Origin of the sequence: Bacillus sp. BPN334, assembly GCF_008368885.1 — a bacterium.
Classification (GTDB): Bacteria; Bacillota; Bacilli; order Bacillales; family Bacillaceae_G; genus Bacillus_A; species Bacillus_A wiedmannii.
In genome coordinates this window covers 111,412-342,097 of the sequence record NZ_QOZW01000012.1, presented here as the reverse complement: position 1 = coordinate 342,097, position 230,686 = coordinate 111,412, and the positions used below count along the sequence as shown (strand labels likewise).

At 36.3% G+C, this 230,686-nt stretch carries 222 protein-coding genes, 1 tRNA gene, 1 other RNA gene, 3 pseudogenes, 2 riboswitches and 2 other annotated features (2 of these 231 running past the window's edge); of the genes and pseudogenes, 161 read left to right on the top strand and 66 right to left on the bottom strand.

What is annotated here, in order from left to right; all coding sequences use genetic code 11:
- The 33 genes and pseudogenes from DN393_RS19500 to pgtP all read left to right on the top strand — a co-directional run.
- A pseudogene (locus tag DN393_RS19500) lies at window positions 1-165 on the top strand (AMP-binding enzyme); its annotated part reaches 312 nt to the left of the window's first position; the annotation flags it as partial.
- A 116-nt stretch (window positions 166-281) separates the two neighbouring features.
- A complete protein-coding gene (locus tag DN393_RS19495) occupies window positions 282-1,289 on the top strand; it encodes a LytTR family transcriptional regulator DNA-binding domain-containing protein (protein WP_064476121.1) in 1,008 nt (335 codons plus the stop codon).
- Between the two features lie 180 nt (window positions 1,290-1,469).
- Window positions 1,470-2,312: an ABC transporter ATP-binding protein gene (locus tag DN393_RS19490; protein ID WP_064476122.1), complete on the top strand. Its 843-nt coding sequence runs from the start codon at window positions 1,470-1,472 to the stop codon at window positions 2,310-2,312.
- A complete protein-coding gene (locus DN393_RS19485; RefSeq protein WP_000144455.1) occupies window positions 2,312-3,016 on the top strand; it encodes an ABC transporter permease in 705 nt (234 codons plus the stop codon). The genes DN393_RS19490 and DN393_RS19485 overlap by 1 nt, the downstream gene beginning before the upstream one ends.
- Window positions 3,017-3,178: 162 nt before the next feature.
- On the top strand, window positions 3,179-4,084 hold the full coding sequence (locus tag DN393_RS19480; protein WP_088047747.1) for a stage II sporulation protein SpoIIQ: 906 nt from the start codon (window positions 3,179-3,181) through the stop codon (window positions 4,082-4,084).
- A 288-nt stretch (window positions 4,085-4,372) separates the two neighbouring features.
- The gene (locus tag DN393_RS19475; protein WP_000008903.1) at window positions 4,373-4,507 is read left to right on the top strand and encodes a hypothetical protein; all 135 of its coding nucleotides are present in this window, start codon (window positions 4,373-4,375) and stop codon (window positions 4,505-4,507) included.
- Between the two features lie 307 nt (window positions 4,508-4,814).
- Window positions 4,815-5,087 carry a sporulation transcriptional regulator SpoIIID gene (spoIIID, locus tag DN393_RS19470; protein ID WP_000544012.1) on the top strand — a complete coding sequence of 91 codons (273 nt, stop codon included), beginning with the start codon at window positions 4,815-4,817 and terminating at the stop codon, window positions 5,085-5,087.
- A 161-nt stretch (window positions 5,088-5,248) separates the two neighbouring features.
- Window positions 5,249-6,250, top strand: a complete 1,002-nt coding sequence (gene mreB, locus DN393_RS19465; RefSeq protein WP_000457990.1) for a rod shape-determining protein — start codon at window positions 5,249-5,251, stop codon at window positions 6,248-6,250.
- 505 nt (window positions 6,251-6,755) lie between these two features.
- A complete protein-coding gene (gene fabZ, locus DN393_RS19460; protein WP_000931959.1) occupies window positions 6,756-7,190 on the top strand; it encodes a 3-hydroxyacyl-ACP dehydratase FabZ in 435 nt (144 codons plus the stop codon).
- A 347-nt stretch (window positions 7,191-7,537) separates the two neighbouring features.
- On the top strand, window positions 7,538-8,215 hold the full coding sequence (locus DN393_RS19455; RefSeq protein WP_149173779.1) for a CpsD/CapB family tyrosine-protein kinase: 678 nt from the start codon (window positions 7,538-7,540) through the stop codon (window positions 8,213-8,215).
- A gap of 277 nt (window positions 8,216-8,492) precedes the next feature.
- Complete coding sequence (locus DN393_RS19450; RefSeq protein ID WP_098111976.1) at window positions 8,493-9,236, top strand: YveK family protein; 744 nt, start codon at window positions 8,493-8,495, stop codon at window positions 9,234-9,236.
- Window positions 9,226-9,927, top strand: coding sequence for a CpsD/CapB family tyrosine-protein kinase (locus tag DN393_RS19445; RefSeq protein ID WP_149173778.1), 702 nt, complete (start codon window positions 9,226-9,228; stop codon window positions 9,925-9,927). The genes DN393_RS19450 and DN393_RS19445 overlap by 11 nt, the downstream gene beginning before the upstream one ends.
- A 106-nt stretch (window positions 9,928-10,033) precedes the next feature.
- Window positions 10,034-10,801 (top strand): tyrosine-protein phosphatase, encoded by a 768-nt coding sequence (locus DN393_RS19440; protein ID WP_098111977.1) that lies wholly within the window; start codon window positions 10,034-10,036, stop codon window positions 10,799-10,801.
- A 241-nt stretch (window positions 10,802-11,042) separates the two neighbouring features.
- Entirely contained in the window at window positions 11,043-11,924 is an 882-nt protein-coding gene (bpsC, locus tag DN393_RS19435) for a UTP--glucose-1-phosphate uridylyltransferase BpsC (protein WP_098111978.1), read from the top strand.
- 18 nt (window positions 11,925-11,942) lie between these two features.
- The gene (locus DN393_RS19430; protein WP_149173777.1) at window positions 11,943-12,623 is read left to right on the top strand and encodes a sugar transferase; all 681 of its coding nucleotides are present in this window, start codon (window positions 11,943-11,945) and stop codon (window positions 12,621-12,623) included.
- 37 nt (window positions 12,624-12,660) lie between these two features.
- Window positions 12,661-13,902, top strand: coding sequence for a UDP-N-acetyl-D-mannosamine dehydrogenase (gene wecC, locus DN393_RS19425; protein WP_088113902.1), 1,242 nt, complete (start codon window positions 12,661-12,663; stop codon window positions 13,900-13,902).
- Window positions 13,899-14,885, top strand: a complete 987-nt coding sequence (locus DN393_RS19420; RefSeq protein WP_088113901.1) for a glycosyltransferase family 4 protein — start codon at window positions 13,899-13,901, stop codon at window positions 14,883-14,885. Before wecC ends, DN393_RS19420 begins: the two co-directional genes overlap by 4 nt.
- Before the next feature lies 1 nt (window position 14,886).
- Window positions 14,887-16,176, top strand: a complete 1,290-nt coding sequence (locus DN393_RS19415) for a lipopolysaccharide biosynthesis protein (protein ID WP_179196810.1) — start codon at window positions 14,887-14,889, stop codon at window positions 16,174-16,176.
- A 31-nt stretch (window positions 16,177-16,207) separates the two neighbouring features.
- Window positions 16,208-18,436, top strand: coding sequence for an alginate lyase family protein (locus DN393_RS19410; protein ID WP_098111062.1), 2,229 nt, complete (start codon window positions 16,208-16,210; stop codon window positions 18,434-18,436).
- Between the two features lie 279 nt (window positions 18,437-18,715).
- A complete protein-coding gene (locus tag DN393_RS19405) occupies window positions 18,716-19,993 on the top strand; it encodes a polymerase (RefSeq protein WP_098111120.1) in 1,278 nt (425 codons plus the stop codon).
- Window positions 19,962-21,113, top strand: a complete 1,152-nt coding sequence (locus DN393_RS19400) for a GumK N-terminal domain-containing glycosyltransferase (protein ID WP_149173776.1) — start codon at window positions 19,962-19,964, stop codon at window positions 21,111-21,113. Before DN393_RS19405 ends, DN393_RS19400 begins: the two co-directional genes overlap by 32 nt.
- Window positions 21,114-21,123: 10 nt before the next feature.
- A complete protein-coding gene (locus DN393_RS19395) occupies window positions 21,124-22,218 on the top strand; it encodes a glycosyltransferase (protein WP_098094136.1) in 1,095 nt (364 codons plus the stop codon).
- A complete protein-coding gene (locus DN393_RS19390; RefSeq protein ID WP_098094137.1) occupies window positions 22,215-23,339 on the top strand; it encodes a glycosyltransferase family 4 protein in 1,125 nt (374 codons plus the stop codon). Before DN393_RS19395 ends, DN393_RS19390 begins: the two co-directional genes overlap by 4 nt.
- A gap of 47 nt (window positions 23,340-23,386) precedes the next feature.
- Window positions 23,387-24,760: a sugar phosphate nucleotidyltransferase gene (locus tag DN393_RS19385; RefSeq protein WP_098094139.1), complete on the top strand. Its 1,374-nt coding sequence runs from the start codon at window positions 23,387-23,389 to the stop codon at window positions 24,758-24,760.
- Between the two features lie 36 nt (window positions 24,761-24,796).
- On the top strand, window positions 24,797-25,744 hold the full coding sequence (gene manA / locus DN393_RS19380) for a mannose-6-phosphate isomerase, class I (protein WP_098111064.1): 948 nt from the start codon (window positions 24,797-24,799) through the stop codon (window positions 25,742-25,744).
- A 111-nt stretch (window positions 25,745-25,855) separates the two neighbouring features.
- Window positions 25,856-26,770 carry a polyisoprenyl-teichoic acid--peptidoglycan teichoic acid transferase TagU gene (tagU, locus tag DN393_RS19375; protein ID WP_088113892.1) on the top strand — a complete coding sequence of 305 codons (915 nt, stop codon included), beginning with the start codon at window positions 25,856-25,858 and terminating at the stop codon, window positions 26,768-26,770.
- 98 nt (window positions 26,771-26,868) lie between these two features.
- Complete coding sequence (locus tag DN393_RS19370) at window positions 26,869-27,687, top strand: SGNH/GDSL hydrolase family protein (RefSeq protein ID WP_149173775.1); 819 nt, start codon at window positions 26,869-26,871, stop codon at window positions 27,685-27,687.
- A gap of 89 nt (window positions 27,688-27,776) precedes the next feature.
- Window positions 27,777-28,769 (top strand): UDP-glucose 4-epimerase GalE, encoded by a 993-nt coding sequence (gene galE, locus DN393_RS19365; RefSeq protein WP_149173774.1) that lies wholly within the window; start codon window positions 27,777-27,779, stop codon window positions 28,767-28,769.
- Window positions 28,770-28,890: 121 nt separating this feature from the next.
- Window positions 28,891-29,562, top strand: a complete 672-nt coding sequence (locus tag DN393_RS19360) for a response regulator transcription factor (RefSeq protein WP_088047769.1) — start codon at window positions 28,891-28,893, stop codon at window positions 29,560-29,562.
- 11 nt (window positions 29,563-29,573) lie between these two features.
- Window positions 29,574-31,004 (top strand): HAMP domain-containing sensor histidine kinase, encoded by a 1,431-nt coding sequence (locus DN393_RS19355; protein WP_149173773.1) that lies wholly within the window; start codon window positions 29,574-29,576, stop codon window positions 31,002-31,004.
- 66 nt (window positions 31,005-31,070) lie between these two features.
- Window positions 31,071-31,853 carry a DUF3919 family protein gene (locus tag DN393_RS19350; RefSeq protein ID WP_000826638.1) on the top strand — a complete coding sequence of 261 codons (783 nt, stop codon included), beginning with the start codon at window positions 31,071-31,073 and terminating at the stop codon, window positions 31,851-31,853.
- Window positions 31,850-32,884, top strand: coding sequence for an ABC transporter substrate-binding protein (locus DN393_RS19345; RefSeq protein WP_098111066.1), 1,035 nt, complete (start codon window positions 31,850-31,852; stop codon window positions 32,882-32,884). The genes DN393_RS19350 and DN393_RS19345 overlap by 4 nt, the downstream gene beginning before the upstream one ends.
- Window positions 32,885-32,903: 19 nt before the next feature.
- The gene (pgtP, locus tag DN393_RS19340) at window positions 32,904-34,238 is read left to right on the top strand and encodes an MFS transporter (RefSeq protein ID WP_046960113.1); all 1,335 of its coding nucleotides are present in this window, start codon (window positions 32,904-32,906) and stop codon (window positions 34,236-34,238) included.
- A gap of 106 nt (window positions 34,239-34,344) precedes the next feature.
- Here pgtP and DN393_RS19335 read toward each other — a convergent pair whose 3' ends face one another.
- Together DN393_RS19335 and DN393_RS19330 are read right to left on the bottom strand one after the other, a co-directional pair.
- Window positions 34,345-34,857, bottom strand: a complete 513-nt coding sequence (locus DN393_RS19335) for a DUF3278 domain-containing protein (protein ID WP_098111067.1) — start codon at window positions 34,855-34,857, stop codon at window positions 34,345-34,347.
- Window positions 34,858-35,049: a helix-turn-helix transcriptional regulator gene (locus tag DN393_RS19330; protein ID WP_048560328.1), complete on the bottom strand. Its 192-nt coding sequence runs from the start codon at window positions 35,047-35,049 to the stop codon at window positions 34,858-34,860.
- A 374-nt stretch (window positions 35,050-35,423) separates the two neighbouring features.
- On the opposite strand from DN393_RS19330, the gene DN393_RS19325 reads away from it, so the two are divergent.
- From DN393_RS19325 to DN393_RS19305, 5 genes are all read left to right on the top strand, one after another.
- Complete coding sequence (locus DN393_RS19325) at window positions 35,424-36,617, top strand: efflux RND transporter periplasmic adaptor subunit (RefSeq protein ID WP_088047773.1); 1,194 nt, start codon at window positions 35,424-35,426, stop codon at window positions 36,615-36,617.
- Window positions 36,614-37,294 (top strand): ABC transporter ATP-binding protein, encoded by a 681-nt coding sequence (locus tag DN393_RS19320; RefSeq protein ID WP_064476150.1) that lies wholly within the window; start codon window positions 36,614-36,616, stop codon window positions 37,292-37,294. The genes DN393_RS19325 and DN393_RS19320 overlap by 4 nt, the downstream gene beginning before the upstream one ends.
- Complete coding sequence (locus DN393_RS19315; protein WP_000054368.1) at window positions 37,291-38,493, top strand: ABC transporter permease; 1,203 nt, start codon at window positions 37,291-37,293, stop codon at window positions 38,491-38,493. Before DN393_RS19320 ends, DN393_RS19315 begins: the two co-directional genes overlap by 4 nt.
- Window positions 38,494-38,621: 128 nt before the next feature.
- Window positions 38,622-39,323, top strand: coding sequence for a YknW family membrane protein (gene yknW, locus DN393_RS19310; RefSeq protein ID WP_064476151.1), 702 nt, complete (start codon window positions 38,622-38,624; stop codon window positions 39,321-39,323).
- 218 nt (window positions 39,324-39,541) lie between these two features.
- On the top strand, window positions 39,542-40,012 hold the full coding sequence (locus DN393_RS19305; RefSeq protein ID WP_149173772.1) for a sigma-70 family RNA polymerase sigma factor: 471 nt from the start codon (window positions 39,542-39,544) through the stop codon (window positions 40,010-40,012).
- A gap of 55 nt (window positions 40,013-40,067) precedes the next feature.
- Here the strand turns inward: DN393_RS19305 and DN393_RS19300 are convergent, their stop codons facing one another.
- The gene (locus tag DN393_RS19300) at window positions 40,068-40,574 is read right to left on the bottom strand and encodes a competence protein ComK (protein ID WP_149173771.1); all 507 of its coding nucleotides are present in this window, start codon (window positions 40,572-40,574) and stop codon (window positions 40,068-40,070) included.
- A gap of 194 nt (window positions 40,575-40,768) precedes the next feature.
- Here DN393_RS19300 and DN393_RS19295 point away from each other — a divergent pair, with 194 nt between their 5' ends.
- On the top strand, window positions 40,769-41,167 hold the full coding sequence (locus tag DN393_RS19295) for a DUF4359 domain-containing protein (RefSeq protein ID WP_016085527.1): 399 nt from the start codon (window positions 40,769-40,771) through the stop codon (window positions 41,165-41,167).
- A 19-nt stretch (window positions 41,168-41,186) separates the two neighbouring features.
- Here DN393_RS19295 and DN393_RS19290 read toward each other — a convergent pair whose 3' ends face one another.
- Complete coding sequence (locus tag DN393_RS19290) at window positions 41,187-41,402, bottom strand: DUF2922 domain-containing protein (RefSeq protein ID WP_001197601.1); 216 nt, start codon at window positions 41,400-41,402, stop codon at window positions 41,187-41,189.
- A 99-nt stretch (window positions 41,403-41,501) separates the two neighbouring features.
- Window positions 41,502-41,726 carry a DUF1659 domain-containing protein gene (locus tag DN393_RS19285; protein WP_149173770.1) on the bottom strand — a complete coding sequence of 75 codons (225 nt, stop codon included), beginning with the start codon at window positions 41,724-41,726 and terminating at the stop codon, window positions 41,502-41,504.
- A gap of 110 nt (window positions 41,727-41,836) precedes the next feature.
- Between DN393_RS19285 and DN393_RS19280 the strand changes: the two genes are divergently transcribed.
- A complete protein-coding gene (locus DN393_RS19280; protein ID WP_098354932.1) occupies window positions 41,837-42,322 on the top strand; it encodes a VanZ family protein in 486 nt (161 codons plus the stop codon).
- Between the two features lie 24 nt (window positions 42,323-42,346).
- Here the strand turns inward: DN393_RS19280 and DN393_RS19275 are convergent, their stop codons facing one another.
- Together DN393_RS19275 and DN393_RS19270 are read right to left on the bottom strand one after the other, a co-directional pair.
- Window positions 42,347-45,103 carry a DEAD/DEAH box helicase gene (locus tag DN393_RS19275; protein WP_088047777.1) on the bottom strand — a complete coding sequence of 919 codons (2,757 nt, stop codon included), beginning with the start codon at window positions 45,101-45,103 and terminating at the stop codon, window positions 42,347-42,349.
- Window positions 45,087-46,706, bottom strand: coding sequence for an SWIM zinc finger family protein (locus DN393_RS19270; RefSeq protein ID WP_088047778.1), 1,620 nt, complete (start codon window positions 46,704-46,706; stop codon window positions 45,087-45,089). The genes DN393_RS19275 and DN393_RS19270 overlap by 17 nt, the downstream gene beginning before the upstream one ends.
- A 158-nt stretch (window positions 46,707-46,864) precedes the next feature.
- On the opposite strand from DN393_RS19270, the gene DN393_RS19265 reads away from it, so the two are divergent.
- The 3 genes from DN393_RS19265 to DN393_RS19255 are packed head-to-tail and all read left to right on the top strand — an operon-like array spanning window position 46,865 to window position 50,304.
- Window positions 46,865-47,356: a zinc ribbon domain-containing protein gene (locus DN393_RS19265; protein ID WP_064476158.1), complete on the top strand. Its 492-nt coding sequence runs from the start codon at window positions 46,865-46,867 to the stop codon at window positions 47,354-47,356.
- Between the two features lie 5 nt (window positions 47,357-47,361).
- Window positions 47,362-48,912 carry a zinc ribbon domain-containing protein gene (locus tag DN393_RS19260; RefSeq protein ID WP_064476159.1) on the top strand — a complete coding sequence of 517 codons (1,551 nt, stop codon included), beginning with the start codon at window positions 47,362-47,364 and terminating at the stop codon, window positions 48,910-48,912.
- Between the two features lie 12 nt (window positions 48,913-48,924).
- Entirely contained in the window at window positions 48,925-50,304 is a 1,380-nt protein-coding gene (locus tag DN393_RS19255) for a zinc ribbon domain-containing protein (protein ID WP_149173769.1), read from the top strand.
- Between the two features lie 99 nt (window positions 50,305-50,403).
- Here DN393_RS19255 and DN393_RS19250 read toward each other — a convergent pair whose 3' ends face one another.
- Window positions 50,404-50,706 (bottom strand): DUF3910 family protein, encoded by a 303-nt coding sequence (locus DN393_RS19250; protein WP_098103004.1) that lies wholly within the window; start codon window positions 50,704-50,706, stop codon window positions 50,404-50,406.
- A gap of 79 nt (window positions 50,707-50,785) precedes the next feature.
- The gene (locus tag DN393_RS19245) at window positions 50,786-51,664 is read right to left on the bottom strand and encodes a cell wall-binding protein EntA (RefSeq protein ID WP_002167369.1); all 879 of its coding nucleotides are present in this window, start codon (window positions 51,662-51,664) and stop codon (window positions 50,786-50,788) included.
- A gap of 664 nt (window positions 51,665-52,328) precedes the next feature.
- Here DN393_RS19245 and opuD point away from each other — a divergent pair.
- Window positions 52,329-53,843, top strand: coding sequence for a glycine betaine transporter OpuD (gene opuD / locus DN393_RS19235; RefSeq protein WP_064476162.1), 1,515 nt, complete (start codon window positions 52,329-52,331; stop codon window positions 53,841-53,843).
- A 610-nt stretch (window positions 53,844-54,453) separates the two neighbouring features.
- On the opposite strand, the gene DN393_RS19230 is transcribed toward opuD, so the two are convergent.
- From DN393_RS19230 to DN393_RS19205, 6 genes are all read right to left on the bottom strand, one after another.
- A complete protein-coding gene (locus DN393_RS19230; protein ID WP_000988744.1) occupies window positions 54,454-55,755 on the bottom strand; it encodes a glycosyltransferase family 2 protein in 1,302 nt (433 codons plus the stop codon).
- A complete protein-coding gene (locus DN393_RS19225) occupies window positions 55,752-56,507 on the bottom strand; it encodes a diguanylate cyclase domain-containing protein (protein WP_098103006.1) in 756 nt (251 codons plus the stop codon). Before DN393_RS19225 ends, DN393_RS19230 begins: the two co-directional genes overlap by 4 nt.
- A 260-nt stretch (window positions 56,508-56,767) precedes the next feature.
- Window positions 56,768-57,979, bottom strand: coding sequence for a NupC/NupG family nucleoside CNT transporter (locus DN393_RS19220; RefSeq protein ID WP_064476164.1), 1,212 nt, complete (start codon window positions 57,977-57,979; stop codon window positions 56,768-56,770).
- 344 nt (window positions 57,980-58,323) lie between these two features.
- The gene (locus DN393_RS19215) at window positions 58,324-60,072 is read right to left on the bottom strand and encodes a C40 family peptidase (protein ID WP_088047783.1); all 1,749 of its coding nucleotides are present in this window, start codon (window positions 60,070-60,072) and stop codon (window positions 58,324-58,326) included.
- 210 nt (window positions 60,073-60,282) lie between these two features.
- On the bottom strand, window positions 60,283-61,167 hold the full coding sequence (locus DN393_RS19210) for a D-amino-acid transaminase (RefSeq protein WP_081257338.1): 885 nt from the start codon (window positions 61,165-61,167) through the stop codon (window positions 60,283-60,285).
- Between the two features lie 649 nt (window positions 61,168-61,816).
- A complete protein-coding gene (locus tag DN393_RS19205) occupies window positions 61,817-63,745 on the bottom strand; it encodes an LTA synthase family protein (protein ID WP_064476167.1) in 1,929 nt (642 codons plus the stop codon).
- Window positions 63,746-64,291: 546 nt separating this feature from the next.
- Here DN393_RS19205 and DN393_RS19195 point away from each other — a divergent pair.
- A complete protein-coding gene (locus tag DN393_RS19195) occupies window positions 64,292-64,657 on the top strand; it encodes a YkvA family protein (protein ID WP_064476168.1) in 366 nt (121 codons plus the stop codon).
- Window positions 64,658-64,707: 50 nt separating this feature from the next.
- Window positions 64,708-65,199: a metal-binding protein gene (locus DN393_RS19190; RefSeq protein WP_064476169.1), complete on the top strand. Its 492-nt coding sequence runs from the start codon at window positions 64,708-64,710 to the stop codon at window positions 65,197-65,199.
- A gap of 118 nt (window positions 65,200-65,317) precedes the next feature.
- On the opposite strand, the gene DN393_RS19185 is transcribed toward DN393_RS19190, so the two are convergent.
- Complete coding sequence (locus tag DN393_RS19185; RefSeq protein WP_064476170.1) at window positions 65,318-65,635, bottom strand: magnetosome magnetite crystal formation protein family; 318 nt, start codon at window positions 65,633-65,635, stop codon at window positions 65,318-65,320.
- Between the two features lie 284 nt (window positions 65,636-65,919).
- Between DN393_RS19185 and lldP the strand changes: the two genes are divergently transcribed.
- Both lldP and thiC read left to right on the top strand, forming a co-directional pair.
- Window positions 65,920-67,575: an L-lactate permease gene (gene lldP, locus DN393_RS19180; protein ID WP_088047785.1), complete on the top strand. Its 1,656-nt coding sequence runs from the start codon at window positions 65,920-65,922 to the stop codon at window positions 67,573-67,575.
- A 71-nt stretch (window positions 67,576-67,646) separates the two neighbouring features.
- A riboswitch (TPP riboswitch) is annotated at window positions 67,647-67,762 on the top strand.
- Window positions 67,763-67,874: 112 nt separating this feature from the next.
- A complete protein-coding gene (gene thiC / locus DN393_RS19175) occupies window positions 67,875-69,635 on the top strand; it encodes a phosphomethylpyrimidine synthase ThiC (protein WP_064476172.1) in 1,761 nt (586 codons plus the stop codon).
- A 253-nt stretch (window positions 69,636-69,888) separates the two neighbouring features.
- On the opposite strand, the gene DN393_RS19170 is transcribed toward thiC, so the two are convergent.
- The 3 genes from DN393_RS19170 to cydA all read right to left on the bottom strand — a co-directional run bounded on the left by DN393_RS19170 (window position 69,889) and on the right by cydA (window position 73,934).
- The gene (locus DN393_RS19170; RefSeq protein WP_048560350.1) at window positions 69,889-71,247 is read right to left on the bottom strand and encodes an arsenic transporter; all 1,359 of its coding nucleotides are present in this window, start codon (window positions 71,245-71,247) and stop codon (window positions 69,889-69,891) included.
- A 313-nt stretch (window positions 71,248-71,560) separates the two neighbouring features.
- Window positions 71,561-72,586 carry a cytochrome d ubiquinol oxidase subunit II gene (locus DN393_RS19165; RefSeq protein ID WP_064476173.1) on the bottom strand — a complete coding sequence of 342 codons (1,026 nt, stop codon included), beginning with the start codon at window positions 72,584-72,586 and terminating at the stop codon, window positions 71,561-71,563.
- Window positions 72,579-73,934: a cytochrome ubiquinol oxidase subunit I gene (gene cydA, locus DN393_RS19160; RefSeq protein WP_064476174.1), complete on the bottom strand. Its 1,356-nt coding sequence runs from the start codon at window positions 73,932-73,934 to the stop codon at window positions 72,579-72,581. Before cydA ends, DN393_RS19165 begins: the two co-directional genes overlap by 8 nt.
- A 254-nt stretch (window positions 73,935-74,188) precedes the next feature.
- Here cydA and DN393_RS31625 point away from each other — a divergent pair, with 254 nt between their 5' ends.
- Both DN393_RS31625 and DN393_RS19155 read left to right on the top strand, forming a co-directional pair.
- A complete protein-coding gene (locus DN393_RS31625) occupies window positions 74,189-74,338 on the top strand; it encodes a hypothetical protein (RefSeq protein WP_000283173.1) in 150 nt (49 codons plus the stop codon).
- 91 nt (window positions 74,339-74,429) lie between these two features.
- The gene (locus DN393_RS19155; RefSeq protein WP_149173768.1) at window positions 74,430-75,515 is read left to right on the top strand and encodes a transcriptional regulator; all 1,086 of its coding nucleotides are present in this window, start codon (window positions 74,430-74,432) and stop codon (window positions 75,513-75,515) included.
- A 55-nt stretch (window positions 75,516-75,570) separates the two neighbouring features.
- Here DN393_RS19155 and DN393_RS19150 read toward each other — a convergent pair whose 3' ends face one another.
- Window positions 75,571-76,455: a LysR family transcriptional regulator gene (locus tag DN393_RS19150; RefSeq protein WP_064476176.1), complete on the bottom strand. Its 885-nt coding sequence runs from the start codon at window positions 76,453-76,455 to the stop codon at window positions 75,571-75,573.
- Between the two features lie 135 nt (window positions 76,456-76,590).
- Here DN393_RS19150 and DN393_RS19145 point away from each other — a divergent pair, with 135 nt between their 5' ends.
- On the top strand, window positions 76,591-78,591 hold the full coding sequence (locus tag DN393_RS19145) for a YhgE/Pip domain-containing protein (RefSeq protein WP_149173767.1): 2,001 nt from the start codon (window positions 76,591-76,593) through the stop codon (window positions 78,589-78,591).
- Between the two features lie 40 nt (window positions 78,592-78,631).
- Here DN393_RS19145 and DN393_RS19140 read toward each other — a convergent pair whose 3' ends face one another.
- The 3 genes from DN393_RS19140 to DN393_RS19130 all read right to left on the bottom strand — a co-directional run bounded on the left by DN393_RS19140 (window position 78,632) and on the right by DN393_RS19130 (window position 81,596).
- Entirely contained in the window at window positions 78,632-79,012 is a 381-nt protein-coding gene (locus DN393_RS19140; RefSeq protein WP_098103009.1) for a VOC family protein, read from the bottom strand.
- A 44-nt stretch (window positions 79,013-79,056) separates the two neighbouring features.
- Complete coding sequence (locus DN393_RS19135; RefSeq protein ID WP_098103010.1) at window positions 79,057-80,214, bottom strand: acyltransferase; 1,158 nt, start codon at window positions 80,212-80,214, stop codon at window positions 79,057-79,059.
- 164 nt (window positions 80,215-80,378) lie between these two features.
- Window positions 80,379-81,596 carry a dicarboxylate/amino acid:cation symporter gene (locus tag DN393_RS19130; RefSeq protein ID WP_000649365.1) on the bottom strand — a complete coding sequence of 406 codons (1,218 nt, stop codon included), beginning with the start codon at window positions 81,594-81,596 and terminating at the stop codon, window positions 80,379-80,381.
- Between the two features lie 224 nt (window positions 81,597-81,820).
- Here DN393_RS19130 and DN393_RS19125 point away from each other — a divergent pair, with 224 nt between their 5' ends.
- The 4 genes and pseudogenes from DN393_RS19125 to DN393_RS19110 all read left to right on the top strand — a co-directional run.
- Window positions 81,821-82,123 carry a PTS sugar transporter subunit IIB gene (locus tag DN393_RS19125; protein WP_048563423.1) on the top strand — a complete coding sequence of 101 codons (303 nt, stop codon included), beginning with the start codon at window positions 81,821-81,823 and terminating at the stop codon, window positions 82,121-82,123.
- Window positions 82,124-82,137: 14 nt separating this feature from the next.
- The gene (celB, locus tag DN393_RS19120; protein WP_064476180.1) at window positions 82,138-83,439 is read left to right on the top strand and encodes a PTS cellobiose transporter subunit IIC; all 1,302 of its coding nucleotides are present in this window, start codon (window positions 82,138-82,140) and stop codon (window positions 83,437-83,439) included.
- 9 nt (window positions 83,440-83,448) lie between these two features.
- The gene (locus tag DN393_RS19115; RefSeq protein ID WP_064476181.1) at window positions 83,449-83,766 is read left to right on the top strand and encodes a PTS lactose/cellobiose transporter subunit IIA; all 318 of its coding nucleotides are present in this window, start codon (window positions 83,449-83,451) and stop codon (window positions 83,764-83,766) included.
- A gap of 109 nt (window positions 83,767-83,875) precedes the next feature.
- A pseudogene (locus DN393_RS19110) lies at window positions 83,876-84,043 on the top strand (DUF3021 family protein); the annotation flags it as partial.
- A gap of 93 nt (window positions 84,044-84,136) precedes the next feature.
- Here DN393_RS19110 and speD read toward each other — a convergent pair.
- On the bottom strand, window positions 84,137-84,508 hold the full coding sequence (gene speD, locus DN393_RS19105; protein ID WP_064476183.1) for an adenosylmethionine decarboxylase: 372 nt from the start codon (window positions 84,506-84,508) through the stop codon (window positions 84,137-84,139).
- Between the two features lie 27 nt (window positions 84,509-84,535).
- Window positions 84,536-85,792 (bottom strand): polyamine aminopropyltransferase, encoded by a 1,257-nt coding sequence (locus DN393_RS19100; protein ID WP_149173766.1) that lies wholly within the window; start codon window positions 85,790-85,792, stop codon window positions 84,536-84,538.
- A gap of 398 nt (window positions 85,793-86,190) precedes the next feature.
- Between DN393_RS19100 and DN393_RS19095 the strand changes: the two genes are divergently transcribed.
- From DN393_RS19095 to chbG, 5 genes are all read left to right on the top strand, one after another.
- Window positions 86,191-86,493: a PTS sugar transporter subunit IIB gene (locus tag DN393_RS19095; protein ID WP_001023569.1), complete on the top strand. Its 303-nt coding sequence runs from the start codon at window positions 86,191-86,193 to the stop codon at window positions 86,491-86,493.
- Between the two features lie 16 nt (window positions 86,494-86,509).
- Entirely contained in the window at window positions 86,510-87,817 is a 1,308-nt protein-coding gene (celB, locus tag DN393_RS19090) for a PTS cellobiose transporter subunit IIC (protein ID WP_064476185.1), read from the top strand.
- 183 nt (window positions 87,818-88,000) lie between these two features.
- The gene (locus DN393_RS19085; RefSeq protein ID WP_000989050.1) at window positions 88,001-88,324 is read left to right on the top strand and encodes a PTS lactose/cellobiose transporter subunit IIA; all 324 of its coding nucleotides are present in this window, start codon (window positions 88,001-88,003) and stop codon (window positions 88,322-88,324) included.
- Window positions 88,325-88,327: 3 nt separating this feature from the next.
- Window positions 88,328-89,653 (top strand): 6-phospho-beta-glucosidase, encoded by a 1,326-nt coding sequence (gene celF / locus DN393_RS19080; protein ID WP_000145757.1) that lies wholly within the window; start codon window positions 88,328-88,330, stop codon window positions 89,651-89,653.
- A 48-nt stretch (window positions 89,654-89,701) separates the two neighbouring features.
- Window positions 89,702-90,406 carry a chitin disaccharide deacetylase gene (chbG, locus tag DN393_RS19075; protein ID WP_088047794.1) on the top strand — a complete coding sequence of 235 codons (705 nt, stop codon included), beginning with the start codon at window positions 89,702-89,704 and terminating at the stop codon, window positions 90,404-90,406.
- 38 nt (window positions 90,407-90,444) lie between these two features.
- On the opposite strand, the gene DN393_RS19070 is transcribed toward chbG, so the two are convergent.
- Window positions 90,445-91,626, bottom strand: coding sequence for a chromate transporter (locus DN393_RS19070; RefSeq protein WP_149173765.1), 1,182 nt, complete (start codon window positions 91,624-91,626; stop codon window positions 90,445-90,447).
- Between the two features lie 189 nt (window positions 91,627-91,815).
- Here DN393_RS19070 and exsM point away from each other — a divergent pair, with 189 nt between their 5' ends.
- Window positions 91,816-92,229, top strand: a complete 414-nt coding sequence (gene exsM, locus DN393_RS19065; protein ID WP_064476189.1) for an exosporium regulatory protein ExsM — start codon at window positions 91,816-91,818, stop codon at window positions 92,227-92,229.
- Window positions 92,230-92,329: 100 nt separating this feature from the next.
- Here the strand turns inward: exsM and DN393_RS19060 are convergent, their stop codons facing one another.
- The 3 genes from DN393_RS19060 to DN393_RS19050 all read right to left on the bottom strand — a co-directional run bounded on the left by DN393_RS19060 (window position 92,330) and on the right by DN393_RS19050 (window position 97,128).
- On the bottom strand, window positions 92,330-95,005 hold the full coding sequence (locus tag DN393_RS19060) for a sigma-54-dependent transcriptional regulator (RefSeq protein WP_103655674.1): 2,676 nt from the start codon (window positions 95,003-95,005) through the stop codon (window positions 92,330-92,332).
- A 104-nt stretch (window positions 95,006-95,109) separates the two neighbouring features.
- Window positions 95,110-95,847: a polysaccharide deacetylase family protein gene (locus DN393_RS19055; RefSeq protein ID WP_149173764.1), complete on the bottom strand. Its 738-nt coding sequence runs from the start codon at window positions 95,845-95,847 to the stop codon at window positions 95,110-95,112.
- Between the two features lie 207 nt (window positions 95,848-96,054).
- The gene (locus DN393_RS19050) at window positions 96,055-97,128 is read right to left on the bottom strand and encodes a glycosyltransferase family 4 protein (RefSeq protein ID WP_016718934.1); all 1,074 of its coding nucleotides are present in this window, start codon (window positions 97,126-97,128) and stop codon (window positions 96,055-96,057) included.
- 587 nt (window positions 97,129-97,715) lie between these two features.
- Between DN393_RS19050 and DN393_RS19045 the strand changes: the two genes are divergently transcribed.
- Both DN393_RS19045 and wecB read left to right on the top strand, forming a co-directional pair.
- Window positions 97,716-99,086 carry a UDP-glucose dehydrogenase family protein gene (locus DN393_RS19045; RefSeq protein WP_149173763.1) on the top strand — a complete coding sequence of 457 codons (1,371 nt, stop codon included), beginning with the start codon at window positions 97,716-97,718 and terminating at the stop codon, window positions 99,084-99,086.
- 74 nt (window positions 99,087-99,160) lie between these two features.
- A complete protein-coding gene (gene wecB, locus DN393_RS19040; protein WP_088047796.1) occupies window positions 99,161-100,276 on the top strand; it encodes a non-hydrolyzing UDP-N-acetylglucosamine 2-epimerase in 1,116 nt (371 codons plus the stop codon).
- Between the two features lie 40 nt (window positions 100,277-100,316).
- Here the strand turns inward: wecB and DN393_RS19035 are convergent, their stop codons facing one another.
- Together DN393_RS19035 and DN393_RS19030 are read right to left on the bottom strand one after the other, a co-directional pair.
- Window positions 100,317-101,450 carry an LCP family protein gene (locus DN393_RS19035; RefSeq protein WP_064476193.1) on the bottom strand — a complete coding sequence of 378 codons (1,134 nt, stop codon included), beginning with the start codon at window positions 101,448-101,450 and terminating at the stop codon, window positions 100,317-100,319.
- 74 nt (window positions 101,451-101,524) lie between these two features.
- Complete coding sequence (locus DN393_RS19030) at window positions 101,525-102,160, bottom strand: YigZ family protein (protein WP_000926678.1); 636 nt, start codon at window positions 102,158-102,160, stop codon at window positions 101,525-101,527.
- 239 nt (window positions 102,161-102,399) lie between these two features.
- Between DN393_RS19030 and DN393_RS19025 the strand changes: the two genes are divergently transcribed.
- The 16 genes from DN393_RS19025 to DN393_RS18945 all read left to right on the top strand — a co-directional run bounded on the left by DN393_RS19025 (window position 102,400) and on the right by DN393_RS18945 (window position 120,636).
- Window positions 102,400-103,242, top strand: coding sequence for a DegV family protein (locus DN393_RS19025; RefSeq protein WP_000844775.1), 843 nt, complete (start codon window positions 102,400-102,402; stop codon window positions 103,240-103,242).
- Window positions 103,243-103,414: 172 nt separating this feature from the next.
- On the top strand, window positions 103,415-103,729 hold the full coding sequence (locus DN393_RS19020; protein WP_000400858.1) for a winged helix-turn-helix transcriptional regulator: 315 nt from the start codon (window positions 103,415-103,417) through the stop codon (window positions 103,727-103,729).
- Between the two features lie 146 nt (window positions 103,730-103,875).
- A complete protein-coding gene (locus tag DN393_RS19015; RefSeq protein ID WP_149173808.1) occupies window positions 103,876-105,276 on the top strand; it encodes a C40 family peptidase in 1,401 nt (466 codons plus the stop codon).
- 127 nt (window positions 105,277-105,403) lie between these two features.
- Complete coding sequence (gene comFA / locus DN393_RS19010; RefSeq protein ID WP_064476194.1) at window positions 105,404-106,753, top strand: ATP-dependent helicase ComFA; 1,350 nt, start codon at window positions 105,404-105,406, stop codon at window positions 106,751-106,753.
- Window positions 106,753-107,457, top strand: coding sequence for a ComF family protein (locus DN393_RS19005; RefSeq protein WP_064476195.1), 705 nt, complete (start codon window positions 106,753-106,755; stop codon window positions 107,455-107,457). Before comFA ends, DN393_RS19005 begins: the two co-directional genes overlap by 1 nt.
- Before the next feature lie 126 nt (window positions 107,458-107,583).
- Window positions 107,584-107,781 carry a cold shock protein CspC gene (cspC, locus tag DN393_RS19000; protein ID WP_001990088.1) on the top strand — a complete coding sequence of 66 codons (198 nt, stop codon included), beginning with the start codon at window positions 107,584-107,586 and terminating at the stop codon, window positions 107,779-107,781.
- A gap of 319 nt (window positions 107,782-108,100) precedes the next feature.
- A complete protein-coding gene (gene hpf, locus DN393_RS18995; protein WP_000671193.1) occupies window positions 108,101-108,643 on the top strand; it encodes a ribosome hibernation-promoting factor, HPF/YfiA family in 543 nt (180 codons plus the stop codon).
- A 275-nt stretch (window positions 108,644-108,918) separates the two neighbouring features.
- The gene (gene secA, locus DN393_RS18990; RefSeq protein ID WP_000579393.1) at window positions 108,919-111,426 is read left to right on the top strand and encodes a preprotein translocase subunit SecA; all 2,508 of its coding nucleotides are present in this window, start codon (window positions 108,919-108,921) and stop codon (window positions 111,424-111,426) included.
- Between the two features lie 144 nt (window positions 111,427-111,570).
- A protein-coding gene (gene prfB / locus DN393_RS18985) for a peptide chain release factor 2 (RefSeq protein ID WP_096001656.1) occupies window positions 111,571-112,669 on the top strand; the annotation gives its coding sequence in 2 pieces (ribosomal slippage) (window positions 111,571-111,642 and window positions 111,644-112,669; 1,098 coding nt in all).
- Window positions 112,670-113,107: 438 nt separating this feature from the next.
- A complete protein-coding gene (gene cccB / locus DN393_RS18980) occupies window positions 113,108-113,431 on the top strand; it encodes a cytochrome c551 (RefSeq protein WP_000727965.1) in 324 nt (107 codons plus the stop codon).
- A 313-nt stretch (window positions 113,432-113,744) separates the two neighbouring features.
- Complete coding sequence (gene ftsE, locus DN393_RS18970) at window positions 113,745-114,431, top strand: cell division ATP-binding protein FtsE (protein WP_000594325.1); 687 nt, start codon at window positions 113,745-113,747, stop codon at window positions 114,429-114,431.
- Window positions 114,421-115,314 carry a permease-like cell division protein FtsX gene (ftsX, locus tag DN393_RS18965; RefSeq protein ID WP_000645020.1) on the top strand — a complete coding sequence of 298 codons (894 nt, stop codon included), beginning with the start codon at window positions 114,421-114,423 and terminating at the stop codon, window positions 115,312-115,314. Before ftsE ends, ftsX begins: the two co-directional genes overlap by 11 nt.
- Window positions 115,315-115,432: 118 nt before the next feature.
- On the top strand, window positions 115,433-116,869 hold the full coding sequence (locus DN393_RS18960) for a S41 family peptidase (RefSeq protein WP_472926287.1): 1,437 nt from the start codon (window positions 115,433-115,435) through the stop codon (window positions 116,867-116,869).
- Window positions 116,870-117,130: 261 nt separating this feature from the next.
- Window positions 117,131-118,315, top strand: a complete 1,185-nt coding sequence (locus DN393_RS18955) for a PDZ domain-containing protein (RefSeq protein WP_149173762.1) — start codon at window positions 117,131-117,133, stop codon at window positions 118,313-118,315.
- A 228-nt stretch (window positions 118,316-118,543) separates the two neighbouring features.
- Window positions 118,544-120,259, top strand: coding sequence for an ABC transporter ATP-binding protein (locus DN393_RS18950; RefSeq protein WP_149173761.1), 1,716 nt, complete (start codon window positions 118,544-118,546; stop codon window positions 120,257-120,259).
- A 65-nt stretch (window positions 120,260-120,324) separates the two neighbouring features.
- The gene (locus DN393_RS18945; protein WP_000637523.1) at window positions 120,325-120,636 is read left to right on the top strand and encodes a heavy metal-binding domain-containing protein; all 312 of its coding nucleotides are present in this window, start codon (window positions 120,325-120,327) and stop codon (window positions 120,634-120,636) included.
- Window positions 120,637-120,751: 115 nt separating this feature from the next.
- Here DN393_RS18945 and DN393_RS32060 read toward each other — a convergent pair.
- The 4 genes and pseudogenes from DN393_RS32060 to DN393_RS18925 all read right to left on the bottom strand — a co-directional run.
- Window positions 120,752-120,829, bottom strand: a pseudogene (locus DN393_RS32060) (macrolide transporter); the annotation flags it as partial.
- 16 nt (window positions 120,830-120,845) lie between these two features.
- Window positions 120,846-121,385 (bottom strand): flavodoxin family protein, encoded by a 540-nt coding sequence (locus tag DN393_RS18935; protein ID WP_149173760.1) that lies wholly within the window; start codon window positions 121,383-121,385, stop codon window positions 120,846-120,848.
- A gap of 4 nt (window positions 121,386-121,389) precedes the next feature.
- The gene (locus tag DN393_RS18930) at window positions 121,390-121,758 is read right to left on the bottom strand and encodes a MerR family transcriptional regulator (RefSeq protein WP_064476199.1); all 369 of its coding nucleotides are present in this window, start codon (window positions 121,756-121,758) and stop codon (window positions 121,390-121,392) included.
- 51 nt (window positions 121,759-121,809) lie between these two features.
- Window positions 121,810-122,703, bottom strand: coding sequence for a LysR family transcriptional regulator (locus DN393_RS18925; protein WP_088047802.1), 894 nt, complete (start codon window positions 122,701-122,703; stop codon window positions 121,810-121,812).
- Window positions 122,704-122,854: 151 nt separating this feature from the next.
- Here DN393_RS18925 and DN393_RS18920 point away from each other — a divergent pair, with 151 nt between their 5' ends.
- The 25 genes from DN393_RS18920 (at window position 122,855) to DN393_RS18800 (ending at window position 144,311) form a co-directional block, all read left to right on the top strand.
- Window positions 122,855-123,877 (top strand): YeiH family protein, encoded by a 1,023-nt coding sequence (locus DN393_RS18920; RefSeq protein ID WP_064476201.1) that lies wholly within the window; start codon window positions 122,855-122,857, stop codon window positions 123,875-123,877.
- Window positions 123,878-124,113: 236 nt separating this feature from the next.
- Window positions 124,114-124,311 (top strand): helix-turn-helix transcriptional regulator, encoded by a 198-nt coding sequence (locus DN393_RS18915; protein WP_000538364.1) that lies wholly within the window; start codon window positions 124,114-124,116, stop codon window positions 124,309-124,311.
- An 11-nt stretch (window positions 124,312-124,322) separates the two neighbouring features.
- A complete protein-coding gene (locus DN393_RS18910; RefSeq protein WP_098103016.1) occupies window positions 124,323-124,712 on the top strand; it encodes a hypothetical protein in 390 nt (129 codons plus the stop codon).
- Between the two features lie 18 nt (window positions 124,713-124,730).
- Window positions 124,731-124,952: a hypothetical protein gene (locus DN393_RS18905; protein WP_064476203.1), complete on the top strand. Its 222-nt coding sequence runs from the start codon at window positions 124,731-124,733 to the stop codon at window positions 124,950-124,952.
- Entirely contained in the window at window positions 124,949-125,341 is a 393-nt protein-coding gene (locus DN393_RS18900) for an ATPase (protein WP_088047805.1), read from the top strand. Before DN393_RS18905 ends, DN393_RS18900 begins: the two co-directional genes overlap by 4 nt.
- A 16-nt stretch (window positions 125,342-125,357) precedes the next feature.
- Window positions 125,358-125,585 (top strand): hypothetical protein, encoded by a 228-nt coding sequence (locus DN393_RS18895; protein ID WP_064476205.1) that lies wholly within the window; start codon window positions 125,358-125,360, stop codon window positions 125,583-125,585.
- A gap of 100 nt (window positions 125,586-125,685) precedes the next feature.
- Window positions 125,686-126,447: a MerR family transcriptional regulator gene (locus tag DN393_RS18890; protein WP_064476206.1), complete on the top strand. Its 762-nt coding sequence runs from the start codon at window positions 125,686-125,688 to the stop codon at window positions 126,445-126,447.
- Entirely contained in the window at window positions 126,444-127,064 is a 621-nt protein-coding gene (locus DN393_RS18885; RefSeq protein WP_064476207.1) for a hypothetical protein, read from the top strand. The genes DN393_RS18890 and DN393_RS18885 overlap by 4 nt, the downstream gene beginning before the upstream one ends.
- Before the next feature lie 45 nt (window positions 127,065-127,109).
- Entirely contained in the window at window positions 127,110-127,547 is a 438-nt protein-coding gene (locus DN393_RS18880; RefSeq protein WP_064476208.1) for a DUF4362 domain-containing protein, read from the top strand.
- A gap of 151 nt (window positions 127,548-127,698) precedes the next feature.
- A complete protein-coding gene (gene uvrB, locus DN393_RS18875) occupies window positions 127,699-129,675 on the top strand; it encodes an excinuclease ABC subunit B (RefSeq protein ID WP_064476209.1) in 1,977 nt (658 codons plus the stop codon).
- A gap of 11 nt (window positions 129,676-129,686) precedes the next feature.
- On the top strand, window positions 129,687-132,557 hold the full coding sequence (gene uvrA / locus DN393_RS18870) for an excinuclease ABC subunit UvrA (RefSeq protein WP_142315364.1): 2,871 nt from the start codon (window positions 129,687-129,689) through the stop codon (window positions 132,555-132,557).
- 60 nt (window positions 132,558-132,617) lie between these two features.
- Complete coding sequence (locus DN393_RS18865; RefSeq protein ID WP_064476210.1) at window positions 132,618-133,067, top strand: DUF4275 family protein; 450 nt, start codon at window positions 132,618-132,620, stop codon at window positions 133,065-133,067.
- 114 nt (window positions 133,068-133,181) lie between these two features.
- Complete coding sequence (locus DN393_RS18860; RefSeq protein ID WP_001267307.1) at window positions 133,182-133,562, top strand: phage holin family protein; 381 nt, start codon at window positions 133,182-133,184, stop codon at window positions 133,560-133,562.
- A gap of 156 nt (window positions 133,563-133,718) precedes the next feature.
- Window positions 133,719-134,648 (top strand): HPr(Ser) kinase/phosphatase, encoded by a 930-nt coding sequence (gene hprK / locus DN393_RS18855; RefSeq protein WP_001127246.1) that lies wholly within the window; start codon window positions 133,719-133,721, stop codon window positions 134,646-134,648.
- A 24-nt stretch (window positions 134,649-134,672) separates the two neighbouring features.
- The gene (gene lgt / locus DN393_RS18850) at window positions 134,673-135,485 is read left to right on the top strand and encodes a prolipoprotein diacylglyceryl transferase (RefSeq protein ID WP_149173759.1); all 813 of its coding nucleotides are present in this window, start codon (window positions 134,673-134,675) and stop codon (window positions 135,483-135,485) included.
- 67 nt (window positions 135,486-135,552) lie between these two features.
- Window positions 135,553-136,203: a pyrophosphatase PpaX gene (ppaX, locus tag DN393_RS18845; protein ID WP_064476212.1), complete on the top strand. Its 651-nt coding sequence runs from the start codon at window positions 135,553-135,555 to the stop codon at window positions 136,201-136,203.
- Window positions 136,204-136,278: 75 nt separating this feature from the next.
- Complete coding sequence (locus tag DN393_RS18840; protein WP_149173758.1) at window positions 136,279-136,785, top strand: acyltransferase; 507 nt, start codon at window positions 136,279-136,281, stop codon at window positions 136,783-136,785.
- Window positions 136,786-136,930: 145 nt separating this feature from the next.
- Entirely contained in the window at window positions 136,931-138,442 is a 1,512-nt protein-coding gene (locus DN393_RS18835) for a tetratricopeptide repeat protein (protein WP_064476214.1), read from the top strand.
- An 85-nt stretch (window positions 138,443-138,527) separates the two neighbouring features.
- Window positions 138,528-139,484 carry a thioredoxin-disulfide reductase gene (trxB, locus tag DN393_RS18830; RefSeq protein WP_001288065.1) on the top strand — a complete coding sequence of 319 codons (957 nt, stop codon included), beginning with the start codon at window positions 138,528-138,530 and terminating at the stop codon, window positions 139,482-139,484.
- A 162-nt stretch (window positions 139,485-139,646) separates the two neighbouring features.
- Window positions 139,647-140,453, top strand: coding sequence for a DUF368 domain-containing protein (locus DN393_RS18825; protein ID WP_000455195.1), 807 nt, complete (start codon window positions 139,647-139,649; stop codon window positions 140,451-140,453).
- 228 nt (window positions 140,454-140,681) lie between these two features.
- Window positions 140,682-141,140 carry an NUDIX hydrolase gene (locus tag DN393_RS18820; protein WP_001190080.1) on the top strand — a complete coding sequence of 153 codons (459 nt, stop codon included), beginning with the start codon at window positions 140,682-140,684 and terminating at the stop codon, window positions 141,138-141,140.
- Between the two features lie 20 nt (window positions 141,141-141,160).
- The gene (gene rapZ / locus DN393_RS18815; RefSeq protein ID WP_000138461.1) at window positions 141,161-142,042 is read left to right on the top strand and encodes an RNase adapter RapZ; all 882 of its coding nucleotides are present in this window, start codon (window positions 141,161-141,163) and stop codon (window positions 142,040-142,042) included.
- 3 nt (window positions 142,043-142,045) lie between these two features.
- A complete protein-coding gene (locus DN393_RS18810; RefSeq protein WP_000712182.1) occupies window positions 142,046-142,999 on the top strand; it encodes a gluconeogenesis factor YvcK family protein in 954 nt (317 codons plus the stop codon).
- Window positions 143,000-143,088: 89 nt separating this feature from the next.
- The gene (whiA, locus tag DN393_RS18805; RefSeq protein WP_064476215.1) at window positions 143,089-144,039 is read left to right on the top strand and encodes a DNA-binding protein WhiA; all 951 of its coding nucleotides are present in this window, start codon (window positions 143,089-143,091) and stop codon (window positions 144,037-144,039) included.
- Between the two features lie 23 nt (window positions 144,040-144,062).
- Window positions 144,063-144,311 (top strand): HPr family phosphocarrier protein, encoded by a 249-nt coding sequence (locus DN393_RS18800; RefSeq protein ID WP_000250305.1) that lies wholly within the window; start codon window positions 144,063-144,065, stop codon window positions 144,309-144,311.
- A gap of 245 nt (window positions 144,312-144,556) precedes the next feature.
- Here DN393_RS18800 and clpP read toward each other — a convergent pair whose 3' ends face one another.
- The 8 genes from clpP to DN393_RS18755 all read right to left on the bottom strand — a co-directional run bounded on the left by clpP (window position 144,557) and on the right by DN393_RS18755 (window position 149,142).
- Window positions 144,557-145,138: an ATP-dependent Clp endopeptidase proteolytic subunit ClpP gene (clpP, locus tag DN393_RS18790; RefSeq protein WP_001049163.1), complete on the bottom strand. Its 582-nt coding sequence runs from the start codon at window positions 145,136-145,138 to the stop codon at window positions 144,557-144,559.
- Window positions 145,139-145,378: 240 nt separating this feature from the next.
- A complete protein-coding gene (locus DN393_RS18785; protein WP_064476216.1) occupies window positions 145,379-146,248 on the bottom strand; it encodes a DUF421 domain-containing protein in 870 nt (289 codons plus the stop codon).
- Between the two features lie 20 nt (window positions 146,249-146,268).
- Window positions 146,269-146,475 (bottom strand): DUF1657 domain-containing protein, encoded by a 207-nt coding sequence (locus tag DN393_RS18780; protein ID WP_064476217.1) that lies wholly within the window; start codon window positions 146,473-146,475, stop codon window positions 146,269-146,271.
- Between the two features lie 11 nt (window positions 146,476-146,486).
- Entirely contained in the window at window positions 146,487-146,837 is a 351-nt protein-coding gene (gene spoVAE / locus DN393_RS18775) for a stage V sporulation protein AE (protein ID WP_000575918.1), read from the bottom strand.
- On the bottom strand, window positions 146,834-147,850 hold the full coding sequence (gene spoVAD, locus DN393_RS18770; RefSeq protein WP_000938954.1) for a stage V sporulation protein AD: 1,017 nt from the start codon (window positions 147,848-147,850) through the stop codon (window positions 146,834-146,836). Before spoVAD ends, spoVAE begins: the two co-directional genes overlap by 4 nt.
- Complete coding sequence (spoVAC, locus tag DN393_RS18765; protein WP_000095399.1) at window positions 147,851-148,327, bottom strand: stage V sporulation protein AC; 477 nt, start codon at window positions 148,325-148,327, stop codon at window positions 147,851-147,853.
- Window positions 148,328-148,356: 29 nt separating this feature from the next.
- Window positions 148,357-148,842 (bottom strand): YhcN/YlaJ family sporulation lipoprotein, encoded by a 486-nt coding sequence (locus tag DN393_RS18760; protein WP_064476218.1) that lies wholly within the window; start codon window positions 148,840-148,842, stop codon window positions 148,357-148,359.
- 93 nt (window positions 148,843-148,935) lie between these two features.
- Window positions 148,936-149,142: a DUF1657 domain-containing protein gene (locus DN393_RS18755; protein WP_000216160.1), complete on the bottom strand. Its 207-nt coding sequence runs from the start codon at window positions 149,140-149,142 to the stop codon at window positions 148,936-148,938.
- Window positions 149,143-149,346: 204 nt separating this feature from the next.
- Here DN393_RS18755 and DN393_RS18750 point away from each other — a divergent pair.
- The 10 genes from DN393_RS18750 to eno all read left to right on the top strand — a co-directional run bounded on the left by DN393_RS18750 (window position 149,347) and on the right by eno (window position 158,892).
- Window positions 149,347-149,422: transfer RNA gene (locus DN393_RS18750), tRNA-Arg, on the top strand.
- A gap of 180 nt (window positions 149,423-149,602) precedes the next feature.
- Window positions 149,603-149,899 carry a hypothetical protein gene (locus DN393_RS18745; RefSeq protein ID WP_149173757.1) on the top strand — a complete coding sequence of 99 codons (297 nt, stop codon included), beginning with the start codon at window positions 149,603-149,605 and terminating at the stop codon, window positions 149,897-149,899.
- Between the two features lie 271 nt (window positions 149,900-150,170).
- A complete protein-coding gene (rpoN, locus tag DN393_RS18740; protein ID WP_064476220.1) occupies window positions 150,171-151,478 on the top strand; it encodes an RNA polymerase factor sigma-54 in 1,308 nt (435 codons plus the stop codon).
- Window positions 151,479-151,487: 9 nt separating this feature from the next.
- Complete coding sequence (locus DN393_RS18735) at window positions 151,488-151,733, top strand: glutaredoxin family protein (protein WP_064476221.1); 246 nt, start codon at window positions 151,488-151,490, stop codon at window positions 151,731-151,733.
- Window positions 151,734-151,868: 135 nt separating this feature from the next.
- The gene (gene cggR, locus DN393_RS18730) at window positions 151,869-152,897 is read left to right on the top strand and encodes a gapA transcriptional regulator CggR (protein ID WP_001258183.1); all 1,029 of its coding nucleotides are present in this window, start codon (window positions 151,869-151,871) and stop codon (window positions 152,895-152,897) included.
- 26 nt (window positions 152,898-152,923) lie between these two features.
- Entirely contained in the window at window positions 152,924-153,928 is a 1,005-nt protein-coding gene (gene gap, locus DN393_RS18725; protein ID WP_000161234.1) for a type I glyceraldehyde-3-phosphate dehydrogenase, read from the top strand.
- 139 nt (window positions 153,929-154,067) lie between these two features.
- Window positions 154,068-155,252, top strand: a complete 1,185-nt coding sequence (locus DN393_RS18720; protein WP_002198882.1) for a phosphoglycerate kinase — start codon at window positions 154,068-154,070, stop codon at window positions 155,250-155,252.
- A gap of 32 nt (window positions 155,253-155,284) precedes the next feature.
- On the top strand, window positions 155,285-156,040 hold the full coding sequence (gene tpiA, locus DN393_RS18715) for a triose-phosphate isomerase (protein WP_001231042.1): 756 nt from the start codon (window positions 155,285-155,287) through the stop codon (window positions 156,038-156,040).
- Window positions 156,037-157,566: a 2,3-bisphosphoglycerate-independent phosphoglycerate mutase gene (gpmI, locus tag DN393_RS18710; protein ID WP_149173756.1), complete on the top strand. Its 1,530-nt coding sequence runs from the start codon at window positions 156,037-156,039 to the stop codon at window positions 157,564-157,566. Before tpiA ends, gpmI begins: the two co-directional genes overlap by 4 nt.
- A 30-nt stretch (window positions 157,567-157,596) precedes the next feature.
- The gene (gene eno, locus DN393_RS18705; protein WP_000103948.1) at window positions 157,597-158,892 is read left to right on the top strand and encodes a phosphopyruvate hydratase; all 1,296 of its coding nucleotides are present in this window, start codon (window positions 157,597-157,599) and stop codon (window positions 158,890-158,892) included.
- A 50-nt stretch (window positions 158,893-158,942) separates the two neighbouring features.
- On the opposite strand, the gene DN393_RS18700 is transcribed toward eno, so the two are convergent.
- Window positions 158,943-159,893, bottom strand: coding sequence for a nucleoside hydrolase (locus DN393_RS18700; protein ID WP_103655864.1), 951 nt, complete (start codon window positions 159,891-159,893; stop codon window positions 158,943-158,945).
- A 335-nt stretch (window positions 159,894-160,228) separates the two neighbouring features.
- On the opposite strand from DN393_RS18700, the gene DN393_RS18695 reads away from it, so the two are divergent.
- The 7 genes from DN393_RS18695 (at window position 160,229) to ssrA (ending at window position 166,294) form a co-directional block, all read left to right on the top strand.
- Window positions 160,229-160,597 (top strand): CidA/LrgA family holin-like protein, encoded by a 369-nt coding sequence (locus DN393_RS18695; RefSeq protein WP_000673212.1) that lies wholly within the window; start codon window positions 160,229-160,231, stop codon window positions 160,595-160,597.
- Complete coding sequence (locus DN393_RS18690) at window positions 160,594-161,286, top strand: LrgB family protein (RefSeq protein ID WP_000078299.1); 693 nt, start codon at window positions 160,594-160,596, stop codon at window positions 161,284-161,286. The genes DN393_RS18695 and DN393_RS18690 overlap by 4 nt, the downstream gene beginning before the upstream one ends.
- Before the next feature lie 94 nt (window positions 161,287-161,380).
- The gene (secG, locus tag DN393_RS18685) at window positions 161,381-161,614 is read left to right on the top strand and encodes a preprotein translocase subunit SecG (protein WP_000557263.1); all 234 of its coding nucleotides are present in this window, start codon (window positions 161,381-161,383) and stop codon (window positions 161,612-161,614) included.
- A gap of 161 nt (window positions 161,615-161,775) precedes the next feature.
- Window positions 161,776-162,516 (top strand): carboxylesterase, encoded by a 741-nt coding sequence (gene estA / locus DN393_RS18680; RefSeq protein ID WP_000761972.1) that lies wholly within the window; start codon window positions 161,776-161,778, stop codon window positions 162,514-162,516.
- 142 nt (window positions 162,517-162,658) lie between these two features.
- On the top strand, window positions 162,659-165,097 hold the full coding sequence (rnr, locus tag DN393_RS18675) for a ribonuclease R (protein WP_064476224.1): 2,439 nt from the start codon (window positions 162,659-162,661) through the stop codon (window positions 165,095-165,097).
- A gap of 249 nt (window positions 165,098-165,346) precedes the next feature.
- Window positions 165,347-165,814: an SsrA-binding protein gene (smpB, locus tag DN393_RS18670; protein ID WP_001123922.1), complete on the top strand. Its 468-nt coding sequence runs from the start codon at window positions 165,347-165,349 to the stop codon at window positions 165,812-165,814.
- Between the two features lie 125 nt (window positions 165,815-165,939).
- Window positions 165,940-166,294, top strand: a transfer-messenger RNA (tmRNA) gene (ssrA, locus tag DN393_RS18665).
- Between the two features lie 334 nt (window positions 166,295-166,628).
- On the opposite strand, the gene DN393_RS18660 is transcribed toward ssrA, so the two are convergent.
- Window positions 166,629-167,258, bottom strand: coding sequence for a LysE family translocator (locus tag DN393_RS18660; protein WP_088047815.1), 630 nt, complete (start codon window positions 167,256-167,258; stop codon window positions 166,629-166,631).
- Between the two features lie 550 nt (window positions 167,259-167,808).
- Between DN393_RS18660 and DN393_RS18655 the strand changes: the two genes are divergently transcribed.
- The 6 genes from DN393_RS18655 (at window position 167,809) to alo (ending at window position 174,808) form a co-directional block, all read left to right on the top strand.
- Window positions 167,809-168,486 carry a response regulator transcription factor gene (locus DN393_RS18655; RefSeq protein ID WP_064476226.1) on the top strand — a complete coding sequence of 226 codons (678 nt, stop codon included), beginning with the start codon at window positions 167,809-167,811 and terminating at the stop codon, window positions 168,484-168,486.
- 434 nt (window positions 168,487-168,920) lie between these two features.
- Window positions 168,921-169,934 (top strand): siderophore ABC transporter substrate-binding protein, encoded by a 1,014-nt coding sequence (locus tag DN393_RS18650; RefSeq protein ID WP_000753430.1) that lies wholly within the window; start codon window positions 168,921-168,923, stop codon window positions 169,932-169,934.
- 19 nt (window positions 169,935-169,953) lie between these two features.
- On the top strand, window positions 169,954-170,970 hold the full coding sequence (locus DN393_RS18645; RefSeq protein ID WP_000042060.1) for an ABC transporter permease: 1,017 nt from the start codon (window positions 169,954-169,956) through the stop codon (window positions 170,968-170,970).
- The gene (locus tag DN393_RS18640) at window positions 170,967-172,031 is read left to right on the top strand and encodes an iron chelate uptake ABC transporter family permease subunit (protein ID WP_064476227.1); all 1,065 of its coding nucleotides are present in this window, start codon (window positions 170,967-170,969) and stop codon (window positions 172,029-172,031) included. The genes DN393_RS18645 and DN393_RS18640 overlap by 4 nt, the downstream gene beginning before the upstream one ends.
- The gene (locus DN393_RS18635; RefSeq protein ID WP_063263139.1) at window positions 172,028-172,780 is read left to right on the top strand and encodes an iron ABC transporter ATP-binding protein; all 753 of its coding nucleotides are present in this window, start codon (window positions 172,028-172,030) and stop codon (window positions 172,778-172,780) included. The genes DN393_RS18640 and DN393_RS18635 overlap by 4 nt, the downstream gene beginning before the upstream one ends.
- A 489-nt stretch (window positions 172,781-173,269) precedes the next feature.
- Entirely contained in the window at window positions 173,270-174,808 is a 1,539-nt protein-coding gene (gene alo, locus DN393_RS18625; protein ID WP_149173755.1) for an anthrolysin O/cereolysin O family cholesterol-dependent cytolysin Alo, read from the top strand.
- A gap of 51 nt (window positions 174,809-174,859) precedes the next feature.
- On the opposite strand, the gene DN393_RS18620 is transcribed toward alo, so the two are convergent.
- The 3 genes from DN393_RS18620 to DN393_RS18610 all read right to left on the bottom strand — a co-directional run bounded on the left by DN393_RS18620 (window position 174,860) and on the right by DN393_RS18610 (window position 177,354).
- Entirely contained in the window at window positions 174,860-176,140 is a 1,281-nt protein-coding gene (locus tag DN393_RS18620; protein WP_064476229.1) for a purine/pyrimidine permease, read from the bottom strand.
- A gap of 127 nt (window positions 176,141-176,267) precedes the next feature.
- Entirely contained in the window at window positions 176,268-176,717 is a 450-nt protein-coding gene (gene cynS / locus DN393_RS18615; protein WP_033657709.1) for a cyanase, read from the bottom strand.
- Between the two features lie 55 nt (window positions 176,718-176,772).
- Window positions 176,773-177,354: a beta-class carbonic anhydrase gene (locus DN393_RS18610; protein ID WP_000926488.1), complete on the bottom strand. Its 582-nt coding sequence runs from the start codon at window positions 177,352-177,354 to the stop codon at window positions 176,773-176,775.
- 166 nt (window positions 177,355-177,520) lie between these two features.
- Between DN393_RS18610 and DN393_RS18605 the strand changes: the two genes are divergently transcribed.
- Together DN393_RS18605 and DN393_RS18600 are read left to right on the top strand one after the other, a co-directional pair.
- Entirely contained in the window at window positions 177,521-177,952 is a 432-nt protein-coding gene (locus DN393_RS18605) for an Lrp/AsnC family transcriptional regulator (RefSeq protein ID WP_002008929.1), read from the top strand.
- Between the two features lie 287 nt (window positions 177,953-178,239).
- Window positions 178,240-178,668 carry an Lrp/AsnC family transcriptional regulator gene (locus tag DN393_RS18600; RefSeq protein ID WP_255449790.1) on the top strand — a complete coding sequence of 143 codons (429 nt, stop codon included), beginning with the start codon at window positions 178,240-178,242 and terminating at the stop codon, window positions 178,666-178,668.
- Between the two features lie 40 nt (window positions 178,669-178,708).
- Here DN393_RS18600 and DN393_RS18595 read toward each other — a convergent pair whose 3' ends face one another.
- Window positions 178,709-179,266, bottom strand: a complete 558-nt coding sequence (locus tag DN393_RS18595; protein WP_064476230.1) for a cysteine hydrolase family protein — start codon at window positions 179,264-179,266, stop codon at window positions 178,709-178,711.
- Between the two features lie 294 nt (window positions 179,267-179,560).
- Between DN393_RS18595 and psiE the strand changes: the two genes are divergently transcribed.
- The 7 genes from psiE to DN393_RS18565 all read left to right on the top strand — a co-directional run bounded on the left by psiE (window position 179,561) and on the right by DN393_RS18565 (window position 184,758).
- Window positions 179,561-179,965 carry a phosphate-starvation-inducible protein PsiE gene (gene psiE / locus DN393_RS18590; RefSeq protein WP_000834706.1) on the top strand — a complete coding sequence of 135 codons (405 nt, stop codon included), beginning with the start codon at window positions 179,561-179,563 and terminating at the stop codon, window positions 179,963-179,965.
- A 140-nt stretch (window positions 179,966-180,105) separates the two neighbouring features.
- Complete coding sequence (locus tag DN393_RS32055; protein ID WP_255299509.1) at window positions 180,106-180,240, top strand: hypothetical protein; 135 nt, start codon at window positions 180,106-180,108, stop codon at window positions 180,238-180,240.
- Between the two features lie 86 nt (window positions 180,241-180,326).
- A complete protein-coding gene (gene speG / locus DN393_RS18585) occupies window positions 180,327-180,842 on the top strand; it encodes a spermidine N1-acetyltransferase (RefSeq protein WP_000076834.1) in 516 nt (171 codons plus the stop codon).
- 436 nt (window positions 180,843-181,278) lie between these two features.
- Window positions 181,279-182,826, top strand: a complete 1,548-nt coding sequence (locus DN393_RS18580; protein ID WP_149173753.1) for an ABC-F family ATP-binding cassette domain-containing protein — start codon at window positions 181,279-181,281, stop codon at window positions 182,824-182,826.
- A 5-nt stretch (window positions 182,827-182,831) separates the two neighbouring features.
- Complete coding sequence (locus tag DN393_RS18575; protein WP_064476232.1) at window positions 182,832-184,025, top strand: MFS transporter; 1,194 nt, start codon at window positions 182,832-182,834, stop codon at window positions 184,023-184,025.
- A 159-nt stretch (window positions 184,026-184,184) separates the two neighbouring features.
- Window positions 184,185-184,418, top strand: coding sequence for a DUF3955 domain-containing protein (locus tag DN393_RS18570; protein WP_080349982.1), 234 nt, complete (start codon window positions 184,185-184,187; stop codon window positions 184,416-184,418).
- A 100-nt stretch (window positions 184,419-184,518) separates the two neighbouring features.
- The gene (locus DN393_RS18565) at window positions 184,519-184,758 is read left to right on the top strand and encodes a DUF3947 family protein (protein WP_000980964.1); all 240 of its coding nucleotides are present in this window, start codon (window positions 184,519-184,521) and stop codon (window positions 184,756-184,758) included.
- Between the two features lie 33 nt (window positions 184,759-184,791).
- Here DN393_RS18565 and crcB (DN393_RS18560) read toward each other — a convergent pair whose 3' ends face one another.
- Complete coding sequence (gene crcB / locus DN393_RS18560) at window positions 184,792-185,148, bottom strand: fluoride efflux transporter CrcB (RefSeq protein ID WP_064476233.1); 357 nt, start codon at window positions 185,146-185,148, stop codon at window positions 184,792-184,794.
- On the bottom strand, window positions 185,145-185,549 hold the full coding sequence (crcB, locus tag DN393_RS18555) for a fluoride efflux transporter CrcB (RefSeq protein WP_064476234.1): 405 nt from the start codon (window positions 185,547-185,549) through the stop codon (window positions 185,145-185,147). The genes crcB (DN393_RS18560) and crcB (DN393_RS18555) overlap by 4 nt, the downstream gene beginning before the upstream one ends.
- A gap of 54 nt (window positions 185,550-185,603) precedes the next feature.
- A riboswitch (Fluoride riboswitch) is annotated at window positions 185,604-185,663 on the bottom strand.
- A 221-nt stretch (window positions 185,664-185,884) separates the two neighbouring features.
- Here crcB (DN393_RS18555) and DN393_RS18550 point away from each other — a divergent pair.
- The 5 genes from DN393_RS18550 (at window position 185,885) to tyrS (ending at window position 192,017) form a co-directional block, all read left to right on the top strand.
- Window positions 185,885-186,943 carry an endonuclease/exonuclease/phosphatase family protein gene (locus DN393_RS18550; RefSeq protein ID WP_000734839.1) on the top strand — a complete coding sequence of 353 codons (1,059 nt, stop codon included), beginning with the start codon at window positions 185,885-185,887 and terminating at the stop codon, window positions 186,941-186,943.
- A 34-nt stretch (window positions 186,944-186,977) separates the two neighbouring features.
- Window positions 186,978-188,480 (top strand): DUF4077 domain-containing protein, encoded by a 1,503-nt coding sequence (locus DN393_RS18545; protein ID WP_149173752.1) that lies wholly within the window; start codon window positions 186,978-186,980, stop codon window positions 188,478-188,480.
- Window positions 188,481-188,691: 211 nt separating this feature from the next.
- A complete protein-coding gene (locus tag DN393_RS18540) occupies window positions 188,692-189,087 on the top strand; it encodes an SET domain-containing protein (RefSeq protein ID WP_000573650.1) in 396 nt (131 codons plus the stop codon).
- A 388-nt stretch (window positions 189,088-189,475) separates the two neighbouring features.
- The gene (gene murB / locus DN393_RS18535; RefSeq protein ID WP_064476236.1) at window positions 189,476-190,393 is read left to right on the top strand and encodes a UDP-N-acetylmuramate dehydrogenase; all 918 of its coding nucleotides are present in this window, start codon (window positions 189,476-189,478) and stop codon (window positions 190,391-190,393) included.
- Window positions 190,394-190,490: 97 nt separating this feature from the next.
- Window positions 190,491-190,706, top strand: a binding site (T-box leader).
- A gap of 51 nt (window positions 190,707-190,757) precedes the next feature.
- A complete protein-coding gene (gene tyrS, locus DN393_RS18530) occupies window positions 190,758-192,017 on the top strand; it encodes a tyrosine--tRNA ligase (RefSeq protein ID WP_149173751.1) in 1,260 nt (419 codons plus the stop codon).
- Window positions 192,018-192,213: 196 nt separating this feature from the next.
- On the opposite strand, the gene DN393_RS18525 is transcribed toward tyrS, so the two are convergent.
- The 3 genes from DN393_RS18525 to DN393_RS18515 form a co-directional block, all read right to left on the bottom strand.
- Window positions 192,214-193,392 carry an NAD(P)/FAD-dependent oxidoreductase gene (locus DN393_RS18525; RefSeq protein ID WP_098111089.1) on the bottom strand — a complete coding sequence of 393 codons (1,179 nt, stop codon included), beginning with the start codon at window positions 193,390-193,392 and terminating at the stop codon, window positions 192,214-192,216.
- 44 nt (window positions 193,393-193,436) lie between these two features.
- Complete coding sequence (locus DN393_RS18520; protein ID WP_001115312.1) at window positions 193,437-193,877, bottom strand: DUF1641 domain-containing protein; 441 nt, start codon at window positions 193,875-193,877, stop codon at window positions 193,437-193,439.
- 430 nt (window positions 193,878-194,307) lie between these two features.
- Entirely contained in the window at window positions 194,308-194,655 is a 348-nt protein-coding gene (locus tag DN393_RS18515; RefSeq protein ID WP_000760478.1) for a winged helix-turn-helix transcriptional regulator, read from the bottom strand.
- 395 nt (window positions 194,656-195,050) lie between these two features.
- Here DN393_RS18515 and DN393_RS18510 point away from each other — a divergent pair, with 395 nt between their 5' ends.
- The 4 genes from DN393_RS18510 (at window position 195,051) to DN393_RS18495 (ending at window position 201,862) form a co-directional block, all read left to right on the top strand.
- Window positions 195,051-196,214, top strand: coding sequence for an MFS transporter (locus DN393_RS18510; protein WP_179958523.1), 1,164 nt, complete (start codon window positions 195,051-195,053; stop codon window positions 196,212-196,214).
- A 15-nt stretch (window positions 196,215-196,229) separates the two neighbouring features.
- Complete coding sequence (locus DN393_RS18505; protein ID WP_000793574.1) at window positions 196,230-197,069, top strand: aldo/keto reductase; 840 nt, start codon at window positions 196,230-196,232, stop codon at window positions 197,067-197,069.
- A gap of 124 nt (window positions 197,070-197,193) precedes the next feature.
- Window positions 197,194-198,123, top strand: a complete 930-nt coding sequence (locus DN393_RS18500; RefSeq protein WP_064476240.1) for a thioester domain-containing protein — start codon at window positions 197,194-197,196, stop codon at window positions 198,121-198,123.
- 550 nt (window positions 198,124-198,673) lie between these two features.
- Window positions 198,674-201,862, top strand: a complete 3,189-nt coding sequence (locus DN393_RS18495; protein WP_149173749.1) for a putative mucin/carbohydrate-binding domain-containing protein — start codon at window positions 198,674-198,676, stop codon at window positions 201,860-201,862.
- 44 nt (window positions 201,863-201,906) lie between these two features.
- Here DN393_RS18495 and DN393_RS18490 read toward each other — a convergent pair whose 3' ends face one another.
- The gene (locus DN393_RS18490) at window positions 201,907-202,545 is read right to left on the bottom strand and encodes an NAD(P)-dependent oxidoreductase (protein WP_048542416.1); all 639 of its coding nucleotides are present in this window, start codon (window positions 202,543-202,545) and stop codon (window positions 201,907-201,909) included.
- 300 nt (window positions 202,546-202,845) lie between these two features.
- Here DN393_RS18490 and DN393_RS18485 point away from each other — a divergent pair, with 300 nt between their 5' ends.
- The 5 genes from DN393_RS18485 (at window position 202,846) to DN393_RS18465 (ending at window position 209,459) form a co-directional block, all read left to right on the top strand.
- Window positions 202,846-204,276, top strand: a complete 1,431-nt coding sequence (locus tag DN393_RS18485; RefSeq protein ID WP_064476242.1) for an alanine/glycine:cation symporter family protein — start codon at window positions 202,846-202,848, stop codon at window positions 204,274-204,276.
- 333 nt (window positions 204,277-204,609) lie between these two features.
- Window positions 204,610-206,052, top strand: a complete 1,443-nt coding sequence (locus DN393_RS18480; RefSeq protein WP_064476243.1) for an alanine/glycine:cation symporter family protein — start codon at window positions 204,610-204,612, stop codon at window positions 206,050-206,052.
- Window positions 206,053-206,417: 365 nt separating this feature from the next.
- Window positions 206,418-207,599, top strand: coding sequence for a NupC/NupG family nucleoside CNT transporter (locus DN393_RS18475; protein ID WP_000673848.1), 1,182 nt, complete (start codon window positions 206,418-206,420; stop codon window positions 207,597-207,599).
- Between the two features lie 353 nt (window positions 207,600-207,952).
- The gene (locus DN393_RS18470) at window positions 207,953-209,134 is read left to right on the top strand and encodes a NupC/NupG family nucleoside CNT transporter (protein WP_064476245.1); all 1,182 of its coding nucleotides are present in this window, start codon (window positions 207,953-207,955) and stop codon (window positions 209,132-209,134) included.
- Between the two features lie 91 nt (window positions 209,135-209,225).
- Window positions 209,226-209,459: a hypothetical protein gene (locus DN393_RS18465; protein WP_088047824.1), complete on the top strand. Its 234-nt coding sequence runs from the start codon at window positions 209,226-209,228 to the stop codon at window positions 209,457-209,459.
- Window positions 209,460-209,484: 25 nt separating this feature from the next.
- Here the strand turns inward: DN393_RS18465 and DN393_RS18460 are convergent, their stop codons facing one another.
- Both DN393_RS18460 and DN393_RS18455 read right to left on the bottom strand, forming a co-directional pair.
- Window positions 209,485-209,991, bottom strand: coding sequence for a ferritin (locus tag DN393_RS18460; RefSeq protein WP_061678977.1), 507 nt, complete (start codon window positions 209,989-209,991; stop codon window positions 209,485-209,487).
- Between the two features lie 53 nt (window positions 209,992-210,044).
- Window positions 210,045-210,368 carry a MazG nucleotide pyrophosphohydrolase domain-containing protein gene (locus DN393_RS18455; protein WP_064476247.1) on the bottom strand — a complete coding sequence of 108 codons (324 nt, stop codon included), beginning with the start codon at window positions 210,366-210,368 and terminating at the stop codon, window positions 210,045-210,047.
- Window positions 210,369-210,441: 73 nt separating this feature from the next.
- On the opposite strand from DN393_RS18455, the gene DN393_RS18450 reads away from it, so the two are divergent.
- The 3 genes from DN393_RS18450 (at window position 210,442) to DN393_RS18440 (ending at window position 212,335) form a co-directional block, all read left to right on the top strand.
- On the top strand, window positions 210,442-211,020 hold the full coding sequence (locus DN393_RS18450; RefSeq protein ID WP_046955625.1) for an LOG family protein: 579 nt from the start codon (window positions 210,442-210,444) through the stop codon (window positions 211,018-211,020).
- Window positions 211,021-211,138: 118 nt separating this feature from the next.
- A complete protein-coding gene (locus tag DN393_RS18445) occupies window positions 211,139-211,420 on the top strand; it encodes a hypothetical protein (protein WP_064476248.1) in 282 nt (93 codons plus the stop codon).
- Between the two features lie 411 nt (window positions 211,421-211,831).
- A complete protein-coding gene (locus DN393_RS18440) occupies window positions 211,832-212,335 on the top strand; it encodes a DinB family protein (protein WP_088047825.1) in 504 nt (167 codons plus the stop codon).
- 107 nt (window positions 212,336-212,442) lie between these two features.
- Here the strand turns inward: DN393_RS18440 and DN393_RS18435 are convergent, their stop codons facing one another.
- From DN393_RS18435 to DN393_RS18425, 3 genes are all read right to left on the bottom strand, one after another.
- On the bottom strand, window positions 212,443-212,640 hold the full coding sequence (locus DN393_RS18435; protein WP_000656328.1) for a hypothetical protein: 198 nt from the start codon (window positions 212,638-212,640) through the stop codon (window positions 212,443-212,445).
- Window positions 212,641-213,033: 393 nt separating this feature from the next.
- The gene (locus DN393_RS18430; protein WP_001041897.1) at window positions 213,034-213,474 is read right to left on the bottom strand and encodes a Dps family protein; all 441 of its coding nucleotides are present in this window, start codon (window positions 213,472-213,474) and stop codon (window positions 213,034-213,036) included.
- Between the two features lie 267 nt (window positions 213,475-213,741).
- Complete coding sequence (locus DN393_RS18425) at window positions 213,742-215,175, bottom strand: alanine/glycine:cation symporter family protein (protein WP_064476250.1); 1,434 nt, start codon at window positions 215,173-215,175, stop codon at window positions 213,742-213,744.
- A 409-nt stretch (window positions 215,176-215,584) separates the two neighbouring features.
- Between DN393_RS18425 and DN393_RS18420 the strand changes: the two genes are divergently transcribed.
- The 7 genes from DN393_RS18420 to nprB all read left to right on the top strand — a co-directional run bounded on the left by DN393_RS18420 (window position 215,585) and on the right by nprB (window position 221,604).
- Window positions 215,585-216,082 (top strand): cation:proton antiporter regulatory subunit, encoded by a 498-nt coding sequence (locus DN393_RS18420; protein ID WP_001026069.1) that lies wholly within the window; start codon window positions 215,585-215,587, stop codon window positions 216,080-216,082.
- Window positions 216,083-217,282, top strand: coding sequence for a cation:proton antiporter (locus DN393_RS18415; protein ID WP_064476251.1), 1,200 nt, complete (start codon window positions 216,083-216,085; stop codon window positions 217,280-217,282). It begins immediately after the preceding gene.
- A 79-nt stretch (window positions 217,283-217,361) separates the two neighbouring features.
- Window positions 217,362-217,955 (top strand): undecaprenyl phosphate transporter UptA, encoded by a 594-nt coding sequence (uptA, locus tag DN393_RS18410; protein ID WP_000900214.1) that lies wholly within the window; start codon window positions 217,362-217,364, stop codon window positions 217,953-217,955.
- Window positions 217,956-218,092: 137 nt separating this feature from the next.
- Window positions 218,093-218,527, top strand: coding sequence for a DUF3920 family protein (locus tag DN393_RS18405; RefSeq protein ID WP_000422829.1), 435 nt, complete (start codon window positions 218,093-218,095; stop codon window positions 218,525-218,527).
- A gap of 112 nt (window positions 218,528-218,639) precedes the next feature.
- The gene (locus DN393_RS18400) at window positions 218,640-219,050 is read left to right on the top strand and encodes a MarR family winged helix-turn-helix transcriptional regulator (RefSeq protein WP_000845460.1); all 411 of its coding nucleotides are present in this window, start codon (window positions 218,640-218,642) and stop codon (window positions 219,048-219,050) included.
- 51 nt (window positions 219,051-219,101) lie between these two features.
- On the top strand, window positions 219,102-219,797 hold the full coding sequence (locus tag DN393_RS18395; protein ID WP_064476252.1) for a pirin family protein: 696 nt from the start codon (window positions 219,102-219,104) through the stop codon (window positions 219,795-219,797).
- Window positions 219,798-219,954: 157 nt separating this feature from the next.
- Window positions 219,955-221,604 carry a neutral protease NprB gene (gene nprB / locus DN393_RS18390; protein ID WP_064476331.1) on the top strand — a complete coding sequence of 550 codons (1,650 nt, stop codon included), beginning with the start codon at window positions 219,955-219,957 and terminating at the stop codon, window positions 221,602-221,604.
- 42 nt (window positions 221,605-221,646) lie between these two features.
- Here the strand turns inward: nprB and DN393_RS18385 are convergent, their stop codons facing one another.
- From DN393_RS18385 to DN393_RS18370, 4 genes are all read right to left on the bottom strand, one after another.
- Entirely contained in the window at window positions 221,647-221,964 is a 318-nt protein-coding gene (locus DN393_RS18385) for a metal-sulfur cluster assembly factor (protein WP_149173748.1), read from the bottom strand.
- A gap of 117 nt (window positions 221,965-222,081) precedes the next feature.
- Entirely contained in the window at window positions 222,082-223,773 is a 1,692-nt protein-coding gene (locus DN393_RS18380; RefSeq protein ID WP_064476253.1) for a methyl-accepting chemotaxis protein, read from the bottom strand.
- Between the two features lie 225 nt (window positions 223,774-223,998).
- A complete protein-coding gene (locus DN393_RS18375) occupies window positions 223,999-225,693 on the bottom strand; it encodes a methyl-accepting chemotaxis protein (RefSeq protein ID WP_064476254.1) in 1,695 nt (564 codons plus the stop codon).
- 412 nt (window positions 225,694-226,105) lie between these two features.
- Window positions 226,106-226,924, bottom strand: a complete 819-nt coding sequence (locus DN393_RS18370) for a class I SAM-dependent methyltransferase (protein WP_001072278.1) — start codon at window positions 226,922-226,924, stop codon at window positions 226,106-226,108.
- A 114-nt stretch (window positions 226,925-227,038) separates the two neighbouring features.
- Window positions 227,039-227,309, top strand: a binding site (T-box leader).
- A 50-nt stretch (window positions 227,310-227,359) separates the two neighbouring features.
- Here DN393_RS18370 and metG point away from each other — a divergent pair.
- Window positions 227,360-228,994, top strand: coding sequence for a methionine--tRNA ligase (gene metG / locus DN393_RS18365; protein ID WP_064476255.1), 1,635 nt, complete (start codon window positions 227,360-227,362; stop codon window positions 228,992-228,994).
- A 41-nt stretch (window positions 228,995-229,035) separates the two neighbouring features.
- Here the strand turns inward: metG and DN393_RS18360 are convergent, their stop codons facing one another.
- Both DN393_RS18360 and DN393_RS18355 read right to left on the bottom strand, forming a co-directional pair.
- On the bottom strand, window positions 229,036-229,938 hold the full coding sequence (locus DN393_RS18360) for an EamA family transporter (protein ID WP_064476256.1): 903 nt from the start codon (window positions 229,936-229,938) through the stop codon (window positions 229,036-229,038).
- 139 nt (window positions 229,939-230,077) lie between these two features.
- Window positions 230,078-230,686 carry the end of a sensor histidine kinase gene (locus tag DN393_RS18355; protein ID WP_000201984.1) on the bottom strand. Its footprint extends 834 nt past the window's final position, so the window shows 609 of its 1,443 coding nt (coding positions 835-1,443); its start codon lies off the right edge, out of view; its stop codon occupies window positions 230,078-230,080.

The window sequence follows — 230,686 nt, the reverse complement described above, 5'->3', positions numbered from 1 at the left end:
GTAGAAAGAGAAGAACTGTACGCTTTACTAGAAGTAGAATTTCCGAAATGGTGGATGCCAGATGATATTTTATTTGTAAATCAAATTCCGAAAACATCTGTAGGGAAGTTTTTAAAGAGAGCACTACGTGATCAGCTCGAGACTTATATGGTAGAACAAAACTAGAGAAGAAGGCTATCCTTTCATTTGGATAGTCTTCTTTTTATGGTGCTTCATAAAATATCAAAAATTTCCATTAATTGTTTGGTATAATGTGATAAAAAGCATTTGGGGGAGACAGAATGGCGTTATTGGAGTTGAGACAATTAGGGAAGACGAACCAGTTACCAGCAGTTGAACTGAAGGTTGAGCAAGGACAATGTGTTGTTTTGCAATGTAATAACCATACAGCTAAAGTGTTGCACCGCATTATTATTGGTGAGGAAGAAGCTTCAACTGGCAACGTGCTATTTGAGGGAGAAGCGATTGGAAAGAAAAATTATTCTCGCATCGGCTTTTGTTTTTTGAAAGATGAAGCATACGACCGTTTGAAGGTAAAGGAATACTTCAAGTTTTTAATAGGACTTTATGAATCAAATATGAGCACGGAAGAAGTAGTACAATATGTCGGGCTCTTAGATAAATTAAACGTTAAAATAGAAAAACTATCATTTTCAGAGAAACGTCGCCTTCATATTGGGCGAGTTATGGTTCATAATCCAGATTTAGTTATTTTGGAAGAGCCAGAACAAAATGTAGATACAGAGAGTACGATTATTATTCGAAAAGCAATTATGAAAATGAAAGAGCAAGGAAAGGCCATTTTTATTACGTCATCGTTTCTATCGGACGCTCTTTCGTTAACAGAAGATGTATACATATTAAACAATGCTGGTGTGAAAAAAGTAGAAATCGAAAAAGAGGAAGTAGAAGAAGTTGATGAAGAAAAAGTCGTTCAAATGATTCCGCAAATGAAGTTAGAAAGAATACCAGCGAAAGTGAACGATAAAATCATTTTATTAGACCCGATGGAAATCCATTTCATTGAAACGCAAAACGGAGTGACACATATTCATGTGCGCGAAGGTGATTTCGTATGTGCATTAACATTAAGTGAACTAGAAGCGAGATTAACAGGATTCGGGTTCTTTAGATGTCATCGCTCGTACCTTGTGAATTTACAAAGAGTACGAGAAGTGATTACGTGGACTCGTAATAGTTTTAGTTTAATTTTGGATGACGAAAGAAAAAGTTCAATTCCGCTTTCAAAAGGACGAATGGATGAATTAAAAGGTGTGATTGGGCTATAAAAATTGCTCCAATAAGCTTAAAATACGATTCATTCACTGGTAAAAATACTCCTTTTACTGGTATTTTACTGCGTAACCCCTTTGTTTTTCATATGATTGAGTCAAGAAAAGCGAAACAAACAAACGAAAAGCGCTAAAGCGACTTTCATCTATAAAAAGAAAAACAAAGGGGATGACGGGATGACATTGGCAATTGAAATGAAAGATGTAATGAAAAGTTTCAACGAAAAAACGGCACTTCGAAATGTAAATATTGAGGTGAAGCAAGGAGAGATTTTCGGATTCCTTGGACCAAGTGGATCTGGAAAAACGACAACAGTAAAGATTTTAACTTCTCAATTACTCCATAGTGTTGGAACGGTAAAGGTATTAGGAAAAGATATTACAGGCCCAAGCAGCATCGATTATAAACGAATTGGTATTTTAACAGACAACAGCGGTTTATATGAAAGACTTAGCATTTATGATAACTTACTATTATTTTGTGACTTATACGATTGTAAAAAAGAACGAATTGATGAAGTGCTAGCGCAAGTGAATTTATTAGATGATAAAAAAACACCAGTAAAGAAACTATCAAAAGGAATGAAGCAGCGCGTTACATTAGCTAGAGCAATCCTTCATAAACCAGATATCCTCTTCTTAGATGAACCAACATCCGCACTCGATCCAGTAAACGTACAAAACATTCATAAAATCTTAAAAGACTTAAATAAAGAAGGAACGACGATTTTCTTAACGACTCACAATATGAACGAAGCAGAGACGCTTTGTAACCGCATCGCCTTTCTATGCGGCGGAGAAATTGTAGCGCTTGATACACCAGAAAACCTTCGTCTACAATACGCGAAAGATCAAATACAAGTTGTATTAAAAGATAAGCAAAAAGAAGTCGTGCAAAAAGATGAATTAGGTGCAAAACGTATTTCAGAATGGATGAAAAAAGGTGAATTACTATCCATTCATTCACACGAACCAACGCTAGGCGATATCTTTATTGAAGTTACTGGGAGGGGACTATAATGACATTTTCAATGAGACGTGTATCAGCTATTTTTAGAAAAGAAGTACAGGATTTTAAGACAAATTCACAAGTTTTGTTAATGGCATCTTTACCAATTATATTTGCATTTATATTTAGCCGATTTGGAGAAGGACAGGCAGGAGTTGGCATTATTACTTTAATGTCCTTTCTATTTGTAGCAGGGTTTGTTCAATCAATGGTAATTGCAGAAGAGAAAGAAAAACATACGTTACGTGTGTTAATGCTATCACCAGCTTCTTCTGTTGAAGTTCTTCTTGGGAAAAGTATATTAACAGCATGTTTAACGTTGGGCATTTCCATTGTAAACTTATTCATTTTAGATCAATTAAGTGGCAATCTCTTATTGTTAGCATTTATTTTCTTATGTGGAACAATTCTATTCATTTTAATTGGAACAGTGATTGGATTATTAGCTGAGTCTGTCCCGCAAACATCACTAATTGGAATGCCAATATTAATGACGATGTATTTAGCTGTACAATTTGAGCCAATGGTTGAAAATAAAGTAATTAAGACGATGATTAGTTATCTTCCAACATCTCATCTTGAAAAAGCGATTAAAAGCTTAGTGGATGGTGCTGGGTTTAGTAGTATTAGTGGGCATATGCTAAATGTTGGAGTGTGGCTCGTTATTTCACTTATTGCATGTTTAATCGTATATAAAAAGAAACAATTGGACTAAAAACTGAGCGGAAAGTGCTCAGTTTTTTCTTTTTTCTATCATTTCCTCGGAAATTTTACAATTCCTATACATATTTTTACATATTTTGTCGAAAAGTAATTAGTTATACGTTGTATAGGATACGTGAATATTGTTCAAAATGATTGCTGAGGTGATGATGGAATGCGAGGAAGAAATAATAAAAAGTCGCAAAAGGTAGTACATTTATTTCAAAAAAGATGGGTGTTTCCGGCACTATACATTGCATGTGCAGCGGTAATTTTAATGGTTGCGCTATGGTTCCAAGGAGCTAATCCGAAGAAGACTCCGAACCAAGATCAAGCGACACCGTATACACAATCGGAAGATCCAGCAGTACCAGTAACGAAATCTTCAGAAGTAGTGAAAATGCCAGCTGCCGCTAATGCGGAAGTAGTCGTGCAGAAGAAATTCTATGAAGATGCAGCAACTGAGGCGGAACAAGAAAAAGCACTTGTCTTTTATAACAACACATATTCCCCAAATAAAGGAATCGACATTGCTGCGAAGAATGGAAAAGAATTCAATGTAGCTGCTGCTTTAAGCGGTACAGTAACGAAAGCTGAAAAAGATTCACTTCTTGGTTATGTTGTAACAGTTGATAGTGGAAATGGTGTAGCAGCTTCTTATCAAAGCTTAGGTAGTGTGAAAGTAGAAAAAGGTGCACGAGTTGTACAAGGTGAAGTATTAGGAACATCCGGTCTAAGTGCAATGAATAAAGAAGCAGGTTCTCACGTTCACTTTGAAGTACGTAAAGACAATGTGGCTGTGAACCCTGAGCGCTACTTAAATAAGTCAGTAGCAGAAATTAAAGCTGATGCAGGTGCTGCAAAAGCAACGAATGCTTCTGGTAAAAAGGCTGATGACAAATCTCAAAAAGAAGAGAAGTCAACGAGCACGAAACCAGAAAGTAAAACAGAAGATAAGTCTCAAAAAGAAGAAAAATCAACAAGCGGTTCGACTAGTGACAAAAAAGAAGAGCCGAAGAAAGAAGAAAAATCAACAAATGGTTCTACAGAATCATCTAACAGTTCTTCTTCACAAGAATAAGAAAGTGAAAAAATCAGTTCTCACTAGGAGAGCTGATTTTTTTACTTTTACCCCGCATTAACGGGCAGTAAGACCCCTACTTCAAAATTCAGTGAAAGCTAAGAAGTTAGGCCTGGGGTCAACTGCCCGTAAAAGCCCGATTGGTGAAGGCTAATAATCAGTGGGAAATGGCGCTCACTGATTAAAGTTTCACTTTATATAAAAATACTCAATTTCGAGAAAAAAGTTGCAATAACAAGGAAAAATGACGAGATTCTCGAATATATATTAAAAAAAGGAGGGGATACTGTGTCATTTTTATTTGTTCTGTCGACTGCTATTATTTTATTGTTTGTTTTATTCACTTTATATTATTATATTGCCGGTAAGAAAGAGGTTCCCCACCATCAATTGTTAGAAGAAGAGTTGGAACGAGAAGAATGACACCTTATATACAAGGTGTCATTTTTTTCGCCAAAATAGTCACTGTTAACGTATTTCTCACAAAAAAACGTAATTTTTCTTAACTTAGTCCGCAAAAATAGTGAACATGTAGCATATATCAGTAGTGCGGGCAATACAATGGTATAAACCAAAGCAAAGAGAGTGTTTGAGGTGAGAAATCGTGAATCATTTCATTATAAATCCAAGAATGTTTAACGCTTACAAACAGCACTCACACTTACTTCTTAGTCGTATGCAGCGAGGCTCATTTCACACTTCTCACATCCAATTTAGGGAGGCGAGTGGTGTGCACGATTACATCAAAGAGAGAACTATCAAGATTGGTAAGTATATCGTGGAGACAAGAAAGACAGTGCGTGTCATTGCAAAAGAATTTGGGGTATCAAAGAGTACAGTCCATAAAGATTTAACGGAACGTCTACCAGAAATTAATCCAGAGCTCGCAAATGAAGTAAAAGAAATTCTTGATTATCATAAGTCTATTCGTCATTTAAGAGGCGGAGAAGCAACAAAGCAAAAGTATAGAAAAGAAGATGTAGAAAAGCCGGTCCGTCAATAAATATGCGATCGCAAACATTCCGTTTCAATTCGGTAATATTTTTCAGAAGAATTCTTTTTGCGAATATTACGTTTCTGTTAAATTTATGATAAAATCAGAAATTAGGTGTAAAAGAATTCGGGTGTAACCTGATTTTGAATATCGAGGAGGAAATGACGGGAATGTTTGCGCGAGATATCGGAATTGACCTAGGTACGGCTAATGTATTAATTCATGTTAAAGGCAAAGGTATTGTATTAAATGAGCCATCTGTTGTGGCAATTGATCGTAACACAGGTAAAGTATTAGCAGTAGGTGAAGAAGCAAGAAGTATGGTGGGACGTACACCTGGTAATATTGTAGCAATTCGTCCGCTTAAAGATGGTGTAATCGCAGATTTCGAAATTACAGAAGCAATGTTAAAGTATTTCATTAACAAATTGGACGTAAAGAGCTTCTTTTCAAAACCTCGCATTTTAATTTGCTGTCCAACAAATATCACATCTGTAGAACAAAAAGCAATTCGTGAGGCTGCTGAACGTTCAGGTGGTAAAACAGTATTTTTAGAAGAAGAACCAAAAGTAGCCGCAGTTGGTGCTGGTATGGAAATCTTCCAACCAAGCGGTAACATGGTTGTTGATATTGGTGGAGGTACAACAGATATCGCTGTACTATCTATGGGTGATATTGTTACCTCTTCCTCTATCAAAATGGCTGGCGATAAGTTTGACATGGAGATCTTAAACTACGTTAAACGTAAGTATAAGCTATTAATTGGAGAACGTACTTCAGAAAATATTAAAATTAAAGTTGGTACAGTATTCCCAGGTGCGCGTAGCGAAGAGCTTGAAATTCGCGGACGTGACATGGTAACGGGCTTACCACGTACAATTACAGTATGCTCTGAAGAAATTACAGAAGCACTAAAAGAAGACGCGGCTATCATTGTACAAGCTGCAAAAGGCGTACTAGAGCGCACGCCACCAGAACTATCTGCGGACATTATCGACCGCGGTGTTATTCTAACAGGTGGTGGAGCTTTACTACACGGTATCGACATGCTTCTAGCAGAAGAACTAAAAGTACCAGTATTAATTGCTGAAAACCCAATGCAATGTGTTGCGGTTGGTACAGGTATTATGTTAGAGAATATCGATAAATTACCAAAGCGTGCTTTACGATAAAGTGAAACTTTAATAAGTGGGGGCATCCCCCACTTATTATTAGCTCGCAAAAGGCGGGGAAGATGAGAAGAACTACGGTGTTAACCGTAGTTCTTTTTTGTTTTTTTATTCTTTCATTTTTTTATTTTATTTTGATTTATTGAGAAAATAGAAGAAAAATAAAGAAAAATGAAGAAAACAGGTGAAATATTCATATATATGGTTAAATTTAATATTTCCTTATTTGAAAACGTTTATAATATAATGAGTCGAATACGACATTAAGGCAAATCATGTTTCAGTACATATTGCCTTTCCCTAATTTGGGCATACACTCTTTTCTACCTCCGTGTCAGTTGCTGGAATATGCAGCTATTTTAAGAGAATAGAGTGTGTGCATTTTTTTATATATAAAGCGGAAAAGATAGTAAAGTTATACTTTATAATGACAAACAATAAACAAAATGGGATAATAAACAATATGTCCAAGTGGTAAGACCAATATTACAAAAGGGGCGATTGTTACATGCTAAATATAGAACAAATTAAAGAAATCATTCCTCACCGTTATCCATTTTTACTTGTTGATAAAATATTAGAAGTAGATGAAGGAAAAAGAGCGGTTGGAATTAAAAATGTATCCGCAAACGAAGAGTTCTTTAACGGGCACTTTCCTGACTATGCAGTTATGCCCGGTGTACTTATTGTAGAAGCATTAGCACAAGTCGGCGCAGTTGCGGTATTAAAGAAAGAAGAAAACCGCGGAAGACTTGCTTTCTTCGCAGGTATCGACAATTGTCGTTTCAAAAAACAAGTACGTCCAGGTGATCAACTTCGTTTAGAAGTAGAAATGACACGTGTACGTGGTCCAATCGGAAAAGGAAAAGCAATCGCAACAGTAGATGGTGAAGTTGCATGTGAAGCTGAAATTACATTTGCGATTGGTGATAAAAAGGAATAACAGAAATAAAAAATCTCCTTGTGAAAATGCAAGGAGATTTTTTTATTTCCACTATATATCGGTGTAATCATTAAAATGCAAACTAGTCAGAAAATTACTTGTGTATGGAAGGGGATTACCATATAATTGCTTTATTATTTATTCAAAAATTAGGATAAATGATAAGGGCAGAAAAGAAGTAAAGTCATTGTCATATTGTAAAGGTGTTCATATAAGACAAAGTAGAATGATATTGATTAAGATGAGATGTAGGGAAATCAGTGATACAAAATATTAATTAGACGTATGAAATCGAGCATAGAGAGAAAAAGGAGAAATGTCGCATTTCACAAAAGGAGACTATTAATATGTTCGGAAGAAAGAAAAGAAAACCATTACGACAATTAATTACGCATAAAGAGCCTAAATCACGTGTTGCAGAACAATATCGTAACATTCGTACAAACATTGAATTTACATCTGTAGATAGTCATGTTCGTTCTATTATTGTTACCTCGGCAGATCCAGGTGATGGAAAAACAACGACAATCGCAAACTTAGCAGTTGTTTTCGGACAACAAGGAAAGAAAGTCTTATTAATCGGAGCTGACTTGCGTAAGCCAACGATTCAAAACTTATTTGCCATTCACAATTCAAATGGATTAACGAACCTATTATCAGGACAAGCGAAACTGATGCAATGTATTCAAAAAACAGATATAGAGAATGTATACTTAATGGCGGCAGGTCCAATCCCGCCCAACCCAGCTGAACTATTAGGTAGCCGGATAATGGACGAGACATTACTAGAAGCATATAACATGTTTGATATTATTCTAATCGACACACCACCGGTTCTTGCGGTTACCGATGCACAAATACTAGCGAACAAATGCGAGGGAATCGTACTTGTCGTACGCAGTGAAAAAACAGAAAAAGATAAAATTGTAAAAGCGAAGCAAATATTAGACAAAGCGTCCGGTAAATTACTTGGTGTCGTCTTAAACGATAAAAGAGAAGAAAAAGAACAATATGGATATTATTAGAAAATAATGTATAGAATAGTAAATGAGAAAGCTGATAAATATTTTTATCAGCTTTTTTTGAATTTTTATAAAATTTTTTATTGCATTATACGAAAAAAATGATACAATAGAAATTTTGGAAATTCGTTGGAATGTGTTGTCATATTTAAGATTATTTTGTAAGATTATATGTGCTTGATGTCAATAAATGTAGAACTAAAATATTCAAAATAAAAAATGTAAGATTTATATGTTATAATTTTTCTTATGTGCAAATTTTAGAAAGTTGGAGGAACTTATGGAAGAAACAATTAGTTTGAAAGAGTTATTTCATATTTTAAAAAAACGTTTAGCGATGATCCTCGTAATCGCCTTTGGTGCTGCTATAGTAAGTGCTATCATTAGCTTCTTCTTCATGACACCAATCTATCAGTCTTCTACGCAAATTCTTGTTAATCAGAAGAAGCAAGAGGGTGCAATGATTCAAGCTGGTGAAGTTCAAACGAATATTCAATTAACGAATACATATAAGGTTATTATTAAAAGCCCAGTAATCTTAGATCAAGTGAATGAAAAATTAAATTTAAATATGACACAGCAAGCTTTAACGGAAAAGATTAATGTTGCGAATGAAAAAGATTCACAAGTCATTTCTGTAACAGCTGAGGATAAAGATCCAAAACTAGCTCGCGATATTGCAAATGCAACTGCGGATGTGTTTAAGGGTGAAGTTGCAAAAATTATGAACGTGGATAACGTAACGGTACTATCTAAAGCAGAAGTTGCAGAAAATCAATCTCCGATTAAACCACGTCCAATGTTAAATGTAGCAATCGCCTTCGTTGTTGGTTTAATGGCTTCAGTTGGTCTTGCATTCTTACTAGAATACTTAGATAACACAGTAAAAAAAGAAGAAGATGTAGAAAACTTACTTGGTTTACCAGTGTTAGGTATTGTAGCCCGTATGAATGAAGAAACAACAAGTTTGAAATCGCACGCTCCATCATCAAGAAAAGTGAGGGGACAAACAATTGGCTCTTAATTTATTTAAAAAGAAAAAACATCATCGTCAACGTCGTCAATTAATTGCTCATCAACAACCGAAATCACCAATTTCAGAACAGTATCGTAATATTCGAACGAATATCGAGTTTGCAGCTGTTGATACGAACTTACATTCATTAATGGTAACGTCTGCGAATCCAAGTGAAGGGAAAACAACGACAACAGCGAATATGTCAGTCGTGTTTGCTCAGCAAGGAAAGAAAGTATTATTAATTGATGCAGATATGCGTAAACCGGCAATGCATCAAATGTTCCAAGTGGATAATATTTTCGGGTTAACGAACGTATTAACACATAGTGAACGTTTAGAAAAATGTGTACAAACAACATCGGTTGATAATTTACACTTTTTAGCTTGTGGTCCGATTCCGCCAAATCCAGCAGAATTATTAGGATCAAAATCAATGCAAGAGCTTCTTGCACAAGCATATAGCCTGTATGATTTGGTTATTTTTGATTTGCCGCCAATTTTAGCTGTTACAGATGCCCAAATTATGGCGAATGTATGCGATGCTTCTATTCTTGTTGTTCGTAGTGAATCGACAGAAAAAGAAGCAGCAGTAAAAGCAAAAGGTTTATTAGAATCGGCAAAAGGTAAACTGTTAGGCGTTGTTCTGAATGATCGTGAACGTGAACAAAGCTTATATTATTACTACGGTGCAAATTAATTAAAAGAGTGAGATATGGGAAACATATCTCCTTTTTTCCCTTGAATATGAGATGTCTCATATTCAAGGGAAAAAAGATTTATATGAGAGAGGGAGGATGAAACAAATGATAGATTTACATTGTCACATTTTACCTGGTATCGATGACGGTGCACAGACAGTAACAGATAGTTTAGTGATGGCGCAAAAGGCAATAGAGGAAGGTATTCATACAATTGTCGCAACACCACACCATCAAAATGGAAAATATATAAATGAACGTACCTCAATTCTTCATCAAGTAAAACAACTAAATGATGAACTGCAACAACATAATATTCCACTTACCATTTTACCAGGGCAAGAGGTCAGGTTATATGGTGACATATTAGAAGACTATGAAGCTGGTAAAATCGTTACTTTAAATGAAACAAACAAATACATATTCATTGAATTTCCATCTAATCATGTACCTCGTTATGCAGAACAAATATTTTATGAACTACGTGTAAAAGGAATGATTCCAATTATCGTTCATCCCGAACGTAACGCCGAGTTAATTGAGAGGCCAGATAAGTTATATAACCTTGTCAATAAAGGGGCATTAACACAAGTGACAGCAGGAAGTCTTCTGGATAAATTCGGGAAAAAGATTAAAAAATTCTCACTACAACTTGTTGAACATAATTTAACCCATATGATCGCATCAGATGCACATAACACAACGTCAAGAGGATTTCATCTAGCAGAAAGCTATGAACTAATAGAGAAAGAATTCGGCGCAAGTATTATGAATGATTTAAGAGAGAATCCGTATTTAATAATTAGTGGGAAAGCAATTTATAAAGAAGATCCAGAACAAATTCGTCGTAAAAAGTTGTTTGGCATCTTTTAAATAAAGAACTGGTGATGTCTCCTAACCGTTATCAACGGAGGCACTCGGTCGTGCTGTGGGTAGAAATTTTTATTTCGAACCTACCTTAGACGCTTGTCGTCGGGAGTATGACGTGAGGATGGGTTGGATGCCCATAATTTATTTATAATAGAAACTCTACCTATGGAGTTATAAAAATGACTCTATAGGTAGGGTTTTTGTTATTGTTACATATAAATAAAAGGATTTAGGGGGGCTACAATTGAAAAAAGTAAGAAAAGCGATTATCCCAGCGGCTGGTCTTGGAACAAGATTTTTACCAGCGACAAAGGCGATGCCGAAGGAAATGTTACCTATCGTTGATAAACCGACAATTCAATATATAGTAGAAGAAGCGATAGAATCTGGAATTGAAGATATTATTATTGTTACTGGAAAAGGAAAACGTGCGATTGAAGATCATTTTGATCATTCTTTTGAATTAGAACAAAGCCTTTTAGAGAAGGGGAAGCACGAAATGCTTGAGAAAGTACAAGCTTCTTCAAGAATTAATATTCATTACATAAGACAAAAAGAGCCAAAAGGGCTTGGACATGCAGTATGGTGTGCGCGTAAATTTATTGGAAATGAGCCATTTGCGGTGTTGCTTGGTGATGATATTGTACAAGCTGAAACACCATGTTTACGTCAATTAATGGATCAATACGAAGGTACACAGTCTTCAGTTATTGGTGTACAAACAGTACCTGAAAATGAAACACATCGTTACGGTATTATCGATCCAGTTGAACAAAATGACCGTCGTTATCAAGTGCGCCAGTTTGTTGAAAAGCCAGCAGAAGGTACAGCACCATCAAATTTAGCGATCATGGGTCGTTACATATTAACACCTGAAATTTTTGCGTTCCTCGAAAATCAAGAAACAGGAGCAGGTGGAGAAATTCAATTGACAGATGCAATTCAACGATTAAATGAAATTCAACGTGTGTTTGCGTATGATTTTGAAGGTACTCGTTATGATGTTGGAGAGAAGTTTGGTTTTATTAAGACGACGATTGAGATGGCATTACAGCATGAAGAATTAAAAGAAGAGTTAGTGAAATATATGAATACAATAGTCAGCAAAGAGAAAGTATTTGTATAAAAGAGAGGAAGGTAAAATTTGGAAGAAAGAAATTTAATAAGTAAATCTGCAACTGAAACTATAGATACCGTTAGAAAGCAAAATGTTTTGTATTTATTAATGAAAAGAGCAATAGATATTGTAGGTGCAATTATAGGTTTAATTATATTCTCCCCATTTTTTATTATAATTCCCATTCTTTATATGTGTGGAGAGGGAAAAGGGCCGGTATTTTTTAGACAATCTAGAATCGGTAAAAATGGTGAATCTTTTGGTATATATAAATTTCGTTCCATGGTAATTGATGCTGAAGGAAAGCTAAAGCAAAATGAAGTGCTTTATAAAAAGTATATAGATAATAACTATAAACTTGAACCGGAAGAAGATCCTCGTATTACGAGTGTAGGGCGTTTTCTAAGGAAAACGAGCTTGGATGAATTACCCCAGTTTATCAATGTTCTTAAGGGTGACATGAGTTTAGTTGGGCCAAGACCAGTAGTTCAAGAGGAACTATTAGAATATGGGGAAAGAAAAGATAACTTTTTATCTGTGAAACCAGGAATTACAGGATACTGGCAGGTTAGTGGAAGAAGTGATGTTGGATACCCTGAAAGAGTAGATTTAGAATTGCATTATGTATACAATGCATCATTATTTTTCGATATAAAAATTCTATTTTTAACTGTAGTAAATGTGATACTGAGAAAAGGCGCTTATTAATTAACTTTATTGTTGTAAAATGGGAAGGGTGTTACAGATGAATGAAAAGATTTGTGTAGTAGGATTGGGTTATATTGGATTACCAACAGCAAGTTTATTGGCCACTAAAGGATTTCAGGTATATGGTGTAGATGTAAATGAATCTGCTGTAGAAATGATTAATAGTGGAAAAGTACATATTTATGAACCAGATTTAGATATTATGGTAAAAGCCGCTGTGCAAAGTGGAAATTTAAAGGCAGGAATTGTACCAGAAGCTTCAGATATTTTCATATTAGCTGTTCCAACACCGTTTAAGGGTGATCATAAGCCAGATTTAACTTATGTTGAACAGGCAACGAAAACAATAGCACCGTACATAAAACCAGGTGATTTAGTAATTTTAGAATCTACAAGTCCAGTAGGAACAACAGAAAAAGTGACAGAATGGATTTTAGAAGAGCGTGAAGATTTAACTGTGACAGAAGAAATTAACTCAAATAAAGGAGCTTTCTTTGTAGCACACTGTCCTGAAAGGGTATTACCAGGGCATATTTTAAGGGAATTAGTAGAAAATGATCGAATAATAGGTGGCATTAACCAAAATTCTACGAAGAAAACAGTAGATTTTTACAAGAAATTTGTCAAAGGTAAAATACTTGAAACAAATGCTAGAACAGCTGAAATGGCAAAGTTAACAGAAAACTCATTCCGAGATGTGAACATTGCATTTGCTAATGAATTATCTATGATTTGTGATGAACTTCATATTAATGTTTGGGAGTTAATAAATTTAGCCAATAGACATCCTCGTGTGAATATTTTACAACCAGGACCAGGCGTAGGTGGACATTGTATTGCTGTAGATCCTTGGTTTATTGTAGACGCAGCGCCAGAACAAGCTAAACTTATACATACAGCTCGACAGGTAAATGATTATAAGCCAGGTTATGTTATAGATAAGATTCGTGAAAAAGCAGATAAATTTAAAAATCCTATTATTGCTTGTTTAGGTTTAGCATTTAAGGCTAATATTGATGATTTGCGTGAAAGTCCGTCTGTTGAAATTGTGGAGCATTTAGCCAACCAGCAATTAGGGGAAATTATTGTATCTGAACCAAATATTCAACAACTACCTGAAAAATTAAGCAAATTAGGAATTAAATTAGATTCAACAGTTTCTACTATTTTAAAGGCAGATATAATTGTGTTATTGGTAGATCATGACGCTTATAAAGATATTGACCGTTTAACATTAAATGAAAAAGTTGTTATTGATACAAGAGGCGTTTGGAAATGAAGAAGAATAAATATTTTTTAATTGGCCCTTATCCCCCTCCTTTAGGGGGAGTAAGTGTCTATATTTATCGTTCGAAAAAAAGATTGGAATCAATGGGTGTTAAGGCTGAAGTAATAGATTTCTCGAGGATGTCAATTTATGAGAAGATTAAATTTTTGTTAATCACGAGTTTTCTGTCACCTTCGTATCATACATTTCATTTGGACGGATTTAAATTTCCTTTAATGTTAATGTTAATATTTAGGCCATTTAAATCTCATATCATTTTACATCATCACTCAATTCGAAGATTAGATAACCTAGGTAGGATTCAAAAATGGATTGCTAGGATATTTGTAAGAAAAATAGATGAATGTATTATGGTAGGAGCCCATTTGAAGGATGGTTATGTGAAAAATAACCTTCAATTACCAAAGAAAATAACTATTCAATCACCTTTTGTCCCTCCCCCAATGGAAGATGAACAAAAAATTATGGATACTTATTCATATGAAACTAAAAAATTTATAGCACAAGCACATCCTCTTATAGTGGGAAATGCTTCTGTAATTACATTTCATAATGGGTTTGACTTATATGGTTTAGATATAAGTATTAAAATGATTGATAAATTAAAAGAAAAGCATAAAGATATCGGATTAATTTTTGCTCTTGCAGAAATCGGTGACGAGGCTTATTTTGATGAAATTAAAAAAAAGATAAATTTAAGTGGGCTTGAAAATAATATTCATTTTATTACAGGACAAAAAGAATTATGGCCGCTTTTTAAACATGCAAATTTAATGGTGCGCCCAACATATAGTGACGGATATGGAATTAGTATAGAAGAGGCGTTATATTTGGAATGTCCAGCAGTTGCTAGTGATGTGTGTAAGAGACCGGAAGGAACGGTACTGTTTAAAAATAGAGATTTAGATGATTTTATAACTAAAGTAGAAAATAGCATAAGCCAGATGAATGGGGTATCGAAGGAGAAAGTATAATATGAAGCATCGTTTAATAACCCTTATTAACAAAATACGTAATAACCTAGTACAGTTAGGTAAAAAGGGTTTTTTTAGTTTGTTACTTACTAAATTCTTGATTCAATTTTTAGGATTCGGAAGTATTATATTAGTTGCTAAATTTATTAATCCTGAAAGTATGGCACAAATAAGAAGCTTACAAACATATTTAACACTAGCTGTTATACTAGGAACTTTCGGTCTAGATACCGCTATATTAAAGTTTTGTGCTGAGAAGAGAGAAGACAACCAAAAAGAGAAAATCCTTTCTTATTCTGTTCGGAATAGTTTGTTATTTTCTTTTGTATCCATTCTGTTATTTAATTTGTTTTTAATATTTATCTCTAAACAATATTCGATCCATTGGGTCATATATACTTTATGTGTACCAATATTAACTTTAACAAATATATTAATTAATTATCTCTTAGCTTTAAAAAAGGTTAATAAAATGGCTAGTATACAAGCGATTATAAAAGTGCAGGGTGCATTGTTTATAATTATTGGTACTTGGTTATTTGGTGTGAAAGGTTTTATTATCTCTACGGTTTTAGGATTGGCTATTGGTTTGTATCCTCTATTTAAAGAGGCGAATCCTGTGAAGAGATTAGACAATTCAAACATAGATATACCTAAGCAATTTTGGGGAATTGCTTTTTTTAGTTTTCTGGCTAATTTTGTAAATAACATAGGGAACTATGCAGATATTATTATTATGGATAACTTTATAACTGATCGTGTTGAAATGGGATATTATTCAATCGCAACAATATTTCTTCTAGGTGCTACTCAAATCACAGCAACTTTGCAAAATATATATACACCTTATTTGACAGAAAAAAGCAATGATTATAAAGGTTTAAAAGAGATGGCCTTTAATCTGCAAAAGAAGGCTATTATTTTAAGTGTAGTTGCAGGATTAGCGGTGTATATTGGTTCTTTAGTATTCGTTCCTTTCTTTTATGGGGAATCATACAAAAGTACAATCACATATACAGGAATACTCATGATTAAATATGTGTTGTATTCATCGTATGCTATTATGGGTGTTACCTTATTAGCGATGGGTAAGATGAAAGAAAATTTTTATGTGACATTTATCTCAGCACCTATTGCCTTATTGATTAATTATGTAGCTTCACAATACTTTGGCATTATAGGAATTGCATGGGCGCAAATAGCTAATGGTTTCATTATGTTGACTTTACAATATACAATAGTAATCCGTGTCTTTAAGAAATTAGACCAAAAAACCACTTTTAAAATTTAGAGAGATTATATAAATAGGAGAAGAATCTTTTATGCCTTATTATTTAAAAAAGGTTAAGGAATTAACCCCTAAAGAAGTAGTAGATAAAGTTAGCAAGAAAGTGAAAAATAAAATACTAAAAAAAACAGAGGAGTTAGTAGATAGGCATGCTTCTACTTATTCTAAAAATACTAATAGTTATGAAATTGAAAGTTTATTATCCGAGTACGTAATATATAATTTTTCTGATGCAGAAATCTTACAAACCCAAGGGATATCATCATTATATCTTAATCATTACTTTGACTTATTAGGATCTGGTTGGGAGAATATAAAATATAACATGGACTGCAAAGGAATAGAAGAGTTTAAATATAACGCTCCTGTAGTAGATTTAAATAATGATATCACATGCCTTATTAATGAGAAAAATAGGGGATACAGTAAATATTTGAGGGGTATGATATCGACTCACTATATTCCAATTGATTGGCGCTTAGATTTTAAGTCAGGTTATTATTGGGATTCACAGTTACATTATTCGAAAGTTTCCTATGGAAAGCATGTAGGAGTAGATGTTAAGGTCCCGTGGGAATTATCACGTATGCAGCATCTAGTTCAATATGTTTGGGCATATTTACTAGCCAAGCAAGGAAAAAAGGGTTTCGAAGAACCTGAAATATATGTGAATGAGTTTCAGGATGAAGTATTAGATTTTATCTCTATGAACCCTCCTAAATTTGGTGTGAATTGGGTTTGTACTATGGACGTTGCAATCCGAGCAGCAAATTGGCTACTGGTTTATGATTTATTTAGGGTACATGGTGTGAGTTTTTCTCAAGAATTCCAAAAAGTATTTAGTCTTTCTATATATGATCACGGAAAATTTATTTATAATCATTTAGAACGTGATGGCGAGGTACGCAATAATCATTACTATTCCAATATTGTAGGGTTATTTTTTATTGCAGCATATCTACCTGTAACAGGGGAAACAAAAGAATGGCTGTGTTTCGCATTTCAAGAAAATATTCAAGAGATGCAGAAACAATTTTATAAAGATGGAGCAAATTTTGAGCAATCAACAGCATATCATCGCTTATCAGGAGAATTAGCACTATATGCGACTTCTTTAGGATATGCATTGTCAGAAACTAAAAAAGACATTTTAAGAAAATATAGTATAGAGAAACACCTTTCAATTTGTAAGAAGAAAGGTTTTAATCATGATAAAAAAGGTTTTTGGAAAGTGCGAGAAGATGTATTGTTTCCCGATTGGTATATAGATAGATTAGAAAAAATTGCAGAATTTACTATGGATATAACTAAGCCTAATAAAGAAATTATCCAGTTTGGTGATAATGATAGCGGGCGATTTTTTAAGATACAACCAACATACCAGAAAATGTATGTGAAAAATGCCAAAGAGTTATATTTAAATTTAAAAAATTATAATGCACTTGGTGATGATAAAATCTATTGGGATGAGAAATTCTTAGACCATCGTTATTTAGTAGCTGGAATTAATGCATTTTTTGAGAGAGCTGATTTTTACCAGTATGTGAATGGGGAATCGATAGAATATAAGATAGTAAAAGATTTAATACAAGGAAGAATTAAAGAGAAAAATAAACAAAGTCAACATATAAGCTATAAAAATACGTCGATAAATCTATTAAATAAAGTAGATGAGAAAAATATACGTTTATTTAAAGAAAGATCGCAATTTGTTGAATATGTCTATCCAGCAAATTTGAACCTGATAGATAACCTGAAAATTATTTCTTATCCCGAGTTTGGTATGTACATTTACACTTCCAATAATTTATATTTAGCAATTAAATGTGGACCTCTTGGAAGTAGTGGAAAAGGTAGTCATGATCATAATGATCAACTTAGTATTGAATTGACGATTGATGGGAAAGAAATTATAAAAGATCCTGGAACGTATTTATATACAGCTATTCCTGAAAAAAGAAACTTATTTAGATCTACAGGTGCACATTTTACACTTCAAATGGATAGTAAAGAACAAAATGATTATTATCAAGGGTTACCAGGATTATTTATGCTAAAAGAAAATACACAAAGCAAGTGTCTAGAGTTTGATTTAACAAGATTTATAGGATGTCATAGTGGATTTGGAGAGAAAGTATATAGAGTTATAGACATTTTGCATGATAGAGTAGTTATTTCTGATTATGGTTCTAATCAAAGGATTAAATATTTTAATTATTATTCGAGTGGTTATGGGAAAATAATTTGCTTAACTGGGAGATAATATGATAAAGATCAATAATTAGATTGTTTATAGAGTAAAAATAGATGGGGTCTAAAGTAATGATTATCAAGTAATTGTATACATGTATGTTTTAAATATGCTTCTTTCTATTACGTAAAAGTATATTTTTAGGAAAGGGAAGTTATATTTATGGTATTTGTCATAAACAGATTCATTATTTATCACATCCATAGCTCAATATTTTATTGAAAAAGGCAATAAATATAGGTGACTATTGTTTACCAGGATAAGAGTTTAAATAATTTAATTGTAGTTAGGATGATTAATTTGCAAAACCATAAAGTTATTACAAATAAACTGGCTTTAAAAATCTACGTATTCTTAGCTGCTTTTTTAGCTTTTTTAACGCTAGAACCTTTTTTTGTATGGGGAAATAAATTAAAAGAGATAGTAGGGTGTTTTTATGTCGCTTATTTTCTGTTGATTTCCGTTAAATATAAGATTATTTCAAGAGAAAATATAAAATTAGCATTTTATACAATTTTTTTAGTGATGTTATATAGTTTTAGATATGAGGAAATATATAAAATTTTGTATAGCTTTTTATTTTTATGCGCTGTACTTATACCTTTTGTATTATTAACAAACAAAATGAAGTTAAAAATTTATGATTTTTTTATTAAAATAATAGCTGTTTCGTATATTCCTGCAATAATCGTTGCCTTTTTACTACTATTAGGGATTGACTTGAGTTGGGATAATTTAATTAGTTACTCTACAAGTAAATCCCATTATCGACAATATTTATGGAGTGCTAACTACGCAGTATATTATGGATTTTCTGAGCAATACTTTTTTTCTTATGGAGGAAGTATTGATAGAATATGTGCGATGTTTAATGAACCTGGTGTAGTTGGAACAGTAAGTGCTTTAATTTTAATTTCCAAGAGATTCAAATTGGATAGATTATACGAAAAAATAATTTTAGTGGCGGGAATTCTGTCTTTATCTATGGCTTTTTATTTGCTAATAGGTTTGTATATTATAGTAAAAAATAAAAAATATTTTGCCCTATGTTTTATTGCATACATTTTAATTTTTACATTCACGCCAAAGGATTCATATTTATATAATAGAATACTTTATCGCTTTGAAATAAATTCAGATGGTGTAGCGGGAAATAACCGAACAAACGAAGGGTTTGAGTATCTATATAAAGATTTTAAGGCAGGAGGTATAAAAGAACAGTTATTTGGAATGGGAGAAAAGGAATACTTCCAAAAAGCTCTAAATTATAAATCAGAGGCATTATCTTGGAAGACTTTTACCGTTATCAACGGTTATTTTCTTTTAATAGCCCATTCATTGTTCTTTTTATATATTGGCCTTAAAGAAAGATGTAAAATAGCATTTGTTTTTACCATGTTTTATTTTATGTCTTTATATCAAAGGCCTTTCGACTTCTCATTAGGATATTGGTTAATATTCTTTGCTGGTATTCTATACAGTTTAAATAAAGAAAAAAGTACAGTTGATAATAAAAGTTTATCGAGGGGAAATTTAAATGAAGAAAAAAGCATTATTTGCAACCAGTAATTATTGGAATTCACCGTTCCAAGTAGGTACTCATCATATTGCTAAAGAATTAGTGAGAAAAGGGTGGGAAATTGCTTATATTTCAGCACCAATCTCACCTATTCATCGAATGTTTTCACCTACTAAGGAATTTTATGATCGATATGAGATTTACAAAAAAGGTGGAGAAACTTTTGAGAACGGAAAGGTCTGGTCGTACGTACCTGGGGCGTTATTGACACCAAATAATAAACCCATTTTAAGAAGTGAAATTATATATAATCACTGGAGTAAACTCGGATATCCTAATATGAAAAAGTTAATAGAACTTAAAGGTTTTAGGGAAGTGGATTTACTTTATTTTGATAATGGTCTCCAAAATTACTTGTTAGATTTTATAAGTTATAAAAAATCAGTTTTTAGAATGGCAGATAAAAATTCTGGTTTTTCTAATAGTACAAAAGCACTAGAGAAAGCAGAAACAAAGTTATCTCAAAGTGTAGATCGAGTTTTATATACTGCACATACGTTAGAAAATCATGTAAATAGTTTAAAACCTAAAGATACATTATATTTCCCAAACGGTGTTAACTTAGCTCACTTTTTAGAAAAAAAGGAGCAACCTGTTGAATATAAATCTATTGATAAACCAATTATTGTTTATGTAGGTGCTATAGAAGAATGGTTTGATTTTAACTTATTTAATGAGATGGCTAAAAGAATGCCAGACTTTGCGTTTGTAGTAATAGGTCCTGATAAATTGGCTAAGCAGCACATTAATGAAATTGAGAATGTTCATATTTTAGGTAGAAGAAGTTATGATCAACTCCCAGCATACCTTCAACATGCTAACGTGGGGATTATACCTTTTAATGTTAAAGAGTACGCTAGTTTATTAGATTATGTAAATCCATTAAAGTTGTATGAATATATGGTTTCTGGTATTCCAGTAGTTAGTAGTAAGTGGAAAGAATTGGAGTTAATAAATAGTCCAGCACAATTAGCTGAAAACCTAGATCAATTTATAGACGCTATTAAAGAAGCGGCGAGAGATATGGATAAAGAAAAATATATTAGTTTTGCAAAGCAACATAGCTGGACTAGTAGGGTAGATAATTTGCTAGCAGAAGTATTAGAATAGGTGATTAATTTTGAAAAAAAAGGTGCTATTAATAACAGTTAGAGCAGATTATGGTGGAGGACCTGAACATGTATATCGGTTGATAAAAAATATGGATACCAATATAGAATATTATGTCGCTTGTCCAGAAGAAGAACCGTATTGGGATAGATATACAGAACTATTAGGTAAAGAGAAGTTAATAAAAATTCCGCATAGAAAATTCATATTGAAATATTATTTTGAAATGCTAAATTTCGTAAAAAGAAATAATATTGATATTATTCATTCGCATGGAAAGGGAGCAGGTATTTATAGTCGATTATTAAAAGTTTTTTCTCCCAAAAATATGAAGATAGTACATACTTTTCACGGTATACACTTAGATTATAAGAATCTTATAAATAAGATTTATATTTTTATAGAGAGATTTTTATCTTATTTTACAGATGCTTTTATTTGTGTGTCGGATGGGGAACGAGATAAAGTAAATAATGTAAAATTAGTTCAAAATAGTAAACTCAACGTTATTGTAAATGGTGTAGAAATTCCAAAGGATTGCTTAGTTAATGATAATCAAGTTCTTAACATTGTTTCAGTCACGAGATTTGATAATCAAAAAAACTCAAGAAAATCTATAGAAATAATGGAAAATCTCATTAAAAAGCATGGATATGAAGAATCTACCTTAACTTTTATAGGTCAAGGACCTCAAGCGAGAGAATTACAAGATTATGTGAATATGAGGAAGTTGGAGAGGAATATTATCTTTTTTGGCCCTACTCAAAATGTAATAGAAGAAATGCAGAAGTATAATATGTACTTGTCATCCGCAAAGTGGGAAGGTATGCCTTTAGCGGTATTAGAGGCAATGTCATTGGGATTACCTGCAGTCTTGTCTAATGTAGTTGGAAACCGTGATATTGTAGAACATGGTAAGGATGGTTATTTATACGAATTAGATGATACGGATAAAATAGCTGACCTGATAGTTCAATTAAAAGATGAAAAATGGACTTATATGTCGACTAAAGCGAGAGAAAAGATTGTTAGTAAATATAGTGTGCAACAAATGGTAAAAGGTACAAAACAAATATATTCTAAGATTAGTGGTGTTTCTAAATGAAGATAGCAATTGTACATGATTGGTTCGTGACATATGCGGGAGCTGAAAAAGTTGTAGAACAAATGTTAGATGTTTTTCCAGAAGCGGATTTATTTAGTGTTGTAGATCATCTAGGAGAAAATAGAGGGTTTATAAAAAATAAGGAAGTAAAAACTACCTTTATTCAAAAATTACCTTTCTCAAAGAAAAAATATAGAAATTATTTACCATTAATGCCTTTAGCAATTGAACAATTAGATTTATCTCAATATGATGTAATTCTTTCCAGCTCACATGCTGTAGCAAAAGGTGTCTTGACTGGTCCAGATCAGATACATATTTCATATGTACATTCGCCTATCCGTTATGCTTGGGATTTACAACATCAGTATTTGAGAGAATCTAAATTAGACAAAGGGATAAAAGGGTTAATAACGAAATCCATTTTACATAAGGTTAGAAATTGGGATTACCGTACTGCAAATGGTGTTGATTATTTCATTGGGAATTCAAATTTTATTGGGCGTAGAATATGGAAGGTATATAGAAGAGAATCAGAGGTAATATATCCGCCTGTTGATATTTCTGCATTTACGTTACATGAACAAAAAGAAGATTTTTATTTAACGGCATCACGTATGGTTCCATATAAAAAAATTGATTTAATTGTAGAAGCCTTTGCAAATATGCCAGATAAAAAGCTGGTTGTTATTGGAGATGGTCCAGATTTTGAAAAAGTGAAAGCGAAGGCTAAAGGTAATATTCAAATTTTAGGTTATCAATCATTTGAGGTACTTAAAGATCATATGCAACGTGCAAAAGGCTTTGTATTTGCTGCAGAAGAGGATTTTGGCATTACACCAGTAGAAGCACAGGCTTGTGGTACACCTGTTATTACATATGGTAAGGGTGGTGCTACAGAAACTGTTTTGGATTTAAATCATGAGAAACCAACTGGTCTATTCTTTAAAGAGCAGACTGTTGAAAGTATTATTGAGAAGATTGATGAATTTGAAAGAAGTTATAATAAGTTTACTCCATCTAACTGTAGGGAGAATGCTATAAGATTTTCTCCAGAGAGATTTAGAGAAGAGATTAGAAGTATTGTGGAGGAAAAATATAAAGAAAAATTTCTAGGGTGAGGAGATAAAATCTTCACCCTTTTTATTTCTTGTAAGGGAGTGGAAATATGAAATTAATACTACTATCTGGTGGTTCAGGAAAACGTCTATGGCCATTATCAAATGATTCACGTTCTAAGCAATTTTTAAAAGTACTTAAAAATGAGAATGATGAAATGCAATCTATGGTTCAAAGGGTATGGGGACAATTAACAAGCTTAGGAATTGAAAATAATGCAGTTATTGCCACAAGTAAATCTCAAGTAGATATGATTAATAGTCAACTAGGAAATGATGTACCTATTATTATCGAACCAGAGCGTCGTGATACATTCCCAGCAATCGCTCTTGCTGCTTCATATCTATACTCTAAAGAGCACGTTGATTTGGATGAAGTTGTAGGTGTATTACCTGTAGATCCATACGTAGAAAATAGTTTCTTTGAAAGGCTATTGGATTTAGAAAAGGCATTAAACTCTTCAAACGCAGATTTAGGTTTAATGGGGATCACTCCTACATATCCATCTGAAAAATATGGTTATATTGTTCCAAATGTAGAGGAGAGCACACAAGAACTAATTCAAGTAAGTCATTTTAAAGAAAAGCCAGCCACTGCCGAGGCAGAAGAGTTACTAAAACAAAATGCACTTTGGAACAGTGGTGTATTTGCATTTAAATTAGATAAAATTATCTCCTTATTAGATCAAAAGGGACTGCCTGTTCAATATGATATGTTAGTTCAACAATATGCAAGTTTACCAAAGATAAGTTTTGACTATGAAGTAGTAGAGAAAACAGAAAATATTGTTGCGCTTCCTTATAATGGTTCATGGAAAGACCTTGGAACTTGGAATACTCTTACAGAAGAAATGGGGACGAATATCCTCGGTAAGGGAAATATGGGGATTGAATGTGAGGAAAACCATATTATTAATGAGTTAGATATCCCAATTTCTGTATTAGGTCTTTCTAACATAATTGTAGCTGCTAGCCCAGATGGTATTTTAGTATCAGAAAAAGAGGCGAGCCCTCGAGTGAAAGAATTAGTAGGGGATTGGGATCAAAGACCAATGTATGAAGAACGTCGCTGGGGTTGGTACCGTGTACTAGATCATACAAAATATGATGATGGAAACGAAGTATTAACAAAGCGCATTGGTATTACTGCTAGTAAAAATTTAAGCTATCAATATCATAATAATAGAAGTGAAGTTTGGACAGTCGTAAAAGGTGAAGGTATTTTTGTATTAGATGAAGAAATACGAGTGGTTCGCCCTGGGGATGTGTTGGAAATTCAGCCAGGACAGAAACATGCGATTAAAGCTGTTACAGATTTGGAGTTTATCGAGGTGCAATCAGGAAGTGAATTAATTGAGGAAGATATTGTTCGCATTTATATGCAATGGAACGAGATAGAGGAAGCTTGTTATTTAAAAAAGTAAAAATTAGTAGTAAGTGCAACTAGAGGTGGAGTTATTTTGTATAAAGAACCATTATTTTTTCAACCAGTACTACAGGAGCGAATTTGGGGAGGAGAATCTTTAAAAGAATTTAATTATGAGTTACCTTCACAAACTACTGGTGAATGCTGGGGAATTTCTGCTCATTTAAATGGACCAAGTATAGTAAAGGGCGGTAAATATAAAGGTTTAACGTTAAAGCAACTATGGGATGAACATAGAGCATTATTCGGGAACTATCAAGCTGAGCAGTTCCCGTTATTAACTAAAATCCTAGATGCAAAAAAAGACTTATCTGTACAAGTACATCCTAATGATGAGTTTGCTAATATATATGAGCATGGTGAATTAGGGAAGACAGAGTGTTGGTATATTATTGATTGTAAAGAAGATGCTGAAATAGTATATGGGCATACTGCTCAAACCAAAGAAAAATTTAAGGAAATGGTTGAGCGGGGGAACTGGGATCGATTACTTCAGAGAAAAAAAATCCAACCGGGTGAATTTTTTTATGTACCAAGTGGAACCATCCATGCGTTATGTGAAGGTACATTAGTATTGGAAACGCAGCAAAGCTCAGATACAACATATCGTGTGTATGATTATGATCGTGTCGATAGTGCTGGGAATAAACGAGAACTACATGTTGAAAAATCAATTGCTGTATCGATGATTCCTCATGAGGATTATGAAGTTTATCCTGAAATTGAAAAAGAAAATGGTGCTATTGTTACTAAATATGTACAAAAAAAGTATTTTTCAGTTTATAAATGGGAGATTCAAGAGGAAGCATCTTTTCAACAAAATCAACCATTTCAATTAGTAAGTGTAATTGAAGGTGAAGCGACGTTAAGAACTGTGAGTGGGGAATTTAGTATAAAAAAAGGAGATCACTTTATTCTTCCTGCTGGAATTGAAAGTTTTGTTGTAAAAGGAAATGTGACTTTAATTGTCTCTCATCCGTAGGGTAGGTCATATTAATTTTGTGATTTAACTTTATCATTTAGTATTATTGCTATAATATAATGAAGAAGTCTTGGTATTTTATTTGTAATTATAAGCAAAGAGGGTATAGAAATGAAAAAGAAAATTTTATTTTGGATTCTTGGTATAATAGGAGTACTCATTATTGGTGGCGGAGCGTATGCTTATCATGTGTATTCTAATGTATCTAACACATTAGATGCAGTTCATAAGCCTTTAGACCGTGATAAATCGGATAAACGTTCAGAAAAAGTTGATGTGTCTGATAAAAAGCCTATTTCAATTTTAATGATGGGTGTAGATCAACGTGGTGAAGATCAAGGGCGTTCGGATTCTTTAATGTTATTTACACTAAATCCAACCAAAAAATCGATGAAAATTACAAGTATTCCACGTGATTCTTATACAGAGATTGTTGGAAAAGGTAAAAAAGATAAGATTAATCACGCTTATGCTTTCGGTGGAATTAACATGTCAGTAAAAACAGTAGAGAATTTCTTAAATGTTCCTGTTGATCATTATATTGAAGTGAATATGGAAGGATTTAAAGATATTGTTGATGCTGTTGGTGGAGTAGATATTAATAATGATATGGACTTTACAATTGATGGTGTTCATTATGCAAAAGGTGATTTGCATTTAAATGGCGAGAAAGCCTTGTTATATTCTAGAATGAGATACCAAGATACTCGCGGTGACTTCGGTCGACAAATGCGCCAACGTCAAGTCATACAAGCTGTAATTAAAAAGGGTGCAAGCGTATCTTCTCTAGCAAGTTACGGTGATGTTTTAAAAGCGATTGAGAAAAACGTTAAAACAAGTTTAACGCAAGATCAAATGTTTGATATTCAAAAGAACTATAAAGATTGTATGCAAAACAGTGAAGAAATCCAAATCCCAGGTGACGGACACAAAGCCGCTGATGGTATTTGGTACTACTATGTTCCAGATGCAGCAAAACAGGATTTAACGAATAAGTTAAGATCGCATCTTGAATTGACTAAATAATATGTAATAACCCAACTCCTTTGGAAGGAGTTGGGTTTATTTTTGCATAGATTTATATTAATATTATATATTGTGAGATTAATAGATGAGGTGAATCGATGAATAAGAAAGCAGTACTTGTCCTAGTTATTTTTGTATTGTTTGTCGCTTCGGTTGTGAGCGGTAAATTGTACTGGAATAAGAAGATTGCGCATGCGACGGGACAGACGAGTGAAGTAACGAAAACGAAGTCTGAAGTGAAAGATAGTGGAGAGAAGAAAACAGAGAAAAAACAAGATGCGAAGTCATCTTTTAATGAAGCATATGCGAAGAATTTACCAGATGAAGTGAAAGAGAAGTTAAAGAAAGCTGCTGAGGATAAAAAGGCAGTAAACCTTGTAATTGTTGGTGATGAAGCTTCTTCATCTGAAAAAGATGCTTGGGCAGCTAAGTTAACGGCTAATTTAGAAACTGCTTACGGTAAAGGGTTATGGAATGTGACAGTAAAGGAATATAAGGGTGAAAGTACAGACGAGTTAATCACAAATAAACGTGATAAAGAGATTGCGAAAGAAAATCCAGATGTGATTTTATTCGAGCCACCGTTTATTACTGACAATGGTAAAACTGGTAATGGAAACTCTGTTGCGAGTACACAGAAATTTGTACAAGCACTTTCTACTAGTGCAAAGGGTGCTACGATTATGATTCAACCACCAAACCCAGTGTATGGTGCGAAGAATTATCCGAAGGCAATTGAGGCGTTAAAGCAACTTGCGACGCAAAATGGTTATACATATGTAGATCATTGGGGAGCATGGCCTGATGCATCAACGAAGGCTATTCTGCCATATTTAACAGAAGAGTTCGGTTTCCCAAGTGCTAAAGGGCATGAAGTTTGGGCACAATATGTAACGGATTATTTCGTTGCTAAGTAATAAAGGTACACAAAAGGTATACGAGCAATCGTATACCTTTTATAATAAGAGAGTGAATAAGAAATCCTAATATATGTAGGAGGAAGACGATGAATTCAATTCTAATCTGCGGCGGAGCTGGTTATATCGGTTCTCACGCTGTGAAAAAATTAGTAGACGAAGGTTTATCTGTTGTAGTAGTAGATAACTTACAAACGGGTCATGAGGATGCAATTACGGAAGGTTCGAAGTTTTATAATGGAGACCTTCGTGATAAAGCATTTTTAAGAGATGTTTTTAAACAAGAAAATATTGAGGCGGTTATGCATTTCGCAGCGGATTCTTTAGTTGGAGTTAGTATGGAGAAGCCTCTTCAATATTATAATAACAATGTGTATGGTGCACTTTGCTTATTAGAGGTAATGGATGAGTTTAAGGTAGATAAGTTTATTTTCTCTTCTACTGCGGCGACGTATGGTGAGGTAGATGTAGACCTTATTACTGAGGGAACGATGACAAATCCAACGAATACGTATGGAGAAACGAAGTTAGCAATCGAGAAGATGCTCCATTGGTATAGCCAAGCTTCTAATTTACGTTATAAGATTTTCAGATACTTTAACGTGGCTGGTGCAACTCCAAATGGTATTATTGGGGAAGATCACCGTCCAGAGACACATTTAATTCCTCTTGTACTGCAAGTGGCGTTAGGTCAACGTGAGAAAATTATGATGTTTGGTGAGGATTATAATACACCAGATGGTACTTGTATCCGTGATTATATTCATGTTGAAGATTTAGTGGCAGCTCACTTCTTAGGGCTTAAAGACCTACAGAACGGCGGAGAGAGTGATTTTTATAACTTAGGAAATGGTAATGGTTTCAGTGTAAAAGAAATCGTTGATGCAGTTCGTGAAGTTACAAATCATGAAATTCCAGCTGAGGTGGCACCGCGCCGTGCGGGAGATCCAGCACGTTTAGTTGCTTCTTCTCAGAAAGCGAAAGAGAAGTTAGGATGGGATCCTCAGTATGTAAATGTGAAGACAATCATTGAGCATGCTTGGAATTGGCATCAGAAGCAACCTAATGGGTATGCTAAATAAATATAATAAGTGAAAGAGAGGGTATTGTCGTTCAACATATGTTCGACAATACCCTCTCTTTTTTTGTATGATTTTTGCTATACTAAACTGTACTATAATACGGGATGAAAGGAGGAGAATAATGAAAATACTTGTAGTTGATGATGAATCGAGTATTCGTAATTTGATTCGGATGCAGTTGGAGATGGAAGGGTATGAAGTGCTCACGGCGGCTGATGGAAGAGAAGCTTTAGAGAAATGGAATGAAGGGCCGGATGTATTGATTTTGGATGTTATGCTACCAGATACAGATGGGTATGAGTTGCTTCGCTTGTTCCGTGAGAAGAATAGGGATATTCCAGTGCTCATGTTAACTGCAAAGAGTCAGATGAATGATAAATTGCTTGGTCTGCAGCTTGGTGCGGATGATTATGTGACGAAGCCATTTAATTATGCTGAGCTTATTCTTCGGGTCAAGAATATGACGCGGCGTGTGAAGAAGGCAGAGGTAACGGTAAGTCATGAAGTAATTGGGGCAGGAGAGATAACGATTTGTCCTAAGGAAAGAAAAGTGCATGTTAGTGGACAAGAAATTCAGTTAACGTACCGAGAGTTTAATTTATGTCAGTTGTTTGCTTCAAATCCGCAGCGTGTATTTATGAGAGATGAGTTACTTGAGAAAGTATGGGGGTTTGAGTATATCGGAAATACGAGAGCGGTTGATATTATGGTGCAAAGACTGCGGAAGAAGCTAGGGAATAGCGGGGAATATATTAAGACAATTTATGGCGTTGGCTATAAACTGGATTGTTAAGTGGTGATGGTATGTCTTTAAAAAGAAATATGGTGTTTGGAATAGTGGGACTGTTAATCCCGATTTTTGTTCTTTTGTACGCAGTTGTTTATATTACGTTAGAAAAGAATATGTATCATAACGCGGCAAATTCTTTAGAGAAATTAAGTGTAGAAGCACAAATTTATACGATGAATTATTTAGAGAAGGAAGCAGAGGTAGAGACGCTCGGTCCGAATTCACTTTTAATTGCTTCGTATTTAGCGAAGCGTATGGATGTCCGTGTACAGATGATTGGAAAGAATGGAGATGTTGTTGCGGATACGCAAAAAGGAGCACTTCTTCATCGGAACATTGATATTGAGAGCTCTTTGAAGGGGAAGAAGTCTTATGTTTTTGAAGAAGGAGACCCAGCTCCAATTCTTTTGTTTTCAAGCCCAGTTTATTATGGAAACGATGTCATCGGAAGTGTTCGTTTTATAAATGAGTTAACGGGTGAGAAGGAAGTTTTAACAAATGTTGGCTGGACGTTTTTAATGACGTCTCTTTGTCTAGTAGCTGCGGGTATTTTCTTTGCAATTCGTTTGGCAAAGTCTCTTCATAAGCCAATCGATCAGTTAAGACAAATGGCAAAGCGGCTTGCGAATGGGGATTATAAAAGCAAGATTGAGCTAAATGAATATGTAGAAATTGCTCAGCTGTCAGCGTCTTTTAATGCGATGGCGGATGGAATTGAACTACATATTAAGCAATTGAAAGAGGAGAAAGAGAAGCAGAAAGATTTCTTAGACCGTATTACACATGAGTTGAAAACACCGCTAACGGCGATTATTGGCTATGTGGATTTAATTCCAAAGTTGAAGGTAAAGGAAGATGTACAGGAGAGCCTGCGTTATGTGGCTGTAGAAAGTGAGCGTCTATTATCACTTGTAGAGGAATTACTTAAGTCTTCAAAGTACGGGACGAGTACGTTTGAAGTGTCACCTACAGTTGTGAATATAAAGGAATTAGCAGAAGAAGCAGTTTCAATTGTGAAACCTCGCCTGCAGAAATTTGAGATTGAAGTGATAAATGAGTTAACAGATGTACATGTTGTTGCGGATTTCGATAAGACGAAACAGATTTTCTTAAACGTGCTTGATAATGCGATAAAATATAGCGATGCTACGCAAATTCGTATGAATGTAATTGTAAATGAACGTGAGGCAAAGGTTTTTGTTCATGATGATGGCATTGGTATAGATGAAGGTGTGCTTGCAGAGTGGAATGAATCGCCAGAAGGGAAGGTACTGCCTTCTAGTTACGGGAATGGTTACGGTTTGTATATTTGTCAGGAGATTATGAATAAGCAGGGCGGAAGTATGCGAATTGAGAGTAGTGAAAAAATAGGCACTACAATATTTATTACATTCTTGCTTCCGAGACGAATGGAAGACATAAAAAACTTGAAAGCGGTTAAATGATACATTTATGAAACAATTATGCGGTATTTTCGAAACAACGTTTTTTTATCTTGGAGGTAGGCAGAAATGAAAAGGCTATCATTTCAAATTCTTATGTTTGTTCTTTGTATAATTGTTTCTCTTATTTTGTTTTATGTGATGGAGAAGCAAATATATAATCGGATCACAATAGTGAATGACAAACAAACTGTTTTACAAAGAGTGAATGAATCCCTGCCTACTGAAATGAAGGTTAGGCATGAAAAGTGGGGAGAAATTGTTATAACGGATGAAGTTCGTTTGCATACGATTGTTTCATTCTTTGACCGAATTCAAATAGAACCGAGAGAAGCTAAGAATCAAGAACAAGTATTTACTGGAGAAGTAACGTACTTGAATGGACATAAACGTACTTTTGCAGTAGGTGACTTGTTCCAGTACGGGGCTGATATGTACGGAAAGAATGGTACGGACCCAATGATTTCAGCATTTCAAACGTATTTGTTAAGCCTGTATTACACACCAGAACGTATTAGTGATTTTTTTGCGTCAGCACAGGATGTCATAGTACGCCAAGGTGATGTAGAACGTGCGATGAATCTTACGCACATACTTGATTCGATTCGGTACGCAAAGCAAATTACAGATTACGGAGAAATACAGAAATTATTACAATCACAGAATGAACCGATTGCTTATATTACCGCTTATAAAACAGGGAAGCGTATAAAGAATGAGCGAGAAGACATTCTTACTATTTCTGTGTATCCATCTTACTTTGTTGTGCAATATCTCGGCGATAATAACGGGAATGTTATGTATATGAAAAGCTCCCTCGCAAATTTATTTGTAAAGGAGAATGTGTCATGAGAAAGATAGCCTTTTTCTTCTTTTTGCTAGTAATTGGAGGAGCGATGTCTAGTTGCTCTCGAGATACAACCGCTATTAAATATAATAAAAGTGGTCTCCCTATTTTGGATGATCGTCATCTTGTTGCGTATGTAGCAGCTCGTGAAGAAGTTGGTGAAGCTCTGCTGTCATCATTTTGTAAACCACGCGGCTGTACATATGAATTTATTCGTCTTTCGACAGAGGAGCTTCTTCGGAGGGTAGAAGAGGAAGCTGGAAATCCGAAAGCGGATATTATTATTGGTGGTACGGTAGACGCGCATCAAATGATGAAGCAAAAAAATCTATCTATTCCTGTTACGAGTCAGCATGCGAATCGTATTTCAAAAACTGTTAAAGATAAAGACGGTTATTGGTACGGTTATGAAGTGGAGAAACTGGCAATTGCAATTAATAAAGAGCGGTGGAATGAAGAAATAGCACCGCTCGGACTTCCCTATCCATCAAGGTGGCAAGATTTATTAAATCCAGTATATAAGGGAAAGATTGTTATGCCAGATCCAAATGTCTCAGGAACAGCATATACGTTTTTTCAATCACTTATTGATACTTTAGGTGAAGGGAAAGCGAAGGAATATGTTAAGAACTTGGCAGGACAAGTTGGAGAAGTAACGGTGAATGGTTACATACCGGCAGAACTTGTTGCAAGCGGTGAATATATGATAGGCATCAATTTCATGGGAGATCAGAGAATGCTTCAAAAACGAGGCTTTCCTATTTTAAGTAACGAACCTGAGCAAACAGGATTATCTGTTAATGCGATTTCGAAACTAAAACGTGCACCGAATGGTATTATTTCGGATTTATTTATTGATTATTGTTTATCAGAAGAAGCGGGTCACATTTTAGAAAAGGTTTCGTTTGGTGTACCAACGATGTTTGCGAAGAATGAGCAAGAAATAGAAGGACAGCCGGTTAGAAGAACAAACAAAAATATATCAAATAGCGGAATAATCGAGATATGGAATAGACAGCGTCTCTCTCAGAAGTGAGAAAAGGAGACGAAAATATATGTTTAAATGGCTTAAGCCAGCACCTGCAATTGAGAGATTGCCAGCGGATATGATTGATCGAGTATATAAATTATTACGTATTCGTGTATTAATGGGAATTTCAGTTGGGTATGCTGCTTATTATTTAGTTCGTAGTAACTTTACGTTATCAAGTACGTATTTAGTACAAGAATATGGATTTAGTACAGCTGAAATTGGACTACTAGGTTCAATCATGGCAATTGTTTATGGATTTAGTAAGTTCTTTATGGGGAATTTGTCAGATAAAGCTTTCGCCCAGCGCTTTATCGCAGTCGGTTTATTCTTATCAGGGCTTGTAAATATTTGTTTCGGTTTTGCATCGTCATTTGGAATGATTGTTACACTACTTGTTCTAAACGGTATTGTACAAGGTATGGGAGCACCCCCTTGTAGTATCGTTATGACGAAATGGTTCTCGAAGAAAGAACGCGGTACGAAAACGGGTATTTGGAATATTTCACATAACGTTGGCGGAATGCTCGTACCACCACTTGTCGGAATTGGTGTAGCTATTTTTGGTGAAAATCATTGGCAAGGCGGCGTGTTTATTTTCCCTGCGATTATCGCAATGGTAATTTCAGTTCTTGTTTGGATTAATGCGAAGGATACACCAGAATCAGAAGGTCTTCCTCCAATTGATGAGTATCGTAATGACTATGAAAATCTTGAAAAAGCAGATAATGCTAACAAGATGTCACCAAAAGAAATTTTAATGAAGTATGTAGTGAAAAATAAATTTGTATGGTTCTTATGTATTGCAAATGCATTTGTGTATTTAATTCGTTTCGGCGTTATTAACTGGGTTCCACTTTATTTAACGACAGTTAAAGGCTTCTCAAAAAATGAAGCACACGCGGCGTACGCAATCTTTGAAGGTATGGCAATTCCAAGTTCATTAATCGTTGGTCTTTTAAGTGATAAATTATTTAAAGGAAAACGTATGCCATTATGTATCATTAGTATGGTCGGAGTTGTTATTGGTACGTTTGTATATTGGCAAGCAACTAGCATACTTGTTGTAAGTATTGCAGTTTCTATCATCGGTTGTTTAATTTATGTACCACAGTTCTTAATCGGTTTAAGTGCGATGGAATTAGTACCGAAATTTGCAGTAGGTACGACAGTTGGTATGTGTGGTCTGTTCGGTTATGTGGGCGGAAGTCTTGTAGCTAATGCAGCGATTGGTATTATTGTTGATCGTTCTGGCTGGGACGGTTGCTTCATCTTACTATTAACAGGTGCAATTTTATCAACAATCTTCTTGTTCATCGTTCAACGTGGACATGAGGGGAAAAAAACTAAAGTAGCATAATATTTTGCCTGAAAAGCTATCCAATTGTTATATTGGATAGCTTTTATATTAGCAAAAACAAAAAGTATGTAAAATTGCAGTTTTATGTGTAAGTGATTTTTGTTAATTAGTATAATTTTTTTAGGTTTAATAAACCAATCATGTACATAGTTACACCGAAAAATATACCGACGCAACTCCAAAGCCCAACATCAAATAAAGAAATAGAGATTTCTTCTGAACCTACATAGGGAAGGATATAATTCATAAAAACAAACATTTGAAAGCCCCAAAGTACACCTGCTTTTAAGCCCGCTTTTCTTAATTTTTTCTTATGTTGCAAATACTCTTCTTTTGTTGCACATTCAGTTTCATTTAACCCTTTTTTCTTAAATTTAAAGGTTAAATAATTAGCGTAAATCATATTAGATAGAAAAATAAATATAGTTCCTATAGATATTGTATGGTTCATAGTATCAACGAGTAACATAATAAGCATTACCAACATATTTAACCACCATAAACCAATTCCAGCTACAGCTAATTCTTTATTGATTTCTTGTTTTTGATATTCATCTCTCTCACTCATTGTTCCAACAAAACTATTATAAACTCTTTCTTTCCATTCAAGTTTCATCATTTAATCGCCCTCCCAAAATAGACTGTTTAAATCTGTTTTTAGTGCTTTTGCTAATTCGATACATAAGGCTAAAGAGGGGTTATATTTATTGTTTTCAATTAAGTTTATTGTCTGTCTCGCCACGTTAACTCTTTTAGCTAATTCTAGCTGTGACAGACCTTCAGATTTTCGATATTGTTTAACGTTATTCAAATATAAACCTCCCATTAATAGTAGTAGACCTCGTGCACCAGAATGTCATTTATATATGACATTTTATAGTTGAATAAATGAAATGTCAAATATACATGACAAAAATGACAGTGGTGCAATTAGGAAAATGACTTTAATAATTTATCTTGGTAAGGAGTTTATTAATAAAGGATAGCTTTTCTTATATTAATATAACCTTTCCTTAAATCTATCTTAAAAGACAATATGTCATATTTCTAATCATTGGAATTTTTGTTACAATATAAATGGATGTGTAAAACTTTGTAAAAAGAATGTAATAATATGTAATTTGTTTTCAGAAAGTTTTATACAATTTTTATATTAAACTATTAAGTTATAAAGGGAGAGAGAATATGGTACCAAATACGGTTCGTACTCCAAGCAAGAAGAAGAAATGGATTATTATCGGGGTTATTGCACTAATTGTTATTGTAGCGGCGGTTAATATTTTTATTATGCAAGGCAAGAAGAAGGGGGCATCAACATCTGCTGATGCTGTGAGCTTTGAGAAGGTAACGGAGCGAAAGCTTAATAATACGAAATTAATTTCTGGCCAGGTGAAACCAGGGAATATTGAAAGTTTCTATGCGGATCCGACTAAAGGGAAAGTGAAAGATATTGCAGTGAAAGAAGGACAAGAGGTAGAGAAAGGTACGAAGTTATTCTCTTATGATAATGAAGAGATTAACTTGCAAATGAAGCAAGCTGAGCTTGATCAGAAGATGGCGGATATGCGTTATGATCAAGGGAAGAAGAAGATTGATTCGTTGAAGAAAGAAATTAAGAAGGCAAAGGATAGCGGAGCTGGGAAAGAAGTAACGGATCCGATGGACGAGCAAGTAAGTGAGTTAGAGATGGCACAAAAGACAACTGATCTTGAGAAAGAAAAAGGGAAGTTGCAGAAAGAAGAGTTAAGTAAAAAGCAGAAAGAGCTTACGATTTATAGTAATTTTACTGGTGTCGTTCAAAAGTTAGATAAAGATGCGGCGCAAAGTTCATCTCAAGCGTTAGGTGGTCAAGGGAAAGCATTTTTACAAGTGGCGTCTAAAGATCCGTTCCAAGTGCAAGGGACGTTAACTGAGCTTCAGAAGTCACAAATTCAACCAGATCAAACATTTACTGTAACTGCTAAAGCAAATAATAAGAAGAAGTGGACAGGTAAAATTACAGAGGTAAGTGAATTCCCAACGAGTGCAGAGATGGCTCAAGCTGGTGGTATGGGTGAAGCGACTCAAAATATGTCTCAATATACATATAAAGCAAGTCTTGATAGTCAAGATGGTTTATCTCCAGGTTATCATGTTTCATTGCAAGTAAATTTAGAGAATAAGACGATGATTGCTGTTCCAACTAAGAGCATTGTAGAAAAAGATGGTGATGCATTTGTTTATGTTGAGGATAAAGGAAAGCTTCGTAAACAAAATGTGAAAAAAGGTTCTACTGATGGAGACTGGACAGAGATTGTTGAAGGCGCAAAAGTGGGGCAAAAGGTGGTTAAAAATCCTTCCGACGACGTGTATGACGGAATGGAAGTGAAAGAGAAATGATTACGTTAAATAATATTGCTAAAACGTATTATCAAGGAAAATTGGCAGTGCCAATCTTACATGATATTAGTGTAACAATTCAAAGCGGTGAGTTCGTTTCGATTATGGGACCGTCTGGTTCTGGTAAATCAACGCTTATGAATATTATCGGTTGTTTAGATCGTCCGACAGAAGGCGAATATATGCTGAATGATGTGAATATCTTAACAGCAGACGAGTCAAAGCTTGCTTTAATTCGTAATGAATATATTGGCTTTGTGTTTCAGCACTTTAATTTGCTTCCACGTCTTTCGGCAGTAGAAAATGTTGAACTTCCGCTCGTATACGGTGGTGTGAAGAAAGCAGAGCGTCGTCAAAGGGCTCTGGACGCGCTTGGTAAAGTCGGTTTGTCAGATAGGGTTCACCATTTGCCGAATGAATTATCAGGTGGACAGAAGCAGCGTGTAGCGATTGCAAGGTCGATTGCGAATAATCCAACGTTCATTATGGCTGATGAGCCTACTGGCGCGCTTGATACGAAGTCTGGTGAGCAAGTGATGAATATTTTCACGAAGCTTAATGCAGAAGGTACAACGATTGTTATGGTTACGCATGAAGAGGAAGTAGCAGCGTATTCTTCCCGCCGTATTGTACTGCGAGATGGGAAAATTACAGAAGATAGAAGGTGTGCGGTATGAGTTTACTAGATAGTATAAAAATTGCCCTATCTTCTATTTTAGCTCATAAACTGCGTTCGGCATTAACGATGCTCGGTATTATTATCGGCGTTGGTTCTATTATTACTGTCGTTGCGATTGGGCAAGGCGGGGAAGCAATGCTGAAGTCGAAATTCGCAGGTTCTGGTGGTAATAACCTTATGCCAATTCAATTTAAACCAGATATGAATGATGAGTTTGCTATAGGCGGATTTGAAATACCGAAGTTAACGGAAGAGGATATTTTAGAAGTAAAACAAGTGAAAGATGTTTCACATGTTATTACGACAAATTCGACGACAGAGATACTAGATGTAAATGATAAAAAAGCAAATCTGAATGTTATTGGTCTTGATAATGAATATTTTGCGGTTAATAAAGTAAAGGTCGTAAAGGGACGTACTTTAAATGAATCAGATATTTCTCATGCAAATAACGTTGTGATGATTAGTACAAAAACAGAAAAGACGTTATTTAAGGACGTAAACCCAGTTGGGCAAATTATTGAGATGAAAGGACAACCGATGCAGATTGTCGGTGTGTATACATCTGATAATGAGTTTATGGGATTTGAAATGGAAGAAGCGTTAATCCCCCTTACATTATGGCCTGTTTTATTCGGAACAGATGATATTCAAAATATCGCAATTCAAGCTAAAAATGTAGACGATTTAGAAGCAGCTGGTAAACAAGCTGTTGATGTATTAAATAGTCGTAAGCCAAGTGAAATTCCAGGTAAATATGAACTAGTGAATTTAAAAGAATTCCAAGAAAATGTTTCTAAAGTAACTGGTATTATGACGATGATTATCGGTGGTATTGCGGGTATTTCATTAGTCGTTGGTGGTATTGGTGTTATGAACATTATGCTCGTATCTGTAACGGAGCGTACGCGCGAAATCGGGATACGTAAAGCACTTGGGGCAACACGTAGTAAAATTTTATTACAGTTTTTAATTGAAGCAGTTATGTTAACACTTCTAGGTGGTTTAATCGGAATTGGTCTTGGATATGGCGGGGCCTATATCGTTTCCACATTTGCGAAATGGCCACCACTCGTTTCATGGGAAGTTGTCGTTGGAGGCGTACTATTCTCTATGACACTTGGTATTATTTTCGGATTAATTCCAGCGAACAAAGCTGCGAAATTAGATCCAATTGAAGCATTACGTTATGAATAAGTTAGTAGTGTAATAGAGAGGGAGCTCTCTACTACACATTACCGTTCTAGTGGGCGGTTCGTAGCCTCTATGTTGAGGAAGTGAACCGCCCGTTAGAACGGGTTATATAAATAGAAGGAGGCGTTATAATGGAAGCGAATTTGAATACGCAAAAAGCTGGTGGAGAGAAGCCATCATTGTTCGGAATGATTACTTCTCCTGGTTTACAGTTTGAGAGAATGAAGACGACTGAGAAAGTTTGGGGTATGTTCTTCATAGTGGCGCTATTACAAGGACTTGTAGGTGGTTTAAATTCGTATATTACGTATACATCACCTGAGATGATTGAAATGCAAAAGAAATTAGGTGGTGCACTTGCAGAGCAGGGCTCGCTTGTATCAAATTTAATTTCTAGTACGATATGGGGAATAGTAGGTGTTATGATTGCAACATTCGTTGTTGCAGCTATTTATAAAGTGTTTATGATGTTTTACGGGAATGATACTTCTTATAAAAAAATAGTAATGATTATTGTATACACGGATATTATTGTTATTATTGGTGGACTCATTAATGGTATTATAGCTTTAATTTTAGGTGCTGCACCAACTGCGTATACAAGTTTAGGTCCGTTATTTGAGAAAGGCTCACTTGCATATGGAATCGCTAATTCAATTGAAGTGTTCTATTTATGGAATTTAGTTTTAATTTGGTTAGGATTACAAGTTACAGCAGGATTAAGTAAAGTGAAAGCAGCTATTCCAATTATCGTTTTATTCATTATTAAGGCGGTATTCTTAGCTGCGATTGTTGTATTGATGGCAAAGTTTTTACCTGGTTTGCCGGTATAATATGATTGGACTAAAAGGTGACTCTCCCAAGAGTCACCTTTTTTATTTTTACCCTTATTTCAAATAAGACAAGCAGAATTTCAAATTCTACTTCATGTAATTTCAAATTTCGGCGGTAGTATTTAAAATTACTCACAGTGAAATCGCTTCTTTATTTTTATATTGTGGAGGTACCGGCGGAATAACAAAGAGGTATACCTTTTAGAAACAGGTACTGTGTGAAGCCAGCGACTTTTACAGAGACAGTTGTTTTGTATGAAGGAATGATTGTAAATCAAATAAAGAAGCTAGGTATTTATCAAGATCATGAAGAGTATTATCAATGTGGTTTAATTGGCCTTTGGCATGCGTATGAAAGATTTGATGCGGAGAAGGGCTGTTTCCCTGCATATGCATTTGTAACGGTGCGTGGTTATATATTGGAAAGGTTGAAGAAAGAGTCTGCCTTGCAAGAAAGGAATGTTTACGTAGGTGAATATGAGGAGATTTTTTCATTTGAAGATGTTGGATTGAGAGTACAGGATTTTATGAGTGTATTAGATGAGAAGGAGAAGTATATTATTTTCGAACGTTTTTTTGTAGGGAAGACGATGGGAGAGATCGCTAGCGAGATGGAAATGACCTATTATCAAGTGAGGTGGGTGTATCGGCAAGCACTTGAGAAAATGCGAAATAGCTTAAGAGGATAAATAGGATTATAAGAATGGAAGGCAAAGGATATTGCCTTCCATTCTACTTATTCTGTTAAGGTAGTAAATGTAATAAGAGGTTTTTAAATTGTAGTGAATCTTGCATGTTCATACGTGATAATACGTATCCAGCTTTTAATAATTGCTGTTTTAACTTATGGGGACTGATATGTATTGTTGTAGTAGTGCCATTTGAAAAATGAATGTTAGCTTTTTTACTCTTTTTGAAAAATTCTATGTCATCTATATGGTTATAAAATAGCCATATACAGTTTGGAGAAGAAGGAGATTCTGTTGGAAAAGCACAAATATATTCTCGATGATTAATCGGAATTGGGACATTTTGTTTAAATTTAAAGTTTGTTTGGACTGCATTACGTCTGCCTTGATAAGTAGAATGAACATTGGTTAGACAAGATTGCTTGATGAGTTGGAGAGCGGTTTGACAGGAGTAAAGATGGTTCCCGCTACTGTCAATAATTTTGGTGCGATAAGAAGGGTGCTTGTAAGGTTCCAGCATCATTGTAGAATTAGAAATAATAATATCATTTTCGTCATTCATAATTTTGATTCCTCCCTTATAAATGATTTTAATTCCAAATATAATTATATACGAATTAAGTAAAGTGATTGTTAATATTCCGTTTCATATTGTAAATTTTGGTTATTCGTTTACAATCAATAGATGTTAGTCTTTCTAATTTGCATCGCTTGTACATATATATGAAAATAGAAAAGAGTAGGCGGTGAGATAGTATGAAGAAAAGGTATATTATTATGGCTCTAGTTGTTGTTCTTCTAGTATATTTAGCAAATAGTAATCCGAGTAAAGGAGAATATACGGACTGGGCAGCAAAGCAGTTTATGAAACGTAATGATGTAAGTAAGAAGCTAGACGAAGTTCAAAAAGAAAATGAAGAGGGCCTCCTTGGCGATTTAGCATCGGCTGGTAAGAAGTTGGCGAAAAAATATGTTGAGCCACAAGTTGGATTATTAATCGAGAATTATACAAAGCGAAATGATTATATTTTCTTCTCAACATATACGACCGAGTTTGATATAGGCGGAGAGCACTATAAATATGTATGCGTCGGTTTTTCAAAAATCTTTATTCCGATTGAAATGCCGAAGAAAAAAGACGAATCTGCAAAATGATGCAGATTCGTCTTTTTGTTTATAAGGTAATAGGAACTTCAGATACATTCTTTTCTACGAGACGGGCTCCTTTTTTTCGGGTATTATCATTAATTGTTGAAAATACAGATGAGGCAAGGATGGTATCCATTACTTGATTTACGACTTGTGCATCGACAGGTGTAATAGGTTTCTCGATAGAAAAAACAACTGTTTTTCCATCTTCTTTCGCGAAAATTAATTCTAGTACTTGCATACGTTATTTCCTCCTTTTTATTTATCCCGCTATATTGCGAGTAGGGTGTTGGTTCATACTTAGTGGGGGATGAACACCCCCACTGAGTACAGTTTAACCTTATAGGGTAGAAAGATCTGATGTGCTAACAAGCTGTATAGCGTGAAGCGGTGCTGCTTGTAAAGAAGCAAGAGCACGTGCTACGTTGTGTACTTGCTCTAAGTTTGCGTTTGTTTTAACACGCTTAAATTGTTTTTGCTTAAAAGCTGTTTTTCCGTTCTTATCTAATCCATTGTTTAAGACAAGACGTAAAGTTAAGTCCGTTACGATTGTTTCGACTGCCATGTTTATCACCCCCTTTCACTTTATAAATAGGGTACAAATGTCATGTTTTGGCGTGAAATTTATTCTTTTTTTTGGTACTCTTAAAAGATTAAGAGAGGGGCTTCGGAAGAATGAAACGTAAATGGTTATTTTGGATTCCTGTTTTACTATGGATGGGGTTGATTTTCTATTCCTCGGCACAACCATATAAAAAGCAGGATATGCGCTCGGATATTGAACAATATGTAAATGTGGAGTTTGTGAAAGAGCATTTTTCATGGGTATCTATTGATTATGGCGGTGGTACACCTGTTAGCATTGCAAATAAAGGTGTAGGCGGATTTATTGAGTTTTTCCTTCGTAAAGGTGCTCATTTTATGGTGTTCTTTATGCTAGGTTCATTGACGTATTATGCTTTTCATCGATCGGGTCATTCGAGAAAACGGTGCTTTATATACGCTCTTCTTTTCGTTGCGGGATATGCAACATTTGATGAAATTCATCAATGGACTACGGGAGATCGTACACCGATGTGGCAAGATTCATTACTGGATACGTGCGGCGGATTAACAGGGATTATAATAAGTAATTGGTTTTGGAATAGAAAAAGAAGCTAATCTTTTGAGATTAGCTTCTTTTGTTTATACACCAAGTAATTCTTTTAGTTCATCTGTAGATAGTTCGGTCATCCAACTATCGGTTGTAATGACAGCGTTGTTTAATGATTGTTTTCTTTCTAACATTTCATCAATTTTCTCTTCGAGTGTCCCCGTTGTAATCAGTTTATGAACGTGAACGAAGCGTTTTTGACCAATACGATATGCGCGGTCTGTTGCTTGGTTTTCTACAGCTGGATTCCACCAACGGTCGTAGTGAATGACATGGTTGGCAGCGGTTAAGTTTAAGCCAGTTCCACCTGCTTTTAACGATAAGATGAAAATGTCATACGTTCCGTTTTGGAATTGCTCGATCATTTTGTCACGTTCTTTCTTCGGTACACTACCGTTTAAGAAGAGGACGCGCTGACCGAAATGTTCTTCTAACACATTTTTTAGCATGTTCCCCATACCGATGTATTGTGTGAAGATTAAACAACTTTCATTTTGATCTTTTATATTTTCAATTAGTTCCATTAGGGTGCTTGTTTTCATGGAACGTTCGATTATGTCTTTTGGTTCTGTTTCTTTTAAATAAAGAGCGGGGTGATTACAAATTTGTTTAAGTTTGTTCAGCATGAGTAATATAAATCCGCGTCTTTCAATCCCGCTTAATCCTTCTACATTTTGCAATGTATCTTGAACAAGTTGTTCATATAAGGAAGCTTGTTCACCAGTAAGTGGACAGTAAGCTTTCTGTTCTTGTTTATCTGGTAAGTTTAATGCGACGGTTTGATCTTTTTTCGTACGACGCAGTAAAAACGGCGAGATAAAACGTTGAACTTGTTGGATTTTTCCTTCGTCACGGTCCTTTTCAATCGGTGAGACGAAGCGGCGCTGGAATTGTCCTAAGCTGCCGAGATATCCATGATTAATGAAGTCGAAAATAGACCAAAGCTCGGCAAGTCGGTTTTCCATCGGTGTACCGGTTAAAGCGATTTTGTGATTTGCTGGCAAGTTTCGTACTGCTTTCGATTGTTTCGTATGTGGGTTTTTAATATTTTGTGCTTCATCCAAAATAACAGCATCCCAGCATAACGTACTAAGTTCCTCTTCATCAAGCTGAGCTAATGCATAAGATGTTAATACAACATCTGCTGATTGAAGGAAGTCTTTAAATAATTCGCCTTTCGCTCGGTTACTTCCATAATGTAACTGAACGCGTAAATTTGGTGCGAAACGCTCAAATTCTTTTTGCCAATTTCCAAGAACAGATGTCGGTGCCACGATTAAAGCAGGGCCTGTTTGGAGATTGTTCTCTTTTATATATAGTAAGTAAGTGATCGTTTGAATGCTTTTTCCAAGTCCCATGTCGTCAGCTAATAATGCTCCGAATCCAAGCGTTCTTAAATATAATAACCACTCAATGCCATGTTGTTGATACGGACGGAGTGTTGCGTTTAGTGCAGAAGGAACATCTACTTTTGGAATATCTCCAATGTGCAATAGTTTTTGGAATAGCTCTTCATAATATCCATCTAGCTCGATTTCAATATCGGTAAATGGACTATCTTCTTCTACAATTTCTGTTTCAGCAGTGTTTGATAAATGTTGCTGAAGGACATCTTTCATTTCTAGTCCATATTTATCGGCACGGTTCATAAGCTTTCGTACTTCTTCAATAAAGGCTGGATCCAGTCTCATCCATTGACCATTTATATTGAATAACCGTTTGTTTTGTTCAACGAGTTCGAAAAATTCGCTTTCGGATAAATCAATGCCGTTCGTTGAAATGCGCCAGTCAAAGTTAACGAGTGTATTCATGCCGAAGAAAGATTGCGTTTGCGTGGCATTTTGCTTCAACTGCACACGTAATTTGGGTTTTGTCGCTTTTAAATTTTGCCACCAGGATGGCAGTAAAATCGTAATACCTGCAGCGAGTAATTCGTTACTTGCTTCTGTTAAGAAGTTCCACGCTTCTGTTTCAAAGAGCTCACTTCGGAATGTATCGCCTTCTTTTAACCACGGTACGAGCTTACTGAATCCTTCTTGTGTTTCAAGAATACGTTCTTCATAATCGTGCCATCGTTTTGGCAAAGAATCGATACTTTCATATACATATATGCGATGTGCCCCGCGCTTTGGTGTAACAATTGTCTCAAGCTTCCACATTTCAAATTCTTCTTGCGGCTCTTGTAGCCGTAGTCCGATTGTAAAGGGAAGGTCATCTTCAATGTAACCAATTTTTCGAAGCCAATCTTCTTCATGTAGTGCTGCATCCAATTGTCTTTTCGTAAAGTCGTAATGTTCATAAAGTCTCTTGGCATCTTCCCATCCATCGTTTGAACGGTTATCTTGTAATATGCTTTCATTTACCGCGGCGGAGAAAAGAGATGCCAATGTGTCATCTTCAATTGGGCTATTTTGCACTTTCCAAGATGGTTGCTGAGACCAACGCTCCATATCAGGTACGAAGCTACCGCTTGTGAAGGCATCCCATAATTCATTCGCATCTTTCGTAAGTGCTGTAATAGGGCCATTCATTTGAATATGGGCAAAGGAGTTCATCGGTTTATTAGCGATGTATTCAAATGCTTGTGCGTTTGTTAGCATAACACCTTGTTTTCCTTCAAAGGTCGCTTCTTTTAGAAACGTGCCGTAGAAGGAGGTAGAGTGCCATGTAAATGCATTTCGTTTCCAACTTGTTACGGATAATGGAGTACCGCTGTCATCTTCTCCCCAAAGGAACCAACCTTGACTAACGTGCTGGAGCCTAATTGTTACTTCAGTTTGATTGATCATCAATTAATTTTCCTTTCCGTAATTCCTCTTGTAGTGCACGCAGACGTGAATGTAAGTTTGCGATGTGAATAATGAAAGCATCCCATTCATCAGTACGCTTTAATCGTTTATATAATGTACGTAATTTCTTTAAGTAACGAACTGCACGTCTATATGATTTGCGGTTTCGCTCTTCAATGGCCTCGGTAGCAGCAAGGTGATAAAGAGGAAGGGCTGCTTCTGGTGCTTCCTTTTCAATATCTTTCAGTGGCTCTTTCAAAAGTTCAATTGCTTCAAACCCATGTAAGAGCTGAAGTTCTGCCCATGTACGATATTGCTTTTTCGCGAGTACGTATTGCTCATAGTTTGCGAAACTATATGGTAATAGTTCTTGCAAAATCATTTCGAGTCCGGCTTGTTCATTTGTATGGTTTGCATACGTTTCATACATGATGACAAATAAGCGAACGATATCTTTTATGAAAATCGTATTTTCGTGCTCATGTATCGTTTTCTTCACTTGTTTATACGTAAAGGAAAGCCAGTTTTTCGCACGATCCCACTGCATTGTATTTAATAGCTCTTCTAACCAATAGAAGTACAGACTTACAACAGAAGCAGGCTGTTTCTTTAGTAAGTCCATAGCTATTAGGTCTTCGTCATTTAAAAAGAGTAGATGAGAAGATGCTAATGCTTTGGAAAGTGGATTGATTTTCGTATCGATTCGCTTTTCTTCTTCTTGCAGTTTCTCTTTATTGTGTAAGAGTTCACTCCATATGTGACGATAAATAAAAAATCTTTCTTGCGTATAGGCGTCGGTGGAGAAGAATACTTCGTGAACGAGACGAGCTGTTTCTTGCAAAATTGCTTCAGACTCTGAAGGAATCGCTTCTGATTGTAAGTCCCGAACGATGGATTCCACTTTATCTACAAATAAGCGAACGACGTTAACAGGCTGGTGATAAGAATACGTTTTATTTGCTTCGAAGTCCTGAATTTCTTCTAATAATTTTTGAAAGCAATAAAGCGCTGCATGTAGCCTGAACAACTCATGTATCACAACGATACGCGGAGCTTTCCGCTCCAGTTTCGTATAGAAGTCTGTAAAAATACTCATAAGAAAATACATTTGTTTATAAGTAAGCCGAGCTTGTTCTTTTTTAAATGATTCATATTCGTTGTCAAAATACGATTGCCAACTTTTATAATCCGTTTCTTCAAACGCTGATGATTGCAATACTTGTCTTGCAGTTCGAATAGGAGGAAGGGAAGGTTTCGTATTATTTTTAAATAAAGTTAATACATCTCCTACTTGCCCGAAACTAGATGCTGCAGATAGTAAAACAGCGAGCATATGCTCACATTGCGTTGGTGCAAAGCAATCGCAATAGCTTTCAGCGACGTTACGAATCGGGATATGGACGCTATATACGCTGCCTCCAGCATCTACAGTTCCTGATAGCGTATAACCATCAAAGTCAACGTTGTAGACAACACCACTACGATATAGGTGCCGAGCTGTAGCGACATGTTCCTGATCAGCTGTTTGCTGTGGATCTAGTCCTTGAACGAACTCATTCGCAATCATCATAATTTCATCTTTCGTAATTGAGTGTTGCAGCATAATATTCCTCCGTACACATATTTCTTTCCTTTACCATTATAAACAAAAAATGCTCAAAACAGAAAAAATGAAATTTGGATTACATAAATTGAAAATCATGGTAATATATATAATGTTAATTTCGCATATTACTATATATGTATAGGGGGAGAAATGATTTGTCAGATTTACAGACGAAGTTAGGCAGTGGAATGAATAAGTTACAAGAAGGAATTGAGCAAGGGAAGATGAAGTTACAAGTTGCGCAAGAAATCGCTCAACTGAAAAAAGAAATGCAAGTGCAAATGCAGAAAAAGGCAGAGGTTCTATTAGAGATTGGACAACGAGTCTATGTTCAATTAAGAGGAAATGGAGTAGATGAAGCGAGCTTAAAAGAAATGATTGCTCCAGTTCAAGAATTTGATGTAGCTATTTATCAAGCAAGAAAACGCATTGTTGAACTGCAAAAGCAACAAGGCGAGAAAGCTACATGTGAATGTGGTGGACCTTTATCAATAAATGATAAGTTTTGTGGTTCGTGTGGAAAGCCTAATCCAATGTTAGCGATAGAAAATGAAGGTGAAACGACAAATTGTATTTCATGTAATGAACATATCGATCAAAACTCTACTTACTGTCCGGTTTGTGGAATTAAGCAAAGTGGGGAGTGAATTAGATGTATTGTCGCACATGTGGAAATCAACATGGTGAAGAGGTAAACTATTGCCCTAATGAAGGAAGTATGGAGATTGCAGGAGCTATAGATGCAGTAACGTTAGAACAAGATACTGCAAAATACTGCAAAGGTTGTGGCGGTGAAAATGCTCCGCAAAATTTATATTGCCAAAAGTGTGGGCATTCCTTATTTATTGTGAAGAAAAAAGAACAATCTATTAAATTGCCTACAATGGACGGTACTCCTGAAGTTAAATTTACAGCAGATAAAGCCGTTTTAAAAACAGGTTTTATTGGTGGGATTGTTGCAAGTATTCTCATGTTAATTGCTGGTTGGATTGGTAGTGTATTATTTGCTTCTATATTAAGTGAGATGTTTAGTAAATTTGCGAAAGAATTAGAAATGTTGCCAAGCTTTTATTCAAGTGCAACTTCTACGATGTTAAGTTATCATTTACTTGGTTTTACAGCTAGCGACGAGAGTGGATTGATATTTTCTTTATCTTGGCATACTCCATTTACATTACTATTAATCATTCCATTTATGATTTTCGCTGGTACAGGAATTTGGTTAGGAAAGCAGCGTGTTGCAAAAACGATTAAGGATCAAATCTTTATAGCAGCAACAGTTGGTATTATTTATGGTGTCTTTTTATTCATTATAAGTTTTATAGCATCACAATCTTTCGCAATTCCATTCTCAGAAGCAGGTAAGATTACGGTTGGCTATTCAGCGATTAAGAGTTTATTGAGTGGTTTTGCATGTGGGACATTATTTACCTTAATAGGATTTATTGCTCATACAAGCAAAAATAATATGGCAGCAGCATTTCAAGAGTTAATGCCATATGGAGCGTCTGTTTATTACGGTATTTCAGCCATGATAAAAGGACTTTTAATAACAGCAGTAGTGGTTTGTATTATGGCGTTAGTAAATAAGGAAGACAGTATTGAACCGTTAAAAGAAATAACAACTTTAAAATCTGAAAGTACATTATTAGCATTAGAGTTAACACCTCAATTATGGAGTATGGCTCATTTTGCTCCGTTAGAAGTATCAAGTCCAGCACTTAGTAAGGAGTTTACTGGAATTGGTAAGAAATCAAAATCATCTGAGAGCACATTATCATTTTCATTTATATCAGGCATCTCTGTAAATGGCGTAGTGGTTAGAGATATAATGATTTCAAAAGGAGCAAGTCAGGAAAGCCTTGCTGAATTTGATGAAGTGAATAACGTATTCCATTACGGTTTATTACTGCTTATTATTCCATTGTTCCTTATGTTTAGAGCGGGAAGAAAGTTAGCTGAATTATCGACTGCCAATATATATATTACATTAGTAGTATGCAGTGGTTCTTACACGATTATGATGATTGTAATGAATATGATTTCTAAGTTCCAAATTGATGTTTCAGGGACTGTAACAAGTTTGTTTGGAACAAGTGGAACGGTATTATCTATGCAAAATTCATTTGTATATTTAACTATATGTAGTTTTATTGTGACATATGTAGCAGCATTTGTTGGAATGAAGTTAGCTAAAAAGTAGGAGGAGAGCACGTTGAAGTTTTGTGGAACATGTAAAAAGAACGTTGCAGACCATTTGAACTTTTGTCCCGAGTGTGGGAGTAAAGTAGAAGTAATCGTCGATAACACCGCCACTTCATATACAGAAGTGCAAAGCGAGACAAAACCAGCCAAAAGTAAGAAAAATTTATTTTTAATCATTGGTTTCGCCATCATTGCCATTTTATTATTTGGGGCATATAAATTTGGAGCATACAAGTTTTCAAAAGAAAAGCAAATAAATGTAATGATTGAAGCATTCCAAAAGAAAGATATTACTGCAATTGATGAGTTTGTGAAAGCGAATGATTCAAGCTTAAAGATTAAGACAGAGGATATTAAAGCGTACATGCGTTACTTAAAAGAGAACCCTTCTTACAATAAACAATTATTGTCTTATTTACAGAAAGAGACAGTAGATCAAAAGTTAACAAAGGATAAAAATTCGTTTAAAGATGGGGAAATTGTAGAAGAGGGAAAAGAGTGGTTCTTATATCCAAAGTATAAGTTTAGCATGAAATCTTATTATATGAGTGTTAGTACAACTGCAAAGAATGCGGAAATATATGTGAATGATAAAAAAGAAACAGAACTTTCTAGTGATAAAACTTCGAAAGAGTTGGGACCATACTTCCCAGGTACGTATGTTGTCAAGGCAACAGCGAAGACAGAACTTACTGAATTAGAAACAGAGAAAGAAGTAGATTTAGCAGATGAACAGGGCGAGAAAGTGAATGTAGATTTATCACTTGAAGGAAAGTATGTAAGCATTTCTTCTGATGAAAATGATGCAACCGTATTTGTAAATGGTAAAAAACGTGGGAAATTAAGTTATGGTAATTATAAACTGGGTCCTGTATCCACAGATGAAACAGTAGAAGTACATTTAGAGAAAACTACTGATTTTGGTGTAATAAAATCTGAAAGTATTAAAATTGGAGACCAAAGCACGTATTACTTAAAATTCCCGAAAGAAACATCAAGCTCAGCAGTGGGTGATTTTGTACGAAATCACATTTATAATAACGTACGTGCGATTTCGTTAAATGATTTTAGTTTAATTGAAAATGATTATGATAAGAGCGGGAAATCGTACAAGGAAGACCGTGATTACATACAGTATCTACACAAAAAAGGAATTACAGAAGACTTATTAACGATGGATGTTCGTAATGTAGAACGTCAAAGTGCTACGAAATATAAAGTAACGACATATGAAGAGTACCATATTCGTTACGGTGATGGGTCTGTAAAGTTCAAAAGTTTTAATAATGACCATATCGTTACTGTTAATGGAAATGGAAAGGTGCTATATCATTCTCTGGGTGCCAATGATACGTTGAAATCAGAGGAAGTATCTGGTCCGACTCGTTAATAAAAGAGAGAGGTTGTTCAATATTGTTGAACAACCTCTTTTTTATAGTTTACTTCTTTTGTGAATTTTTGCCGGTAAAATGATATCCCTTTTTTACAATTATGAGCGCGTTTCCTTTAATATCGCTTGCACATATGGATCATGTAATATTTGTTCTATAATTGGTAACATGTTTTGTTTGAATGGAATATCAATAGGGAATGGCTTTTGAGAGCCGGGTTTGATTCCATATTGGACAATTTTGTAATGTGTATTTTCTTCAGAGCTGAGCACAACTAATTTATATCTATTGTCATCGCCAGCGAGTGAAAAGTCGATGGAAGTAGCGTCGTATGTTACTTCATCTTTATATATATACGGTTTTGGGGTACCGATCCAGTCTATTTTTGCTTGTACATTCATGAACATAACCTCCTTATAGTTATTATAAAAAAATAAAAGCCAGCTCTCAACAAAGAGAACCGGCTTTAGCAGTCATTGGTTATTTTAAAATTTTCACTTTAACAGTTTTGCGTCCCCATTTTTGAGCAGCGCTATCTGATCCAAGTAGGATGTCGATACGGTTACCTTTAATTGCACCGCCAGTATCTCCAGCGATAGCTTCTCCGTAACCTTCTACCCATACTTTAGATCCTAATGGGATTACTTTCGGATCAACAGCGATCATTTTCATGTTTGGGTTCGCTGTTAAGTCATGACCCATTGCAGTTAATACACGGCCACCGTATGTGCCACCGTTTTCGCTCGGATGAGCTGTATATGCTGTAGCTACAACTGTTAACTCACGACCACCAGAAGGTGTGCTAGTTTCAGCAGCTTTCACAGCAGGCTTAGCAGCTGGTTTTGCTTGTGCTGCAGGTGCTTGTGCTTTAGCTGGTGCTACAGTTTTAGCAGGAGCAGGTTGTTCTTGTTTCTCAATAACAGGCGCTGTGCCTGTTAAGAAAGGAACGTGAACATAAGCTGTTTTCCCGTTATATTCAAATTGTAACCACTCATTTTGTACTTGGTTCGTTGTTTCGATCATATCGTCTTTCTTCAACGTTCCAAGAATTTCTGAGTTTGTGTTCGCTTCAGCACGTACATTTAATACGTTAGCTGTTACATAGTAAGAGTTCTTTGTAAACTCTGCACTTACGAATGCGTCTTTACCATCTAATTTGATTTGTGACCATCCGTTTTCTGTATTTAGAACATCTAATTTATGACCATTCTGTAATTTACCGACAACTTTTGATTCAGTAGTAGGGTTTTCTCGTACGTTTAGTACGTCTGTTGTTACAACAGTTTCTGCATTAGCAGATGCGGTGAAAATCCCAAGACCAAAAACTGCTGCTGTTGCTATTCCAATTAATTTTTTCATGATAGCCTCCATTGCGTTTGTTTTCGTGTCCTCATTATAGCAACAGATTTTTTCGGATTTCGGGAAAACACACAATTACAAACCATTCGTAATCAGTCGTTAACATCCTGTAATATAACAAAAGATATAGGAAAGCGTTTTTCATTCTATGTGATTAGTAGGTTTCTACTTATATTCAAAATATTTAATACAACATATATTTTTCGGCGTAAATAAAAATGTTACAGGAGTGTTACATAATATTTACTAAACGATTACATTCCTTGAGTATTTTGCCGTTTTATGGGTAATATAGTTATATAAACATAAACATTTCGTTTGTGAAACTATAAACACGTGCTATATACTAGCAAAAAAACCGCATAATTGTTACAAAAAGAAAGGGTTGCAAGGAAGAAAAATGCCCTTTTTTACATCTGTAACACATCCTTTTTTGGGAAAATACATTCCCATCCGCATTTTTCTCACACAATTTGACAGCAGTATTTCGATCTTGTAGCTCTTGCAGAGTGAAAAGGTTATACGGAAGGTAAGGCTGTCCATAAGAATTCGAATTGGTGAAGGTGAAAGTAAGAAAATCACCGTAAAATTATAGTTTTCTATCCGATTTTACATATCGGAATTTATGTTATTTACAAAAGTGAAACCTACGAAGGGGGATTTGATGAGGAAACTGACAAAAACATTCATCGTATCATTAACATTATGTATTGCATTTACACTTTGGGGGATTATTCCCGAATCTATTATTGGAAAAGGTAGCTTAGGAAATGTAACAACCGCAATTCAAACTGCATTAGTTAGTAAGTTTGGATGGTTCTATATTATTTCTGTTTCTATTATATTAGGTGTGTCTATCTTTTTAATTGTTTCGAAATACGGTTCTATTCGTTTAGGTAAAGATGATGATGAACCTGATTATAGTTATATGACATGGTTTGCTATGCTATTTAGCGCTGGTATGGGTATTGGTTTAGTTTTCTGGGGCGTTGCCGAACCATTAAACCATTTGTACGCACCTCCGTTTGGAGAAGGTGCAACTGAGGAAAGTGCGCGTCTTGCACTACGTTTTTCATTTTTTCATTGGGGATTACATCCGTGGGGACTATATGCATTTGTAGCGCTGTGTATTGCTTACTTTACTTTTAGAAAAGGAAAAGCAAGTACGATTAGTGCGACAGTAGGTCCGTTATTTAAAGGCGGGGAGCATGGACGTATTGCTCATTCATTTGATGTGTTAGCTGTTTTCGCAACTGTGTTTGGTGTTGCAACATCATTAGGTCTTGGTGCGAAGCAAATTGCAGGTGGTGTTAGTTATTTAACATCTATCCCGAATTCATTGCCGACACAGTTAGTTATTATTGCAATCGTAACCGTTCTTTTCATGTTATCTGCGCAAACAGGTCTTGATAAAGGAATTAAATATTTAAGTAATGCGAATATTATTTTGGCGTTTGCACTTATGATTATTGTATTATTTGCAGGTCCAACAAACTTTATTATGAATTACTTCACTTCAACAATCGGTTCTTATATTCAGGAATTGCCAAGCATGAGCTTCCGTTTAAGTCCATTAGATGAAGGCGGAAATCAATGGATTCAGTCATGGACAATTTTCTATTGGGCATGGTGGATTGCATGGTCACCATTCGTAGGTACGTTTATTGCCCGTGTTTCACGAGGACGTACGATTCGTGAGTTTGTTATCGGTGTGTTACTCGTACCGACTGTAATCGGTGCGCTTTGGTTCTCTGTTTTCGGCGGGACTGGTATTCATATGGAGCTGTTTGGTGATGCTCATATCTTCGACAAAGTGAAAGAGATGGGAACAGAAGTAGGGTTATTCGCTATGTTTGATCAGATGGGAAGCTTTGGATCAGCTTTATCGGTATTAGGTATTCTGCTTATTGCAACATTCTTTATTACATCTGCAGACTCTGCGACATTCGTTTTAGGGATGTTAACGACACATGGTAGTTTAAATCCACCAAACCGCATTAAAATGGTTTGGGGTATCGTTTTAGCATCGATAGCTTCTACCTTATTATATGTTGGTGGATTAGAAGCACTGCAAACAGCAGCTATTATTGCGGCATTCCCATTCGTCTTCGTTATTTTCTTTATGATGGCAGCATTATTTAAAGAGTTACAAAAAGAGGGGCGTATGAAGCGTCATTAATAATAGAAGGAAAAAGGGCTGATTATGTATCAGCTCTTTTTTATATAGAAGGAATTTTAAACACAAGTAAGGGAAATAAAATACTTTACTATATAAGTAGTATGCCTTTTATATAAAGAAAAATCGATACGTTTCGACAAAATACGATAATTTGTAAATTCTATTCATATTTTTGACAAAAAATTGTCGGAAATGTGTTGTCACGTTTATGTATATGTGCTATATTATTTCCTGTAAGCGATTTCAAATAGTTTTAAAGCGCATTCAAGGGGGACATCTAGAATAATGAAACGTTACGAAAGAAAGTGGAAGCATATTTGTTTGAAACGTGTGGCACATCGTAGTGTCCAAGAAAGCACGGAACCTAAGACTGAAACGCGCAAAGAACAGCAAGAGAAGCAATTGGTTCTACAAAAATAGCAATCACTTTTTCGTATATAAATGAAGGTCAATCGTTCGTTGGGGGATGGACGTGAAATTACTTTCAGCTAAGGGGTATTGTCTGATATATAATTTATACGGCAATAAATCAGCACAGAGCATACGGCGCTCTGTGCTGATTTTTATTTTGTAAATAAAAATCAGTGGGAGAACCCCACTGATTAAAGTTTTACTTTTCTTTTTTGAATCGAACTGTTTTATCCCAGCCAATGACTTGTTTCTTGCTCTTTGCACGTAAGTATAAAATTAAGCTGCGAATGAATAAGTACGTAAAGAGCTGTGCGTACGTAAAGTACATGATAACACTAATAAAAATATTAGTTGGTGTAAAGGTTCGTTCCACACTCTGGGCACTAAATAATTGAGAAACATATGTAATATATGCGACATACCACATAAATAGTAGCGGAATGCTATATTGAATTTGGAATATCCCGAGTAACCCAATTACAAACCAAACGTTCGAAATGATTAAGAATAGCCAAAATACAACATACACTAAAACTTGTTGTAAGGAATGGACGAGAAGTTTTCCTTTAAAGAAACTTAAGGAAGAAAACATTTTTTCTAAAATGTACAAGTTTCCTTGGAGCCAACGTGTACGCTGCTTAATAAGGATTTTTAAATGCTCAGGTTCTTGTTCCCATGTAATCGATTCTGGAACGATTGGTAAGAGATAGCCTTTTTGTGTAATTCGTAATGTTAATTCAGCGTCTTCTGCAATTGCATACGGGTCATAGCCGCCAAGTTCTTCTAATGCAGAGCGACGAAGAAGCATATTTGTTCCTGTTAGTGAACCTGTTTGGAATAGTAACCAGCGTCCGGATTGCATAAGGAGCTGGAAGATTTGAAATTCTAATGAAATCATTCGTGTTAGCCAGTTTCTATTTTCATTTACAGTACGAACGTGACCAACAGCTCCAACGGCATCCTCGGTTGTTTCAGCGTGTTCTACAAGCATTCGCAGAGCATGTGGTTCAGGCTGGTTATCTGCATCATACACACAGAAGTATTCACCATCTGAAATACTAAGACCATAGTTTAATACACGTGATTTCCCTTTTGGCTCACCTGCCGGAACACGAATGTGACGAATATGAGCATAAGCTTTGTCAAAATCGTCACCAATTTCAGGTGTCTCATCTTGCGAATTATCGTTTAATAAATAAACAGTTAGTTTACCTGGATATTCAATCTTCGCCATCGCCTCTAAAGTATCTTTAATAACGACACCTTCATTGTGGGCAGGTATTAAAATGTCGACGCTTGGATAATGTTCTAGCGTACGATCTTTTCGTTTACTATTTCGGTGAACTAAACCTGCGAGTGTTAAGAAAGAATAGTAAACAAGTAAGGCAGAGAATAGAAAGGCTGTAAAAATAAGTATATACTTAATCGAAAATGTGATGCTAATCCAAAACACGAGTACGCAAAATAGAAGGAATAAAAGAAGTATAACGAGTGTCATCATAATAACGTCTGTCCTTTGTTCCCAATTTGCTCGCGTGAAATTTTTATATCTTGGATCGCTTCAGCAGCAAGCCATTTCTCCATTTTTGGCTTTAGGCGATTCATTACAATGTCAGCACCGGCTTCATTTGTGTTTTGTAATAAAATAACGAGCTTATTATTATCATATTCAGCAGCAAGGTCAAAGTCAGCTCTTATCGTTTCAACTAATAATGAAGCTACACGGTCCATAACACTTTCCTTCGTATATTTACTAAAGGAAGTGAAGTCAAAATAAATAATAACGCCTGTTTCATTACGGCGATTCATTGCATTTATTAATAATGCTTGTCGTCTTTCGAATTCTTTTCTTGTTAATAATTTTGATTCTCCAATGTATTGTTCTAACGTTCTCACACGTTCGGTTAATTCTTTATTTTCATGAATAACCTTCTTTAATAAATGAGTTGAGATATATACGATGAAGAAGTTTGCTGCCATTAGGAAGTGAGTAATAATGTATTCCCATTGTTCTGATGTACTCCATAAGTAAAGCCATGCTTGGTAGAACAGGTAGAATACCGAAATAATGGTTCCTAATATAAAGAGAACAAATGCGGTTTTATCAGTCAATAATAGAAATAGTACATTAACAATTACATATATAATTGTAAAAATGAGAGCATGCTCATATTGCGTTACATGTACAGTTGTAAAATAAAATAAAATTTGTAAAATCCACATAGAGAGGACTTTATAGAAGTTATCTTTCACAAAATTTTCCTCCTTAAAGGTAATTCATGCAAGGATACTTGTAGTATGCGCAATTATTAAGAAATAGACCGGATGACTAGGTTATTTTGGAGAGCAACCACAAGTAGTATCTCTCTTTTGTAAGAAAAAATAAACAGACTTACTAATTATTGTATCATAATGTTCTTATATTTAAGCATAAAGTATTTAATATATACCGAAAAAATATACAACATATAATAAAAAGCCCCCTCTTTAGAAAGAGGAGACTTTGCATCATTTTATAGGAACATCATACCTGCAACTGCTGCATTTAAGAAGTTTGCTAATGTACCAGCGATAACTGCTTTAATCCCTAACTGTGCAATTTGTTTACGGCGAGTAGGAGCTAACGTTCCTGTTACACCTAATTGAATTGCGATAGAAGAGAAGTTTGCGAATCCACAGATTGCAAATGTTAAAATTAAGTTTGTTTTTGCAGAGAACTCTGCCATGTGTGGTCCTAAGTTTGCGTATGCAACGAATTCGTTGATTGCAAGTTTTTGACCGATAAAGCTTGCTGCTTGTACAGCTTCACCAGGAGAAACCCCGATTAAGATTGCAAATGGTGATAGTAAGTAACCGAAGATTAAATCAAGGCTAAGTTTAATATGGAACAGAGAGCCAATTAATCCTAATAGACCATTTAATAAAGCGATTAATGCGATGAAAGCCATTAACATTGCTGCTACGTTAATAACAAGTTGCATACCTTCAGATGCACCACGTGCAGCTGCATCAATAACGTTTGCATCTTCACGTTCTGTAGAAAGTTCAACGTTATTATCTACTTTTTCTGTTTCTGGCATAATTAATTTCGCAATTAATAAACTTGATGGAGCTGCCATAATTGCTGCTGCTAATAAGTGTTCTAACGGAATACCCATTGCTGCATAGCCGACAAGAACCGATCCGGCAACAGCTGTCATACCGCTTACCATAATAGTGAAGAATTCACTATTTGTTAAACGTGCTAAGTAAGGTTTGATTAAGATTGGAGCTTCAGTTTGTCCTAAAAATACAGTTGTTACTGAGTTTAAACTTTCTGCTTTAGAAGTTCCAAGAAGTTTACTTAATGCGCCACCAACGACACTAACAAATTTCTGCATAATACCGAAATGATATAAGATTGCTACTAATGAACTAATAAATACGATTGGAAGTAGTGCTTGAATAAAGAAGACAAATCCCCAAGGGCCTTTTGCGTTGACTAAATCCCCAGCAACGAACTTAATTCCCTCGTAAGAAAAATTAATTAATCCTTGAACACCATCAGCAGCGTATTTTAAACCTGCTTTTCCGGCATCCCATCGTAATACGATAAATGAAAATGACATTTGTAATGCTAGCGCGATTAAAATTGTGCGCCAATTAATAGCTTTGCGGTTGGAAGATAGTAAAAAAGCAATTGCTAATACTCCAATCACGCCGCCAATTCCCCATAAAAGATTCATGCAGTGTATGCTCCTTCCTCATAGTAAAAAAGTGTATAAACCAGTTGTCTATACTTTTGCGAATATAACATCTTAAGTAACTTATCATAATGGACATCGGAGGTCAAACGTCTAACAAAAAGTTTAAATAAAAAGAAAATTCTTCAAAAAAACACATATAAAATGATTAGACATGAAATAGGTTATGTTTTTTATGTGAAAATATACATTATGATAACGTTATGGAGTGTTTTTGTAGAATATAGTGTATGAAATAGGGAAATAGATACACTATTTTTTCGGGGATATAGGTGACATATACTAAAAAGAGCCTTCTAGTAATCTAGAAGGCTCTAAAATATAACTTAAGGTGCTTTCGTATAACCTAAGAAGTGCTTACTCCAATAAGAATTGCTTAATGAAGCGATTGCGACACCTTTATCTCCAGATTGGATAAATGATCCGCCGCCAAGGTAAATACCCATATGAGAAGGACCTGCTTTATAAGTGTCTTTGAAATAAATTAAGTCACCTGGTTGTGGACTTGAAGTTTGTGGTAAGCTGCTCCAATATCCTGCAACACTTTGACGACTAATGTTATGACCAAATTTCTTAAATACGTGGTAGATGTAACCACTGCAGTCAACACCAGTAGCAGAAGTACCGCCCCAAACGTATGGTACACCTTGCATTGATTTTGCATATGCAAGTATGGAAGAACTATCACCACTATTATTGCCTGTATTATTGTTGTTATTGTTTTGATTGTTATTTTGGTTGTTGTTAGGCTTATTATCTACTGCGCCCCCAACCGGTGTTTTAGAAAGGTAACGTGTTCCGATGTAACCATTTTGACCGTTGTAGTTAATTTTGCTCCATCCAGAGTTTTCAGAGATTACTTGAACCTTCTGTCCTTGTGGAAGTGCCCCTATGATTCTATAATTTGTACCTTCGCCGCTACGTACGTTTAGTGCAGAAGCATTAATGTAGTAGTCACCAATTGCACCATGATTCGGTTGTTCAGGCTGTTTCGGTTGTTCAGGAGTAGCAGTGCCACCTTTAACGAATTTTACAAATTCGCTACTAACGAAGCCTGTTTTCCCTTGATAGTTTACTTTAAACCAACCGTTTTCAGATCCAACTACGTTTAATGTAGTACCATTTAACACGCCACCAATTACACTATGGTAAGCAGCAGGGCCTGTACGAACGCGTAGAGATGTTGCGTTAACAACGTAAGTACCACCAGTTTGAACAGTTACATTATTGTTTTGTTCTTGTTTGTTATCTTGGTTGTTACCTTGTGTAACGTTGTCGCTAGAACCGCCTTTTGTTACGTAGTCTTTGCTTACGTATGCAGTTTGTCCAGCGTAATTGATTTTGAACCAATCTTGAACTTCGCCAACTACTTGTACAACTTGTCCTTTTGTAACAGAAGCTACAGTTGTGTGAGAAGTGCTAGGACCTGTACGAACACGAAGGGAAGATACATTTACTGTATAGTTTCCGCTTGCTGGTTTTACAGATTCTTGGTTGTTATTATTCGTATTGTTGTTTGAAGAACCTGCATTAGAAGAAACACCAGATACGAATTCGCCACTTACATAGCCAACCTGTCCATTATGGTTGATTTTCACCCAACCATTTTCTTGACCAATTACGTTTAATGTTTGTCCTGCATATACACGTCCTGAAACAGAACTAGAAGTGTTCGGAGCAGTACGTACACGTAATACATCAGCAGTAACTTTATTGTTTCCACCTGTTGTACTTACATTGGAATTGCTTGCTCCATTTTTTGATACAAATTCGCCACTAACAAATCCTGTTTTCCCATTAATGTTAATTTTGAACCAACCATTTTCTTCGCCAATCACATTTAATGATTGACCGTTATAAACACGCGAGATGATATCGTGAGAAGTACTTGATCCTGCACGAACATGTAATACGCTAGTGTTTACCGTATAAGATGAGCTGTTTGATGCAGAAGCTTGGACAGTTGTAGCAGCTTTTTGTGTATTTTGTTCAGGGGCAGCTTGAACACTATCAAGTGTAGGTGCTGCTCCTCCTGCTACAGACACTGCCGCAAGACCGGCAAGGTATTTTTTCATAATTTGTCGATTCCTTTCTGTCTGTAATGTAGTGAAGAAATATTTACCAACTGTTAAAAATTCTAAAGAGCATGTCGATTACTGTCAAGACTTATGCGGTAATCTGAATATGACAAAAAGATTACAAAAAAAAATCAAGGCATAAATCTATACCTTGATTTCCATTTAAATACATATATTGAATGTAGAAAGGTTAGAAATTATACGTGTTTAAGAAGATGACATATTGGATTGTAACAAGCTTTGAGAAAATGATCTTTGCAGAATTTTTGTGATAGGGCCAACTTGACCATCTTGAATTGCAGTTCCATCAAGGTGAGTCATCGGCAAAATTTCAATCGTCGTTCCTGTAAAGAAGCATTCATCTGCTTGATAAACATCACGAATGCTGAAAAGTTCTTCTTGTACCGGAATGCGAAGGGTTTTCGCTAAAGAAAGGACATATTGACGAATGATTCCATTTAAAATAAGGTGATTGGCTGGATGTGTATAGAGAGTTCCGTTTTTTATGAGAAAGAAATTAGAACAGCTGCCCTCAGTTACGGTACCATTTCGTACGAAAAGGGCCTCTTTACAACCTTTGCGTTCAGCTTTCGTAGCAGCTAATACATTTGGTAATAAATTTAATGATTTGATATCACAGCGTAGCCAGCGTGTATCTGGTTCTGATATAGCACGTACACCATATTCAATCCATAACGCTGGTCTTTCTTTCTTTGTAATATAGGCATAGATTGTCGGAGGGACGTCATATGAGAATGTATGGGTACGAGCTTGTACACCACGAGATACTTGTAAATAAATCGTTCCATCCTCGTGGAAATTATTATTTTCGATTAGTTTATAGAGTAGGATAATCAGTTCTGCTTTTGAGAAAGGGAGTGTTAATTCTATTTCTTCCATGGAGCGATATAATCTTGTGATATGCGGATCTAATAAGTGAAAGTTCCCTTTATATAAGCGAATAACTTCGTAGACACCATCTCCAAACTGCAAGCCTCTTTCTTCAAAATCTATGTACGCGTGATGTTTTGTTGTATCAATAACTGCATCATTCCATAGTACAAATTTTTCGTATGCCAATTTTCGTCCCATCCTTTCGTAAGTGCATAAGTAAAATGAAGCTTTAATTCGTTTGGTCTGTGTACAAATAGCGGAATAAAGTCCTTATAGTAATTTTTATGTGAGTAATTCTTTACATATGACGTATATGTATTTGTAAATGGTAGAGAAGTAGTAATGATTTACCCCGCTATTTGTGGGCAGTAAAACTCCTGTTAAAAATTCGGCTGGAGTAAAGAAGTGAAGTGGGCGAATAACGGCCCGTAAATGCCCGATTGGTGAGGGCTGATTAAAGTTTCACTTTTACAGCATTTTGTATATACAAATTCGAAAATGAGAAATAAGAATCCTGCTTTTGAATAAAAAAAAGCAACATTCTTATGGAATGCTGCACAAGGAGGGTAGCTATCTTTCATAGGGACATCGTCTTATTGAATGTTTTGTGTATGGAAACAAAACACATTGAAAGACAATTATAAGAAAGTAGAAATAAACGATTCAAATATTTCTTTAAGGGATCTTATTACAGATGAGAGATAAGAAATATAGAGAACCTCGTTTACATATTTTATTATAGAGATGTTTCATTAATTCTATGTGAATATTTGGTAAAGGTTATGTAATGTTAAAGTTAATGAATATAAGTGATTGTATGGAGAAATATAAAAAAAAGAGGCTGAGATTACTCAGCGCTCTTCTTTTCTTCTTTAATAGCCGTCTTTACTTCACCAGTTTTGGTCTTGTTACTTTCAGAGAAGCGAAGTAAGTCACCTTCAATGATTTTGTCAGACATGTTCAATTCATTTTGGGCACGATCAATGAGTGGTTGAGATTCTTCTTTTGGTAATTGTACAACTTCGCCAGTATTACGGTCGTAGAATGTACTGTTCGTGTACATGTACTTATCTGTAACGAAGCTACCGTCACGAAGAACAACGAATCCTTTATTGTCTGGTGAGAATACATCATGACCGAATTGAACTTGATTCGTAGAATCTACACCAAGTAAGTTTAGAATTGTTGGTTTAATGTCAATTTCACCAGTTGGTTTTGAAATTGTTTTACCTTCTTTTTGACCTGGAACGTGAATAAACATCGGTGTTTTTTGTAAGTTCATATGGTCAAATGTAGTGATTTCTTCTTTTCCTAAGAACTGTGCCATTGCACGGTTATGGTTTTCAGAAATACCGTAGTGATCACCGTAGAATACGATAACTGAGTTGTCGTAAATACCTTCTGCTTTTAGACGCTCAATAAAGTGTTTCATTGCTTCGTCTAAATAGCGAGCAGTTACCATGTAACGGTCAAATACGCCATCACCAGAATTGTATTCATCGATTAATTTCGTACTGTCATCATAAGTGAATGGGTAATGGTTTGTTAAAGTAAGGAAGCGAGTATAGAACGGTTGCTTCACTTCTTTTAACATATCGATAGATTGATCGAAGTATTCGATATCTTTTAATCCCCAATTTAATTTCGTTTCTGGCGTAATCTTGTAGTCAAGCTCGTTGTAATAACGATCATAACCAAGTGCCGGATACATAATGTTACGGTTCCAGAATGTTGCGTTGTTCGCGTGGAATACTGATGTGTGGTATCCTTGCTCACGTAAAATTTCTGGAGTTGCTGTATATTCGTTATTACCGTGTGTGAAGAATACAGCACCACGGTCTAGTGGATACATTGAAGTATCTACTAAGAATTCAGCATCAGATGTTTTTCCTTGCCCAGTTTGATGGAAGAAGTTATCAAAGTAATAACTTTCTTTCGTAAATTGGTTTAAGAATGGTGTAACTTCTTGTCCGTTAACTGTTGCACCAATTAAGAATGTTTGTAATGACTCAAGAGAGACAACAATTACGTTTTTCCCTTTTGCAGTACCAAACATATTTGGATCTGGTTTGCTTTGCGTTGTTTTTACGTAGTTTTCTGTTTCCTGTAATTTACTACCGTCAGCAAAAGCTTTTTGTGAACTTGATTTTGCTTGTAAGCCAAGATCATATACTTGGTGTACATATAAACCTAAGTTTTTAACAAGCATAACGCGGTCGAATGAGCGTGTTAATAGTTCAGGACGCTCAGCTTCTGCAAGTCCTAAGTTTGCGAAGAAAATAGCAACTGTTGACACGAAGTATAGGGAACGCATTGGGCGTGCTACACGCTCTGTCGGTGCAAAATTCTTCATCTTCTTCAATAAAATGAAGAATACAATAATATCAGCAAATGCAAGGATAATTTTGTAGTTAAACAATTCTTTCACACTAGAACCTAAACTTCCAAAGTTAGATGTTTGTCCTAGTACTGGTAAAGTAACGAAGTCATTGTAGAATCCGTAGAACATTACGTTACCAACAAGAACGATTGTTAAAACAAAATTAATTCCAAGTGCTATATAGTTACGTTTTTTCCCTTTTGCAAATAATGCAAGACCAACAAGCAGTAATGATGCTGCTAATGGACTAAGGAATAAAATGAATTCTTGCATGAAAGATTCAAGTTTTAAATCAAAGCTTGTGCGTGTAATAAGGTACGTCTTTAGCCATAAAGCTAAAGCTACGAATACAGTGAAACGCACATTTTGAAATTGTGATTTCAAGGTTTCTTTCATTCATTTCCACCCTTTCTCTATCAGGCTTGGTCGATTTTGGAGCGAAAAATGCTAAAATAAAAAATACATAGTTTTCTTGGCCATAATTAGAGGTTCTATATTCACCCATATACGACTATAACTATGCATACCCTTTTGGTTTCTTGTGTTGCTCATAAGCATAACGTCATTTCTGTATTATACAACAAAATTCATTTCTGAGAAACACTATAACATTTTACATTTTTTGTATAAGATTTGTCACTACCAGAGAAAACTTTAACATTCGTTTTTATGTCCGTCAACTAGAAAATATAACAAAGGTAGAGCAGAATGTTAAGTGAAAGTGAAAATTTTCTTTGTTGAGAAATAAGAAATGACAATGGGTAAGCGGCTATCTAGAAACCTATTATATGATGAGAAATATGTAAAAATTAACGAACACTTGTTCTTTTTTCGTTTGTTTGTTACAATGAAAGTTCATTGATAGATTATGTGTAATTTTGATGAACTTTTACTGATAACATATTGTAGCTTATTTCTTTTAAAAAATAGGGAGGCTTTTACATGGAACAAAAATTTTCAGTTGAAGCGTTTTGGAAGAAAGCAAAACATGTTGCAAAGCAAGCAGGACAGTCGGTTATTTATGCAAGTTTATTATTGTTTTACGTTTTGCAAAGACCTGATGTTCCAAAGCGAGTGAAAATTATTGTGATTGGAGCACTTGCTTATTTTATTGCACCAATTGATGCCATCCCAGATTTTATTGCTGGAGTTGGTTATACAGATGATTTAGGGGCGTTAATGGCTGCTCTATTACAAACGTCGTTATACGTCAATGAAGAGGTGAAAGATAAGGCACGAGTGAAGTTGGCAGAATGGTTTGGTTCGGATATAGACACATCCTTTATCGATCAGAAATTAGATCAATAGGTGAGAACTGTCATATGGTGACAGGGCGAACGTAAGCGAGGAAGTGCATTATGCCATCAGGAAGAACGCATACGAAAATAAACTTAATATCCCTTCCGGTTGTTTTGTTTATGCTCTTTTCGTATGGATTAACAAACTTGGATTTTTTATTAACTTTTGCAATTGGCTTTTTAGTAGGTACTTCATTTTTAACGCCGGATTTAGATACATATAGTAATGCGTATAATAAATGGGGATTCCTACGTATATTTTGGTATCCGTATAAGAAGGTCATGCCGCATCGCTCCTTCTTTACACATACAATTATACTTGGTGATGTGATTCGTATTGCATACATGTTAATTGTGTTTTCTCCGTTTTTATTCCTATTAAATGTAATCGCGCTTGATGGGAATTTAATAGAAATTGCGAAGGAACATGAGGTTGAAATTGTAACGTTCTTAATGGGAATTGTTGTGGCAAGCACGCTTCACATTATAGCGGATAAAGTGAATACGCGCCGCAAAAAAATGATGAGAAAAAAGAAGAAACGCAGAAGATAAAAAAACCGTCCCAAAAGGTATTTTGGGACGGTTTTTTTCTTATTAAAAGATTGTCGTATCGCCGATAAAATTTCATTTATTATGATGCGTGCTGTTTTAATCAAACGTTTGTTTAAACTTAAGCTTTCAGCACTTTAATACCTTTTACGATGTTCCAAATGAAGTAGTATAAGCTAATAATGCCGCAAATACATAAGACAATTATTGCTCCAATTCCAAGTGTTACGTCTGGTTGATCCGATCCGATACCCATAATTCCTAAAATAGTTACGCCAATGAATGTAGCGATACTTGGAATAATGTGTGTCCATAGAGCACGTTTTGCATGTGGTTTTGTTTCAGCATCGCCTACAATCCACACAATAATAGGGAATAAGATAGGGGCAAATAATACACTAAAGTAAGATAAAGCTGCTAATATTTTGTTTCCGTTCATATATATCACCTCATAAATAATGTCCGTTGCTATACTATTATTATGCAATAGTTTTGGCAAGCTTACTATCGATGAACATTACAAGAACGTGACGATTTTGTAAGATTTTCTAGTGAAATAATAAAATTTTCAAAAAAATCTTTTTAAATGAAAATTGTTGTGATAGAATTAATGAAAACGTTTTCTTGGACGTTTTTTTATTTTAGGTTTAAAGGTATGATGACCTGATAGTCTATTGATGAGGTTATTCTATTTAAAAGGGGATTCTTTAGGGGGAGAGAACAATGAACACATGGACACAAGTTTATGATCCGTTCGGAAACATTTGGATTTCGGCAGCGGTCGCACTTATTCCGATTATCTTTTTTTTCTTAGCTTTAGCAGTTTTCCGCATGAAGGGGTATGTGGCAGGATTTATTACAGTTGTACTTACAATTTTAGTGGCGTTATTCGCTTATAAGATGCCGTTCACGATGGCGATGGCAGCGACGGGATATGGTTTCTTATACGGACTATGGCCAATTGCTTGGATTATCATTATGTCGGTATTTTTATATAAAATATCTGTGAAAACAGGTCAATTCGATGTGATTCGTGCATCTGTATTATCAATTACAAATGACCATCGTTTACTCGTTATTTTAATCGGTTTTTCATTTGGAGCATTTTTGGAAGGGGCAGCAGGATTTGGTGCACCAGTAGCGATTACCGCAGCGCTTCTTGCAGGTCTTGGGTTAAATCCTTTATATGCAGCGGGTCTTTGTTTAATCGCAAATACGGCACCAGTAGCGTTCGGAGCGATGGGAATTCCGATTACAGTTGCTGGACAAGTAACAGGTATTGATCCACATAAAATTGGACAAATGGCTGGACATCAATTACCGTTTCTATCATTATTTGTTCCGTTCTTTATCGTATTTTTAATGGATGGATTTAAAGGAGTAAGACAAACATGGCCAGCTCTATTTGTAGCCGGTAGCTCATTTGCAATTACGCAATTCATTACAGCGACGTTCTTAGGGCCAGAACTTCCGGATATTACGTCAGCACTTGTAAGTTTAGTGAGTTTATCGCTATTCTTAAAAGTTTGGCAGCCGAAAGAAATCTATCAGTCTAAAGAAGCAAATAGTGAAGTAGCAGCAACGGCGATATCTATGCCGAAACTAACGGTAGGAAAAGTAGTAAAAGCATGGTCTCCATTCATTATTTTAACTGTGATGGTAGTCATTTGGAGCCAAAGTTTCTTTAAAGCGTTATTTGCTTCAGGTGGTGCTTTGGAAAGCCTTGTGTTTAAGTTTGAAGTTCCAGGCTTACACAATTTAGTAATGAAAGCAGAGCCAATTGTAAATAAACCGACGCCTTATGAAGCAATCTTGAAATTAGATATTTTATCAGCGACGGGAACAGCCATTTTAATTGCTTGTATCATTTCTATCTTTATTTTGAAAATGAGTGCAAAAGATGCAGTAGTAACATTTAAAGAAACGTTACATGAGCTTAAGATGCCAATTCTGTCTATCGGATTCGTATTAGGATTCGCGTTTATCGCAAACTATTCTGGTCTATCTTCTACATTAGCATTAGCACTTGCAGGCACTGGAGGACTATTCCCGTTCTTCTCACCATTCCTAGGCTGGATCGGTGTATTTTTAACAGGATCCGATACGTCAGCAAATGCACTGTTCTCGAATTTACAAGCGATTACAGCGCAGCAAGTCGGTGTATCTGAAGTACTTCTCGTTGCAGCAAATACAACGGGCGGTGTAACAGGAAAAATGATTTCTCCGCAATCAATTGCGATTGCTTGTGCGGCAGTTGGACTTGCTGGAAAAGAATCAGATTTATTCCGCTTTACAGTGAAGCATAGTTTATTCTTCGTAATTATTGTTGGTATTATGACGTATGTACAGGCATATTATTTAACGTGGATGATTCCATAAACAACAAAAGAAATAAACTTTGCATTTTTCAGATTATCGTGTATGATGGGAAAGTATTGAAAATTAAATCAGTGATAAACTAGGGGTGCCTAACGTATGCGTAGGCTGAGAGAGAAGCGTGTGAACTTCTTAACCCTTTGGACCTGATCTGGCTCGTACCAGCGTAGGGAAGTTAACGGCTTTACATAATGATGTCTTTATGAGCCAGGTCCTTATTTTTTTATGGACCTGGCTCTTTTTATTTTGGCATACGCTGGCCATATCTCGTCCTTGTCACGTACAGGGGGGCAACAAAGGTTATGAAACAGTCTGTTTCAGCTGAGCAAATTGAATTGAAATCGAGTTTACCAGGAAGTAAGAAAGTGTATGTGGATGGACCACGCGCGGGTATGAAAGTGCCGATGCGCGAGATTGAACAAAGCGAAACGAACGGTATTCCGAATTCGCCAATTCGTGTATATGATACGAGCGGTCCTTATACAGATCCTGCTTATAAAGTGGAACTGGAAAAGGGGCTGCAGGCGCCGCGCCACTCTTGGATCCTGGAGCGCGGAGATGTAGAAGCATACGAAGGGCGCGAAGTAAAACCAGAGGATGACGGTGTGAAAGTGGCTTTGAAACATACGCCTGTTTTCCCGCAAATGGATCGTCAGCCGCTTAGAGCAAAGCATGGTGCAAATGTTACGCAAATGCATTATGCACGTAATGGTATCATTACGTCTGAGATGGAATATGTTGCGATTCGTGAAGGAGTAGAGCCTGAGTTTGTTCGTAAGGAAATCGCGGAAGGTCGTGCCATTTTACCAGCGAATATTAACCATCCGGAAGCAGAACCGATGATTATCGGCCGTAACTTTCACGTGAAGGTCAATGCAAATATCGGAAACTCTGCTGTATCTTCTTCAATTGCAGAAGAAGTAGAGAAGATGACGTGGGCAACGCGTTGGGGTGCGGATACGATTATGGATTTATCTACAGGTAAAAATATTCATACGACGCGTGAGTGGATTATTCGTAACGCGCCTGTACCAGTTGGGACTGTACCGATCTATCAAGCGCTTGAAAAGGTAAACGGAATTGCAGAAGATTTAACGTGGGAAGTGTATCGTGATACGTTAATTGAGCAAGCTGAGCAAGGTGTTGATTACTTTACGATTCACGCGGGCGTATTACTTCGTTACATTCCGATTACTGCAAAGCGTACGACAGGTATCGTTTCACGTGGTGGTTCAATTATGGCACAGTGGTGTTTATTCCATCATAAAGAAAACTTCTTATACACTCATTTTGAAGAGATATGTGAAATTATGAAGCAGTACGACGTTTCGTTCTCTCTTGGAGATGGATTACGTCCAGGTTCGATTGCAGATGCAAATGACGAAGCACAGTTTTCTGAGCTTGAAACACTTGGTGAATTAACGAAGATTGCTTGGAAACATGATGTGCAAGTGATGATTGAAGGGCCTGGGCATGTACCGATGCATTTAATTAAAGAGAATATGGAGAAAGAGCTTGATATTTGTCAGGGCGCGCCGTTCTATACACTTGGGCCGTTAACGACAGATATTGCACCAGGTTATGACCATATTACATCGGCAATTGGAGCGGCGATGATTGGCTGGTTTGGAACGGCGATGCTTTGTTATGTAACGCCGAAAGAACATTTAGGTTTACCGAATAAAGATGATGTTCGCACGGGGGTTATTACGTACAAAATCGCTGCACATGCAGCTGATCTTGCGAAAGGGCACAAAACGGCTCATCAGCGTGATGATGCACTTTCAAAAGCTCGCTTTGAATTCCGTTGGCGCGATCAATTTAATTTATCTTTAGACCCTGAACGTGCGATGGAATATCACGATGAAACATTGCCAGCAGAAGGCGCGAAAACGGCTCATTTCTGTTCAATGTGTGGACCGAAGTTTTGTAGTATGAGAATTTCACATGATATTCGTGAATATGCAAAAGACAATGATTTAGAAACGACAGAAGCAATTGAAAAAGGGATGAAAGAGAAAGCGAAAGAATTTAAAGACACTGGTAGTCATTTATACCAATAATACGTTACACCTCTTTACTTGATTGATCACACTGTAGTACCTAACTTAAATATAGAAGAAGCCCCCTTTGCTAAGACGGTAGCAAAGGGGGCTTCTGTTGTTTATCCCGCTTTAATGGGCAGTAAGACCCCCAACTCAAAATTCAGCGAAAGCAAAGAAGTTAGGTGGGGGATCAACTGCCCATAAAAGTCCGATTGGTTCAACTAATAATCAGTGGGGGATGAAGAAAACCCCCACTGATTAAAGTTTCACTTTATAAGGCGAAGAAAAGGTGTACCCAGTAGTATAAGAGGAATAATGTGACGACTGTTGTGAGAGGAATAACGATAAGGGATACACTTAAATAGTCTTTCCATTTTACTTTAATTTTGTTTTGTTTCAGGATATACATCCAAATGAGGGAAGCTAACGTACCGATTGGTAATAATAGTGAACCGATGTCACTACCAATAATGTTTGCCAGGTAGATAGTTTTTAATGTGACTGGGTCTAGTCCCATTTCTGTTAATGTGATTGTACCAATCATAAGTGCAGGATGGTTATTGAAGACGTTAGAGAGGAGAGAAACGAGTCCTCCCATTGCAAAGCTAGCATAGAGTAGATGTTGACTTACAACTGGTTCAAGCCAATTTACAAGCACCGTTGTTAACCCTGCGTTGTGAAGCCCGTAAATAATTACATACATAGAGAATGCGAAAATTAAAATGTGCCACGGTGTCTTTTTTAAAATGTCGACAGGGTTTGTTCGTAAGTAGTACCATCTCCAGATGAGAAGAACGAGTGAACCGAGTACGGCAACAATTTCGATTGGGATGGATAAGAAGGATGCAACGAAAAGTAGACAGCGCATAAGGAAGACGAAACCTAATACTTTTAGCATGAATTTTGTCCGTTTTTGTTTCGTATCAACAGAATTTTTTCCTTTTAACGGATGGAAGTTTTTCGTGAAGAACATTTCTTCGATATCATATGAAGAAACAGGTAATTTCTCTGGTAGTTTTTTCTTTAAAACTGTGTACATAAGCCATGACATAAATAATAATCCTAATGTTGCAGGTACAAACATCATAGCAGTATGCATATAAAGAGTCATATTCACAATATTTAATGCGATTAAGTTTACGATATTACTTACACCAATGGGGGCACTAGAGGCAGTGGCGATTAAAGCACCACTTAATAAATAAGGGATTTGTTGATGAGGTTTTAATTTAAGGTTTCTCAGTAGTAAAATTAGGATTGGAGTTGTAATTAAAATACTACCGTCGTTATTAAATAAAAGAGTCATAAGAAAACATAATAATTGAATATACCAGTATAAACGGCGACCGGAGCCTTTTGCTAAGTTTGCAAGTTTTGCTGCGGACCAGTGGAAGAAGCCGAAGCTTTCTAATATAACCGCCATAACGATGGTCGCTAATATTGTTATGGAGGCACCGCCAATTTTACTGATAATGTCCATGACGTCTGGCTTTGATACAAGTCCAGTAATCAGGATAATGCCAGCACCAATTGCTGCTGGCCACGCCTCATTTAAGCCACGAGGCCGCCAAAAGACAACAATCATTGTTAAGAAGAATACAATAATAGTAATCCATATTTCAATGCTCATATTTTGCCTACCTTTCTATTTTCCCTTGAACAAATGTAGCTTGTCTCAAGTTTGTATTGATAGTATATTCAGCAAAAAATAAGAAGAACTAGACATATAATGGAATAAAGCCAATATGTGTTTTTCAAGCTAAAGGACAAGTGTCACGAATAGTGAAATAACTATTGTGAGAGGAGTCTATAAATTGTTGGGGGCAGTAAGATAGTAAATGAAATTTTCATCAGTGATTTTTGAAATATATCAACTTATCGACAAAACATGAAAAAAGGAGTCCATCCCAAAATGCCTTTTGGAACAGACTCCCCCGAATATATTATTTTTCCTTCAAAAAAGTTCGATCCTTCAAGAATAAATTCCAGAAGAAAATAAATCCTGGTAGTAAAATTGCGATTCCAATTGCGTATAGGATAAGCAATGCATAGAATGTTTCTGGCGTTGTAAAACTTGTAAATACAGTTACATCAGGATAAATAATATAAGGTAAATGCGCGACACCGTAAGCGTAACTTGCAAATGCATATTGAGCGACGACTGCTAAAACGGCAATGCGAGGGTATCCTAGTGTGCCATACTTCTTGTTTGTCCACCAAAGAGAAGAGTATCCGATAACGAATAAAACGATAGAAACTGTAAACCATGGGAATTGCTTTATGAGTCCTTGCATAAGCCAGTGTGTTTCCGGATCCATTACAACGAGGGCGATAATTGCCGTAACGAGTGTTGCAGGACCGAGGATGATGGCGTTTCTTCTATAAACTCTATACGAATCTTCTGAACCTTGCTCTCTCGCAAAATCTGCGAGAAAGAGAGAGGAGAGAAATAGTTCCGAAGTTAGCCCAAAGAGCATATAGCAGTAGATAACTGGGCTAGAAAGAAGTTTTCCATACAGGAGTACTTCTTTTCCTTCAGTCATTGTAATATAAGCCCCCTCTGTAACGGGTAACACGGTAATTAATAAGGCTGGAATTAAGAGCCCAGTAATACCTGAAATAACCCGAAGGAGGAATTGATACTTTGGCAGAGAGTAAGCAAATACCATGAATGTACTGCGAATTGCAATGAGTATTAAAATTAACATAACTGGCACGAACATCACTGTCGCAAGGGTGAAAGCAGCTTTCGGAAAGAAACCGAGAAAAGCGACAACGACAAAGACGAGAAATGTATTTGTTACTTCCCAAGTGGGTGATAAGTATCGATTGGCAAGCTTGGCAGCAAGCGTTGGATGTTTTGCGTATACCATGCCCCAAAAACCTGCTCCAAAATCAATGGACCCTAATATACTATATACGAAAATAAGAGCCCATAAGATGATGATTGCAATACTTTCCTCATGCACGAGAATCGCCTCCTTCGTGATGTAAATCATTTGTAAGCGGATGTTTCTTAAAGAATGTCCGTAGTACAAAAACTGTTAAAATGCCGAGTCCAATATATAAAATGATGAATAGAATAAATAAAGGACCGACAAAATCAGCGCGTGTAGAAGCGTCGACTGTCCGTTGCATACCATAAATTGTCCACGGTTGACGACCACTACAGCTGAAAATCCATCCGAATTCAATACCGAGCATCATAATTGGTCCACATGCGGCAGCTCCCCAAAGAAGCCACTTCGGTAATTCTGCACCTTTTTTTCGGTAAACAAAGTACCAATATAAGAGGGCGATTGCTGCAACTGCAAAAGTAAAGGCAGCAGTGCCGACCATTAAGTTGAATAGTGTATGTGTGTAAAATGGTGGCCATGTTTCTTGTGGGAATTCCTTTAGTCCTTTTACGACGGTGCTAGGGTCGAGTCCCACTAATAGGCTAAGCATGTTCGGAATTTCTAGTGCATAGTTTAGTTCAAGTGTGTTAGGATCTACAACTCCGCCAATTGATAACGGTGCATGTGATGTCGTTTCAAATAAAGCTTCAGCAGATGCAAGTTTTTCAGGGGAATGCTTATGTAAGGCAATCGCCGATTCGTGTCCCGAAAGCCACATCGTAGCACCTGTAATAAATGTCACGACGAGTCCTAACAGTAGTCCTTTTTTATGATACGCTACTTCACGTTCACTTAAATTCTTCTTTAATAATTTAAATCCAGCGATAGAGGCAATGACGGCAGCTCCAGTTGCGTAGGCTGTAATCACAACATGGAATGCGCTTGTGCCAAAACTCGGATTAAAGAAAGCTTTCCATGGATCAACGTTAAAAACTGATCCATCTGGTCCCATTGAAAAGCCTGCGGGTGTATTCATCCATGTATTTGCTGATGTAATAAGCACGGCAGATGCCGTGGCACCAATCATGACGAAGAATAGCGAGATTAATCTCATGAATGGAGGTAGTTTGTCAGCTGCATATACATAAATAGACATGAACAAAGCCTCTAAAAAGAAGGCGAAAATCTCAATTTGAAAGGGAACAGAAATAACCTGTCCAACAATTTTGGCAAAACCAGGCCAAAGAAGTGAGATTTGCACACCAACAATTGTTCCAGTTGGAATTGCTACACCGAGAAGGATGGCAAAAGCCTTCGTCCATCTTTTCGCCATAATGGCGTAATCGGAATCTTTCTTCCAGTGATAGAGTATTTCACTTATAAAAATCATTAATGAAAGTCCGACACCAAGTGTTGCAAAGATAATGTGGAATGCTAATGAAGAACCAAAAAATGCTCTTGCTAATGTTACCGTATCCATATGTAAACTCCTCTTCTTTTTGCCATTATTTTCTGATTGAATTGGAAGATTTATTCAAAAAAACTACCAAAAATATATATGTATTTAAAAAGTGGATATGGTAATATAATGTTTGAATATTCTAAATAGAAAGAAGTTAATTTTTAATAATATTTTGTTTGTTTTTTAGTAAGGAATATTTTATAATCTTTTATGCGAACATAAGTTCTGTTTTTCAAGGTGAAGAAGTTTATGTGAAATGGAGAGGATGTTTTATGTATCCTGAAGTCATTAAAAAGATGGCATTTTCAAAAGAGCATAGAGATTTATTATTGAAGCTGTATAATAAAGAGATTACGCGTCGTGAATATGATCGACTTGTGGCATCGCTATATAGACCTTCTAAAGAGGCTTGTGAGGGATAGAGGCACGGGAGACAATCTAATAGATTGTCTTTTTTAATTTTACGTATGTTCTGGTAAAATTAAGGCTAGCCTTATTAGGGAGGTGAAAAGATTGCGGAAACGTTTATATATAGGGATTGGAGTTATTCTCTTAATCGCTTTAGGTGGCATTGTATTTTGGTCAGCTATACAAGGAAACCGTACAGAACATTTTATTTTAAGACATATGGTGAATGAAAATGGGACGCTTGCCACATATCGTTTAGCGGATACAAAGGCAGGTACGGGTGAAGCGAAAGGCCGTGAAGCTTTATCGGAATCAGCAGGACTATGGCTACAATATACATTGGATAAAGACGATCAAGCGTTATTCGATGAACAAGTTAAGGTTATTCAAAATAGCTTTGTACATAAGGATCATATTGTTATATGGAAAATCTCTGAAAAGGGAGAAATGCAGTCAGCTACAAATGCACTTATAGATGATCTTCGTATTATAGAACAATTATATCGTGCTTATGATATGTACAAGGAAGAGCGTTATAAAAATTTGGCAGATCAATTGAGTGACGCTGTAATTCGTTATAATAGGAAAGATAATTATTACGTTGATTATTATGATGCAGATGCAGGTAAACAAAATAATTTTGCAACTACATCATACATAAATCCACACGCATTCTCGTATATGAAAAAGTACGGCAAAGTTTCTGCTCAGCAATATCAGGAAGGCGTTCAATTTTTAGCGGATTATCCAAGGCATGGCTGGGCATTCCCAAAAGAGTATAAAGAAGATGGTACATTTACGTACGATAAAGAAGTAAATCTTATTGACCAATCATACGTTGCATATCATCGAAGTTTAGGTGGCCTTTCATCAGATGCTTATTTGGAATTTATCAAGAAGAAGTTCCAGAAGGATGGAAAGCTATACGGTCGTTACAATTTAGAAACGGGAAAACAAACTGTGAATTATGAATCGCCAGCCGCATACGGACTAACGATCTTGTACGTACTACAAACAGGTGATACAAAGTTTGCAAAGGAATTATATGATCATATGGCCACATTCCGAAATGACAATATATTTAGTAGATATTACGGTGGATATGTAACAGGTGAAAATAATAATACGCATATTTTCGATAACGTATTGCCGCTTTTAGCGGAAATGGAATTGGAGAAGAGTAAGAAATAAAAGGTGTCACCCTTTGGGGGTGGCACCTTTTATTTTTTACTAAGTCAATATAATTTTACGTTCTAATATTGGAGAAGTAGTCAATTACGAATTTACGGAATTGTTGAGCGGTTTTTGATAAGTAGCGTTTCTTCGACCAACTTAATCCGATAGTTCTCTCGCAATGCGGTTCAATAATACGTAACTTATTTAATGCTAAAGTAGAGTTTTTTAATAAAGTTAAACTTGGGACAAAGGCGATGCCGAGACCTTGCTTAATAAGGTCGCTAATCACGGTCGGTTCATCTACTTCAAAAGCAATATGTGGAGTGAAGCCAGCTTCTTTACAAAATTCATCCGTTAAGTGCCGAAATCCGTAACCAGTGTTCATACTAATAAATGGTTCGTCTTTTACTTCATGCAGATGGATACTTTCGCGTCCTGATAAACGATGACCTGAAGGGACAACTAAGAAAATTTCTTCTGTAATAAGTGGTTCCCACATAATTTCCTCGGCTTCAATTGGCACAGAAGAAATGCAAAAGTCAATTTCTATATTATCTAGTTGTCGCTTCATAGAAGGAGTAGATGCGAGAAATTGTTGGAATCGAACGTTAGGATGTTCTAGTAAAAAAGAACCGAGTAGTTCTGGTAATATTCTCGGAATAGAAACGGCCAGTGTAATAGAGCATTGTTGTAATTCAGCTAAATCTTTAATTTCTCGTTCGCCTTCACTTAATTCATGAAAAATGCGCTCTACTCGTTTTAAAAATACTTTCCCAAAAGAGTTTAATGTAATCTGTCGGCCTTGGCGATCAAATAGCGGGACGCCTAAGTCCTTTTCTAATCTAGCGATTGTTTTGCTAAGTGAAGGTTGTGCGATATGCAGTTCTTCAGCGGCTTTTGTCATATGTTCTAATCGTGCGACTGTCTGAAAGTATTTTAATTGAAGAAGTTCCATTTTGACTCTCCTTTCTATAGACCAAAAGGAATGAATTGATAATTAAAGATGTATTATACAGTATGAAAATGGGCGTGTATAGTAAATCTGTTAAACCATTCTAATGGTGTTAAATTAGGAGAAGGAGTATGTTTCATGAAGGGAATTCAACTTATATTTAAAGATTGGAAAGCGATGTGGCATCATAAACATGGACGTATCGCTTTAATTTTTTTAATAATCGTTCCTTTAATTTATTCAGGATTCTTTTTAGCTGGATATTGGGATCCATACGGACGATTAGATAAATTACCTGTTGCAATTGTAAATTTAGATAAAGGTGCTGCGATGGATGAAAAAACAATTCATGCAGGAGACGATTTTGTCAAAAATTTAAAAGAGAATAAGGAACTAGCTTTTCATTTCGTGTCAGAAAAAAATGCTGATGAAGGGTTAAAAGAAGATAAGTATTATATGGTCGTTACGATTCCAGAGGATTTCTCTAAGAAGGTAAGTACACTTATGGATGAGAAACCAGAGCCAGCGCAGCTTCAGTACAAAGTAAATCCGGGTAAAAACTTTGTAGCAGCTCAAATTGGAACGACAGCTGTTGAAAATATGAAAACAAAAATTTCAAATAGTATTACGAAATCTTATACAGAAGGTGTCTTTTCAAAGTTTCAAGATTTGGCACAAGGATTGAGTGATGCAAGTAATGGTGCTGAGAAGCTGCATGAAGGAACGACAGATGCAAAAAATGGGGCGAATCAGCTTGCAGATGGTATTCATCGTTTAAGTGACGGGGCATCAAAAGTGAAAGAGGGAAGTGAAAAACTTGCTTCTAGCCAATCTGCCTTAAGTGGCGGCGCAAATGAGCTGAGTGAAGGGGCAACCTCACTTCATAGTGGTATGGCGTTATTAGCTCAAGGTGAAAAAACTTTACAATCAGGGGTTAGTGAATTAAGTGCTGGTACAAATGAATGGGTGAACGGAAGTGAGAAACTTGCTGAAGGGCAAGTGAAAGCGGACAATGCAGCAAATAGTGTAAAACAACAATTAGAAGAGTACGTGAAAAGTCATCCGGAAGTGCAGCAAGATCCTGCTTTTCAAAAGATGATTGCTACTTCTAACGGATTAGCTAAAGCAGTAAACACTTTAAATAATAGCCAACAACAATTGACACAAGGAGCGAAGAAGCTCGCTGAAGGTCAGAATAAGATTGAAGAAGGTATGAATACATTCGGAGTTAAGTTAAGCGAAGCTACTGCTGGAACGAAAAAGATAGCAGATGGTGCAGCAAATGTAGCAGATGGATTTACGAAGTGGGGAAATGGATTTACATCCCTGCAAGAAGGTGTAAATCATCTTGCAAGTGGCGGAACAGAGCTGAATCACGGGGCTGATCAGTTAACGAACGGACTTGTTAAACTTGACGATGGTGCGAAAGAACTTTCTACAAAATTAGGAGAGGGCGCAGAGAAGATAGCGGATGTTCGCAATGATGATGCCCGTAATACGATGTTCTCAGAGCCGGTTCAGTTAGTGAAGTCGACAGTTTCTGATGTGCCTAACTACGGTTCAGGCATTGCACCATACTTTTTATCACTGGCATTTTATGTTGGTGGAATTATGGCATCGAATATTTTACCTCTTGGCCGTAGACAAAATATGAAGGTAAGCGGAACAGTACATTTTATTAATAAACTAGGATTGGTATATTTAATTGGACTTATTCAAGCATTACTTGTGGATGTGGCTGTGCTAGGAGTTATGAAATTAGAAGTTGCAAGTGTGCCACTCTTTGTTTTATCAAGTATCGTTATTTCCTTTACGTTCATGACATTTATTCTTATGTTAGTAACGGTATTTGGTCTCGTTGGAAAGTTCTTAGCAGTAACACTTCTCGTCCTGCAATTAGCGACGAGCGGAGGGACTTTCCCAGGAGAATTAAATATAGCTGTTCTTAGCAAAATTGGACAGTTTCTCCCAATGTCCCATTCTCTTAGAGGATTACAAGATGTTATCTCTTTAGGAGATTGGTCACAATTACAAATGCAAATTTTAATATTGTTATGCTATCTCGTTGTTGCTGGCGGAATTGCTTGGATCACGAGTCATATACAACATAGGGAAACGAATGCAGAACAAGTTTCTTAAAATGAAAGAAGCTATCCGTTTTTTTAGGATAGCTCCTTTTTTATTTACGTTCCATTACCGCAAAGTAATTATTTTCATTATCAGCAAAGTTGAATGCTCTACCTGTAGGTAAATCTACAACTTGTCCAACTATAACGTTTTTCTCAGAAAGATCTTTATACAGTTGATCTAAGTTATTAGAGAAGAACATAAGTGAAGGCGTATGTAAGTTTAATTCAGGTTGCATCTTCGCAATTAACGCTTTATCGTGAAGGACGATGCTTGTGCCTGCTTCCTTCGTTGGTGCAATTTCAATCCAGCGAAACCCTTGTCCGTTATTTTCTTCTGCAATCATTTGGAATCCTACTGTCTCAGTCCAAAATTGTACTGCTTCATCTTGATTATTTACATATAACATAATTTGTCCAATTTGATTAATCATAGGTGTGTGTCCTACTTTCTTTTCTTGTATGGAATTCTATTATATCAAAGATATGGTTTGAATACTTTTTCTTGATTTTTCCGAAGTACAATCTTAGCCCATTTCATATTTGTCGTAGGGGAAGGCCCTGTAATCCATGTGTGAAATGGTAGTGTACTGCAAATGACCATTGCTGAAATCGAGATTGTGGCCGTTATTGTAAATAATAATAGGCTATATAATATTGTGTTTTCTTGCAGTGTAAATAAAGAAAGAAATTTTGTACATAGTTGTAAGAAGAAAAAGTGAGCTAAATAAGCACCATATGTGTAATTCCCGATAAATCGTAAAGCTTTATACAAGAAACCGCGTCGCTGTACGATTGTAATAGACAGAACGTAAAGTATGATAATTTCGCATACAATATATAAAAACATAGACGGTTTTAAATAAGTCGAAACGGTTAAATGAATAGAGTTTGCTCCGTAAAAACTAAATAACTCATAATTGATGAATAGAAATAAGACGAAAAATAACATTGTTATAAGCGGGATATGTTTCATGACAAATAAACGCCAAGTTTTTAGTGCGACAGCAGCGATTCCTCCCATGACGAAATAGAATGAGTAGAAGAAGAAGGAACGATCTGTATAATGTAAAATGGTTGAGCTAGTCAATTTCTCTCCATTAAAAATGTAGTGAGAAGAATACCACATTAAGAGGAAATATAGAGAAGCAAAGATGGTCATATATTTATATATGTCTTTTTTATTTTCTGTTCGTTTTTGAAACCAATAAAATAGTGTGCACAGCAAAGGGAACAATAAATGAATTTGGAACATCATAATCACGTACCAAAGATGGGGCGCGGCTGTTCCGAGTAATAAACTTTTTATTCCGCTTTGTAGTGTAATCATATCGTTTGTTGTTAATAAGTAAAGAATAGACCAGAAGAAATAAGGAATGAGTAAATGTGCGGCTTTTTCATAAATATATTCTGTATAGGCTAGTTGCTTTGTATATTGCCGAATTAAGTGAAAGCCAACGATAAATATGAATGCAGGTGCTGAAAATTTTGCAAGGTTGAATAGCATGCCCATAATGAGGGATTGCTCAAGTAAGACATTTCCTTGATGCATTGTGTATAATAAGGAACTTTGCAAAACGACAGCAAGGAATGCAATGCTTTGCAAAATTTTAAATTCTGGTGCGCTTTGAGTCATTATGTCCATCTCCTTTTCCATACATGATTATAGTACGGAGAATGGATAATAGGTGTGGAATATTTGTGAAGATTATAACAAATTTGTGGCGGAATGGATTATTTCGATATATTTATCACAACAAAAAAGAGGATGCTCGTTTGGAGCATCCTCTTTCCATTTTATTAAGCAAATTTATTTTTGATCCAGTTTTTACCTTCTACAAGGCGAGCTGTCATTACGGCACAAGCGTTATCTGCTGTTACGTTTAACATCGTTGCAGGAGGATCAATGATTGTACTAATTGCTGCGATAATTGGCAATGCTTCTGGCGGGAAGCCGTATAGAGAAACGATTAACATTTCACCAATCATACCACCACCTGGAATGGCGCCCATTACTGTTCCTACTAATAGAGAAACAACAAGTGCAATTGCTAATGTTTTCGGTCCTTCGAATTCCATGTTGAAAATACCGAATAAGAAAGCAATTTTTAATACGCCACCTAAAACAGATCCGTCTTTATGAAGTGTAGATCCAAGAAGGACAACTGTTTCACGAACGTCAGAAGAGATACCCATTTTCTTCGTTGCTTCTAAGTTCGCTGGAATACTTGCGGCACTACTACAAGTTGCAAGAGATGTAACTGTAGGAGAGACCATGTTCTTCCAAAATAATTGTACACCTTGTTTGCGACCCGCAAGGTATGCATAGAACGTGAAGAATACAAAGAAGTAAATGAGAGACGCTGGATAGTATACCATTGCTGCTCGGAAATAAGTTCCAAGAAGTTGTGGTCCGAATTCACCAACTAATGCCGCGAAGTAAGCAGCAAGTCCGATTGGAGCGTAGTACATAATGAAAGATACAACTTTCATTGAAATTTCTGCACCAGCTTGTAAGAATGTAGCGAATGGTTTTCCTTTTTCACCAACTGCTGAAGTTGCAACCCCCATTAAAATAGAGAAGAAAATAAGAGCTAACATATTTTCACGAGATAGTAACTTCGAGAAATCAGATACTGTTATAATACCAACAATTTGATCCGCAACACTAACAGCTTTTTCAGCTTTATCGGGCTGCGTTAGTTCTAATACAACACCTTGTGCTGGCGGAAATACTTTCACGACAATAATCATAAAAATAGCAGCTAAAATACTTGTAAATAAGAAAGTTCCAGCCATACTAGACATAATTTTACCGAAACGTTTTAATCCATCCATATTAGCAATAGATGACGCGATGCTAAAGAACACTAAAGGTACAACAATCGTAAACATTAAGTTTAAGAAAATGTCACCAAGCGGCTTTAAAGCAACGGCATCGGCACCCATGAAATAACCAATGAAACCACCAATTAGGATAGAAGATAATAAAATAAGCGGAAAGCGATATGCCTTCATAAATATATCCTCCTATCAATTAAAAAAATCATACTGAATTATTATAGCGAGTTAGAGCCCTCTTTACTAGGAAAATACCGATAGATGGAATAGCGTGAAAAACGAGAAATTTTTGTTTTTGAGCTCGGCATACAGCAGGAAATCTAGACATATATATTTGTAACCTAGTGGTGGCAAAGGATGCACCGTAACTTAGGTTTGGAAAAAGGGGGGAGGGAAAAGGGATGAATATTTTACTTTGCTGTGCAGCGGGAATGTCTTCCAGTTTGATTGTTACTAAAATGGAGAAAGCAGCAGAGGCAAAAGGGATAGAGGTAAAGATTTGGGCAGTATCAGGTTCTGAAGTAAATAGTCACATAGATGAAGCTGACGTACTTTTACTTGGACCACAAGTACGTTATTTATTACCGAAAATGAAAGAGTTATGTAAGGAGAAGGGAGTACCTGTTGATGTCATTCAATCTGTCCATTACGGGCTTTGTAATGGAGAAGCTATCTTACAAGCAGCTTTGTCAATGAAACCATGAGGAGAGTGGGATAGATGATACGGTTTTTAGAGAAATATGTAATGCCAGTAGCGGGAAAGGTTGCAGAACAGAGGCATTTGCTAGCAATTCGTGATGGACTTGTATTGACGATGCCTTTCTTAATTATAGGATCATTTTTCCTCATCATTAGTGCTTTACCAATACCAGGTTATAATGATTTTATGGCAGGTTTGTTTGGGGAGAATTGGCAGAGGGCTTTGGGGTATCCAGTTAGTGCAACTTTTAATATAATGGCTTTAATAGCTGTTTTTGGAATCGCTTACAGACTTGGAGAATATTATAAAGTGGACGCTTTAGCATCCGGGGCATTGTCGCTTGTGACGTTTTTACTTGCGACGCCATTTCAAGTTGCATATATTATACCAAGTACAAAAGAGAGTGTACTTGTAGAAGGTGCTATCCCAGCTGCGTTAATGGGAAGCCAAGGGTTATTTGTAGCAATGATTATTGCACTTATATCTACTGAACTTTATCGGTTTATTGTACAAAAAAAGATAATTATAAAGATGCCAGAGACAGTTCCGCCAGCTGTGACACGTTCATTTGCCGCGCTTGTTCCAGGATTTATTGTTGTAACGGTTATTTGGATTTTACGCTTAATTATAGAAAATACTTCTTTTGGCAGTATCCATAATATTGTGGGGCAAATTTTACAGGAACCACTTAGTGTACTTGGTGCTAGTCTTTGGGGCGCAATAATAGCTGTTATTCTCGTTCATGTTCTTTGGTCATGTGGAATTCATGGAGCTACTATTGTTGGTGGTGTAATGAGTCCGGTTTGGTTGTCGTTAATGGATCAAAACCGAGTTGCTTACCAAGCAGGGCAAGATATACCAAATACGATTACTGCACAGTTTTTTGATTTATGGATTTATATGGGCGGATCTGGTGCGACACTTGCTTTAGTTATTGGAATGTTATTGTTTGCACGAAGTCAGCAATTAAAAAGTTTAGGTAGATTGTCAATTGCACCTGGTATATTTAACATTAATGAGATGGTAACTTTTGGTATGCCGATTGTCATGAACCCAATTTTACTAATTCCATTTATATTGGTTCCAGTTGTGTTAACAATTGTTTCTTACTTTGCAATGGAATGGGGATTAGTTGCTCGTCCGAGCGGGGCTGCTGTTCCTTGGACGACACCGATTCTGTTTAGCGGATATTTAGGATCGGGTGGGAAAATTTCAGGTGTTGTGTTACAACTTGTTAATTTTGCGCTTGCATTCTTCATTTATTTACCGTTCTTAAAAATATGGGATAAACAAAAAGTAGCGGAAGAAAAGGGGGAGTAAAGAAGTAAAATGGATACGATAGAGACGAAAGCTTTTCATTTAATTTTGCATGGGGGAAATGCGAGAAGTTGTTCAATGGAAGCAATTGATTGCGCAAAGCGTGGGGAATTTACAGAAGCAGAAGCTAAATTACAAGAAGCGTTAGATGAATTAAAAGAGGCACACCGTGTACAAACGGATCTCATACAGAAAGAAGCTGGTGGTGAAAAGACCGAAGTTACCCTTCTGATGGTGCACGCGCAAGATCATTTAATGAATGCAATTACGGTGAAGGAATTAGCGAGTGAATTTGTAGAATTATATAGGAAGATGTCGATGTCTGAATGAACCTTGCGTATGCAAGGTTTTTTTATGTTGTATTAAGAGACAGTTATGACGAAACAAAAACCACTTACGCAGGATTATATTTATTATTTCCAGGTTTATGTAAAAATGAATAGGAACATTTTTGCCTACAGCCATTTGGATTGGATGGGTTTCAAATCGTTTCGGTCCGATTCTTGTTTGTATAGGAAGTTTTATTGTTATTTACTTCATTATATGGTTTATGATGATGTTATACTGGAAGCGAAAAATCGAGAGATTAAACCATCAATTAAGGTGAAAAAATATGTATGTTTCTGTACCATCAGTGGAATGGTCGTTCCACTGATGGTATTTACAATCCTCCTTTTTCACAAATGAGTAAGAGTGATAATTAATCGGTTGTAACAATCTCTCCTATACCACGAATTAGTTTTTTTATATTCATCTCATTTGGTTTTAATATACTTACGATATAATCAATCGCTATTTGCGGTTCAACGGTCGTACCACACGTATAACAGTCAACGGCTGCAAAGTTTTTTTCTGGATAAGTGTGAATAGAAAGGTGGCTTTCTGATAGTAAAACTAAGACAGTAACACCGTACGGTTCGAATTCTTTTGCACTTACGTTTAAAACATGGGCACCTGAGTGATCAGCAGCGGTAACTAAATGATATTCTAAAAAGTGAACATCATCTAATAGGGAAAAGTCCACTCCCCATAAATCTACTATTATATGCTTACCGAAAGTAGAGTATTCCATAAGATAGCACTCCTCACTATAATATCGTTAAAACTCCATTTCTTTTTTATAACACTGATGTAGGATAAGGTTTGATTCTGAATTTAAAAGGGCAAGGTTACGCTGTTCGAGATGTTCTTCTTTAAATTGAAATAAGGGAGAAAGAAGAGAAGGTAATGTTTGAGGAGTTGGTACAACATATAATTGCTCAATTTGATCAAGTACATATTCAGAATTAGCCGCAATATGAAATCCCCAGTCAGTTCCAAAAGAAGGAACGATTGTATGATAACTTTTCACAGTTAATCCAGCATGTTCAATTGTGTTACCGATACTCCAATATACAAGGGGTGCATCAGCAGGTGAATTAGATTGACAGACGAACGCGCCATCTTCTGTTAAAAACGTAGCGATACGAGCAAAAAGTTCACTTGTATATAAAGTACTTAACAACTCTGTCGCTGGGTCTGGAAAATCAATAATGATTACATCGTATAAAGAGGAAGGAGAATTCAGAAATTTCTTTGCATCGCATACGTGTGCATTCACACGATTATCAAAAAATGCGCTTTTGTTCAAAGAAACTAATTCAGGAACATTACGAGCCATATCAATCATCGATCCATCTAAGTCAACAAGGTCTACATGTAGCACAGTTTCATACTTCAAAACTTCTCGTAAGGCAAGGCCATCGCCACCACCTAATATGAGAACACGTTTTGGATCAATTACTTTTGACATAATCGGATGCACAAGGGCTTCATGATAAATTTGTTCGTCAACGGAACTGAATTGTAGTTGTTTGTCTAAATATAAACGGACATCGCTTACTTGTAACAAAGTAATATTTTGATAATTACTTTGTTCTGCAAATAAACTCGTATGCTCGCCATTTTGTATCTGTTGTAGAGAAATTGCATCCCATACATCTAAGTTGTGTGAACTTGTTTCTATTATAGGTTCCAATTGTTCTTGTTTGTCCTGTTTATCTTGTTTATTTTGCTTGTCCTGCTTGTCTTGTTTATTTTGCTTGTCCTGTTTGTCCTGTTTATTTTGCTTGTCCTGTTTGTCCTGCTTGTCTTGTTTATTTTGCTTGTCCTGTTTGTCTTGTTTGTTTTGCTTGTCTTGTTTGTCCTGTTTGTCCTGTTTGTTTTGCTTGTCCTGTTTGTTTTGCTTATCCTGCTTATTTTCTATTTCCTGTTGTTCTAGTTCAAATTTGTCAGAGTCTAATTCAGAACGCTTGTCTTTTTTATAGCTTGTTATTCTATAAATCTTTATTTTGTTCTGTTTTCTATGTTTTGGCATAGGAATCCCCTTTCGAATTTTGTTATTTTATTCTATTCTATGTAATTTAGTAGAGGTGGCTTGGACAATAGATAGAAGAATGTGTTTAAGAGAGGTTTATTTTTTCAATAGATTTTCACGCTAAAAAAATTTTAGTGTTTTTTTGTTTTGAATACAACTAGACAACTAAACACTAATCTATTTTCATACAGTTATGTGTTAAAAGCGTGTTGTTTTATAACACACTGTGTGTTTTTTTGGTGACACACTAATTGAAAGCGTTAACACACAAAGAAAACAGTCGGAAAAGTGCTGATTTTAGTGGTTTTAAAAAGTTGGCACGCTAATTGCATTAATAAATAGCGTAAAGAAAAATAAATAAACATAAATTTTTTATACTACACAAGGGGGATTTTTAAATGAATATTTTATTATGTTGCTCAGCAGGGATGTCTACAAGTTTACTAGTTACAAAAATGGAAGCGGCTGCAAAAGCTCGCGGTCTAGAAGGAAAGATTTGGGCTGTATCTGGGGATGCAGTAAAAACAAATATCGATCAAGCAGATGTATTATTACTAGGACCACAAGTTCGTTACATGCTTTCTTCAATGAAAACGCTTGCTGATGAGAGAAACGTTGGAATCGACGTTATTAATCCAATGCACTACGGCATGATGAATGGAGAAGCAGTTTTAGATCACGCATTAACACTTAAAAAATAATTAGGGGGGAAGCGAAATGCAAAAGTTTATTGCATTCATGGAGAAATATATTGTTCCTGTAGCTGGTAAAATCGGATCGCAACGTCACTTAGCTGCGATCCGTGATGGATTTATTGCAGTTATGCCACTTATTTTAGTTGGTGCACTGGCATCACTAATTAATGGTTTTCCGTCTGAAGCTTTCCAAGAGTTCATGAAAGGTTTGTTTGGTGAAACGTGGAAACAAGTTGGCGGTGGAATGTGGACTGGTTCTTTCGCAATTTTAGCACTAATCATAGCATTTACAACAAGTTATAACTTAGCAAAATCTTACGGCGTTGATGGTTTGTCAGCAGGTATTATTTCATTTGGTGCGTTAATTATTCTTACGCCAACAACACCGAAAGAAGGCGGATTGAACTTAGCTTGGACAGGGGCACAAGGGCTATTCGTAGCAATTATCGTGGCACTCCTTGTTACTGAAGTATTCCGTTTCTTTGTACAAAGAAACATTACTTTTAAAATGCCTGATGGAGTACCGCCAGCAGTTTTAAGATCTTTCGCAGCTATAGTTCCAGCATTTGTTATCTTAACAGTAGTTGCAGGTATTCAATTAGCAGTGAAATTAGCTGGTACAAGTGTTCATGAATTTATCTTTAATACGATTCAATCACCACTGCAAAGTTTAGCAGGGACATTACCAAGTGCAATTATCATTGTACTCCTTGTTCATCTTCTTTGGTTCTTCGGTTTACATGGGCCAAATATCGTTGGTGGTATTATTGAGCCATTATACTTACCGGCATTAGAGAAAAATATGAAGTTATTCCAAGGTGGTACATCTGCATTTGATGTTCCAAACATTATTACAAAACCATTCTTTGATACTTTCGTATATCTTGGTGGTTCTGGTGCAACATTAGCGTTCTTAGTGGTCGTATTAATTGTAGCAAAAAGTGCACAATTACGCGGTGTATCTCGCTTATCAATTGGACCAGGTGCATTCAATATTAACGAACCAGTAATCTTTGGTACACCAATTATTTTAAATCCAATTTTATTCTTACCGTTTATCCTAACACCAATTGTATTAGTAATTACTTCTTATACAGCAATATCTATTGGTTGGGTACCAAAAACAGTTGTGATGATTCCATGGGCAACACCACCAATTATTAGTGGTTATCTTGTAACAGGTGGACATCTTTCAGGTGCAATTCTACAGTTATTCAACTTTGTAATTGCGATGGTAATCTACTATCCATTCGTTGTATTATCTGACCGTTCTGTTGTTCGTACTGAAAAAGCAGCAGCACAAGGAAATAACAACTCTGTACCTATGTAACATAGTAATTGTTCTCACGGGTAACATTATCTGTGAGAACAATCACCTTTATATCATGTTCAGAAAGATGAGACCCATCTACAAGAACACCAAACTATCATTCATAAAATAATAATTTAATAGAAATGTTCAAACTGAAGGGGTATTTCAATCGGTTGAACCATAATAGAGAGGGCGGTAATTATGATGACTACAGCAGAACAAATTCCATTCCAATTAATTTTAAATAGTGGTAATGCACGAAGCTTTGCGATGGAGGCACTTCAATTTGCCAAACAGGGGAAAATGGCAGAGGCTGATGAAGCGATGGTAAAGGCGAAAGAAGCGATTAATGAAGCGCATCATTTCCAAACAGAGCTCATACAATCAGAAGCAAGAGGAGAAAAAACAGAGATTAGTGTTCTTTTAATTCATGCACAGGATCATTTAATGAATGCGATTACAGTAAAAGAATTAGCAGCTGAATTTATTGACCTTTATAAAAAGTTAGAAGCGAAAGGGGAATAAAGCATGACTGGAATTAAAATTGCTACAATCGGCGGTGGATCTAGTTATACACCAGAGTTAATTGAAGGATTTATTAAGCGTTATGATGAGCTTCCTGTTCGTGAAATTTGGTTAGTAGATATTGAGGCAGGAAAAGAAAAGTTAGAAATCGTTGGTAACTTAGCGAAACGTATGGTGAAAAAATCTGGTTTACCAATCGAGGTACATTTAACACTTGATCGCCGTGAAGCATTAAAAGATGCTGACTTCGTAACAACGCAGCTTCGCGTAGGTTTATTAGAAGCTCGTGCAAAAGATGAAGCAATCCCATTAAAATATGATGTAATCGGTCAGGAAACGAATGGTCCTGGTGGTTTATTCAAAGCACTGAGAACGATTCCTGTTATTTTAGATATTTGTAAGGATATGGAGGAGCTTTGTCCGAATGCATGGTTAATTAACTTCGCGAACCCAGCTGGTATGGTAACGGAAGCTGTGCTTCGTTATACAAATATTCAAAGAGTAGTTGGTCTATGTAACGTTCCAATCGGAATCCGTATGGGTCTTGCAAGATTACTTGAAGTAGATGCAAGTCGTGTCCACGTTGATTTCGCAGGTTTAAATCATATGGTATACGGACTAGATGTATATTTAGATGGCGTAAGTGTAATGGATCGTGTGTTAGAGCTTGTAACAGATCCAGAAAAGCAAATTACGATGGAAAATATTGCAGCGCTTAACTGGGAGCCAGACTTTATTCGCGGCCTTCGTGCAATTCCATGCCCATACCACCGTTATTACTACAAAACACGTGAAATGTTAGAAGAAGAGAAAGAAGCTTCTGTTGAAAAAGGTACACGTGCAGAAGTAGTAAAACAATTAGAAGATGATTTATTCGAGTTATATAAAGACCCGAACTTAGATATTAAACCACCACAATTAGAAAAACGTGGCGGCGCTTATTATAGTGACGCAGCATGTAGCTTAATTACGTCAATTTACAATAATAAAGGTGATATTCAGCCTGTTAATACACGAAACAACGGAACAATTGCAAGCTTACCACATGATTCGGCTGTTGAAGTGAACTGTATTATTACGAAAGAAGGTCCAAAACCAATTGCAGTTGGAGATCTTCCCGTACCAGTTCGCGGTTTAGTACAACAAATTAAATCATTTGAGCGCACAACAATTGAAGCTGCTGTTACAGGGGATTATCATAAAGCGCTGCTTGCTATGACAATTAATCCACTTGTACCATCAGATAAAGTTGCAAAACAAATTTTAGATGAAATGTTGGAAGCACATAAAGAATATCTTCCACAGTTCTTCAAAAAGGTAGAGAAATAAAGCGGCGCTATTTAGCCCGCTTTTTTTATTCTATTAGGAGGTATTATGATGATTAAGTTAATTGTAAATGCAGATGATTTCGGTCTTACAGAAGGTACAAATTACGGCATTATTGATGGACATATAAATGGACTTGTAAATTCAACGACAATGATGATGAATATGCCAGGAACAGAGCATGCGGTACGCTTAGCAAAAGAGTATAACCTACTCGGAGTAGGCGTACATCTCGTATTAACAGCAGGGAAACCACTTCTTAGAGACGTACCATCACTTGTAAGTAGTGATGGATTGTTTCATAAACAAAGCGTCGTATGGAAAGGGAATGTAAATCCAGAAGAAGTAGAGAGAGAGTGGACTGCTCAAATTGAGAAATTCCTATCTTACGGATTATCGCCAACTCATTTAGATAGTCATCATCATGTGCATGGATTACCAATCTTGCACGATGTTCTTGAGAGGTTAGCGGCTACATATAATGTTCCAATTCGTCGTTGTGAGGAAGAGCGAGCAGTACGCCCGTTTTCTGACGTGTTTTACAGTGATTTTTACGCGGATGGTGTGACGGAAGATTACTTTGTGAAGTTAAAAGAAAGAGTACAAGGTGAACAAACGGTAGAAATTATGGTTCATCCAGCTTATATTGATCCAGAGCTTGTGAAGCGTTCTTCTTACGTAATGGATCGTGTGAAAGAATTGCGTATTTTAACAGAGAGCGAGTTGCCTGAAGGAATAGAACTTGTGAAGTTTTAATAGAAAAACGACGGCTATATAATGCCGTCGTTTTTTGCTTACAAGATGGATAGAACATACCCGCCAAAGGCTCCGAGTATAACGATAACCCAAGGTGGTGTTTTCCAAAAAGCGAGCAGGCAAAATAGAAGAGACGCAAAAACAAAATCTACAGCGTTTATAATTGTGCTTGTCCAAATAGGATCATAAAAAGCTGCTAATAAAATACCGACAACGGCTGCATTGACTCCAAGTAGTGCACCTTGTATGTAAGAGATTTTTCTCACAATGTCCCAAAATGGTAAAACACCAATAACGAGCAAGAAAGCAGGAAGAAAGATCGCAATTGTTGCGAGTATGGCTCCAAGCGTCCCGTTTAAAACTGCTCCTATATAAGAGGCGAATGTAAATAGTGGACCTGGTACCGCTTGTGTTAATCCGTATCCAGCTAGGAACTGTTCTTTCGTCATCATTCCGTTTTGTACGAACTCACCTTCAAGAAGGGGTAGCACGACGTGTCCGCCTCCAAATACAAGTGCACCAGAGCGATAGAAACTATCAAATAAAGCGATGTAATAAGAGAACGGTCTTACTATTGGTAGCAGTATTAATAGTCCGAAGAATAAGATGAGACAAGAAACTGCTATTTTTTTTGAAATAGGTACTTTTATATTTTGAGATTGGCTAATTGGTTGGTTGCGATATAAAAACCAGCCTATAAAGCCCGATATTATAATAAGGGTGACTTGTGTCCAGCTGCTTGGCCATAATAAGGCGATTGCGGCAGTTACAATCGCAATCGTCGCACGATTTCGGTCTGGCGTTAATTTTTGTGCCATTCCCCATATGGCATGAGCAACAATGGCGACTGCTACAAGTTTTAGTCCGTGAATCCAGCCAGCACTTCCAAGATCGAACTGATTAAGGAATGAGGCGAAGAAAACTAAAACAAGCACAGACGGTAAAGTGAATCCAATCCATGAAATAATAGCTCCTAATACCCCGCCTCTTAATAATCCAACCCCCATACCGACTTGGCTGCTAGCAGGACCAGGGAGGAATTGGCATAGTGCTACTAAATCACCATAGCTTCGTTCATCCATCCATTTTCTTTTTTGTACATATTCGTGGTGGAAATAGCCGAGATGGGCGACGGGGCCACCAAATGAAGTAATTCCTAATTTAAATGAAACGAGAAAAATCTCTAATAATGTGTGAAAAGTGTATTTGTTATTTTTCAAAACGACCTCCGAGAATGTTTTTCTATGTGCATTATACAAAAGATAGTGAAGCAAAAGGAACGATTCTAATGTAAAGATTGTGTGAATCTTTTCTTCGTAATTAAAATTTGAAAAAGTCATAAATGATTATGTATAAACCATAAAGTAGTAGAAGTAGTGCTGGGAAATTTATATGAGGAGAATGCCCGTATGACAACACATTTCTTTGCGAGGTTAACAGGAAAGAGGGAAATACCTCCTGTAAATACAGAAGCTTATGGTGTAACAGAGTTTATATTTAGTGATGATTTAAAGAAATTACAATATCGGATCATATTGAAAAACATCGAAAAAGTTACATCATGCCAAATTCATTTAGGAAAAGCGGATCAAATAGGTCCAGTGATTTTAAATTTGTTTGGTCCAATAAAGCAAGGTATTAGTGTAAATGAAGGAGTCGTGACCGGTGTAGTCAATGTGGAAGATTTTGAAGGCCCTTTACAGGGAAGAGCGTTTGATAGCCTACTTCAAGAAATCATTCAGACAAATGTATATGTAAATGTTTATACAAAGTCCAATAAGAAGGGCGAAATCAGGGGGAGAATCAGAAAAGTAAAGAAGTAGAAAAAAGGCTGTCCATATTTTGGAACAGCCTTTTTTTCTATAAGGTGCAAATTTTAGCGTTTATTATCGTTAAATCGATATATTTAAAAAACTGCTTCGATTAATTTTTTACAGGCTGATTTTTAATGAAGAAGTCCATGATATAAAACACTTCATCATCAGGTATTTGTATTTCAAATGTATTTTCAATTGGTTGTAATGCTTTTTTCACTTTCATATACATCCAGTACTCATCTTGTCTTCGTTTCTCTTTATCTGGATGAGGGAGGAGGCTTTCTCCTTTTTGAAGACGGTCAACCATACAGCTCATATGCAGAATCACACCCATTAAGCTGTCAGGAGTTAGCTGTAAGGAAATTAATTCTTGAATTGTATTTAATGCGTAACGAATTGTTTTAATAAGTAATGCTCCGTCGTTCCGCTGCATTTGTTGTTCCAGAATATCAGCCATTTTTGCATATGTTTCTTCATACGTAATTAATTCTTGAATTGGCTGAATCGCTGTGTAGTTTACAATGTCTTGGAAATGGTATGTTAAGCATGGCACCTGCACATCGAAATTTGTGACGATACAAATGATATTCCGTTCTTTTTTTATATTCTCAATCATTTTCGTTAAATCTTTTTCATGGACGATACTAATCGGAATAACTTCAATTAAGTCTTTGTCAAATCGCAAATAGTTCTCTAACATTTTTTGAATAGCTAAAGCACTGCCTTCCCCAGTTAAACAAGCTGTTAAAATAACAGACTTCATTGGTGATAGTGGCTTTTTCTTTTCTTCTTGTACGTTTAAGTAAAACGGTGTTAAGTTCTTCACTGTTTCATATAATGCATCTAACGAGTAGCCAAGTTGAGCTTTTCGAGCTGCTTCTAGTGCATGTGGAGTGCTTGTCATGGAAAGAACACGTACCGGAATTTTGAACTCAGTTTCTAATATATCACCAATATAAGCGAGCGAGCCCATATCGACGAGTAAGAGAAGTCCATTTACATTTTGGAGTGTTTTCATATACACTTTCACACGCTCTAAGAAATCTTTCGGCGATTCATGTAACGGCATATCGATACCGGTTACTTCCTCAATGCCGAGCAGTTCGTTTGCGACGTTTGCCATTTCTGTTGCGATGCCGTTGCCGTGCGCTAATATTAATACCTTTACTTCTGTTTGTGAGGCAGGAATTGGATCAACAACGAAGAACATTGTTAAAAAGCCTGCTTCATCAATAGGCATTGTTATGTGTAATTCGTCCTCCAGTAGTTGAATACATTGCATGGCTACGGAAAAAGCGTCTTTATATTTCGTACGAATTTGATTTAATTGTGGGTGATGAATTTGTTTCCCAGCTTGTAAACGTTGTAGAGTTGTCTGTACATGTAAGCTTAAAGCGAGAAATACTTTTTCATCAAACGTCTTAGATAAATGCTTTTCAGCAAGTTCCGCAATTCTTTCACATACGGAAACGATATTACGATCCACAATTTTAAAAACATTTTCATGACTTGTTTTTTTGGAAATTTGGTTAAAATATTGTACGAAAAAGCTTTGAATATCATTTTCTATTAGTAATTCTAATTCGTCTTCTTCAATACCGCGAGCTTGAAGTTCTTCGTATTTATAATCAATATAATCGTAAATAGAAGACCGTTTTTCATTCTCTATTTTATGATTACTCCAACCTTCATCACCTGTAAATATAAATGTTTCATTTGGTATTTGGTATAGATGACGGCTCTTTCTTTCAATGAATAGTCCTTCTTTCATATACCAAGGTAAATCTGTACTTGAAACATAGACAGAATCACGTTTCTTTGTCACAAATTCAGAGTAGGCTTTCGCACAGGCAATTTGTACATCCGTTTTTAATTGCCCGATGTTATTGGGGCAATTGTAAAAGACGAAAGCGCGCATTGCATTCGGACTAACGTGAATTTCTTTTCGCAGACGGATTGCTTCATTTGTGAAAAATAGTTGCAGTAAAGCAAATCGTTCTTTATGTGTACGCTCACGAAGTGGTGGTAGCGTAACAGTCATTGGTATACGTCTTGTAAATGTTTTTAATAAAAATGAATTTGGTTCTTCTGTTGTTGCAGTAATGATTAATACTTGTGCTGTACGCTCATTTTCTGTTTCTCCAAGGCGGCGGTATACCCCGCGGTCAATAAAGGTGAAAAGCATTTCTTGTCCCTCGGGAGGAAGGCGATGTACTTCATCTAAGAAAAGGATCCCTTCATGTGCTTTTTCAATTAACCCTTTTTGATCACTTGCCCCTGTATAAGCTCCTTTTTTAATCCCAAATAATTGCCCCAGTAGTAGCTGTGGATTATTTGCGTAATCGGCACAGTTAAAGACGATAAATGGTGCATTTTTAGGAAGCTGTTCAACTTCAATTGCATATTCGTGCATTAAAGAAGCGAACATAGATTTTCCGACCCCTGTTTCTCCTAGCAGTAAAGTATGCATACCGTTTGGAGGATAGAGAATAGAAGCTTTCGCTTTTTCGATTGCGATTTTAAGGCTTGTATTTTCAATTGCAAATGTATCTAATGAAGTCATTTCCTTTGAATGCGTTTCCAACGAAGCGTTCGTTTCTATATAAAAACGAACAGGACGCGTATTTGTTTTTAATAAACGTTTATCTTTTACAAGTTTGTTTAAGTCGCTACTTACATTGGCGCGATCTAGTTGTAGAAGGCTAGCGAGTTCTGATGCGGTTACACCTTCTATATAATTACCTTCTTGTATTGCGTTAAAAATGAGATCTATTCGTTTCATTTCTATTCACCTCGAAAATTCATCGCTATTTAAAATTTTACACAAAAATGGGAAGGGTGGGAAGAGAAAAATAAAACAGCTTTAGCACATAGGCACTAAAGCTGTTACAATCTTGTGTCTTTCCAAAAGTTCACTTCGAGGTGAGAAGATGGATTATAGGGAAGAAGTTTGTATCCTTGTGACTGTAAGTAATCAATTACTTTGGGCAGTATTTGTACGGTTACACTCGAGTCATGCATTAAAATCACTTCGACTTGTTCATCGCTCTGATTACGTACTCTTTCTAGTATGGCAGAAGGAGTGTCATAGCTTTTCCAGTCATATGTATCGATTGTCCAATCCCACATTTTATACTGGGCGGATACAAGTGCATCACGGTAATTCTTTTTTAAGTAAGGCATGCTACCGTACGGGACACGAACGAGATGTGTATTTAATTTTGTAACTTGCTGAACAATATTTTGTGTTTGTTCCATTTCTGTAATTAAAGCGGATGGATCACCAGTGTAAAGGCGTTTTACATCGTGTGACATACTGTGAAGTCCGATATAATGCCCCTCTTTAATTAATCGTTGCATTGTTTTTTTATAATGTGGCACTTTTCCACCAATAACAAAGAAAGTTGCTTTTCCGTTCTTTTCTTTTAAGATGTTTAAAATTTGCGTAGTATATTTGTTTGGTCCGTCATCAAATGTTAAGTACGCGATTTTTTGGATAGGAGAGGTAGTTTCAGTATTTGGATGATGTTCAGCAGGGGGCATTGTAGTTGCTCCTGCATGAGATGACGCGTACATAGTAATCGTTAAAAATAAAATAATGTATTGAGATACTCGCTTGATCATAACATTCACCCTCAGTTTGACAATCAAGATGTAAAAAAGAAAATATAATCCTTTTCTTATTATGTATATCTTTCTCCAATAGTGGGACTCTCAAACAAACTATATTTTGGAAATATGAAATGAGGAGTAAAAAATAAAAAATAGCACCCTCTTATAAGAAAGAGGGTGCTATTTGAATATTTCATAATTGTAAAGGCTATACTACAATTAGTCTTCGCGTTTTTTCACTTTTTTATAGAAGGAAATAAGTGGTTTGTAACGTTCATGTACAAGCCCAATTACTTCAGCAATGATTTCTGTAAAGAAGATTAAAACGAAAAGAAGAATAATGGATAACCATAATGTCGCACTAGAGAAAATGATTGCATTTACACTAAAGAAAATACCGAATGCGTATATAATTAGTACCGTTTTACGATGAGAGAAGCCCATTGCAAGTAAACGGTGATGTAAATGCGATTTATCTGGTGCTGAAATAGGTTTTTTATTTACGATACGGCGGATAATTGCAAATGTCGTATCAAATACAGGTACGCCTAAAATGATAACTGGAACGATAAAGCTGAATAACGTTACACTTTTGTATAATCCAAGTAACGATATAACAGAAATACAGTATCCTAAAAATAGTGCGCCTGTATCTCCCATGAAAATTTTTGCTGGATGGAAGTTGTAGAATAAAAATCCAATTGTACTTGCTAATGTAATTAATGCTAGCGGTAAGATAATAGCGGCTCCAGTGCCCCATGGGCTAGTGAAGGCCATATATGCTAGCGTTGCAAGTACGATAGATGAAATACCAGCAGATAACCCATCTAAGCCATCAATTAAGTTGATTGCATTTGTAATACCTACAATCCAAAATACTGTAATTGGATAAGCAAGCCATCCGAGTTCAGTATCCCCGAGGATTGGAATATATAATACTTGCACTAATAATCCACTTTTTACAATCATTATGGCAACTAATAGTTGTCCACCGAATTTTACCTTCGCAGATAACTCGTACATATCATCTAAAATACCGATGATTACAATGATAATCGCACCTAGCGTTATCGATAACATTCTTTGTTCATATAAGCCGCCGACAACAAATCCTACAGCTACACCAATAAATATCGCTAATCCGCCAAGACGAGGCATAATCTTTTGGTGTACTTTACGAGCGTTTGGCTTATCTGTTGCTCCTATTTTAAAAGCTAACTTAATAACTAAAGGAGTAACGACGAGTACAGTGATGAAAGATGCCAAAATGGCATAAATCACTTGTGAGTCCATTAATACCCCACCCTTTTATAGTCTAACGTAAATTTTTTAATACATTTATCTGAAAATTATGATGTTTATTTACAGGCTCATAACATATGGTATCACAAAAAGATTAGAATTCAATCTTTTTTTCTGTTTACGGTAAATGGAAGCAGATAGAATATATGACAATTGTATACAGAATGTTGAATCATTTGAGAAGGTTAATCGTATTGGGCTTTGGAATATGACATTTTCTCTTTTTCTTCGATAGTGAATACTTTTATTTCAGTATTATAAGTGTTACACGTAGAAATGAGTAAGTTCCGTGTTAAAATGTGGGAATTTATCTGCATGAACGGGCAGTAAGGTTCGCACCTCAAAATTCAGTTGGAGAAAAGAAGTAGGTGGCGATCTTAATTCCTGTAAAAGGCCGATTGGTTTAACTAATAATTAGTCGATGATGGATGCCCCTCACTGAATAAAGTTTCATTTTATATTCTTACATGTAATTTTACAAAAACTTAAAAAAGAATGGAAAAAGTAATTCATATAATAAAGAAGTAAAAGAGTTTTCTCATTTTTAATGTGAGAGGGGGAAGCACAGGGAGAATTCTATGTATTCGTATATTTCCTATTGTATATTCCTGTGCGAAAAGGAAATGAAAATTACGATAATAGGTACCGGATACGTTGGATTAATTACAGGAGTAGGATTGGCAATGTTAGGCCATTCAGTCACATGTTTTGATATAAATGATGAGAAAATGGAACGGATAAAGCAAGGAGATTTGCCTATTTATGAAGCGGGTTTATATGAATTAATAAATGATGCATGTGAGAATGATTGTTTAACTTTTACAACAAGTAGAGTAAAAGCATTTTACGATGCAGAATTTATATTTATTGCAGTTGGAACGCCATCTTTATTAGATGGGACAGCGGATTTAACATATATTCGAAGTGCTTGTGACGATATTGGAACATATGCGACGAACGACATTATTGTCGTTACGAAAAGTACGGTTCCTGTAGGTACAAATGATGTTATGAGGGGATGGATTGAGGAGAAATTACAAAATAGATATGAATTACATATCGTATCGAATCCGGAATTTTTACGGGAAGGTTCAGGGATTTACGATTTTTTTCAGGGAGATCGTATTGTAATTGGAGCAGATAATGAGGAAGCGGCACGAAAAGTGGAGAATTTGTATAGTGAATTACGCTTAAAAACGTATGTTACAGATATAAAAAGTGCAGAGATGATTAAATATGCATCGAATGCTTTTTTAGCGACAAAAATTAGTTTTATCAATGAAATCTCAAATATATGTGAGAAGGTAGGAGCCAATGTATTAGACGTTGCACAAGGGATGGGAATGGATAAGAGAATTGGGGCGTCTTTTTTAAATGCTGGCATTGGTTATGGGGGTTCGTGTTTTCCGAAAGATACGAAAGCCCTTGTGCAAATTGCAGGGAATGTGGCGCATGATTTTCGCTTGTTAAAAGCAGTCATTGAAGTGAATAATAAACAACAGTTGTTATTGATTGAGAAAGCGAAGAAAGTATTAAATATGAACAAGAAGCGGATTGCGGTGCTGGGAGCGGCATTTAAACCGAATACTGATGATATAAGAGACGCACCGTCCCTTATTATGATACAAGAATTAATTCATATAGGTGCGGATGTAGTTCTATATGACCCAAAAGCGATTCCAAATATGAAAAATATCTTTGGAGAGACTATACAATATAGCGAATGTATAGATGAATCGATTAGAGGAGCGAGTGCGGCTTTTATCATGACAGAATGGGAGGCTATCCGAGCTTATCCGTTAGAAAAGTACGCACAACTTATGAGAGAGCCTATTTTATTAGATGGAAGAAATTGTTATACTATTGAGGATGTCAAGAAGCAAGAAATAGATTATTATTCGGTTGGAAGAGAAAGTATTTGTAAAAGGGACTTTTCCGTTATTCGTTAAAAAGGCATGTATTCATGTATATTCTTATATGTCATAATAGAATTTGTAACTAGTGAAAGAAAAGAGGCAATGAAATGACTGAACGTTTAAAAGTAATGACAATTTTCGGGACACGTCCAGAAGCAATTAAAATGGCACCTCTTGTGTTAGAGTTGCAAAAGCATCCAGACAAAATTGAATCGATTGTGACTGTAACAGCACAACATCGTCAAATGTTAGACCAAGTATTAAGTATCTTTGGAATTACGCCAGATTTCGATTTGAATATTATGAAAGACCGCCAAACTTTAATTGATATTACAACGCGTGGTTTAGAAGGTTTGGATAAAGTAATGAAAGAAGCAAAGCCGGATATTGTACTTGTACATGGTGATACAACGACAACATTTATTGCAAGTTTAGCTGCTTTCTACAATCAAATTCCAGTAGGGCATGTTGAAGCAGGACTTCGTACATGGGATAAATATTCTCCATACCCAGAAGAGATGAATCGCCAATTAACAGGCGTCATGGCAGATCTTCATTTCTCACCTACAACAAAATCAGCAACGAACTTACAGAAAGAAAATAAAGACGAGTCACGCATTTTCATAACAGGAAATACAGCGATTGACGCACTAAAAACGACTGTAAAAGAAACATATAGTCATCCTGTACTAGAGAAACTTGGAAACGATCGTCTTGTACTTATGACAGCTCACCGTCGTGAAAATTTAGGAGAGCCAATGCGTAACATGTTCCGTGCAATTAAACGTCTTGTTGATAAGCATGAAGACGTACAAGTTGTGTATCCTGTTCATATGAACCCTGTTGTTCGTGAAACAGCGAATGATATTTTAGGCGATCATAGCCGCATTCATTTAATTGAGCCGCTAGATGTAATTGATTTCCACAATGTTGCAGCTCGTTCATACTTAATGTTAACTGATTCTGGTGGTGTACAAGAAGAAGCGCCGTCATTAGGTGTACCGGTTCTTGTTCTTCGTGATACAACAGAACGCCCAGAAGGTATTGACGCAGGTACATTGAAATTAGCAGGAACAGACGAAGAGACAATCTTTGGTCTTGCTGATGAGTTGTTATCAGATAAAGCAGCTCATGATAAGATGTCAAAAGCATCTAATCCTTACGGTGATGGCCGTGCATCAGAGCGTATTGTAGAAGCAATTTTGCAACACTTTAATAAGTAAATAAAAAAGAGCCAAATCATATGCGATTTGGCTCTTTTTGTTATTGCTGATTTCTCATAATCCACTCTGCATGAGCATTTGTGGATGGAGGAGGTTCAGTTGGTGTTTGGTTCTGATTCTGATTCGTTTCTTTCTTCGCTTTTTCGTTAGAGTTAGCATTTGAAGAAGGATTTGATTGGGTTTTTGTAGTTGGATTTTCTTGAGTGTTTGCTGTTTCTCCTAATTCTTTTTTAATTTCGTTACGTACTGTCTCTACACCGATTGGGTCTGGAAGGAAGTAATAAATCCCACCTATTTTTTTGTCTTCTCCTTCAAGTTTGAACGTTTGTATTGTAGAAGGATCAAACCCAGATAGTTTATTGTAAAGTGCAAGTCCGTCAGAAATAGGAATGTCAGTTTTTATATATTTTCCAACGACGGCCGTTAAATCTTTAATTTTAAATACGGTAGAGGCTGAATTTAGTTTTTGAGCAACAGCGGCTAGTAATTGTCTTTGTCTAGCGGCCCGACCATAATCGCCGTTTGGATCCTGCTTTCGCATACGTACATATGCGAGTGCTTCTTCCCCATTTAAGTCTTGTTGTCCTTGCTTAAATTCGATTTTTTTGTAGTAATCCACGTCCGAACGCTCCCAAAAATCGAATGGGACATCAACAGTAACACCGCCAACAGCATCAACAATACCTTTAAAGCCTTGGAAATCAATTTTAAGATAATGGTCTACAGGCACTTTTAGAAAACCTTCGACAGTTTTGATTGCCATTTCTTCTCCACCGTAAGCGTGCGCAGCGTTAATTTTGTCCTCTTTGTTCTTACCAACAATTGGAACGCGACTATCACGAGGGATACTCATAAGCGAAATCTTTTTAGTTTTAGGGTTGACGGTCGCAAACATTAATGAATCTGTACGACCGTTTTGACCGTCCGTTGCGTAATCTTCTATACCCATAATGAGGAGTGTAAAAGGCTCCTTTGTAATTTCTACATCTTCGGTTCTCAAGTCCGATTTTTCACGAGTAAAACCACTATACATCCCCATGAGAGAAGAGTAGGAATTTAATATATAAAGTCCTACACCACCAAATAAAAATACGAAAATAAGGAAGTAGAAAAACTTTCTTCTTCGTTTCTTTTTTATTCTGCTATTTTGGAGATGATAATAACGTTCTTCCATATATAATCTCCTTAGTTCATTTGTAGGAAAGTAATTCACTACATTAATCTTTAAAGGTGAGGATGTAGTTATTCTTAGATAACATCTTGTTCTAAGTACAACATATCTCCTTCTGTAATTGTACATTTCCCATTTGTTAACTCAATCATCCAATCTGTGAATGCTTGTTTTCCGTCTTCTTCTACATACGTATCAAATGTGACATTTTCGAGATAATGTATATCTTTAATGGCATATTTCGAATTACGTAATTCATTTTCAATTTTGCCAAGTAATGTGTAATCAATTTCGGTCTGCATAACACGCATTAGTTTTCGCTGAACAACACCGACATGATTAATGCCTTCGCTTGTACATTTTCCATATGCGCGAATTAATCCACCTGCGCCAAGTTTGATGCCACCAAAATAGCGTGTAACGACAACGACGGTATCTTTTAAACCGCGTTTTTTTAGTACCTCTAACATAGGTACGCCAGCTGTGCCGCTAGGTTCTCCATCATCATTTGCTTTTTGGATTTGATCTTGTTCGCCAATCAAATACGCAGAACAATTATGTGTGGCATTCCAATTTTGTTTTTTTATTTTTTGTATAAATTCTTGAGCTTCTGCTTCGGTTGTAGCTCTGCTAACGTAACAAATAAATCTTGATTTTTGAATGACAATTTCGTGCTCACCGTAGTCTTTGATTGTTAAATATTGTAATAACACTCGTATACGCCCCTATCTACCAAAATGACTAGTACTTTACATTTTAAAAGCGAGCGTTTTTATATTCAAACATTTTTTATAAATAAGTTGAAATTTTTGGTGAGTATTTCACCTTCTTGTTGTAATTTGTCGAGATGGTAAGTATGATTTCAAATCGGCATTTTCATGTATGGATGCACCATTTTTAGTTTTCGTGTAAACTTAGGGAATAAAAACTTTTTTATAAGGCAGGTACGCAAATGAAAACAGCTATTGTTACTGATAGTACAGCATATATACCGAAGCATATTCGTGATGAACTCAATATATATATGATTCCATTAAACGTTGTGTTTGGAACGGAATCTTATCAAGAAGAAGCTGAAATTTCAGTAGATGATTTCTATGTAAAAGTACGTGAGCAAGAAGAACTTCCGAAAACTTCTCAGCCAGCAATCGGAAAGTTTGTTGAGTTATTTGAAGAACTATCTAAGGATTATGATGCGGTTATTAGCATTCATCTTTCAAGTGGGATTAGTGGTACATATCAAACGGCAACGACAGCCGGGCAAATGGTAGAGGGTATTGATGTATATACGTACGACTCTGAAATTAGTTGTGAAGTACAAGGATTCTATGTACGTGAAGGTGCAAAGCTAGCAAGCGAAGGAAAGGATCCGAAAGAGATCGTTGCCCGTTTTGATGAAATGAAGAAAACGATGGACGCTTATTTTGTAGTGGATGATTTACATCATTTACAACGTGGAGGACGATTAAATAGTGCACAAGCTTTCATTGGTAGTTTGTTACAAGTGAAGCCTGTTTTATATTTTAGAGATAAAATCATTATTCCATTTGAAAAGATTCGTACACGTAAAAAAGCGTTAAAACGAATTGTTGAAATTTTTGATGAGCAAGCAAGTCAAGGTGTACCTATGGAAGCAGTTATCATTCATGCACAACGTGAAGAGGAAGCGAATGAATGGAAGGCAGAATTAGAAGCAAAATATCCTCATGTTACAATCCGCACAGGCTATTTCGGTGCTGTAATTGGTACGCATTTAGGTGAAGGTGCACTAGGTCTTGGATGGTATACGAAGTAATAAGATATAAAAAGCTCTCTTTTTGAAGAGGGTTTTTTTACGGATATTTTACGTGTAGTTGACAAGTTAATATTTGGAAATGGTAAAATGTACGTAAAATAAAATAATGAGGAAAGTTTTATAACTTACTTTTTACAAGAAACTATATTATAATGGAAGAGAGGTGAAACATATGGAGCATAATTCTTGTTTATGTCCAAAGTTTGAGTCAGCTTTTACTTTGCTTAGTAAAAAATGGACTGGCTTAATTATTAAATCTTTGCTTGAAGAGTCAAAACGTTTTAGAGAAATCGCAGATATTATACCGAATATGAGCGATCGTATGTTATCAGAGCGTTTAAAGGAATTGGAAAGCGAAGGCATTGTAGTGCGTAATGTTTATCCAGAAGTACCAGTTCGAATCGAGTACGGCTTAACTGAAAAAGGGAAAGCATTAGAAAGTGTTATGGATGAAGTCCAAAATTGGGCTGAGAAATGGATGAAATAACGTTTTGATTTCATTCGTATTAGTGTATGTAACAAAACGTAAGGGAAACCTTGCGTTTTTTCTTTGCTTATAAAAAGCTTTTAGAATTCTACACATATATACAAAAATATGCATATTTTGCGATAGAGTTACATATAATATTACATTTGTTTTACAATAGCGTAACATTAGCAAAAAAAATCCCGAATTATGGTATAAATTTTATAGGTTATATACGGAAAAAGACAAAAGAAAGCGGTGTAAAAAATAAAATGAAAAAGCTAAAAATGGCATCTTGCGCATTAGTTGCAGGGTTAATGTTTTCAGGACTAACACCAAATGTATTTGCAGAAGATAAAATTTCTGACGTGAAATCACAAATTAATACACAAAATGACACTTTACATAAACAACAACAAGAACGTGATGAATTACAAAAACAAATGAATGACTTAAACAAAACAATTCAAGGTTTGGATAAATCTGTTCAAGCGAATGCTTCTAAACTTGATGAAACAACGAAAAAAGTTGCGGATACTGAGCAATTAATCGAAAATAAAAATAAAGATATTGCAGAACTACAAACGAAAATTGCAAAACGTGAAGAGTTATTAAGAAAACGTTTAGTTGCACTTCAAGAACAACCAAATACAAACGTTGTAACAGAAGTTCTTGTAAACTCTAAAAACGTTGCAGATTTAGTTGATCGTTTAACTTCTGTTTCTAAAATTCTTGAGTCTGATGAAGATATCATGAAAACACAACAAGAAGATCAAGCGAACGTGAAAAAAGATGTTGAAACGGTAAAAACAAAGCAAAAAGAATTAAAAGAAGCACAAGCCCAAATTGAAACTGCTAAGAAAGAACTTGACGCTGAAAAAGCGAAAAAATCAACAGCAGTAAATGATTTAAGCGGTAAAATGGATACAGTTGTAACTTCAATGACAAGTACGGAAAGTCAATTGAAAGATCTTGAAAAACAAGCACTACAATTACAACGTATTGCTGAACAAGAAGCACAAGAAAAAGCTGCACAAGAAGCTGCTGCTCAAAAACAAGCAGAACAAGCTGCTAAAGCTGCGCAAGCTCAGCCAGCACCTGCAGAGCAAGCTGCACCAGCAAATAATGGTGGACAAGCTCAAAAAGAAGAGCCTAAAAAGGAAGAACCTAAAAAAGAAGAACCTAAAAAAGAAGAGAAAAAACCAGCACCAACACCAGCTCCAGCTCCTGGCGTAATTGGTAAAGCACAACAATATTTAGGTATGCCATATGTTTGGGGAAGTGCATCTCCATCAAACGGTGGTTTTGACTGTAGTGGATTTATTTCTTACATCTATGGTGTAGGACGTCAAGACGTTGCAGGTTACTGGAATTCAGTTTCTAAAGTAAGTAGCCCACAACCTGGAGATTTAGTATTCTTCCAAGGTACTTATAAACCAGGTCCATCTCACATCGGTATTTACGTTGGGAATGGCCAAATGATTCATGCTGGTGATAAAGGGATTGCTTACGCTAGCTTAAGCAGTAGTTATAACCAAAAACACTTCTTAGGTTACGGAAGATTATAGGATTACAATTCAATAAAAAAATGTATATAAAGTCGATAGCTTACTATTTTATAAGTAGGTTATCGGCTTTTTTGAGTTTTTACGAGATTATGAGAAGGGTTTATAGTAGTGCTGGAGGTGCTTGCTGATGTTGGCAGGGAAACAGTTACTATTAGAGGAACTCTCTTCAGATTTACGGGATACATTACATGATTTGAAAAAGAAGGGGGAGGTCGTATGTGTACAAGGTGTAATAAAGAAGGCTTCTAAATATATATGTCAGCGCTGCGGAAATATAGAGCAGCGACTATTTGCATCATTTTTATGTAAAAGGTGCAGTAAAGTATGTACGTATTGCCGGAAGTGTATAACGATGGGGAGGGTAAGTGAATGTGCTGTACTTGTTCGTGGGATTGCTGAAAGAAAAGGAGAAAAAGGTGTAAATTCGTTACAGTGGAACGGGGCCTTGTCTACTGGTCAGGAGTTGGCGGCGCAAGGTGTTATAGAAGCTATTAAGAAGAAAGACTCTTTTTTTATTTGGGCTGTGTGCGGGGCTGGAAAGACAGAAATGTTATTTTACGGTATGGAAGAGGCATTGCGAAAAGGAGAAAGGGTTTGTATCGCAACGCCAAGAACAGACGTTGTACTAGAATTAGCGCCGAGATTACAAAAAGTGTTTCCAAATGTAAATGTAGCGTCCTTATACGGAGGAAGTGAAGATAGGGACAAAGATGCAGCTTTAGTCGTTGCAACTACGCATCAACTGTTACGTTACTATAGAACGTTTCATGTCATGATTGTAGATGAGATAGATGCCTTCCCGTATCATGCAGATCAAATGCTACAGTATGCAGTAGAACAAGCGATGAAAGAGAAAGCGGCGCGTATTTATTTAACGGCAACTCCCGATGAAAAGTGGAAGCGCAATTTCAGAAGGGGTAAACAAAAAGGTGTCATTGTCTCTGGGCGATATCACCGGCACCCGTTACCAGTTCCTCTATTTTGCTGGTGCGGAAATTGGAAGAAAAGTCTCCACCATAAAAGAATTCCTCGAGTGTTACTACAATGGTTAAAAATGTACGTAAGCAAAAAGTATCCCATTTTTTTATTTGTTCCCCATGTGCGATATATAGAAGAATTGAGCCTGATATTGAAAACGTTGTATCCTAGAATCGATGGTGTACATGCAGAAGATCCGATGAGAAAAGAAAAAGTAGCAGCTTTCAGAAAGGGAGAAATTCCGTTATTAGTTACAACGACAATTTTAGAGAGAGGAGTAACTGTGAAGAATTTACAAGTTGCGGTGTTAGGGGCAGAAGAAGCAATCTTTTCAGAAAGTGCGCTCGTACAAATTGCAGGCCGAGCAGGTCGTAGTTTTGAAGAACCTTATGGTGAGGTCGTTTATTTTCATTATGGTAAGACAGAGGCGATGGTACGCGCGAAAAGGCATATTCAAAGTATGAACAAAAAGGCGAAAGAACAAGGGTTAATCGATTAATGTATTGTCTACTTTGCGATGAGTATATGTTGGAAACAGTTAGTTGGTACACCTTCTTTGTAAAGCCTCTTAAAAAATATATATGTGATAGGTGTGAGCGGAAACTTTCCTATATTATAGGAGAGATTTGCATAGAGTGTGGGCGACCTTTAGAGGACTTGCCTTCCGAATATAAAGAAAATGATATTTGTATGGATTGCGTAAGGTGGATAAATGTGGAGAAGTATCGTCCTTTTAAAAATCGTTCTTTGCACGTGTACGATGATGAGATGAAAGAAATATTAGCACAGTTTAAGTTCCGGGGGGATGCGGAGTTGGTTCGTATTTTTCATCGATCCTTTCGGGAACTATTTCAAAAGTATTTTACGGATGTTTCAAGTGTTATTGCTGTTCCGCTTAGTAGGGAACGGGAATATGAACGTGGTTTTAATCAGGCAGAGTTATTAGCAGCTTGTTTGCCTGTCAAAATTTCTTATCCCTCATTAAGAAGAAGGGAAACAGAAAAGCAAAGTAAGAAGACACGTAAAGAAAGGCTTTCGGGAAGTAATCCTTTTTATTTTCAGGGAGAAGAGATGTTTCAGGGCCAACATATCTTACTCGTTGATGATGTATATACGACAGGAATTACAGTTAGACAAATTGGAAGTCTTTTATACGATAGAGGAGCAAGGGAAGTTTCTAGTTTGACGCTCTGTAGAAGTTGATCTGTAACTGTCGAAAGGGATAATAAAAAGACGATAAGTCTTCTTTGACTTCGTAAGTTGTCATTCGTTATAGTCAAAGTATGGGGCGAATGCCCTGATTTTAAGAGTGAAGGGAATGGAATGAACATGCAAGGAAGAGTGAAATGGTTCAATGCAGAAAAGGGATTTGGGTTTATTGAGCGTGAAGATGGTGATGATGTGTTTGTTCATTTTTCTGCGATTCAACAAGATGGATATAAGTCATTAGAAGAAGGGCAACAAGTTGAGTTTGACATTGTAGATGGAGCACGTGGACCACAAGCAGCTAATGTTGTAAAACTGTAGGAATATTGTTTTTGGGAAGAGAAAGCTGCGTTTGTGGCAACGTTATATATATGGTAGAACCTCTTGTTTTTGCAAGGGGTTTTTGTTACGAATCAAGTTGTCAAAAAGTTGTTTCTTTTCTGTAACGAATTGTCCACAGTTATATTCGTTATTCACGATGTTAATAGGATAAAATAAAGATAGAAACGATGCATCTTTTCATTTCAACAAAAAACGATAAAAAAATCGCAATTCCACTAATTTTTTTAAAAAAGTTAGAAGGAGTTTTTAAGCCAATGTCGAAATTATAGTACATAGGCTTGAAAGGAGGAATTCATCTATGAAATTCAACATTCGTGGTGAAAATATTGAAGTAACTCCAGCATTAAAGGAATATGTAGAGAAAAAACTAAGTAAGTTAGAGCGTTATTTTGATACATTCCCAGAGATTAAAGTTAATTTAAAAGTATACTCTGACAAGCAACGTGTCGAGGTAACAATTCCATTTACTGATTTATTACTTCGTGCAGAAGAAACTAATAGCGATATGTACGCTGCTATCGATTTAGTAGTTGATAAACTTGAGCGACAAATTCGTAAACATAAAACAAAGGTAAATCGTAAGTTACGTGAGAAAGGTTCTGTGAAAACGAACTTTATCCTTCCAGAAGCAGTAGCTGTTCTGGATGCGGTAGAAGAGGATGAATTAGAACTTGTACGTACAAAGCGATTTGATTTAAAACCGATGGACGTTGAAGAAGCGATCCTACAAATGGATATGCTAGGACATAATTTCTTCGTCTTCACAAATGCTGATACAAATGAAACTAATGTTGTATATGGCCGTAAAGACGGGAAATATGGTTTAATCGAAACTAAATAATAATTCAAAAGCGCAGCCGAAATGGCTGCGCTTTTTTTGCTGAAAATAGATTTTTTTAAAAAGTTTCCTTAATTTAGAACGAGACATTCGGCCGATTGTTGTCATAGTTATAAGACAAGTGTTACAATTATCATTAGGTATATACATTTTAGTTTTTTTAATTAGGAGAAAAATTGGCATAACATACATTTGATTTTTACAACGACTGATTGTAATAGAGAAAAAGAAAAACAATCGGAAGTTTTATTTTAATAAAAAAGAGGAGCGTATTTCCTATGATCGGTATTTTAAAAAAGGTATTTGATGTAAATCAACGCCAAATTAAACGTATGCAGAAGACAGTTGAGCAAATTGATGCATTAGAATCATCTATTAAGCCACTAACAGATGAACAATTAAAAGGAAAGACGCTTGAATTTAAAGAACGTCTAACAAAAGGTGAGACAGTAGATGATCTACTTCCTGAAGCTTTTGCAGTTGTTCGCGAAGCTGCGACTCGTGTTCTTGGAATGCGTCCGTATGGTGTGCAGTTAATGGGTGGTATTGCCTTACATGAAGGGAATATCTCTGAGATGAAAACGGGTGAAGGTAAAACGTTAACATCTACATTACCTGTATATTTAAATGCTTTAACAGGAAAAGGTGTTCACGTTGTTACGGTCAATGAATACTTAGCACAACGTGATGCGAGCGAAATGGGACAACTTCATGAGTTCCTTGGCTTAACAGTAGGAATTAACTTAAACAGTATGTCACGCGAAGAGAAACAAGAGGCTTATGCTGCTGATATTACGTATAGCACAAATAATGAGCTTGGATTCGATTACTTACGTGACAACATGGTTTTATATAGAGAACAGTGCGTTCAGCGTCCACTTCATTTTGCTATTATCGATGAAGTCGATTCTATTTTAGTCGATGAAGCACGTACGCCGCTTATTATTTCGGGACAAGCTCAAAAATCAACAGAGCTATACATGTTTGCAAATGCATTCGTTCGTACATTAGAAAATGAAAAAGAGTATTCATTTGATGTGAAAACGAAAAATGTAATGTTAACTGAAGATGGTATTACGAAAGCAGAGAAAGCTTTCCATATTGAAAACTTATTCGATTTAAAACATGTCGCACTTCTTCACCATATTAATCAGGCGCTTCGTGCACACGTTGTCATGCACCTTGATACAGATTATGTTGTACAAGAAGGCGAAATCGTAATTGTAGACCAATTTACTGGTCGTCTTATGAAAGGTCGTCGTTATAGCGAAGGTTTGCACCAAGCTATTGAAGCAAAAGAAGGCGTAGAAATTCAAAATGAAAGTATGACACTCGCAACAATTACGTTCCAGAACTATTTCCGTATGTATGAAAAGTTATCTGGTATGACTGGTACAGCGAAAACGGAAGAAGAAGAATTCCGTAGTATTTACAATATGAATGTTATCGTAATTCCAACGAACAAAGATATTATTCGTGATGACCGTGCTGATTTAATCTTCAAATCAATGGAAGGCAAATTCAATGCAGTTGTTGAGGATATTGTAAATCGTCATAAACAAGGGCAACCTATTCTTGTTGGTACAGTTGCAATTGAAACGTCAGAGCTTATTTCAAAAATGTTAACACGTAAAGGTGTACGCCATAACATTTTAAATGCGAAAAACCATGCGCGAGAAGCAGATATCATTGCAGAAGCTGGTATGAAAGGTGCTGTAACGATTGCGACGAATATGGCTGGTCGTGGTACGGATATTAAGCTTGGAGACGATATTAAAAACGTTGGTCTAGCAGTTATCGGTACAGAGCGTCACGAAAGCCGTCGTATTGATAATCAGTTACGTGGTCGTGCTGGTCGTCAAGGGGACCCTGGTGTAACGCAGTTCTACTTGTCTATGGAAGATGAACTAATGCGCCGCTTCGGTTCTGACAATATGAAAGCGATGATGGATCGTCTTGGTATGGATGATTCACAGCCGATTGAAAGTAAAATGGTTTCTCGTGCGGTAGAATCTGCGCAAAAACGTGTAGAAGGAAATAACTATGATGCACGTAAGCAGTTACTGCAGTACGATGATGTACTTCGTCAGCAACGTGAAGTTATTTACAAACAGCGTCAAGAAGTAATGGATTCTGAGAACTTACGCAGTATTATTGAAGGTATGATGAAATCTACAGTAGAACGTGCTGTTGCGCTTCATACACAAGAGGAAATTGAAGAAGATTGGAACATTAAAGGTCTTGTTGACTACTTAAATACAAACCTTCTGCAAGAAGGCGATATAAAAGAAGAAGAGTTACGTCGTCTTGCTCCAGAGGAAATGAGCGAGCCAATTATCGCGAAATTAATAGAGCGTTACAACGACAAAGAAAAGCTTCTGCCAGAAGAGCAAATGCGTGAGTTTGAAAAAGTTGTTGTATTCCGTGTAGTAGATACGAAATGGACAGAGCATATTGATGCGATGGATCACCTTCGTGAAGGTATTCATTTACGTGCTTACGGTCAAATTGATCCACTTCGTGAGTATCAAATGGAAGGATTCGCAATGTTCGAGTCGATGATTGCTTCTATTGAAGAGGAAATCTCTCGTTACATTATGAAAGCTGAAATTGAACAAAACTTAGAGCGTCAAGAAGTTGTTCAAGGTGAAGCTGTTCATCCATCTAGTGATGGCGAAGAAGCGAAGAAAAAACCAGTTGTAAAAGGTGACCAAGTAGGCCGCAACGATTTATGTAAATGTGGTAGCGGCAAAAAATATAAAAACTGCTGTGGTATCGGGAAGTAATACAGGGCGATAGCCCAGATTGCTTTGCAAAATTTTACATCAAAAATGTATAATTAAGAAAGATTAAACTCTCTCCGTCATAAGTGGAGAGAGTTTCCCTTGTTTTCATAAGAAAGTAACAGCAATTACATAGAGGTGAAGGAAATGGAATTAGTAGAAATTAGACAAGAATTAGAGAAAATGGCTAAGAGATTAGCGGCTTTTAGGGGGTCTCTTTGACCTTCCTACTAAGGAGAAACAAATTGCAGAGTTAGAAGAGACAATGATGGGTGCAGGATTTTGGGATGACCAACAAGGCGCACAAGCTGTAATTAACGAAGCTAATGCACTGAAAGAGATGGTTGGAAAGTTCCGTCAGTTAGATGAGACATTCGAAAATTTAGAAATCACACATGAGCTTTTAAAAGAAGAGTATGATGAAGATTTACATGAGGAACTTGAATCTGAAGTGAAAGGCTTAATTCAAGAAATGAATGAGTATGAGCTTCAGTTACTACTAAGCGATCCTTATGATAAAAATAACGCTATTTTAGAATTACACCCAGGTGCTGGTGGAACAGAGTCACAAGACTGGGGTTCTATGTTATTACGTATGTACACACGTTGGGCTGAAAAACGTGGGTTTAAAGTAGAAACGGTTGACTACTTACCAGGTGATGAAGCTGGTATTAAGAGTGTTACTTTATTAATTAAAGGTCATAACGCTTACGGTTATTTAAAGGCAGAGAAAGGTGTACATCGTCTTGTACGTATTTCGCCATTCGATTCTTCAGGCCGTCGTCATACATCGTTCGTATCTTGTGAAGTTGTACCTGAGTTCAATGATGAAGTTGAAATCGAAATACGTTCAGAAGACTTAAAAGTTGATACGTACCGTGCAAGTGGTGCAGGTGGACAGCATATTAATACGACAGACTCAGCAGTTCGTATTACACATACACCAACAAACACAGTTGTAACATGTCAGTCAGAGCGTTCACAAATTAAAAACCGTGAGCACGCGATGAAAATGTTAAAAGCGAAATTGTACCAAAAGAAATTAGAAGAGCAACAAGCGGAGTTAGATGAAATTCGCGGTGAACAAAAAGAAATCGGATGGGGTAGCCAAATTCGTTCTTACGTATTCCACCCGTATTCTCTTGTGAAAGACCACCGTACAAATACAGAGGTTGGTAACGTACAAGCGGTTATGGATGGAGAAATTGATCCATTTATTGATGCTTACTTACGTTCTCGCATCTAATAAGCGAAAAAAAGCCAACAAAGTTGTTGGCGTATGCTGAGGATAGTCGAGGAGATAAAGAATTTGATTTTATTTCTATAGATGAAGTAAAGAGGAAGAGAAGTTGGAAACGACAACTTCTCTTTTTGATGGGATTATATGTAGCATACAATGTTGTATATTGTATTGTAAAAAGTAGAGAATAGTAAAACAGAGCGGCAATAGAGTAAGACTTGAACAGAACTTTTCTGATTTTCTGTTCAACAAGAATTCTTTATAGAAGTTTTTATGTTGTTCACAGAATTGAAACAACTTATGAAAGCTTTATATTATCAGGGTTCTTACTGTATTTTTGAAAAATATGAAATATACCTTAGTTTTTCTATATAAAGATAATGCTTATAATGAAAATGAGTGTGTTAGGAATGAAAAGAATATCAACAATGGGGAGCGATAGAAGTGAAAAAGAAATTGTTGGCTATTGCGTTAGGAACATCAGTCGTTTTTGCTTTAGGAGCATGTGGAAATAAAGAAGAGAGTAAGCCTTCGAAACAATCTGCAAGCACAGATAGCGCAGAGCAAATTTACCAAAAAAGTTGTATAGGCTGTCACGCGAAAGATTTATCGGGAGCAACTGGACCGGATTTACGAAAAGTGGGGCAGAAATATGATGCAGCAGAGATTGAAAAGATTATTGAAAAAGGTCGCGGTTCTATGTCACCAGGAATTATTCAAGGTGAAGATGCGAAAAAAGTAGCTGAGTGGTTAGCTGAACATAAATAAAAAGGATAAAATGGACGAGTTGGTTATATAATCTTATCCCAAAATGATTTTGGGTAAGAACTATGACGACTCGTTTCCTTTTTCTGGAGTGTAACATAACTGTAACAAAAATGTATCCGAACTGGAAACCGTTTGATGTTACAATGGGGTTTGTAGAATTTTGCTGAAATATATTACATAGAGTAGCGCTGCTAATAAAAAGCATGAATGGAAGCTACCTTCAACAAGAGTGGTTAAGTGAGAATAAAGTTTTTATTTTCAGATGTACAGAAAAGTATTTCGAAAAAAATCATTAAGTATTGGGTGATAAATAATGATAAAAATGACGAATGTTTATAAGGAGTACCCGAATGGTATGAAAGCCATTGCTGGTCTCACAGTTAACATTAAACAAGGTGAGTTTGTATACGTAGTTGGACCGAGTGGAGCCGGGAAATCTACATTTATTAAAATGATGTATCGTGAAGAGAAGCCATCTACAGGATCGATTAATGTAAATGGACTTGTTATTGAAACATTAGCAGAAAGAGATGTTCCATATTTCCGTCGTCAATTAGGCGTAATTTTCCAAGATTTTAAATTACTACCTAAGTTAACGGTATATGAGAATGTTGCGTTTGCCTTAGAAGTAATTGAAGAAGAAAAAGAAGCCATTCGTGAGCGTGTAACAGAAGTTTTAGGTCTTGTAGGTCTTGAGGATCGTGCAGACGCACTACCAAGTGAACTTTCGGGCGGAGAGCAGCAACGTGTTGCGATTGCGAGAGCAATTGTTAATAGACCAAAGGTTGTAATTGCCGATGAGCCAACAGGTAACTTAGATATTGAAACAGCTCTTGATATTATGAAGATTTTTACGCGTATTAACGAGCGTGGTACAACGATTGTTATGGCGACACATAACTCAGATATCGTAAATACAATTCGTCATCGTGTAATCGCGATTGAAGGCGGAAAAATTGTTCGAGATGAGATTGAGGGAGGATACGGATATGAAGGCTAAGACCCTTAGTCGACATTTGCGAGAAGGTGTAAAGAATCTATCACGTAACGGATGGATGACATTTGCTTCTGTTAGTGCAGTAACAGTTACATTATTACTTGTAGGTGTCTTTTTAACAGCGATAATGAATATGAACCATTTTGCGACGAAAGTAGAGCAAGATGTAGAAATTCGTGTACACATTGATCCAGCAGCAAAAGAAGCTGATCAAAAGAAATTAGAAGATGATATGAGTAAGATTGCGAAAGTAGAATCTATTAAATATTCTTCTAAAGAAGAAGAGCTAAAACGCTTAATTAAAAGCTTAGGTGATAGCGGAAAAACGTTTGAGTTATTTGAACAAGATAACCCACTTAAAAACGTATTCATTGTAAAAGCAAAAGAACCAACAGATACAGCGACAATCGCGAAAAAGATTGAGAAAATGCAGTTTGTAAGTAATGTTCAATACGGTAAAGGCCAAGTTGAAAAATTATTTGATACTGTAAAAACAGGACGTAATATCGGGATTGCGTTAATTGCTGGTCTTTTATTCACAGCAATGTTCTTAATCTCTAATACAATTAAAATTACAATTTATGCTCGTAGTACAGAAATCGAAATTATGAAACTGGTAGGTGCAACAAACTGGTTTATTCGTTGGCCGTTCTTATTAGAGGGATTATTCCTAGGAGTATTAGGATCAATTATTCCAATTGGCTTAATTCTAGTTACGTATAATTCACTACAAAGTGTGTTTAACGAAAAACTTGGCGGAACAATTTTCGAACTTCTACCATACAGTCCTTTCGTATTCCAATTAGCTGGTTTACTAGTGTTAATCGGGGCTTTAATCGGTATGTGGGGAAGTGTAATGTCAATTCGTCGCTTCTTAAAAGTATAAAAAGTTGCAAACATAATTCGTACAAGCTTATCATATAGTAGAAATAGGTAAAGGCATCACACACTGTGTGATGCCTTTTGCTACACCACCTGTGTGTTTTGGAAAGGGGAATTCCGCATTGAAACGTAGAGCTGCAATTATTGGAATGGTTGTTGCATTTTTAATTGGTGCTGGCGGAATGTTTGCAGGTATGTCTTTATTTGGGGTTAACCCAGCAGAAGTAACGCAAACAATTTCGAGTGGAAACGCTAGCACCGCGCAAGGGAATTTGGCAAAAATTAATGAGGCGTATGCACTAATTGATTCACGTTATGTGGAAGACGTGAAGGATGACAAGTTAGTCGAAGGTGCAATACAAGGCATGTTGTCTACGCTGAAGGACCCTTATTCCACGTATATGGATAAAGAAACGGCTAAACAGTTTAGTGAATCACTTGATCCTGAGTTAGAGGGGATCGGGGCTGAGGTGAACAAAACGGACGGTAAGCTTATTATCGTATCTCCAATTAAAGGCTCACCGGCAGAAAAGATTGGAATTAAACCGAATGACCAAATTTTATCTGTAGATGGAAATAGTGTGAAAGATTTATCACGTGAAGAAGCAGTATTAAAGATTCGTGGTAAAAAAGGAACGACTGTCGCGATTGAAATTAAGCGTGCAGGAGTAGCTGATCCGATTGTATTTAAAATTAAGCGTGAAAAAATTCCAATCTTCACAGTGTTTAGTTCTGTGAAACAAGAGAGTGGAAAAGATATCGGTTATATGCAAATTACTTCTTTTGCTGAAAATACGGCGAAAGAATTTAAGGATCAGTTAAAAGAGTTAGAGAAGAAAAATATAAAAGGCTTAGTTATTGATGTGCGTGGTAATCCTGGTGGCTACTTAAATAGTGTAGAAGAGATACTAGGGGAAATTATGACGGATAAAAAGCCGATGCTACAAGTAGAGCAACGAAATGGTGAGAAAAAGAAATTCTCTACGGAACTGAAAGAGAAAAAGCCATATCCAATTTCAGTATTAATTGATAACGGAAGTGCTTCTGCTTCAGAGATTTTAGCGGGTGCGCTAAAAGAGGGAGAAGGATACGATTTAATTGGTGAAAAAACGTTTGGTAAAGGTACTGTTCAGCAAGCCGTTCCATTTAAAGATGGTAGCAATATTAAATTAACGATGTTTAAATGGTTAACACCGGATGGAAACTGGATTCATAAAAAAGGAATCGCGCCAACAGTAGAAGTGAAGCAACCAGATTATTATCATGCGACACCAATTCAAATTGAAAAAACACTTTCATACAATTCAAATGATGTGCAAGTAAAACACGCGCAAGAAATGCTTAAGAGTTTAGGATATGTACCGGGGCGTGAAGATGGATACTTTAGTAAAGAGACAGAATCAGCGCTGAAAGCATTCCAAAATGCGAATGAGATGGAAGCGACGGGACAGCTGGATAAAAAGACAGCTGAGGCGATTCAAACTAAAATTATTGAAAAAATCCGTTCTGGAGAAAATGATTTACAATTACAGTCCGCATTAAAATTAATAGCGAAATAAAGTGAAACTTTAATCAGTGGGGGTTTTCTTCATCCCCCACTGATTATTAGTTGAACCAATCGGACTTTAATGGGCAGTTGATCCCCCACCTAAATTCTTTGCTTTCGCTGAATTTTGAGGTGGGGGTCTTACTGCCCATTAAAGCGGGATAAAAAGAAATACAGGCAGTTTGCTGCCTGTATTTTTTTGTGTTAAACAAACGTTTGTCCAGTTATGATAATATAAAAAGAAAGAATGATATAAATGGTGGTGAATGGGTTCGTGGAGGCATGGATTTTTGAAATAATGCGGGCAGTTGGACGTTTTTTCTTACACCCTGCTGTCTATGTATTTTTAATAAGTAGTATCTTCGTTGGATACTTACGTATGTTACGAGAACGAAAGAATTTTTCCTTTAAAGTTTATGATATTTGGTTTGAACTGCGAACATCTCTATTTGCGGGAGTTGGATACGGATTAATCGTATCTATTATTACAATTGGACTTGGCCTTGTCGTTTCCAAAGCGAGCTTATGGGTCATCTTACTTTGGACGTTATTATTTGGATTAACTGCTATGTATCGATATTTATCAGCAGCTTATACATTTAGTATCGCAATTGTATGCGTTCTATTATCTTCTAAGCTACCAGTTTCCTTCTTACAGCTTGGAGAAGGTGAAGAGAGTACGATTGTATCTCTTGCTATTTTACTAGGCGTCATGCTTGTTGTAGAGGGCTTGTTGATTTCTAAAAATGCAGTAGGATATTCTACGCCGAAGATTAAGAAGGGTAAGCGTGGGCTAAAGATTGGTTTACACGAATCAAAGCGTTTATGGATCGTGCCTATTTTTATTCTTGTACCAGGTGATGCAGTAACGCAGTTTATTTCATGGTGGCCTGTCGTTTCAATCGGTTCAGATACCTATTCTTTATTCCTCGTTCCATTTTTAATTGGATTTATGAGAAAGATTAGAAGTTATGAGCCAACGGAAGCTTTATTATTTACAGGAAGACGGGTCTACGGATTAGCAGGAATTGTACTTGTTTTAGGAATCGCAAGTTATTGGTGGCACGTACTTGCCATTATCGCAATGGGAGTCGCAATGCTTGGGCGTTTCACAATTTCCATGCAAGAAAAAATTGCGGATGAGACAAGACCGGCTTATTTCGCTGCACGTAATGATGGGCTTGTTGTATTAGATACAATCCCGAATACAATTGGGGCAGAGCTGAATTTACTGCCTGGAGAAGTAATTACGAAAGTAAATGGAGTCATTCCAGGAAGCGCTGAGGAATTTTATGATGCGCTTCAAACGAAGACGACAGGAGCATTTTGTAAGTTAGAAGTATTAGATACAAATGGAGAGCTTCGTCTTGCTCAAACGGCATTATACGCCGGAGGACATCACGAATTAGGAATTGTGTTTGTTCAGCAGGAGCATGAGTGGGATTCGGAAGCGATGTAATAGAAGAAAGGGTATCACCTTGTGGTGATACCTTTTTTTGTTGTGGGGGGCGGAATGGGTAGTAAATAGGATTTGTATCGGCGATTATTCAAATATATCGACTTTCCGGAAAAAAACGACAACTATCGCAAACATTCTTTTTAGTTTCATAGACGGATAACTTGAATAATTATTTGATAATGGTTATCATTTAGAGGGTGTTTTAATTTTGGAAAATGGAGGTAAGATATGCTACGTAAATTTTTTTCTTACTATAAACCGTATAAAGGTTTATTTATACTCGACTTTTCTTGCGCGGTTGTCGCAGGGTTACTAGAACTTGGCTTCCCGCTTATCGTAAATCAATTTATTGATAAGTTATTGCCAGGACAAAACTGGACGCTTATTTTATGGGCTTGTTTCGGTTTACTTGCAGTGTATATATTAAATGCAGGCTTACAATATGTCGTTACATATTGGGGACATATGCTTGGTGTTAACATTGAAACGGATATGAGGCAGAAATTATTTGGTCACATTCAAAAGCTATCATTCAGATTTTTTGACAATAATAAAACAGGTCATTTAATTTCACGTCTTACAAACGACTTAATGGAAATTGGGGAAATTGCTCACCATGGACCAGAAGATTTATTTATCGCTGTTATGACTTTAGTTGGGGCATTCTCATTTATGATGATGATCAACTGGAAGTTAGCGCTATTAACGTTCTTCGTTATTCCATTCCTATTATGGTTGGCACTTTACTTCAATAAAAAAATGACAGGTACGTTTAGACGTTTATTCTCAGACGTTGCTGATTTTAATGCATGTATTGAGAATAACGTTGGTGGTATCCGTGTTGTACAAGCATTCGGAAATGAAAGGTTTGAGAAAGATCAATTTGCTGTAAACAATGCTCGTTTCCGTACAACGAAATTAATGGCATATAAAATTATGGCGTTAAATTCATCGATTAGTTATATGCTCATGCGTCTCGTAACGCTCTTCGTCTTAATATGCGGTACATGGTTTGTTCTGCAAGGTGAATTAACGTACGGTGGATTTATCGGATTCGTTCTATTAACGAATATTTTCTTCCGCCCAATTGAAAAAATTAATGCGGTAATCGAAAGCTATCCGAAAGGGATCGCTGGTTTTAAGAGATATGTAGAGCTTCTTGAAACAGAGCCAGATATTGTAGACTCTAAAGATGCAATGGAAGTTAAACATGTACATGGTGATATTCAATATAGCAACATTACATTCGGATATGAAAATAAAGAACCGATTTTAAATGATATTAGTTTGAAAATACATGCAGGTGAAACTGTTGCTTTCGTAGGACCATCAGGAGCTGGAAAAACGACGTTATGTAGTCTATTACCACGTTTTTATGAACAAGCGTCAGGATCGATTCAAATTGATGGTATTGATACGAAAGATATGACGTTATCTTCACTTCGTAAGCAAATTGGAATTGTGCAGCAAGATGTGTTCTTATTCTCAGGAACAATTCGTGAAAATATCGCTTACGGAAACTTAAAGGCGTCAGAAGCTGAAATTTGGCAGGCAGTAAAACGTGCACAGTTAGAAGACTTAATTTACTCACAACCAGACGGTTTAGATACGGTTATTGGTGAGCGTGGTGTGAAACTTTCTGGTGGACAGAAGCAACGTCTAGCGATTGCTCGTATGTTCTTGAAAAACCCGCCAATTTTAATATTAGATGAAGCGACTTCCGCATTAGATACAGAGACGGAACTTGCGATTCAAAAATCACTTGCTGAACTATCTGTCGGCCGTACAACATTAGTTATCGCTCACAGACTTGCAACGATTAAAAATGCAGATCGTATCGTCGTTGTAAATAAAGATGGTATTGCAGAACAAGGTTCACATGAGGAACTAATTGAGCAAGGCGGAGGATATAGCCGTTTATACGAAGCTCAGTTCAGTTCGTAAATATAATTTCTGCTGAATTAGTGCACCATAAGTAAGTGAAAATCTTATATGGGAGGCTATGAAGCATGATTGTAACAACAACGTCTACAATTCAAGGAAAAGAAATTATTGAGTATATCGATATCGTCAATGGAGAAGCGATTATGGGCGCGAATATCGTTCGTGACCTTTTCGCCTCTGTCCGTGATGTTGTCGGCGGTCGTGCGGGCGCTTATGAAAGTAAATTAAAAGAAGCGCGCGACATTGCAATGGAAGAGATGAAAACTTTCGCAAGACAAAAAAATGCAAATGCAATTGTTGGTATCGACGTGGATTACGAAGTAGTTCGCGAAGGAATGCTAATGGTTGCAGTGAGCGGGACTGCCGTCCGTATTTAAAGTGAAAAAGCCGTGCTGATGCACGGCTTTTTCACTTTTATTAATGCTATTCTATGTCGAAGTTTCAATATTTCTTGGGAAATGCGGAAGGCCTTGTCGATATATAGGGAAGACATTAGAGCGCTTCTTTACATTTTCGGATTTGAACTAATAATGTTTCGTATTCTTGTTCGAGAGATGTGATGTCATCGTTTTTGTCAAACTAATTTCTATTTACTATTTTTGAATTTATCATTATACAATTGTGCTTTTGCCAGCGCCTCAGCATCATTTTTGATTTCATCCAATCCATTTGCATTCCCAATAACATACCCTTCAAATGATGAACCAACAAAATCAAAGATGTATTGGAACTGAGCAATAAGCGGTAATGCTTTCAGTTTCGGGTTGTCTCCGCCAACGATGACAACATACATTTTTTTGCCTTTCATTTTCTCTTTGAAATGAAGAGATGTATCACGCAAGCTTTGTGACCAGCGATCGACGAAGTTTTTCATATGACCGCTCATTCCGTACCAGTATAGTGGTGTAGAGAAGATAATTGTGTCGTGCTCTAGCATGCGTTCAATTAAATGTTGATAGTCATCGTTTACAGCTTGGAATCCTTCTGCATCATGACGTTGGTCTGTAATAGGATGGACTGTATGGTCTCGTAAGTAAATTTGTTCTGTTTCAATGCCCTCTATCATCATATGTGTTAAAGCCTCTGTATTTCCGTTTTGTCTTGAACTGCCATGTATAACAAACATGTAATCATCCCTTTTCATTTGCTTGTTTTAGGAGTGAAACGTGTTTTTGCAAATTCGTTTGAATGCTAGAAAGTAATGAGATTTGCTTCGTTACTTCATTAAGTTTATCTTCATAAAGCGTAAGGATACTGCTGCAAGGATTTTCGTACAGGTGCGGCTCTATTTCGAGGCAGCGCAGCATCCTTGCCGTCTCTTCTAAATTTAAGCCAATTTGTAAGTACATTTGAATAAGCTCCACTTTTTCGATGGCACCTTCATCAAAATCACGGTAGCCATTTGCGAGGCGCTTAGAAGGGAGTAATCCTTTTTCTTCATAATGTCTTAGTGATCTTTCGCTAACCCCGGTTTCTTTTGATAACTCTCCAATTCGCAATGTGTTTCACTCCTTTTACATGTATTGTAAACCTTCACACTAATGTGAAGGTCAATGCTGTTTTTTCGCAAAAGAGTCTACATGATTTAAAAACACCTGAATGGCTTTAGACAGGATGAAGTATTTGCCGCGCACGATGGAGAATGGACGAATTAGTTGTTCATTTGGAACTTCGACGTGGAATAGCTCTTTTGCCAGTAGCTCTTTTCGTACAGTCCAATCAGAAAGTATAGCGATGCCAAGCCCGGCACTAACTGCTTCCTTTACGCTTTGGATACTACTAAATGTAAAGAATCGCTTCATTTTCAAATGGTGTTGATGAATAAAGCGGTCACTATAAGCGCGTGTACCAGAACCACTTTCTCTTAATACCCATACTTGATCTTGGAGTGTACTTTCATTTATTTCATTTGTGCAGAGCAGTGGATGATTTGGAGGGACGACGAGCTTCATTTCATCTTGCATAAACGTTTCAACGTCAACGTCGGCGTATACGACTTGCCCTTCCACTAAGCCGATATCGATTTGATTAGAGCGAAGGCTTTGTAAAACGTCTTCTGTATTTGAGATAAAGGTATGAACTTCGACGTGTGGATTTTCATTCGCATAGTTAGCCAGTATTTTTGGAAGTAAGTATTCGCCAATTGTGAAACTAGCACCGATGCGAAGAGTTCCTGTTACAACGTTATGTAGTTCGTTAATTTCTTGTTTGGCTTCTTCGTAAAGAGAGAGCATTTGCTTTGCATGTATATATAGTATGTTTCCAGCCTCCGTCACTTGGACGTGCTTTGGGGAGCGCTGAATAAGAGTGGTGCCAAATTCGTTTTCTAAGTTGCGTATATGCATACTTACGCCAGGTTGTGAAAGGTTTAATAATTCTGCTGCACGGGAGAAGTGCTTCTGTTCAACGACAGTAACAAATATTTTTAAAATGTCTACGTTCATGTAATGGGCTCCTTTCTTTTTCTATCATCTTATCATAAGTATTTCTGATGATAGAGATTTAATATTGATATTAAACTTATTATAGAAACTCTCTTATAATGTAAGTAGAAAGAACATGCATGTTCCAATACGATTATTGGAGTGGTTCAAAGTGGAACAAACACTTGTTATACAAAAGAAGAAGGGCTTTGGATTTTCGCAAGGAATTGGGATTACACTATTAATCGCAATTGCTGCGAAATATTTAGCAGAGCTTCCATTTTTAAATATTATGGGACAATTAGTAATTGCTATTCTAATTGGGATGGTTTGGCGTGCAGCAATTGGAGTTCCTCATGATGCGATTGCCGGGACGAACTTTGCGAGTAAGAAGTTGCTGCGCTTTGGGATCATCTTACTTGGAATGCGGTTAAATCTTGTTGATATTGCGAAGGCAGGGCCGAAAGTATTGGTCATCGCTGCGGTTGTTATTGCATTTACGATTTTCGTTGTATATGGACTAACGAAAGTATTTAAAGTAGAAAAGAAACTCGGAATTTTAACAGCGTGCGGAACAGCAATTTGCGGTGCGGCAGCGGTCGTGGCAATTGCACCGCAAGTGAAAGCGAAGGATGAAGAAACGGCAGTTGGGGCAGCGATTATTGCAATTTTAGGTACAATATTTACACTTATTTATACGCTATTATACCCAGTGCTTGGCTTCTCACAGTACGGTTACGGTGTATTCTCAGGTGCCACGCTGCATGAGATCGCCCATGTCATCGCAGCTGCGGCACCAGGAGGAAGTACGGCTGTAGACATCGCAGTTATCGTGAAATTAACGCGCGTTGCAATGCTTGTGCCAGTAGCGATTTTAATTGGATTATGGTTTGGTAAGAGTGAAGGTAGCGAGGAAAAAAAATCGTGGCGCGATCTTCCAATTCCGTGGTTCATCTTCGGATTTTTAGCGATGAGTGCAGTGCATTCGCTCGGGGTTATACCAGAAGTTGTTGCCGGCTATATTGTTGTCATTGCTTACATGCTGATTGCAATGGCGATGGCGGGGCTTGGTTTAAATGTAGAGTTTAAAACGTTCCGTAAGTTAGGAAGTAAGGCATTCGTGGCGGGGCTGATCGGCTCGGTTTGCCTTTCTATTCTTGGATACGTTCTTGTATATGCATTAGGATTTATGTAGTAGGACGAAGAAGCTGTTCCAAAAGATATTTTGGGACAGCTTTTTTCTTATGATTATAGTGCTACGGATGTCGATATATTTAAAAAATCGCTGATATAAATTGAATTACTCTTGTACTTGGTTAGAGAAGATGTTCAGTGAAATGTTTTACTAAAATTTGTAAAGATATCTTTACTTGAAATTGGAAAATATTTATAATTAAAGTAAAGATATCTTTACTTTCGAAGGTGGAGCCTATGGGTGTGAAAAATAAAATAAAAGAGTTAAGAAAGCAAAATCATATAACGCAAGTTGAAATGGCAAAGGCGATGCAGGTGACACGGCAGACGATTGTGGCGATTGAAAACCATCATTATAACCCGAGTCTAGAGTTATCCCTAAAAATCGCCAAATATTTTGGGGTGAAGGTTGAGGAAATATTTACGCTAGAGTAAGGGGAGAAAAAATGGAAGATACTAAAAAGTTATTGATTGGTGCGACTATTGGATTGTTTTTGGGAGACATTGTAGTTCATATTATGAATCCGGCTATACCAATTTTACCGCTCGTAGTGAGTAACGTTTTAGCAATTGTATTTTTGATAGTGTATGCGTATTACAAAAAGCGTAAGTATAAAAAAGAAGAACTTCCAGATATAGATGAGCGAGTAAATGAAAATATAAAAAAATATGTAAATGTCTCATTTGTATTCGCGTTTCTATTGCTTATTGTTTATATTGTTGCGAGTAAATCAATAGGCAGAGCTGTTATACCAGTGCAAGAAATATTTATGATATGTAGTTCCTTATTTGCGGGTAGTCTCATCATAGGAGTCATGATAGGGAAACGAGCATAGAGATAGGAGGAATGAAAAATGCAAGATGAGTTTGAGAGATTCCAGTCAGATAAAGCGTTTAAATATGTAGGGTTATTTTTTACGATTAGTTTAGCGATATGGAGTTTATATAATTTAATTGTTGATGGAAATGCTGGTATGCCGTTTGTTTTATTTGTACTAGGGCAGTTTGTTTATTTCTTTGTGAACTATTGGCCGAAGTGGAAATATAGAAATCAAAAAGAGGTTGATCATGTATGAGTAAGCAAGATGTTATACGGTTTATAGGAAGTTTATTTTTAGCGGGTCTTATTTTAAATGCGAGTTTAATGATTTTAAGTATTTCGTGGGGAACGATCTTCATATCGAATGTAGCACTAGTCATTTTATATAGTATTTCGGAATATAGAGAACAGAAGCGTTTGAAAGAAGAGGGAGTTCCGTCGATTGATGAGCGAGTTGTGAATAAGATGAAGTCGTATTTTACGATTTGTATTACAAGCTTCATTTTCCTGTTCATTGTGTATCTTTGTGTAAATAAGCATTTAGATAGGCAAGCAGTACATGTAAATGAGTTATTATATATTGCTATTTTTGGTTTATTAATAAGTATGGCATCGACGAGTGTGTTAGCAACAAGGAATAGATAGAAAAAGGGGAACTGGGATGGGATTACCGGTATTATGTGTCGCTACGGCTATTTTTGCTTTGTTTTGGGGAATGCAGAACTTCTCTCGTAATCCAGTGCCAAGCGTTTGTATTATGATTGGTACTGTCGGTTTATCATATTATTTATTAGTTTCAGCTCATTATCATAAAACAGCAACGAGTGTTGTTGTTGGAGCACTTATTTTATTTTGTGGGCGTGCTGTACAAAAAGGATTATTCCCGTAAAAGCTGTTTATACGAAGAGTATAAACAGCTTTTTGTATTTTTTTTACAAAAGACTTGAAAGTGACGTAACGTCATCTTTTATAATGAAGGGGAAGAGGTGATGGTAGTGATTTCCATACAACAATTGACGAGAGAGACAGGGGTAACAGTACGTACATTACGTTATTATGATCAAATAGATTTATTAAAGCCGAGCGGGAAAACAGAAGGCGGGCATCGTTTATATAGTGAAGCTGACGTAATACGGCTGCAACAAATTTTATTTTTAAAGGAAATGGGATTTTCGTTAAAAGAATCTGCGAATATGTTAGTAAAAGATGAGCTTAATTTAAAGGATTCACTTGAAAAACAACTTCGATTTGTACAGGAAGAACAAAAGAAATTCAATCGAATGGAGCGTGTTTTACAAGCAGTTGTTTATTCGGTGGATGTGGAGGGAGAGCTCGATTGGAAAGTTATGTTTGAACTTATCCAGCTTTCGAAACAGTCGTCTCGCATACGTGAAATATTTCAAAATGAAGTATTTTCAAAGGAAGAACAAAAATTGCTTCATAACTTGCCAAATATGAGTGAAGAAGATCCGAATGTTTTAGAATGGGTAGATTTATTAAAGCAATTACGTATTTTTATGAAAGACGGCAAAGAAGCCGCGAGTAATGAGGTACAAGAGGCAACGAAGAGATTAATGCAGAAGTGTTTAGAAATGGCTAATGGTGATGAAGCATTTTTAGATAAGTTATGGGAAGTTAGAAAATCGAAGGAAGATTCGCAGAAAATGAGCATGTATCCAATTGAAGAAGAACTTTTATTATATATGGATGAAGCTTTTCGTATATATGATGAAAAGGAGATGGATAAATGAGTATACTTGCAGAATATCGTTGGTATTTTTTAATTGGGGCAGAGATTGTATTTTGGTTATCGGCTATCGGCTTCTTTTTACTCCGTTACGGATTCCGTTTGAAGAAAGCGAGCTTTATTATGGGGATTGTACTCCTCGTAAATGAAGTATTTATTTTAACATTAGGGGTAGTGGACTATTATCAAACAGGGAATTTCTCTAATTTTCAAATCATTACTGTAATTATTTTATTGTATGCAGTTTTCTACGGGAAAAAGGATTTGAAGAAGCTTGATATATTTGCGCAAAAGCTAGTTGCGAAATGGCGGAATGAACCAGCGCCTATTATTGAAGAACATATAGAATTAACAGGTATGGCCTATGCGAAGCAGGAAATAAAAAATTTGGTATTGCATCTTGTTTTATTCATTGTTGTGCATATTTTCTTTTTCTTTCTGTACGGTTTTGTCCCGTTTGACCAATGGCATAATTGGTTAGAAACTGGGATTGTTTTAAATGAACCAGCTAGTCGCGTTAGTCAAGTTTGGGCGATTATACTTTTAGTGGATACAGTTATTTCATTTTCATATGTGATTTTTCCGAAGAAAGAGAAAGGAAAAGAGAAGCTACTTTCGTAGAGGAAAGTAGCTTTTGCGGTATACAAAGAATTTTTATAGGAGAGGATGACAATAGGAAAAAGAAGTGGTTTTATATGTCTATTTCTCTTTTTCTTTAGCTTAGTAGCATGCTCACAACCTAACATTGAAATTGATAGGAAGAATGATGTCATTGTAAAGAGAGCGGGAATTTCCAATCTAGATAAATTTGAAAAATTCATTTTGAATGTTGACCAAGGGAAGGTTGATAAAATAAGGATTGTACAGTATACCCATGAAGGTGACCCGATCTTTCAAACGCTAGAGCATAGTGAGAACGATATACTTTATGTGTCAGATAATAGAAAAGACCAATTTGCTGGTGAGGATAAAGGGTTACATAAAGATAACTGTAAAAGGATTGTTAAAGAGCAGCGTGAATCACAAACGGCTTATAGGTTAATAGACTGTGTGAATGAAAATGGGCGCAATGGATATGATTTATTATATGTACCTAAAAAATAGAGTTAGTAGAGGAAGGAAGTTTTGACTCCTTCCTTTTTCTATGTATATATTGTCGAAAGTTTTACCGAATATCTGTTCGTTTTTTTAGGTTTTTTATGGGCATTCGTGGTAAAATAATAATACAGATTTTTATGAGGAGGTCGGATTTTACTTGGAACATCAATTTGAAATTATCTCAGCGTATTCCCCGCAAGGTGATCAGCCGGTAGCTATAGAGAAGCTTGTAGAGGGAATTAATAGTGGAAAGAAAAAGCAAGTGTTGCTTGGGGCGACAGGAACGGGTAAGACATTTACGATTTCAAATGTCATTAAAGAAGTGCAGAAGCCAACACTTGTCATGGCTCATAATAAAACGTTAGCAGGACAGTTATATAGTGAGCTGAAAGATTTTTTCCCTAACAATTCAGTGGAGTATTTTGTTAGTTATTACGATTATTATCAGCCAGAAGCGTATGTGCCGCAAACAGATACTTTTATTGAAAAAGATGCGCAGATTAATGATGAAATCGATAAATTGCGTCACTCAGCAACGTCTTCCTTATTTGAAAGAGACGATGTTATTATCGTTGCGAGTGTTTCGTGTATATATGGTTTAGGTTCTCCAGAAGAATACCGCGAGTTAGTTGTTTCGCTTCGAGTTGGTATGGAAAAGGACCGCAATCAATTGCTTCGTGAACTTGTTGATGTGCAGTATGGGCGTAATGACATTGATTTCAAGCGTGGTACATTCCGTGTGCGCGGAGATGTAGTTGAAATCTTCCCGGCATCACTTGATGAGCATTGTATTCGAATTGAATTTTTCGGCGATGAAATAGATCGTATTCGCGAAGTAAATGCGTTAACAGGTGAAGTATTAGCAGAACGTGATCATGTAGCAATCTTCCCAGCATCTCACTTCGTTACACGTGAAGAAAAGATGAAGGTCGCTATTGAAAATATCGAAAAAGAATTAGAAGAGCGTTTAAAGGAATTAAATGATAATGGCAAGTTGTTAGAAGCGCAGCGTATAGAGCAACGTACACGTTATGATTTAGAAATGATGCGTGAGATGGGCTTTTGCTCAGGTATTGAAAATTATTCCCGTCATTTAACACTTCGTCCAGCGGGTGCAACACCGTATACGTTATTAGACTATTTCCCGGAAGATTTCTTAATTGTTATGGATGAGTCACACGTATCAGTACCGCAAGTAAGAGCGATGTATAACGGGGACCAAGCACGTAAGCAAGTACTTGTGGATCATGGGTTCCGTTTGCCATCAGCTTTAGATAATAGACCGCTTACGTTTGATGAGTTTGAAGGGAAAACGAATCAAGTTATTTACGTTTCGGCAACGCCAGGACCGTACGAGTTAGAGCAGGCACCGGAGGTAATAGAACAAATTATTCGTCCAACAGGGCTTTTAGATCCACCAATTGATATACGACCAATTGAAGGGCAAATTGATGATTTATTAGGAGAAATTCAAGATCGCATTGCAAAAAATGAACGTGTATTAATTACGACTTTAACGAAGAAAATGTCAGAGGATTTAACAGACTACTTAAAGGATGTAGGAATTAAAGTAAACTATCTTCACTCTGAAATTAAAACGTTAGAACGTATTGAAATTATCCGTGACCTTCGCCTTGGTAAGTTTGATGTACTGGTCGGTATTAACTTATTACGAGAAGGATTAGATATTCCAGAAGTATCACTTGTAGCTATTTTAGATGCTGATAAGGAAGGATTCTTGCGTTCGGAGCGTTCATTAATTCAAACAATTGGTCGTGCGGCACGTAATGAAAACGGCCGCGTTATTATGTACGCAGATCGTATAACGAGATCGATGGGAATTGCGATTGAAGAAACGCAACGTCGTCGTACTATACAAGAAGCTTATAATAAAGAGCATGGTATTACGCCGAAAACGATTCAAAAAGGCGTGCGTGATGTTATCCGTGCAACGACAGCTGCTGAAGAGCCGGAAACATATGAAGCAGTACCAGCCAAGAAGATGACGAAAAAAGAGCGTGAAAAGACAATTACGAAGATGGAAGCAGAGATGAAAGAAGCAGCAAAAGCGTTAGATTTCGAGCGTGCAGCTGAATTAAGAGATTTACTATTAGAATTAAAAGCGGAAGGGTGAACAGAGTGAGCATAAGCAAGGATTTTATTGTCGTAAAAGGTGCTAGAGCACATAACTTAAAAAATATTGATGTAACCATTCCGAGAAATCAGCTTGTTGTTGTGACGGGATTGTCTGGTTCAGGGAAATCATCATTAGCGTTTGATACGATTTATGCAGAAGGGCAACGCAGATACGTAGAATCGTTATCTGCGTATGCGCGCCAGTTTTTAGGACAAATGGATAAACCTGACGTGGATACAATTGAAGGCTTATCTCCAGCGATTTCAATCGATCAAAAAACAACGAGTCGTAATCCACGTTCAACTGTCGGAACGGTAACGGAGATTTATGATTATTTACGTTTACTATTCGCACGAATTGGTACGCCGATTTGCCCGAATCATGGTATTGAAATTACATCACAAACAGTAGAGCAGATGGTAGACCGTGTACTTGAATATCCTGAACGTACGAAATTACAAGTGTTAGCTCCTATCGTTTCTGGGCGTAAAGGTGCACATGTGAAAGTGCTTGAAGACATTAAGAAGCAAGGATATGTTCGTGTACGTGTTGATGGTGAAATGCTTGATGTATCTGAAGATATTGCGTTAGATAAAAATAAGAAGCATTCCATTGAAGTTGTAATTGACCGTATTGTTGTAAAAGAAGGGATTGCAAGCCGTCTTGCGGATTCACTTGAAAGTGCATTAAAGCTTGGCGGGGGCCGAGTGTTAATTGATGTAATGGGAGAAGAGGAACTTCTATTTAGTGAACATCATGCTTGTCCGCATTGTGGCTTTTCAATCGGAGAATTAGAGCCGCGCATGTTCTCATTCAATAGTCCATTCGGGGCGTGTCCTTCTTGTGATGGACTTGGTTCAAAGTTAGAGGTAGATTTAGAACTTGTCATTCCGAATTGGGATTTATCATTAAATGAACATGCGATTGCGCCTTGGGAACCGACAAGCTCACAATATTACCCACAGCTTTTACAATCTGTATGTAATCATTACGGCGTTGATATGGATGTCCCTGTGAAAGATATACCGAAAGATTTATTTGATAAAGTGTTGTACGGAAGCGGTGAAGAGAAAGTTTATTTCCGCTATGTAAATGAATTTGGTCAAGTAAAGGAAAATGAGATTTTATTTGAAGGTGTTATTCCAAATATCGAACGTCGTTATCGTGAAACGAGTTCTGATTATGTCCGTGAGCAAATGGAAAAGTATATGGCAGAGCAAGCTTGTCCGAAGTGTAAAGGTGGACGCTTAAAGCCTGAGAGTTTAGCTGTTTTCGTTGGTGATAAAACGATTGCTGATGTAACGAAGTATTCTGTTCAAGAAGTACAGGAATTCTTCTCGAATGTAGAGCTAACGGAGAAGCAACAAAAAATTGCTCATTTAATTTTAAGAGAAATCCAGGAGCGCGTTGGATTCTTAGTGAACGTCGGGTTAGATTATTTAACGTTAAGTCGTGCTGCAGGAACTTTATCAGGTGGTGAGGCGCAGCGTATTCGTTTAGCGACGCAAATCGGTTCTCGTCTGACTGGCGTACTTTACATTCTTGATGAGCCTTCTATCGGTTTACATCAGCGCGATAACGATCGTCTTATTCGTACGTTGCAAGAGATGCGTGATTTAGGTAATACGTTAATTGTCGTTGAACATGATGAAGATACGATGATGGCTGCTGATTATTTACTTGATATCGGACCTGGTGCAGGTATTCATGGTGGTCAAGTTGTATCAGCGGGGACGCCAGCTGAAGTGATGCAAGATGATAATTCGCTAACAGGGAAGTATTTAAGCGGTAAAGAGTTTATTCCGGTTCCACTTGAAAGACGTAAAGGTGACGGACGTAAAGTGGAAATTATCGGTGCAAAAGAGAATAACTTAAAGAATGCAAAGATGTCATTCCCGCTTGGTACGTTTGTAGCGATAACGGGTGTATCTGGTTCCGGTAAAAGTACGATGATTAATGAAGTACTATATAAATCATTAGCGCAAAAGTTATATAAAGCGAAAGCGAAGCCAGGTACTCATAAAGAAATTAAAGGTCTTGAGCATTTAGATAAAGTAATCGATATTGATCAATCGCCAATCGGGCGTACACCACGTTCTAATCCAGCGACGTATACAGGTGTATTCGATGATATTCGTGATGTGTTTGCACAAACGAATGAAGCGAAAGTGCGTGGATATCAAAAAGGACGTTTCAGCTTTAATGTAAAAGGTGGACGTTGTGAAGCGTGCCGTGGTGATGGAATTATTAAAATTGAAATGCACTTCCTACCAGACGTATACGTTCCGTGTGAAGTTTGTCACGGTAAACGTTACAACCGTGAAACGTTAGAAGTGAAATATAAAGATAAAAACATTTCTGAAGTGTTAGGTATGACAATTGAAGATGGAGTAGAGTTCTTCGCTAATATCCCAAAAATTAAGCGTAAACTTCAAACGCTTGTAGATGTAGGGCTTGGTTATATGAAATTAGGACAGCCAGCTACGACGTTATCTGGAGGAGAAGCACAGCGCGTGAAATTAGCTTCTGAATTACACCGTCGTTCTACAGGGCGTACGTTATATATTTTAGATGAGCCAACGACTGGTTTACATGCACATGATATAGCGCGTCTTCTGGAAGTTCTGCAACGCCTTGTTGAAAGTGGCGAGACAGTTCTTGTTATTGAGCATAATTTAGATGTAATTAAAACAGCTGATTATATCGTTGACCTTGGACCAGAAGGTGGAGACAAAGGTGGACAAATCGTTGCTTCCGGAACGCCAGAGCAAGTAGTGAAAGAAGAGCGCTCGTATACAGGTAAGTATTTAAAAGATATTTTAGTTCGTGATAAAGCAAGAATGAAAGAGAAAATAAAAGAAGTAGAATTATCGCAATAAGTGTATTACTAAAAAACCGAGTGGGAATGACACTCGGTTTTTCGTTCATAGGGGGAGAAAATGGAGTTTGTAGATATTTTAAGAAAGAAAAATATGAAGGTAAGAGAGTTTCAAAATTGGGGTGTTTATTTTCGCAAACGCTGGGAGGGTCATTTTGCAAACCATTTAAGTGATGAGGAAAAAGAAGACATTTTCCTGTATGGAGATAAGTATGCATGTGGGTATCTTTGGCACATATTTAGTTATGAGAAAAAGAAGTGTTTAGAGGGTGAAGAAGCGGAGAACGCATTTCATAATGAAGTGAAAAAGAATTGTTACATATTCTATCAACATTGTGATGATGTACTGCTAATAAAAGATACGAGTTTATTACATATGGAGGATATATTGTGTGAGAGGGACGATATGTATAAAGGCGATATTTATATTGTAGATAAAGAGTTCACTTGGACTTTTGTAAAAACTCATGAACATAGATGGTGTGGTCCTTATTTTGCGAGGGAATGTTAGTAGGTATACAAGCATGGAGAATAGAATAAGTTGATATAAGTGTTTGTATGATACTTGCGTTTCTTATCTATTAGCGTATGATGAAATATATATGTCAAAAGGATGTGTAAGAAAATGAGATGGATTGTATCACTTCTTGTAAATAGCGTTGTGTTAATCGCTGTATCGGGACTTTTAAAAGGGATTGCGCCAGACGCGTTTTACGTAGCAAATATACAAACTGCAATTATTGCGAGTATTATCTTGGCTGTTTTAAATGTGTTCGTAAAACCGTTTTTAATTTTAATTACGCTACCAATTACTCTTGTAACTTTCGGGTTCTTCTTAATTGTTATTAATGCGATTACGTTAAAAATAGCAGATTCATTATTAGGAGATGCATTTAATATATCAGGATTCGGTGTAGCGATTGTAGCGGCAATTTGTATTTCAATTTTTAATATGATTATTGAAAAGGCAATTGTGGAGCCACTGTATGAAAAAAAGAGAAAATGACAAAAAGAAAAACATTTCATGATGTATATGAAATGTTTTTTTCTATTTATTAGAAACCGTATTTCTTGTTTCCAGAAAAAAATGGTACAATATCCGGTAGAATGGAATTTTACATCAAATGAGACTGAACCCGCAGCGGAGTGGAGGTTTATACATATGCCGAAAGTAAGGACAAAAGATTTAATTGAACAATTTCAATTGGAGTTAATAAGTGGTGAAGAAGGAATTCATCGTCCGATTGATACAAGTGATTTATCACGACCTGGAATTGAAATGGCAGGATTTTTCACATATTATCCAGCTGATCGTGTGCAGCTTCTTGGAAAGACGGAGCTTACGTTCTTTGACACATTAACGTCAGAGCAAAAGCAAGAGAGAATGAAAGCGCTTTGTACTGAGGAGACGCCATGTATTATTATAACTCGTAATCAAGATGTACCAGATGAGTTACTGCATGCATCGCGTGAATCAGGTATGCCTTTATTACGTTCTTCTCAAACGACAACAAGATTATCAAGTCGTTTAACTAATTATTTAGAAGGTAAGTTAGCACCAACAACAGCTGTACATGGTGTGTTAGTAGATATTTACGGTGTTGGTGTTTTAATTACAGGTCAAAGTGGTGTCGGTAAAAGTGAGACAGCTCTTGAGCTTGTAAAACGTGGTCATCGCCTTGTTGCGGATGATAGTGTAGAAATTCGCCAAGAAGATGAAGACATGTTAGTCGGAAGCTCACCAGATTTAATTGAGCATTTATTAGAAATTCGTGGTCTAGGTATCATTAACGTGATGACGTTATTCGGTGCAGGGGCAGTGCGAAATTATAAGCGTATTACACTTGTTATTAATCTTGAAATTTGGGATCAAAAGAAAAATTACGATCGCTTAGGTCTTGATGAAGAGAAGATGAAGATTATTGATACAGAGCTTACAAAGATTACACTTCCAGTTCGTCCTGGTCGAAACTTGGCTGTTATTATTGAAGTAGCAGCGATGAACTTCCGTTTAAAACGTATGGGAGTCAATGCAGCACAACAGTTCTCTGAACGATTAATGAGTGCGATTGAGTTAGGAAATCAGGAGTAAACTTTGGAGAGGGAGGTCATACATATGCTGTTAGGTTCTGTACCACAGCTTGACCGCGTAGCTGTCCAACTTGGGCCGTTTCCTGTTTATTGGTACGGGATTATTATCGGTACGGGTGTGCTATTAGGTCTTTGGCTAGCAACTCGCGAGGGAGAAAGGCTAGGTATTCCAAAAGATACATTTGTTGACCTTGTATTAATTGCAGTACCGATCGCTATTCTATTTGCGAGAATGTACTATGTTATTTTTGAATGGGAATATTACGCGCAAAACCCGAGTCAAATTATTAATATTCGTCAAGGTGGCTTGGCGATTCATGGTGGTTTAATCGGGGCTGTTATTACAGGAATTCTTTTTGCAAAACGACGCGGGGTTTCATTCTGGAAGTTGGCTGATATTGCTGCGCCAAGTATTTTACTAGGACAAGCAATTGGTCGATGGGGAAACTTTATGAACCAAGAGGCGCATGGTGATGAAGTAACGAGACAGTTTTTAGAAGGACTTCATTTACCGGATTTCATTATTAATCAAATGTATATTGAGGGTGTGTACTATCACCCAACGTTTTTATATGAATCATTATGGAATTTTGCAGGTGTCATTTTATTACTTTCATTACGAAAAGTGAATTTACGACGCGGGGAATTATTCTTCACATATTTAATTTGGTATTCAATAGGGCGCTTCTTCGTAGAAGGCTTACGTACAGATAGTTTAATGTTAGGACCACTTCGTATCGCACAAGTAATGTCAATTGGACTTGTTGTTATTTCTATTGTTTTCATTATTGTGAGACGGAAAATGGGGCAAGCTGATAAAAGATATTCGGAAAATTAGAGAAAAGTAGCATCTTATTATAAGGTGCTGCTTCTTTCATATTCAGGAAAGAGAAGGGACTAAGGCAATGAGAATAAATACAGTGTTATTTGATTTAGATGGAACTTTAATTAATACAAACGAACTTATTATTTCTTCTTTTTTACATACGTTACATACATATTATCCAAATCAATATAAGCGTGAAGATGTATTGCCATTTATCGGCCCTTCTTTACATGATACTTTCAGCAAGATTGATGACAACAAGGTTGAAGAGATGATTACATGTTATCGTCAATTTAACCATGATCATCACGATGAATTAGTGGAAGAATATGAAACTGTATATGAAACAGTTCAAGAGTTGAAGAAGCAAGGCTATAAAGTTGGTATTGTTACAACGAAAGCGAGACAAACAGTTGAGATGGGATTAAGGTTATCAAAGCTTGATGAATTTTTTGATGTTGTCGTGACAATTGATGATGTAGAGCATGTGAAACCACATCCAGAACCACTTCAAAAAGCGCTTGAGTTATTAGATGCGAAACCGGAAGAAGCATTGATGGTTGGGGATAACCATCATGATATTGTTGGTGGACAAAATGCGGGTACGAAAACAGCTGCTGTCTCATGGACGTTGAAAGGTAGAGCGTATTTAGAGGCTTACAAGCCGGACTTTATGCTAGATAAAATGAGTGATTTGCTACCAATTTTGTCTAATATGAACCGTTTATAAAGGTCCAAGTAAGTTAGTGGGGGTGTATTTCCCTATTAACTTACAGTTTCACTTTTTAGTAGAGGAGCGAGTTAAGTGCGACGGACAACGCGCTATCCTGTTTCGGGAGAAAATTCATTATGGAATGTGTATAAAACAGTGTCTTTTTGGAAGGTAATGAAGAACTTTATTATTATCCAAATTGCGCGTTATACACCATTTTTATCCGTCAAGAATTGGTTGTACCGTACATTTTTACGGATGAAAGTCGGAAAGAAAACATCATTTGCGCTTATGGTAATGCCGGATATTATGTTCCCAGAAAAGATAACTGTGGGAGAGAATTCGATTATCGGCTATAATACAACGCTTTTAGCACATGAATATTTAATTCGCGAATATCGACTTGGAGAGGTCATCATAGGAAATGAAGTGATGATTGGAGCAAATACGACTATATTACCAGGTGTGAAAATTGGGGATGGCGCGATTATTTCAGCTGGCACACTTGTTCATAGAGATGTCCAAAGTGGTGCTTTCGTGGGTGGAAATCCAATGCGTGTTATTTATACGAAAGAAGAAATGGATGCTAGAGAAGGTTGATGCTAAAAATGTAACATTTCTCTTCTTTTTTAATGAATAAAAAGGAAATAATTGAGTATAATATACTGTTTTGTTTTTTACGGAATCGTTTATACTTATAGATAGAAGAATGTGTGAACGAAGAAAACAAAAAACTGGAGGATATATGGGGAAAAATCAAGGAATATATAAGGAGAACGGACAAGTTATCTCTTTTAATCAATTAGCGGAATTCTTTTATAAAAAAGGGATGAGGGCTTACAAAGGGCAGAAATTGCAAGATGCAATTAAATATTTTCGAAGAGCGGCACAAAGTGAGAAGGAGCCGTTTATTTTATGTCAATTAGCAACAGTATTATCTGAGGCTGGTGAATATCAAGAGTCGAATCAAATCTTCTTTAAGCTTGTTAGATCTAATCCAGAACTTGAACAATGCTATTATTTTATTGCAAATAATTATGCATATATGGGGCTATTTCAGCAGGCGAAAAAGTATGCGGATCGCTATTTAGAAGTTGCAGAAGAGAAGGAATTTGTAGAAGATACATTAGAATTACTTGAAATTATGGAAGAAGAAGCGATGGGCGAGGAAGAGATTGAGGATGAAGATGATCTAATTGTTATGCAGGAAGAAGCGAATCGTTATATTCGTAACGGACAATTGGAAGAAGCAATTGCTACATTAGAAATTGTTACAAAAGATTATCCGGAATTTTGGTCGGGTCATAATAATTTAGCCATTGCACATTTTCAATCTGGTAATGTAGATAAAGCTCTGAAGTTAACGGAAATGATTTTAGAGAAAAATCCTGGTAATATACATGCGCTTTGTAATACGCTTATTTTCCTATATTCAATTGGAGAGCATAAACAAGTAGAAGCGTTAGCGGAGCAGTTAGTTTCAGTATATCCGATTTCGTTCGAGCATCGTTTGAAACTAGGAACGACACTTGCAACAATTGGTCATTTTGAGCCTGCATATAAATGGTTCAAAGTATTAAAGCGTCAAGGATACGAGGGAGACGTTAGTTTTTATTATTGGTTTGCATATTCTGCTTATATGGTGAAAGATCAGCAAGTAGCTGAAAAAATGTGGCAGCATGTTGTAGAATTGCACCCTGATAAAAAGGGAAAAGAACCGTGGAATGCGCTGAATTTAGCAGATGAAGGACAAAACGTATTATTTGAAGAATTACGAAAATCATTTCAACAAAGTGCGACGCTAGAGGAACAAATGCTAGCTTTATATTTAATGAATGAATTGTCAACGCCAGAGAAGGTGGGATTCTTCTTTGATGTAACGCAGGCGAAAAACGGTGTTCCAATCGTATCGCAACTTGCAAAGTATTTCTTTTTACTTAATAGCCATAAGAGCATTCCAGCGGATTTACAGCAATTTGAACAGTGCGCGCAAATTGCGGATGCTTTATATAATTATACGAAAAAAGATGATGAATTAATCGAAGAGTGTTTACAATTTTGGTTTTGTACGTTCATACGTTTATATACATCTGGGGCAGTTTTTACAAATGTATACGGCTGGTCAGCTGCGGTTGAATATATTGTGCGCGGCGAACAAGGAAATAAGATGACACAGTCGGAGCTTGGAGATGTATATAATGTATCTGTAGCGACTGTTCGAAAGTATGTGCAGGCTGTTAAGCGTACGCACACATAGGGTAAGCAAATCATTGGGAAAAAAATGATGCTAACAGTATAATGAGGGTAACTTAATTGTGTAGGAATGAATAGGAGTGAATGATGTGTCAGAAGAAAAAATTTATGATGTCATTATTATTGGTGCAGGACCAGCTGGTATGACAGCTGCAGTATATACATCTCGTGCGAATTTAAGCACATTAATGCTTGAGCGTGGTATTCCAGGTGGCCAAATGGCAAACACAGAAGATGTAGAAAACTACCCAGGTTATGAGTCCATTTTAGGACCAGACTTATCAAATAAAATGTTTGAGCATGCGAAGAAATTTGGTGCTGAATATGCATACGGTGATGTGAAAGCAGTCATCGATGGTAAAGAATACAAAACAATTATTGCTGGTAAAAAAGAATATAAAGCACGTGCAATTATCGTTGCAAGCGGTGCAGAATATAAAAAAATTGGTGTGCCAGGCGAAACAGAGCTTGGCGGCCGTGGTGTATCATATTGTGCAGTATGTGATGGGGCTTTCTTTAAAGGAAAAGAACTTGTAGTTATTGGTGGTGGAGATTCTGCTGTTGAAGAGGGTGTGTTCTTAACACGCTTCGCATCAAAGGTAACAATCGTTCACCGTCGTGACACTCTTCGTGCACAGAAAATTTTACAAGATCGTGCTTTCCAAAACGAGAAAGTAGATTTCATTTGGAATCACACTATTAAAGAAATTAACGATGCAAATGGTAAAGTAGGAAGCGTGACACTTGTAGACGTAAACAGTGGAGAAGAGAAAGAAGTCAAAACTGACGGCGTATTCATATACATCGGTATGTTACCACTTTCAAAACCATTTGTTGAACTAGGTATTACAAATGAAAATGGTTACCTTGAAACAAATGAGCGTATGGAAACGAAAGTTCCTGGTATTTTCGCAGCTGGAGATGTTCGTGAAAAAATGCTACGTCAAATTGTAACGGCAACAGGTGATGGTAGTATCGCAGCACAAAGTGCTCAACATTATGTAGAAGAATTATTAGAAGAACTAAAAACTGTATCAGAAAAATAAGGGATAATATGCCTTTTGAGAAGAAAGCTACCAATAGGAGCTTTCTTCTTTTTTTATGAAAATGTCAAAGTTTTGTCAAAAAATATTAAGATTATAAGCTTTCTTATTGATATACTGGACTTTACGGAAAAATCACTATAAGAAATGAGGAATTTATTCAGTATGGAATGGCGTAATATATATCGTGGATTTTGTATGGGCGTTAGTGATTTAATTCCTGGTGTGAGCGGCGGTACAATCGCTGTTGTGTTAGGGATTTATGAACAATTGCTTGCGGCAATTAGTGGATTCTTTAGTCGCGAATGGAAAAAACATTTAGGCTTTTTAATTCCCCTTGCAGCTGGTGTGGCAGCAGCGTTTTTAACGTTAAGTCACGTTATTAAATATTTACTTGCAAATCATTATGAACCGACTCAATTTTTCTTCCTCGGTTTAATTATTAGTATATTACCGATGTTAATGAGAGAAGCTGATGCAAAGTCGTCGTTTAAAGGTAAGCACATTGTTTTATTAATAGTTGCAGCAATTCTTGTTGCGATCACAGCTTTCTTTAAACCAGATAAGGCAGCAGATCCAATTACGACGTTAACAATTTTAAATGCAATTGGTTTATTTTTCGCGGGCTGGATGGCTAGTATGGCTATGTTGCTTCCTGGAATTAGCGGATCATTTATTTTATTAATTATTGGTGTGTATCCGACAGCAATTAATGCTTTAACTACACTGAACTTACCTTTAATCGTAGTTATCGGTGCTGGTGTTATGGCGGGGTTTGTTGTAAGTAGTAAAGGAATTAGTTTCTTGTTAGATCGTTATAAAAGTATGACATTTGCGGCAATTATTGGACTTGTTATCGGCTCGATTGTAATTGTGTTCCCTGGTATTCCAACTGGAGGATTTTCAATTATAAGTTCAATTATTACCTTTATTTTAGGATTTGCGATTGTTACTTATTTCGGTAAGAAATAAGGACTTTAATCCCCTTGGCGATAAAAATCGTTAAGGGGATTTTTTATGCTATTCATTGAAAGTCTAGGCATTTACATTGCTTGTTCTAGAAAGCTTTTTTAAAATTGTTGAGTAGCATGTGCTTAGCGAAAGAGGACTGGCTCCTTCGTTGTAGCAAACTGTTTTTGATAGTATAATGAAATGAGTATGCAGTGAGAAATTTACTGCAAGTAGCTGAGGTGAAGAAACATGCAAAGAGTGACAAACTGTGTGTTAATTAGAGATAATGAAGTACTCTTACTCCAAAAACCTCGCCGAAATTGGTGGGTTGCACCAGGCGGGAAAATGGAGCGTGGTGAGACAGTAAGAGATTCCGTTGTTCGCGAGTATCGTGAAGAAACAGGTATTTATTTAAAGAACCCAGCGTTAAAAGGGGTCTTCACCTTTGTCATCCAAGAAGGTGATAAAGTTGTTTCTGAATGGATGATGTTCTCCTTTTTAGCGACAGATTTTGCAGGAGAAAACAAACTAGAGAGCGAAGAAGGCATCATTGGTTGGCATACATTTGACAAAATTGATGATTTAGCAATGGCACCAGGAGATTATCACATTATTGATTATTTAATTAAAGGAAATGGCATAATCTACGGTACATTTGTATATACCCCAGATTTTGAGTTGCTTTCATATCGATTAGATCCGAGTTAAACCGTCAAGGAGAGGATACGATGACAGAGAATAATGATATAAAAATGGTAATTATTACAGGAATGTCTGGAGCTGGAAAGACAGTAGCTTTACAAAGTTTTGAAGATTTAGGATATTTCTGTGTAGATAATTTACCACCGATGTTATTGCCGAAGTTTATTGAGCTTATGGCAGATTCAAAAGGGAAAATGAATAAAGTGGCACTTGGCGTTGATTTACGTGGCCGAGAGTTTTTCGAACATTTATGGGGAGCACTTGATGATTTATCAGAACGTACATGGATTATTCCTCATATTTTATTCTTAGATGCGAAAGATGGCACGCTTGTAACTCGTTATAAAGAAACGAGACGTTCGCATCCACTTGCACCAACTGGTTTGCCGTTAAAGGGAATCGAGATGGAGCGTGGCTTATTAACTGATATGAAGGCGCGAGCGAATATTGTGCTGGATACATCGGATTTAAAACCGAAAGAATTACGTGAAAAAATTGTTCATCTGTTTTCAACTGAAACTGAGCAAGCATTTCGTGTAAATGTTATGTCATTTGGATTTAAGTACGGTATTCCAATTGATGCAGATTTAGTATTTGATGTTCGTTTTTTACCAAATCCATATTACATTCCACATATGAAGCCATTAACAGGACTAGATGAAGAAGTTTCATCGTATGTGCTGAAATTTAATGAGACACATAAGTTTTTAGAGAAATTGACGGATCTTATTACTTTCATGCTGCCTCATTATAAAAGAGAAGGCAAGAGTCAACTTGTAATTGCAATTGGATGTACAGGTGGACAGCACCGTTCTGTTACGCTTACAGAATACCTTGGGAAACATTTGAAACCAGAGTATAGCGTTCATGTATCTCATCGTGATGTGGAGAAGAGAAAGGGCCATTAAGGGATGAAAAAAGAGAGAAAACCTAAAATTGTTATTATGGGAGGCGGTACTGGACTCTCTGTTTTATTACGAGGATTAAAACAATATCCGGTTGATATTACAGCAGTTGTTACAATCGCTGATGATGGTGGCAGTTCAGGTAGATTACGTGATGAGCTCGAAATTCCACCCCCAGGTGACATTCGTAACGTACTTGTTGCGTTATCAGATGTAGAGCCGCTGGTGGAAGCTTTATTTCAGCATCGTTTCACAACGGGAGACGGGCTGAAAGGTCATGCGTTAGGAAATTTATTATTAGCGGGTATGACCTCGATTACAGGAGACTTCTTCCATGCGATTACGGAAACGAGTAAAGTGTTAAATGTCAGAGGACGTGTGTTACCGGCAGCGAACCAAAGTGCGGTACTTCATGCGGAACTAGAAGATGGAGAAATTGTAACAGGTGAATCAAAGATTCCTTATTCCGGGAAGAAGATTAACCGCGTCTTTTTAACTCCAGAAGATGTAGAGCCGTTACATGAAACGTTGGCTGAAATTAAACGAGCTGATTTACTTGTTTTTGGTCCAGGAAGTTTGTATACGAGTATATTACCGAATTTAGTTGTTAACAAAATCGGGGACGCTGTTCTTGCTGCAAAAGCGAAGAAGGTATATGTGTGTAATGTTATGACGCAAGCTGGTGAAACGATGGGATATACTGCGTTTGACCATGTGCAGGCGTTACATGATCATTTAGGTAAACCATTTATCGATACTGCAATTGTAAATAACCGTGATATTCCTTGTGAATTACGTCAGTTATATGAGGAAGAAATGTCGGCACCAGTTGTAGTAGATGAAGAGCGTTTTACAGAGAGCAATATTGATGTCATTCAAGATCAATTAGCGAAGTATGATGATCGTGTTGTAAGGCACGATACATTAAAACTAGCTTCTATTTTATATTCACTCTTGTAGATGTGCGTTGCCTCGTTTGAGGTAACGCTCATCATTTCATATAGGACAAGATTTTTGTTCCAAAGTAATCGTATAAGGAGGTGTTGACTGTGTCATTTGCATCAGAAACAAAGAAAGAGCTAACGAATCTTGAGATGAAGGAATGCTGTGAGAAAGCAGAATTATCAGCGTTACTTCGAATGAACGGATCGCTTTCTTTTTCAAATCGTCGTCTATCTATCGATATTCAAACGGAGAATGCGGCAATTGCAAGAAGGATTTATACGCTTTTGAAAAAAGGATATGACGTGACGGTAGAATTACTTGTTCGTAAAAAAATGCGATTGAAGAAAAATAATGTATATATTGTGCGGCTTGTTGAGAAGTCTCGCGAAATATTAGCTGATCTTCATATTGTTCGAGACGACTTTTCGTTGATTCGAAATATATCACAAGAATTGATTGAGAAGAAATGTTGTAAACGATCGTATTTACGCGGTGCATTTTTAGCAGGTGGTTCAGTAAATAACCCAGAAACATCATCTTATCATTTAGAGGTCTTTTCGTTATATAAGGAACATAATGATGCTATATGTGAATTGATGAACGGATTTGATTTAAATAGTAAGACGTTGGAAAGAAGAAAAGGGTACATTACGTATTTGAAAGAAGCAGAAAAGATTACGGAGTTTTTAAATATTATAGGCGCTCATAATGCACTTTTAAGATTTGAAGACATTCGAATTGTTCGTGATATGCGTAATTCAGTAAATCGTTTAGTGAACTGCGAAACAGCCAATTTAAATAAAACAATTGGTGCAGCGCTAAGGCAGATTGAAAATATCCGTTATATTGATGAGACGGTTGGTCTTGATATATTACCAGATAAACTGCGAGAAATTGCACAATTACGAAGAGATTATCAAGATGTAACATTGAAAGAGTTAGGCGAGATGGTATCCGGGGGGAAAATTAGTAAATCGGGTATTAATCATCGTTTGCGTAAAATCGATGAGATTGCAGAGAAATTACGCGCGGGGGAAACGGTAGCAAAAAAATAAGAGGTTAAAGGGGAAATGGAGCTGTGGTTCAAAAACGAGTTAAGGTTTCATTAAAAAACGGTTTACAAGCACGTCCGGCTGCGTTGTTTGTACAAGAGGCTAATCGCTTTCATGCGGATATCTTCATCGAGAAAGATGGAAAGACAGTGAATGCAAAGAGCATAATGGGGATTATGAGCTTAGCAATTGGAACTGGTAGCATGATAACAATTACAACAGAAGGTTCAGATGCAGAAGAAGCTTTAGAAGCATTAGCTGCATATATACAATAAGAAGCTATCGCGCATGTGCGATAGCTTTTTTGTTTTGTTGTTGGGGGGCGGGTATGTAGGGCGCACGTGCGGAGGTTTAATTATAAAAAAGCGCCCTGTAAGAGGGCGCTTTCGTTTTAGATCTATCTAGCTCCAGCGGCTAGAATCTCCGGTTGTTTCGCTTTTACATTCGAGGCAAAAAGCGTCTCGGATGTAAAAGCTCCAACACCCTGCGATTCTGAACGAGCCGCTTCCACCTTTAGTTATTAACGATTTGTAAAGATCTTATCGATTAAGCCGTATTCTAGAGCTCTTTCAGCTGTCATGAAGTTGTCGCGGTCTGTGTCGCGTTGTAGTACTTCAAGTGGTTGACCTGTGCGGTCAGCAAGAATTTGGTTTAGTTTTTCACGTAAGAATAGGATACGTTTTGCAGCGATTTCGATTTCAGTCGCTTGACCTTGTGCTCCGCCAAGTGGTTGGTGAATCATTACTTCACTGTTTGGAAGTGCATAACGTTTTCCTTTTTCACCTGCTGCAAGTAAGAATGCACCCATAGATGCAGCCATACCGATACAGATTGTTGATACTTGTGGTTTAATAAATTGCATTGTATCGTAAATTGCCATACCTGCTGTGATAGAACCACCAGGGCTATTGATGTAGATGTGAATATCTTTTTCTGGATCTTGAGATTCCAAGAATAAAAGCTGGGAAACGATTGAGTTAGCTACGTTGTCATCAATTGCACTACCAAGCATAATGATGCGGTCTTTTAATAGTCGAGAGTAAATATCGTAAGCGCGTTCTCCACGATTTGTTTGTTCAATTACTGTAGGAATTAAATTCATCTGTTATTTCCTCCTTCTAAAGCTTTCTTAGTCTTATAATACAATTATGGTCAATAAAGGTCAAACGAAACCACTTTAAATCAAAAAAATATGTAGTTGTACCATGAATTATTCGCTATGTTTTTGAAATTCCCTGCTTATGTATCTTCAACATCATAACCGAATTACATAAATTTAAACGTCATGAAAGTTGTAGAAAAAAGAAAAGAACGCCTTTTTACTGAAGCGTTCTTTCGATATCTATTCTTTTAAAAGATAGGTTACTTTATTTAAAATCTTTTCGATGTGTTTCGCGTTTTTACTATACATTTCGCTTGCTGATTTCGACTTTGTTTCTAGGGAAAATAGTTCAAGATCAGCATGACATTTTTTTAAAGATGCTAATAATAAAGGCTTGTTTTGAGGAGAAGGCATTTGTAGTTTGTCATTATAAATGTCGATAGTAAGTTGTCCGTATGAATCCACTTGACCGAGAAAGACATTTTCAATAACAACACCGAGCTTTTCTAGTTCAGAATGTAACCAAGCACGGTTATGTCCACTAGAGGATAGAGGTTCATCTAAGACATTGCCATCCATAATAACAGTTTGCGGTTCTTTTTCATTAGGTACTTTTAACCCGATGTCTTTTGCTGTAAGTGGCTGAGAATCTTTCTTTAATAATACATTTAATTCTCCGCTCGGTTCTAAGACAGCAAATTCGACTTCAGCTATACTGAATGCACCATTTCCTCTAAGAAGTTCAAGTAATTCATCACTTGTATATTTCTCTTTCTTTAAATTATCCTCAAGTACTTTGCCGTCCTTTATTAAAACGGTAGACTTTCCTTCAAAAAAGTCTCTAGCAGTTTTGTTTTTTAAGGAAAGAATTCCAACGAAAAAAGGTACCGAGGCGAAAATAAGTATGGCAAAGACACCATGGAAAAACTTTTGATCAAGCCCTGTAGATATTTGAGCAGCGATATCACCGATTGTCATTCCCGCTATGTATTCAAAAAAGGAAAGTTGAGAGATTTGTCTTTTTCCTAAGCATTTTGTAATAGTGAATAAAATAATTAATATGAATACAGAGCGAAGGATGACAAGTGTCCATTCCGGCAGGTGAGACATAGTCATTTCCTCCAGTCTACTTAAAACCCTTTATATTGAGGTTCTTCGCGTTCTAATACTGAAACTCTATTCTGTAAATCAGCGATGATGCTGTCCATTTCTAACATACATTCATGAAATAAGCGTTTTGATTCCGCGTCCTGTGAATTTAGTGAAAGGGAGCTTAAACTTGCTTGAGCGCCCCTTACACTAGCAAGGCAGGTTTTAACGCTAGCGATAACTGTCATACAAACACCTCTTATCCTTTTGGTTTGAATAGTAATGCACCAATGAATCCGAATATGATAGCAGCAGAAATACCAGCGCTTGTTACTTTAAACATTCCCGTAATGACACCGACGATGCCGTGTTTTGCAGCTTCTTCCATTGCGCCGTGAACGAGGGCATTACCGAAACTTGTAATAGGTACAGTTGCCCCGGCTCCAGCAAAGTCGATTAATGGTTCATACAGGTTGAATCCGTCCAGTATAGCACCGGCAACAACGAGTGTTGCCATTGTATGAGCGGGTGTTAGCTTGCCAACATCAAACATAAGTTGGCCAATTACACATATGAGTCCGCCGATGACGAAAGCCCAGAAAAAAATCATTGCGTTGCACCTCCAAATTCAATCGAAACGGCGTGAGCGATACATGGAATCGTTTCTTCTTGTTGGAATGTAAGTGGAGATAGTAAAGCGCCTGTCGCAACGACAAGTATTTTTTTGAACTCTCCTCTTTTCATTCGGTTTAATAAATGACCGTATACAACTGTTGCGGAACATCCTGGTCCGCTAGCGCCAGCTATGACAGGTTGTCCTTCTCTATAGATGAGTAGCCCGCAATCTTGAAACTGTTCGCTTGTCACTTTTGTTCCGTGTTTATGTAGTAAGTCATAAGCAATTTCGCGTCCGACATGTCCTAGGTCGCCTGTTACGATTAAATCGTAGTAAGAGGCATCAATTTGGCGTTCGCGTAAGTGGGCTTCAATTGTATCGACGGCAGCTGGAGCCATCGCACCGCCCATATTAAACGGATCCGTTAGTCCCATATCAACCACTCGTCCGATTGTTGCAGATGTTACCCTAGGACCATGTCCAGTGTCACTTAAAATAGCCGCGCCTGCCCCGGTTACTGTCCATTGTGCGGTAGGAGGCTTTTGACCCCCGTATTCAGTTGGATAGCGGAATTGTTTTTCTACCGCGGTGTTATGACTTGATGCCCCAGTTAATAAATATTTTGCACCTTTTGCATTTACGATACTTGCCCCAAGTGCTAAACCTTCCATAGAAGTAGAACAAGCACCGAATAATCCAAGATAAGGAGTGCCGAGTGTACGACAAGCAAAGCTTGTAGGAGTAATTTGATTAATTAAATCTCCTGCAAGTACGAATTGGATATCATCTTTACGAAGTTCTGCTTTTTCAGTAGCTCGGCTACAAGCTTCTTCGAATAAAATTTTATGTGCTTTTTCATAGGAATCCTGTCCGAGCCATAAATCTTCATGAAGGATATCGAAGTCTTCTGGGATTTTCCCTTTCGCTTCAAATGGTCCGCCAACGACTCCTGTCGAAATAATAACTGGTTTGTTTTCAAATACCCACGTTCGGTGTCCTTGTAACATTTATAGCCCTCCCCATTGAACGAGAATCGTTTTAATAAGTGCGATGACGAAAGCTGAAAATACGCCAAATAAGATGACCGATCCTGCTAGTTTAAACATGTTGCCACCAACGCCGAGAACGAATCCTTCTGTACGGTGTTCGATACATGCGGCAATAACAGAGTTACCAAATCCAGTGACAGGTACAGCTGTACCTGCTCCGGCAAACTGTCCAAACCGATCGTATATACCGAATCCAGTTAGTAACATGGAAATGAAAATGAGAGTTGCGACTGTCGGATTTCCTGCTGAACGCTCAGTGAAATCAAAATATGTGATATAAAACGTAGAAATGAGTTGTCCGATGAAGCAAATAAAACCACCGACGAAAAAGGCTTTAATACAATTTTTCAAGACAGGGCGCTTCGGTTCGCGTTCTTGCTCGAATTTTTTATACTCTTGTTGCACAGGGGTTAAGTTCTTATCTTTACTAGACATTGCGATCCTTCCTTTTCTATTAAAAAGCGTTAAGTGTTAGACTCCATTTTTTTCCCAATGAGTTTTAATTGCTTATTGATCTCGTCTTTAGATACTTCTTTTTTCTTAATTTTGCTCTCAAGCTTTTCGAGTAACATAAAGATTTTTTTATCAGTACTTACACGAACATCGAAAGTAGGATGCTCATCACTTAGCTGCTTTTGAAGCTTCTTACGCAAAGCTTTTAGCCCAAACCTTTCGTGATGCTCAGGTGTAACTGCTATGTAGAGATCTAAATTTGAATTCACTGCTGTGCTTTTTATAATTTCATCCATAGCGAGAGCACTTTTCTTGGCTCCTTGTGATATAGATTGATTAAAGGATTCCGTACTCGTCTTTGTTAGTTTGGGACCTTTTTCTTTCTCCGTTCGTTTTGCTTCTTCTTTCACTTTTTTATCTAAGGGACTATTATCACATCCGGAAAAAGAGCTACATAGAAGGGCAAATAACGCGGTTATGAGGCCGAGTTTTCGCATGATTATCATTCCATTTCTATTGCAATATGTAATGTGATAGAAAAAGGATGACTGCATATCATCCTTTTTCTATTTCACAGCATGACGAATCTGTTATTGCTGTGAGTATTGTGGTTCTTCTTGTTGGACTTCTTCAACGCGTGGGTTTAAAGAATCGATAATCGTTTGCGTTTGCTCTGCAGCTGTTTGGAAAAGTTGCTTTGCTTGTTGGTTATCCGTATCAAGAGCGAATCCCTCTAAGCTAGCTTGTGCACTTTTTAATCCAGAAACAGTTTGCTTTAGTTTTGTAATTACAGTCATTGAATGAAGCCCCCTTTGGAATATCAATTCAAAGATTATAATTTGTGAGTTGGGGTGAATTTATGATTGGAAAATTTAGGAGAGAGTGCTTAGTTAATATACTACTAACTAAGGTGCATAAAGGATTACGGGGATATTTTTATTGATTTAGATGGATTTTATTGCTATTATTATGGAAAGAAAATGAAGTGTCTTTATAATCATGCGCCCATAGCTCAGTCGGATAGAGCGGTGGTTTCCGGTACCACGTCTGCCGGGGGTTCGAATCCCTCTGGGCGCGTTTTTTATTGTTGGTGTTCCGTGTTGAAAATGAATAATAAATTTAAAACAACCTCTTGTATGTGATTAGAAATAATCGTGTATAGGGGGTTTTTGTTATGGGCTTACAAGGTACTTCTGTTAATTCTGCAATGAGTTTATACTAAAATTATTTAAAACTTATAGTATGAGGGGATTGCAGGTGCGTAAAATTAGTGGGAATTTAAGCATTTTAGGGGATAACGAACGTAGAACCGTTGCTGTATCTGATTCTGGTGAAATTACAGGCGATGAAATGTTGAAATTCATGTTAAATATGGAATTGTACTATAAAGAAATTGATAGGGATTGTTTTGGACCTAGTCACTATTTGCCTAGCGGAGACTACCATAAGGATTTAATAGCGATTGTCTTTACGGCTGAAATGATGTTAGACGACATGGAATTAGAAGGTGAATGGCCTGCTGAAGAAGGGGATGTTATATTTAACGAAGCATAATGAATCTATCTGCATAAAAAGGTCTGCACTTACAAATATAAGTGCAGACCTTTTTATTAATACTTGTTATATCTAGTAATAAGATTTACTATTAGTATGTGGTAATAATTTTTATCGCGCTATTATTTTCTTTCAATATTATTCAAATTTCGGTTGTAAGTTGTAAATCTCATTAATACATATAAATTAATAATATTTTGGAATGGGTGTCTGTGATAGCATTCTCCTTTTACCAAACTTATTGTACAATAGAAACAAGGGGGAGATTAGTTTGAAGGCAAGTCTTTTACAAGAACAAAGCTTACGTTTGGCAATGACACAAGAGTTAAGGCAAGCGATTACAATGCTCCAGTATAATGTACAAGAATTATCGGAGTTTTTGTATGAGCAATCGTTAGAGAATCCCCTTATTGAGTTAGGTGGTTTTGAGAGGGAGAAGAAAAAGAGCTCTAACACAAGTAAAAGTACCAGCAAACAAGTCGAGAATCAGATGGAAATCTACAGTGTGGATTCAACAACGATTCAGCAACATTTATTAAATCAAATACAGTATTATAAAATAGAAGAAGAAGAGCGAAAAATAGCTTCTTTCATTATTATGAACATGGATGGAAATGGGTATTTACAAGAAACGAACGAAGAGTTAGCGGATCTCCTTTCCGCACCAATTCATGTAGTCGACCGCTCTGTAGAGCTTGTCCAATCGCTCGAGCCAGCAGGGGTAGGAGCGCGTAATATTCAGGAATGTCTAACTTTGCAATTGAAGCGCTTACAAAGACGGAATGGATTAGCGGAAGAGGTTATAGAGGATCAATTTGCTTATTTCGTGAAGAAAGATTGGCGAAAGCTCGTCCAAGTGTTGAAGTGTAGTAATGAGGAATTGCAATCGGCGGTGAACTGTATTACGTCATTACAGCCGAAACCAGGTCTTGCGTTTTCTTCTGATAAACCACTTTATATTGTACCTGATATGGCGGTGAAAAAAGATGGTGATCGTCTCGTTTTACAAATGAACGAGAGAAATATGCCGAGAATTGAAATTCATTCTGAGTATAGTGCGCTTCTGAATAATAGTGAAAGTGAAGTAGCATCTTACGTCTCAGAAAAGTATCAGCATGTGCAGTGGATTATGCGCAGTTTAAAACAGAGAAAACAAACGCTTCTGCAAGTGATGACTATTATTATGGAAAAACAACGTGATTTCTTCTGGGAAGGTCCAGAATATTTAAAACCGCTTGCTTTAAAAGAGGTAGCGGAAGAGTTAAGTGTGCATGAATCTACAATTAGTCGTGCAACGCGAAATAAATATGTGCAAACACCACATGGTTTATTTGAGATGAAATCGTTCTTTAGTAATGCTGTTTCGACTACTGAAGATGAAGTAGTTTCTACAAAGCGTGTGAAACGATTTATCCAAACGCTTGTTGAGGCGGAGAATAAGAAAAAGCCACTTTCAGATCAAAAGATTTCAAAATTATTAGAAGAAGAGCATGAAATCGTTATTTCTCGAAGAACAGTGGCGAAGTATAGAGAACAAATGCACATTCCAGCTTCATCATTACGAAAAACGATCGGATAGGTGAAGAATATGAAAGTTGTACTGTATACAAAAAAAGATTGTGGCCTTTGCGTGCAGGCGAAACAAGTTTTACAGGAAGTACAATGTGAATATTCTTTTCAAATCGAGGAAATAGATATATATGAAGATAATGACCTTTTGGAGAAGTATCATTTAATGATTCCGGTTGTAGAAATAGGCGGGAAACAGGTAGAATATGGTAACATTCACAAAGGTGTCATAATAAACTATATAAACAATGCAGTTAAGAGTTGAATAAGTTTCTATCTCCTGTTACAATAATACACGTAGCAGGGATTATTTTTTTAACCTACGTGGGACATAAAATGTCACTACGGGACACAAAGTGACCACTAGGGAAAATGAACCAATGTAGTGAGGAGAAAAGATATGCGCTCATGGATTCAGAACACAAAAAAATTATTACCTGATCTGCTACCTGTTATGCAAACGAGAATGCAAATTCTTCAATACATTAGGCTCATGCAGCCTATTGGAAGAAGAAACTTGTCAGCAAGTCTCGGTATGACAGAACGAGTATTGCGAAGTGAAGTCCAAGTTTTGAAAGAACAAAACTTAGTTCACGTCGCTTCTTCTGGAATGACTTTGACAGAAGAAGGAACAGCTTTAGTTCTTGCTTTGGAAGACTTTATGAAAGAAATTTCCGGGTTAAAGGTTTTAGAAAAGCAACTTAAGGAAACATTAGACTTGGATGAAGTTTTCGTTGTCCCTGGTGATAGTGATGAATCGCCGTGGGTCAAACTGGAGATGGGCCGTGCTTGTGTGACTTGTATAAAAGACCGTCTGACAGCGAATAATATCGTTGCTGTGGCTGGAGGAACTACGCTAGCTGCTGCTGCGGACATGATGCAGCTTGATTGCAAAGATTTACATATGCTATTTGTCCCAGCGCGTGGTGGAATTGGAGAGGGCGTCGAATTAGAAGCCAATACCATTTGTGCCAAGATGGCGCAAAATACGATGAGTAATTATCGCTTATTGTATGTTCCAGACCATGTTAGTAGCGAAGCATATGCGTCTATTGTGACAGAGCCTTCCGTGAAAGAAGTTCTTGAGTTGATTCGATCTTCCAATATCGTCATTCATGGAATAGGTGATGCGTTAACAATGGCACGTCGCAGAAATACTTCAGAAGCAGATTGGTTAAAGATTCAAGCAAGCGAAGCAGTAGGCGAAGCTTTCGGTTACTACTTTAATGAACAAGGAAATGTTGTTCATAAAGTAAGAACAGTTGGTATGCAACTTGAGGATTTACAACATGTATCTCACGTTGTTGCAGTCGCTGGAGGTTCTTCAAAGGCAAAGGCAATACAGGCTGTAATTAAACAAGGGCACACTTCAATTCTAATTACAGATGAAGGTGCAGCAAAACAGTTAACAAAGGGTATTACCCTTTAATATAATCCCCCAAGGAGGAAATTCAAATGACTAAAATTGGTATTAATGGATTTGGACGTATCGGACGTAACGTATTCCGCGCAGCTCTTAACAACTCTGAGGTAGAAGTAGTAGCAATCAACGACTTAACAGATGCTAAAACATTAGCTCACCTTTTAAAATATGACACAGTTCACGGAACTTTAAATGCAGAAGTATCTGCTAACGAAAACAGCATCGTTGTTAACGGTAAAGAAATTAAAGTTATCGCTGAGCGTGACCCAGCTCAATTACCATGGAGCGACTACGGAGTAGAAGTAGTAGTAGAATCTACTGGCCGTTTCACTAAAAAATCAGACGCTGAAAAACACTTAGGTGGATCAGTTAAGAAAGTTATCATCTCAGCTCCAGCTTCTGACGAAGATATCACTGTAGTTATGGGTGTTAACCACGAACAATACGATGCAGCTAACCACAACGTAGTATCTAACGCTTCTTGTACTACAAACTGTCTAGCTCCATTCGCTAAAGTATTAAACGAAAAATTCGGCGTAAAACGCGGAATGATGACAACAATTCACTCTTACACTAACGACCAACAAATCTTAGACTTACCACACAAAGATTTACGTCGTGCTCGTGCAGCAGCTGAAAACATGATCCCAACATCTACTGGTGCAGCTAAAGCTGTAGCATTAGTATTACCAGAACTTAAAGGTAAATTAAACGGTGGCGCTGTACGTGTTCCAACTGCTAACGTTTCTCTTGTTGACTTAGTTGTTGAACTTGACAAAGAAGTAACAGTTGAAGATGTAAACGCAGCATTCAAAGCAGCAGCTGAAGGCGAATTAAAAGGTATCCTTGGATACAGCGAAGAGCCATTAGTATCTATCGACTATAACGGATGTACAGCTTCTTCTACAATCGATGCATTATCTACAATGGTAATGGAAGGTAACATGGTTAAAGTACTTTCTTGGTACGATAACGAAACTGGTTACTCTAACCGTGTAGTAGACCTAGCAGCATACATGACTTCTAAAGGTCTTTAATTCTTAATTATATAAGTAATCAATGACAAAACGAGGGAGAGGGTTTGTTCCCTCTCTCTCTTCTTTCGTTTTAAAAGCAAATGTGTTAAGCTTTTGAGTGGGTTTTGTCAATCCTAACTAGTAGTCGGAGGGAAATCCAATGAACAAAAAATCAATTCGTGACGTAGATTTAAAAGGTAAGCGTGTATTTTGCCGCGTTGATTTCAACGTACCTATGAAAGAAGGCAAAATTACAGATGAAACTCGTATCCGTGCAGCTCTTCCTACAATTCAATATTTAGTAGAGCAAGGTGCGAAAGTTATTTTAGCAAGTCATTTAGGCCGTCCAAAAGGTCAAGCAGTAGAAGAATTACGTCTTACTCCAGTAGCAGCACGTTTAGGCGAGCTTCTTGGTAAAGATGTTAAAAAAGCAGACGAAGCATTCGGACCAGTTGCACAAGAAATGGTTGCAGCAATGAACGAAGGCGACGTATTAGTTCTTGAAAACGTACGTTTCTATGCGGGCGAAGAAAAGAACGATGCAGAACTTGCGAAAGAATTTGCAGCTCTTGCTGATATCTTCGTAAATGATGCATTCGGTGCAGCTCACCGTGCTCACGCTTCTACAGCAGGTATCGCAGACTACCTACCAGCAGTATCTGGTCTATTAATGGAAAAAGAGTTAGATGTACTTGGAAAAGCACTTTCTAACCCAGAACGTCCATTCACAGCTATCATTGGTGGTGCGAAAGTAAAAGATAAAATCGGTGTAATTCGTCATCTATTAGACAAAGTAGATAACTTAATCATCGGTGGCGGACTTGCTTACACATTCGTTAAAGCTTTAGGTCATGAAATTGGTCTATCTCTATGTGAAAACGACAAAATTGAACTAGCTAAAGAATTTATGCAACTTGCAAAAGAAAAAGGCGTAAACTTCTACATGCCAGTTGATGTTGTAATCACAGAGGAATTCTCTGAAACTGCAACAACTCAAATCGTAGGTATCGACTCTATTCCTTCTACATGGGAAGGCGTGGACATCGGTCCTAAAACACGTGAAATTTATGCAGATGTAATTAAAAATTCTAAGCTTGTTGTATGGAATGGACCAATGGGTGTATTCGAAATGACTCCATTCGCAGAAGGTACAAAAGCAGTAGGACAAGCATTAGCAGATGCAGAAGATACATACTCTGTTATCGGCGGTGGTGACTCTGCAGCAGCTGTTGAAAAATTCGGTATGGCTGATAAAATGAGCCACATTTCTACTGGCGGCGGTGCGTCATTAGAATTCATGGAAGGTAAAGAGCTTCCAGGTGTAGTTTGTCTTAACGACAAATAAGTAGCAGCCAAAGAAAAAGGACGGTGTAAAGCATGCGTAAACCAATTATCGCAGGTAACTGGAAAATGAATAAAACTCTATCTGAAGCAGTTAGCTTCGTAGAGGAAGTTAAAGGTCAAATCCCAGCAGCTTCAGCTGTTGATGCAGTAGTTTGCTCTCCAGCTCTATTCTTAGAGCGTTTAGTAGCAGCAACTGAAGGAACTGATTTACAAGTAGGTGCACAAAACATGCACTTCGAAAAAAATGGTGCATTCACTGGCGAAATTAGCCCAGTAGCACTTAGCGATTTAAAAGTAGGCTACGTAGTACTTGGCCACTCTGAGCGTCGTGAAATGTTTGCTGAAACAGACGAGTCAGTAAACAAAAAGACTCTTGCAGCATTTGAACATGGTTTAACACCAATCGTATGTTGTGGTGAGACTTTAGAAGAGCGCGAAAGCGGAAAAACATTTGATCTAGTAGCAGGTCAAGTGACAAAAGCACTTGCAGGTTTAACAGAAGAGCAAGTTAAAGCAACTGTTATCGCTTATGAGCCAATCTGGGCTATCGGTACAGGTAAATCTTCTTCTTCTGCAGATGCAAACGAAGTATGTGCGCACATCCGTAAAGTTGTTGCAGAAGCTGTTTCTCCAGAAGCTGCAGAAGCTGTTCGTATTCAATACGGCGGTAGCGTAAAACCAGAAAACATTAAAGAGTATATGGCACAATCTGACATCGACGGCGCTTTAGTTGGCGGTGCTAGCTTAGAGCCTGCTTCGTTCTTAGGTCTTCTGGGGGCGGTAAAATGAGAAAGCCAACAGCTTTAATCATTCTTGATGGTTTCGGACTACGTGAAGAAACTCACGGGAATGCTGTAGCACAAGCTAAGAAACCTAATTTTGATGGTTACTGGAACAAATTCCCTCACACAACGCTTACAGCTTGTGGTGAGGAAGTAGGTCTTCCAGAAGGTCAAATGGGTAACTCTGAGGTTGGTCACTTAAATATCGGTGCAGGCCGCATCGTATATCAAAGCTTAACACGCGTAAACGTTGCAATTCGTGAAGGTGAGTTCGATCAGAACGAAACTTTCCAAAATGCAATTAAAAGCGTAAAAGAAAAAGGTACTGCTCTTCATTTATTCGGCTTACTTTCTGATGGTGGTGTGCACAGTCACATGAACCATATGTTTGCTCTTCTTCGCTTAGCAGCAAAAGAAGGCGTGGAGAAAGTTTATATCCATGCATTCTTAGACGGCCGCGATGTTGGACCACAAACAGCAAAAGGTTATATCGATGCAACAAATGAAGTAATTAAAGAAACAGGAGTAGGACAATTCGCGACTATCTCTGGTCGTTATTACTCCATGGACCGTGACAAGCGTTGGGATCGCGTAGAAAAATGTTACAGTGCTATGGTGAATGGTGAAGGCCCTACTTATAAATCAGCAGAAGAGTGTGTAGAAGACTCTTATGCAAATGGTATCTACGATGAATTCGTATTGCCGTCTGTAATTGTTAACGAAGATAACACGCCAGTTGCAACAATCAATGATGATGATGCAGTTATCTTCTATAACTTCCGTCCAGACCGTGCAATTCAAATTGCTCGTGTATTTACAAACAAAGACTTCCGTGAGTTCGATCGTGGTGAAAAAGTACCTCACATTCCTGAATTCGTTTGTATGACACATTTCAGTGAAACTGTAGATGGTTACGTGGCATTCAAGCCAATGAACCTTGATAACACATTAGGTGAAGTTGTTGCGCAAGCGGGATTAAAGCAACTTCGCATCGCGGAAACTGAAAAGTATCCGCACGTTACATTCTTCTTTAGCGGTGGTCGTGAGGCTGAATTCCCAGGAGAAGAGCGTATTTTAATTAACTCACCGAAGGTTGCAACGTATGACTTGAAACCTGAAATGAGCATTTACGAAGTAACGGACGCTTTAGTAAATGAAATCGAAAATGATAAACATGATGTTATCATTCTTAACTTTGCAAACTGTGATATGGTTGGCCATTCTGGGATGATGGAACCAACAATTAAAGCAGTAGAAGCAACTGACGAATGTTTAGGAAAAGTTGTAGAAGCGATTCTTGCAAAAGATGGTGTAGCACTTATTACTGCTGACCATGGTAATGCTGATCAGGAGTTAACTGCTGATGGCGGACCAATGACAGCTCATACAACTAACCCGGTTCCTTTCATCGTTACAAAAAATGATGTAGAGCTTCGTGAAGGTGGTATTTTAGGAGATATCGCTCCAACAATGCTTACGCTTTTAAATGTGGAACAACCGAAAGAAATGACAGGTAAAACAATTATTAAATAATTTGCTTATATAAAAAGGAGAGAATTTATTATGTCAACAATTATTGATGTTTATGCTCGCGAAGTCCTTGACTCTCGTGGTAACCCAACTGTAGAAGTAGAAGTTTACACAGAAAGCGGCGCTTTCGGACGCGCTATCGTACCAAGTGGTGCATCTACTGGTGAGCACGAAGCAGTAGAATTACGTGACGGTGACAAATCTCGTTACCTTGGTAAAGGTGTTCTAAATGCAGTAAACAACGTTAACGAAGCAATCGCTCCAGAAATCGTTGGTTTCGACGTAACTGACCAAGCTGGTATCGACCGTGCTATGATCGAATTAGATGGCACTCCAAACAAAGGTAAACTAGGCGCTAACGCTATCCTTGGTGTATCTATGGCAGTAGCTCACGCAGCAGCTGACTTCGTAGGTCTTCCATTATACCGTTACCTTGGTGGATTCAATGCAAAACAATTACCAACTCCAATGATGAACATCATCAACGGTGGTTCTCACGCTGATAACAACGTAGACTTCCAAGAGTTCATGATCTTACCAGTTGGTGCTCCAACATTCAAAGAATCAATCCGTATGGGTGCTGAAGTATTCCATGCACTTAAAGCTGTATTACATGACAAAGGTCTTAACACTGCAGTAGGTGACGAAGGTGGATTCGCTCCAAACCTTGGTTCTAACCGTGAAGCATTAGAAGTAATCATCGAAGCTATCGAAAAAGCTGGTTACAAAGCTGGCGAGAACGTATTCTTAGGAATGGACGTTGCTTCTTCTGAGTTCTACAACAAAGAAACTGGTAAATATGACCTTGCAGGCGAAGGCCGTACTGGCTTAACTTCTGCAGAAATGGTTGATTTCTACGAAGAGCTTTGCAAAGACTTCCCAATCATCTCTATTGAAGATGGTTTAGACGAAAACGACTGGGATGGTCACAAATTATTAACTGAGCGTATCGGTGATAAAGTACAATTAGTTGGTGACGACTTATTCGTAACTAACACTCAAAAACTTGCTGAAGGTATCGAAAAAGGTATCTCTAACTCAATCTTAATTAAAGTTAACCAAATCGGTACTTTAACTGAGACTTTCGAAGCTATCGAAATGGCTAAACGTGCTGGTTACACAGCAGTTGTATCTCACCGTTCTGGTGAAACTGAAGATGCTACAATCGCTGACATCGCAGTTGCAACTAACGCTGGCCAAATCAAAACTGGTTCTATGAGCCGTACTGACCGTATTGCTAAGTACAACCAATTATTACGCATCGAAGACGAACTAGGCGAAATCGCTGTTTACGATGGTATCAAATCTTTCTACAACATTAAACGATAATTGTAGAAAATAACGACAGACCGTGAGAAATCACGGTCTGTTTTTTTATGCTAAAATTGCTCACCCGTCATAAGTGACATGAAATATTTAAAGAAGCGGTTATAATCAAAATCAATTGCGATTTGATGACTCGGCCAATCAATAAATGGCTTAGATTCTCCTAAAGAACGAAATTCTCCTATGCTTGCTCCTTGTGCATAAGATTCTGTCATGACAACGATAGGTGACTTGTGATACGTAAACATAGAGTTATCAAGTAAAGCGAGTATTGGCATTGTGTCATGGAAGGGGCTCCCCTTTAAATGCGGTAAGGCGTCTTTATAATAGCCGTAGTAATAATGATCGAATAACGGTTTGACGAGTGGGGCTTTTCCTTTTGCTTCAATGTATTCAGCCATTTCTGGTGTAATGATGGAATACTGAGTGACGTTTAATGGATAGATGTACATGTTAGGTGAGGATTGAAGGACTATATTAGCGGCAGTAGGATCGCCATAAAAGTTCGCTTCGGAAATAGGGGTCACATTACCAGGATGTAAAAAGGCGCCGCCCATTACGTAGTAAGATGTAATTTGCTTCATGAGCTGTTTACATACAATGAATAAAATTGCTAGGGAGGTAAGTCTTCCTAAACTTACAATGATTAATTCATCTTTATACTGTTCAATAAGAGGAATAACTTCGAAAAAATTCTCCATCTCCCCGTTAGTCACATGTCCCTTTGGAATAATTGGCCCGAGCCCTTGTTTCCCGTGTACTTCCGTAAAGAAAGCTGGAGGGGCACCAGTAAGTGGACGTTCTGAACCACCAAATATCTTGATATTTCTATCCTTTGCTTCGCTCTTAAGAAAATGAGCGTTTTGTACGGCCATTTCTTTTGGGACATTGCCGTAATCAGCAACAATACCGACGATTTCTATTTCATCGATAAAGAATGCTAAGAGGAGAGCCATCGTATCATCAATCCCAGGATCACAAAAAATAAGAACTTTTTTTGGCATATGCTCACCACCTATCTTGTTTATCCCGTAAAAGTCCGATTGTGGGGAGGAAGAAAACCGCCACTAATGAAAGTTTCACTTTATATATATGTAAGCTTAAGGATAAAAAGATTATTTTATTGAAATAACAACGTTACAAATTCAGAAAATAAAAACTTTTTATATTAGGTCAAGGTTTTTGACTTAATTTTTGTTTAGAAATGCAGTCATATCAAGGGTGTAAGCGTATAACATAGGCTGTTTTTGCTGTCAAGTTGATAAATTGCAGCTTTTTACAATTTATACTATGATAAAGATATTAAGAGAAGATCGTATAAACATGAGGGATGATGAACATGAAATTTACAAAGATTCTTGTCCAAATTGCAGCTCTTTACGTTTTTTATATGGTTGGAAATTGGGTACAAGAAGTGTTAAATATTCCGATTCCAGGAAGTTTGATTGGAATGTTCCTCTTACTTGTTTTACTTAGCCTAAAAGTCCTTCCAGTGAAATGGTTCGATTTAGGAGCAGAAACACTCGTTGCTATTATGCCGTTTTTATTAATTCCGCCAACGCTTGGCCTAATGAATTACGGTGCTTTTTTTATGAGTAAAGGAATTTCTCTTTTCATTACAATTGTAGCGAGTACATTTTTAATTATTATTGTCGCAGGACATACAGGACAATATCTTGCGAATAGAAAGGAAAGAGAGTCGAGATGAGCCAAATATTAATCGGAATCGGTTGGGTTCTTTTTACGGTGCTATTATACCAATTATCTAAAAAAATCTATAAATTATTTCCAACACCATTCACCATTCCAATGCTTGTAGCAACAGGATTAATGGCTTTCTTATTTATCATGCTTGATATACCATATCAACATTATATGGAAAGCGGTGGTGGCTGGATTGCAAAACTGCTGGGGCCCGGTGTTGTAGCATTTGCAATTCCTCTTTATAAACAACGTCACGTTCTGCAAAAATATGTTGTACCGATTGCCGGCGGGGTATTAGTAGGAACAACAGTTGCAATCGCCAGTGATTTTGCCATTGCATCACTTATGGGAACAGATAAAAGCTTAATTTTATCTTCTTTACCAAAATCGGTGACAATGCCAGTTGCGATGAGTGTTTCAGAGCAAGTTGGTGGTGTACCGTCATTAACAGCAGCTTTCGTTGTTATCGCAGGTATTACTGGAACGATTACCGGCCCACTTTTATTAAAATGGAGCCGTGTTACAAACTCAGTTGGTAAAGGTATCGGATTTGGATGTGCTTCTCATATTATGGGTGTAATGAGAGCGATGAAAAATAATGAACATGAAGGTGTTATTGGATCGGTAACAATGACATTAACAGCAATTTTGACATGTTTGCTCGGGCCGTTATTTGCAATGATGTTTATGTAATAGAAGAAAAGCGAGAGCGACTCTATAGCTCTCGCTTTTCTATAGGATTTATGCTACAGTTAAAATAACTGAATCTTTGTAGGAGGTACGCCAAGTGCATACGTTATTATCCGTTTTACTTATTATTGTATCGATTTTAATGATTGTTATGGTACTTATGCAGTCTAGTAATAGCTCAGGCCTTTCAGGTGCAATTTCAGGCGGTGCAGAGCAATTATTTGGTAAGCAAAAAGCACGTGGAATTGAAGCAGTATTAAACCGTATTACAATTGTTTTAGCTGTTCTATTCTTCGTATTAACAATTGCTGTTACGTACTTAAATTTATAGAATTGAAAGAAGAAGCGTTAGTAAGATGTACTAATGGTTCTTCTTTTTTTATTTTGCTATTTGAAAGATGTTTCTAATTAGATTATAGAAATATAAATATGGTACACTAGATATAGAAAGAATACGACTAGATTACAGAAGAGAAAGAGGAGAAGTACATGATGAAATTAGCATCTCCGAAACCATTTACATTTGAGGGTGGAGACCGCGCTGTTTTATTACTACATGGTTTCACAGGAAACTCAGCTGATGTACGTATGTTAGGGCGTTTCTTAGAGAAGAAAGGCTACACTTGTCATGCGCCAATTTATAAAGGGCACGGTGTACCACCAGAAGAGCTTGTTCATACAGGTCCTGAAGATTGGTGGCAAGACGTAATGGAGGCATATCAGCTTTTAAAAGATAAAGGCTTTGAGAAAATTGCTGTTGTTGGATTATCACTTGGCGGCGTATTTTCTTTAAAATTAGGTTATACAGTACCTGTTTTAGGTGTAGTACCAATGTGTGCACCAATGTATATTAAGAGTGAAGAAACGATGTACCAAGGTATATTGGCATATGCCCGCGAATATAAAAACCGTGAGCAAAAATCACCAGAGCAAATCGAACAAGAAATGTTGGAATTCCAAAAGACACCGATGAATACATTAAAAGCATTACAACAATTAATTGCTGACGTACGTAACAATGTGGATATGATTTATGCACCGACATTTGTTGTACAAGCACGTCATGATGAAATGATTAATACAGATAGTGCTAACATTATTTATAACGGTGTAGAATCTACGTTAAAAGACATTAAATGGTATGAAGACTCTACGCATGTCATTACACTTGATAAGCAACGTGACGAGCTACATGAGGATGTATATAACTTCTTGGAGCAACTAGATTGGTAAGATCTAGTTGCCTCTTTTTTTCATAAGGAATTTTTTGTGAAAACTGTAAAAATCATTAGGGGAGTATTAAAGTTTCGCTTTATACATCCCCAGTCTTTCGGATACACTAAATAATATAAGGGTTTAAAGGAGGTATTTCTGCTTGGAAGAAATCATACAAGAAAATATTGATAAGTTGTTATTATTTATGAGAGAAGAAGCGTATAAACCGTTAACAATACAAGAGTTAGAAGAGGCATTTGGAATTGAAGGGTCTGAGGGCTTTAAAGATTTTGTAAAGGCACTTGTAATGATGGAAGAGAAGGGGCTTGTTATTCGCACACGTAGTAACCGTTACGGTCTTCCTGAAAAGATGAATTTAGTACGCGGTAAATTAATTGGACATGCACGTGGCTTTGCATTCGTTGTACCAGAAGAGAAGAAAACGGGAGATGATGATCTTTTCATCCCGCCTACAGAGTTAAACGGTGCACTTCATGGTGATACAGTATTAGCGCGTGTTAGCGCACAATCAAGTGGATCACGCCAAGAAGGTTCAATTGTACGTATTTTAGAGCGCGGCACGAAAGAACTAGTTGGTACATATACAGAATCGAAAAACTTTGGATTTGTTATACCTGACAATAAGCGCTGGACGAGTGATATATTTATCTTGAAAAGTGCATCAATGGGTGCTGTAGAAGGCCATAAAGTAGTTGTGAAAATTACGAGCTATCCAGAGAATCGTTTAAGTGCAGAAGGTGAAGTTATTCAAATTCTAGGTCATAAAAATGATCCAGGAGTAGATATTTTATCAGTTATCCATAAACATCATCTACCTTTAGCGTTCCCTGAAGAAGTGATGGAGCATGCAAACAGTGTACCAGAAACGATTTCAGAAGAAGATTTAAAAGATCGCCGTGACCTGCGTGACCAAATGATCGTAACGATTGACGGTGCAGACGCGAAAGATTTAGATGACGCTGTTACAGTAACGAAGCTCGAGAACGGTAACTACAAGCTTGGCGTTCATATTGCGGATGTAAGTCATTACGTTCAAGAAGGTTCTCCAATTGATGTAGAAGCAGCGGAAAGAGCAACGAGTGTATATCTTGTTGACCGTGTAATTCCGATGATTCCGCATCGTCTATCTAACGGTATTTGTTCGTTAAACCCGAAAGTAGACCGTCTGACGTTATCTTGTGAAATGGAAATCAACAACTTAGGTGATGTTGTAAAGCATGAGATTTTCCAAAGTGTGATTAAAACGACAGAGCGTATGACGTATGCTGACGTAAGAAGCATTTTAGAAGATGAGGACGAAGAGTTAATCAAACGCTATGAGCCGCTAGTACCGATGTTTAAAGAGATGGGTCAATTGGCACAGATTTTACGTGAAAAACGTATGCGCCGTGGTGCAATTGACTTTGACTTTAAAGAAGCGAAAGTATTAGTAGATGAAGAAGGAAAACCGACAGATGTTGTCATGCGTGATCGTTCTGTATCAGAGAAGTTAATTGAAGAATTTATGCTTGTTGCGAACGAAACAGTAGCAGAGCATTTCCACTGGATGAACGTACCATTCATGTACCGTGTCCATGAAGATCCGAAAGAAGATAAGCTGGAACGTTTCTTCGAGTTTGTAACGAACTTCGGATATGCAGTAAAAGGACGTGCGAATGAAATACATCCTCGTGCGTTGCAACAAATTCTTGAAATGGTTCAAGGACAGCCGGAAGAAGTAGTTATTTCAACAGTAATGCTTCGTTCAATGAAGCAAGCGCGTTACGATGCGGATAGCTTAGGACATTTCGGTTTATCAACTGAGTTCTACACACATTTCACATCACCAATTCGTCGTTACCCAGATACAATCGTTCATAGATTAATTCGTGAATACATCATTAACGGTAAAGTCGACAACGAAACACAAGCAAAATGGCGTGAAAACTTACCTGAAATTGCAGAGCATTCTTCTAATATGGAACGCCGTGCTGTTGAAGCAGAACGTGAAACAGACGAAATGAAAAAAGCAGAGTATATGGTTGATAAGATCGGCGAAGAGTATGACGGTATGATTAGCTCTGTAACAAACTTCGGTTTATTCGTAGAGCTTCCAAATACAATTGAAGGTCTTGTACACGTTAGCTACTTAACGGATGATTACTACCGTTATGATGAGAAACATTTCGCAATGATCGGAGAACGTACAGGTAACGTATTCCGCATCGGAGACGAAATTACAATTCGCGTTATTAACGTAAACAAAGACGAGCGTGCAATCGACTTTGAAATCGTTGGCATGAAAGGTACGCCTCGTCGTAAGTTCAAAGATCGTCCAGTCGTTATCGAACAGCCAAGAACAGGCAGAAAGAAACGCGGTGGACGTAGCGAGCGCAGTAATGAGCGCGGCGGAGAACGTGGCACAGGTAGAAAATTTGACCGTGGTGGCAAAGGAAATGGAAGAGGATCAGCGTCTGCGTCCTCATCTGCATCCTCATCTGCTAGTCAGCCAGGGAAAAAAGATGGTAACGGCAAGAAGAAAAAAGCATTCTTCGAAAATGTACCAGGATTCAAGAAGAAAAAGAAAAAGCGTAAGTAAGAAAAGGAGGGCTTCGCTTTGATGAAAAGCGGGGCTTTTTCTTTTTTATTGGTGGCTTGAGAGCGAGCCACTTTCGCTTTTTAATGGAATCCAGCTACAGTGGCTAGAATCTATTGGCCATTTCACCCCCTCGGACGAAGCAAAAAGCGCTTCTCTGTCGGGAGTTCCAATGTCCAACGATTCTGAGCGAGCCACTTTCGCTTTTTATTAACATTTGTTACAATAGTAAAAATAGAGGAGGGACGTTATATGCCAAAGGGTACAGGTAAGGTTATTGCACAAAATAAAAAAGCATTTCATGATTATTTCATTGAAGAAACATACGAGGCAGGGCTTGTCCTTCAAGGAACTGAAATTAAGTCGATTCGCGCTGGACGCGTGAACTTGAAAGATGCGTTTGCACGTGTACATAATGGTGAAGTATGGGTACATAATATGCATATTAGTACATATGAGCAAGGGAATCGTTTCAACCATGATCCGCTTCGCACAAGAAAGTTACTTCTTCATAAAAAAGAAATTGAGAAGTTAACGGGTGCTTCAAAAGAAACAGGCTATGCATTAGTTCCAGTTAGAATTTATTTAAAAAATGGATTCGCGAAAATGGCACTTGGTTTAGCAAAAGGTAAAAAGCAATATGATAAGCGTAACGATTTAAAAGAGAAGGAAGCAAAACGTGAAATTGCACGCGCGTTCCGTGATCGTCAAAAGATGTAATACAGATATTTACATTTGTAAAACGACGCGCGTATGTTATAATAACTTATGTAAGATTGTTGCACATTGAAAAACAGCTCTTAGTAGTTATCACGATATTTCTTCGTATGCTCCATTTTTATCATGGGGACGTTACGGATTCGACAGGGATAGTTCGAGCTTAGGTTGCGAGTCGAGGGGATCGGCCTCGTTAAAACGTCAAAGCCTATAATTGGCAAACAAAACAATCTTTCTTTAGCTGCTTAATTGCACTAAAGGTTCCTCCCTCCATCGTCCATGTGGTAGGGTAAGGGACTCAAACTAAGTGGACTACGCCGGAGTTCGCCGTCTGAGGGCGAAGGAAGAGAACAATCAGACTAGCAACTTGGAAGCCTGTCGATAGGCCGAAGAGTTCGCGAAATGCTAATATATCGACTACACTCGTAGAAGCTTAAGTGCCGATATTTTTGGACGTGGGTTCGACTCCCACCGTCTCCACCAATACATATTTGGTGGTTTTTTATTTTGTATGATATGAACCATAACTTTGCCAGATTGGCGAGGTTATGGTTCTTTTTGTTTGCGGCAAAGATATGCTTTCTCTATACAAATAGATACATCGACTATTCCTAACAGCAAGAAATATCTATTTTAACAGTAATTATTTGATAGCAGACTCAATTTACACTCATTTTTTTCAATAAAGAGTGAATCGTATCATCAAGACAGGTATATTAAAAAGCCCCTTCAAATTCTGAAGGGACTTTTTAGTATATAATTGGTTTAAACCCGATATAACATTTCTTAGAAGGGGGCATTGTTATGTTATTCAGGTTCATTGAGGAGCTTTCGTTTGAAGCAACTTTAACCCCATACCAATAAAAATCATTCCTGTTACCTTATTTAGAATCATTTCTACCTTTTGGTTTCCTCTTAGTTTTTTTGTAACATATGAAGAGAAATAAGCCACAAATAAACACCACAATAATCCAGTGGCTGTAAAAGTAAGTCCTAAAATGATAAAGGGAATAGGACCTGAAGCCTTTGTATCTATAAATTGCGGAAGAAACGCAATAAAGAATAAAGAGACTTTTGGATTCGTAAGACTTGTTAAAAGCCCTTGTATATATATCTTTCTAATGTTTAATTTATTGGATGAAGCTTGGAAATCTACATTCGTCTTATCAAGTACCATTTTAATCCCTAGATATACGAGATAGATAACACCAATAATCTTAATGATGTTAAATAATACAACGGATTTTGTAAGTATAATAGATAAACCAAAAGCAACAAATAACGTATGAACTAAAGAGGCAGTAATAATACCAAAAACAGAATACACACCTGCTTTTCTGCCTTGTGAAATACTTCTTCCCACAATATACATGGTGTCCGCACCAGGAATTAAATTTAATAAAATCCCTGTTAGTAAAAACACTTCATAATTAATAATTCCGTACATTTTAGCACCTCTATCTATTTTTTTGGTGCCCTTATTGATATTAAAGTAAATAAAAGAAAAACAAAAGTATTTTTTATTTAATCAAAAAGATTAATACCTTTTCAGCTTACAACCATTTTTTAATGGTCTAATACTTTATTCTATAGTCTAAAACAACAAGATATTCCCAATGAAAAATATTTGATTTTAAATGTTGGAGATGGACCACTACTATTTTTTGTGGCAAGCTTATGGTTCTTTTTGTTTTGTAGTTTTATAAAATGTTTAAGTTGATGGGGGAAAGGTGGTACCCCTGAAAAAGAAAATGAAGAAATAGTTATTGACGATAAACAGGTAGATACTATAGCTACCTTTAATGATTACATAATATGTATTTAAATCTTCATATCCTTTGTGTTTCTATTCATATTTATTGTAAGATTATATAGAGTTCTCCTAATAAGCTGTTACAATGGCCTTTTTTAGGGGTTCATATTTATAAATTTTAAAATGTTTTTTTGAGATAATTTTTTATCTAACTAAGTTATATTGAAGTAGAGGTGAACCATCGGTGAAGCAGGTGTTAGTAATTAAGAATGAACGGTCTTTTGCGAAGAAAATCGTAAGCGGTCTAAAGCAAGAGGGCTATTTCATTTTAAAACTTCACAATGAAAACCAAGGTTTAAATATAGTATATGAACAAGATTGGGATATTATCATATTGGATTGGGATTCATTAAGTATATCGGGGCCAGAAATTTGTAGACAAATACGAATTGTTAAAACGACACCGATCATTATTGTGACCGACAATATTTCTAGTAAGGATTGCATAGCAGGGCTACAAGCAGGAGCAGATGATTATATTAGAAAACCATTTGCGAAAGAAGAATTAGTAGCAAGGGTTCAAGCTATTTTAAGGAGAACTGACTATACTCAGCAAAATGAGACAAACTTTTTTCAGTTTAAAGATCTCTTTGTTGATGCATCTAGCAATATTGTGAAAAAAGGTAGCGAAAATCTCTCGCTTACGAAGCGCGAGTACGATTTACTTGTATTTTTAATCAAGAATAAAAATACAATATTGAGCCGTGAAATGCTTTTGAATCAGGTTTGGGGATATAACGTAGTAGTAAATCCAAATGTAGTAGACTTATATATTGGGTATGTAAGAAAAAAGTTAAAGTGCGAGAAGAAAGACAGATATATTCAAACGATACATGGCAGAGGCTATTCAATGGTTGAATGATAAAAATAAGATAATAAAATAGTTTCTGTGAAATATTAAAAGACGGAACTAGAATATTTCTATCAGGCAATGGATCATGGTTTATAAGGTGCTCATATATTTGGTTAGTGTGGAGGGGAAGATTCTAGCGCGACCGTATCTAATGCAAGTACCTACTTGAAAAGAAAATCAAGATTTTCTCATGTATTCTCTGTAAAATAAAGGTTAATCAACACGCCTGACTGCACATATTACTTTTCGTATACAAAGTATGCTTAATTCTATTAACTCACACCATTCACAAGATTTTCACAGAATTAATGACTATACTAATTAACAGGATATTCAAATGAAAATGATTATCAATATTGGTTTAGGTGAATAGCAGTTACTATCTAATTCAATCTATGGACGTCATCATTTTCGAACTAAATTACATAATAAGGAGTATACGTATGAAAAAAACTATGCTTTTAAAATTAGTAAGTATTCTAGCGATTTTCACTTTAATGTTAGTAGCTTGCTCAGATTCAGGTAAGGAAACTTCGAAAGCTAATAAAGGTGATAGTAGTGATAAGCCAAAAACGGTTGAAATTACTGATGCACATGGAACTGTTAAAGTCCCTGTAAATCCAAAGAATGTAGTTGCTTTAGATAATAGAACTTTTGAAACTTTAGCTGATTGGGGAATTAAATTAGCGGCTGCTCCAAAGGATGTAATGCCTGCAGATTCAGCATATAAAAAAGATGATTCAGTTAAAAATATTGGGAATCACCGCGAACCAAATCTTGAAATTATAGCGGCGGCAAACCCTGACCTTGTAATCGTTGGTCAAAGATTTGCTGGCCATTACGAAGAAATCAAAAAATTAGTGCCAAATGCAGCTGTTATTGATCTTAATGTTGATGTTTCTGAGAAAGCTACTAAGCCTGGAGAAAATTTAGTAAAAGGACTTAAAGATTCTACAATTTCTTTAGGAAAAATCTTTGATAAAGATAAAGAGGCTAAAAAATTAGTAGCTGATTTTGATAAATCTATTGAAAATGCAAAATCTGCTTATAATGGAAAAGATAAAGTTATGAGTGTTATCGTTACTGGTGGGAATATTGGTTTTGCTGCGCCTCACTCTGGTCGCGTTTGGGGACCAATGTATGAAATTTTCGGTTGGACTCCAGCACTAGAAGTGTCTAATTCTACTGCCGGTCATAAAGGTGATGACGTTTCTGTTGAAGCTATTGCACAAACAAATCCTGATTGGCTTTTCGTATTAGATCGTGATGCTGCAACATCTGATGCTGCTACTTCAGCTCCTGCTCAAGATGTTATTTCTAAATCACCTGCTCTTCAAAACACAACTGCTGTTTCTAAAAAACAAGTTATTTATGCACCAGCAGATACTTACACAAATGAATCAATTGAGACTTATATAGAGTTATTTGGAAATATCGCAAAAACTTTAGCTAAGTAGTGTAAAGGAGTACGAAACAGTGTCAAAAAATATGATTTCTAGGGTTGAGAATATTTCTCAACCCCAGTTTTATAATCACAATAAAATATGGACAAAACCTTTTATAATAGCGATTATAGTTGTTATAATTTTAGGGATTATATCACTGTTTACTGGAGTTTATGATATACGTGGACAAGAGGACGGAATGGAGATGTTTTTCATCACTCGTGTTCCGAGAACAGTTGCATTAATGCTTACTGGAGCTGCAATGGCGATGGCAGGGCTCGTAATGCAATTAATTACACAGAATCGTTTTGTTGAACCTACTACAACGGGGACTATTGAATGGTCAGGCTTAGGCCTGCTTTTTGTATATTTATTATTTCCTGCCCCGACTTTAGTTCAAAGAATGACTGGTGCAATCATTTTTTCTTTTATAGGAACTATGATTTTCTTTCTGTTTTTAAGAAGAGTTAAACTTCGTTCGTCTTTAATTGTCCCTATTATTGGATTGATGCTTGGAGCAGTTATTTCTGCAGTGTCTACTTTTTTGGGACTCCTTTTTCAAATGACGCAAAGTATTGAAACTTGGTTCGTAGGTTCATTTGCTACCGTTCAGGTGGGAAGATATGAATATTTATGGCTAATTGTTATCGTTACTTTGCTTATTTTTATGTATGCAAATAGATTGACTTTAGCTGGGCTAGGAGAAGATGTCGCAACAAGCCTTGGAGTTAATTACAATAGAATTGTTCTTTTTGGGACTGGCCTTATCTCTGTTGCAGTTGGAATTGTTGCAGCTGTTATTGGAAACTTACCTTTCTTGGGATTAATTGTTCCAAACATTGTTTCCATGTTTAGAGGGGATGATCTTAGGAGTAATTTACCTTGGGTATGTGTGATCGGAATGGGGACAATAACTACCTGTGACATCATTTCTCGAACAATTATAAAGCCTTTTGAAGTACCTGTTTCTTTAATACTTGCAACAGTGGGAGCAGTCGTGTTTATTACTATTTTATTGAGACGAAGAAAACCAAGGAGGCTACGATGATCACATTAGACTATAAAAATAAAGAAAATGTCGAAATCGATTCTAGCCTTCATAATGAAAGTAGATCAGCTAGTGCTTTTCGTTCTAAGAAGGAAGCAAGACGTTATTGGATTGTACTGATAACATTGATTGCTTTAGGTCTCCTTTCTTCATATGGACTTTTAGTTTATAACAATCCAGTTCCGATAGATTCACCTTCTTTTATCCCAGTTGTTAAGAGAAGGATAATAGCTATTGTTGCGATGATTATTGCTGCAGTTTGCCATAGCTTGTCGACAGTTGCTTTCCAATCTATTACGAACAATAAGATTATTACTCCTTCGCTTTTAGGTTTCGAATCACTTTATTCAGCAATTCATACGAGTACAATATTCTTCTTTGGTGCTAGTGCATTAATAAACTTTAATGGAATTGGATCATTTTTATTCCAAGTTGTTGCTATGGTCTTGATGAGTTTGATACTTTATGGATGGTTACTTTCCGGTAAATACGGGAATTTACAACTTATGCTTTTAGTTGGAATTATTATTGGTACTGGACTGAATTCCGTATCAACTTTTATGAGAAAGCTACTTGCGCCTTCAGAGTTTGATATTTTACAAGCGAAATTATTTGGTTCTGTTAATCATGCAGATCCTGCATATTTTCCTGTTGTAATTCCTATGATTATAATTGTAGCGGTATTAATTTTTGTTCATTCTAAGAAGTTGAATATTTTATCACTTGGAAAGGATGTTGCTACTTCCTTTGGGGTTAAATATCAACCTAGTGTAATTTATACGCTTGTATTAGTTGCTATTTTGATGTCCATTTCAACAGCTCTAATTGGGCCACTTACTTTCTACGGCTTTTTAGTAGCAACTTTGAGTTATCAGGCGGCGTCAACTTATGATCATAGATATATTTTTCCAATGGCTTTTGCAATAGGATTTTTGATAATGACGAGTGCATACTTTTTAATGTATCATGTATTCAATGCTCAAGGTGTAGTTTCAGTTATTATTGAATTATTTGGTGGAATCATATTCTTAACTATTGTTTTAAGGAAGAGGGCTTTATGATAAAAATTGATAATGTTAAAAAGTTCTATACTGATAAGGTAAAAATAGGACCTTTGGATATTGAAATACCAAAAGCGGGCTTTACTTCTTTAATTGGACCAAATGGTGCTGGAAAGTCTACGACACTATTGATGATTGGAAGACTCTTAGATATGGATGAAGGCCAAATTCAAGTAGCGAATATGGATGTTTCTGAATCCAAATCAAAAGACTTAGCAAAAATTTTGACTATATTGCGACAAGAAAATCATTTTGTAACGAGGCTTACTATTAGACAACTAGTTGGATTTGGGCGCTTTCCTTATTCAAAGGGAAGATTAACTAAAGAAGATGAGGTTATCATTTCTAAATATATCGATTTCTTAGATTTAACTAGTTTAGAGAATAGATATTTAGATGAGCTTTCTGGTGGTCAAAGACAAAGGGCATATGTAGCGATGGTATTGTGCCAAGAGACTGAATATGTGCTTTTGGACGAGCCTCTGAACAACCTTGATGTTGCTCGTTCTGTTCAAATGATGGAGCATTTGAGACGTGCAGCTAATGAATTCGGAAGAACAATTTTGACTGTTATGCATGACATAAATTTTGCAGCTAAATACTCTGATAAAATTTGTGCTATGAAAGATGGACAAATTGCTGCTTTTGGAACAGTAGAAGAGGTTATGGACCCAACACTTTTGACAGATATTTTTGAAACAAAAATAGAAATTATTAAAGGTCCTTATGGGCCCATCGCTGTTTATTAGTTACAAAATGAGTATGTAAAAAAGCTGCTGTCTATATTTTATAGGCAGCAGCTTTTTTTATGCAATTGCCGATGATAGCTCTGTCCCACAGGTATTTCATTACTTCCGGTCCTGCGATGCTTCAAACAATAAACTTGTAAATTACTCATAAAATGCAAAGGAATGCTTCACCTATTCAAGTATGTACCAAACGAAAAAATATCTCTGTATAACTTTTTAAAAGAATTCAGCTTGGTTTTTTATATGTAATATTGCATATCAGAGTGTATTGATAAAAGTGTAAGGGGTCACTATAATGAGGGCATAAAGATAAATCACATTATCGTAGCAAGAAAAAGGAGGAAATAATATGGAAATCGCAATGGCAGTTTTGAAATTTGTAGGTGGCGTAATCCCGTTAATTCAAGAACTTTTAAAAGCATTTATGTAAGTTTATTAGTTAGCTATCATTTATCAATCATTATCATATCTTACTAAAAAAAGAACGGGGTGATTTTTCTGAATATTAAGAAAAACACTAAAAGAAGAAAATTCCTTACATGTTTATTAGTTAGTTTATGCACTATTAATTATTCATCTATTTCCTTCGCAGAAACACAAGTAGGTAATGCAACTGATGTAATCAAAAATGCTAGTGGCATTGATACCGGCATAGCAAATCTTAAATATAATAATCAAGAAGTTTTAGCTGTAAATGGTGATAAGGTAGAGAGTTTTGTTCCGAAAGAAAGTATCAATTCAAATGGTAAATTTGTAGTAGTGGAACGCGAGAAAAAATCACTTACAACTTCACCAGTCGATATTTCGATTATTGATTCTGTGGTGAATCGTACGTATCCAGGAGCGGTACAACTTGCAAATAAAGCTTTTGCAGACAATCAACCGAGTTTATTAGTGGCTAAGAGAAAGCCTTTGAATATTAGTATAGACTTACCTGGCATGAGAAAAGAAAATACAATTACTGTCCAAAATCCGACATATGGTAATGTGGCTGGAGCAGTAGATGATTTAGTATCTACTTGGAATGAAAAGTATTCTAAAACACATACGTTACCTGCAAGAATGCAGTATACAGAATCTATGGTTTATAGTAAATCACAAATCGCAAGTGCCCTTAACGTTAACGCTAAATATCTCGATAACAGTCTAAACATCGATTTTAATGCGGTTGCAAATGGAGAGAAGAAAGTGATGGTAGCGGCATATAAGCAAATATTTTATACCGTAAGTGCTGAACTACCTAACAATCCATCCGATCTTTTTGATAATAGTGTTACTTTTGGTGAGTTAACTCGTAAAGGTATAAGTAATTCGGCTCCACCTGTTATGGTTTCAAATGTAGCTTATGGTAGAACTGTTTATGTAAAATTAGAAACAACATCTAAGAGTAAAGATGTACAAGCTGCTTTTAAAGCCTTACTTAAGAATAACAGCGTCGAAACGAGTGGACAGTATAAAGATATTTTTGAAGAAAGTACCTTTACTGCTGTAGTATTAGGCGGAGATGCGAAAGAGCATAACAAGGTTGTTACTAAAGATTTCAATGAAATCCGAAATATCATTAAAGATAATGCTGAATTAAGTCTTAAAAATCCAGCATATCCAATTTCATATACAAGCACTTTCTTAAAAGATAATGCAACTGCTGCTGTTCATAACAATACAGATTATATTGAGACGACAACTACAGAATATTCAAGTGCTAAAATGAAACTTGATCATTACGGTGCTTACGTTGCTCAATTTGATGTATCTTGGGATGAATTCACATTTGATCAAAATGGGAAAGAAGTACTAACACATAAAACATGGGATGGTAGCGGCAGAGACAAAACAGCTCATTACTCTACAGTTATCCCTCTTCCACCAAATTCAAAAAATATAAAAATCGTAGCTAGAGAATGTACTGGTCTTGCATGGGAATGGTGGAGAACAATTATTAATGAACAAAATGTTCCATTAACAAATGAAATAAAAGTTTCAATTGGAGGAACAACATTATACCCAACGGCTAGTATTAGTCATTAGGTATAAAAAAGCGCCCTGTAATCAGGGCGCTTTTTTACTTAGTCACAAATTTTACTCTTTCCAAAACTGCTCTAGCAAAATAACGATCATAGTACCTACGAGTAATCCGTTACTTAAAACATATTGTAAGGAAGAAGGAACTCCACTAAATGCACTTTCTGGAAGAAACATTATTCCCAAACTGATTAATAATGAAATTCCTAATATAGTTAATCGGCGTTGCTTTAATTCTTCACGTAAAATGGATTGAAATGAAATGCCTATTACTTGGACAAATGTAGCTAAAAGTGCAGAATTAGCAATAGGACCTGGTAGCAAGGATATAAAGTTTACAATTGAGGGGATAAAAGAAATACCTGCTAATATAAGACTTGCTATAAGAAACGACTTCACCTTTTTTTGACCTGTTAGTTGAATAAATCCTGCTGATGCAGGTAATGGTACAATTCCAATTGTAGAGAACAATGATGAAATAATATGTGATATACCTCCGACCCATACACCACGGTTCAGTGTTTGCTTTTCATTTTCTTTAGATAGGGGAGCCACTTGTTTTACAGCCGAAATAGCAGCAATTGTATTTGCAACTAAAAGAAAGGTAAATAAAGTTGCAGTTAGAGTCATTCCAATATCGAATCTAGGTGTGCCCCAAGCAAATATCGCTGGTAACTTGACTAGCGTTGTATGTGAAGGCATATGAGATGATTTTCCTAATACTGCATACAAAAGCCAACCACATGAAATTCCAAGTAACACAGCGTAACTTTTCATCCATCCTTTCCCTTTAATTGATAAGAAAGTAATAAGGGCAAAAACAAAGAGCGCAATAGTAGCTGTTGTATAGTCAGGATGAGTTGCAGGTCCTTGTAATCCCATCATTCCTTTTAGTAACACACCACTAAGCTGAAGAGATAATATTAAAAGAAAGGTTCCTGTAACCAAGGGTGTAAATAAACGTAAGATTCGATGAACAAGCCCTGTTATACCAAGAACGAAGAGTAATATACCTGCAATAATTAATCCGCCTTCTAAAAGTTGCAACACGTCTTTTGCGCTTTGTCCCTGATGCATAGCAACTTGTCCCAATATGACAAATATACTTACCCATGAACCGGCTGGCCCGTCCGCAATGGGGTAGCGATGCCCAAACCACGCTTGTAGAAACGAGCTTACTCCCACGACTAAAAAAGTCCGCTGCATTAATGTTGAGATATCTTCTATTGGTAAATGGAATATGCCACCAATAATGATAGGTAATGCAATTGCATTTGCTAATAGAAACACAAACCATTGTAGAATACTAAAACTCGTATCAAAGTGTTTTTTATTCATATTATTCTCCTTTGCCGAAAAAGAATATCATAGTAAAAATCCATCCTTTCTACACAGTTAGATTAAAAAGGATGGATTTATTAAATCTATAAAATTATTTTAATTATATAGATAGATTTTTAATTAATTACCATGTACGGAATGGTAAGAATTTCCCATTAAGTGTAATCACGATACGAGGATCGCCACCTTTTGGATCTTCTTGTGTATCCACACCTAGGTTGAAGTTAATCGCACTCATTACACCTTCGCCCGCTTTTTCTAAGATTAACTCTCTAATAGTTGGTGCATATTGTAACATCATTTCATATAAACGATATGCAATCGGGTCAGTAGGAGGCATTTCCATTACTTGGCCGCGAAGTGGAACTACTGTTAATGCTTGAACTACTTCTTCATCTAATTCTAATAGTTTACCGATTTTTTCTGCTTCTGGACGTGTCATTGTAGCTTGTCCTAATAACGCTGTTACAACCCAAGTCTCAGAGTTTTCACTTACTTTTGCAATTTCTTCCCATGTTAAACCTTTTGCAATTTTTGCTTCTAAAATTTTTTTTGTAGCTTCCGGTCGATTCATATCTAATACTTGTCTTTTCATATCTAATAACTTCCCTTCGTGTAAGTAATATTAATTATTTTGTTTCACCATGTAATGCTTTATATCCATCTACCACTACATCTAATTTCCCTGTATGTGGATCAATAACTAAACCGTGTACAGGAACATCTTTTGGAATAAGTGGGTGATTTCTTACTAAATCAACATTAGCTTGTGTTGAATCGCAAACATCATCGAATCCGAATAACCATTTTTTAAGGTCAACACCAGCATATTCAATCGCTGATAAAATTTCTGGTGAAGCTACTCCACGATCTAATATTTTTTGAAGTGTTCCTTTTGGATTCGTTTGGCTCGCACCACATCTATGGTGTCCAATAAGGAAGATTTCATCTGCATTTAAATCGTATACTGACGCGACAACACTTTGCATAACACTATCGAAAGCAGAAGCAATTTTACCACCTGCATTTCTGATGACTTTTGCATCACCATCGTGTATATCTAAAGCTTTTGGAAGTAGCTCAATTAAACGAGCATCCATGCAAGAAACAACAACCATACGTTTTTTAGGCATTTTTGTCGCTTCACGAGGAGCGTATTCCTTATTTTCTACAAATTGTTCATTGAACGATAGAATTTCTTGTAATAACATATTTGTAACCTCCTTTAAATCTAGATGTATTTTTTGTTGCGTCCTCTGTGTTATAAGTAAATATAACTGATAAATAATGTGATGTAAGAGGATAAACTAAGTATAGTGAATTGTATTGATAAGCAGAATAAGTTGGCGAAACACTTTCGGGCTTTCTACTTTCACGGTGAAAGGATTGGTTTATATCATTGATCAAACAGATTTTGAGATACTGAAATTATTAGGAGAAAACTCAAGAATACAATGGAAAGAGCTTGGCCAAAAAATACATATGACGGGGCAGGCCGTAGGAAATCGAATTCGAAGATTAGAGGATTTAGGGATTATTGAACAGTATACAATTGCAATAAACCGAATCAAATTAGGACAAGTAGTGACTGCATTTGTTACTTTGTTCGTAACAACAGCTAATCACCAAGAGTTTATGAATTTCTTTCAAGGAGAAGAAGGGATTTCTGAAGTACACCGTATAAGTGGTGAGGGGTGTTATTTATTAAAAACACATTTTGCGTCCAATGAAGACTTAGATAACTTTCTAGGACGACTATTAAAATACGGGAATTATCGTGTTAACTTATCAATAGGAAAGTTGAAATAAGGTTTCTTTTCCTTGGAGGGGATGGCAACATTATTTGCTAAACTTTATTTGTATAGAGATAATGAAGTCGTTTCATGTTTATCTTAAATAGTCAGAGCCTTACTACAATTTATTTGTAGTAAGGCTTTTTAAAGTTGTTAAAAAATATATTGTAAGGAAGAAGGAAAGCCGTTAACAATAATGTAATTTCTAATAGAGTTAATTGATTGTATTGTAAAATTTTTTGAGATGAATTGTAGGGGAAATGAAGATCTTATAGAAGGGATTCTTATAGGAAGGGGATGTCCATGTTCGATTCAACAGATTTTAAAATTATAAAGTTACTACAAGAAAACGCTAGAATGAACTGGAAGGAAATTGGAGAGAGAGTACATTTGACTGGCCAGGCTGTTGGGAAACGAATTAATAAATTAGAAGAGGCAGGTGTCATTCAAAAATATACGATAGATATCGATAGGGCTAAGTTAGAAGGGGCTATTATGACGTTTGTTACACTATTTCTGCATGCACCACATTATCATAATCAAATTCAAACCTTTTTTGAAAAAACGGACGTAATTACTGAAATGTATCGTATAAGTGGCGATGGCTGTTATATCATGATTCTTCACACATCTTCACATCAACAATTAGAAGAGACTCTTGCAGATGTTTTACATTATGGTGATTATCGTATAAATACTGTCATTAAGACAATTGAAAAAAAGAAAGAATAAGATATTTATCCTTTCTTTTTTTATATGGAAATGGAATTCTTTATTTATTTTTGTTTATAAAACTGTTTGCTGACATGACTTTTGCATAAATATCACCAAACTCTAATGCGCTCATGAATGACTGATGAGCGTGTACTGCGGGGATTAGATTTCCTTGAAATTCTAAATCTTTTGTTGTACAAGCATCTTCAATTACAACACATTGAAATCCTAAATCACTGGCAGCACGTACTGTTGCATCAATACATACGTGAGTCATCATACCGCAAATGACTAGTTGATCTATTTTTTCTTTTTTTAATGTTTCAAATAAATTGGTTCTTAAAAAACTATTAGGATGATGTTTTTGTATGACTCTTTCGTTAGCAATCGGTTGTACATCATCATGAATTTGAACACCTACTGTTTCAGGTAAGAAGAAAGTAGCTCCTTCATTGTTCGCAATATGTTGTACGTGAATAACTGTGTTATATTTTTCACGAAATACTTTCAAGACTTCTTTCGCTTTTTGTGCGGCTTTTTCAGGTTGATGCAATTCCATATTGCCGCCTTCAAAGTAATCATTTTGCATGTCGATTAATAGTAACGCTTCGTTCATAGTTAATCCCCCCACATATATTTGTACAGTACGTTGTTTGTACTGTACCGTTATTATATAAAGTGTAGGTATGTGCAGGTAATAATGTCATGAAACGATTTTGACGCATATAGTTTCAGTGTGAAAAAGCTAAAAGATACAAAGTAAAGATTGGGGAAACGGCTATATTAAGCGTAAATATCAGGATGGTGAAGTGATAGTGAAAGAGGACGATCATATTTGATTTAACACTTTTGCTAGTATAATTTTGCTATAATAAATGCGTACTTACACGAAGGGGAGTTTAAAGATAAAATGAAGTCGTTTAATATCGATCATCTTATAGCTAGTGTTTTGCAATGGATATTAAATATAGCTTTAATTATATTATCCATTGTGTTATCGATTTTCTTAGTGAATGAGACAATCACATTTGTGCAGTATATCTTTTCGGAAAAGGAGTATACATCGTATAAATTGGTTGAAAGTATTATCGTCTACTTCTTATACTTCGAGTTCATCGCATTGATTATTAAGTATTTTAAGTCGAATTATCATTTTCCGTTACGTTATTTTATTTATATCGGAATTACGGCTTTAATTCGATTAATTATTGTATCTCATGAGGAACCGATGGAGACGTTGTTATATGCGGGATCCATTCTTGTTTTAGTTATTGCTTTATACATATCGAATATGAGAGATTTGAGAAAAGAGTAGTGCAGACATAAGTTTGCGCTATTTTTCATTTTTTCGTTAATAAGTTGTAAATTTCGACATGAAATTTTTATATTAGTTTATCATGTTTTTGTAATAAGGAAATCTAAAAAGGAGTGATGTGATTCATGTTTAATAAATTTTTGGGGAATTCAAGAGCAAAAAAGATTTGTGGAATTGGGGCATTAGCAACTTTAATAGGTTTTTCGTCGTTAGGGTCAGTTAGTGCAGGCGTAGCTTGCACTAACTTTTTATGTCTTGACCTTCAAGTGGCTTGAAAGTTTACAATGTAAATAGGGCGTTTGAAATTGAAAAAAATTGAGAAATTAAGTGAAGAGGTTTCTTTTACTTGGAGGTTATAACAATGAGTCAGGAATTGAAGTTACGTCCTTTAGAACGGGAAGATTTAAAGTTTGTACACGAACTTAATAATAATGCCCATATTATGTCGTATTGGTTTGAAGAGCCGTATGAGGCATTTGTGGAGCTGCAGGATTTATACGATAAACATATACATGATCAAAGTGAACGCCGGTTTATCGTTGAGAAAAATAATGAGATGGTTGGATTGGTCGAATTAGTGGAAATCGATTATATTCACCGAAGAACTGAATTCCAAATTATTATTGATCCTAATTATCAAGGGCATGGCTACGCAGCAGAAGCGACGCGTTTAGCGATGGATTACGCTTTTTCTGTATTAAATATGCATAAGATTTATTTAGTTGTGGATAAAGAAAATGAGAAAGCAGTCCATGTGTATAAAAAGGTTGGATTTATAGTGGAAGGCGAGCTTTTAGACGAGTTTTTCGTTGATGGTAACTATCATAATGCGATAAGAATGTGTATGTTCCAGAAGGAATATTTTAAAAATAAGTAGTTGAATGATTTGGAGGTAATGTTGACGCTTCGTAAAACTGTATGCTAAAATCCCTTTTAAGTATTAAGGAAGGTGCAGAACATGCTTTATATAAAATTTGTAAAACTCATTAGAAAACTTTGCTCCGCACAAATGTATACGGTGAAGCGTTGTACGGAGCTTAATCAAGGGGCATAAATCCCTATATTCATCGACTGAATAACTTTTCTAAAAAAGTATAGTTTATCTATGCTTATTTGGTTATGGTTTTTCAGTTGATGTATAAAATAGATTAAGGGGCCATAGACAATGCTTTGTCTATGGCCCTTTGTGTATATTATTCCAATGAGCTTTTACTGTAAATTGGAGTAGTATGGGAAAAACCACGAAGCAGAGGGCTAGTGTCGAATGACGCTATCTCTCTGCTTTTTTTAATTTCAGGAAAAGAGGAATAAAAATGAGTTTACTTAAAGTTGAACGTTTATCACATAGTTTTATAGATAAAGTATTATACGAAAATGCTTCTTTTGATTTGTATAAAGGGGAACATATGGGGATTGTTGGACAGAATGGTGCAGGGAAAAGCACATTAATGAAAATATTGGTGGGGGAAATTATTTCTGATAAGGGGAGCATTAAGTGGCAACCTAATATTCAAATTGGACATCTTGATCAATATGCAGAAATTGATGGGAGCTATACCATTTCACAATATGCAAAGCGAGCCTTTTATGATTTGTTTGAAATGGAAAAGAGAATGAATAAGTTATATGAAGAAAGTACGATGACTGGAGATGAGAATCAACTATTGAAAGCAGCTGAAATACAAGAACAGCTTGAGGCTCGTGATTTTTATTCAGTAGACAGCGTAATAAATAAGGTGGCAGCCGGTTTAGGTATTGATGCGATTGGGATGGATCGTGTTATTGATGAATTAAGCGGAGGACAACGGGCAAAGGTAATTTTAGCAAAGCTTTTATTAGAAGAGCCTACTATTTTATTACTAGATGAACCGACAAACTTTCTTGATAAAGAGCATGTTGAATGGCTTGCTAATTATTTAGTGAATTTTGAAGGGGCGTTTATTGTCGTGTCACATGATTTTGACTTTCTAGAAAAAGTGACTTCTTGCATATGTGATATAGAGTTTGGAACGGTGAAGAAGTATTACGGCAAATACTCAGATTTTGTAAGACAAAAGGAGCATTTGCGAAAAGATTATATGCGCCAATACTATGCACAGCAAAAGAAAATTGAAAAAACGGAAGAGTATATTCGTAGAAATATTGCTGGAGTGAATTCAAAAATAGCACAAGGACGTAGAAAGCAGTTGCAACGTATGGAAAAAATTGCGCCACCAAGTTTTACTCATAAACCGTCTATTCATTTTCAGGAACTTCCTATTTCGGTTCAGACAGTTCTGGAAGTAAATAATCTTGAAGTTGGTTACGATTTTGCTCTCTTAGCAAAATTGAATTTTTCAGTGATGGGTGGGCAAAAACTTGTTATTACAGGGTTCAACGGAGTAGGGAAATCTACTTTATTAAAAACAATCGTTGGAACTATTTCTAGTATTGCCGGAGAATTTCACTTCTCAGAGCAAATAAAGATTGGATATTATGAGCAAGATCTGAATTGGAGCAACGATTCTTTAACGCCGCTGCAAATTATTTCAGAACAGTTTCCTAAACTAAACGTGAAGGAGATACGTCATCATTTAGCTGCATGTGGTGTGAAGGATACTCATGTTTCACAAGAAATTCGTACGTTGAGTGGTGGTGAACAATCAAAGGTTAAATTATGCGGATTATTATTATCACCTTGTAATTTCTTAATTTTAGATGAGCCGACAAATCATTTAGATGCAGAAGCGAAGGGAGCTTTGCAAAAGGCACTCATTCAGTTTAAAGGTAGCATTATACTCGTATCTCACGAAGCAAGTTTTTATCTTGATTGGGCAGATAGTATTTTTAATATAGAGACAGGATTAGTTAAGGGGGTGTGAAACATATGAGTAGAAATGATTGGAAAAAGAAAATTATTTTATTTTTGACCGCTCAAACGATCTCTTTGTTCGGTTCCTCTCTCGTGCAATACGCGATTATATGGTATATCACCTTAACAACATCGTCAGGGTTAATGTTGACCATTTCAACTGTTTGCGGATTCCTACCACAAATTGCAATATCTTTATTTGCAGGTGTTTGGATTGATCGTTACGACCGTAAAAAGATGATTATGTTATCGGACGGGAGTATAGCAATTGCTACGTTAGTTTTAGCAGTTTTATTTTTAACAGGATATAAAAGTATTTGGTTACTTTTTATAGTACTACTCATTCGTTCAGCTGGGACAGGGGTACAAACGCCAGCTGTGAATGCGTTAATCCCACAAATCGTTCCGAAAGATTATCTTATGAAAGTAAATGGGATAAATAGCGGTATTACATCTTTAATTATGTTTCTTTCTCCAGCAGCAAGTGCTGCAATTCTTTCTATTGCTAGCATTGAAACGACATTTTTTATTGATGTTATTACGGCTATGATTGGAATTAGTATTATGTTTATCATTCAAGTGGAGAGACATGTGAATACAGAGAGTAAGCAAAAATCTAATTTACAAGGTATAAAAGAAGGCTTTGCTTACTTAAAAGAAAATGTATTTATTAAGAGGCTACTCTTTTTATTAATCATTGTCATGATTTTAATAAGTCCAGCCGCCTTTTTAACACCTTTAATGGTAACTCGTTCTTTCGGTGCAGAAATGTGGAGACTTACTGCTAGTGAGATGACTTTTAGTGCGGGGGCGGCAGCTGGTGGCGTATTGATTGCGGCATGGGGTGGTTTCCGTAATCGTATGCATACAACAGCGCTAGCTTGTGCGTTGTATGGACTGCTTATGATTGGACTAGGGATTGCTCCGGTATTTATTGTGTATTTAGTATTTAACTTTTTAATTGGTATAACAATGCCGTGCTTCAATACACCGGTTACCGTGTTATTGCAGGAAAAAGTAGAACCTTCTATGCACGGACGAATGTTTAGTCTTGTACAAATCGCTAATTCATGCGCGTTTCCTTTAGGAATGATAATATTTGGTCCATTGGCTGATATGTTTAGTGTAGAAATTTTGTTAATTTATGCTGGGATATTCGTGCTATTGTGTGCGATTTATGTTGTAGTAAGCAAGAGGTTTGAAGTGTAAATATTTATGTTTGAAAAGGTTTGTGAGGCGATTTAAGGTGCTTCATAAACCTTTTTCTATTTATAATAATCAATAATTTTTTATTGTAAAACAATAAAAAATTATTGACGAATGATTTTGTTTTAGGTAATATGATGTTAATAATCTAAGGGTAATTATATGAATAGAGGAGAATGTGAAATGATAAATAAATACGTAGTAGCTATTTCTTTCATGATTTTAGCGATCATTTCTTTAGCTATACATGCTTCAAACAGTAAAGTGGGAGCGAATGGATTCCTTGAAGAACCTTTCTTTTTCTTAGTACCGATAAGTTATGTATTGTTCTTGAGTGGTATTGGTGTATTACTATTTGGATTTATTACTTCAAAGCTGAAAAAAAGTAATAGATAAAATGAAGTTTAAGTAGTGAGGGATTCATTAATCGGGACAAAACACTCACCATGAAATAGAAACATACTATATGGAAGAAAAATAATAAGTGAGCTGAATCATGATGAATCATTATTTTTATAGTGGTAGACAAGTGGGAGCAGCTATTACACTGGCAGGAGCACAGGGGACAATTCATGCTGTGAATCAAGCGATTCAAATGCAGCAGCAAGCATATTTTGCACAAATGATGCAAGGGCAGTATATGTCGTACTCACAGCCTCCGATGCAAATTGTACATTACGATGTGCATCCAGCGGGTTTATTCTCCATTCCATATGGCGGGACATACTTCTTATGAAAGAAAGCGACTGATAAGAGTCGCTTTCTTTTTTTATATTCCGCCTAGCTTCATTCCAAGGAATGCAAAAAGGATACCGATTATATAAGTAGCACTTAAATATAGAAATAGTATGCAAAAGTTTTTACGATTGAAGAGCTGAATGGACTCTAGTTTAAATGTTGAAAATGTCGTGAAGGCACCCATAAATCCAGTACCTAATAATAATTGCCAACCTGTAGTGACGCCATTGCCAATTATATATCCGAGTAAAAACGCCCCTGTTATATTAATGAGAAATGTAGCAATTGGAAAGGAAGTTTTATTTCTTTTTTTAAACCAATTGCTAATTGCAAATCGTGTAATAGCACCGAAGAAACCTCCAGTTGCCACTAATAAAGCTTCCATCATAAGTGATCACCTTTCGTAAGATGTTTCTTAAGTAAGAAATCACCTAATGTATAGCCAAGACCAGACATAATGAGTCCACCAAGTATGCTGCATGATACATATAAGAAAGCCGTATTCCATTCAGAATGATTGATTAATTGCACAGTTTCTACACTAAATGTCGAAAACGTCGTAAAGGAACCGATGAATCCAGTTCCAACGCCTGTGATAATTTCTGAAGGCAAGATATTTCTTCGAGCGATATACGTAGTTAGCCACGCTAATAAGAAGCAGCCGGCTAAGTTAATAAGTAACGTAGCTAATGGAAATGAATGATGCCATGAAGTATGAATAGTAAGACCTAAATAATAACGAGAGAGGGCTCCTAATATACCGGCTATGCCAACGATAATATAAATCAATTTCTTCACCTCTTTAAATAGCTTGCTCAAAAAAATAGACTCCTACCAGTAGTTATACTGGTAGGAGTCATTAGCTAAGCAGCAGTTATGGCGAACTCCATCGCCTATAATTATTACATATAGTGTACTAAAAATTGCGTAGAATTTCCAGTGAAGAAGTGGAGCTGTTTTGTATGTATGTGATGCTTTAAGATAGGGAACTTCTGTTTATAAACTAAATATAGTGATATAAGGTTTTTGATGTGATAAAATGTTTCTTATGTCTGTCATTTGTTTTTAGTTAACTGAAAATAAAGAAAAGTAAAATTGGTAGTTTTAGAAAAGGAGTCGTTCGTTTGAAAAAATTATTAAAAATAGTACTTATATGTATTTTAGTAGGATTGGGAGTTGTAGGTGGTTTTTTAGCGTATATGACACTTACAAAAGAACAGCCGGCTAATGTTATAAGTTTGAAGGTGGAGAATAATAAGGAACGCGTGTTAGCGCTTGGAAATGAATTTAAAGTTACAACATTTAATATTGGCTATGCTGGATTAGATAAGGATCAAGACTTCTTTATGGATGGTGGAAAGAGATCTGGTTCAAGTAGTAAAGAGCAAACGGAAACGAATTTAAAGAATATGCTTTCGTTTTTACAAAATGAGAATAGTGATTTTACGTTATTACAAGAGGTTGATATAAAATCACTGCGATCTTTTGATGTAAATGGACATGAATTTTTGAAAAAAGGATTACCTGATTATGCTTCGTCGTTCGGAAAGAACTATGATACAAAATGGGTCCCTGTACCAATTACAAGTCCAATGGGATATGCGGAGGCTGGACTAAGTACGTTTTCTAAATATACAGTCCAAACAGCGCAGAGGTTCCAACTTCCTGGAATGGAGCCTTGGCCAAAGCGTTTGTTTGATTTAGATCGAGCGATTGTTGAGCATAAAATACCTGTTAATAATGGGAAGTTTGTGAGACTCGTAAATTTACATTTGTCTGCGTATGATGAAGGCGGGAAAATTAGAAAACAGCAAGTAGAGTTTTTAAAAGAATATATGAACAAGCATTATGAAAATGGTGATTACGTAATAATGGGCGGAGATTGGAATCAATTACTTTCGAACGCTCAGTTAAGTGATCCGAAGTTTGTGAAAGAGCGCCCAGAGTGGTTAGTAGAGTTACCAAAGGACTTTACTGATGGTGGCTTTAAGTGGGCTGTAGATCCGTCTGTTATGACGGTGAGAGATGATGTGAAGAAATATGTGGAGGGTGAAAACTTCGTCACGATTATTGATGGTTTTATCGTTTCACCGAATGTGGAAATTGTAAATGTACAAGGGAAAGATTTAAAGTTTGAAAATAGCGATCATAACCCAGTAAGTGCGGTATTTAAGCTGAAGTAATCGATATGTATAAGTAGAAGGTGGGGCTTCATATATGGAGTGGTTAAAGAGAACTTGTTTTTCTAACCTTGAGAAAGAATCACAGAAAAATCATTTATTGCTGTTCATTACGATTTGTAGTTTCTTTCTTGGAATAATCGCGATTGGGTATTACGGATATATTTTTACAGAGAGAGCAATAGCGTTTTGGGTTTGTGGCATTTCAGTTGTTGTATTTGGAACGCTTCTTACTTTTATAGAAAGCATGGAAGCGATGTATAAATATATCATGACATTTATGTTGCTTATTATGTCTTTCATTATGGTACAAGCTTTTAACGAAAGTCCGGCTGTGTTTCAAATGATCTACTTTACACTAGCAGTTTCACTTATTTATTTAAGTGAACGTCTCGTTATCATTCTTGGCGGAGTGGCGGCTGTTATCACATTTATTCTTTGTAGTTATTGGCCGGAGCAATTTTTTGCTTATACAGCGGCATCTGAAGCTGCAAACTTCGCAAGCTTGTTAGCAATCGTAACGATCGCTATGTGGGGCGTAACGAAGATTGGCTCTAATCTGCTAGCTCGTTTAAGTGATGAGAAGCAAGAAGTGATGAGGAAAGCTCAGGAGCTAGAAGAGACTCAAAGACTTATTGAGGAAACTGTTGTGAAACTAGATAGTAATTTCAATCATTTAAGACAAAATATGAATACATCGATGGAGTCGATGAGTGAAATTAATTTTGCTTTTGAAGAGGTGGCAGTTGGTACTCAATCACAATCAGAGATGATGCATCGTTCAGTAGAAGTATTGAATGATATGGAAGGAAATATTGAACAAATCATTTCTCAAGTAAGAGGTGCATCGATTCGTGTTGATGAAAGTTTAGAGATTTCAAAGGGTAGTGTACATACTTTACGAAATTTTGAAGCGAATATGAGAAGTTTAAATGATGTTGTTTCACAATCAGGAATTATATTTAGAGATTTAATGATGCAGTCGAAGCAAATTAACGAAATTGTAGATGTAATAACGAATATTTCAAGTCAGACGAGTTTGCTAGCTTTAAATGCAAATATAGAAGCTGCAAGAGCAGGAGAGCATGGAAAAGGATTTGCTATTGTAGCGAATGAAGTATTAAAGCTTGCCGAAGAATCGAATCGTTCTGCGGGGAGAATTCAAGGTATTTTGAAGGAGTTTAGTAATCAAGCAAGTAAAGTGGAAGTGCAGGTAGAGAAATCAGAAAAAGTACAAGAAGAATGTAATGAAATGCTAGCAAGTGTTTTAACAAATGTAACGGATTTAGGGAAGTTTATTGATGCAATTAATGATGTAATGAGAGAGATTGTTGGTCATCAAGAAAACTTGCAGGTTAAAACGACGAATATCGTAAAGGATGTTACACATGCTTCTAATGTAATTCAGCAAACTTCTGCGGCTACGGAAGAAGTGTTAGCAAGTGTGGAAGAAGAAAAACATCGAAATGATATATCGGTGAAGACGTTACATACTGTTAGCGAGCAAGTGAAGTTACTAGAAGATATTTTAGAAAAGTAATATCTCTTGAAAAGGGCACACCATGTGTGCTCTTTTTTCATTTAAACGAATACTTAATAGTAATTTAATTGCTTTTCTGCGCGTTTTCTGCCAAGCTTAAGGAGATAAACTGAGACTTTAATTAGTGGGGCTATACGCTACTGATTATTAGTTGAACCCCGCAAATAGCGGAATAAAATACTTCAAAGAAAGAATTATATAGGTGACGCATATGATCGAAGTTAAGACTTCTGAACTTAGTGATGGAGAATTTAATAGAGGGGTATTTGCAACTCGTGATATTAAAAAGGGTGAGTTGATTCACTCAGCACCAGTTATCTCTTATCCGAATGAACAGCATGAACACATTGAGAAAACGTTACTTGCTGACTACGCATTTGAGTATGGGGTAAATCATACGGCATTCCTTTTAGGATACGGCATGTTATTTAATCATGCATATAATCCGAATGCAACGTATGATATTGTCTTCGAGAATCATACGTTTAACTTCTTTGCTTACAAAGATATAAAAGCGGGAGAAGAGATTCTAATCAATTATAATGGTGAAGTTGATGACGATGAGCTATTATGGTTTGATAAGGAAAAAGAAGAGAACGAAAAGTAAATTATAATAAGTAATAAAAAAGATGCTTTTACCTATGTAAAAGCATCTTTTTTATTGATGAAAATAAAGTAAAGGTTACAAAAAAATACCACTTTATTTTCGTATGGTATAGTAAGATACTGAAGGATAGTGTTTTGAAAAAGTAATATATTTTACAAATTGTTGTCTTTCTGATGACATGTCAAGTTTAGTAGCCCATTTGGGTTGCTTTATTATGCAATATATATTTTAATATGAGTGGCACCTCTTATAAATTAAGAGGTTTATAGGTGTCTCGAATTGATTTTGGGTACACTGTATCCACCACTTTAGGTTCGTTCATGTATGTGGGGATATTATGGGCCCGTATAACGGGATAAAAAGAATATAGAAATAGAGGAATCGTAAAATGAATATGCAAGAGGTTTATGAATATTTAAGTACGGTATTGCCTGAAGGTCATGTGAAACAAGATGAAATGTTAAAGAATCATACACATATTAAAGTTGGTGGAAAAGCAGATGTGTTCGTTGCGCCGACGAATTATGATGAAATTCAAGAAGTTATCAAATATGCTAACGAATATAATATTCCAGTTACGTTTTTAGGAAATGGATCGAATGTCATTATTAAAGACGGTGGAATTCGCGGGATTATAGTAAGTTTAATTCACATTACAGGTGTGACTGTAACAGGAACGACGATTGTAGCACAGTGTGGTGCAGCAATTATTGATGTATCACGTATTGCATTAGATCATAATTTAACGGGTCTTGAGTTTGCTTGTGGTATTCCAGGTTCAGTTGGCGGAGCATTATATATGAATGCTGGTGCTTACGGCGGTGAAGTATCGTTTGTATTAACAGAAGCTGTCGTAATGACAGGTGATGGAGAGCTACGTACTTTAACGAAAGAAGCATTTGAATTTGGATATCGTAAGAGTGTATTTGCAAACAACCATTACATTATTCTTGAAGCGAGATTTGAGCTTCAAGAAGGTGTGCGTGAAGAAATTAAAGAAAAAATGGATGATTTAACGTTTAAACGTGAATCAAAACAGCCTTTAGAATACCCTTCATGTGGTAGTGTATTTAAGCGCCCACCAAATAACTTTGCTGGTAAATTGATTCAAGAATCAGGTCTACAAGGTAAGCGAATTGGCGGAGTGGAAGTTTCTTTAAAACACGCTGGATTTATGGTGAATGTTGATAACGGAACAGCACAAGATTACATTGATTTAATCCATTTTGTACAAAAGACCGTTGAAGAGAAATTTGGCGTGAAGTTAGAGCGAGAAGTAAGGATTATTGGAGAAGATAAAGAGTAACGAAATCCGTATGAAAATGTGAATTATTTTAAAATAACATTTGGGTATTGTTGACAATTTGTTTTTAATTCAATATAATGGCTAATAATTTAACAAATAATATACGTTGAAAGAGCCCAGTAGCAGTTTGTCACTGTTAACGAGAGAGCTAGGGGTTGCTGGAACCTAGCACAAACAAACTTGCGAATTACACTCTGGAGTATCTTAGGTAATGCTAAGCGGATTGGCAATCGATATTATTGCTAAGAGTGGTATGAGTAGCTATGCTATTTATACAAACTGGGTGGTAACACGGTGAATAATCGTCCCTATGTCATAGACATAGGGACTTTTTGTTTTCAAAAAAGTAGAAGGGATGAAAAAGATGAATATTATTGATGAATTAGAATGGCGCGGTGCCATTAATCAACAGACGGACGAAGAAGGTTTACGTAAGCTAGTAGAAGAGAAAAAGATTTCACTATACTGCGGAGTTGATCCGACTGGTGATAGTATGCATGTTGGACATTTGATTCCGTTTATGATGATGAAGAGATTCCAGTTAGCTGGCCATCATCCAGTTATTTTAATTGGTGGGGCAACAGGAACAATTGGTGATCCGAGCGGACGTCAATCAGAACGTCAACTTCAAACGTTAGAAGTAGTTCAGCATAATGTGGATGCGTTAACAGCGCAAATGAAAAAGCTATTTGATTTTGGCGGAAATAGCGAAGTGAAGATGGTAAATAACTACGACTGGACACATGAAATAAACATTATTGAGTTTTTACGTGATTACGGGAAGAACTTTAGCATTAATAGCATGTTAGCGAAGGACATTGTAGCCAGTCGTTTAGATACAGGTATTTCTTTCACAGAATTTACGTACCAAATTTTGCAAGCGATGGACTTCCATCATTTATACACGAAAGAAGATGTTCAACTGCAAATTGGTGGTAGTGACCAATGGGGAAATATTACGAGTGGTTTAGATTTAATTCGTAAGTTAGAAGGGCACGAAGCGAAGGTATTCGGATTAACGATTCCATTATTATTGAAATCAGATGGTACGAAGTTTGGTAAATCTGCAGGTGGTGCGGTTTGGCTTGATCCTGAAAAAACAACACCATTTGAATTTTACCAGTTCTGGGTGAATACAGATGACCGTGATGTAGTGAAATACTTGAAATACTTTACGTTCTTAACGAAAGAGCGCATTGATGAATTGGCAGTGAAGGTAGAAACAGAGCCTCATAAACGTGAAGCGCAAAAAGTATTAGCGGAAGAAATGACGAAATTCGTTCATGGAGCAGAGGCACTACTGCAAGCTGAGAAGATTACAGCAGCGTTATTTAGCGGAGATATTAAATCGTTAACAGCTGATGAAATTGAACAAGGCTTTAAAGAGATGCCAACATTCCAGTCTTCAAAGGAGACGAAAAACATCGTAGAATGGCTAGTTGATTTAGGGATTGAACCATCTAGACGACAAGCACGTGAAGATATTAATAATGGAGCTATTTCGATGAATGGTGAAAAAGTAATGGATGTGGGTACAGATGTTACTGTAGAAAATTCATTTGATGGACGATTTATTATTATTCGTAAAGGGAAGAAGAACTACAGCTTAGTGAAATTGGGATAATAATTTTTGTGGAAGAGTGGAAGTAAGAAAGATGCTTTCACTCTTTTCATATACACAATTTCGACACAAAAAAGTCAGTATATTTAGATAATTGAAAAGGGTTATAGTAATTCTTTGCCGAATATAAGTAAGTAGAGAATGTTACGGATAAAAATAGCCCGAACCATGCAGGGCATGATTCGGGCTTATATTCAGATTAGTAAGCTAAGCTGAATAGACCTTTAATGTGTGATAAGTAACGAACGTTACTTGCTTCTTTCATTAATGATGCTGGTAAGCCTTTAAGTGGAGTATTGCTTGCTCCAATTGTAGCAACAGCATCTTTACGTCCTAGACTAGCAAGTGTTCCAGAGTTTACAGGTGCGAACTCTTCGAATGCTTTGCCTTCTAGTGCTGCGTATAAGTTGTATCCAATTAACTCACCCATTTGCCAAGCGATTTGTGCAGTTGGTGGGTATGGACGTCCGTCTGGAGCGAAGACAACAGCGCTGTCTCCAGCAACGAATACGTCTTTGTGAGAAGTAGATTGTAGGTATGCATCAACTGTTGCACGTCCACGGTTTACTTCAAGACCTGATTCACCGATTAATGGGTTACCTTGTACGCCGCCTGTCCAAACGAATGTGTTAGCAACAAGTTTTTGACCGTCTTTTAAGTCGATTTCATTGCCAGCAACGTTTGTTACAGGAAGACCTGTTAAGAATGTAACGCCGCGTGCTTCTAGGCTAGTAGTTGCACGTTCGATTAAGTGGTCTGGTAATACTGGAAGGATTTTTGGACCTGCTTCAACAAGAAGAAGTTTAACTTCTTTTGGATTTACGCCGTGGCTTTTTGCAAGTTTAGGCATAATGTCAGCAAGCTCACCAACTAGCTCAACGCCAGTTAATCCGCCACCACCGATTACGATTGTAGCATCAGCTTCGTTTTTCGTTTTTGCGTATTCACGAATACGGTCTTCAACGTGTTTGTAGATTTTGTTTGCATCAGCAGCAGATTTTAATACCATGCTGTTTTCTTCTAGTCCTGGAATACCGAAGTAAGCAGTTTTACTTCCTAAAGCAACTACAAGTGCATCGTAAGATAAAGTAGTGCCACCAGCTAGTTTAATTTCTTTGCTATCAACTGAGAATGACTCAACTGTTGCGATTTTAAGATCGATGTCTTTACCTTTGAAAAGCTTTGTAAGTGGCATTGCAATTGCTTGCTCAGCAACGTTACCAGCTGCAAGGCGGTGTAGTTCAGTGATGATTTGGTGTGTTGAGTATTGGTTAATCACTGTAACTTGTGCTTCTGATTTGCTGTAATATTTACGTACGTTTAAAGCGGCAAGAAGACCGCCATAACCAGCGCCTAAGATGACAATTTGTTTTGACATAGTATGATATCCCCCGTCTTTACTAATTGTTGTTATAAGTTAAATTATTTATTGTTACGTTCTGCACTAATTTGAAGGTATGCGTTCACAAAGCGGAACATTTTTTGTGCTTGTGGGTCTTTTAGTAATTTTAATAGACCGAACAGGCCGATAACTTCGTTGCTTTCGTCAGCACGATCTTTCGCTTCGATAGCAGTTGCAGCCATGCCTTTCACTGTATCTTTTACAGGTTCTACAAGCTCTGTGATTGCACTAACAGTGTCGCTTTTTAATACTTCATCAGTAGCAACAGTTTGAGCGAAGTCATAAGACTTAGTTAAAATATTAACAAGCTCAGTTAATTTTGGAAGCTGTTCTACTAGTGTTGTTAATGATTCTTGTACCTCAGGTTTTAACAACTGATCAAGTACATCAAGTTGTCCTTGGCTAGCAGAAATTTGTACAGTTTCTTGTTCTGGCTTTGTTTGAGTCATAGTTTCTGGCATCTCCAATTCTCCTTTACGATAGCAATACTCTTATTTTTGATAGGTAAGATAGTAAACGTTTGCGAAACTTTATACAAAGTTTCACAAAGCACAATAAAATGCCTTTAAATTTATGCCAGCAAGTCAGCTGAAATCATAAATCCAAAACCATAATGTCCTACCTATTATTTATGAACTGTCCGATACATGGCTTGTCCGCATAATGGAAAGTTCCTTTATCGGAAAGTGTATATAATATATATCCTATATTATATACTATATACACCTATGTTAACATAAAAATGATTCCTAATTATTTGATATTAAGCGTATAACGTAGTACTGACAAGGCGTGAAAGCGCATAAATTATTTTGATAAGGTAGGAAATGTACGTATATATAAATAAAAAAAGGAAAAAATGGACAAATTTATGTTCATTTTTTCCTTTTTTTATTGTTCACCTTCTGTAATTAGCATCGATGTGTTACCGCTTTTTTCAAGGTGGCATTCGCCCCAAGTACAAAGAGAATCGAGAATGGATTCTAAAGACCAACCGTAGTCTGTAAGAGAATATTCTACTTTCGGTGGTACTTGATTGTATACCTTTCTTTGAATAACTCCGTCTTCTTCTAATTCGCGTAATTGCTGTGTTAACATCTTTTGTGTAATACCAGGCATGAGACGTTTTAATTCACTCGTTCTCTTTGTACCTTTCGTTAAGTGGCAAAGAATAACGACTTTCCATTTTCCGCCGATAACCTCTAAAGTCGCTTCAACGGGAATATTATATTTCTTCATATAAAAAATCTCCTTTGATGAATATAGATTGCAGTTCTCCAACAAAAGAAGCTAAATAATTTAAATGTTACTAAAAAGTACCTATAGCACTTTAAAGTACGTACTTTTTATCATGTTGAATATGTTCCATAATAGCATATGTAAGAGGGAAATGAGTAGTACGGTACTAAAAAGTGCCTATGTTACTTTTTGGTACCTATCGTACTTTAAAGTGCGTTCTTCAAAAAAAGAGTGAAGCCATTCATAATAGCATATATCAGCAGTAAAGTTATGTTTGTAGAAGATAAAAAGGCCTTTTTATCACACTATTATGATTGGATTTCTCGCATTAAGGAGGAGTTCAATTGAATTCATATACAGTATCTTCTTCAGCGGTACAGACGAATCGAAGAAGTATGTTTGCTTTATTAGCACTAGCAATTAGTGCGTTTGGAATTGGTACAACCGAATTTATTAGTGTCGGTTTATTACCATCTATTTCAGAGGATTTACATGTTTCTGTTACAACAGCGGGTTTAACCGTTTCTTTATATGCATTAGGAGTAGCGTTTGGTGCCCCAGTATTAACGTCGTTAATAGCTAGTATGTCGCGAAAGACGTTATTAATGTGGATTATGATTATTTTCATTATTGGTAATGGAATTGCGGCAGTGGCAACAAGTTTTACTGTGTTACTTATCGCGAGGGTTGTATCTGCGTTTGCGCATGGTGTTTTTATGTCGATAGGATCCACAATTGCGGCTGCGCTTGTACCAGAGAATAAACGTGCAAGTGCAATTGCATTTATGTTTACTGGTTTAACTGTTGCGACCATTACAGGTGTACCGATTGGAACATTTATCGGTCAACAATTTGGTTGGAGAGCATCGTTTATGGTAATTGTGGCAATTGGAATCGTTGCCTTAATCGCTAACAGTATGCTGATTCCGTCTAACTTGAAAAAAGGTACATCCGTATCATTTCGTGATCAATTCAAACTGATTACGAATGGAAGACTATTACTTGTATTTACTATTACTGCATTAGGGTACGGGGGGACATTCGTAACATTTACGTATTTATCTCCGCTATTACAAGAAGTAACAGGATTTAAATCAAGTACCGTTACAATTATTTTGTTAGTGTACGGAATTGCAATTGCGATTGGGAATATGGTTGGCGGGAAATTATCAAATCATAATCCGATTCGAGCATTATTTTACATGTTCTTTATTCAAGCAATTGTATTATTTGTTTTAACATTTACAGCGCCATTTAAAGTCGCTGGACTCATCACAATTATTTTTATGGGACTATTTGCGTTTATGAATGTTCCAGGGCTACAAGTGTATGTCGTTATCTTGGCTGAGAGATTTGTTCCAAGTGCTGTTGATGTGGCATCAGCGATTAACATTGCAGCATTTAACGCAGGAATTGCTCTTGGTGCTTACTTGGGCGGTATTGTAACGAACTCGTTAGGGTTAATTCATACGGCCTGGGTAGGAGGCATTATGGTAGTAGGTGCTGTAATTTTAACAGCGTGGAGTATGACATTAGAAAAAAGAGATCAAGTGAAATAAGGGAGAGAAAATATAATGAAAAATTTACAAAGTACAACAACATTGCATAACGGTGTAGAAATGCCTTGGTTCGGTTTAGGTGTATTTAAAGTAGAAGATGGACCAGAACTTGTAGAAGCTGTAAAATCGGCGATTAAAGCAGGATACCGCAGTATCGATACAGCTGCGATTTATGGAAACGAGAAAGCTGTAGGAGAAGGAATTCGTGCTGGTATAAAAGAAGCAGGGATTTCTCGAGAAGATTTATTTATTACTTCAAAAGTGTGGAATGCAGATCAAGGATATGAAACGACACTTGCTGCATATGAAGAGAGCTTAAAAAAATTAGAGCTAGATTATTTAGACTTATATCTTGTTCATTGGCCTGTAGAAGGGAAATACAAAGATACGTGGAGAGCATTAGAAACACTTTATAAAGAAGAACGCGTACGTGCAATTGGCGTAAGTAACTTCCAAGTTCATCACTTACAAGATGTAATGAAAGATGCGGAAATCAAGCCAATGATTAACCAAGTAGAATACCACCCTCGTTTGACACAAAAAGAATTACAAGCTTTCTGTAAAGAACAAGGTATTCAAATGGAAGCATGGTCACCATTAATGCAAGGTCAATTGTTAGATAACGAAACATTACAAGCAATTGCTGAGAAACACGGTAAAACGACAGCTCAAGTTATTTTACGTTGGGATCTTCAAAATGGAGTAATCACAATTCCGAAATCAACGAAAGAACACCGTATCATTGCAAACGCTGATGTGTTTAACTTTGAATTAACGAAAGAAGATATGGAGAAAATCGATGCGTTAAATGAAAATCATCGTGTTGGTCCAGATCCTGATAACTTTGATTTCTAAACTTATAGTGGAGAGAAAGAGTGCAAACAGTTTGCACTCTTTTTTGTTTTGTTTATGCATAAAAAAAGTTTCTAACTAAATAATAAACAGAAGAAAATTTGTTATTTCATAAGGGGTTGTAAACATGAATATAAAAAGATCTTTCAAGCTAATGGCCGCTTTTTTGAGTGTTTTATTTGTATTTGCGAACTTATTATTTCCACTTCAACAAGCATTCGCGGAAGTTATGGATCATACAAAGTATGAAATGGATTGGAGTTATAGTAAGTCAAAGAAGAAACCAATTCGAACAGAGCTTATTAAAACAGCAGATGGTAAAATTGCCTTTTGCTTAAATGTAGATTTGAAATCTCCAAGCGGTCAAGATTTACCGGAAATGGGGAAAGTGGATATTAATGTGTATCGTGTACTATTAAATGGATATCCACAAAAGAGCCCACAAGAATTAGGTGTTTCTGATTGGAGAGAAGCGCATTATGCAACGCAGCTTGCAGTATGGAATGCGTTAAAACAAATTGATATTAATGATTTAGATTTTCGAAATAAAAATGTAGAAAAGGTAACGAAAGATATCGTTGCAAAGGCAAGCGCTAGTGAAGAATTACAAGAAATTACGATGAGTGTCGTGCCGTCAGAAGAGCAACAAGCAGTGTTGAAAAATGATTTCTTTGAAACAGGTTTATATACAGTAGAAACAAATGCGAAAAGCGGAACATATAAAGTGCAAGCAACAGGTGCACCAGAAGGCGCGAAATTTGTAAATGAAAAGGGCGAAGCAAAAACGGAATTTAATGTAGGAGAAAAGTTCCGCATCTTAATTCCGAAACAAACACCAGCTGGTGGGTTTAGCTTTAAAGTATTAGGGAATTTAACAAAGTTACAAGGGATTGCACATAAAGGGACACCGACTATTCAAAATGCAGTTGTATTACTTGAGCGTAGTGAAGAAAAAACAAGTCCGGAGTTATCGGTAAGTTGGAAAACAACAAATGGTCATGATAATAATAAACCACATACTCCAAATGAACCACATAAACCGAATCAAAAGAGATAATGAAAAAGCATTGGCTTGTGCCAGTGCTTTTTTATATGGCTGATAAAATTATATTGAAAAAATTAAATGCGGGATAAAATTACTGTTTATACAGTTTGAACTCTATTTAGAAATAATATAAATATACTAAAATTCAAACGTTACAATTAATAGATTGTATTCACAAAATCGTAACATTATTCTGATTGGAAAGGCTATCAAACAAAGTAGAAAGCGTGTAAAATTCAGTTGGAAAAACTACCTATTGATGGTCATATATGAAGAAAATGTAAGATTCTATTATTATTCACAATTTTAGATGTATAGATGACAATACTGAAATATATCTTTTACTATTCTCTTTTTATGTAGAGAGAAGTGAGGGGGATACAGTACATAAAAATTTTATAATGTAAGAAAGCGAATACATTGAGAGGAATGCGGTAGTAATTGATACAGGTGTGCGAGGTGTTAGTCTATTCGTTAAATGTTTTTATAAAAATAATAGGATGTCTTATTAAGTGAATATATAGGATAGTTTCTCTAAATAAAGGAATAGGGGACACAGATTATGTCGAAGAAAAAGACGAGTAGGGTATTAGTAGCTGGAATATGTATATCTACATTATTATCGCCAGTAGCTTTCGAAGCATCGAAAGGATATGCAGCACCTTTAGAAGAGGTTAAAGGTGGGAATTTGGAAGAGAACAAATTTGAGCAAAGGACGTTCCAGGTACCTGGAAAAGGGGATATAGACAAGGAAACAGAACGATTAAAAGTAACTTTTGATCTTTCTGTTAATGAACCGACTGGAATTTATGCAGCGGCAAATGAAAAAATTACAGTTGAAATAAAAGGAACACAGTCTATTCAAGCTTTCATAGGAACGAGATCTTATGATGAAGAGGCACCTGAAAAATTTGATTTAAAACCTGGAAAAAACGTTATTTCATCGCCAAGAGGTGGTATTTTATATTTTTACAATATGAATAACGAAGGTGAGGTAACTGCTTCAGTTACGAAGGGTGGTAGCCATTTTCCTTTGTTTATTTTAGGTAAGCATACGAAAAAAGATTGGGATGAAATGTTAAAGAAATATAAAGATCCTTATGCGGTTGAATTAAAAGGTGAGCGGAGTTTAGTTACTGCTAGTCCGAGCTCTATACAAAAGTTTATGAAAAACACAAGCCCGATAGAGTTAATGAAATTGCATGATAAGATTATTCGAATAGAAAATGCAGTAGCTGGTTTATCAGAGGGTGGAATTGGACTCGCGAAATCTCCAATTCATTATGTTCAGTTTGTTGAAAAACGGAAGCCTGCTGAAGATGATTTTATGTTTGCAACAAATTATCATACAGGATATATTCCAAGCGCAATGAATAGAGTTTTAGATATAGAAGTGCTTGAAAAGGATGGCTGGGGACCATGGCATGAAGTTGGACATCTACATCAGCAAAGTCCTTGGGATTGGGATGCTATTGGAGAAGTAACAGTCAATATTTATTCTTTAATGGTGCAAAAAGCATTAGGAAATGAATTAGAAATGGATGGGCACTATAAAAAGTCATTTGAGTACTTAGAGAAACCTATAGAAGAAAGAATAATTGATGAATTTGATCCTCTTACAATGTTTTGGCAATTAAATGTTGTTTACGGAGAACATTTTTATCCGAGACTGCATCAAGCTTATCGTATGTTACCTAAGGAGGAATTGCCTACTTCTGATGAAGAGAAAAAGCAAATGTTTGTTTATATGACATCAAAAGTGGCAGGACAAAATTTAGTTCCTTTCTTTAAAGAATGGGGATTAACTCCAAGTGATGAGACTAGAGAAAAAATAGAAAAATTAAATTTACCTAAATTAGAAAAAGAAATATGGAAAGCTACAGATAGTAATGATATTCGCGAGAAGCAAGTTGAACCGTATAAAGTTCCGTATGGTGAACCTGCTAATGAGGTAAAAAACCTTGTAGTTGGTACCAATTTTGATGAAGAGCAAGCGGGTAAACTTGTTCAAAATTTAGGTGAGAATGTAAAAGTAACAGGTAAGATTATATGGTCTAAATTAGAGAGTGGAAAACAGGAAGTGTTAGTAGAAATTGAGGATGAAAAAGGGAATGAAAATTTAATTACTGTTCCAGTCAATGCTGTTTATGGTGACAGTATGATTTTTCAAGGAATTTCAAATGATGTAATGTCGACAGTGGAGCTTCGTCACAATGAAAAAAAATTACATGTCGCTTTTATTAGTAATGAAATACATTACCTTTTTGATAAAGAAAAATATATAGGTTTAACAGTATATGATCAAAATGGGATTGAAAAGAAAAGTGTATCAGCAGAAGGGCAAGAAAGTGGAAAACGATTTGCGATGGAACTAAATGGATTGAATTTTGAATATGGTGATGTAGTAAAAGTATTCCATGCAGAACCGAGTCGTTTAAAATGGTACCGAAATAACGAACTTGTAGATCAAGGGAAAGCTAAAAATAAAAAAGAGAAATTCTTTAAAATTACTCCGCAAGGCTTTGAATTAAAAGATGGTTTGCAAGAAGTAACGGCACGATCACAAATGGTAGTAGTCGGAACGGACATTGCCCAGTTAGATGTGAAAAACTTTGTTGAGGTAAAAGAAGGAGAAGTAGTCGGGTTTGTGGAGAATCCTGATACAACGAAGATCGGAAAGCAAACAGTAAAAGTAGAAACGAAAGATCGTTTTGGGAATAAGCAAGTGACAGAGGTACCTGTAGAAGTGGTTTATGGAGATAGTATTGTATACGCAGGATATGGCGATGATATTGCTTCAATTGTAACTTTAAAGCACGAAGAGAAGAAATTCCATGTGACTGATATGGATAGCGAGATTCATGAGTATTTTAATAAAGAGTTATACATGGGTATCACGTTATACGATCGAGATGGAAAAGAGAAAAAACATGTAACAGCAGAGGGACAAGAAACATCAGAGAACTTTGCGAAGCAAGTGAATGGTATGCAATTCGAGTATGGAGATGTAGTAAAAGTATTCCACGCAGAACCGGATCGTTTGAAATGGTATCAAAATAATACCCTTACTGGTCAAGGTGAGAAAAAAGGGGCAAAAGAACTATTCTTCAAAGTGACAGAAAAAGGCTTTGAGAGAATGGATATGTTGCAAGAAGTAACAGCGAAACCGCAACAAGTAGTAGTCGGAACAGATGTTGAAAAGTTAGACGCGAAAAAATTTGTTGAAGTAAAAGATGGAGAAGTGGTAGGTTTTGTAGGGAAACCAGATACGACAAAAATTGGTCAGCAAACAGTGAAAGTAGAAACGAAAGATCGTTTTGGAAATAAGCAAGTAACAGAAGTAGCATTAGAAGTAACGTATGGAGACAGTTTTGTATACCAAGGGCTTAGTGACGTTATCCGTTCTATTGTAACGGTAAATCATGACGATAAGAAACTACATGTGACGTATACAAATGAACAAATTCATAGCTACTTTAAGAATGAATTATATATGGGAATTACGCTATATGATCAAAACGGAATGGGGAAAAAACATGTAACAGCAGAAGGACAAGAAACTTCAAAGAATTTTGCTGAGCAAGTAAATGGAACTTCATTCCAGTATGGAGATGTAGTGAAAGTGTATCATGCCGAATTAGGTCGTTTAATTTGGTATAAAAATAGTGAGTTAGTAGGAAAAGGAGATAAGAAAAAGTTTAAAGAAATTTCTTTCAAGATTACTCCAAATGGCTTAGAACAAGTGCAATAATAAGAAAAAGCTCGTAAAACATTATGTTTTACGAGCTTTTTTTATTACTCAGCTTCAGAAACTACTGTGAAGCGTTCGTTTACGTGTTTTGGATTTTCGATTTCATCAAGTGCTGCAACTGCGAAGTCTTCGTAACTTACGTAGCTATCACCTTTTGCGTTAACAAGAAGATTGTCTTGTCCAGCTGTATAAGAACCAGTACGTTTTCCTAATGCGAATAGTGCAGAAGGACTGATGAATGTCCAAGTAATATCGTTTGTTTGTTGCAGAATTTCTAAGTTTTTACCTTGGTTTTGAGCTGTTGCAAGGTATTCATTTGGGAAACCTGGCGTATCAAATACACGCGTTGTTTTCTCTTCGTCTACAAATAAGCTTCCAGCGCCGCCAACTACAAGTAATTTTGTGTTAGGTGCACCTTTCATAGCTTCAATTAGTACGTTTCCTGCATCTACGTGAAGATGTTCTTCTCCTGCTGGAGCGCCGAATGCATTTACAACTACATCAAATGCTTGTAGGTCATTAGATGTAAGAGCGAATACATCTTTCTCTAAAACTTTTATATTTTCTTCTGTAATTTTTGCAGCGTTTCTTACGATTGCAGTTACTTCATGTCCGCGATCTAATGCTTCTTTTAAAATACGACTTCCTGCTTTACCAGTTGCTCCGATGATTCCGATTTTCATAATAAATCCCTCCAAAGTGTTTTGTTAAAGTGTATATCTGAAAGTAAATGAATTTGTTGTAATAAGGTTTGTTACAACCTGATGTAATCATTATAGTTACAGGTTGGTGTTTTTGTCAATGGGATAGTTTGTAGATTTACTTTTTATTTTAGTATGCACAGTTAGAGGGAGGAGAGTCATAAAGATATTGTTACTTCGTGTCTGGCTAATATTTGGAAATTGCAAATTGTCGAAAAATGTTGATTTTTAAATGTTTTTTAAATATAATTCGTTTTATGGAGAAAAGGAGGGGTTAATTGTATGAATATTTTAGAGCAATTTGTTTCATCAACGAATACAATTCTTTGGTCATATATTCTTATTGCAATGTTAATTGGTTTAGGTCTTTATTTTTCTATTAAATTGAAATTCGTACAAATTACTCATTTAGGGGAAATGGTTCGACTAATGAGTGATGGATTAACTGGAAAGACGCGTAAAAAAGGTAGTGTATCTTCTTTCCAAGCGTTCTGTATGAGTTCAGCAGCTCGTATTGGAATCGGGAACTTAGCCGGTGTAGCGTTAGCTATTTCTATGGGAGGACCTGGAGCGGTATTTTGGATGTGGGTTATTGCGATTGTCGGAGCGTCTTCAAGTTTCGTGGAAAGTACGCTTGCGCAAATTTATAAAATAAAAGATGGCAGTGGCTTCCGTGGTGGTCCTGCTTATTATATGGAAAAAGGTTTAAATAAACGCTGGATGGGGATTTGGTTCTCTATTCTAATTACAATTAGTTACGGTTTAATTTTTAACTCCGTACAAGCGAATACAGTTACTTTAGCATTTAAAAATGCATTTGGTATTGAGCGTTACATTGTTGGGATTGCATTAGCTGCATTAGTGGCAGTTATTATTTTTGGCGGTGTGAAAAGTATTGCGCGTATGTCGGAAATGATCGTTCCACCAATGGCACTTATTTATATTGCAGTAGCAGTTTTCGTTGTTATTAAAAATTATTATTTAATACCGGACATGTTTACAGAAATCTTTAAAGGTGCATTTGGTTTAGATTCAGCTGTAGGTGGCGGTATTGGTGCTGCGATGAAATATGGTATTCAGCGCGGATTATTTGCGAATGAAGCAGGTATGGGTAGTGCGCCGAATGCGGCAGCAACAGCGGATGTAACACATCCAGCGAAACAAGGATTTATTCAAACAATTGGAGTATTAGTAGATACATTTTTAGTATGTACATCAACAGCATTTATCGTACTATGTTCTGGTGCATATAAGGCAACGAATTTAGAAGGTATTGAATTAACGCAAGTGGCGTTAAGTTCACAAATCGGTTCGTGGGCAAGTAGCTTCTTAGCGATTATTATTTTCTTATTTGCATTTAGTTCACTTCTAGGAAACTACTATTATGGTGAAACGAATATTGAATTCATTAAACAAAGTAAAACTTGGTTAACAATTTACCGTATTGCGGTGGTTGCAATGGTATTATTCGGTTCTGTTGCTACACTTCAAGTTGTATGGAATATGGCGGATTTATTTATGGGACTAATGGTAATCACAAACTTAATTGCGATTACGCTTCTTGGCCGATTTGCATATGCTGCTTTGGCAGACTATGTAAGGCAAAAGAAACAAGGGAAAGATCCAGTCTTCAGTGCAGATTCTATTCCTGGTTTAACGAATACAGAGTGTTGGGATAAGCCAACGGTAACGGATAAAGAAAAAGCAGTGTAATGAAAAGGCGAGCGTCGAGATAAAATCGATGCTCGTCTTTTTTGTTGTAGTGAATGATGAAAAGAGTGAGAGGGAATTATTAATATAATTTTGTTTGTTCATTATTCTCGTTATTTGTAGAGAACGCACTGTCTTAAAAGCATGACCGGTCGAATGTGATGAGTGATTGAGTATTGGATAAATGCACGTACTGGTTATATTTTTACGTAAAAAAAACATATATGTTAAGAAGTTTAACGTGCTCATGTCATAAAACCTAACATAAAGTTCTTGATTACTAAAAGTTTTTAGAATATAATTTTCTTATTGTTAGGAAGAGGGGGCAATGCAATTATGGATTTTTTAGCTAAGGTAATTGGGGATGTAAATAATGTCCTTTGGTCATATATCATTATTGCGATGTTAATTGGGTTAGGGCTTTACTTTTCATTTCGTGTGAAATTTGTCCAAGTTCGTTACTTCGGTGAAATGATTCGATTGCTTGGGGACGGGGCAAGTTCGAAAACGAGGAAAGAACAAAAAGAGAAGAGTGGTGTATCGTCGTTCCAGGCTTTTTGTATGAGTACAGCTTCTCGTGTAGGTACTGGTAACTTAGCTGGTGTAGCTATCGCAATCTCAGCAGGTGGACCAGGAGCAGTATTTTGGATGTGGTTAATTGCGGTAATTGGGGGTGCTTCTGCATTTGTAGAGAGCACATTAGCGCAAATTTATAAAGTAAAAGATGGGAATGCATTCCGTGGTGGTCCAGCTTATTATATGGAAAAGGGTTTAAAGAAACGCTGGCTAGGAGTTGTCTTCTCTGTTCTAATAACAGTTAGTTTCGGATTAATTTTCAACGCTGTGCAGTCAAACACAGTAGCAGCGGCTTTTGATGGAGCATTTAACACAGATGGTAAGTTTGTAGGTCTGTTTATGGCTGGTTTACTTGCAATCATTATCTTCGGCGGAGTAAAACGTATTGCACGTGCGGTTGAAATGATTGTTCCAGTAATGGCAATTATATATGTAGCAGTGGCATTATTCGTTGTTGTAACAAACATTACGGCAATTCCGTATGTATTTAAAGAAATTTTCTTACATGCTTTCGGAATTAAAGAAGTAGTAGGTGGGGGATTAGGAGCTGCGATTTTACTAGGGGTAAAACGTGGATTATTCTCAAATGAAGCAGGTATGGGTAGTGCGCCGAACGCAGCTGCGACTGCAAACGTAACGCACCCAGTTAAACAAGGTTTCATTCAAACTTTAGGGGTATTTACAGATACATTATTAATTTGTAGTTGTACAGCATTTATCATTTTATTATCAGATGTGCCTGGAGCGGCTGATTTAAACGGAATTCAATTAACGCAACAAGCATTAAGTCAACATATCGGACCGTGGGCTTCTATATTTGTAGCAGTTGCAATCTTCTTGTTTGCATTTAGTTCATTAGTAGGTAACTACTACTATGGTGAAACGAATATTGAATTCTTAAATGGAAGTAAAGTGTTATTAAATGCATACCGCATTGCTGTACTTGGTATGGTTGTTTTAGGATCTGTAGCAACAATTCAAATCGTTTGGGATTTAGCAGATTTATTTATGGGGATTATGGCTGTTATTAACTTAGTGGCGATCGTATTCCTTTCTAAGTACGCTTTTGCAGCGTTATCAGATTATATTAAGCAAAAGAAACAAGGAAAAGATCCAGTGTTCTATGCGGAGTCTATTCCAGGTTTGAGCAATACAGAGTGCTGGGATAAGCCAGCAGTAGCTGATAAAGAAAAAGCAGTATAATGAGGTGAGCATCAAGTGAAACTTGATGCTCATTTTTTTGTTTTATTCCGCTATTTGTGAACAGTAAAAATCTCGATTGATACGGGCTAATAATTAGTGGGGATGACACTGATTAAAGTTTCGCTATATAATGTAAAAGACGAACATTCATGAATGCTTTATAATAAAATGTATTTTTTTTAAGAAAAGTGCGGATATGAGTTGTGATTTGTGTTAGAATGGAAAATGCCTTTGAAACAAGAGGTTTTATGATCTTTCCTATCCGATTGAAGGTTTTAGAGGAGAAATGGAAAGTTCGGATTATTTCTTATTTCAAGTGGTCAGACGTTCAACGTTAATGAAGAGTTAAATGGAGGATTTTATTAATGAAGTTTGTTATGTTTCTTGTAGGATTGCTCGTTGTGTTCGTACTTGGTTTTCTTATAAGTGCCGATCGAAAGAAGATTAAGTATAAACCAATCGCAATTATGCTTGTTATTCAGCTAGCGTTAAGTTATTTCTTATTAAATACGCAAGTTGGTTATATTTTAGTAAAAGGAATTTCAGATGGATTTGGCGCGCTTCTTGGATATGCGGAAGCTGGAATCGTTTTCGTATTTGGCGGTCTTGTTAATAAAGGAGAGGTTTCATTCTTCTTAACAGCGTTATTACCAATCGTATTCTTTGCCGTTTTAATCGGAATTCTGCAACACTTTAAAATTTTGCCGATATTTATTCGTGCTATTGGTACTGCGCTAAGTAAAGTAAATGGTCTAGGAAAACTAGAATCATATAACGCAGTAGCGGCTGCCATTGTTGGGCAAGCGGAAGTATTTATTACAGTAAAAGATCAATTAAGTAAAATCCCAAAACATCGTTTATATACATTATGTGCATCTTCCATGTCGACAGTATCAATGTCAATCGTAGGTTCTTATATGAAAATGATCGAACCGAAATATGTAGTAACAGCACTTGTATTAAATTTATTTAGTGGTTTCATTATTATTCATATTATTAACCCGTACGATATTACAGAAGAAGAAGATACACTGAAATTAGAAAATAAGAAAAAACAGTCATTCTTTGAAATGCTAAGTGAATATATTATGCTTGGTTTCACGATTGCAATCACAGTAGCGGCAATGTTACTTGGTTTCGTAGCATTAATTACAGCAATTAATAGCTTGTTTGATTCCATGTTCGGTATTACATTCCAAGCTATTTTAGGATACATTTTCTCACCATTAGCATTCGTAATGGGTATCCCGCAAGCAGAGATGGTAACAGCGGGACAAATTATGGCAACAAAATTAGTATCAAACGAATTTGTTGCGATGCTGGATCTTGGAAAAGTAGCTGGTGATTTATCAGCTCGTACAGTTGGTATTCTTTCTGTATTTCTTGTATCATTTGCGAACTTCTCATCAATCGGAATTATCGCAGGTGCAACGAAAGGTATCGATGAAAACCAATCAAATGTTGTATCATCATTCGGTCTACGCCTTGTGTACGGTGCGACATTAGTAAGTATTCTATCAGCGATTATCGTTGGTGTTATGTTATAAACAAAGATGGCCCTAGCTCATAGCTAGGGCTATTTTTTTATGGTAAATCTGCATGAAAAAACCAATTATTTAGGAATATATTAACATATAAAAATCTTTTTAAATTTATATTGCATTTCGACTAGATAACGCTTACAATTTGATTTGTAGGTGGTATCAATTTCAGACTTTCAAGTATGGTAGGAGAGAAGAGGCTACCTTTTATAAATTGCAATTTATGTAAACGCTTACTGATTTTAGATAAAAGTTGAATAGTATTTAGGGGTTTTAAATTTTTTTAACACAAATGGTCAGACGTCATTCGTTATACGTTATACGACCGATAACTCGTGGGAGAAGTGGAGGATTCACATATGAAGATCGTAATGTTTCTAGTCGGTTTACTTGTAGTATTTGTACTAGGGTTCCTTATCAGTTCAGATCGTAAGAAAATTAAATATAAACCAATTGCACTTATGCTTGTCATCCAATTGGTACTTGCGTATTTCTTACTAAATACAAAGGTCGGATTTGTATTAGTAAAAGGGATTGCAGATGGGTTTGGCGCTATTTTAAAATTTGCGGAAGCAGGGGTTAATTTCGTATTTGGTGGTTTAGCAAATGATGGACAAGCACCATTCTTCTTAACAGTATTATTACCAATTATTTTCTTAGCAGTATTAATCGGGATCTTACAACATATTAAAGTTTTACCGATTATCATCCGTGCAGTCGGTTTCGTATTAAGTAAAATTAACGGCTTAGGAAAACTAGAATCATATAATGCAGTAGCAGCCGCAATTGTTGGTCAAGGTGAAGTATTCATTACAGTAAAAGATCAACTAAGCAAATTACCGAAAAATCGTTTATACACACTTTGTGCATCTTCAATGTCAACAGTATCGATGTCAATCGTCGGTTCTTACATGAAAATGATTGATCCAAAATATGTAGTAACAGCACTTGTATTAAACTTATTTAGCGGATTCATTATCGTTCATATCATTAATCCATATGAAGTGAAAGAAGAGGACGATATTTTAGAATTACAAGAAGATAAAAAACAAACATTCTTTGAAATGTTAGGCGAATATATTATGCTTGGTTTCTCTATCGCTGTAACAGTAGCGGCGATGTTAATCGGTTTCGTAGCATTGATTACAGCAATTAACGGTGTGTTTGATTCAATTTTCGGAATCACATTCCAAAGCATTTTAGGATATATCTTCTCACCATTAGCATTCGTAATGGGTATCCCAACATCTGAGATGCTAACGGCAGGACAAATTATGGCAACGAAATTAGTAACGAACGAATTTGTTGCAATGCTTGACCTTGGAAAAGTAGCTGGTGATTTATCAGCTCGTACAGTAGGTATTTTATCTATCTTCCTTGTATCATTTGCGAATTTCTCATCAATCGGAATTATCGCAGGTGCAACGAAGAGTATCGATGGCAAACAAGCAAACGTTGTATCTTCATTCGGATTAAAACTTGTATACGGTGCAACGTTAGTAAGTATATTATCAGCGATTATCGTTGGGGTTATGCTTTAATAAAAACAAACGAAGTCGTTTATCTCTCGCCTAGAGGGATGAACGACTTTTTTATTTTGGTATGATAAATAATATAGAGAGGGGGATTAAGTTGAAAGAACGGGATAGTTTAAGGGAGTCTGATGAGATTATGGAGAACATTGATCAATTAACTGGTGAAGATGCTAGAACCTTTTTGAAATTCATACATGGGTATTTAAGCATAGTAGAAGAAGGGGATGGGACTTTTACTCATAGTGATTTTGTTGAAAAGGTTTCAGCGCTTTATAAGAAGGATGTGGCTAAGGTTATTAAGCTTAGAGAAGAAATAAAAAAATCACCTTAATACATTCATTAAGGTGATTGAAATACTATTCAGCAGGAGGCGTAAATGTACGTTTCTCTAATTCAGCATCTAGCATAAATAGTGCGTTTGAATCGCTTGTAATACGTTTTAATTTTTGGATGATGCTATCGAATGAAGCTTCTTCTTCTACTTGCTCATCGACGAACCATTTTAAGAAGGTAATTGTTGCGTGCTCACGCTCATCCCAAGCGATATCAGATAAGTTGTAAATACGCTTCGTTACTTCACGCTCGTGCTCAAGTGCCACTTCAAAAGCGTTCAGTACAGATTCATATTCGTTATTCGGATTATCAAATCCAGTAACAATAGCGCGCTCACCGCGGTCGTTAATGTAGTTATAAAGCTTCATTGCGTGGAAACGTTCTTCCTCAGCTTGTACAAGGAAAAAGTTAGCGAATCCATCATAGCTCTCAGATGTACAGTAAGCAGCCATTGCCATATAAGCGTGGGCAGAGTAAAATTCAAAGTTCATTTGATCGTTTAATGCGTCGTGCAATTTTTTAGATAACATAAAATCCCCCTTAGTATTGTGACAAGAATATTATACCATAATTGATAATATTCTCATTTTGATGTCTCGAACCTTTTCGAAAGCTTTGTGACGTGAGCCTCCATAATGTCTTGTAAATCTAAATCATATTTTTTTGAAAGAATAATAAGGTTGGATAGTACATCACCAAGTTCTTCTTTTAGTTCCTGTTTTAGCTCTTCTTCTGTTTTCACTTTTTCGTCAGGACGATCACGACCAATTTCAATGGCGCGAACAACGCGTGAAACTTCTCCAACTTCCTCTGTTAAGAAATTTAAGCGAATAAAGGAATTATACTGTGACCAGCTTCGTTTTTCGTAAAATTCCTCCACCCATCTTTGAAATGCGACGATATCCATTTCTTCCTCATCCCTTCAATATGTTGTACAATGTTCATTGTATCATAACAATATATAGTTTCGGGGTGTAGGAATGAGAAAGATTTGTGTGTTTGCAGGTTCCAACTTAGGGGAGAGACCAGAATTTAAAGAGCAGGCAATAGCGTTAGGAAAAATGTTTGTTGAGAACGATTATGAGCTTGTATACGGTGGTTCTTGCGTTGGATTAATGGGAGAAGTGGCAAATGAAGTTCTTCGCTTAGGCGGACGTGTAACAGGTGTTATGCCACGCGGTCTATTCCGAGGAGAAATTGTTCATACAGGGCTAACAGAATTAATTGAAGTAGAAACGATGCACGAGCGCAAAGCGAAAATGGCAGAGCTTGCGGATGCTTTTATTGCATTACCAGGCGGATACGGAACGTTTGAAGAGCTATTTGAAGTAGTATGTTGGTCACAAATTGGTATACATAATAAGCCGGTTGGTTTATTGAACATAAAAGGCTTTTATGGGCCAATTTTGCAAATGGTTGAACGTGCAGCAGAAGAAGGATTTATGAATCCATCAAATAAAGAGTTGATCGTTTCAGCTGAGACGGCAGATAAACTAATTCATGCAATCCAAAATTATGAGCGTCCTGTTTTAGGAACGAAGTGGAAGCAGCTATCATAATACAATTTTATAGATGTTTTTGGAAACACATGTCATTTTATCTTGAAAAGGCATGTGTTTTTAATTTGGTTAAATATGTTAATGTTAAGATGTAATGTTTTTGGAAAAGGAGAAATAGATGGAGGAGTTTGTGTATTTACGTCCTGTTTTTAAAAATATTTTAGCAGCATCTATTCTTGTTATGCTAATTGTTTCAACACAGAAGAAAGAGCTAATTAATGAATTTTCGCTTTGGCTTATTTCGATATTGTGTATCGGTGTGGCCGCGATAACGTTGTTTATGTCTGGGTTTATCGTTGATGAGTATAGTCTAGCTGGTGATGTACAGAGTTTTAGCATGTTTATTGCAATTGGTTGTATTAGCGGTTTGAATTTTATTATTTATTATAGACGGCAATAAAAAGAAGGCATTCCATATTACTTCGGAATGCCTTTATCATTTTGATTTTTATATAGATTTTTGGAAACACATGTCTTTTTTATCGTAAAAAGGTATGTGTTTTTAATCTGGTTAAATATATTGATAGTGAGATGTGAAATCGTTGGAAGAGTGGAAGTATAGATGGAGGTATGTTTTGCTGACTAAAAAAAGAACATCTGAATAAAAGGTAAGTAAGGAATTATTGAGTGACATAGAACTGTTCCGTTAAAGGGGCAGATTGTGGAAGATAGGGAATGTTTTTTATGAAGTTAATAGAGGTTTTTTTAATCGAAATCAGAATAAATTTTATAGATGTAATCCTTTATGAATTTTTAATCAGCTATGTATCATAATCTAATCATTAAAATGAAAATTGGAGGAGAAATGAGCATGGGTCGTGCTGTATTAAAAATGTATAACTACCACTTATGGGCAAATGAAGTTATTTTAAATCGCTTAAAAGAACTACCGCAAGACATTTTCCATAAGGAAGTTAATAGTGGTTTTTCTTCGGTGGCAAAAGTAATGTCTCACATATACCTTACAGATTTAGCCTGGCTCGAGATTATTTCTGGTAAAAGCATGAGTGATGCAATGGTACACACAGATCAATTGAAAGAACAGCTGGAAACAAAAAATATTGAGGAAATGGAAACTAGTTTTTATGAATTATCTAAAAGATATAAAGAACTTTTAAGTAGTCAACAAGATTATGAAAAAGTGTTTGAGGTTGATAATCCATATGCTGGGTACCTGGATACGACGGTTTCTGAAACAATACTACACGTCGTCACCCACGGAGCATATCACCGTGGGAATATAGCCACAATGTTGCGGCAAATGGGTCATACCTCTGTTATGCAGGATTTTGGACTATTTCTATATTCAAAATGAATTTTTTTTATTTACCATAGAGTATGGGTTTATATGATGTTTTTTGTGGACGGCTTTTATTAGTGATTTAAGCTTAATTGTGTATTATACAAAAAAGGCATTCCATATTACTTCGGAATGCCTTTATCACTTTTATTATTTTGTTTCTTATACAGGTACCAGCCACCCCAGCCGCCACCAATTGCTACAACAACGAGGAAAGCATAGTCTTTCACCTCGACACGTATATTGAAAATATTAGCTATAAGTAAGACAATCCCAACTGTTATTAACGCAAAAAATGCTCTAATTAAGTAGTCTTTCAACTGAACCACTCCCGCCATTTAAGTAGTAAATGATGAATATGGAAAAGCTTTTTTGGGTCTATTTTACTAAAGGGTGTTACCTATATTTTAACATAAAAAAGATTGTAATATATTGATAAAAGTAGAGGAGAGAGGTGCTAATATTGTCGTGATTTGTCGGTAAGTCGATATATTGGGAAAATCGCTGATATAAATTTCATGTACTGATATGTGCGACCACTCCATAGAAAAAAAGCGACTCTGAACGAGCCGCTTCCGCTTTTAGGTGATATCCAGCTCCAGTAGCTAGAATCTCCGGTCATTTCGCTCTCTCGCTCGAAGCAAAAAGCGCTTCAAGGTCGAGAGCTCCAATGCCCTGCGATTCTGAGCAAGCCGCTTCCGCTTTTAGTTCTATTATTGATTCAAGAACGCACGTAGCATCCAAGCGTGTTTTTCTAGTTCTGTGTAGATGCCTAGTAGTAGGTCAGATGTCATTTCGTCATCAGAGTTTTGAGCGATTTCCATGCCTTTTTTCAGTTCGACTAGCATCATTTCGTAGTCTTTCATGATTGCTTCAACCATTCCTTCTGCAGTTTCGCCGTATGCTGCTTCTTGAATAGAAGATAGTTCTAAGTATTCTTTCATTGTTGCTACTGGTTTGCCACCAATTGCTAAAATGCGTTCTGCAATTTCGTCGATGTGAGTAGCTGATTCTGTGTAAAGTTCTTCGAATTTCTCGTGTAATGTGAAGAATTGAGGCCCTTTTACGTACCAATGGAAGTTGTGTAATTTTGTGAATAAAACGCTCCAGTCTGCTACTTGTTTGTTTAATACTTCGATTACTTGTTTGTTCATTATGATCAATCTCCTTTTGAGTTGTTATGTTATATCAATTACTAATTTATAATTATTATAATCTAGTAATTGATATAAATCAACCCTTTTGCTGGAATTAATTTGAACAAATTATGAACTGTTATAAATAAAAATCCCTATTACTGTGGAGTAATAGGGATTTTGTTTGATATATAGCTCTTGTTCTAAAAGAGCCGCTTTGGCTTTTAGATGTTATCCAGCTCTGGTGACCGATTGTTCTGAGCAAGTCACCAGAGCTTTTAATTGTTATACAGCCTTTTGCTTCTCTTCTATATCCTGTCCATCCCAGCACTCTGTATTCTGTAAACCAGGGATAGAACTTGCAATGAAGACAGGATCTTTTCCTTGTTTCTTTTGCTTTATATAGTCTACTAAGGCTGCGTATGCAAACTTGCTAAGGAATGAGATGGCAATTAAGTTTGTGAATACCATTAGTCCCATAAAGAAATCAGCTAAACTCCAAACCGTTTGAAGGGCAGCGATAGATCCGAAGAACACCATTCCGACAACTGCAACACGATAAATCAGTAACCATGTTTTGCTTTCTTTAATGAATGCGATGTTTGTTTCACCATAATAGTAGTTTCCTAGTAAAGAACTGAAAGCGAATAGGAAAATAATAATCGCTAAGAAAGTGCTTGCCCACGGTCCAATTTGTGAACTTAATGCTCGTTGTGTTAATTCAATACCTTCTAAAGTCGATCCTTTGTAAAGTCCAGAACATAATACGATAAACGCTGTTGATGTACATACTAAGAATGTATCTACGAAAACACCTAATGCTTGAACAAGTCCTTGTTTTACAGGGTGAGATACATCTGATGTTGCTGCTGCGTTAGGGGAGCTACCCATACCTGCTTCTGTCGCGAATAAACCGCGCTGAATTCCGAATTTGATTGCTGCTCCAATACCACCAGCGATAGCTTGGTCTAAACCGAATGCGCTGTTAAATATTTCTGTAAAAATGCTTGGTAACATATTGAAGTTGTTAATTACGACAAAAATAGCCACACCGATATAAATGATCGCCATTGGAGGGACAATCATTTCTGTAATACGTGAAATGCTCTTGATACCACCAAAAATAATAACTGCAACTAATAAAGCTAATAGAGCTCCTACGATCGTTCGCTCTAGTCCAAAAGCATTTTCAAACGCTATTGTTACTGTATTTGCTTGTACAGAATTGAAAATTAATCCGTACGCAACTGTAATAAGAAGTGAAAACCAAACACCCATCCAGCGTTTGTTTAATCCTTTTTCCATGTAATATGCTGGTCCACCACGGAACCTGCTTCCATCTTTTACTTTATAAATTTGCGCGAGCGTACATTCTACGAAACTAGTAGCTGCTCCAAGGATAGCGATAAACCACATCCAAAATATTGCGCCGGGTCCACCCATTGAAATGGCTAATGCTACACCAGCTAAGTTTCCGATACCGATACGTGCCGCTGCACTTAAGCAAAATGCTTGGAATGGAGAGATGCTATCTTTCTTTTTTTCTTTTCGATTAAACCCTTTACTAATTAAACTGACCATCTCACCGAAATGAGTAATTTGGACGAATTTTAATTTGAAAGAGAAATAAAGACCGAAGCCGATTAGCATTGCAATAAGAATATATGACCATAAAATATTATTCGTTACCTCAAGGAATCTGCTAAAGATATCAACCATATAATACACTTCCTTTTTTCCGTAATAAGAAAATTATATGCAAAAAATATACGAGAATCAATTTTTCTAAAAAATTATGTTACATAAACGTATTTTGTGTTATGATTATGTTACATCGTAATATTTTTAGAATTATTTACATTTTAAAAAACTAAATTTAAAACGAGAAAGAGGGGATAATTTGAAAGAAGAATCTTTATTGAATATAAGCCTTAAGAGTTTGAAAATGAGAAGTAATATATTTTTTATCATTACATCTTTAAGTATCTTTTTAGGAGCCACTTATTATTACAATAAAAGATTTCCAAGTCATAGGTATCCTGAATGGTTAGAATTTCTAAAATTGATTGGATGAACAAAAGACAGAAAAACAGAAAATTAAAATAAAGAAGTTATGGAGGAGCTAAATATGAATATTAGAGAAAGTGAACTTCCGGGTATTGGTTATAAGTTTCAAATCGTTACGAAAGGTAACGAAAAGATGGTGATTGTCATTCATGATGATGGGCGTAGAGAAATGTATCATTTTGATTCAGATCATGAAGAAAGTATCTCAAGTATTTCATTACGTGACTCAGAGGCGAGACAAATTGCAGCAATATTAGGTGGAATGGTATACAAACCTAGAGCATTAGAAAATGTTGAGATGGTCTTTGAAGGTTTAGCAATTGAGTGGTTTAAAGTGGAGAATGCAGCTCCGGCAATCGGAAAAACAATTGGCGACCTTGAAATAAGAAAAACATATAGCGTAACGATTATTGCAGTTATGAAAAAGAATATGAAAAAGCTGTTCAATCCAGGACCAGAAACGGTAATTGAAGAAGGCGATATGCTTGTAGTTTCAGGTGAGAGAGAAGAAATTAAAAAAATTATTAATGAGTTACTTTCGAATAGGGGGACTGACTAGATGGATACGTTAATTTTTGAAGTTGGTACAGCTTTAGTTTTAGTAGCAATTGCGGCGGTAATTGCTGGAAAGTTTAAATTCTCAGTAATTCCTTTTCTAATTGTTCTTGGAATGTTAGTAGGACCGCATGCACCGACAATAGGTGTTATTGATCTCAAATTTATTGAAAGTGCGAGTGTAATTTCCTTCCTTGGACGGATTGGCGTTCTGTTCCTTCTGTTCTACCTAGGACTAGAGTTTTCGATGAAAAAACTAATTAAATCTGGACGTTCCATTGCGATTGGCGGAACAATCTATATTTTAATTAACTTTTCACTTGGATTATTATACGGGTTTATAATGGGATTCCCTTTACTAGAAATCTTAATTATTGCGGGTATTATTACGATTTCTTCTAGTGCTATCGTTGCTAAAGTGTTAGTGGATTTAAGAAGAACTGGTAATAATGAAACCGAATTAATTTTAGGAATTATTATGTTTGAAGATATATTCCTTGCTGTATATTTATCAGTTGTCTCTGGTTTAGTTCTAGGGGATCATGCTTCCTTCCTAGGTGCTCTTACTTCAATTGGGATTGCTTTAGGATACATGCTTCTATTCTTTATTGTAGCTAGAAAAGCGACGCCGTTATTAAATAAATTGCTCAATATTAGTTCGGATGAAATTTTCATTATTGTAGTATTTGCTTCTTTATTCTTTATTGCAGGTTTCTCGGAAACAATTCACGTTGCTGAAGCAATTGGAGCACTTCTCTTAGGATTAGTTTTCTCTGAGACAGAGCATAGTGACAGAATTGAGCATCTCGTTGTTCCATTTAGAGACTTTTTCGGAGCTATTTTCTTCTTCAGTTTCGGATTAAGCATTGATCCGTTTTCATTAGGCGGAGCGATATGGTTAACGTTAGGTGCTGTCCTTCTTACAATCATCGGAAACTTTGTTGCAGGAATGATTGCAGGGCGACAAGCTGGATTATCTCATAAAGCGTCAACAAATATTGGATTAACAATCGTTTCAAGAGGAGAATTCTCCATCATTATGGCCAATATCGGCATCGCCGGTGGTTTAATGTCAGTCTTGAAACCATTCTCGGCACTATACGTGCTTATACTATCCATCTTAGGTCCACTTCTGACGAAAGAGTCAAAGAATGTATATAAATTTTTAAATAGAATCTTTAAGTGGGATACGAAGACTAACTAATTTTTAAAAATAAAAGTACAAGATATTTACTGCTTGTACTTTTATTTTTTGCAATGAAAACAGTAAAGAGAGGTACATGATGTTAGGAGAGTTGATTCATTCTGTTTTAGTTTTTCTAGAAGGACTTGGTTATTGGGGAATTATGCTTGGATTGATGTTAGAGGTTATTCCGAGTGAAATCGTATTGTCTTATGCAGGTTATTTAGTATCAACAGGAAGCATTACGTTTTGGGGCGCTGTCGCGTTCGGTACAATTGGTGGTGTAATCGCACAACTATTCATTTATTGGATCGGTCGGTACGGAGGAAGACCCGTCCTTGAGCGATATGGAAAATATATTTTAATTCAAAAGAAACATATTGATTATGCTGAAGATTGGTTTAATCGTTACGGAACTGGTGTTATTTTTACAGCGCGTTTTATTCCTGTTGTGCGTCATGCTATTTCGATACCAGCGGGTATTGCGAAAATGTCACATGCTAAGTTTATTACGCTAACTACATTAGCTGTTATTCCATGGTCAATTGTATTTGTATATTTAGGTTTTAAATTAGGAACAGAGTGGGAAAGTATTAATAAAGTAGCTGGGCCATATGTGAAATACTTTGCACTTGCAGCTATTGTTTGTGCAATTGGTTACTTTGTATTAAAAAAAATGATGAAAAAAAAGTGATTACGTAAAAAGAATCTATGCTGACATAGATTCTTTTTTTATTGTCATTTTTCGAAAGGGGAAAGAGTAGGTTTAATATTTTACATATTGTGGCATACATATAGGAAAAGGGAGTTTGGAAAGGGGATTATAGAGAAATGGAACTCCAGTTTCAAAATGTATATCAACAAGTTGAGAATTGGTATGTGTTGGATTCGGAGCTTCCTTGGGATGTCAAAAGGCTTAGAGATGATTTGTTTTCACTGATTGAAGTATGTAAAACACCAGTTGTTTTTTGTGATACGTGTGATGCGAATCATGTGCTTCTATCATTAGGAGAAGAAGAAGAGGAATTCTTATTCCCAGTAGGTGGTTTTTATCATAAAGAAAAACAATTAATTTTTGTTTGTATGTGGGAAGAGTACGAGCAGGTGCTCAAAACACTACTGCATGAGTTTCGTCATGCGATGCAGCATAAGAGAGAAGTATTGTATGTTGGAAGTGAAGTGTACGAAGATAGATGGATTGAGAAAGATGCGAGAAAGTTCGCGGAGAGGAAGTTAGATGAATATAAAAATAGAAAGTTAATGTAAAGCATAGTGGAGAAATGGCACTGTGCTTTCTTTATTGATTACTAAAAGTAAGTGATTGACTTTTATGAAGTTTAGTTCTAAACTAATGGTATGAAATGAGCGAGGTGATAGAATGAAGACAGAAGATAGACTCGGATTACTATTATGGTTTCGTTTATCACGTTTTTATAACAAAAGTATTCGTGAGACGAATCAGCATTTGAAAGAATGGAATGTATCTGCCGCTCAGTTTGATGTGCTAGCTCAAGTTGGAGGACATAATCGTCTAACGCAGCAAGAGCTCGGAAATAAACTATTTGTTACGAAGGGAAATATCACGCAGCTATTAAATAAAATGGAGCAGCTGGAGTGGATTCATCGTGAACAAGAAGGTACTACAAAATATATTTCGTTAACAGAAAAGGGAAAAGCTTTATATGAAGAAATCGTCCCGCCTCAAGAAACGTTCCAAGCGGAGCAGTTTCAAAATTTAAATGTAGAAGAACAACATCAATTATTACAATTACTAAAAAAATTACAGTGAGAAAAATTTTTAAAATAAATCTTGAATTCGAGATAATATGAGGTGAAGGATATGTTTAGAAAAGTTGATCATAAAAATATGGGAAGAGCAAATCACGGTTGGTTAAATACACATTTTCATTTTTCCTTTGCGAATTACTATAACCCGAATAACATGAACTTTGGAGCATTGCGTGTAATTAATGATGACCTAGTAGCGGCACAAACTGGTTTTGATATGCATCCGCACCGCGATATGGAAATCATTTCGTACGTTGTAGATGGTGCTTTAACACATGAGGATAGCATGGGGAATCGCGGAACAATTGAGCGAGGACATGTTCAATATATGAGTGCTGGCACAGGTGTATTTCATAGCGAGCATAATTTAGGAAATGAAACACTACGTTTATTACAAATTTGGATTTTACCAGATCGTGCGGATCATAAACCAAACTATGGTGAGTTTACATTTGATTGGAGCAAGCGTGAAAATGAATGGTTCCATATGGTATCTCCAGTAGAAGGAGAGGCACCAATTCGTATTCACCAAGATGCGAATTTATATTCTTTATCGTTAGATGCTGGAAAAGAAATTCATTTCCCGGTGCAAGAAGGCCGTCAATTGTACCTTGTACAAATTGAAGGGAGTAGTGTAATAAATGGTGAAAATCTTGTTATGCGTGATGCAGCAGAAGCAGTAGAAGATATTCATATTGAAGCGAAAGAGCAATCACACTATTTAGCAATCGAATTGAAAAGACAATAGAACGTTTATGGAAAAGAGGACATCGAATTGATGTCCTCTTTTTTTGAGTGGAATTGTCAGAAAAAAACTTTCTCAATATTTAGAAAAAGGTATTAGCCCGAAAAATAAGAATTGTATAAAAGTGTCAAAAATCTTTATGGGAATGGGGAATGTTATAGTGAAAAAGCAAGTCATTTCATCAGCATTAGCGTTAACTGTTATAGCCGGGGGATTTGGAACATTTGGAGCAACGACAACGAAAGCAGAAGAACAAAAAATTCAATATCATCAAGAATTTAAAACACCTGCATACATAGGTGAAGAATGGAAAGCACCAGAAGGACTAGATAAAAAAGAGACGGTCTTTCAATATTTAGAGAGTAAGAAAGATATGTTTAAATTAGCAGGAAATATTGATAAACACTTCAATGTCGTTGGGGAGGAAAAAGATGCTGAATCTGGTACGACACATGTGAAGTTAGTTGAAAAACATAATAATATTCCTGTGTATGGTTCAGATCAGACTGTTACACTAGATAAAGAAAATAATGTAAAAGCATTCTTCGGACAAGTTATTCCGAATTTAGAGGATAAAAATATTCCTGCGTTTGCAAATATTAGTGCAGAGCAAGCTGAAACGATTGCAAAGGCAGATATTGAAAAAGAAGTTGGTAAAGTAAAGAATTATGACGGTGTGAAAAAAGATTTATTTGTGTATGAAAAAGATGGGAAGTACTATCTTGCATACTTAGTTAAAGCATCGATTTCAAAACCAGCTCCAGGATACTGGCATTATTTTGTTGATGCAACGAATGGAAATGTGATTGAGAAATATAACGCTGTAGATCACATTACAGGATTTGGTTACGGAGTATTAGGCGATAGACAATCATTTGAAATTGCTCAAGATGAGAAAACAGGAGCGTTCAACTTGTTTGATGGTAAACGAGGACAAGGTGTTCATACATTTGATGCAGAAAATATGGATGAAAACTTGTTTAACTTATTCTCACAATGGCTTGGATACACAGGAGAAGAAGTTGAGAGTAAATCTAAGTTCTTCGAAGATAAAGCAGCGGTTGATGCGCATGTAAATGCAGGAAAAGTATATGATTACTACAAAAAGACATTTAATCGTAACTCTTTCGATGATAAAGGTGCGAAGCTTATTTCTACTGTTCACGTCGGAGAAAGCTGGAATAACGCAGCTTGGAACGGTGTACAAATGATGTATGGTGATGGAGACGGTACGACGTTTATTCCATTATCTGCTGGATTAGATGTTATCGGTCATGAATTAACGCATGCTGTAACTGAACATACAGCAAACCTTGTTTATAAAAATGAGTCAGGTGCGTTAAATGAATCGTTATCTGATATTATGGGTGTCATGGTTGAGAAGAAGAGCTGGGATTTAGGTGCTGACATTTATACACCTGGAAAACCTGGTGATGCACTTCGTTCTCTGAAAGATCCAGCATCTATTCCAAATCCATTAAAACCAGGTGAAGGTTACCCAGATCATTACAATAAACGCTACACTGGAACAGCTGATAATGGCGGCGTTCATATTAACAGTAGTATTAACAATAAAGCTGCATATTTAGTATCTGATGGCGGAGAGCATTACGGTGTGAAAGTAACTGGAGTAGGCCGTGAAGCGACAGAAAAAATTTATTACCGTGCTCTTACGAAATACTTAACTGCAAACTCTGACTTTAAGATGATGCGTCAAGCTGCTCTGCAGTCAGCTGAAGATTTATATGGTAAAAACTCTAAAGCTGTACAAGCTGTAACGAAAGCTTATGATGCAGTAGGCGTAAAATAATAAGAGAAAAAGACCTGACTAGGATGTCAGGTCTTTCTTTATTTAATCGCGAATACCTAATGCGATTTTCGCCATACGTGACATGCGTTCTTTAGACCAGGGCGGATTCCAAACGACATTTACTTCTATTTCATTGACTTCAGGTACGTTCGTTGATAATACTTTTTTTAAGTCTGATACAATTTGCCCAGCCATTGGACAACCAATAGAAGTCATCGTCATCGTAATGACAGCATTATTATTTTCATCTGCTGTAACGTCATAAACTAATCCAAGATTAACAATATCAACACCTAGTTCAGGATCAATAACAGCTTCTAAGTTTGCATATAACTTTTCTTCAAATGCTTGTTGTGACATGTGTAGCACCCCCTACATATTAATGATATCGGTTCTCATTATAACGGATATATATATATAATGCAGGGAATGAGCTCAAAAAAATATTCCTCTTGAAAGAGGAATATTTTTTGAAAGCTATTCAGTTTTGAAATGAGATACGAGTTGATCTAATTCTTCAACTGTTTGTTTCATTTGTTTAGCAGTTTGTGTCATCTCATTCATTGTAGTGACTTTTTTCTCAGCAGATTGTGCTGTTGCCGCTGTTTCACTAGACACTTCAGTCGAAATAGAAGCGATGTTATTCAGTGAAGCGTTCATTTCTTCAGCGCTTGCAGCCATTTCTTCAGCAGTTGCTGAGATGTCTTGCATTTGAGTAGATACTTTATTTACTTGTTCCACAATCGTTGTGAAAGAATTGCCAGCTTCACGAATGACATGAATGCCTTCAAATGCTTCAGAACGGCCTTGTGACATCATCGAACTAGCAGTTTCAGTGTCTTGTTGAATTTGATGTAGTAATTGGTTAATATCCGTTGCCGCTGTTTTAGATTGTTCAGCAAGTTTTCGAACTTCGTCAGCTACGACAGCGAAACCTTTTCCTTGTTCGCCAGCACGAGCTGCTTCGATAGATGCATTTAAAGCAAGTAAGTTTGTTTGTTCTGCGATATTAGAAATAGATTGTACAGCTGTATCAATATATTTCGTGTGGGTGATTAGACGTTCGACCACTTCTGACGTAGCATTTACCGCGTCGTGTATCGTTGTCATTTGTGAAACGGATTTTTGAATAACAGTACTTCCATCATTAGCTTGTTCCGATGTAGTTACAGCAAGTTCAGTTACAGATGAAGCTGATTCAGCAATACGCTGAACGCTTACTGCCATATCATCCATTGCAGTTGAGCTTTCTTCCATGCTAGCAGTTTGCGATTGAATACTTGCATTTAAGCTAGACATCGTGCTTTGAACTTTTATTGTTGCCTCACGTGATATATTCGTCTTTTCTAGCATATTTTCAGAAGCATTTTGTACTTCCACGGATGTTTTTTGAACACGATTGATGATATGTTGTAGGTTTTCTAACATTTTATTAAATGATGTTGCAATCGTACCAATTTCATCGTTACTATTTACTTGTAGGCGGGCTGTTAAGTCACCTTCTTGAGATGATAATTCTTTTAGTTTACTATCGATTTGTTGAATTGGTTTTACAAGTTTACCAGAGAACCACCATGCAAGAATCATAGCTACGATAATACAAATAACAAGTGATAAGAAGACAACATATTCAATTTGTAGTGAAGATTGATCAATTTTTTTGATAGATTGATCACGTAACTTAGCTTGTTCATTACTGTAATTTGTGAAGTCACCAATTACTTTATAAACAGTACCATTTTCTGCATAAGCTACTTGTAAAGCCTCTTCCCACTTTTGTTCTTTTGCAAGAGTGAAAACTTTTTCTTCAATAAATTTTCTCCAAGTCGATCCTGATTCCATTGTATTTTTCATGGACTGAGAAACATTTGGATTAGAAAGAAGTTTATCTTTTGAATCCTCCAGACGTTTACTCATCTCATTAAACTTGTCTAATTCGACTTGATCATGTTGTAATAAATAACCTCTTAAAGCAGAAAGTTGTACTTGATAAGCATCTCCACGTTCTTTCAATTCTGTTGCCAAAGGGGAAATTTCTTTTTGTAATGCTTGAGCTTGACGAGATTGATCAATAGTAAAAAATAAAATAAAAGCTAAGGCAATGCCAAATAAAGCGCAAATCGTTCCCATCATAAACATTAGTTTTTTTCGAATGCTAATAAAATTCATATGATAAAAAGCCTCCTCTGTGAAATCTTAGTATTAGAATTAATTGATGTAAAAAATTGAAAGAAAGCTTTACTCCTTCTGGAATAAAGCTTTCTTCTTTCCTTTAGGAATTATAGCAGACGGAATGAGAGATAGAAAGAGATATTTTAAAGTAAAAAAAGAGAGATTGTAAATCCCTCTTTTTAATAGTTTGTAGGTCCTAGAAGTATAAATGAAAGTTTCGCTTTAAACGTTTGTTTTGAAATGAGAAACGAGAACTTCAAGTTCTTGTACAGTCGTTTTCATTTCAGAAGCTTTTTTAGCAACGACACTCATTTTGTTTACTTGGTCACCAGCCGAAGTTGCTGTTTGTGATGTTTCGGCGGCAACTTCATTTGAAATAGAAGCGATGTTATTTAAAGCTGCATTCATTTCTTCTGAACTTGCGGCCATTTCTTCAGCAGTTGCAGACATTTCTTGTATTTGTGTAGAGACTTTGTTAATGTGGTTAACAATTTCCGAGAATGAAGATCCAGCGGTACGAATGACTGTAATTCCTTCCGAAGCCTCTGACTGACCTTGTGTCATCATTTCATTTGCTATTTTTGTGTCAGCTTGAATTTGATGAAGTAAATGGTTAATGTCAGTTGCTGCTAGCTGAGATTGTTCAGCAAGTTTTCGTACTTCATCGGCAACAACGGCGAATCCTTTTCCATGTTCGCCAGCACGAGCTGCTTCAATTGAAGCATTTAAAGCGAGTAAATTCGTTTGTTCCGCGATATTAGAAATGGATTGAAGTGCAGTATCAATATGATTCGTATGTGTAATGAGTCGCTCTACTACTTGTGATGTAGCGTTAACAGCTTCGTTAATTGTATGCATTTGTGTAATAGATTTCTCAATGACTTTATTCCCACTATCTGCTTTTTCTGAAGTTGTAACAGCTAGGCTAGCAACAGAGGAGGCAGATTCTGCAATACGCTGAACACTCGTTGTCATATCGTCCATTGCAGTTGAACTTTCTTCGATACTTGAAACTTGTGAACGAATATTATACGCAAGAGCATTCATAGTTTCTTCGGTTTTGGCTGTATTCTCCATAGAAGCAGTGGTTTCGATAAACACATTTTCAGACGCTTCTTTTACACTTGTTGATGTTTGTTGCACTTGTTTTATGATACGTTGTAAGTTAGCGAGCATTTGATTAAAGGAATTGGCGATATCACCAATTTCATCTTTACTCGTTACGTGTAATCTAGCAGTTAAATCGCCATCTTGAGAGGCTAATTCTTTTAATTTCTCATCAATTTGTCGTATCGGTTTAACGAGTTTACCAGAGAACCACCATGCTAATAAAATAGATGTTAACGTACATGTAATAAGAGAGAAGAAAATAATATATTGAATAAGAGATGAAGAAGACTCTACGTCAGCAATTAATGCGTCACGTTTATCATTTTCTTCATTTGCATATTTAGTAAAACGGCTTAAAAGATCGTTTACATAATCGGTTTGAGCTAAAGCGATTTTGGATGCTTCGTCCCATTTTCCTTCGCGAGCGAGAGGGAGGGCTTCATTATCTATGACGCTTCGCCATTTTGCTCCCATTAAAATCGCTTCTTTCATTCCTTCTGGGAGTTTTTTATCACTTGTTACTTTCTCTCTAGTATCAGCAAGTTTTTTTCCTTCTCGGTTGAATTTATCCAATCCTTTTTGATCATGTGACAGTAAATATTCTTGTAAACCGGCAACTTGTGCTTGGAACCAATCACCACGTTCTTTTAAAATTGTTGCTCGTTTAGATACATCATTTTTTAACGTTTCAATTTCGCTTGCTTGGTTCATAGCGAATGAAAGAATAACAATAAGAGCAATACTAAATAAAGAAGAAATGCTTAAGAGTGTGAACAGTAGTTTTTTGCGAATACTAACATATTTCATCGTTATCCCTACCTTTAAAAACTATTTATTATGATTTATAAATATTAAGAACGACATTAATAAAAACACCATTATGAAGTTATTAATCTGTTCAATGAAAATTATAGCAGATAATGGAAGATGGCAGATTGATAAGAGGAAATGTTCTTAAAATGTATACATTTGTATATCAAAAAATTCATAAATAAAAATGAGAAATGCTATTGTAATTTGAAATAACATCATGTATACTTCTAATTAGTTGATAACGATTATCAGTATCAACTACGAACATTACTCTTCGTTATGTTGGTCATACCCCTTTTTGACGACGTAAGTCAGAGACGAAATGTTGAAATATCTTGTGTCCTATTCTACAGAATTATGGTAATCTCCAACCTCAACTTATATGCGTGAGCATGCAAAAAGGATCCTATCCGTGAAGGGATCCTTTTTTGCATGCTGTCGCAATTAATGTATATAGACCTGGTATATGTTCTTCAATTCCTTCCGGTGCAGTAGGAGGGAAGACCCACCTTTGATGAGACCCGTGTTCTTCAATTAGTTTTTCAACTTTAAAATGTTCTTGTGCAAGTGTTGTAATAATTTCTCCTAGCGTCCAGCGACGGATGGTTGTTTTAGGCAATGATTCTTTCTGCGCTTCTGTAAGAAGGATGCTATAAGCCACATCATCTTCAATCAATTCTTCATCGAAATAATTTCCATTGGCCCGAAATGATGGGTGGTCTACTCCTAATAATTTCGTGTAAACAGGATGATAGTCACGAAGGATAAGCGTTCCATCTCCTTTAAGCATGGTAGCAATTTTTTGAAAGAGCGGTTTTAAATCTAGAAAGTAATGGAGTACACCAAGTTCCAGTAATACGATATCAAATGATTCGGAGAGCTGCACATTTAGTACATCAGAAACGACATACTGGATAGAGACACCTGCTGCTTCCGCAAGTTCATTTGCATATTTTGCATTACTTGCTGAAATATCAACAACTGTTACATCAGCGCCTAAAAGAGCGAGAGCAACGGCTTTATTTCCTTTTGACCCGAGTAAGTTAATAATACGTTTTCCTTTTGGAGATTGTATGTAAGGTAAATAGTGTTCTACTTCGCGCACGGGATCTTTCATAAGCTTTTTTGCATAATCGGCTGGTGCCCCGTGGCGATTCGTCCAAGCTTCATAAGCAGCTGCATTCCAGCTTTTTTCATTACGCGTGCTTAGTTGTTTTTGATTCAATCGTATCACTCCTTTTGTGAACGTATATTTATTCTGCGGGAGAAGGGAATTTCCTTTTTTTTTTGAATTTAAGTTTGATTTTTCTGCAATTAAGTCGTAAAATACGTGTTATATATAAAAGCGTTGAAAAGGAAAAGTAGAATGAAATCATTCTGTCCAGAGAGCTTCGGTAGCTGAGAAGAAGCAAGAATATTCATTTGAACAATGGCCTTTGAGCTTCGTCCTGAACTTATCAAATGATAATAGTAGGCGGCGACGAGAGTTGGTACTCGTTATCAAAACCACAGTATAAGAGCATATAGCTCCGTACTTGTTAAGGCTAATTATGTGAGTAATTGGCGAAATAAGGTGGTACCGCGACTGTTTATACAGCCCCGCCCTTATCTTTTTAAGATAAGGGCGGGGCTTTTTTATATTTAAAAGGAGGAATGTAAGATGAGTATTTTTATTGGAGGCGCTTGGCCGTATGCAAATGGTTCGTTACATCTTGGACATATTGCGAGTTTGTTACCTGGAGATATTTTAGCACGTTATTACCGGGCAAAAGGTGAGAATGTGTTGTATGTTTCGGGAAGTGACTGTAATGGAACACCGATTGCAATTAGGGCAAAACAAGAAGGTGTGACGGCGAAGGAAATTGCTGATAAGTATCATGAAGAGTTCCAGCGATGTTTTCGTAGCCTTGGTTTTACGTATGATTGCTATACACGTACAGATAGTGAGCACCATCATGAAACTGTGCAAAATGTCTTTTTACGTTTATTGGAAGAAGGCTATATTTATAAAAAAACAGTGGAACAAGCGTATTGTGAAACGTGTACGCAGTTTTTACCTGATCGTTATGTAGAAGGCATTTGTCCACATTGCCATGAAGCAGCAAGAGGAGATCAATGTGATGCGTGTTCAGCTATTTTAGATCCACTCGATTTGTTAGAAAAGAAATGTAAGTTATGCGGTAGTACGCCATCCGTACAGGAAACAGAGCATTTTTATTTTGCATTGCATACATTTCAGCAGCAAATTAAAGAGGCAGTAGAAATCGCAAAACAAGAAGGAACATGGCGTGACAATGCGATTCAGCTAACAGAGAGATATGTAAAGGAAGGATTACTAGATAGGGCCGTATCACGTGATTTACCAATCGGGGTACCAATTCCAGTAGAAGGGTATGAAGATAAGAAAATTTACGTATGGATTGAAGCAGTGACAGGATATTATTCGGCGAGTAAACATTGGGCTGAAGAAACAGGGAAAGATGATCAAGAGTTTTGGGATAAAGAAGCGAAAACATATTATGTGCACGGAAAGGATAATATTCCGTTTCATTCCATCATTTGGCCAGCAGTATTGCTTGGAATAGGAGAAGGAGCAATTCCTCGTCATATCGTTTCAAATGAATATTTAACAGTTGAAAAAAGAAAGTTATCTACAAGTAAAAACTGGGCAGTATGGGTGCCTGACATATTAGAACGCTACAATCCAGATTCTATTCGTTACTTTTTAACAGTAAATGCACCAGAAAATCGTGATACTGATTTTTCATGGCGTGAATTCATTTACAGTCATAATAGTGAATTGTTAGGTGCATACGGGAACTTTGTGAACCGGACATTAAAGTTTATTGAAAAATATTATGATGGCATTGTGCCGCAGGGAAGTATTGATGTAGAACTGAAAGATAAAGTAGAAGGATTATATAAAAATGTAGGAGAGTTGATTGAGCAAACTACATTTAAGGTGGCGCTAGAAACAATATTCGATGCCGTACGTTTTGCAAATAAATACTTTGATGAGAGGCAGCCTTGGAAACAAAGGGAAGATGATCCAGTTTCATGCGAAGAAACGATTTATAACTGTGTGTATCTTATCGCTAATTTTGCAAATCTCCTTGAACCGTTTTTACCATTTTCAAGTGAAAGAGTTAGAAACACGTTATCGATTGTGAACCGAAATTGGGAGCCTCAAAATACGTTGCCGAATAGAATTGATAGTGTGCAACCACTATTTGAACGAATTGATGTAAAACAAATCGAGCATGAGATAGAAAAGCTATATGGAGCAGTAAAGTGAGATAGAGAAAAAGACCTTTCAAATCAATGAAAGGTCTTTTGTTACGCACTATGCACGCTACTATGTTTCTTTTCTTTCCTAGCCGTAAGCATCTGAGGAATAAAAATGCCAAGTAGTATAAAGAGTATCCCAATCCACTGCATGAAGGTTACGACTTCATGTACAAGTGTAATAGAAGCGATAATGGCCGTTGGTAATTCAGCTGCTCCTAGTATTGTACTAAGTCCTGTTCCTACTTTCGGTACACCAATTGAAAAACAAATGACAGGTACGACAACGCCGAACAATCCGAGGAAGAAAGCGTATTTCCAAAGACCGGCTTGCAGGGCACCATCCGTTAAAAAGGTTGGCGGGAAGAATAGGCATACGATAAGAGTAGCACTTGTTGTCATAAGAAAGCTTTTCGTATAAGGCGGAACTTCTGTAGCAACACGCCCGCTTGCAAAAACATAGAATGAAAAAGAGACAGCGGCTAATAGACCAAAGATAATACCTTTCGTGGAAAAGTTTTGTCCGAGACCTTCAAAGACACCGCCTGCAAACAATGTTCCAGTAAATAAAATAATGATAGATATAACTTTCTCACGGCTTGGTAATGTTCGATTAGCGATTGCTTCTATAACTACACCAATCCATGTGAACTGGAAGAGTAGGACAACAGCGATAGATGCTGGTAGTTCTTCTACAGAAATAGCGTAGAAGATACCAGTCATACTCATTGTTGTGCCAACTGTTAGTAAGGAAAAGAATTGCTTTTTTGTTACTTTATGACGTGAAACGAAAAGAACGAGCAGAAGAAGCCCAATCCATCCGAAGACATATTGTCCTCCTAATAGTTGATGTGCTGAAAATCCATCAATGAATCCGAGTTTGAAAATCGTTGAAAGTACGCCGTAGCTACAAGCTCCGAATAAAACAAGTAATGAATACTTAAATTTCTCCATGAAAATCCTCCTTTTAAATAATAAAAAACGCCCGCTATCCAAATAAGGACAACGGGCGAACGAAACAGAGTAAGACACTCTACAAAATTCCGCCACTCATACGAAGTATGAATTTGGGGTATGAAATTGTAGTAGGTTTTTACATTGCTTTTGGAAATACAATGGAGCATTTTACACCTTGAGGTGTGTTTTGTATCCCATAAGGAAACTGATGCTTATCTAGTATTTGTTTTACAATGTATAACCCAAGACCACTACCTTGTACTAAGCCGTGTTTGTCAGGGTTTGCGCGATAGAATGGTTCAAATAAATGGGCGAGTTTATCTTCATCTATTTGTGAACCTGTATTTAGTACTTCTAATGCGTAACCGTTTGGCTTTTCATAAAGCTTTATATATACATGCTGATGGTCAATTGTGTAATGAATTGCATTTGAAATAATGTTAAAAATAGCAGTTTGAATAAATTTAGGGTCAGCTAAAATTTGTACATCTTGCTTAATGTTAGATTGAACATTTAATTGCTTTACAGATACAAAGTAATCTACTTTCTTCATAACATCCTCAATAATAGTAGTTAATGAGATAACTTTTAAATCAGGTTTAAATTGAGGGTTTTGTATTTTGGATAATTCCGACATTTTTTCCGTTAATATGTTAATATCTTGCATCATTTCATAGGAACGTTTTAAATATTTATCTCTATCTTTATAAGCTCCAATTCCGTGAATCATGCCATCTAGTTGTCC

Bases quoted from the DNA above. Each gene is read 5' to 3' on its own strand.
- metG (WP_064476255.1), top strand. From the start codon at position 227,360: ATGAGTATTTTTATTGGAGGCGCTTGGCCGTATGCAAATGGTTCGTTA.
- tpiA (WP_001231042.1), top strand. From the start codon at position 155,285: ATGCGTAAACCAATTATCGCAGGTAACTGGAAAATGAATAAAACTCTA.
- DN393_RS19440 (WP_098111977.1), top strand. From the start codon at position 10,034: ATGATAGATTTACATTGTCACATTTTACCTGGTATCGATGACGGTGCA.
- celB (WP_064476180.1), top strand. From the start codon at position 82,138: ATGATACGGTTTTTAGAGAAATATGTAATGCCAGTAGCGGGAAAGGTT.
- DN393_RS19170 (WP_048560350.1), bottom strand. From the start codon at position 71,247: ATGAGCATTGAAATATGGATTACTATTATTGTATTCTTCTTAACAATG.
- DN393_RS18905 (WP_064476203.1), top strand. From the start codon at position 124,731: ATGCAAGATGAGTTTGAGAGATTCCAGTCAGATAAAGCGTTTAAATAT.
- DN393_RS19050 (WP_016718934.1), bottom strand. From the start codon at position 97,128: ATGGACTCACAAGTGATTTATGCCATTTTGGCATCTTTCATCACTGTA.
- secA (WP_000579393.1), top strand. From the start codon at position 108,919: ATGATCGGTATTTTAAAAAAGGTATTTGATGTAAATCAACGCCAAATT.
- psiE (WP_000834706.1), top strand. From the start codon at position 179,561: ATGAAGTCGTTTAATATCGATCATCTTATAGCTAGTGTTTTGCAATGG.
- DN393_RS19135 (WP_098103010.1), bottom strand. From the start codon at position 80,214: ATGACTCAAAGCGCACCAGAATTTAAAATTTTGCAAAGCATTGCATTC.
- mreB (WP_000457990.1), top strand. From the start codon at position 5,249: ATGTTTGCGCGAGATATCGGAATTGACCTAGGTACGGCTAATGTATTA.
- spoVAD (WP_000938954.1), bottom strand. From the start codon at position 147,850: ATGTTACAAGGACACCGAACGTGGGTATTTGAAAACAAACCAGTTATT.
- galE (WP_149173774.1), top strand. From the start codon at position 27,777: ATGAATTCAATTCTAATCTGCGGCGGAGCTGGTTATATCGGTTCTCAC.
- DN393_RS18575 (WP_064476232.1), top strand. From the start codon at position 182,832: ATGAGTAGAAATGATTGGAAAAAGAAAATTATTTTATTTTTGACCGCT.
- DN393_RS18760 (WP_064476218.1), bottom strand. From the start codon at position 148,842: ATGCGAAAACTCGGCCTCATAACCGCGTTATTTGCCCTTCTATGTAGC.
- DN393_RS19355 (WP_149173773.1), top strand. From the start codon at position 29,574: ATGTCTTTAAAAAGAAATATGGTGTTTGGAATAGTGGGACTGTTAATC.
- DN393_RS19150 (WP_064476176.1), bottom strand. From the start codon at position 76,455: ATGGAACTTCTTCAATTAAAATACTTTCAGACAGTCGCACGATTAGAA.
- DN393_RS18950 (WP_149173761.1), top strand. From the start codon at position 118,544: ATGCTACGTAAATTTTTTTCTTACTATAAACCGTATAAAGGTTTATTT.
- DN393_RS19055 (WP_149173764.1), bottom strand. From the start codon at position 95,847: ATGATCAAGCGAGTATCTCAATACATTATTTTATTTTTAACGATTACT.
- crcB (WP_064476233.1), bottom strand. From the start codon at position 185,148: ATGATGGAAGCTTTATTAGTGGCAACTGGAGGTTTCTTCGGTGCTATT.
- DN393_RS19410 (WP_098111062.1), top strand. From the start codon at position 16,208: ATGCCTTATTATTTAAAAAAGGTTAAGGAATTAACCCCTAAAGAAGTA.
- thiC (WP_064476172.1), top strand. From the start codon at position 67,875: ATGAAACAGTCTGTTTCAGCTGAGCAAATTGAATTGAAATCGAGTTTA.
- DN393_RS19130 (WP_000649365.1), bottom strand. From the start codon at position 81,596: ATGAAGGCATATCGCTTTCCGCTTATTTTATTATCTTCTATCCTAATT.
- DN393_RS19210 (WP_081257338.1), bottom strand. From the start codon at position 61,167: ATGGGACGAAAATTGGCATACGAAAAATTTGTACTATGGAATGATGCA.
- DN393_RS19390 (WP_098094137.1), top strand. From the start codon at position 22,215: ATGAAGATAGCAATTGTACATGATTGGTTCGTGACATATGCGGGAGCT.
- DN393_RS18445 (WP_064476248.1), top strand. From the start codon at position 211,139: ATGGAGGAGTTTGTGTATTTACGTCCTGTTTTTAAAAATATTTTAGCA.
- DN393_RS19185 (WP_064476170.1), bottom strand. From the start codon at position 65,635: ATGAACGGAAACAAAATATTAGCAGCTTTATCTTACTTTAGTGTATTA.
- DN393_RS18755 (WP_000216160.1), bottom strand. From the start codon at position 149,142: ATGACTGTAATTACAAAACTAAAGCAAACTGTTTCTGGATTAAAAAGT.
- DN393_RS18915 (WP_000538364.1), top strand. From the start codon at position 124,114: ATGGGTGTGAAAAATAAAATAAAAGAGTTAAGAAAGCAAAATCATATA.
- DN393_RS18415 (WP_064476251.1), top strand. From the start codon at position 216,083: ATGGATACGTTAATTTTTGAAGTTGGTACAGCTTTAGTTTTAGTAGCA.
- estA (WP_000761972.1), top strand. From the start codon at position 161,776: ATGAAATTAGCATCTCCGAAACCATTTACATTTGAGGGTGGAGACCGC.
- cspC (WP_001990088.1), top strand. From the start codon at position 107,584: ATGCAAGGAAGAGTGAAATGGTTCAATGCAGAAAAGGGATTTGGGTTT.
- DN393_RS18495 (WP_149173749.1), top strand. From the start codon at position 198,674: ATGTCGAAGAAAAAGACGAGTAGGGTATTAGTAGCTGGAATATGTATA.
- cydA (WP_064476174.1), bottom strand. From the start codon at position 73,934: ATGGATACGGTAACATTAGCAAGAGCATTTTTTGGTTCTTCATTAGCA.
- DN393_RS19195 (WP_064476168.1), top strand. From the start codon at position 64,292: ATGGAACAAAAATTTTCAGTTGAAGCGTTTTGGAAGAAAGCAAAACAT.
- DN393_RS18360 (WP_064476256.1), bottom strand. From the start codon at position 229,938: ATGGAGAAATTTAAGTATTCATTACTTGTTTTATTCGGAGCTTGTAGC.
- lgt (WP_149173759.1), top strand. From the start codon at position 134,673: ATGCTGTTAGGTTCTGTACCACAGCTTGACCGCGTAGCTGTCCAACTT.
- DN393_RS18475 (WP_000673848.1), top strand. From the start codon at position 206,418: ATGAAGTTTGTTATGTTTCTTGTAGGATTGCTCGTTGTGTTCGTACTT.
- DN393_RS19370 (WP_149173775.1), top strand. From the start codon at position 26,869: ATGAATAAGAAAGCAGTACTTGTCCTAGTTATTTTTGTATTGTTTGTC.
- DN393_RS19455 (WP_149173779.1), top strand. From the start codon at position 7,538: ATGTTCGGAAGAAAGAAAAGAAAACCATTACGACAATTAATTACGCAT.
- tagU (WP_088113892.1), top strand. From the start codon at position 25,856: ATGAAAAAGAAAATTTTATTTTGGATTCTTGGTATAATAGGAGTACTC.
- clpP (WP_001049163.1), bottom strand. From the start codon at position 145,138: ATGAATTTAATTCCTACAGTAATTGAACAAACAAATCGTGGAGAACGC.
- DN393_RS19325 (WP_088047773.1), top strand. From the start codon at position 35,424: ATGGTACCAAATACGGTTCGTACTCCAAGCAAGAAGAAGAAATGGATT.
- DN393_RS18455 (WP_064476247.1), bottom strand. From the start codon at position 210,368: ATGGATATCGTCGCATTTCAAAGATGGGTGGAGGAATTTTACGAAAAA.
- DN393_RS18580 (WP_149173753.1), top strand. From the start codon at position 181,279: ATGAGTTTACTTAAAGTTGAACGTTTATCACATAGTTTTATAGATAAA.
- speD (WP_064476183.1), bottom strand. From the start codon at position 84,508: ATGGAATACTCTACTTTCGGTAAGCATATAATAGTAGATTTATGGGGA.
- gpmI (WP_149173756.1), top strand. From the start codon at position 156,037: ATGAGAAAGCCAACAGCTTTAATCATTCTTGATGGTTTCGGACTACGT.
- DN393_RS18385 (WP_149173748.1), bottom strand. From the start codon at position 221,964: ATGTCACAACAAGCATTTGAAGAAAAGTTATATGCAAACTTAGAAGCT.
- DN393_RS18695 (WP_000673212.1), top strand. From the start codon at position 160,229: ATGAAATTTACAAAGATTCTTGTCCAAATTGCAGCTCTTTACGTTTTT.
- DN393_RS18485 (WP_064476242.1), top strand. From the start codon at position 202,846: ATGAATATTTTAGAGCAATTTGTTTCATCAACGAATACAATTCTTTGG.
- DN393_RS18380 (WP_064476253.1), bottom strand. From the start codon at position 223,773: ATGAATTTTATTAGCATTCGAAAAAAACTAATGTTTATGATGGGAACG.
- speG (WP_000076834.1), top strand. From the start codon at position 180,327: ATGAGTCAGGAATTGAAGTTACGTCCTTTAGAACGGGAAGATTTAAAG.
- DN393_RS18420 (WP_001026069.1), top strand. From the start codon at position 215,585: ATGAATATTAGAGAAAGTGAACTTCCGGGTATTGGTTATAAGTTTCAA.
- yknW (WP_064476151.1), top strand. From the start codon at position 38,622: ATGGAAGCGAATTTGAATACGCAAAAAGCTGGTGGAGAGAAGCCATCA.
- DN393_RS19085 (WP_000989050.1), top strand. From the start codon at position 88,001: ATGATGACTACAGCAGAACAAATTCCATTCCAATTAATTTTAAATAGT.
- rapZ (WP_000138461.1), top strand. From the start codon at position 141,161: ATGACAGAGAATAATGATATAAAAATGGTAATTATTACAGGAATGTCT.
- DN393_RS18885 (WP_064476207.1), top strand. From the start codon at position 126,444: ATGAGTATACTTGCAGAATATCGTTGGTATTTTTTAATTGGGGCAGAG.
- DN393_RS18635 (WP_063263139.1), top strand. From the start codon at position 172,028: ATGATAAAAATTGATAATGTTAAAAAGTTCTATACTGATAAGGTAAAA.
- cynS (WP_033657709.1), bottom strand. From the start codon at position 176,717: ATGAATCGACCGGAAGCTACAAAAAAAATTTTAGAAGCAAAAATTGCA.
- DN393_RS18690 (WP_000078299.1), top strand. From the start codon at position 160,594: ATGAGCCAAATATTAATCGGAATCGGTTGGGTTCTTTTTACGGTGCTA.
- eno (WP_000103948.1), top strand. From the start codon at position 157,597: ATGTCAACAATTATTGATGTTTATGCTCGCGAAGTCCTTGACTCTCGT.
- DN393_RS19495 (WP_064476121.1), top strand. From the start codon at position 282: ATGGCGTTATTGGAGTTGAGACAATTAGGGAAGACGAACCAGTTACCA.
- DN393_RS18835 (WP_064476214.1), top strand. From the start codon at position 136,931: ATGGGGAAAAATCAAGGAATATATAAGGAGAACGGACAAGTTATCTCT.
- spoVAE (WP_000575918.1), bottom strand. From the start codon at position 146,837: ATGATTTTTTTCTGGGCTTTCGTCATCGGCGGACTCATATGTGTAATT.
- DN393_RS19250 (WP_098103004.1), bottom strand. From the start codon at position 50,706: ATGAATGTACAAGCAAAAATAGACTGGATCGGTACCCCAAAACCGTAT.
- DN393_RS19320 (WP_064476150.1), top strand. From the start codon at position 36,614: ATGATTACGTTAAATAATATTGCTAAAACGTATTATCAAGGAAAATTG.
- opuD (WP_064476162.1), top strand. From the start codon at position 52,329: ATGAGGAAACTGACAAAAACATTCATCGTATCATTAACATTATGTATT.
- DN393_RS18400 (WP_000845460.1), top strand. From the start codon at position 218,640: ATGAAGACAGAAGATAGACTCGGATTACTATTATGGTTTCGTTTATCA.
- DN393_RS18500 (WP_064476240.1), top strand. From the start codon at position 197,194: ATGAATATAAAAAGATCTTTCAAGCTAATGGCCGCTTTTTTGAGTGTT.
- DN393_RS18720 (WP_002198882.1), top strand. From the start codon at position 154,068: ATGAACAAAAAATCAATTCGTGACGTAGATTTAAAAGGTAAGCGTGTA.
- DN393_RS19115 (WP_064476181.1), top strand. From the start codon at position 83,449: ATGGATACGATAGAGACGAAAGCTTTTCATTTAATTTTGCATGGGGGA.
- DN393_RS19270 (WP_088047778.1), bottom strand. From the start codon at position 46,706: ATGCTGCAACACTCAATTACGAAAGATGAAATTATGATGATTGCGAAT.
- DN393_RS18430 (WP_001041897.1), bottom strand. From the start codon at position 213,474: ATGAACAAACAAGTAATCGAAGTATTAAACAAACAAGTAGCAGACTGG.
- DN393_RS18490 (WP_048542416.1), bottom strand. From the start codon at position 202,545: ATGAAAATCGGAATCATCGGAGCAACTGGTAAAGCAGGAAGTCGTATT.
- hpf (WP_000671193.1), top strand. From the start codon at position 108,101: ATGAAATTCAACATTCGTGGTGAAAATATTGAAGTAACTCCAGCATTA.
- DN393_RS19315 (WP_000054368.1), top strand. From the start codon at position 37,291: ATGAGTTTACTAGATAGTATAAAAATTGCCCTATCTTCTATTTTAGCT.
- DN393_RS18510 (WP_179958523.1), top strand. From the start codon at position 195,051: ATGTTTGCTTTATTAGCACTAGCAATTAGTGCGTTTGGAATTGGTACA.
- DN393_RS19280 (WP_098354932.1), top strand. From the start codon at position 41,837: ATGAAACGTAAATGGTTATTTTGGATTCCTGTTTTACTATGGATGGGG.
- DN393_RS18890 (WP_064476206.1), top strand. From the start codon at position 125,686: ATGGTAGTGATTTCCATACAACAATTGACGAGAGAGACAGGGGTAACA.
- DN393_RS19245 (WP_002167369.1), bottom strand. From the start codon at position 51,664: ATGAAAAAATTAATTGGAATAGCAACAGCAGCAGTTTTTGGTCTTGGG.
- cggR (WP_001258183.1), top strand. From the start codon at position 151,869: ATGCGCTCATGGATTCAGAACACAAAAAAATTATTACCTGATCTGCTA.
- DN393_RS19360 (WP_088047769.1), top strand. From the start codon at position 28,891: ATGAAAATACTTGTAGTTGATGATGAATCGAGTATTCGTAATTTGATT.
- DN393_RS19205 (WP_064476167.1), bottom strand. From the start codon at position 63,745: ATGAAAGAAACCTTGAAATCACAATTTCAAAATGTGCGTTTCACTGTA.
- DN393_RS19335 (WP_098111067.1), bottom strand. From the start codon at position 34,857: ATGATGAAACTTGAATGGAAAGAAAGAGTTTATAATAGTTTTGTTGGA.
- DN393_RS19385 (WP_098094139.1), top strand. From the start codon at position 23,387: ATGAAATTAATACTACTATCTGGTGGTTCAGGAAAACGTCTATGGCCA.
- DN393_RS19100 (WP_149173766.1), bottom strand. From the start codon at position 85,792: ATGCCAAAACATAGAAAACAGAACAAAATAAAGATTTATAGAATAACA.
- DN393_RS19220 (WP_064476164.1), bottom strand. From the start codon at position 57,979: ATGAATCTTTTATGGGGAATTGGCGGCGTGATTGGAGTATTAGCAATT.
- comFA (WP_064476194.1), top strand. From the start codon at position 105,404: ATGTTGGCAGGGAAACAGTTACTATTAGAGGAACTCTCTTCAGATTTA.
- DN393_RS19140 (WP_098103009.1), bottom strand. From the start codon at position 79,012: ATGATTAATCAAATTGGACAAATTATGTTATATGTAAATAATCAAGAT.
- hprK (WP_001127246.1), top strand. From the start codon at position 133,719: ATGCCGAAAGTAAGGACAAAAGATTTAATTGAACAATTTCAATTGGAG.
- DN393_RS19300 (WP_149173771.1), bottom strand. From the start codon at position 40,574: ATGAATGACGAAAATGATATTATTATTTCTAATTCTACAATGATGCTG.
- DN393_RS19405 (WP_098111120.1), top strand. From the start codon at position 18,716: ATGATTAATTTGCAAAACCATAAAGTTATTACAAATAAACTGGCTTTA.
- DN393_RS18640 (WP_064476227.1), top strand. From the start codon at position 170,967: ATGATCACATTAGACTATAAAAATAAAGAAAATGTCGAAATCGATTCT.
- DN393_RS19485 (WP_000144455.1), top strand. From the start codon at position 2,312: ATGACATTTTCAATGAGACGTGTATCAGCTATTTTTAGAAAAGAAGTA.
- DN393_RS19005 (WP_064476195.1), top strand. From the start codon at position 106,753: ATGTATTGTCTACTTTGCGATGAGTATATGTTGGAAACAGTTAGTTGG.
- DN393_RS19095 (WP_001023569.1), top strand. From the start codon at position 86,191: ATGAATATTTTATTATGTTGCTCAGCAGGGATGTCTACAAGTTTACTA.
- DN393_RS19020 (WP_000400858.1), top strand. From the start codon at position 103,415: ATGGAGCATAATTCTTGTTTATGTCCAAAGTTTGAGTCAGCTTTTACT.
- DN393_RS18470 (WP_064476245.1), top strand. From the start codon at position 207,953: ATGAAGATCGTAATGTTTCTAGTCGGTTTACTTGTAGTATTTGTACTA.
- DN393_RS18925 (WP_088047802.1), bottom strand. From the start codon at position 122,703: ATGAACGTAGACATTTTAAAAATATTTGTTACTGTCGTTGAACAGAAG.
- gap (WP_000161234.1), top strand. From the start codon at position 152,924: ATGACTAAAATTGGTATTAATGGATTTGGACGTATCGGACGTAACGTA.
- DN393_RS19260 (WP_064476159.1), top strand. From the start codon at position 47,362: ATGTATTGTCGCACATGTGGAAATCAACATGGTGAAGAGGTAAACTAT.
- DN393_RS18785 (WP_064476216.1), bottom strand. From the start codon at position 146,248: ATGTCTCACCTGCCGGAATGGACACTTGTCATCCTTCGCTCTGTATTC.
- DN393_RS18545 (WP_149173752.1), top strand. From the start codon at position 186,978: ATGGAGTGGTTAAAGAGAACTTGTTTTTCTAACCTTGAGAAAGAATCA.
- DN393_RS18600 (WP_255449790.1), top strand. From the start codon at position 178,240: ATGTTCGATTCAACAGATTTTAAAATTATAAAGTTACTACAAGAAAAC.
- DN393_RS18425 (WP_064476250.1), bottom strand. From the start codon at position 215,175: ATGGTTGATATCTTTAGCAGATTCCTTGAGGTAACGAATAATATTTTA.
- DN393_RS18450 (WP_046955625.1), top strand. From the start codon at position 210,442: ATGAGAAAGATTTGTGTGTTTGCAGGTTCCAACTTAGGGGAGAGACCA.
- DN393_RS19400 (WP_149173776.1), top strand. From the start codon at position 19,962: ATGAAGAAAAAAGCATTATTTGCAACCAGTAATTATTGGAATTCACCG.
- chbG (WP_088047794.1), top strand. From the start codon at position 89,702: ATGATTAAGTTAATTGTAAATGCAGATGATTTCGGTCTTACAGAAGGT.
- DN393_RS19420 (WP_088113901.1), top strand. From the start codon at position 13,899: ATGAAGAAGAATAAATATTTTTTAATTGGCCCTTATCCCCCTCCTTTA.
- DN393_RS18735 (WP_064476221.1), top strand. From the start codon at position 151,488: ATGAAAGTTGTACTGTATACAAAAAAAGATTGTGGCCTTTGCGTGCAG.
- DN393_RS18505 (WP_000793574.1), top strand. From the start codon at position 196,230: ATGAAAAATTTACAAAGTACAACAACATTGCATAACGGTGTAGAAATG.
- DN393_RS18820 (WP_001190080.1), top strand. From the start codon at position 140,682: ATGCAAAGAGTGACAAACTGTGTGTTAATTAGAGATAATGAAGTACTC.
- DN393_RS18375 (WP_064476254.1), bottom strand. From the start codon at position 225,693: ATGAAATATGTTAGTATTCGCAAAAAACTACTGTTCACACTCTTAAGC.
- DN393_RS19275 (WP_088047777.1), bottom strand. From the start codon at position 45,103: ATGATCAATCAAACTGAAGTAACAATTAGGCTCCAGCACGTTAGTCAA.
- DN393_RS18810 (WP_000712182.1), top strand. From the start codon at position 142,046: ATGAAAAAAGAGAGAAAACCTAAAATTGTTATTATGGGAGGCGGTACT.
- DN393_RS18825 (WP_000455195.1), top strand. From the start codon at position 139,647: ATGGAATGGCGTAATATATATCGTGGATTTTGTATGGGCGTTAGTGAT.
- wecC (WP_088113902.1), top strand. From the start codon at position 12,661: ATGAATGAAAAGATTTGTGTAGTAGGATTGGGTTATATTGGATTACCA.
- DN393_RS18395 (WP_064476252.1), top strand. From the start codon at position 219,102: ATGTTTAGAAAAGTTGATCATAAAAATATGGGAAGAGCAAATCACGGT.
- DN393_RS18480 (WP_064476243.1), top strand. From the start codon at position 204,610: ATGGATTTTTTAGCTAAGGTAATTGGGGATGTAAATAATGTCCTTTGG.
- ftsX (WP_000645020.1), top strand. From the start codon at position 114,421: ATGAAGGCTAAGACCCTTAGTCGACATTTGCGAGAAGGTGTAAAGAAT.
- murB (WP_064476236.1), top strand. From the start codon at position 189,476: ATGAATATGCAAGAGGTTTATGAATATTTAAGTACGGTATTGCCTGAA.
- DN393_RS19215 (WP_088047783.1), bottom strand. From the start codon at position 60,072: ATGAAAAAATACCTTGCCGGTCTTGCGGCAGTGTCTGTAGCAGGAGGA.
- DN393_RS18935 (WP_149173760.1), bottom strand. From the start codon at position 121,385: ATGTTTGTTATACATGGCAGTTCAAGACAAAACGGAAATACAGAGGCT.
- smpB (WP_001123922.1), top strand. From the start codon at position 165,347: ATGCCAAAGGGTACAGGTAAGGTTATTGCACAAAATAAAAAAGCATTT.
- celB (WP_064476185.1), top strand. From the start codon at position 86,510: ATGCAAAAGTTTATTGCATTCATGGAGAAATATATTGTTCCTGTAGCT.
- DN393_RS19045 (WP_149173763.1), top strand. From the start codon at position 97,716: ATGTATTCGTATATTTCCTATTGTATATTCCTGTGCGAAAAGGAAATG.
- DN393_RS19290 (WP_001197601.1), bottom strand. From the start codon at position 41,402: ATGCAAGTACTAGAATTAATTTTCGCGAAAGAAGATGGAAAAACAGTT.
- spoVAC (WP_000095399.1), bottom strand. From the start codon at position 148,327: ATGTCTAGTAAAGATAAGAACTTAACCCCTGTGCAACAAGAGTATAAA.
- DN393_RS18440 (WP_088047825.1), top strand. From the start codon at position 211,832: ATGGGTCGTGCTGTATTAAAAATGTATAACTACCACTTATGGGCAAAT.
- DN393_RS18780 (WP_064476217.1), bottom strand. From the start codon at position 146,475: ATGACAGTTATCGCTAGCGTTAAAACCTGCCTTGCTAGTGTAAGGGGC.
- ftsE (WP_000594325.1), top strand. From the start codon at position 113,745: ATGATAAAAATGACGAATGTTTATAAGGAGTACCCGAATGGTATGAAA.
- tyrS (WP_149173751.1), top strand. From the start codon at position 190,758: ATGAATATTATTGATGAATTAGAATGGCGCGGTGCCATTAATCAACAG.
- celF (WP_000145757.1), top strand. From the start codon at position 88,328: ATGACTGGAATTAAAATTGCTACAATCGGCGGTGGATCTAGTTATACA.
- DN393_RS18865 (WP_064476210.1), top strand. From the start codon at position 132,618: ATGGAGTTTGTAGATATTTTAAGAAAGAAAAATATGAAGGTAAGAGAG.
- DN393_RS19145 (WP_149173767.1), top strand. From the start codon at position 76,591: ATGAAGGGAATTCAACTTATATTTAAAGATTGGAAAGCGATGTGGCAT.
- DN393_RS19350 (WP_000826638.1), top strand. From the start codon at position 31,071: ATGAAAAGGCTATCATTTCAAATTCTTATGTTTGTTCTTTGTATAATT.
- DN393_RS19295 (WP_016085527.1), top strand. From the start codon at position 40,769: ATGAAGAAAAGGTATATTATTATGGCTCTAGTTGTTGTTCTTCTAGTA.
- DN393_RS18945 (WP_000637523.1), top strand. From the start codon at position 120,325: ATGATTGTAACAACAACGTCTACAATTCAAGGAAAAGAAATTATTGAG.
- DN393_RS18620 (WP_064476229.1), bottom strand. From the start codon at position 176,140: ATGAATAAAAAACACTTTGATACGAGTTTTAGTATTCTACAATGGTTT.
- DN393_RS19025 (WP_000844775.1), top strand. From the start codon at position 102,400: ATGAAAACAGCTATTGTTACTGATAGTACAGCATATATACCGAAGCAT.
- DN393_RS18650 (WP_000753430.1), top strand. From the start codon at position 168,921: ATGAAAAAAACTATGCTTTTAAAATTAGTAAGTATTCTAGCGATTTTC.
- DN393_RS18660 (WP_088047815.1), bottom strand. From the start codon at position 167,258: ATGTACGGAATTATTAATTATGAAGTGTTTTTACTAACAGGGATTTTA.
- DN393_RS19415 (WP_179196810.1), top strand. From the start codon at position 14,887: ATGAAGCATCGTTTAATAACCCTTATTAACAAAATACGTAATAACCTA.
- DN393_RS18910 (WP_098103016.1), top strand. From the start codon at position 124,323: ATGGAAGATACTAAAAAGTTATTGATTGGTGCGACTATTGGATTGTTT.
- DN393_RS19450 (WP_098111976.1), top strand. From the start codon at position 8,493: ATGGAAGAAACAATTAGTTTGAAAGAGTTATTTCATATTTTAAAAAAA.
- DN393_RS18570 (WP_080349982.1), top strand. From the start codon at position 184,185: ATGAATAGAGGAGAATGTGAAATGATAAATAAATACGTAGTAGCTATT.
- wecB (WP_088047796.1), top strand. From the start codon at position 99,161: ATGACTGAACGTTTAAAAGTAATGACAATTTTCGGGACACGTCCAGAA.
- DN393_RS19285 (WP_149173770.1), bottom strand. From the start codon at position 41,726: ATGGCAGTCGAAACAATCGTAACGGACTTAACTTTACGTCTTGTCTTA.
- DN393_RS19230 (WP_000988744.1), bottom strand. From the start codon at position 55,755: ATGATGACACTCGTTATACTTCTTTTATTCCTTCTATTTTGCGTACTC.
- DN393_RS18460 (WP_061678977.1), bottom strand. From the start codon at position 209,991: ATGTTATCTAAAAAATTGCACGACGCATTAAACGATCAAATGAACTTT.
- DN393_RS18895 (WP_064476205.1), top strand. From the start codon at position 125,358: ATGGGATTACCGGTATTATGTGTCGCTACGGCTATTTTTGCTTTGTTT.
- pgtP (WP_046960113.1), top strand. From the start codon at position 32,904: ATGTTTAAATGGCTTAAGCCAGCACCTGCAATTGAGAGATTGCCAGCG.
- DN393_RS18610 (WP_000926488.1), bottom strand. From the start codon at position 177,354: ATGTTATTACAAGAAATTCTATCGTTCAATGAACAATTTGTAGAAAAT.
- DN393_RS18700 (WP_103655864.1), bottom strand. From the start codon at position 159,893: ATGCCAAAAAAAGTTCTTATTTTTTGTGATCCTGGGATTGATGATACG.
- uptA (WP_000900214.1), top strand. From the start codon at position 217,362: ATGTTAGGAGAGTTGATTCATTCTGTTTTAGTTTTTCTAGAAGGACTT.
- DN393_RS19480 (WP_088047747.1), top strand. From the start codon at position 3,179: ATGCGAGGAAGAAATAATAAAAAGTCGCAAAAGGTAGTACATTTATTT.
- DN393_RS19345 (WP_098111066.1), top strand. From the start codon at position 31,850: ATGAGAAAGATAGCCTTTTTCTTCTTTTTGCTAGTAATTGGAGGAGCG.
- DN393_RS18515 (WP_000760478.1), bottom strand. From the start codon at position 194,655: ATGAAGAAATATAATATTCCCGTTGAAGCGACTTTAGAGGTTATCGGC.
- DN393_RS18565 (WP_000980964.1), top strand. From the start codon at position 184,519: ATGATGAATCATTATTTTTATAGTGGTAGACAAGTGGGAGCAGCTATT.
- DN393_RS18880 (WP_064476208.1), top strand. From the start codon at position 127,110: ATGACAATAGGAAAAAGAAGTGGTTTTATATGTCTATTTCTCTTTTTC.
- DN393_RS19125 (WP_048563423.1), top strand. From the start codon at position 81,821: ATGAATATTTTACTTTGCTGTGCAGCGGGAATGTCTTCCAGTTTGATT.
- DN393_RS18525 (WP_098111089.1), bottom strand. From the start codon at position 193,392: ATGTCAAAACAAATTGTCATCTTAGGCGCTGGTTATGGCGGTCTTCTT.
- DN393_RS18540 (WP_000573650.1), top strand. From the start codon at position 188,692: ATGATCGAAGTTAAGACTTCTGAACTTAGTGATGGAGAATTTAATAGA.
- fabZ (WP_000931959.1), top strand. From the start codon at position 6,756: ATGCTAAATATAGAACAAATTAAAGAAATCATTCCTCACCGTTATCCA.
- DN393_RS18595 (WP_064476230.1), bottom strand. From the start codon at position 179,266: ATGAACGAAGCGTTACTATTAATCGACATGCAAAATGATTACTTTGAA.
- DN393_RS31625 (WP_000283173.1), top strand. From the start codon at position 74,189: ATGTATCCTGAAGTCATTAAAAAGATGGCATTTTCAAAAGAGCATAGA.
- DN393_RS18900 (WP_088047805.1), top strand. From the start codon at position 124,949: ATGAGTAAGCAAGATGTTATACGGTTTATAGGAAGTTTATTTTTAGCG.
- DN393_RS18520 (WP_001115312.1), bottom strand. From the start codon at position 193,877: ATGCCAGAAACTATGACTCAAACAAAGCCAGAACAAGAAACTGTACAA.
- DN393_RS19490 (WP_064476122.1), top strand. From the start codon at position 1,470: ATGACATTGGCAATTGAAATGAAAGATGTAATGAAAAGTTTCAACGAA.
- exsM (WP_064476189.1), top strand. From the start codon at position 91,816: ATGACAACACATTTCTTTGCGAGGTTAACAGGAAAGAGGGAAATACCT.
- DN393_RS18405 (WP_000422829.1), top strand. From the start codon at position 218,093: ATGGAACTCCAGTTTCAAAATGTATATCAACAAGTTGAGAATTGGTAT.
- lldP (WP_088047785.1), top strand. From the start codon at position 65,920: ATGAACACATGGACACAAGTTTATGATCCGTTCGGAAACATTTGGATT.
- DN393_RS19035 (WP_064476193.1), bottom strand. From the start codon at position 101,450: ATGGAAGAACGTTATTATCATCTCCAAAATAGCAGAATAAAAAAGAAA.
- DN393_RS18860 (WP_001267307.1), top strand. From the start codon at position 133,182: ATGAGATGGATTGTATCACTTCTTGTAAATAGCGTTGTGTTAATCGCT.
- DN393_RS19190 (WP_064476169.1), top strand. From the start codon at position 64,708: ATGCCATCAGGAAGAACGCATACGAAAATAAACTTAATATCCCTTCCG.
- ppaX (WP_064476212.1), top strand. From the start codon at position 135,553: ATGAGAATAAATACAGTGTTATTTGATTTAGATGGAACTTTAATTAAT.
- DN393_RS19060 (WP_103655674.1), bottom strand. From the start codon at position 95,005: ATGAAACGAATAGATCTCATTTTTAACGCAATACAAGAAGGTAATTAT.